The 222,949-nt window shown below is 63.9% G+C and carries 222 protein-coding genes and 1 tRNA gene (2 of these 223 only partly in view); 117 read left to right on the top strand and 106 right to left on the bottom strand.

Translation table 11 applies throughout. The annotated features are described in order from the left end of the window. The 23 genes from ftsA to K420_RS18445 form a co-directional block, all read right to left on the bottom strand. On the bottom strand, nt 1–678 hold the 5' portion of the coding sequence (gene ftsA / locus K420_RS0108375; RefSeq protein WP_027457658.1) for a cell division protein FtsA. The gene continues 552 nt to the left of window position 1, outside the view; only the first 678 of its 1,230 coding nucleotides appear in the window; its start codon is at nt 676–678; its stop codon lies beyond the left edge, outside the window. 4 nt (nt 679–682) lie between these two features. After that, the gene (locus K420_RS0108370) at nt 683–1,423 is read right to left on the bottom strand and encodes a cell division protein FtsQ/DivIB (protein WP_027457657.1); all 741 of its coding nucleotides are present in this window, start codon (nt 1,421–1,423) and stop codon (nt 683–685) included. Nucleotides 1,424–1,438: 15 nt separating this feature from the next. Then, complete coding sequence (locus K420_RS0108365) at nt 1,439–2,344, bottom strand: D-alanine--D-alanine ligase (RefSeq protein WP_027457656.1); 906 nt, start codon at nt 2,342–2,344, stop codon at nt 1,439–1,441. Beyond that, nucleotides 2,341–3,732 carry a UDP-N-acetylmuramate--L-alanine ligase gene (gene murC / locus K420_RS0108360; RefSeq protein ID WP_027457655.1) on the bottom strand — a complete coding sequence of 464 codons (1,392 nt, stop codon included), beginning with the start codon at nt 3,730–3,732 and terminating at the stop codon, nt 2,341–2,343. Before murC ends, K420_RS0108365 begins: the two co-directional genes overlap by 4 nt. Beyond that, nucleotides 3,729–4,787, bottom strand: a complete 1,059-nt coding sequence (gene murG / locus K420_RS0108355) for an undecaprenyldiphospho-muramoylpentapeptide beta-N-acetylglucosaminyltransferase (RefSeq protein ID WP_027457654.1) — start codon at nt 4,785–4,787, stop codon at nt 3,729–3,731. The genes murC and murG overlap by 4 nt, the downstream gene beginning before the upstream one ends. After that, nucleotides 4,784–5,947: a putative lipid II flippase FtsW gene (gene ftsW / locus K420_RS0108350; protein ID WP_027457653.1), complete on the bottom strand. Its 1,164-nt coding sequence runs from the start codon at nt 5,945–5,947 to the stop codon at nt 4,784–4,786. The genes murG and ftsW overlap by 4 nt, the downstream gene beginning before the upstream one ends. Next, nucleotides 5,944–7,296, bottom strand: coding sequence for a UDP-N-acetylmuramoyl-L-alanine--D-glutamate ligase (gene murD, locus K420_RS0108345; RefSeq protein WP_027457652.1), 1,353 nt, complete (start codon nt 7,294–7,296; stop codon nt 5,944–5,946). Before murD ends, ftsW begins: the two co-directional genes overlap by 4 nt. A gap of 4 nt (nt 7,297–7,300) precedes the next feature. Then, nucleotides 7,301–8,404, bottom strand: a complete 1,104-nt coding sequence (gene mraY, locus K420_RS0108340) for a phospho-N-acetylmuramoyl-pentapeptide-transferase (protein WP_027457651.1) — start codon at nt 8,402–8,404, stop codon at nt 7,301–7,303. After that, nucleotides 8,404–9,768 (bottom strand): UDP-N-acetylmuramoyl-tripeptide--D-alanyl-D-alanine ligase, encoded by a 1,365-nt coding sequence (locus K420_RS0108335; protein ID WP_027457650.1) that lies wholly within the window; start codon nt 9,766–9,768, stop codon nt 8,404–8,406. Before K420_RS0108335 ends, mraY begins: the two co-directional genes overlap by 1 nt. Then, nucleotides 9,765–11,237, bottom strand: coding sequence for a UDP-N-acetylmuramoyl-L-alanyl-D-glutamate--2,6-diaminopimelate ligase (locus tag K420_RS0108330; protein WP_027457649.1), 1,473 nt, complete (start codon nt 11,235–11,237; stop codon nt 9,765–9,767). The genes K420_RS0108335 and K420_RS0108330 overlap by 4 nt, the downstream gene beginning before the upstream one ends. Further along, nucleotides 11,234–12,982, bottom strand: a complete 1,749-nt coding sequence (locus K420_RS0108325; RefSeq protein ID WP_027457648.1) for a peptidoglycan D,D-transpeptidase FtsI family protein — start codon at nt 12,980–12,982, stop codon at nt 11,234–11,236. The genes K420_RS0108330 and K420_RS0108325 overlap by 4 nt, the downstream gene beginning before the upstream one ends. Beyond that, nucleotides 12,982–13,266, bottom strand: a complete 285-nt coding sequence (gene ftsL, locus K420_RS0108320) for a cell division protein FtsL (RefSeq protein ID WP_035854631.1) — start codon at nt 13,264–13,266, stop codon at nt 12,982–12,984. The genes K420_RS0108325 and ftsL overlap by 1 nt, the downstream gene beginning before the upstream one ends. Next, nucleotides 13,266–14,192: a 16S rRNA (cytosine(1402)-N(4))-methyltransferase RsmH gene (gene rsmH / locus K420_RS0108315; protein ID WP_027457646.1), complete on the bottom strand. Its 927-nt coding sequence runs from the start codon at nt 14,190–14,192 to the stop codon at nt 13,266–13,268. Before rsmH ends, ftsL begins: the two co-directional genes overlap by 1 nt. Then, a complete protein-coding gene (mraZ, locus tag K420_RS0108310; RefSeq protein ID WP_027457645.1) occupies nt 14,189–14,635 on the bottom strand; it encodes a division/cell wall cluster transcriptional repressor MraZ in 447 nt (148 codons plus the stop codon). Before mraZ ends, rsmH begins: the two co-directional genes overlap by 4 nt. Before the next feature lie 305 nt (nt 14,636–14,940). Beyond that, on the bottom strand, nt 14,941–16,911 hold the full coding sequence (locus tag K420_RS0108305) for a diguanylate cyclase (protein ID WP_027457644.1): 1,971 nt from the start codon (nt 16,909–16,911) through the stop codon (nt 14,941–14,943). A 73-nt stretch (nt 16,912–16,984) separates the two neighbouring features. Further along, the gene (locus tag K420_RS0108300) at nt 16,985–17,689 is read right to left on the bottom strand and encodes a DsbC family protein (RefSeq protein WP_027457643.1); all 705 of its coding nucleotides are present in this window, start codon (nt 17,687–17,689) and stop codon (nt 16,985–16,987) included. A 9-nt stretch (nt 17,690–17,698) separates the two neighbouring features. Continuing rightward, on the bottom strand, nt 17,699–18,862 hold the full coding sequence (locus tag K420_RS0108295; protein ID WP_027457642.1) for a UbiH/UbiF family hydroxylase: 1,164 nt from the start codon (nt 18,860–18,862) through the stop codon (nt 17,699–17,701). A gap of 40 nt (nt 18,863–18,902) precedes the next feature. Next, nucleotides 18,903–19,262: a hypothetical protein gene (locus K420_RS18450; protein ID WP_035854630.1), complete on the bottom strand. Its 360-nt coding sequence runs from the start codon at nt 19,260–19,262 to the stop codon at nt 18,903–18,905. Nucleotides 19,263–19,321: 59 nt separating this feature from the next. After that, nucleotides 19,322–19,621, bottom strand: a complete 300-nt coding sequence (locus tag K420_RS0108285; protein WP_027457641.1) for an HU family DNA-binding protein — start codon at nt 19,619–19,621, stop codon at nt 19,322–19,324. Between the two features lie 213 nt (nt 19,622–19,834). After that, nucleotides 19,835–20,455 (bottom strand): NapC/NirT family cytochrome c, encoded by a 621-nt coding sequence (locus K420_RS0108280; RefSeq protein ID WP_232422745.1) that lies wholly within the window; start codon nt 20,453–20,455, stop codon nt 19,835–19,837. A gap of 17 nt (nt 20,456–20,472) precedes the next feature. Further along, nucleotides 20,473–20,910, bottom strand: coding sequence for a nitrate reductase cytochrome c-type subunit (locus K420_RS0108275; RefSeq protein ID WP_027457639.1), 438 nt, complete (start codon nt 20,908–20,910; stop codon nt 20,473–20,475). 62 nt (nt 20,911–20,972) lie between these two features. Further along, entirely contained in the window at nt 20,973–23,486 is a 2,514-nt protein-coding gene (gene napA / locus K420_RS0108270) for a nitrate reductase catalytic subunit NapA (RefSeq protein ID WP_027457638.1), read from the bottom strand. Continuing rightward, the gene (locus K420_RS18445) at nt 23,483–23,743 is read right to left on the bottom strand and encodes a chaperone NapD (protein WP_035854627.1); all 261 of its coding nucleotides are present in this window, start codon (nt 23,741–23,743) and stop codon (nt 23,483–23,485) included. The genes napA and K420_RS18445 overlap by 4 nt, the downstream gene beginning before the upstream one ends. Before the next feature lie 297 nt (nt 23,744–24,040). On the opposite strand from K420_RS18445, the gene ahpC reads away from it, so the two are divergent. The 3 genes from ahpC (at nt 24,041) to K420_RS0108250 (ending at nt 26,866) form a co-directional block, all read left to right on the top strand. Beyond that, the gene (ahpC, locus tag K420_RS0108260) at nt 24,041–24,604 is read left to right on the top strand and encodes an alkyl hydroperoxide reductase subunit C (RefSeq protein ID WP_027457637.1); all 564 of its coding nucleotides are present in this window, start codon (nt 24,041–24,043) and stop codon (nt 24,602–24,604) included. A gap of 135 nt (nt 24,605–24,739) precedes the next feature. Further along, nucleotides 24,740–26,305 (top strand): alkyl hydroperoxide reductase subunit F, encoded by a 1,566-nt coding sequence (ahpF, locus tag K420_RS0108255; RefSeq protein ID WP_027457636.1) that lies wholly within the window; start codon nt 24,740–24,742, stop codon nt 26,303–26,305. A 72-nt stretch (nt 26,306–26,377) separates the two neighbouring features. Further along, a complete protein-coding gene (locus K420_RS0108250) occupies nt 26,378–26,866 on the top strand; it encodes an acyl-CoA thioesterase (RefSeq protein ID WP_027457635.1) in 489 nt (162 codons plus the stop codon). 3 nt (nt 26,867–26,869) lie between these two features. Here K420_RS0108250 and K420_RS0108245 read toward each other — a convergent pair whose 3' ends face one another. Further along, nucleotides 26,870–27,316, bottom strand: a complete 447-nt coding sequence (locus K420_RS0108245) for a YaiI/YqxD family protein (protein WP_027457634.1) — start codon at nt 27,314–27,316, stop codon at nt 26,870–26,872. An 83-nt stretch (nt 27,317–27,399) separates the two neighbouring features. Beyond that, nucleotides 27,400–27,476, bottom strand: a tRNA-Met gene (locus K420_RS0108240). 118 nt (nt 27,477–27,594) lie between these two features. Here K420_RS0108240 and miaB point away from each other — a divergent pair. Genes miaB through lnt form a run of 5 tightly spaced genes read left to right on the top strand, consistent with a single transcriptional unit; the run spans nt 27,595 to nt 32,621 of the window. Continuing rightward, on the top strand, nt 27,595–28,932 hold the full coding sequence (gene miaB / locus K420_RS0108235; protein WP_027457633.1) for a tRNA (N6-isopentenyl adenosine(37)-C2)-methylthiotransferase MiaB: 1,338 nt from the start codon (nt 27,595–27,597) through the stop codon (nt 28,930–28,932). Then, a complete protein-coding gene (locus tag K420_RS0108230) occupies nt 28,913–29,905 on the top strand; it encodes a PhoH family protein (protein ID WP_027457632.1) in 993 nt (330 codons plus the stop codon). Before miaB ends, K420_RS0108230 begins: the two co-directional genes overlap by 20 nt. Beyond that, on the top strand, nt 29,880–30,326 hold the full coding sequence (gene ybeY / locus K420_RS0108225; RefSeq protein WP_027457631.1) for an rRNA maturation RNase YbeY: 447 nt from the start codon (nt 29,880–29,882) through the stop codon (nt 30,324–30,326). The genes K420_RS0108230 and ybeY overlap by 26 nt, the downstream gene beginning before the upstream one ends. Before the next feature lie 5 nt (nt 30,327–30,331). Beyond that, nucleotides 30,332–31,180, top strand: coding sequence for an HlyC/CorC family transporter (locus K420_RS0108220; RefSeq protein ID WP_027457630.1), 849 nt, complete (start codon nt 30,332–30,334; stop codon nt 31,178–31,180). Continuing rightward, on the top strand, nt 31,158–32,621 hold the full coding sequence (gene lnt / locus K420_RS0108215; protein WP_051453015.1) for an apolipoprotein N-acyltransferase: 1,464 nt from the start codon (nt 31,158–31,160) through the stop codon (nt 32,619–32,621). Before K420_RS0108220 ends, lnt begins: the two co-directional genes overlap by 23 nt. A gap of 9 nt (nt 32,622–32,630) precedes the next feature. Here lnt and msrA read toward each other — a convergent pair whose 3' ends face one another. The 4 genes from msrA to K420_RS0108195 form a co-directional block, all read right to left on the bottom strand. Then, entirely contained in the window at nt 32,631–33,179 is a 549-nt protein-coding gene (gene msrA / locus K420_RS0108210; RefSeq protein ID WP_027457628.1) for a peptide-methionine (S)-S-oxide reductase MsrA, read from the bottom strand. A 69-nt stretch (nt 33,180–33,248) separates the two neighbouring features. Next, nucleotides 33,249–33,932, bottom strand: a complete 684-nt coding sequence (locus K420_RS0108205; protein WP_027457627.1) for a transglycosylase SLT domain-containing protein — start codon at nt 33,930–33,932, stop codon at nt 33,249–33,251. 238 nt (nt 33,933–34,170) lie between these two features. Next, nucleotides 34,171–36,675, bottom strand: a complete 2,505-nt coding sequence (locus K420_RS0108200) for a PEP/pyruvate-binding domain-containing protein (protein WP_027457626.1) — start codon at nt 36,673–36,675, stop codon at nt 34,171–34,173. Next, entirely contained in the window at nt 36,672–37,298 is a 627-nt protein-coding gene (locus K420_RS0108195; RefSeq protein ID WP_027457625.1) for a TetR/AcrR family transcriptional regulator, read from the bottom strand. Before K420_RS0108195 ends, K420_RS0108200 begins: the two co-directional genes overlap by 4 nt. A gap of 133 nt (nt 37,299–37,431) precedes the next feature. Here K420_RS0108195 and glyQ point away from each other — a divergent pair, with 133 nt between their 5' ends. From glyQ to gloA, 6 genes are read left to right on the top strand one after another with little or no spacing between them, the layout of a single operon-like run. Continuing rightward, on the top strand, nt 37,432–38,376 hold the full coding sequence (gene glyQ / locus K420_RS0108190) for a glycine--tRNA ligase subunit alpha (protein WP_035854624.1): 945 nt from the start codon (nt 37,432–37,434) through the stop codon (nt 38,374–38,376). A gap of 1 nt (nt 38,377) precedes the next feature. After that, nucleotides 38,378–40,492: a glycine--tRNA ligase subunit beta gene (glyS, locus tag K420_RS0108185; RefSeq protein ID WP_027457623.1), complete on the top strand. Its 2,115-nt coding sequence runs from the start codon at nt 38,378–38,380 to the stop codon at nt 40,490–40,492. A gap of 15 nt (nt 40,493–40,507) precedes the next feature. Next, nucleotides 40,508–41,059 (top strand): D-glycero-beta-D-manno-heptose 1,7-bisphosphate 7-phosphatase, encoded by a 552-nt coding sequence (gene gmhB, locus K420_RS0108180; protein WP_027457622.1) that lies wholly within the window; start codon nt 40,508–40,510, stop codon nt 41,057–41,059. After that, nucleotides 41,056–41,805, top strand: coding sequence for a lysophospholipid acyltransferase family protein (locus tag K420_RS0108175; RefSeq protein WP_027457621.1), 750 nt, complete (start codon nt 41,056–41,058; stop codon nt 41,803–41,805). The genes gmhB and K420_RS0108175 overlap by 4 nt, the downstream gene beginning before the upstream one ends. Continuing rightward, on the top strand, nt 41,786–42,502 hold the full coding sequence (locus K420_RS0108170) for a M48 family metallopeptidase (RefSeq protein WP_027457620.1): 717 nt from the start codon (nt 41,786–41,788) through the stop codon (nt 42,500–42,502). The genes K420_RS0108175 and K420_RS0108170 overlap by 20 nt, the downstream gene beginning before the upstream one ends. Before the next feature lie 10 nt (nt 42,503–42,512). Next, complete coding sequence (gene gloA / locus K420_RS0108165; protein WP_027457619.1) at nt 42,513–42,893, top strand: lactoylglutathione lyase; 381 nt, start codon at nt 42,513–42,515, stop codon at nt 42,891–42,893. Between the two features lie 121 nt (nt 42,894–43,014). Here the strand turns inward: gloA and K420_RS0108160 are convergent, their stop codons facing one another. Next, nucleotides 43,015–43,428, bottom strand: a complete 414-nt coding sequence (locus K420_RS0108160) for a hypothetical protein (RefSeq protein WP_027457618.1) — start codon at nt 43,426–43,428, stop codon at nt 43,015–43,017. Between the two features lie 88 nt (nt 43,429–43,516). On the opposite strand from K420_RS0108160, the gene K420_RS0108155 reads away from it, so the two are divergent. Then, nucleotides 43,517–44,125 (top strand): hypothetical protein, encoded by a 609-nt coding sequence (locus tag K420_RS0108155; protein WP_027457617.1) that lies wholly within the window; start codon nt 43,517–43,519, stop codon nt 44,123–44,125. Nucleotides 44,126–44,203: 78 nt separating this feature from the next. Continuing rightward, nucleotides 44,204–44,578 (top strand): response regulator, encoded by a 375-nt coding sequence (locus K420_RS0108150; protein WP_027457616.1) that lies wholly within the window; start codon nt 44,204–44,206, stop codon nt 44,576–44,578. A gap of 12 nt (nt 44,579–44,590) precedes the next feature. Here the strand turns inward: K420_RS0108150 and K420_RS18440 are convergent, their stop codons facing one another. Continuing rightward, nucleotides 44,591–45,709 (bottom strand): glycosyltransferase family 4 protein, encoded by a 1,119-nt coding sequence (locus tag K420_RS18440; RefSeq protein WP_035854620.1) that lies wholly within the window; start codon nt 45,707–45,709, stop codon nt 44,591–44,593. Between the two features lie 151 nt (nt 45,710–45,860). On the opposite strand from K420_RS18440, the gene K420_RS0108140 reads away from it, so the two are divergent. Continuing rightward, nucleotides 45,861–46,547, top strand: a complete 687-nt coding sequence (locus K420_RS0108140) for a hypothetical protein (protein WP_027457615.1) — start codon at nt 45,861–45,863, stop codon at nt 46,545–46,547. Nucleotides 46,548–46,562: 15 nt separating this feature from the next. On the opposite strand, the gene K420_RS0108135 is transcribed toward K420_RS0108140, so the two are convergent. The 5 genes from K420_RS0108135 to K420_RS0108115 all read right to left on the bottom strand — a co-directional run bounded on the left by K420_RS0108135 (nt 46,563) and on the right by K420_RS0108115 (nt 51,985). Beyond that, the gene (locus tag K420_RS0108135) at nt 46,563–47,744 is read right to left on the bottom strand and encodes a glycosyltransferase (RefSeq protein WP_027457614.1); all 1,182 of its coding nucleotides are present in this window, start codon (nt 47,742–47,744) and stop codon (nt 46,563–46,565) included. A gap of 1 nt (nt 47,745) precedes the next feature. Continuing rightward, the gene (locus K420_RS18435) at nt 47,746–48,573 is read right to left on the bottom strand and encodes a UDP-2,3-diacylglucosamine diphosphatase (protein WP_035855658.1); all 828 of its coding nucleotides are present in this window, start codon (nt 48,571–48,573) and stop codon (nt 47,746–47,748) included. Nucleotides 48,574–48,635: 62 nt separating this feature from the next. Then, nucleotides 48,636–49,415, bottom strand: a complete 780-nt coding sequence (locus K420_RS0108125) for a sulfite exporter TauE/SafE family protein (protein ID WP_027457613.1) — start codon at nt 49,413–49,415, stop codon at nt 48,636–48,638. Between the two features lie 99 nt (nt 49,416–49,514). Further along, a complete protein-coding gene (locus K420_RS18430; protein WP_051453014.1) occupies nt 49,515–50,354 on the bottom strand; it encodes a phosphatase PAP2 family protein in 840 nt (279 codons plus the stop codon). After that, on the bottom strand, nt 50,351–51,985 hold the full coding sequence (locus K420_RS0108115; RefSeq protein ID WP_027457612.1) for an ArnT family glycosyltransferase: 1,635 nt from the start codon (nt 51,983–51,985) through the stop codon (nt 50,351–50,353). Before K420_RS0108115 ends, K420_RS18430 begins: the two co-directional genes overlap by 4 nt. A gap of 103 nt (nt 51,986–52,088) precedes the next feature. Between K420_RS0108115 and purT the strand changes: the two genes are divergently transcribed. Next, nucleotides 52,089–53,288: a formate-dependent phosphoribosylglycinamide formyltransferase gene (gene purT / locus K420_RS0108110; RefSeq protein ID WP_027457611.1), complete on the top strand. Its 1,200-nt coding sequence runs from the start codon at nt 52,089–52,091 to the stop codon at nt 53,286–53,288. A gap of 106 nt (nt 53,289–53,394) precedes the next feature. On the opposite strand, the gene K420_RS20440 is transcribed toward purT, so the two are convergent. The 6 genes from K420_RS20440 to rplM all read right to left on the bottom strand — a co-directional run bounded on the left by K420_RS20440 (nt 53,395) and on the right by rplM (nt 56,630). Beyond that, nucleotides 53,395–53,862 carry a hypothetical protein gene (locus K420_RS20440; protein WP_157275043.1) on the bottom strand — a complete coding sequence of 156 codons (468 nt, stop codon included), beginning with the start codon at nt 53,860–53,862 and terminating at the stop codon, nt 53,395–53,397. Nucleotides 53,863–54,025: 163 nt separating this feature from the next. Further along, nucleotides 54,026–54,376, bottom strand: coding sequence for an iron-sulfur cluster insertion protein ErpA (gene erpA, locus K420_RS0108100; RefSeq protein ID WP_027457609.1), 351 nt, complete (start codon nt 54,374–54,376; stop codon nt 54,026–54,028). Between the two features lie 83 nt (nt 54,377–54,459). Further along, on the bottom strand, nt 54,460–54,843 hold the full coding sequence (locus K420_RS0108095) for a bactofilin family protein (RefSeq protein ID WP_027457608.1): 384 nt from the start codon (nt 54,841–54,843) through the stop codon (nt 54,460–54,462). A 9-nt stretch (nt 54,844–54,852) separates the two neighbouring features. Then, complete coding sequence (locus K420_RS0108090) at nt 54,853–55,521, bottom strand: DUF6776 family protein (protein ID WP_157275042.1); 669 nt, start codon at nt 55,519–55,521, stop codon at nt 54,853–54,855. 278 nt (nt 55,522–55,799) lie between these two features. Further along, nucleotides 55,800–56,192 (bottom strand): 30S ribosomal protein S9, encoded by a 393-nt coding sequence (gene rpsI / locus K420_RS0108085; RefSeq protein WP_027457606.1) that lies wholly within the window; start codon nt 56,190–56,192, stop codon nt 55,800–55,802. A 9-nt stretch (nt 56,193–56,201) separates the two neighbouring features. After that, nucleotides 56,202–56,630 (bottom strand): 50S ribosomal protein L13, encoded by a 429-nt coding sequence (rplM, locus tag K420_RS0108080; RefSeq protein WP_027457605.1) that lies wholly within the window; start codon nt 56,628–56,630, stop codon nt 56,202–56,204. Between the two features lie 500 nt (nt 56,631–57,130). Between rplM and K420_RS0108075 the strand changes: the two genes are divergently transcribed. After that, the gene (locus K420_RS0108075) at nt 57,131–57,559 is read left to right on the top strand and encodes an OsmC family protein (protein WP_027457604.1); all 429 of its coding nucleotides are present in this window, start codon (nt 57,131–57,133) and stop codon (nt 57,557–57,559) included. A 17-nt stretch (nt 57,560–57,576) separates the two neighbouring features. On the opposite strand, the gene coq7 is transcribed toward K420_RS0108075, so the two are convergent. From coq7 to K420_RS18425, 3 genes are read right to left on the bottom strand one after another with little or no spacing between them, the layout of a single operon-like run. Continuing rightward, nucleotides 57,577–58,200 (bottom strand): 2-polyprenyl-3-methyl-6-methoxy-1,4-benzoquinone monooxygenase, encoded by a 624-nt coding sequence (coq7, locus tag K420_RS0108070; RefSeq protein WP_035855653.1) that lies wholly within the window; start codon nt 58,198–58,200, stop codon nt 57,577–57,579. A gap of 5 nt (nt 58,201–58,205) precedes the next feature. Further along, the gene (locus tag K420_RS0108065; RefSeq protein WP_027457602.1) at nt 58,206–58,727 is read right to left on the bottom strand and encodes a CNP1-like family protein; all 522 of its coding nucleotides are present in this window, start codon (nt 58,725–58,727) and stop codon (nt 58,206–58,208) included. A gap of 2 nt (nt 58,728–58,729) precedes the next feature. Beyond that, nucleotides 58,730–59,281, bottom strand: coding sequence for an RNA pyrophosphohydrolase (locus K420_RS18425; protein ID WP_051453013.1), 552 nt, complete (start codon nt 59,279–59,281; stop codon nt 58,730–58,732). 112 nt (nt 59,282–59,393) lie between these two features. Between K420_RS18425 and K420_RS0108055 the strand changes: the two genes are divergently transcribed. Both K420_RS0108055 and K420_RS0108050 read left to right on the top strand, forming a co-directional pair. Beyond that, nucleotides 59,394–61,124: a proline--tRNA ligase gene (locus tag K420_RS0108055; RefSeq protein ID WP_027457601.1), complete on the top strand. Its 1,731-nt coding sequence runs from the start codon at nt 59,394–59,396 to the stop codon at nt 61,122–61,124. Beyond that, on the top strand, nt 61,112–61,726 hold the full coding sequence (locus K420_RS0108050) for a lytic transglycosylase domain-containing protein (protein ID WP_027457600.1): 615 nt from the start codon (nt 61,112–61,114) through the stop codon (nt 61,724–61,726). The genes K420_RS0108055 and K420_RS0108050 overlap by 13 nt, the downstream gene beginning before the upstream one ends. Here K420_RS0108050 and ffh read toward each other — a convergent pair whose 3' ends face one another. Continuing rightward, nucleotides 61,727–63,097 (bottom strand): signal recognition particle protein, encoded by a 1,371-nt coding sequence (gene ffh / locus K420_RS0108045; protein ID WP_027457599.1) that lies wholly within the window; start codon nt 63,095–63,097, stop codon nt 61,727–61,729. A 29-nt stretch (nt 63,098–63,126) separates the two neighbouring features. Here ffh and K420_RS0108040 point away from each other — a divergent pair, with 29 nt between their 5' ends. From K420_RS0108040 to K420_RS0107945, 20 genes are all read left to right on the top strand, one after another. Further along, entirely contained in the window at nt 63,127–63,966 is an 840-nt protein-coding gene (locus K420_RS0108040; protein ID WP_027457598.1) for a cytochrome C assembly family protein, read from the top strand. A 4-nt stretch (nt 63,967–63,970) separates the two neighbouring features. Then, entirely contained in the window at nt 63,971–65,242 is a 1,272-nt protein-coding gene (locus K420_RS0108035; protein ID WP_027457597.1) for an HlyC/CorC family transporter, read from the top strand. 79 nt (nt 65,243–65,321) lie between these two features. Beyond that, on the top strand, nt 65,322–67,037 hold the full coding sequence (gene pilB, locus K420_RS0108030) for a type IV-A pilus assembly ATPase PilB (RefSeq protein WP_027457596.1): 1,716 nt from the start codon (nt 65,322–65,324) through the stop codon (nt 67,035–67,037). A 14-nt stretch (nt 67,038–67,051) separates the two neighbouring features. Next, nucleotides 67,052–68,275, top strand: a complete 1,224-nt coding sequence (locus K420_RS0108025; RefSeq protein WP_027457595.1) for a type II secretion system F family protein — start codon at nt 67,052–67,054, stop codon at nt 68,273–68,275. Continuing rightward, nucleotides 68,275–69,126 (top strand): prepilin peptidase, encoded by an 852-nt coding sequence (locus tag K420_RS0108020; RefSeq protein WP_027457594.1) that lies wholly within the window; start codon nt 68,275–68,277, stop codon nt 69,124–69,126. The genes K420_RS0108025 and K420_RS0108020 overlap by 1 nt, the downstream gene beginning before the upstream one ends. A gap of 70 nt (nt 69,127–69,196) precedes the next feature. Beyond that, entirely contained in the window at nt 69,197–69,451 is a 255-nt protein-coding gene (locus tag K420_RS0108015) for an FmdB family zinc ribbon protein (protein ID WP_027457593.1), read from the top strand. Next, nucleotides 69,451–70,065: a DUF502 domain-containing protein gene (locus K420_RS0108010; protein WP_027457592.1), complete on the top strand. Its 615-nt coding sequence runs from the start codon at nt 69,451–69,453 to the stop codon at nt 70,063–70,065. Before K420_RS0108015 ends, K420_RS0108010 begins: the two co-directional genes overlap by 1 nt. A 17-nt stretch (nt 70,066–70,082) precedes the next feature. Beyond that, nucleotides 70,083–71,882 (top strand): aspartate--tRNA ligase, encoded by a 1,800-nt coding sequence (gene aspS / locus K420_RS0108005; RefSeq protein ID WP_027457591.1) that lies wholly within the window; start codon nt 70,083–70,085, stop codon nt 71,880–71,882. 9 nt (nt 71,883–71,891) lie between these two features. Further along, nucleotides 71,892–72,260 (top strand): ribonuclease domain-containing protein, encoded by a 369-nt coding sequence (locus tag K420_RS0108000; protein ID WP_027457590.1) that lies wholly within the window; start codon nt 71,892–71,894, stop codon nt 72,258–72,260. Further along, nucleotides 72,257–72,685, top strand: a complete 429-nt coding sequence (locus tag K420_RS19670; RefSeq protein ID WP_051453012.1) for a barstar family protein — start codon at nt 72,257–72,259, stop codon at nt 72,683–72,685. Before K420_RS0108000 ends, K420_RS19670 begins: the two co-directional genes overlap by 4 nt. Then, nucleotides 72,682–73,134: a dihydroneopterin triphosphate diphosphatase gene (nudB, locus tag K420_RS0107990; RefSeq protein ID WP_027457589.1), complete on the top strand. Its 453-nt coding sequence runs from the start codon at nt 72,682–72,684 to the stop codon at nt 73,132–73,134. Before K420_RS19670 ends, nudB begins: the two co-directional genes overlap by 4 nt. Before the next feature lie 60 nt (nt 73,135–73,194). Continuing rightward, nucleotides 73,195–73,611: an Hsp20/alpha crystallin family protein gene (locus tag K420_RS0107985; protein WP_027457588.1), complete on the top strand. Its 417-nt coding sequence runs from the start codon at nt 73,195–73,197 to the stop codon at nt 73,609–73,611. 86 nt (nt 73,612–73,697) lie between these two features. Then, nucleotides 73,698–74,585 (top strand): acetylglutamate kinase, encoded by an 888-nt coding sequence (argB, locus tag K420_RS0107980; RefSeq protein WP_027457587.1) that lies wholly within the window; start codon nt 73,698–73,700, stop codon nt 74,583–74,585. Between the two features lie 220 nt (nt 74,586–74,805). Then, the gene (locus tag K420_RS0107975) at nt 74,806–76,011 is read left to right on the top strand and encodes a tyrosine-type recombinase/integrase (RefSeq protein ID WP_010792627.1); all 1,206 of its coding nucleotides are present in this window, start codon (nt 74,806–74,808) and stop codon (nt 76,009–76,011) included. Next, on the top strand, nt 76,008–77,078 hold the full coding sequence (locus K420_RS0107970) for a PDDEXK nuclease domain-containing protein (RefSeq protein ID WP_010792628.1): 1,071 nt from the start codon (nt 76,008–76,010) through the stop codon (nt 77,076–77,078). The genes K420_RS0107975 and K420_RS0107970 overlap by 4 nt, the downstream gene beginning before the upstream one ends. 257 nt (nt 77,079–77,335) lie before the next feature. Continuing rightward, entirely contained in the window at nt 77,336–77,659 is a 324-nt protein-coding gene (locus tag K420_RS0107965) for a HigA family addiction module antitoxin (RefSeq protein WP_027457586.1), read from the top strand. Between the two features lie 69 nt (nt 77,660–77,728). Next, complete coding sequence (locus tag K420_RS0107960) at nt 77,729–78,724, top strand: restriction endonuclease (RefSeq protein WP_010792629.1); 996 nt, start codon at nt 77,729–77,731, stop codon at nt 78,722–78,724. After that, nucleotides 78,721–79,809 (top strand): ABC-three component system protein, encoded by a 1,089-nt coding sequence (locus K420_RS20695; RefSeq protein WP_010792630.1) that lies wholly within the window; start codon nt 78,721–78,723, stop codon nt 79,807–79,809. Before K420_RS0107960 ends, K420_RS20695 begins: the two co-directional genes overlap by 4 nt. After that, nucleotides 79,806–80,300 (top strand): ABC-three component system middle component 2, encoded by a 495-nt coding sequence (locus K420_RS0107950; protein ID WP_010792631.1) that lies wholly within the window; start codon nt 79,806–79,808, stop codon nt 80,298–80,300. The genes K420_RS20695 and K420_RS0107950 overlap by 4 nt, the downstream gene beginning before the upstream one ends. Beyond that, nucleotides 80,297–82,174 (top strand): AAA family ATPase, encoded by a 1,878-nt coding sequence (locus K420_RS0107945; RefSeq protein WP_010792632.1) that lies wholly within the window; start codon nt 80,297–80,299, stop codon nt 82,172–82,174. The genes K420_RS0107950 and K420_RS0107945 overlap by 4 nt, the downstream gene beginning before the upstream one ends. 198 nt (nt 82,175–82,372) lie before the next feature. Here K420_RS0107945 and K420_RS0107935 read toward each other — a convergent pair whose 3' ends face one another. The 3 genes from K420_RS0107935 to K420_RS0107925 all read right to left on the bottom strand — a co-directional run bounded on the left by K420_RS0107935 (nt 82,373) and on the right by K420_RS0107925 (nt 83,634). Beyond that, nucleotides 82,373–82,732 (bottom strand): hypothetical protein, encoded by a 360-nt coding sequence (locus K420_RS0107935; protein WP_010792633.1) that lies wholly within the window; start codon nt 82,730–82,732, stop codon nt 82,373–82,375. A gap of 109 nt (nt 82,733–82,841) precedes the next feature. Further along, a complete protein-coding gene (locus tag K420_RS20690) occupies nt 82,842–83,312 on the bottom strand; it encodes a hypothetical protein (RefSeq protein WP_194286655.1) in 471 nt (156 codons plus the stop codon). Nucleotides 83,313–83,331: 19 nt separating this feature from the next. After that, nucleotides 83,332–83,634 (bottom strand): hypothetical protein, encoded by a 303-nt coding sequence (locus K420_RS0107925; RefSeq protein WP_010792635.1) that lies wholly within the window; start codon nt 83,632–83,634, stop codon nt 83,332–83,334. Nucleotides 83,635–84,214: 580 nt separating this feature from the next. On the opposite strand from K420_RS0107925, the gene radC reads away from it, so the two are divergent. Together radC and K420_RS0107910 are read left to right on the top strand one after the other, a co-directional pair. Then, nucleotides 84,215–84,724 (top strand): RadC family protein, encoded by a 510-nt coding sequence (gene radC / locus K420_RS0107915; RefSeq protein WP_010792636.1) that lies wholly within the window; start codon nt 84,215–84,217, stop codon nt 84,722–84,724. Nucleotides 84,725–85,004: 280 nt separating this feature from the next. Beyond that, nucleotides 85,005–85,355, top strand: coding sequence for a DUF2958 domain-containing protein (locus K420_RS0107910; RefSeq protein WP_010792637.1), 351 nt, complete (start codon nt 85,005–85,007; stop codon nt 85,353–85,355). Nucleotides 85,356–85,384: 29 nt separating this feature from the next. On the opposite strand, the gene K420_RS0107905 is transcribed toward K420_RS0107910, so the two are convergent. Continuing rightward, a complete protein-coding gene (locus tag K420_RS0107905) occupies nt 85,385–86,050 on the bottom strand; it encodes a DUF6988 family protein (protein WP_010792638.1) in 666 nt (221 codons plus the stop codon). A gap of 528 nt (nt 86,051–86,578) precedes the next feature. Here K420_RS0107905 and K420_RS0107900 point away from each other — a divergent pair. Next, nucleotides 86,579–87,403 (top strand): DUF932 domain-containing protein, encoded by an 825-nt coding sequence (locus K420_RS0107900; protein ID WP_010792639.1) that lies wholly within the window; start codon nt 86,579–86,581, stop codon nt 87,401–87,403. 79 nt (nt 87,404–87,482) lie between these two features. Continuing rightward, nucleotides 87,483–89,540, top strand: a complete 2,058-nt coding sequence (locus tag K420_RS0107895; protein ID WP_010792640.1) for a ParB/RepB/Spo0J family partition protein — start codon at nt 87,483–87,485, stop codon at nt 89,538–89,540. 399 nt (nt 89,541–89,939) lie between these two features. Here K420_RS0107895 and K420_RS0107890 read toward each other — a convergent pair whose 3' ends face one another. Next, entirely contained in the window at nt 89,940–90,464 is a 525-nt protein-coding gene (locus K420_RS0107890; RefSeq protein ID WP_010792641.1) for a GNAT family N-acetyltransferase, read from the bottom strand. A gap of 329 nt (nt 90,465–90,793) precedes the next feature. On the opposite strand from K420_RS0107890, the gene K420_RS0107885 reads away from it, so the two are divergent. Then, nucleotides 90,794–91,750, top strand: a complete 957-nt coding sequence (locus K420_RS0107885) for an IS110 family transposase (protein ID WP_027457584.1) — start codon at nt 90,794–90,796, stop codon at nt 91,748–91,750. A gap of 54 nt (nt 91,751–91,804) precedes the next feature. Here K420_RS0107885 and chrA read toward each other — a convergent pair whose 3' ends face one another. The 7 genes from chrA to K420_RS0107850 all read right to left on the bottom strand — a co-directional run bounded on the left by chrA (nt 91,805) and on the right by K420_RS0107850 (nt 96,284). Next, on the bottom strand, nt 91,805–93,034 hold the full coding sequence (chrA, locus tag K420_RS0107880) for a chromate efflux transporter (RefSeq protein WP_027457583.1): 1,230 nt from the start codon (nt 93,032–93,034) through the stop codon (nt 91,805–91,807). Further along, nucleotides 93,031–93,360 (bottom strand): PadR family transcriptional regulator, encoded by a 330-nt coding sequence (locus K420_RS0107875; protein ID WP_223277441.1) that lies wholly within the window; start codon nt 93,358–93,360, stop codon nt 93,031–93,033. The genes chrA and K420_RS0107875 overlap by 4 nt, the downstream gene beginning before the upstream one ends. Nucleotides 93,361–93,427: 67 nt before the next feature. Then, on the bottom strand, nt 93,428–93,850 hold the full coding sequence (arsC, locus tag K420_RS0107870) for an arsenate reductase (glutaredoxin) (protein ID WP_027457581.1): 423 nt from the start codon (nt 93,848–93,850) through the stop codon (nt 93,428–93,430). A 15-nt stretch (nt 93,851–93,865) separates the two neighbouring features. Next, complete coding sequence (gene arsB / locus K420_RS0107865; RefSeq protein WP_201268052.1) at nt 93,866–94,903, bottom strand: ACR3 family arsenite efflux transporter; 1,038 nt, start codon at nt 94,901–94,903, stop codon at nt 93,866–93,868. 58 nt (nt 94,904–94,961) lie between these two features. Next, nucleotides 94,962–95,459: an arsenate reductase ArsC gene (locus K420_RS0107860; RefSeq protein WP_027457579.1), complete on the bottom strand. Its 498-nt coding sequence runs from the start codon at nt 95,457–95,459 to the stop codon at nt 94,962–94,964. Nucleotides 95,460–95,471: 12 nt separating this feature from the next. Further along, the gene (locus K420_RS0107855) at nt 95,472–95,942 is read right to left on the bottom strand and encodes an ArsI/CadI family heavy metal resistance metalloenzyme (protein WP_027457578.1); all 471 of its coding nucleotides are present in this window, start codon (nt 95,940–95,942) and stop codon (nt 95,472–95,474) included. Between the two features lie 12 nt (nt 95,943–95,954). Beyond that, on the bottom strand, nt 95,955–96,284 hold the full coding sequence (locus K420_RS0107850) for an ArsR/SmtB family transcription factor (RefSeq protein ID WP_027457577.1): 330 nt from the start codon (nt 96,282–96,284) through the stop codon (nt 95,955–95,957). Between the two features lie 794 nt (nt 96,285–97,078). Between K420_RS0107850 and K420_RS0107845 the strand changes: the two genes are divergently transcribed. Continuing rightward, on the top strand, nt 97,079–97,393 hold the full coding sequence (locus K420_RS0107845; RefSeq protein WP_010792642.1) for a DUF736 domain-containing protein: 315 nt from the start codon (nt 97,079–97,081) through the stop codon (nt 97,391–97,393). 46 nt (nt 97,394–97,439) lie between these two features. Here the strand turns inward: K420_RS0107845 and K420_RS0107840 are convergent, their stop codons facing one another. Beyond that, nucleotides 97,440–97,730 carry a helix-turn-helix domain-containing protein gene (locus K420_RS0107840; RefSeq protein ID WP_010792643.1) on the bottom strand — a complete coding sequence of 97 codons (291 nt, stop codon included), beginning with the start codon at nt 97,728–97,730 and terminating at the stop codon, nt 97,440–97,442. A gap of 254 nt (nt 97,731–97,984) precedes the next feature. On the opposite strand from K420_RS0107840, the gene K420_RS0107835 reads away from it, so the two are divergent. The 9 genes from K420_RS0107835 (at nt 97,985) to K420_RS0107795 (ending at nt 105,365) form a co-directional block, all read left to right on the top strand. Beyond that, nucleotides 97,985–98,335, top strand: coding sequence for a DUF2958 domain-containing protein (locus K420_RS0107835; RefSeq protein ID WP_027457576.1), 351 nt, complete (start codon nt 97,985–97,987; stop codon nt 98,333–98,335). Between the two features lie 337 nt (nt 98,336–98,672). Further along, a complete protein-coding gene (locus K420_RS0107830) occupies nt 98,673–99,434 on the top strand; it encodes a DUF2285 domain-containing protein (protein ID WP_010792645.1) in 762 nt (253 codons plus the stop codon). Between the two features lie 83 nt (nt 99,435–99,517). Continuing rightward, nucleotides 99,518–99,799, top strand: coding sequence for a helix-turn-helix transcriptional regulator (locus K420_RS0107825; RefSeq protein ID WP_010792646.1), 282 nt, complete (start codon nt 99,518–99,520; stop codon nt 99,797–99,799). A 26-nt stretch (nt 99,800–99,825) separates the two neighbouring features. Then, nucleotides 99,826–100,683 (top strand): replication initiator protein A, encoded by an 858-nt coding sequence (locus K420_RS0107820; RefSeq protein WP_010792647.1) that lies wholly within the window; start codon nt 99,826–99,828, stop codon nt 100,681–100,683. Between the two features lie 253 nt (nt 100,684–100,936). After that, nucleotides 100,937–101,575, top strand: coding sequence for a ParA family partition ATPase (gene parA / locus K420_RS0107815; RefSeq protein WP_010792648.1), 639 nt, complete (start codon nt 100,937–100,939; stop codon nt 101,573–101,575). Beyond that, the gene (locus K420_RS0107810) at nt 101,572–101,844 is read left to right on the top strand and encodes a hypothetical protein (protein ID WP_027457575.1); all 273 of its coding nucleotides are present in this window, start codon (nt 101,572–101,574) and stop codon (nt 101,842–101,844) included. The genes parA and K420_RS0107810 overlap by 4 nt, the downstream gene beginning before the upstream one ends. Next, nucleotides 101,841–102,386, top strand: a complete 546-nt coding sequence (locus K420_RS0107805) for a DUF2840 domain-containing protein (RefSeq protein WP_010792650.1) — start codon at nt 101,841–101,843, stop codon at nt 102,384–102,386. Before K420_RS0107810 ends, K420_RS0107805 begins: the two co-directional genes overlap by 4 nt. Then, nucleotides 102,383–102,946 (top strand): S26 family signal peptidase, encoded by a 564-nt coding sequence (locus K420_RS0107800; protein ID WP_010792651.1) that lies wholly within the window; start codon nt 102,383–102,385, stop codon nt 102,944–102,946. Before K420_RS0107805 ends, K420_RS0107800 begins: the two co-directional genes overlap by 4 nt. Nucleotides 102,947–103,394: 448 nt before the next feature. Further along, nucleotides 103,395–105,365 (top strand): relaxase/mobilization nuclease domain-containing protein, encoded by a 1,971-nt coding sequence (locus K420_RS0107795; protein ID WP_010792652.1) that lies wholly within the window; start codon nt 103,395–103,397, stop codon nt 105,363–105,365. A 100-nt stretch (nt 105,366–105,465) separates the two neighbouring features. Here K420_RS0107795 and K420_RS0107790 read toward each other — a convergent pair whose 3' ends face one another. The 15 genes from K420_RS0107790 to K420_RS0107720 form a co-directional block, all read right to left on the bottom strand. Further along, nucleotides 105,466–107,838: a phosphoketolase family protein gene (locus K420_RS0107790; protein ID WP_027457574.1), complete on the bottom strand. Its 2,373-nt coding sequence runs from the start codon at nt 107,836–107,838 to the stop codon at nt 105,466–105,468. Between the two features lie 83 nt (nt 107,839–107,921). Then, on the bottom strand, nt 107,922–109,130 hold the full coding sequence (locus K420_RS0107785; protein ID WP_010792654.1) for an acetate/propionate family kinase: 1,209 nt from the start codon (nt 109,128–109,130) through the stop codon (nt 107,922–107,924). 54 nt (nt 109,131–109,184) lie between these two features. After that, nucleotides 109,185–109,646 carry a cytochrome c gene (locus tag K420_RS0107780; RefSeq protein WP_010792655.1) on the bottom strand — a complete coding sequence of 154 codons (462 nt, stop codon included), beginning with the start codon at nt 109,644–109,646 and terminating at the stop codon, nt 109,185–109,187. A 60-nt stretch (nt 109,647–109,706) separates the two neighbouring features. Then, complete coding sequence (locus K420_RS0107775; RefSeq protein WP_010792656.1) at nt 109,707–110,906, bottom strand: lipid A deacylase LpxR family protein; 1,200 nt, start codon at nt 110,904–110,906, stop codon at nt 109,707–109,709. Then, nucleotides 110,903–111,769, bottom strand: a complete 867-nt coding sequence (locus tag K420_RS0107770) for an LOG family protein (protein ID WP_010792657.1) — start codon at nt 111,767–111,769, stop codon at nt 110,903–110,905. Before K420_RS0107770 ends, K420_RS0107775 begins: the two co-directional genes overlap by 4 nt. Beyond that, entirely contained in the window at nt 111,766–113,178 is a 1,413-nt protein-coding gene (locus K420_RS0107765) for an MBL fold metallo-hydrolase RNA specificity domain-containing protein (protein ID WP_010792658.1), read from the bottom strand. Before K420_RS0107765 ends, K420_RS0107770 begins: the two co-directional genes overlap by 4 nt. 7 nt (nt 113,179–113,185) lie before the next feature. Continuing rightward, on the bottom strand, nt 113,186–113,395 hold the full coding sequence (locus K420_RS0107760) for a YgaP family membrane protein (protein ID WP_010792659.1): 210 nt from the start codon (nt 113,393–113,395) through the stop codon (nt 113,186–113,188). A gap of 53 nt (nt 113,396–113,448) precedes the next feature. Then, the gene (gene yiaY / locus K420_RS0107755; protein WP_027457571.1) at nt 113,449–114,600 is read right to left on the bottom strand and encodes an L-threonine dehydrogenase; all 1,152 of its coding nucleotides are present in this window, start codon (nt 114,598–114,600) and stop codon (nt 113,449–113,451) included. Further along, nucleotides 114,597–116,246, bottom strand: a complete 1,650-nt coding sequence (locus tag K420_RS0107750; protein WP_010792661.1) for an efflux transporter outer membrane subunit — start codon at nt 116,244–116,246, stop codon at nt 114,597–114,599. Before K420_RS0107750 ends, yiaY begins: the two co-directional genes overlap by 4 nt. Next, complete coding sequence (locus tag K420_RS0107745; protein WP_010792662.1) at nt 116,243–117,361, bottom strand: ABC transporter permease; 1,119 nt, start codon at nt 117,359–117,361, stop codon at nt 116,243–116,245. The genes K420_RS0107750 and K420_RS0107745 overlap by 4 nt, the downstream gene beginning before the upstream one ends. Nucleotides 117,362–117,365: 4 nt before the next feature. Then, nucleotides 117,366–118,535, bottom strand: coding sequence for an ABC transporter permease (locus K420_RS0107740; protein WP_010792663.1), 1,170 nt, complete (start codon nt 118,533–118,535; stop codon nt 117,366–117,368). Then, a complete protein-coding gene (locus K420_RS0107735; protein WP_010792664.1) occupies nt 118,532–120,304 on the bottom strand; it encodes an ATP-binding cassette domain-containing protein in 1,773 nt (590 codons plus the stop codon). The genes K420_RS0107740 and K420_RS0107735 overlap by 4 nt, the downstream gene beginning before the upstream one ends. Nucleotide 120,305: 1 nt before the next feature. Further along, nucleotides 120,306–121,346, bottom strand: coding sequence for a secretion protein HlyD (gene hlyD / locus K420_RS0107730; RefSeq protein ID WP_010792665.1), 1,041 nt, complete (start codon nt 121,344–121,346; stop codon nt 120,306–120,308). A gap of 27 nt (nt 121,347–121,373) precedes the next feature. Further along, nucleotides 121,374–121,763: a hypothetical protein gene (locus tag K420_RS0107725; RefSeq protein ID WP_263087514.1), complete on the bottom strand. Its 390-nt coding sequence runs from the start codon at nt 121,761–121,763 to the stop codon at nt 121,374–121,376. Between the two features lie 98 nt (nt 121,764–121,861). Beyond that, complete coding sequence (locus K420_RS0107720; protein WP_010792667.1) at nt 121,862–122,470, bottom strand: TetR/AcrR family transcriptional regulator; 609 nt, start codon at nt 122,468–122,470, stop codon at nt 121,862–121,864. Between the two features lie 321 nt (nt 122,471–122,791). Between K420_RS0107720 and K420_RS0107715 the strand changes: the two genes are divergently transcribed. The 23 genes from K420_RS0107715 (at nt 122,792) to slmA (ending at nt 145,041) form a co-directional block, all read left to right on the top strand. After that, on the top strand, nt 122,792–124,549 hold the full coding sequence (locus tag K420_RS0107715; protein ID WP_010792668.1) for a PHA/PHB synthase family protein: 1,758 nt from the start codon (nt 122,792–122,794) through the stop codon (nt 124,547–124,549). A 108-nt stretch (nt 124,550–124,657) separates the two neighbouring features. Further along, the gene (locus K420_RS0107710) at nt 124,658–125,101 is read left to right on the top strand and encodes a phasin family protein (RefSeq protein ID WP_010792669.1); all 444 of its coding nucleotides are present in this window, start codon (nt 124,658–124,660) and stop codon (nt 125,099–125,101) included. Between the two features lie 10 nt (nt 125,102–125,111). Next, nucleotides 125,112–125,858 carry an acetoacetyl-CoA reductase gene (gene phbB, locus K420_RS0107705; RefSeq protein ID WP_010792670.1) on the top strand — a complete coding sequence of 249 codons (747 nt, stop codon included), beginning with the start codon at nt 125,112–125,114 and terminating at the stop codon, nt 125,856–125,858. Nucleotides 125,859–125,926: 68 nt separating this feature from the next. Beyond that, nucleotides 125,927–126,490, top strand: coding sequence for a universal stress protein (locus K420_RS0107700; protein ID WP_010792671.1), 564 nt, complete (start codon nt 125,927–125,929; stop codon nt 126,488–126,490). Then, nucleotides 126,483–127,457, top strand: coding sequence for a bifunctional enoyl-CoA hydratase/phosphate acetyltransferase (locus tag K420_RS18415; RefSeq protein ID WP_010792672.1), 975 nt, complete (start codon nt 126,483–126,485; stop codon nt 127,455–127,457). The genes K420_RS0107700 and K420_RS18415 overlap by 8 nt, the downstream gene beginning before the upstream one ends. A gap of 115 nt (nt 127,458–127,572) precedes the next feature. Further along, complete coding sequence (locus tag K420_RS0107690) at nt 127,573–129,555, top strand: esterase/lipase family protein (protein WP_228382804.1); 1,983 nt, start codon at nt 127,573–127,575, stop codon at nt 129,553–129,555. Nucleotides 129,556–129,746: 191 nt separating this feature from the next. After that, complete coding sequence (locus K420_RS0107685; protein ID WP_027457569.1) at nt 129,747–130,673, top strand: LysR family transcriptional regulator; 927 nt, start codon at nt 129,747–129,749, stop codon at nt 130,671–130,673. A 13-nt stretch (nt 130,674–130,686) separates the two neighbouring features. Continuing rightward, nucleotides 130,687–130,914 carry an EexN family lipoprotein gene (locus tag K420_RS0107680; RefSeq protein WP_010792675.1) on the top strand — a complete coding sequence of 76 codons (228 nt, stop codon included), beginning with the start codon at nt 130,687–130,689 and terminating at the stop codon, nt 130,912–130,914. A 242-nt stretch (nt 130,915–131,156) separates the two neighbouring features. After that, complete coding sequence (locus tag K420_RS0107675; protein WP_010792676.1) at nt 131,157–133,163, top strand: conjugal transfer protein TraG; 2,007 nt, start codon at nt 131,157–131,159, stop codon at nt 133,161–133,163. Continuing rightward, on the top strand, nt 133,160–133,624 hold the full coding sequence (locus tag K420_RS0107670; RefSeq protein ID WP_010792677.1) for a ribbon-helix-helix protein, CopG family: 465 nt from the start codon (nt 133,160–133,162) through the stop codon (nt 133,622–133,624). The genes K420_RS0107675 and K420_RS0107670 overlap by 4 nt, the downstream gene beginning before the upstream one ends. Beyond that, nucleotides 133,621–134,670 (top strand): P-type conjugative transfer ATPase TrbB, encoded by a 1,050-nt coding sequence (gene trbB, locus K420_RS0107665; RefSeq protein WP_027457568.1) that lies wholly within the window; start codon nt 133,621–133,623, stop codon nt 134,668–134,670. The genes K420_RS0107670 and trbB overlap by 4 nt, the downstream gene beginning before the upstream one ends. A gap of 2 nt (nt 134,671–134,672) precedes the next feature. Next, on the top strand, nt 134,673–135,056 hold the full coding sequence (locus K420_RS0107660) for a TrbC/VirB2 family protein (RefSeq protein ID WP_456297581.1): 384 nt from the start codon (nt 134,673–134,675) through the stop codon (nt 135,054–135,056). Continuing rightward, nucleotides 135,053–135,325 carry a VirB3 family type IV secretion system protein gene (locus K420_RS0107655; protein ID WP_027457567.1) on the top strand — a complete coding sequence of 91 codons (273 nt, stop codon included), beginning with the start codon at nt 135,053–135,055 and terminating at the stop codon, nt 135,323–135,325. Before K420_RS0107660 ends, K420_RS0107655 begins: the two co-directional genes overlap by 4 nt. A gap of 14 nt (nt 135,326–135,339) precedes the next feature. Further along, nucleotides 135,340–137,799: a conjugal transfer protein TrbE gene (gene trbE, locus K420_RS0107650; protein ID WP_027457566.1), complete on the top strand. Its 2,460-nt coding sequence runs from the start codon at nt 135,340–135,342 to the stop codon at nt 137,797–137,799. Further along, the gene (trbJ, locus tag K420_RS0107645; protein ID WP_027457565.1) at nt 137,796–138,551 is read left to right on the top strand and encodes a P-type conjugative transfer protein TrbJ; all 756 of its coding nucleotides are present in this window, start codon (nt 137,796–137,798) and stop codon (nt 138,549–138,551) included. Before trbE ends, trbJ begins: the two co-directional genes overlap by 4 nt. A gap of 11 nt (nt 138,552–138,562) precedes the next feature. Then, nucleotides 138,563–138,862, top strand: a complete 300-nt coding sequence (locus K420_RS0107640) for a hypothetical protein (RefSeq protein WP_027457564.1) — start codon at nt 138,563–138,565, stop codon at nt 138,860–138,862. Continuing rightward, nucleotides 138,859–140,211: a P-type conjugative transfer protein TrbL gene (trbL, locus tag K420_RS0107635; RefSeq protein WP_027457563.1), complete on the top strand. Its 1,353-nt coding sequence runs from the start codon at nt 138,859–138,861 to the stop codon at nt 140,209–140,211. The genes K420_RS0107640 and trbL overlap by 4 nt, the downstream gene beginning before the upstream one ends. Before the next feature lie 18 nt (nt 140,212–140,229). Then, nucleotides 140,230–140,934, top strand: a complete 705-nt coding sequence (gene trbF / locus K420_RS0107630; RefSeq protein ID WP_010792685.1) for a conjugal transfer protein TrbF — start codon at nt 140,230–140,232, stop codon at nt 140,932–140,934. Beyond that, the gene (gene trbG / locus K420_RS0107625) at nt 140,931–141,947 is read left to right on the top strand and encodes a P-type conjugative transfer protein TrbG (RefSeq protein WP_010792686.1); all 1,017 of its coding nucleotides are present in this window, start codon (nt 140,931–140,933) and stop codon (nt 141,945–141,947) included. Before trbF ends, trbG begins: the two co-directional genes overlap by 4 nt. Before the next feature lie 2 nt (nt 141,948–141,949). After that, the gene (locus K420_RS0107620; RefSeq protein WP_010792687.1) at nt 141,950–143,218 is read left to right on the top strand and encodes a TrbI/VirB10 family protein; all 1,269 of its coding nucleotides are present in this window, start codon (nt 141,950–141,952) and stop codon (nt 143,216–143,218) included. Further along, the gene (locus K420_RS0107615; protein ID WP_010792688.1) at nt 143,215–143,460 is read left to right on the top strand and encodes a DUF2274 domain-containing protein; all 246 of its coding nucleotides are present in this window, start codon (nt 143,215–143,217) and stop codon (nt 143,458–143,460) included. Before K420_RS0107620 ends, K420_RS0107615 begins: the two co-directional genes overlap by 4 nt. Before the next feature lie 298 nt (nt 143,461–143,758). Next, nucleotides 143,759–144,397, top strand: coding sequence for a pyrimidine 5'-nucleotidase (locus K420_RS0107610; RefSeq protein WP_027457562.1), 639 nt, complete (start codon nt 143,759–143,761; stop codon nt 144,395–144,397). A gap of 35 nt (nt 144,398–144,432) precedes the next feature. Continuing rightward, entirely contained in the window at nt 144,433–145,041 is a 609-nt protein-coding gene (slmA, locus tag K420_RS0107605; protein ID WP_027457561.1) for a nucleoid occlusion factor SlmA, read from the top strand. Between the two features lie 84 nt (nt 145,042–145,125). On the opposite strand, the gene hemB is transcribed toward slmA, so the two are convergent. Together hemB and yihA are read right to left on the bottom strand one after the other, a co-directional pair. Continuing rightward, nucleotides 145,126–146,091 carry a porphobilinogen synthase gene (gene hemB, locus K420_RS0107600; RefSeq protein WP_232422744.1) on the bottom strand — a complete coding sequence of 322 codons (966 nt, stop codon included), beginning with the start codon at nt 146,089–146,091 and terminating at the stop codon, nt 145,126–145,128. Between the two features lie 168 nt (nt 146,092–146,259). Continuing rightward, nucleotides 146,260–146,922, bottom strand: coding sequence for a ribosome biogenesis GTP-binding protein YihA/YsxC (gene yihA, locus K420_RS0107595; protein ID WP_027457559.1), 663 nt, complete (start codon nt 146,920–146,922; stop codon nt 146,260–146,262). A gap of 111 nt (nt 146,923–147,033) precedes the next feature. Between yihA and K420_RS0107590 the strand changes: the two genes are divergently transcribed. The 5 genes from K420_RS0107590 (at nt 147,034) to K420_RS0107570 (ending at nt 150,774) form a co-directional block, all read left to right on the top strand. Then, the gene (locus K420_RS0107590) at nt 147,034–147,669 is read left to right on the top strand and encodes a c-type cytochrome (RefSeq protein ID WP_027457558.1); all 636 of its coding nucleotides are present in this window, start codon (nt 147,034–147,036) and stop codon (nt 147,667–147,669) included. 121 nt (nt 147,670–147,790) lie between these two features. Beyond that, the gene (locus tag K420_RS0107585; protein WP_027457557.1) at nt 147,791–148,222 is read left to right on the top strand and encodes a CBS domain-containing protein; all 432 of its coding nucleotides are present in this window, start codon (nt 147,791–147,793) and stop codon (nt 148,220–148,222) included. 1 nt (nt 148,223) lies between these two features. Then, complete coding sequence (locus K420_RS0107580) at nt 148,224–149,066, top strand: HDOD domain-containing protein (RefSeq protein WP_027457556.1); 843 nt, start codon at nt 148,224–148,226, stop codon at nt 149,064–149,066. A gap of 93 nt (nt 149,067–149,159) precedes the next feature. Continuing rightward, entirely contained in the window at nt 149,160–150,107 is a 948-nt protein-coding gene (msrP, locus tag K420_RS0107575) for a protein-methionine-sulfoxide reductase catalytic subunit MsrP (protein WP_027457555.1), read from the top strand. A gap of 1 nt (nt 150,108) precedes the next feature. Beyond that, a complete protein-coding gene (locus K420_RS0107570) occupies nt 150,109–150,774 on the top strand; it encodes a protein-methionine-sulfoxide reductase heme-binding subunit MsrQ (protein WP_027457554.1) in 666 nt (221 codons plus the stop codon). Between the two features lie 12 nt (nt 150,775–150,786). On the opposite strand, the gene K420_RS0107565 is transcribed toward K420_RS0107570, so the two are convergent. Beyond that, complete coding sequence (locus K420_RS0107565; RefSeq protein ID WP_027457553.1) at nt 150,787–151,665, bottom strand: methyltransferase domain-containing protein; 879 nt, start codon at nt 151,663–151,665, stop codon at nt 150,787–150,789. Next, nucleotides 151,662–152,645: a biotin synthase BioB gene (gene bioB, locus K420_RS0107560; protein WP_027457552.1), complete on the bottom strand. Its 984-nt coding sequence runs from the start codon at nt 152,643–152,645 to the stop codon at nt 151,662–151,664. Before bioB ends, K420_RS0107565 begins: the two co-directional genes overlap by 4 nt. Nucleotides 152,646–152,729: 84 nt before the next feature. On the opposite strand from bioB, the gene K420_RS0107555 reads away from it, so the two are divergent. Both K420_RS0107555 and K420_RS0107550 read left to right on the top strand, forming a co-directional pair. Then, nucleotides 152,730–153,446: a ComF family protein gene (locus K420_RS0107555; protein ID WP_027457551.1), complete on the top strand. Its 717-nt coding sequence runs from the start codon at nt 152,730–152,732 to the stop codon at nt 153,444–153,446. Between the two features lie 40 nt (nt 153,447–153,486). Beyond that, a complete protein-coding gene (locus tag K420_RS0107550; RefSeq protein ID WP_027457550.1) occupies nt 153,487–153,951 on the top strand; it encodes a tRNA (cytidine(34)-2'-O)-methyltransferase in 465 nt (154 codons plus the stop codon). A gap of 7 nt (nt 153,952–153,958) precedes the next feature. Here K420_RS0107550 and K420_RS0107545 read toward each other — a convergent pair whose 3' ends face one another. From K420_RS0107545 to K420_RS0107520, 6 genes are read right to left on the bottom strand one after another with little or no spacing between them, the layout of a single operon-like run. After that, nucleotides 153,959–154,948: an NAD(P)H-dependent glycerol-3-phosphate dehydrogenase gene (locus K420_RS0107545; protein ID WP_027457549.1), complete on the bottom strand. Its 990-nt coding sequence runs from the start codon at nt 154,946–154,948 to the stop codon at nt 153,959–153,961. After that, complete coding sequence (locus K420_RS0107540; RefSeq protein WP_027457548.1) at nt 154,945–155,385, bottom strand: SH3 domain-containing protein; 441 nt, start codon at nt 155,383–155,385, stop codon at nt 154,945–154,947. Before K420_RS0107540 ends, K420_RS0107545 begins: the two co-directional genes overlap by 4 nt. Nucleotides 155,386–155,395: 10 nt before the next feature. Continuing rightward, nucleotides 155,396–155,860 carry a protein-export chaperone SecB gene (gene secB, locus K420_RS0107535; protein ID WP_027457547.1) on the bottom strand — a complete coding sequence of 155 codons (465 nt, stop codon included), beginning with the start codon at nt 155,858–155,860 and terminating at the stop codon, nt 155,396–155,398. Nucleotides 155,861–155,891: 31 nt separating this feature from the next. Continuing rightward, a complete protein-coding gene (gene grxC, locus K420_RS0107530; protein ID WP_027457546.1) occupies nt 155,892–156,152 on the bottom strand; it encodes a glutaredoxin 3 in 261 nt (86 codons plus the stop codon). Continuing rightward, nucleotides 156,149–156,574: a rhodanese-like domain-containing protein gene (locus K420_RS0107525; protein WP_198293817.1), complete on the bottom strand. Its 426-nt coding sequence runs from the start codon at nt 156,572–156,574 to the stop codon at nt 156,149–156,151. Before K420_RS0107525 ends, grxC begins: the two co-directional genes overlap by 4 nt. Before the next feature lie 3 nt (nt 156,575–156,577). Next, complete coding sequence (locus tag K420_RS0107520; protein WP_035854604.1) at nt 156,578–156,895, bottom strand: ArsR/SmtB family transcription factor; 318 nt, start codon at nt 156,893–156,895, stop codon at nt 156,578–156,580. Nucleotides 156,896–157,041: 146 nt separating this feature from the next. On the opposite strand from K420_RS0107520, the gene K420_RS0107515 reads away from it, so the two are divergent. From K420_RS0107515 to K420_RS18410, 4 genes are all read left to right on the top strand, one after another. Then, on the top strand, nt 157,042–158,367 hold the full coding sequence (locus K420_RS0107515; RefSeq protein ID WP_027457543.1) for a murein hydrolase activator EnvC family protein: 1,326 nt from the start codon (nt 157,042–157,044) through the stop codon (nt 158,365–158,367). Then, the gene (locus tag K420_RS0107510) at nt 158,364–159,782 is read left to right on the top strand and encodes a S41 family peptidase (RefSeq protein ID WP_051453010.1); all 1,419 of its coding nucleotides are present in this window, start codon (nt 158,364–158,366) and stop codon (nt 159,780–159,782) included. The genes K420_RS0107515 and K420_RS0107510 overlap by 4 nt, the downstream gene beginning before the upstream one ends. A 20-nt stretch (nt 159,783–159,802) precedes the next feature. Next, nucleotides 159,803–160,204, top strand: a complete 402-nt coding sequence (locus K420_RS0107505) for a hypothetical protein (RefSeq protein ID WP_027457541.1) — start codon at nt 159,803–159,805, stop codon at nt 160,202–160,204. A 76-nt stretch (nt 160,205–160,280) separates the two neighbouring features. Then, nucleotides 160,281–161,108, top strand: a complete 828-nt coding sequence (locus tag K420_RS18410) for a HesA/MoeB/ThiF family protein (RefSeq protein WP_084019595.1) — start codon at nt 160,281–160,283, stop codon at nt 161,106–161,108. Here the strand turns inward: K420_RS18410 and ribD are convergent. From ribD to K420_RS0107480, 4 genes are read right to left on the bottom strand one after another with little or no spacing between them, the layout of a single operon-like run. Beyond that, complete coding sequence (ribD, locus tag K420_RS0107495) at nt 161,023–162,111, bottom strand: bifunctional diaminohydroxyphosphoribosylaminopyrimidine deaminase/5-amino-6-(5-phosphoribosylamino)uracil reductase RibD (protein WP_027457540.1); 1,089 nt, start codon at nt 162,109–162,111, stop codon at nt 161,023–161,025. The genes K420_RS18410 and ribD overlap by 86 nt on opposite strands. Continuing rightward, a complete protein-coding gene (gene nrdR, locus K420_RS0107490; protein ID WP_027457539.1) occupies nt 162,108–162,572 on the bottom strand; it encodes a transcriptional regulator NrdR in 465 nt (154 codons plus the stop codon). Before nrdR ends, ribD begins: the two co-directional genes overlap by 4 nt. Nucleotides 162,573–162,578: 6 nt before the next feature. Further along, nucleotides 162,579–163,829, bottom strand: a complete 1,251-nt coding sequence (glyA, locus tag K420_RS0107485; RefSeq protein WP_027457538.1) for a serine hydroxymethyltransferase — start codon at nt 163,827–163,829, stop codon at nt 162,579–162,581. A 42-nt stretch (nt 163,830–163,871) separates the two neighbouring features. Then, complete coding sequence (locus K420_RS0107480; protein WP_027457537.1) at nt 163,872–164,528, bottom strand: histidine phosphatase family protein; 657 nt, start codon at nt 164,526–164,528, stop codon at nt 163,872–163,874. Nucleotides 164,529–164,630: 102 nt separating this feature from the next. Between K420_RS0107480 and K420_RS0107475 the strand changes: the two genes are divergently transcribed. From K420_RS0107475 to K420_RS0107465, 3 genes are all read left to right on the top strand, one after another. Then, a complete protein-coding gene (locus K420_RS0107475; RefSeq protein WP_027457536.1) occupies nt 164,631–165,224 on the top strand; it encodes a TRAP transporter small permease subunit in 594 nt (197 codons plus the stop codon). Beyond that, on the top strand, nt 165,224–166,687 hold the full coding sequence (locus K420_RS0107470; RefSeq protein WP_027457535.1) for a TRAP transporter large permease: 1,464 nt from the start codon (nt 165,224–165,226) through the stop codon (nt 166,685–166,687). Before K420_RS0107475 ends, K420_RS0107470 begins: the two co-directional genes overlap by 1 nt. Nucleotides 166,688–166,843: 156 nt before the next feature. After that, entirely contained in the window at nt 166,844–167,308 is a 465-nt protein-coding gene (locus K420_RS0107465; protein ID WP_035854601.1) for a Dps family protein, read from the top strand. A gap of 81 nt (nt 167,309–167,389) precedes the next feature. Here K420_RS0107465 and K420_RS0107460 read toward each other — a convergent pair whose 3' ends face one another. The 3 genes from K420_RS0107460 to pmbA all read right to left on the bottom strand — a co-directional run bounded on the left by K420_RS0107460 (nt 167,390) and on the right by pmbA (nt 171,272). Next, a complete protein-coding gene (locus K420_RS0107460; protein ID WP_027457533.1) occupies nt 167,390–168,478 on the bottom strand; it encodes a TRAP transporter substrate-binding protein in 1,089 nt (362 codons plus the stop codon). Nucleotides 168,479–168,666: 188 nt separating this feature from the next. Beyond that, on the bottom strand, nt 168,667–169,755 hold the full coding sequence (locus K420_RS0107455) for a TRAP transporter substrate-binding protein (RefSeq protein ID WP_027457532.1): 1,089 nt from the start codon (nt 169,753–169,755) through the stop codon (nt 168,667–168,669). A gap of 173 nt (nt 169,756–169,928) precedes the next feature. Continuing rightward, complete coding sequence (gene pmbA, locus K420_RS0107450) at nt 169,929–171,272, bottom strand: metalloprotease PmbA (RefSeq protein ID WP_027457531.1); 1,344 nt, start codon at nt 171,270–171,272, stop codon at nt 169,929–169,931. A gap of 68 nt (nt 171,273–171,340) precedes the next feature. Here pmbA and yjgA point away from each other — a divergent pair, with 68 nt between their 5' ends. Both yjgA and mog read left to right on the top strand, forming a co-directional pair. After that, nucleotides 171,341–171,889 carry a ribosome biogenesis factor YjgA gene (yjgA, locus tag K420_RS0107445; RefSeq protein WP_027457530.1) on the top strand — a complete coding sequence of 183 codons (549 nt, stop codon included), beginning with the start codon at nt 171,341–171,343 and terminating at the stop codon, nt 171,887–171,889. After that, nucleotides 171,882–172,466, top strand: coding sequence for a molybdopterin adenylyltransferase (gene mog / locus K420_RS0107440; RefSeq protein ID WP_027457529.1), 585 nt, complete (start codon nt 171,882–171,884; stop codon nt 172,464–172,466). The genes yjgA and mog overlap by 8 nt, the downstream gene beginning before the upstream one ends. Before the next feature lie 3 nt (nt 172,467–172,469). Here mog and K420_RS0107435 read toward each other — a convergent pair whose 3' ends face one another. Next, nucleotides 172,470–174,020, bottom strand: a complete 1,551-nt coding sequence (locus K420_RS0107435; protein ID WP_051453009.1) for a hypothetical protein — start codon at nt 174,018–174,020, stop codon at nt 172,470–172,472. A gap of 70 nt (nt 174,021–174,090) precedes the next feature. Between K420_RS0107435 and K420_RS0107430 the strand changes: the two genes are divergently transcribed. Together K420_RS0107430 and K420_RS0107425 are read left to right on the top strand one after the other, a co-directional pair. Next, nucleotides 174,091–174,885 (top strand): thymidylate synthase, encoded by a 795-nt coding sequence (locus K420_RS0107430; RefSeq protein WP_027457527.1) that lies wholly within the window; start codon nt 174,091–174,093, stop codon nt 174,883–174,885. A gap of 1 nt (nt 174,886) precedes the next feature. Next, entirely contained in the window at nt 174,887–175,813 is a 927-nt protein-coding gene (locus K420_RS0107425) for a glucokinase (RefSeq protein WP_027457526.1), read from the top strand. Nucleotides 175,814–175,820: 7 nt separating this feature from the next. On the opposite strand, the gene K420_RS0107420 is transcribed toward K420_RS0107425, so the two are convergent. Beyond that, entirely contained in the window at nt 175,821–176,066 is a 246-nt protein-coding gene (locus K420_RS0107420; protein ID WP_157275041.1) for a hypothetical protein, read from the bottom strand. A 430-nt stretch (nt 176,067–176,496) separates the two neighbouring features. Here K420_RS0107420 and K420_RS0107415 point away from each other — a divergent pair, with 430 nt between their 5' ends. Then, nucleotides 176,497–177,486 carry a THxN family PEP-CTERM protein gene (locus tag K420_RS0107415; RefSeq protein ID WP_084019592.1) on the top strand — a complete coding sequence of 330 codons (990 nt, stop codon included), beginning with the start codon at nt 176,497–176,499 and terminating at the stop codon, nt 177,484–177,486. A gap of 109 nt (nt 177,487–177,595) precedes the next feature. Here K420_RS0107415 and glgB read toward each other — a convergent pair whose 3' ends face one another. Continuing rightward, the gene (gene glgB / locus K420_RS0107410; protein WP_027457523.1) at nt 177,596–179,461 is read right to left on the bottom strand and encodes a 1,4-alpha-glucan branching protein GlgB; all 1,866 of its coding nucleotides are present in this window, start codon (nt 179,459–179,461) and stop codon (nt 177,596–177,598) included. A gap of 63 nt (nt 179,462–179,524) precedes the next feature. Here glgB and glgC point away from each other — a divergent pair, with 63 nt between their 5' ends. Genes glgC through K420_RS0107375 form a run of 7 tightly spaced genes read left to right on the top strand, consistent with a single transcriptional unit; the run spans nt 179,525 to nt 190,571 of the window. Further along, nucleotides 179,525–180,847, top strand: a complete 1,323-nt coding sequence (gene glgC, locus K420_RS0107405; RefSeq protein ID WP_084019591.1) for a glucose-1-phosphate adenylyltransferase — start codon at nt 179,525–179,527, stop codon at nt 180,845–180,847. Then, nucleotides 180,847–182,502 (top strand): glycoside hydrolase family 57 protein, encoded by a 1,656-nt coding sequence (locus K420_RS0107400; RefSeq protein ID WP_027457521.1) that lies wholly within the window; start codon nt 180,847–180,849, stop codon nt 182,500–182,502. The genes glgC and K420_RS0107400 overlap by 1 nt, the downstream gene beginning before the upstream one ends. Before the next feature lie 15 nt (nt 182,503–182,517). After that, nucleotides 182,518–184,485: an alpha-amylase/4-alpha-glucanotransferase domain-containing protein gene (locus tag K420_RS0107395; protein WP_027457520.1), complete on the top strand. Its 1,968-nt coding sequence runs from the start codon at nt 182,518–182,520 to the stop codon at nt 184,483–184,485. Continuing rightward, a complete protein-coding gene (glgP, locus tag K420_RS0107390) occupies nt 184,482–187,052 on the top strand; it encodes an alpha-glucan family phosphorylase (protein ID WP_027457519.1) in 2,571 nt (856 codons plus the stop codon). Before K420_RS0107395 ends, glgP begins: the two co-directional genes overlap by 4 nt. Beyond that, nucleotides 187,049–188,632, top strand: coding sequence for a glucose-6-phosphate isomerase (pgi, locus tag K420_RS0107385; protein WP_027457518.1), 1,584 nt, complete (start codon nt 187,049–187,051; stop codon nt 188,630–188,632). Before glgP ends, pgi begins: the two co-directional genes overlap by 4 nt. Then, nucleotides 188,629–190,086, top strand: a complete 1,458-nt coding sequence (gene glgA / locus K420_RS0107380) for a glycogen synthase GlgA (protein ID WP_027457517.1) — start codon at nt 188,629–188,631, stop codon at nt 190,084–190,086. The genes pgi and glgA overlap by 4 nt, the downstream gene beginning before the upstream one ends. Nucleotides 190,087–190,094: 8 nt before the next feature. Then, nucleotides 190,095–190,571, top strand: coding sequence for a dihydrofolate reductase (locus K420_RS0107375; RefSeq protein ID WP_027457516.1), 477 nt, complete (start codon nt 190,095–190,097; stop codon nt 190,569–190,571). On the opposite strand, the gene K420_RS0107370 is transcribed toward K420_RS0107375, so the two are convergent. The 5 genes from K420_RS0107370 to K420_RS0107350 form a co-directional block, all read right to left on the bottom strand. Then, nucleotides 190,556–193,231 (bottom strand): cation-translocating P-type ATPase, encoded by a 2,676-nt coding sequence (locus K420_RS0107370; protein WP_027457515.1) that lies wholly within the window; start codon nt 193,229–193,231, stop codon nt 190,556–190,558. The genes K420_RS0107375 and K420_RS0107370 overlap by 16 nt on opposite strands. Before the next feature lie 118 nt (nt 193,232–193,349). After that, on the bottom strand, nt 193,350–195,575 hold the full coding sequence (locus tag K420_RS0107365) for an arginine/lysine/ornithine decarboxylase (protein ID WP_027457514.1): 2,226 nt from the start codon (nt 195,573–195,575) through the stop codon (nt 193,350–193,352). Between the two features lie 74 nt (nt 195,576–195,649). Beyond that, complete coding sequence (gene dcd, locus K420_RS0107360; RefSeq protein ID WP_027457513.1) at nt 195,650–196,216, bottom strand: dCTP deaminase; 567 nt, start codon at nt 196,214–196,216, stop codon at nt 195,650–195,652. Nucleotides 196,217–196,287: 71 nt separating this feature from the next. Further along, nucleotides 196,288–197,379 (bottom strand): iron-sulfur cluster carrier protein ApbC, encoded by a 1,092-nt coding sequence (gene apbC, locus K420_RS0107355; RefSeq protein ID WP_027457512.1) that lies wholly within the window; start codon nt 197,377–197,379, stop codon nt 196,288–196,290. Between the two features lie 78 nt (nt 197,380–197,457). Beyond that, on the bottom strand, nt 197,458–198,141 hold the full coding sequence (locus K420_RS0107350) for a response regulator transcription factor (protein ID WP_027457511.1): 684 nt from the start codon (nt 198,139–198,141) through the stop codon (nt 197,458–197,460). A 195-nt stretch (nt 198,142–198,336) separates the two neighbouring features. Here K420_RS0107350 and metG point away from each other — a divergent pair, with 195 nt between their 5' ends. Both metG and K420_RS18405 read left to right on the top strand, forming a co-directional pair. Beyond that, nucleotides 198,337–200,433, top strand: a complete 2,097-nt coding sequence (gene metG / locus K420_RS0107345) for a methionine--tRNA ligase (RefSeq protein WP_027457510.1) — start codon at nt 198,337–198,339, stop codon at nt 200,431–200,433. Nucleotides 200,434–200,844: 411 nt separating this feature from the next. Continuing rightward, entirely contained in the window at nt 200,845–201,171 is a 327-nt protein-coding gene (locus K420_RS18405; RefSeq protein ID WP_051453008.1) for a hypothetical protein, read from the top strand. Nucleotides 201,172–201,178: 7 nt separating this feature from the next. Here K420_RS18405 and K420_RS0107335 read toward each other — a convergent pair whose 3' ends face one another. Beyond that, complete coding sequence (locus tag K420_RS0107335; RefSeq protein ID WP_035854593.1) at nt 201,179–201,373, bottom strand: hypothetical protein; 195 nt, start codon at nt 201,371–201,373, stop codon at nt 201,179–201,181. 108 nt (nt 201,374–201,481) lie between these two features. Here K420_RS0107335 and K420_RS0107330 point away from each other — a divergent pair, with 108 nt between their 5' ends. From K420_RS0107330 to K420_RS18400, 4 genes are all read left to right on the top strand, one after another. Continuing rightward, nucleotides 201,482–203,173, top strand: coding sequence for a SulP family inorganic anion transporter (locus tag K420_RS0107330; protein ID WP_027457508.1), 1,692 nt, complete (start codon nt 201,482–201,484; stop codon nt 203,171–203,173). Nucleotides 203,174–203,190: 17 nt separating this feature from the next. Then, nucleotides 203,191–203,529, top strand: a complete 339-nt coding sequence (locus K420_RS0107325) for a zinc ribbon domain-containing protein YjdM (protein ID WP_027457507.1) — start codon at nt 203,191–203,193, stop codon at nt 203,527–203,529. Nucleotides 203,530–203,733: 204 nt separating this feature from the next. Further along, nucleotides 203,734–204,321: a response regulator gene (locus tag K420_RS0107320; RefSeq protein WP_027457506.1), complete on the top strand. Its 588-nt coding sequence runs from the start codon at nt 203,734–203,736 to the stop codon at nt 204,319–204,321. A gap of 239 nt (nt 204,322–204,560) precedes the next feature. Beyond that, on the top strand, nt 204,561–206,078 hold the full coding sequence (locus K420_RS18400) for a methyl-accepting chemotaxis protein (RefSeq protein WP_051453007.1): 1,518 nt from the start codon (nt 204,561–204,563) through the stop codon (nt 206,076–206,078). 64 nt (nt 206,079–206,142) lie between these two features. Here K420_RS18400 and K420_RS0107310 read toward each other — a convergent pair whose 3' ends face one another. From K420_RS0107310 to K420_RS0107300, 3 genes are all read right to left on the bottom strand, one after another. Then, complete coding sequence (locus K420_RS0107310; protein ID WP_198293816.1) at nt 206,143–206,628, bottom strand: WbuC family cupin fold metalloprotein; 486 nt, start codon at nt 206,626–206,628, stop codon at nt 206,143–206,145. Beyond that, the gene (gene dnaE, locus K420_RS0107305; protein WP_027457504.1) at nt 206,625–210,098 is read right to left on the bottom strand and encodes a DNA polymerase III subunit alpha; all 3,474 of its coding nucleotides are present in this window, start codon (nt 210,096–210,098) and stop codon (nt 206,625–206,627) included. The genes K420_RS0107310 and dnaE overlap by 4 nt, the downstream gene beginning before the upstream one ends. Nucleotides 210,099–210,286: 188 nt before the next feature. Then, the gene (locus tag K420_RS0107300) at nt 210,287–210,730 is read right to left on the bottom strand and encodes a MarR family winged helix-turn-helix transcriptional regulator (protein WP_035854591.1); all 444 of its coding nucleotides are present in this window, start codon (nt 210,728–210,730) and stop codon (nt 210,287–210,289) included. 96 nt (nt 210,731–210,826) lie between these two features. Here K420_RS0107300 and K420_RS18395 point away from each other — a divergent pair, with 96 nt between their 5' ends. Beyond that, entirely contained in the window at nt 210,827–211,390 is a 564-nt protein-coding gene (locus K420_RS18395; protein ID WP_157275040.1) for a Yip1 family protein, read from the top strand. Nucleotides 211,391–211,541: 151 nt separating this feature from the next. On the opposite strand, the gene K420_RS0107290 is transcribed toward K420_RS18395, so the two are convergent. After that, nucleotides 211,542–212,513, bottom strand: a complete 972-nt coding sequence (locus tag K420_RS0107290; RefSeq protein WP_084019589.1) for an SGNH/GDSL hydrolase family protein — start codon at nt 212,511–212,513, stop codon at nt 211,542–211,544. Between the two features lie 183 nt (nt 212,514–212,696). Here K420_RS0107290 and K420_RS0107285 point away from each other — a divergent pair, with 183 nt between their 5' ends. Further along, nucleotides 212,697–213,485 carry an enoyl-CoA hydratase gene (locus K420_RS0107285; RefSeq protein WP_027457501.1) on the top strand — a complete coding sequence of 263 codons (789 nt, stop codon included), beginning with the start codon at nt 212,697–212,699 and terminating at the stop codon, nt 213,483–213,485. A gap of 18 nt (nt 213,486–213,503) precedes the next feature. Here the strand turns inward: K420_RS0107285 and K420_RS0107280 are convergent, their stop codons facing one another. Continuing rightward, nucleotides 213,504–214,190, bottom strand: coding sequence for a 2-phosphosulfolactate phosphatase (locus K420_RS0107280; RefSeq protein WP_027457500.1), 687 nt, complete (start codon nt 214,188–214,190; stop codon nt 213,504–213,506). A gap of 74 nt (nt 214,191–214,264) precedes the next feature. Continuing rightward, nucleotides 214,265–215,704: a phage tail sheath family protein gene (locus tag K420_RS0107275; RefSeq protein WP_027457499.1), complete on the bottom strand. Its 1,440-nt coding sequence runs from the start codon at nt 215,702–215,704 to the stop codon at nt 214,265–214,267. Between the two features lie 271 nt (nt 215,705–215,975). Between K420_RS0107275 and K420_RS0107270 the strand changes: the two genes are divergently transcribed. The 4 genes in view from K420_RS0107270 to K420_RS0107255 are tightly spaced (at most 44 nt apart) and all read left to right on the top strand, a layout consistent with a single transcriptional unit that may run on beyond the window. Continuing rightward, nucleotides 215,976–216,809 carry a caspase family protein gene (locus K420_RS0107270; protein WP_027457498.1) on the top strand — a complete coding sequence of 278 codons (834 nt, stop codon included), beginning with the start codon at nt 215,976–215,978 and terminating at the stop codon, nt 216,807–216,809. A 44-nt stretch (nt 216,810–216,853) separates the two neighbouring features. Next, a complete protein-coding gene (locus tag K420_RS0107265; RefSeq protein ID WP_027457497.1) occupies nt 216,854–222,268 on the top strand; it encodes a DUF7379 domain-containing protein in 5,415 nt (1,804 codons plus the stop codon). Further along, nucleotides 222,265–222,933, top strand: coding sequence for a D-Ala-D-Ala carboxypeptidase family metallohydrolase (locus K420_RS0107260; RefSeq protein WP_027457496.1), 669 nt, complete (start codon nt 222,265–222,267; stop codon nt 222,931–222,933). The genes K420_RS0107265 and K420_RS0107260 overlap by 4 nt, the downstream gene beginning before the upstream one ends. Nucleotides 222,934–222,940: 7 nt before the next feature. Next, on the top strand, nt 222,941–222,949 hold the beginning of the coding sequence (locus K420_RS0107255; RefSeq protein ID WP_027457495.1) for a hypothetical protein. 1,545 nt of this gene lie beyond the right edge of the window; 9 of the gene's 1,554 nt are visible here — the first part of the coding sequence; its start codon is at nt 222,941–222,943; its stop codon lies off the right edge, out of view.

Below are 222,949 nucleotides of genomic sequence, written 5' to 3'. Positions count from 1 at the left end.
GCGAATGGCGCCCTGGGTCCACACGGCGATATCGGTCGTACCGCCGCCAATGTCGATCAGGCAGACACCGAGATCCTTCTCGTCCTCGGACAGCACCGCATAGCTGGAGGCCAGCGGCTGCAGCACCAGGTCATTCACCTCCAGGCCGCAGCGGCGGACGCACTTGACGATATTCTGGGCGGCCGAGACGGCGCCGGTGACGATGTGTGTCTTCACCTCCAGGCGCATGCCGCTCATGCCGATCGGCTCGCGGATGCCGTCCTGGCCGTCGATGACGAATTCCTGGGTGAGGATGTGCAGGATTTCCTGGTCGGCCGGAATCGGCATGGCACGGGCGGTTTCGATGACCCGCTCGACATCGCTCGGCGTCACTTCCTTGTCCTTGATCGCCACCATGCCGTTGGAGTTGAAGCTCTTGATGTGGCTGCCGGCGATGCCCGTATAGACATTGCTCACCTTGCAGTCGGCCATCAGCTCGACTTCCTGGATGACGCGGCTGATGGTGTGCACCGTTTCCTCGATGTTCACCACGACGCCCTTCTTCAGGCCGCGCGAATCCTGCGAGCCCATGCCGATCACGTTGAGGTTGCCCTCCTGGTTGATCTCGGCGACCAGCGCCACGATCTTCGAGGTGCCGATGTCCAGACCGACGACCAGATCCTTGTTGTCCCTGCTCATATGCTTACTTTCCCTTCCCCTCGGCCGCGACCCTCATCGCAAAGCCATTCGGATACCGCAAATCCACCACAGCCGGCCTGACCGCCCGTTTGGCGACCATTTCCGGATACACCTCGATAAACCTTGCCAGCCGCACGCCCACCGGCGACTTCGGCTGCTCCCGCCCGATATCGACCAACATGCCGTTCTGCAGCTTCAACTGCCAGGCCAGGCGCGGCGACAGCGTCACCTGTACCGGCGTTTCGCCCACCGGCTTGAAGGCATCGAGCAATTCGCCGTACTCCTTCAATACCTCGGGCGCCGTGCCGGCCGGGCCGAAGAGCAGCGGCATGGCGCTTGCCTCGTCCTCCGGCAGACTGGCCAGGAAAACCTCGCCGTAGCTGTTGACCAGTTCGCCCCGCCCCTCGCCCCAGCGCGCCACCGGCTTGTGTTCCTCGATCCGCACTTCCAGACGATCCGGCCACTGGCGACGGACATCCACCTTGCGTGCCCAGGGTAGTTTTTCCAGCGCCCCGCGGACGGCTTCCAGATTCAGACTGAAAAAATTGCCCTTCAGCGCCGCCGGCAACACCTGCTCCACCTCGCCCCGCTTGGTGTGGGGCAGCGCCTCGATGAACACCACATGGCGAACCGGCAGCGACGGCACACGCACCAGCCAGACGGCGGCGGCAGCCAGCACGGCAGCCGCGGCGACCAGCATCAGCAGGTCGGCCAGCGCGTTCAGCAGGTGCGGTTTGTTCCACATGCATCGGTCCGCTCGTCAGTCGTTCGCCGCCAGTTCCAGGACACGACGCACCAGCGCCGGGTAGTCCAGACCGGCCACGCGGGCGCCCATCGGCACCAGCGAGTGATCGGTCATGCCCGGCGCGGTGTTCACTTCCAGGAAGTAATGATTGCCGGCCTCGTCCATCAGGAAATCGACCCGCCCCCAGCCGCGACCGCCCAGGACGCGGAAGGCTTCCAGCGCCCCCTTGCGGATGGCCATTTCCTTCGCTTCCGGCAGGCCGCAGGGGCACAGGTAGCGGGTGTCGTCACGGTTGTACTTGGCTTCGTAGTCGTACCACTCGGTCGCCGGCTCGATCTTGATGATCGGCAGCACCTCGTCGCCGACGATGCCCACCGTGTATTCGCCACCCATCACGCCTTTTTCGGCAATGACCAGCGGATCGTGGCGGGCGGCCTCCTCGTAGGCGGCCTTCAGCGCACCGCGTTCCTTGACCTTGGTGACACCGATCGACGAGCCTTCGCGGGCCGGCTTGACGAAGAGCGGCAGGCCGAGTTGTTCCTCGATCTCGGCAAAGTCGGAATCGGCGGTCAACAGCGCATATTCCGGCACCGGCAGGCCAGCCGCCTGCCACATCAGCTTGGTGCGGAACTTGTCCATGGCCAGGGCCGAGGCGAGTACGCCGGAACCGGTATAGGGAATGTGCATGACCTCCAGGGCCCCCTGAATGGTGCCATCCTCGCCATGGCGGCCGTGCAGCGCGATGAACGCGCGGTCATAGCCTTTCAGGTCGTCCAGCGTCTGGCTGGCCGGATCGAAGGGATGGGCATCGATGCCCTGCCCCTGCAAGGCGGCCAGCACGCGCGAACCGCTGTTCAGGGAAACCTCGCGCTCGGCGGAGGTACCGCCGAAGAGGACTGCGACTTTGCCGAAACTGCTCATTTGCCTTCCACCAACTTGCCGGGCACCGCACCGATCGAGCCGGCACCCATGGTCAACACCACGTCGCCAGCACGGGCGACATCCATGATCGTTTGCGGCATGGCCGCGATATCCTCGACGAAGACCGGCTCAACCTTGCCAGCGACGCGCAGGGCGCGGGCCAGCGAGCGGCCGTCGGCCGCGACGATGGGCGCTTCACCGGCGGCATAGATGTCGGCCAGGCAGAGCGCATCGACGGTGCTCAGCACCTTGACGAAGTCCTCGAAACAGTCCCGCGTCCGCGTGTAGCGGTGCGGCTGAAAAGCCAGCACCAGGCGGCGACCGGGGAAGGCGCCGCGAGCGGCGGCCAGCGTGGCGGCCATCTCGACCGGGTGATGCCCGTAGTCATCGACCAGCGTGAAGGAGCCGCCGGCCGGCAGGGCGATTTCGCCATAACGCTGGAAGCGGCGGCCGACCCCCTTGAACTCGGCCAGGGCCTTGACGATGGCCTCGTCGGCCACCTGCACTTCGGTTGCTACGGCGATGGCGGCCAGGGCGTTGAGGACATTGTGCATACCCGGCGTGTTGAGCACGACCGACAGGCGGGTCGTCGTGCCATTGACGCGCACGCAGTCGAAGCGCATGCGGCCATCTTCGGCAACGATGTTCTCGGCGTAGAAGTTGTTTTCCTTCGACAGACCGTAGGTGATCACCTGCTTCGGCACACGCGGCAGGATGTCGCGGATGTTGGCATCGTCACCGCACACCACCGCGACGCCATAGAAGGGCAGGCGGTTCAGGAAATCGACGAAGGCGGTCTTCAGGCGCTCGAAGTCGTGTCCATAGGTTTCCATATGGTCGGCATCGATATTGGTGACGACCGAGATGACCGGCGACAGGAACAGGAACGACGCATCCGATTCGTCGGCCTCGGCCACCAGGAAATCGCCACTCCCCAGGCGGGCGTTGGCACCGGCGGCATTCAGGCGGCCGCCGATGACGAAGGTGGGGTCGACGCCCCCCTCGGCCAGGATCGAGGTCACCAGGCTGGTCGTCGTCGTCTTGCCGTGCGTGCCGGCAATGGCGATGCCACTCTTCAGGCGCATCAGTTCAGCCAGCATCTGGGCGCGCGGCACGACCGGGATTTTCTTCTCCCGGGCGGCCACCACTTCCGGATTATCGGCCTTGACAGCCGTCGACACGACCAGCGCATCGGCGCCGGCGATGTTTTCGGCAGCGTGGCCAATCATGACCCTGACGCCCTCCCCCTCCAGGCGACGGGTCGTCGCACTGGCCGCGATATCGGAACCGCTGACATTGAAATCGAGGTGCGCCAGCACTTCGGCAATGCCGCTCATGCCGGAACCGCCGACGCCGACGAAGTGGATGTTCTTGACCTTGTGTTTCATTTGGCGATATCCGTGCAAAGTTGGGCGACTGCCTCGGCGGCATCGGGCTTGGCCTGGCTGCGGGCTTTTTCGGCCATTTCCAGCAACTGGCCGCGGGAATAGTTGCGAATCAGCGCGATGCTGTCGGGCGTCAGTTCGGTTTGCGGCAGCAGGAAGGCCGCGCCGACGTTGACCAGGAACCTGGCGTTACCCGTCTGGTGGTCATCCACCGCATGCGGGAAAGGCACCAGGATGCTCGCCACGCCCGCCGCTGCCAGTTCGGCGATGGTCAGGGCGCCGGCCCGGCAGATGACCAGATCGGCCCAGTCATAGGCGCCAGCCATGTCCTCGATGAAGGACACACAGTGAGCCTGGACACCGACCGCCGCGTAGTTGGCCTGCAGGGCCTCGATGTGCTTTTCGCCGGCCTGGTGGACGATCTGCGGCAATTCGCTGGCCGCCAGCTGGGCCATCCCCTGCGGAATGATCTCGTTCAGGGCCTGCGCCCCGAGGCTGCCGCCGATGACCAGGACATGCAGCGGACCGCTTCGCCCGGCAAAACGCTCGGCCGGCGCGGCGATCCGGGCGATTTCCGGACGCACCGGATTACCGACCCATTCGCCTTTTTTCAGCACATCCGGGAAACCGGTCAGGATGCGGTCGGCCACGCCAGCCAGCACCTTGTTGGCCAGCCCGGCCACCGAATTCTGTTCGTGCAGGACCAGCGGCACGCCGGTCAGCGCGGCCATCATGCCCCCCGGGAAGGTGATGTAGCCGCCCATGCCGAGCACGACGTTCGGCTTGACCTGGCGGATGGCCTTCAAAGCCTGTGCGAAGCCGCGCAACAGGTTAAGCGGCAGCAACAGCTTGCGCAGCAGACCCTTGCCGCGCAGGGCGGCGAATTTGACCCAGACCATCTCGAAGCCGTGCTGCGGCACCAGCTTCGCCTCCATACCGTCCGGATTACCCAGCCAGACGACACGCCAGCCGGCTTCCTTGAGCTGGTGGGCAACGGCCAGCGCCGGGAAGATATGACCGCCGGTTCCCCCCGCCATGATCAGGATGGTCTTGCTCATAGCTTGCCTCCCCGCATCAACTGGCGATTCTCCCAGTCAACCCGCAGCAGGATGGCCAGCGCCACGCAGTTCGCGACGATCCCTGACCCGCCAAAACTCATCAGCGGCAGGGTCAGCCCCTTGGTCGGCAACAGGCCCATGTTCACGCCCATGTTGATGAAGGACTGCACACCGAACCAGACACCCATGCCCATCGCCACCAGGGCCGGGTAGAGGCGGTCAAGCTGCACGCACTGGCGGCCAATGGCGAAGGCACGCTGGACGAGGACGGCGAACAGCGCGATGACGGCCAGGACGCCGAAGAAGCCGAGCTCCTCGGCGATCACGGCGAGCAGGAAATCGGTATGGGCTTCCGGCAGGTAGAACAGCTTTTCGACGCTGCCGCCCAGGCCGACGCCAAACAGTTCGCCCCGCCCGAAAGCGATCAGCGAATGCGACAACTGATAACCGCGACCATAGGCATCGGCCCACGGGTCCATGAAACCGAAGATGCGGTCACGGCGGTAGGGCGAGACGATGATCAGGACGGCAAAGGCGATGAGCAGGCCGACAATGAGCAGGGCGAACAGGCGGGCACGCAGGCCGCCGAGGAACAGGATGCCCATGGCGATCGAGATGATCACGACGAAGGCGCCGAAATCGGGCTCCTTGAGCAATAGGCCGCCGACCACCGCCATCGCGCCGAACATCGGCAGGAAGGCCTGCTTCAGGTCGTGCATCACGTTGATCTTGCGCACGGTGTAATCGGCCGCATACAGCACGGCGAACAGCTTCATCAGCTCGGACGGCTGAAGGTTGGCGAAGCCGAGCGAAATCCAGCGGCGGGCGCCATTGACGTCGCGGCCGATGCCGGGAATCAGCACCAGGGCGAGCAGGACGACGCCGGCCATGAACAGGTAGGGCGCGTAACGCTGCCAGAGTTTGAGCGGCACCTGGAACGTCACCGCGGCGGCGACCAGGCCGATGCACAGGAAAATCCCCTGGCGGATCAGGTAGTAGGCCGGCTGGTGGCCGGTCGACCGCCCCCCCTCGGCGATGGCGATCGATGCCGAATAGACGAAAACCAGGCCGGTGAACAGCAGGATCAGCACGCTCCACAGCAGGGCGTGGTCGATCTCGGCCACTTGGCGACGAGGGGCGTCGAGGGCGCCGATCATCATGATGTCAGCCCCTCCACCGCGTCGATGAAGGCCTGCGCCCGGTGGGCGTAGTTCCGGTACATGTCGAGGCTGGCACAGGCCGGCGAGAGCAGCACGCAATCGCCGGCCTGGGCCTGGGCAGCCAGCCAGCGCACGGCGGCTTCCATGTCGCCGACGATGCAGGTCGGCACACCGCTGCCCTCGAGCGCCATGCCGATGGCCGCCGCATCGCGGCCGATCAGGGCGATGGCGCGGCCATGTTTTTCCAGCGCCGGCTTGAGCGGCGAGAAATCCTGCCCCTTGCCGTCGCCACCGAGCACGATGGCAACCTTGCGGCCCATACCCTCAATGGCGGCCAGCGTGGCACCGACATTGGTTCCTTTGGAATCATCGACATAGAGGACACCGTCGATCTCGGCCACCGTCTCGACACGGTGCGGCAAGCCCTTGAAGGTCTTCAGCGGGGCGATCAGGCGCTCCGGGGCGACACCGACCGCCTCGCACAGCGCCAGCGCCGCCATCGCGTTCGCAGCATTGTGCAGCCCTGACAACTGCAGGTCGGCTAGCGCGACCAGCTTATCCTTGCCCCGCACGATGGCCCCCTCGACAAAGCCATAATCGACATTGCGCGGCGCGGCATTCAGGCCGAAGGTGATCATCTTGCGGCCGCAACGGCCGTTGGCCATCGACCAGTCATCATCGCGGTTCAACACCATCGCGCCCTTGCCCTGGAAGATGCGCGACTTGGCGGTGGCGTAGTTCGCCAGACTCCCGTCGTAGCGATCGAGGTGATCTTCCGACAGATTGAGGATGGTTGCCGCTTCGGCATTCAGGTGGTGCGTCGTTTCAAGCTGGAAACTGGAGAGTTCAAGGACCCAAACCTGCGGCAAAGTCCCCGCATCCTGCGCAACCATCAGTGCATCGAGGGCCGACGGCGAGATGTTGCCGCAAGCGATGGCCGGCACGCCGGCGCCATTGAGCAGATGGGCGGTGAGCGCCGTGGTCGTCGTCTTGCCGTTGCTGCCGGTGATGGCGATGATCCGCGAGCCAGACACCTGCGCGCGCACGCCGGCAGCGAACAGTTCGATTTCGGACACCAGCTTGTCGGCGACGGCGGCGATCTCCGGCGTGGCCTTGGGCACCCCCGGCGACAGAGCGACCAGATCGGCCCAGGCGAAGGGCTCGGCGGAAAAGGAGCCGGTCAGCAACTCGGCGCCCGGCGCAACCGCCTGCAGCGCGTCGACGTTGGGCGGATTGTCACGCGAGTCGGCAACGCGCACGACGGCGCCCTGGCGATGCAGCCACTTTGCCATCGCCAGTCCGGACTCACCGAGTCCGACCACCAGTACGCGTTTGCCCTTGAGTTCCATGTGATTACCGCAGCTTCAGGGTAGACAGCCCGACCAGCACGAGCATGATGGTGATGATCCAGAAGCGGACGACGACCTGCGTCTCCTTCCAGCCGGTTTGTTCGAAGTGGTGGTGCAGCGGCGCCATGCGCAGGATGCGCCGGCCCTCACCATACTTCTTCTTGGTGTATTTGAAGTAGCTGACCTGCAGCATCACCGACAGCGTTTCGATGACGAAGACGCCGCCCATGATCAACAGGACGATTTCCTGGCGGACGATCACCGCCACGGTACCGAGCGCCGCGCCGAGCGCCAGCGCGCCGACGTCGCCCATGAACACCTCGGCCGGGTAGGCGTTGAACCACAGGAAACCGAGACCCGCCCCGGCGATGGCGCCGAGGAAGATGCACAATTCGCCGGCCCCCGGCACGTAGGGAATCAGCAGGTACTTGGCATACACCGCGTGACCGGTGACGTAGGCGATCAGCGCGAAGGCGGCTGCGATCATGACGGTCGGCATGATCGCCAGGCCGTCCAGGCCATCGGTCAGGTTGACTGCGTTGCTGGTGCCGACGATGACGAAATAGGTCAGCGTGATGAAGCCGACGATGCCCAGCGGGTAGGCGACGGTCTTGATGAACGGGATGATCAGTTCGGTCTGCGCCGGGCTCTTGGCCGAGAAGGCGATGAACAGCGCGGCGCCGATGCCGAGCACCGACTGCCAGAAGAACTTCCAGCGGCTGGCCAGTCCGTTCGGGTCACGGTAAACCACCTTCTTCCAGTCGTCGTACCAACCGACGATGCCGTAACCGAGCGTGACGATGAGCACCGTCCAGACGTACTTGTTGGTCAGGTCGCCCCAGAGCAGCGTCGTAATGCCGATGGCGATCAGGATCAGCACCCCGCCCATGGTCGGGGTGCCCGACTTGACCAGATGGGTCTGCGGCCCGTCGGTGCGCACCGCCTGGCCGATCTTCTTGGCAGCCAGCCAGCGGATGACGCGCGGGCCGGCGGCCAGGGAGATGAGCAGCGCGGTCATCGCCGCCAGTACGGCGCGCAACGTGATGTAGTTGAAGACGTTGAAGAAGCGGACGTCTTGGGCCAGCCATTGCGCCAGAGCGAGCAGCATCAGTGTTTCTCCTCGGCAACGGCCAGCGCGTCGGCTACCCGTTCCATTTTCATGAAGCGCGATCCCTTGACCAGGACGGTCGTCTCGGGACCCGCCTCCTTGTCGAGCGCGGCGATCAGCTTGTCGACATGACAGAAGTGGCGGGCGCCTTCGCCGAAATTGCGCACCGCGGCCTTGGTCGCCTCGCCCAGCGCGAACAGCAGGTCGACCCCCTGGCTCTTCGCGTAGCCGCCGATCTCGTCGTGATACTGGCCGCTCGCTTCGCCGATTTCGCCCATGTCGCCCAGGACGAGGATCTTGCGGCCGATGGTGGTGGCCAGCACGTCGATACCGGCACGTACCGAATCGGGATTGGCGTTGTAGGTGTCGTCCAGGATTTCCGCCCCGCTCTTGCCCACCCGCCGCTGCAAACGGCCCTTGACACCGGCAAAACCTTCCAGCCCGGCCACCACGGCCGTCAGCGGCACGCCGGCCGCCAGGCAGGCGGCGGCGGCAGCTACCGCGTTGCGGGCGTTATGACGTCCCGGCACGCGCAAGACGATGGCGGCATCGCCTTCCGGCGCCTGCAGATCGAGTGCCATCTCCAGGCCATGCTGGCGTACCGTCGCCCGCACGTCGGCTGCGTGGTCGATGGCGAAGGTCCGTACCGGGCGCCCAGCCGCCATGCCGCGCCAGGCATCGGCATAAGCGTCGTCGGCATTGATCACCGCCACGCCGTCGGCCGGCAGGCCGCTGAAAATGGACCCCTTCTCGCGCGCTACCTCGTCGAGATCGCCCATCCCTTCGAGATGAGCGCGCTGGGCGTTGGTGACCAGCGCGACGGTCGGCGCGCCGAGCGGTGCCAGATAGGCGATCTCGCCCGGGCGGTTCATGCCCATCTCGATCACCGCGGCCTGATGGGCCGGCGACAAACCAAGCAGAGTCAGCGGCAGACCGATGTCGTTGTTCAGGTTGCCCCGCGTCGATAGCACGGCGGCGCCGTAGGCCGCCTTGAGAATGGCAGCGATCATTTCCTTCGTCGTCGTCTTGCCGTTCGAACCGGTCACGGCAATCACCGGCAGGGTGAAGCGGGCGCGCCAGGCAGCGGCCAGGCGACCGAGCGCGAGGCGGGTGTCGTCCACCACGACAGCAGGGACACCGGCCGGCACGCGGGTCGCATCGGCGACGAGCAACGCGGCCGCGCCGGCGGCAACCGCTTGCTCGAGAAAATCGTGGGCATCGAAGCGCTCGCCGGCCAGTGCGACGAACAAGGTGCCTTGGGCGATGGCCCGGGTATCGGTCGACACCCCGTCGACCGTGACATCGGTGCCGATCATGCGGCCCTGCACGTCACGGGCGACTTGTGACAGCAAACCGTTCATCATGCACTTACCTCCTGTTGGGCGCGACGCTGGGCGAGTGCCGCGCCGGCTTGTTCGACATCGGAGAAAGGCAGACGGATGCTGCCCATGTCCTGATAGGGTTCATGCCCCTTGCCGGCGAGCAGCACGACGTCGCGGACATCGGCTTCGAGCACGGCACGGCGGATGGCGGTCGCCCGGTCAATTTCGATTTCCGGTTGGCGCATGCCGGCCACGATGTCGGCGACGATGGCGGCCGGATCTTCGCTGCGCGGGTTATCGCTGGTAACCAGCACGCGGTCGGCACAACGCTCGGCCACATTACCCATTTCCGGACGCTTGCCCTTGTCGCGATCGCCACCGCAGCCGAAAACAACCACCAATCGGCCATTTCGGCTGTTGGCCACGGCGCGCAACGCAGTCAGTGCGTTATCCAGCGCATCCGGCGTGTGGGCGTAATCGACCACGACCAACGGCTCGCCCTCGCCCCCCACGCGCTCCAGGCGTCCCGGCGGCGGGGTCAGTTCGGACAGGCGGCGAGCCACGTCATGCGCCGCCAGGCCGGCATCGTAGAGCACGGCGGCAATGGCCAGCAGGTTGGAGATGTTGTAGCGACCGACCAGCATCGTATCGACCACCGCCCGACCGTTCGGCAGCACCAGATTGAAACGCTGGCCAAAGGGCGTATCGACCAGTTCTTCGGCCCGCACCACGGCGGGGTAATCGCGGCGCAGTTCGCCGATGGCGTAGCCGAGTACGCGTAGGGCCGTCGCATCGCGCGACAGCTTGCGACCGAGCTCATCGTCCAGGTTGACCACGGCCGTACGCAGGCGCGGCCAGTGGAAAAGCTGCTCCTTGGCGTCGGCATAGGCTTCCATCGTGCCGTGGTAATCGAGATGGTCGCGCGTGAAATTGGTGAATACCGCAACATCGACCCGGGCACCGTTCATGCGGCCTTCGGCGATCCCGATCGAACTGGCCTCGAGCGCCACCGCCGCCGCGCCGCGCTCGCGGAAATCGGCCAGGCAACGCATCAACGTCGTCGCTTCCGGCGTCGTGAAACCGGTTTCCACCAGCTCGCCCGGAAAGCCGACCCCCAGCGTGCCGATGATGGCGCAGGGCTTCGGATAGACCCGCGCCAGGCACTGGCTGATCGTCGTCTTGCCGTTGGTGCCGGTGATGGCGATCAACGACAGGGCCTCGCTCGGATAGCCATGGACGGTATGGGCCAGCGGCCCGGCCAGCGGACGCAGCGCCTCGACCGGCAGGTTCGGCACCGCATGCGTCCAGACGAAATCGCCACCCGGTTGCCAGAGCACGGCCACGGCTCCGCGGGCCAGGGCGTCGGCGATATAACGACGGCCATCGGCCAGATCGCCGGGATAAGCCAGGAAGAGATCGCCCGGGTGCACCTGGCGGCTGTCGTCGGCCACACCAGTCGGCGTAACGCCGAGCGTGGCCAGGCGGTCGAGCAATTCGCGCGGCGAAATCATAGCTTGCCCTTCCCGGAATCTGCCGCCGCGACCTGGACCGGCGCATCCGGCGGCACCCCCAGGGTACGCAGGGCACCGCCCGTGATCTGCGAGAAAGCCGGGCCGGCGACGTCGCCGCCGTAGTGGCCGCCCGCCGTCGGCTCGTCGATCATCACCGCCACGACCAGGCGTGGATCGCTGATCGGTGCGATCCCGACGAAGGAGGCGACATACTTGCGGGCATAGACGCCCCCCTCGACCTTGTAGGCGGTGCCGGTCTTGCCGCCGACGCGATAACCCGGCACGCGGGCCTTGGGCGCCGTTCCTTCCGGTCCGGCCGCCATTTCGAGCATGGCGCGCAGTTCGCGGGCGGTCTGCGGTGAAAAGATCGGCGTACCACGGGGCGGCGCATCATCGATTTTAATCAGCGACAAGGGCATCAATTCGCCATCGCGCGCAAACACGGTGTAGGCCCGGGCCATCTGGATCAGGCTGACGGCGATGCCATGGCCGTAGGACATCGTCGCCTGCTCGATCGGGCGCCAGTTTTTCCACGGACGCAGACGGCCGGAGACCTCGCCGGGGAACCCGAGGTTGGGTGCCTGGCCAAAGCCCAGACTGTCGAACAGATCCCACATTTCCTTGGGTGAGAAGCCCAAGGCGATCTTGGCCGTGCCGACGTTGGAGGATTTCTGGATCACCTGGGCCACGGTCAGCGCACCATGCGGGTGGGCATCGGAAATTGTCGCCGGGCCGATGGTCATCCGGCCCGGCGCGCAGTTGATCACGGTATCGAAACGGACCTTGCCCCGCTCCAGCGCCAGCGCAGCGGTAAACGGCTTCATCACCGAGCCCGGTTCGTAGGTGTCGGTGATGGCGCGATTGCGAAGCTGGGCACCGGAGAGTTTTTCCCGGTTATTCGGGTTGTAGGTCGGCCAGTTGGCAAGAGCCAGGATTTCACCGTTACGGGTATCGATCACGATGGCACCGCCCGCCTTGGCGTTATGTTTCTCGACCGCTTCCTTCAACTGGCTGTAGGCCAGGTACTGGATCTTGGAATCGAGCGCCAGGCGGACGTCCTTGCCATCCTGTGGCGGCCGGGTCGCGCCCACATCCTCGACGATATTGCCGCGCCGGTCACGAATCACCGTCCGGCTGCCCGGGCGGCCGAGCAGGCTGTTCTGGAAGGCCAGTTCGACCCCCTCCAGCCCCTTGTCGTCCACGCCGGTGAAGCCGACGATATGGGCAGTCATGTCGCCGGTCGGATAGAAGCGACGGTATTCCTTTTCCTGATGCACTCCCGGGAACTTCTGGGCGGCGATGCGATCAGCCACCTCCGGCGACACCTGACGCTTGATGAAGGTAAAGGTCTTCTCGACGGCGATCCTGGCGTCGAGTTCGCGCACGCTCATGTCCAGCAGCCCGGCCAACTGGCGCTTCTGCTCACCGCTCATCTGCCGGGCATCGCCCGGAATGGCCCAGATCGTCTTCATCGGCGTCGACACCGCCAGCATGTCGCCATTACGGTCGACGATCTTGCCGCGCGAGGCGGAAATCTCGATGTCGCGGAGGTAGCGCGAATCGCCCTTCTGCTGCAGGAAGTCGTTGTTGATCACCTGCAGGTAGAAGCCACGCCCGACCAGCGCCAGGAACGCCCCCATCAGCAGCAGGCCGACCATGCGCGAACGCCACCCCTGCAGCGCCAGCTGCAGGACCGGGCTCTCGGTAAAACGGTGGCCGCGCTGCGGGCGACGACGGACGACCATCAGCGCCCCCTCCGCCCGGCAGCCGGATCCGCCTTGACGACCCGCCCAAGGGCGTCCGGCGCCACCATGTGCAGGCGCTCACGGGCGATCTTCTCGATCCGCGGATGATTGGCCCAGGTCGACATCTCGAGCTGTAACTGACCGTACTCGATATCCAGCTGCCGCGCCCGCTCCTGCTCCGCCTCGACGGCCTGGAACAGCTTGCGCGCCCGGTGCTGGGAGGTCACCACACCCAGCGCACAAACGACAACGATCAGGAGGAGGATCATGTTGAAGCGGAGCATCACAGCTTCTCGGCGACACGCATCGCGGCACTGCGCGCCCGCGGATTGGCCTCAACCTCGGCCGCCGTCGGCTTGATCACCTTGCCGACCAGGCGCAACTTCGGCTTGGGCAGCTGATCCGCACGAAGCGGCAGGTTCTTCGGCAAGGTATCCGGTGTCGATTGCGCCCGCATGAAATTCTTGACGATGCGGTCTTCAAGTGAGTGAAAGGAAATCACCACCAGCCGGCCACCCGGTTTCAGCAAACCGAGTGCCTGCGGCAGGGCTACCTCCAGCTGGCGGAGCTCTTGGTTGATATGAATCCGTAGAGCTTGAAAGCTGCGCGTCGCCGGGTCCTGCCCTGGTTCACGGGTGCGCACGGCCTCGCGTACGAGGGCCGCGAACTGGCCTGTTGTGACAATAGGTTGTTCGAGCCGAGCAGCCACAACCTTCTTTGCAATCTGGAAAGCAAACCGTTCTTCGCCATAATTTTTGATGACCTCCGTAATGTCCCTCACCTCGGCCCGCGCCAGCCACTCGGCCGCCGTCTCGCCCTGCGTCGTATCCATACGCATGTCGAGCGGCGCGTCGTAGCGGAAGCTGAAGCCGCGCTCCCCGTCGTCGATTTGCGGCGACGACACCCCTACATCAAACAAAACCCCATCAACACCGGAAATCCCAGCCTCGCCGGCCGCTTCAGCCAATTCGCCGAAAGCGCGGTGCACCAACTGAAAACGGGAATCGGCCAGCGCCTCACCGGCGGCAATCGCCTGCGGATCGCGATCGAGCGCCACCAGGCGCCCCTGCTCGTTCAGACAGGAAAGAATCCGGCGGCTATGGCCGCCCCGCCCGAAGGTGGCGTCAACGTAGGTGCCGTCGGCTTTGATCGCCAGGGCCTCCACCGCCTCCTCGAGCAGCACCGTGACGTGGGCGCTGCTCGCCGTCACAGCACCAGATCCCCGAAGCCGGGCGGCAGGTCGCCAGACAGCGCCTCCGCCGCGAGGTCGTTCTGCTTCCTCCAGCCCGCCTCGCTCCAGATTTCGAAATGACTGCCCATACCGACCAGATAGACGGTCTTCTCGAACTGGGCGTAATCGCGTAACTCCGGCGCAATCAGGATGCGCCCGGCCGAATCCGGCTCCTCGGTCCGCGCATTGCCGACCAGCACGCGCTTGATCGATGCCGCCCGCGGATCGAGGCTGGACGCCTTGAGGATCTGGTCGCGGATCGGCTGCCAGGCCGGCGACGGATAAAGCAACAGACAGCGGTGCGGATGCGCGGTCAGGACGAGCGAACCCTCGCTGGCGGCGAGCAGGGCTTCGCGATGCCTTGCCGGAATGGCAAGTCGCCCCTTCGCATCCAGATTGAGTGCTGCCGCCCCCTCAAACATCCCTCGTCTCGCTCCCCGTTTACCCACTTTTCAACACGTTTACCCACTTTAAAACAACAACCCCCCTCCGTCAATAGAAAAATCCTGATTTTTTTCTTACACAACAAGGACTTACGAGCGCTTTAGAATGAAACCCAGGCCCAATTTTTCCTTTAAAAATCAACGCTCGTAAAACAACACTTAAAGTGACTTATAAGGAGTTGATCGAAGTCAAAACGCCACCACCCACCGCCATGCCGGCGTGGTAAAAAGTGGGGTCGATGCAACAGGAAATCCCGGAGCCACCAGGGCGGTGCAGCGGCGCGTCAGTCGCTGTAAACGGCCACCTGGTTGCGCCCCTCGCGCTTGGCCTTGTAGAGGGCCTGGTCGGCGCAGCGGGTCAGGTCATCCGGCGTCTTGCCATGCTCCGGATAAGCGGCCACCCCCAGCGAAATGGTGAAGGTCAGCACGAAATCACCATGGCCGATGGCCAGGCCCTCCACGGCCGCCCGCCAGGCCTCGGCTCTCGCCAGGGCAGCCACGAGCGGCATGTTCGGCAGCAGGATCAAGAATTCCTCGCCGCCGTAACGGCAGGCGACATCCTCGGCCCGCACATCGGCCGACAGGGTTGCAGCCAGCGTGCGCAGCACCTCGTCACCCACCTGGTGGCCGTAGGTATCGTTGACCCGTTTGAAATAGTCGATGTCGAGCATGACCAAGGAGAGCGGAATACCCTCACGCCGCGCCCGCGACACCTCACGCTCCAGGGTTTCGTCGAGGTAGCGCCGGTTATACAACCCGGTCAGGCTGTCACGCACCGCCAACTCCTGGAGTGCCGACTGCAGACGCCCGATTTCCTCGATCCGGGCATGCAATTGCCGATTGCTCTCGCGCAAGGCGCTCTCCGCCGCCTTGCGTTCGCTCACGTTGCGCGTGATGCCCAAGATGGTTCGCGCCACACCATCTTCGTCGAGCAGGTAGCTCGACACCACCTCGACGGCAATCTGTTCGCCATCCTTGCACACCATTTCCAATTCACTGACCAGCACACCAGCCCCCGGATCAGCAGCGGCGATGCGTCGCAAGCGGAGGTCGACCTCACGGCCGAAGCGCAGCGCCGAATCCGGCGTCAGCCAAGCATCGCACGACCGCCCAACCACCTCCTCGACCGCATAGCCCAGCATGTCGCTCACCGAGGGGCTGACATAGGTAAAGCGGCGGCTCGGAATATCGATCGTCCAGATCACGTCATGGCTGTTTTCCGCCAGCATGCGATAACGCGCCTCGCTGTCCTGCAAGCGGCGCGCCGTCAGTGCCTCGCGCGCACCGGCCCGCAGGACGCGAACGAGGGCCAGCGACAGGGCCAGGAAGAGCAACAGGCCGGCCACCACGGCCAGCATGCAGGAGTGGCGCCAGCCAGCCAGCACATCATCGGTCGCCAAGCCAGCAATGACGTAGAGGGGGTAGTCACCCAGGCGATGAAAGCCGTAGATTCGTTCGACGCCATCCAGGGTCGCCCGCATGCGCAACGTTCCCGAGCGTGCGCCGGCCTCGATCTGCTGCTGGAGGGGATGGTTGACCAGCGGCTGATTCACGCGCTCAGGGAGAAAGGGACGCCGCAGGATCAGGCTGCCGTCTTCGACCCGCCGGAAGGAAACAACGCCCTGCGCGCCGACCGCAACGCTGTCGAACCACTGCGCAAGATAGGTCAGATCGAGCCGGGCGACAACGACACCCTGCAAACCTCCGCTATCGAAACGGGCCGGCACGGCAATATTGACGACGGAACGGGCGGCGGAGCGATCAAATTCGACGGCGGAAAAATACAGGCCGTTGCTCCGCCCCTCGGCAAAGGCCCGAAAGTAGCCGTGGTCGCGAACACTGGCCTCGCCGGTCCGGCCGCCCGACGCATGGAGCAAGCCCCCCTCCGCATCGAGCACCCTGAAACTGTCCACCTCCGGGAAATGACGCGAGTGCAGGATCAAAGTCCGCCGGACCATCTCGCCCTGAGTCGCCTTGGCGGACGCCAGGAAGGCTTCGGGCGGCAGGGTGGCTGCGATGTGCTCCAGCGTCGCCTGCAGGCGACGGATCGTTCCCGCCAAGCGCGCCTCAAGCAGGGCTGAAACGCCCAGCGCATCGGCTTCGGCCTTGCGCTCGGCCTGCTGCCGCCCCTCCTCGAGCAGGAAAGCGAGCAGGCCGGCCACACCAAGCCAGGTCAATACGAAGAAAACCACCAGCCGGACTTGGGATGAGCGCAAGGCCCGCCCGAGGCATTGTCCGAATGCCTCCCTTTCCATCAGCGCCCCTTCTTCGGGCAACCCGGCCGGAAATCGCCCCACACGCGGTCAACGGTGTGGCGGCAGCCCATGCTTATTTCACCTGGTTGAGCTTCTGCTCGATCCGCGCCAGCGGAATGGCCCCCGGCACCCGCTCACCGTCACCGAAGAACATGGTCGGCGTACCGGAAATATTCAACTTGCGCCCGAATTCCTGATTCTTGGTGATCGCCGTCGTGTCGCAATCCTCGCGCCCCGCCGGCACCTTGCCATCCACCATCCATTCGCTCCAGGCCTTGGCGCGGTCAGGCGAGCACCAGATCTGCTTCGACTTGCGCACCGAGTCTTCCGACAGGATGGGGTAGAGAAAGACATAGACCGTCACGTTATCGAGCTTCAGCATCTCCTTGGCCAGACGCTTGCAATAACCGCAATTCGGATCCTCGAACGTGGCCAGCACCCGCTTGCCATCCCCTCGCACCTGCTTGATCGCGCGATCCAGCGGCAGATCGCCGAAACGGATGGCGGTGAGCTTTTTCATGCGCTCGTCGGTAACGTTCTTCATGGTCTTGGCATCGATCATCTGACCACCGACCATGATTGCCGACACCTTGTCATCGGTATAGAAGATCGCACCGTCGGCATACACCTCGTAGAGGCCAAGATAGCCCGACTTGTTGACCGACTCGACCTTGGCGCCCAGCTTCGCTTCCATGGCTTTCTTGACATCCGCCTCATCGGCCACGGCAACAGACGAAAAGGCCATGGCCAAGGTCAGGGACAACATCTTTTTCAGCATGGAAATCTCCTAAAGCGCCCCAAGCGCATAGCGCACCAGGGCATTCTTGATGAAAGGCAGGCCGTTGGTCAGGCTCAAACCGAAATTGCGCAAAGGGCGAAGCCCGGGTGTCGTTTCCCGGAACAGGCGACGCAGGCTATCGGTCGTTGTCTGCATCAACGCCGTTTCCTCACGCCGGGCGCGCTGATAACGCTGCAACAGGCGCTCCTCGCCGATGTCTTGCCAAGGCTGGCTGGCCGCCAGCAACTCAGCCAGCACCCGGGCATCCTGGAAACCGAGATTGATGCCATGCCCGGAGAGCGGATGGATGCCGTGCGCCGCATCACCAACCAGCGCCAGCCGAGGCGCCACGGTCTGCGGCACACGCATCAGGCGCAACGAAAAGGCGGCTGGCGGCGTGAGCAGACTCAGGCGGCCGAGTATTCCGCTGCCAGCCTCGCCGACGCGGTCACAGAACAAGTCGTCCGGCAGGGAGCACAATTCGTCGGCATGAGCATCGGGCGTTGACCAGACGATCGACATGCGATCGCCGGGCAGCGGCAGGAAGGCGAGCACGCCATCGTCGCGGAACCACTGGAAGGCACGGCCGCGATGGGGTTTCTCGATGGCGAAGTTGGCCACCACCCCCTTCTCGCCGTAAGGTGTATTGATTGCCGCCAGGCCGGCTGCCTGGCGCACCCAAGAATCCCGCCCATCGGCACCAACCAGCAGCGGCGCGGTGAGCAGCGCCCCATCGCCGAGCCGTAAAACGGCGGCATCGTGGCGGAATTCGACCGACGCCGGGCGAGCCGGACAAAACAGCGTCAGGTTGCTCTGTCGTTTGGCACTCTCCCAGAACTCGCAAGCCATCAGAGAGGATTCGAGAATGCACCCGAGCTGCGGCACCCCGGTTTCGTAGGCCGAGAACGAAAGCGCCCCGCCCGCATCGCCAAAAACCTCCATGGCCCGGATCGGGCAGATGCGTTCCGCATCGAGGTGGCGCCAGGCACCGATGCTGTCGAGGAATTCGATATTCGCCGGACTGACGGCGTAGATGCGCGCGTCCCACCCATCCGGGCGGCGGGGCGGCTGGCTCTCGACCAGCGCCACCCGCAGGCGGGTGTTGCGCAAGGCAAGCGCCAAACTGGCGCCCGCCAGGCCACCGCCCACGATGATCAGATCAAACTGCTGCATGGCGGCAATTATGCCGGTTCAGAAAATCGATACAAGGAAATCAGGCAGGATTGCCACCGCCGCCGGATTGCGGCTTGTTCTGGCGCGGCCGGCGATTGTTGTTCGTCCGCGGCCGATGCTTCTTCTGCTGCTGGCCGCCCGCACCACCCGCCTTGCCATGCTGCTGTTGATGGCTACGCCCCTGATTGCCGCCGCTGTGCGGCTCGCTACCGGATATCCGGTTACCGGGGGCAAGCTGGATTTCCAGCTCGATGATTTCGTCCCACTGCTCGTCGCTGCGGTCCCGCTCGGGAACGGACAACAATTCGCGCAGGCGGCGCCGCGCATCGAACTGCGGCGCTACCGCAGGCTGGGTCTCGGGTGCGTTCTCGACAGGATTTTCAGGATTGGAATCGTTCATTGGAAACTAAAAAGCGGAGCCCGCCCGTGGCGAACCCCGCATTCAAAAAAACGCCGAAATTACTTTTTCTTGGCGGCAGTCTTTTTGGCGGCAACAGCAGCCTTGAAAGCCGTACCGGCGGTGAACTTCGGAACCGTGGTAGCTGGAATCTTGAGCGTGGCGCCGGTCTTCGGGTTTTTGCCGGTGCGCGCAGCGCGCTTTGCGGACTTGAAAGTTCCGAAACCGACGAGCGTTACGGACTCGCCCTTGGTTACTGTCTTGACTACCGCGCCGATAATGGCAGACAACGCCTTGTCAGCAGCAGCCTTGGTGATACCAGCTTCTTTTGCAGCAACTTCGACCAGCTCGGATTTATTCATCTAAGTGCCTCCTGTTACCTACTAACGTTTAAGAAAACTGGCCGTATCGACGGCAGCGCAGTAAAAGTAGCATACCTTTTTGAATAAGTGTTGGCCCCATGGGGCTTTTCGGGCGATCCGGGGTGAATATTTGTATTAACGTCACCCCCTCCCCGGATGCAAACAAGAACCCCGGTCCAGGACCGGGGTTCCTTCATGCCGGGGCATGCCAACTTACTTCTTCTCGGCCGACTCTTCCGTGGCCGCCGGCTTGTCGCCGTGCGAAATTTCGAGCGCGCCTTCGTTTTGCTTGCCGATATGCTGATCGATCTGCGGCAACTGGTGCGCGATGCCCTTGTGGCAGTCGATGCAGGTCTTGCCTTCGTCGAACGCTTTCGGGTGCATGCGGGCCGGACGGTCGCCTTGCTCGGTGTAATCCATGTAAGCGTAGTTATGGCAGTTGCGGCACTCACGGGAATCGCTCTTCTTCATGCGGCCCCACTCATGCTGCGCCAGTTCATGACGCTTCTTATTGAACTTCTCCGGCGTATCGATAGTCCCCAGGATCTTGTGCAGCACTTCGTTAGAGGCCTGGATCTTGCGGATCATCTTCGGCCCCCACTCCTTCGGCACGTGGCAATCCGGGCAGGTCGCACGGACGCCGGTACGGTTGGTGTAGTGCACCGTGTTCTGGTATTCCCGGAACACGTTCTCCTCCATCTCGTGGCAGGAGATACAGAAGGATTCCTTGTTGGTCGCTTCGAGGGCCCAGTTGAAGCCCCCCCAGAAGACGATGCCGGCAACGAACAACAACAAGGCCGTCGTCACCCCAATGCGCTGAATCCAGGCAGGCATAAAGTTCTTGAGACTCATCATTCCCCCTTCTTGGCCGGTTTATAGGTGTTCTCGACCAGCGGCTTGGCGTCGAACTGCGGCACATGGCACTGCATGCAGAAGTAACGGCGCGGCGAGATATTCTTCAACTTGTTGTCCTCGCGATCGAGGTAGTGCGACTTGGCAACCTTGGTCGCCCCGGTTTCCTCGGCGCGCTCTTTCGAGTGGCAGTCCATGCACTTGTTGAAGTTCTGCGTGATGTTGTAACCCTTGACGCTGTGCGGGATCAGCGGCGGCTGCTTCTGGAAATTCCGTTCGATATTGGCCTGGTCCTTTTCAGGCTTGAACATGTTGACCTTGGAATTGCCCTCGATCGTCACGCCGCCAATTTCGTTGACCAGTTCCTGCGCGCTGGCCAGACCGATGCCGCCCAGAGCGATACCGGCAGCCAGGGCCAGAGTCGTAATCAATTTCATCTTTTCACCTCCGAGACACGGCCGGCAGACTACGCCGGCCGCTATTCGTTGTTATCGTCCGATCAGGCCTTCGTCACCTTGACCGCGCACTTCTTGTAGTCCGTTTCCTTGGAAATCGGACAGGTCGCGTCCAGGGTCAGCTTGTTGACCAGGCGCCCCGCATCGAAGAACGGGATGAAGACCAGTCCACGCGGCGGCTTGTTACGGCCGCGGGTTTCCACGCGCATGACCACTTCGCCGCGACGGGAAGCGATCTTGACCTCCATGCCGCGCTGCAAGCCACGGTCGCGAGCGTCGTCCGGGTGCATGAACACCACGGCATCCGGGAAGGATTTGTACAACTCGGGAACACGACGGGTCATCGAACCGGTGTGCCAGTGCTCCAGCACGCGGCCGGTGCACAACCACAGGTTGAACTCGGGATCCGGCATCTCGGGCGGATCCTGGTAAGGCAGCGCAAAGATCACGGCCTTGCCGTCCTTGTGGCCATAGAACTTCACCCCCTCGCCCTTCTTGACGTACGGGTCATAGCCCTCGCGGAAGCGCCACAGGGTTTCCTTGCCATCGACCACCGGCCAACGCAGGCCACGCGCCTTGTGATAGGTATCGAACGGCGCCAGGTCGTGACCATGGCCACGGCCAAAGGCCGCGTATTCCTCGAACAGGCCCTTCTGGATGTAGAAGCCCATCAGCTTGGAATCGTCGTTTTCAAAGCCGGGCGCTGTCTCGCTCAACTTGTACTTATTGACCACCCCGTTGGCGAAGAGCACATCGAACATCGTCTTGCCCTTGTACTTCGGAGCCTTGGCCAGCAGTTCCGGCGTCCACACCTCTTCCATCTTGAAGCGCTTGGAAAACTCCATGATCTGCCAGACATCAGAGCGGGCCTCACCCGGCGCCTTGACCTGCTGACGCCAGAACTGGGTACGCCGCTCGGCATTGCCGTAGGCGCCTTCCTTCTCGACCCACATGGCGGTCGGCAGGATGAGGTCGGCCGCCATTGCCGAGACGGTCGGATACGGGTCGGAGACGACGATGAAGTTCTCCGGCTTGCGCCAGCCCGGGTAGAGTTCCTCGTTGATGTTCGGACCGGCCTGCATGTTGTTGTTGCACTGCTGCCAGTAGAAATTGACCTTGCCGTCCTTGAGCGCGCGAGCCATGGCCACGGCGTGCAGGCCGATCTTGTCGTTCAGCGTACCTTCCGGCAGTTGCCAGATTTCCTCGGTGTGCTTGCGGTGATCCGGGTTGGTGACGACCATGTCGGCCGGCAAGCGGTGGGCAAAGGTACCCACTTCGCGCGCCGTACCGCAGGCAGACGGCTGGCCGGTCAGCGAGAACGGGCTGTTGCCCGGCTCGGAAATCTTGCCGACCAGCAGATGTACGTTGTAGATCATGTTATTGACCCACGTGCCGCGCGTATGCTGGTTGAAGCCCATGGTCCAGAAGGACACGCACTTCACTTTCGGGTCGGCGTACAACTCGGCCATCGCAATCAGGTCCTTCGCCGGCACGCCAGACAGCTTGGAGACCTTGTCAGCGGTGTATTCCGAGACGAACTTCTTGAAGTCGTCGAAGGTAATGTTGTCCGCCTTGGCGGGGTTGCCCTTCGGCTTGCCATCCTCACCCGGATAACCGTTGTTGGTCGCCTTCTTTTCAAGCGCGTGCGTCGGGCGCAGACCAAAGCCGATGTCGGTTTCGCCCTTCTTGAAATTGACGTGCTTGTTGACGAAGTCCTGATTGACCTTGCCGGTCGTGATGATGTGATGGCAGATGAAATTCAGGATCGCCAGATCCGTGTTCGGCTTGAAGATCATCGGGATATCGGCCAGTTCGAACGAGCGATGTTCGAAGGTGGACAACACGCCGACCTTGACGTGCTTGCTCGACAGCTTGCGGTCAGTGATGCGCGTCCAGAGGATCGGATGCATCTCGGCCATGTTCGAGCCCCACAGGAAGAAGGCGTCGGCATGCTCGATGTCGTCGTAGCAGCCCATCGGCTCATCAATGCCGAAGGTGCGCATGAAACCGGCCACCGCCGATGCCATGCAGTGGCGGGCGTTGGGATCGAGGTTGTTGGAGCGGAAGCCGGCCTTGATCAGCTTGGAGGCAGCATAACCTTCCCACACCGTCCACTGGCCCGAACCGAACATGGCGATGCCGTTCGGCCCCTTGGCCTTGAGGGTGGCCTTGCACTTCTCTTCCATGATGTCGAAGGCCTGCGTCCAGGAGATCGGCTTGAAATCGCCGTTCTTGTCGAACTTGCCGTCCTTCATGCGCAGCATGGGCGTCTTCAGACGGTCGGAGCCATACATGATCTTGGACAGGAAATAGCCCTTGATACAGTTCAGGCCACGGTTGACCGGCGCATCCGGGTCACCCTGGGTGGCCACCACGCGGCCGTCCTGGGTACCGACCAGCACACCGCATCCGGTGCCGCAGAAGCGGCAGGCTGCCTTGTCCCAGCGGATATCGTCCTTGCCCTGAGCCAGCGCCGTGCCCGGAGCTGACATCCCGGCAACCGACATGGCTGCCGCGGCCGCATTGGCCTTGATGAAATCGCGTCGATTGAGTTTCACGCTTGTACCTCCTCGGTTTCCACTAATTCGTCGTCGCTGTACTGATAAACCATGGCCACCGATGCGACGCCGGGCATACCATGCAGGGCTACATACTTGTTTGCAGCCGACTCCAGATCGTCATCCTCCAGCACGACGACCATCTTTCCCTCCGGGCTCTCCGCATGAATTTCCAAACCGGGAAGCTTGAGCAAGGCTTCGCGTGCTTCGGCCAAACGGGCCGGTACGACATGCAAGATGGCACTGGATATGTTCATGGGCACAACCTCCTGAATTCGGATAACAGCTTGAACTGTCACGGGGCGTAATCTCTCCGATTAGTAGGGTTATTCACTTGATTTGAGTCAAGTTCGCTCACACGGACAGGTTACGCTAGTACTAACAACGAAACATATTAGTTCGTTTGAACTACACACTGAGCACCACGAACCAGGCATGATTTTCAATCGCTATTGTTGATATTGAAACAATCAATTAGAACAATCGCCCCAGCTTTCCTAATATTCTTTCTGCTTTCGACACACACCCACTCAAACCCAAGCAAGGAGAAAACGATGTCGCTCATCAACACCCAGATTCAACCGTTCAAGGCCCAAGCTTTCCACAATGGCAAGTTCATCGAAGTCACCGACGCCAGCCTGAAGGGCAAGTGGTCCGTCATGATTTTCATGCCGGCTGCCTTCACCTTCAACTGCCCGACCGAAATCGAGGATGCCGCCAATAACTACGCCGAGTTCCAGAAGGCCGGCGCCGAGGTGTACATCGTCACCACCGACACCCACTTCTCGCACAAGGTCTGGCACGAAACCTCGCCGGCCGTGGGCAAGGCTCAGTTCCCGCTGATCGGCGACCCGACCCACCAACTGACCCGCGCCTTCGACGTGCATATTGACGAGGAAGGCCTGGCCCTGCGCGGCACCTTCGTGATCAACCCGGATGGCGTCATCAAGACGGTTGAAATCCATTCCAACGAAATCGCCCGCGACATCTCCGAAACGCTGCGCAAGCTGAAGGCCGCCCAATACACCGCCGCCCACCCGAACGAAGTCTGCCCGGCCAAGTGGAAGGAAGGCGAAAAGACCCTGGCCCCGTCGCTGGACCTGGTCGGTAAGATCTAAGCCCCCAACTGCCAACAGAGATACACGAAAAGAAGAAACCCGCCGCTTCCCGGCGGCGGGATTTCACTGAAAAGCTGCGGTGCACCGCAGCTTTTCAGTGAAATCCAAAAAATGACTGCAAGGGAGAACCGCAACATGCTGGATGCTGCCATCAAGGGCCAACTCAAGGCCTACCTCGAACGCCTGCAACGCCCCATCGAACTGGTCGCCACGCTGGACGACAGCGCCAAGGGCCAGGAAATGCGCGCCCTGTTGAACGACATTCTCGAATGCTCCGACAAGGTCAGCCTGCGTGAAAACGGCGGCGCAACCCGGATTCCGTCTTTCGCCGTCGGCTTGCCGGGTGAAACGCCCCGCATTCACTTTGCCGGCTTGCCGATGGGCCACGAATTCACCTCGCTCGTTCTCGCCCTGCTGCAAACCGGCGGCCACCCGCCCAAGGTCGAGCAAGCGATCATTGACCAGATCAAGGCCCTGCCCGGCAGCTTCAAGTTCGAGACCTACATCTCGCTCTCCTGCCATAACTGCCCGGACGTCGTGCAGGCGCTGAATCTGATGGCCGTGGTCAACCCGAATGTCACCAGCACGATGATCGACGGCGCGATGTTCCAGGATGAGGTAAACGTCCGCCAGATCATGGCCGTGCCGACCACCTACCTGAACGACGCCGAATTCGGCGCGGGCCGCATGCTGATCGAGGAAATCCTCGCCAAGGTCGATACCGGCGCCGCCGCCCGCGCTGCCGAAGCCCTCGGCCAGAAGGATGCCTTCGACGTGCTCGTCGTCGGCGGTGGTCCGGCTGGCGCCGCGGCAGCGATCTACGCCGCCCGCAAGGGCATCCGCACCGGCGTCGTCGCCGAGCGCTTCGGTGGACAGGTCATGGACACGCTGGGCATCGAGAACTTCATCTCCGTGCCTTACACCGAAGGCCCCAAGCTGGTCGCCTCGCTGGAACAGCACGTCAAGGAATACGACGTCGATGTGATGAACCTGCAACGCGCCGGAAAGCTGATCCCGGCCAGCGAAAATGGCGGTCTGATTGCCATCGAACTGGAGAACGGCGCGAAGCTGCAGGCCAAGAGCGTGATTCTCTCCACCGGTGCCCGCTGGCGGGAGATGAACGTGCCGGGCGAGAAGGAATACAAGGCCAAGGGCGTCTGCTTCTGCCCGCACTGCGACGGCCCGCTGTTCAAGGGCAAGCGCGTGGCGGTCATCGGGGGCGGCAACTCCGGTGTCGAGGCAGCGATTGACCTGGCCGGCATCGTCGCCCACGTCACGCTGCTCGAATTCGCCGACACGCTGCGTGCCGACGCCGTGCTGCAAAGCAAGCTCAACAGCCTGCCCAACGTTACGGTGATCAAGTCGGCCCAGACCACCGAAGTCACCGGCGACGGCCAGAAAGTCAACGGCCTGCGCTATAAGGACCGGGTTACCGGTGAGGAGAAGCAGGTCGAACTGGAAGGTATCTTCGTGCAGATCGGCTTGCTGCCCAATACCGACTGGCTGAAGGGCTCGGTCGAACTGAGCAAGTTCGGCGAGATCGTGATCGACGCCAAGGGCCAGACCAGCGTGCCAGGTGTCTTTGCCGCCGGCGACTGCACGACGACGCCGTACAAGCAGATCATCATCGCCATGGGCTCCGGGGCTACCGCCTCGCTGAGTGCCTTCGACCATCTGATCCGCAGCTCGGCGCCGGCCTGAGCCAGTGCCCACGCCATCAACGGCCAGAGACGGGGGACCGTCCCTGGCCGTTTTCAGTCTCCGGAGCTCACAATGCACCTTCCTAAACACCAACTCGCCATGACCGTGCTGATGACCCCGGACATGGCCAACTTCTCCGGCAACGTCCATGGCGGCACCATTCTCAAACTGCTGGACCAGGTTGCCTATGCCTGCGCCAGCCGCTATGCCAGCCAGTACGTCGTCACGCTGTCAGTCGATCAGGTCATGTTCCGCCAGCCCATCCACGTCGGCGAACTGGTCACCTTCCTTGCCTCGGTGAACTACACCGGACACACCTCGATGGAAATCGGTGTCAAGGTTCTGGCTGAGAGCATCCGCGACCAGGTTATCCGCCACGCCAACAGCTGCTTTTTCACCATGGTCGCTGTCGACGACCATGGCCAGACCACCCCGGTTCCGCCACTCGAACCGAAGACGCCGGACGAAATCCGTCGCTATCGGGCAGCCCAGCTGCGCCGCGAACTACGCAAGGAATTCGAGACGCGGCAGAAGCAACTCCACGTCACCGCGCTGCCGTAACGGCTATCGGCTGCCGGACAGCAGCCGGTCCAACTGATTGGCGAAAGCCTGCCGATCAGCCGCCGACAGGGATGCCGGGCCACCAGTTTCAACGCCAGTATTGCGCAGCGTCTCCATGAAATTGCGCATGCTCAGCCGCTCCTGGATGTTCCCCTTGTCCAGCAATTCGCCGCGCGGATCGATCACCACAGCCCCTTTGGCGATGACCTGCGCCGCCAGCGGCACATCTGCGGTTACCACCAGATCCCCTGCCGCGACCTCCTGAGCGATGCGCCGATCGGCCACGTCGAAACCGGAAGGCACTTGCAGCGCCTTGATCCACGGCGAGGGTGGCACCCGCAGCATCTGGTTGGCAATCAGGGTCAGTTCGATCTCGGTGCGATTGGCGGCGCGATAGAGAATTTCCTTGATCGCCACCGGGCAAGCATCGGCATCCACCCATATTTTCATCGCTCCCTCCCCTCCGTGCAGCCCTTGAACAAGCCGGAAAGCAAAAAGCCCAGCTTTGTGGGCTGGGCTTTTTGCTTGAATTTTGGTGGTGATGGGCAGAATCGAACTGCCGACCTATGGGTTATGAATCCATCGCTCTAACCGTCTGAGCTACATCACCACGCTACGAGGGCGCGAATTATAGTGGGGCGGCGGCAAAGTGGTCAACCGCGTTATAATGCGCGACTTTCCTTCCGCCCGGCATGCGCCGTGGCCCCACTGATTTTTAAAGCATTTTCATGACCAAGAAGCTTTTCATCCGCACTTTCGGGTGCCAGATGAACGAGTACGATTCGGACAAGATGGCCGACGTGCTCCATGCCGCCGAAGGCGTCGTCAAGACGGACAACCCCGAAGAGGCTGACATCATCCTGTTCAACACCTGCTCGGTGCGCGAAAAGGCGCAGGAGAAGGTTTTCCACGATCTCGGCCGGGTCAAGCACCTGAAACAGCAGAATCCGAACCTGGTGATCGGCGTTGGCGGTTGCGTCGCCAGCCAGGAGGGCGAGGCCATCGTCGCCCGCGCACCGTACGTCGATATCGTGTTCGGCCCGCAGACGCTACACCGTTTGCCGCAGCTGATCGCCGAGCGCAAGGAAAAGGGCAAGGCAGCGGTCGACGTCTCCTTCCCGGAAATCGAGAAGTTCGATGCCATGCCGCCGGCCGAGGTGAAGGGCGCCACCGCCTTCGTCTCGATCATGGAAGGCTGCTCCAAGTTCTGCACCTTCTGCATCGTGCCCTATACCCGGGGCGGCGAAGTGTCGCGGCCGTTCAATGACGTCCTGACCGAGGTGGCTGACCTGGCGGCGCACGGCGTCAAGGAAGTGACACTACTTGGCCAGAACGTCAATGCCTACCGTGGCGACATGGAGGGCACCGACGAGAAGGCCGACCTGGCGATGCTGATCGAGTATATCGCCGAGGTGCCGGGCATCGAGCGCATCCGCTACACCACCTCGCATCCGCGCGAAATGTCGCAGCGCCTGATCGACACCTACGCCAAGGTGCCGAAGCTGGTGTCGCACCTGCATCTGCCGGTGCAGGCCGGTTCCGACCGCGTGCTGGCGGCGATGAAGCGTGGCTACACGACGCTGGAGTACAAGTCCATCGTCCGCAAGTTGCGCGCCGCGCGGCCGGACATTTCGATGTCCACGGACTTCATCGTCGGTTTCCCGGGCGAGACGGACGAGGATTTCGAAAAGACCATGAAGCTGATCGATGACGTCGAGTTCGACGCCTCGTTCTCCTTCATCTACAGCCCGCGTCCCGGCACGCCGGCACTGGAACTCGACGACAACACGCCGGCCGACGTGAAGTCCGCCCGCCTGAGCCGCTTGCAGAAGCGCATCGACGAACTGGCGCAGGCCGTCAGCCGGTCGATGGTGGGCACCGTGCAACGCGTACTGGTCGAAGGCACGTCGAAAAAGGATGCCAATGAACTGGCCGGTCGTACCGACAACAACCGGATCGTCAACTTTGCCGGCAATCCCAGGCTGATCAACACCTTCGTCGAGGTGCGCATCACCGAAGCATTGCCGCACAGCCTGCGAGGCGAAATTGTCATCCGCGAAAACTAAGCCCGCCCCCAAGTCGAAGCCGGTCGAATTCGCCCTGACGCCGGTCGACAATACCCAGCTCGCCAACCTGTGCGGGCCGCTGGACGAAAACATCCGGCAGATCGAGACGGGGTTCGATGTCACCATCCGCCGCCGCAACGAACGCATTTCGATCATCGGCGAGAAGGCGCAGCTGACGGCTGACGCCATCCGCCACTTCTATGCGTTGGCGCGCCAGCCGTTGACGGTCGATGAAATCCAGCTCGGTCTGGTCGAATTCCTCAACGCCCCGGTGCGCCGCATTTCGCGCCCCGCCGAAGGCCCGGTCGATGGCCCGCAACTGGTTACCCGCAAGACCGAGCTGCACGGCCGCACGCCGCGCCAGATCGAGTACCTGAAGCACATTCAGGAACACGACATCACCTTCGGCATCGGCCCGGCCGGCACCGGCAAGACCTACCTCGCTGTCGCCTCGGCAGTCGATGCCTTCGAGCGCGATCTGGTCGAGCGCATCATCCTGACCCGCCCGGCAGTTGAAGCCGGCGAACGCCTCGGCTTCCTGCCCGGCGATTTGACGCAGAAGATCGACCCCTACCTGCGCCCGCTCTACGACGCGCTGTACGACCTGATGGGCGCCGACCGTGTCGCCAAACTGTACGAGAAGCGTGCCATCGAGATCGCGCCGCTCGCCTTCATGCGCGGCCGCACGCTGAACCACGCCTTCGTCATCCTCGACGAGGCGCAGAACACGACGCCGGAGCAAATGAAGATGTTCCTGACCCGCATCGGCATCGGCGCCAAGGCGGTGGTCACCGGCGACATCACCCAGGTCGACCTGCCCAAGGGCCAGAAGAGCGGCCTCAAGGAAGCCATCGAAGTGCTGCGCGACGTGCGCGGCATCGCCTTTACCCAATTCCACAAGGAAGACGTGGTGCGCCACCCGCTGGTTGCCCGCATCGTCGAGGCCTATGAAAAACGTCAGCAAGCGACTTAACCTCTCCGTGCAATACGCCTGTAACCGTGAGGGCTTACCCTTGCGTGCAGATTTCGTGCGCTGGGCGCGTGCCGCACTGGTCGGCGGTGGCGAAATCACCATCCGCCTGGTCGACGCCGACGAAGGCCAGGAACTGAACAACGAGTACCGCGGCAAGGACTACGCAACCAACGTGCTGTCCTTTCCGTATGACACCGAACCGCTGGTGCTGGGCGACCTGGTCATCTGCCCGAGCGTCGTCGCGCGCGAGGCGACGGAGCAAAACAAGCCGCTGGCGGCGCATTACGCCCATCTGACGGTGCATGGTATGCTGCATTTGCAGGGCTGGGACCACGAAGAAGATGACGCTGCCCAGGCCATGGAAGACGAAGAAAGGAAGATTCTCGCCGCGCTGGGTTATCCCGATCCCTACGCCGACTAAGACTTATGGACCCCGACAGTAAACCGAGTTTCATTGAACGACTGACCTCCCTGCTGCTGCGCGAACCGGAAGATCGCGAGCAGCTGCTTGAAATCCTGCACTCGGCCTACGAGCGCAACCTGATGGATGCCGATGCGCTGACCATCATCGAAGGCGCCTTGGCCGTCTCCGACACCCGCGTCACCGACGTGATGATCCCGCGGGCCCAGATGGACGTCATCGACGTCGACGACCCGCTGAATGACATCGTCGCCACCGTGATCGATGCCGCGCATTCGCGTTTCCCGGTCGTCGATGGCGACCGCGACAATGTGCTGGGCATCCTGCTCGCCAAGGATCTGCTGCGCATCCACACCGAAGAGAACTTCGATCTGCGCGACTGGCTGCGCCCGGCCGTCTTCATCCCCGAATCGAAGCGCCTGAACGTGCTGCTGCGTGAATTCCGCGTCTCGCGCAACCACATGGCCATCGTCGTCAACGAATACGGTGGCGTCGCCGGCCTGGTCACCATCGAAGACGTGCTGGAGCAGATCGTCGGCGACATCGAAGACGAATATGACTTCGACGAAGCACACGACAACATCCGGCTGGACGCCTCCGGCCGCTACCGCGTCAAGGCACGTACCGAAATCGAGGATTTCAACGAAGCCTTTTCGACCACCTTCTCCGACGAGGAATTCGACACCGTCGGCGGCCTGATCCTGCGTCACCTCGGCCGCGTCCCGAAGCGCAACGAAATCGTCGAGATCGACGGCATGCGCTTCCAGGTACTGCGCGCCGACAGTCGCCGCCTGTACACCCTGCTCGTCGACCTGCCCAAACCACCGCACGGTGCTGACGAAACGACTGCCTGAGCGGCTGCCACACCGCCTCGGGCTCGCCGCGCTGATCGGCGCAGGCGGCGTGCTGTGCTTCGCCCCCTTCGGCCTGTTCTGGCTGGCCCCGCTCGTCTGGGCCGGTTTCTTCACCCTGCTGCTTCGGGCCGAAACACCCCGCCAGGGGCTGCTCACCGGCCTCGCCTTCGGCCTCGGCTTCTTCCTGTGCGGCGTGTCGTGGGTTTATGTCAGCCTGTCCGTCTTCGGCGGCATGCCGTGGTGGCTGGCCGGCCCGGCCGCTTTCCTGTTCTGCGCGGTGATGGCGCTGTTCCCGATGATGGCCGGCTGGGCTTTCAAGCGCTGGCAGCCAGCTACCTTTTGGCAGCAGGTCCTGCTCTTCGCTGCCGCGCTCTCCCTCGGCGACTGGGTGCGCAGCTGGCTATTCACCGGCTTTCCCTGGCTGGCGCTCGGTTATTCGCAGGCACCGCCCAGCCCGCTGGCCGGCTTCGCACCACTGCTCGGGGTGTTCGGGCTGTCCTTCGCCATCGCCGTCAGCGGCGCGCTGTTGCTCCGCTGGCGCATCGGCCTGGGGTTCATCGCCCTGCTCGCTTTCACCGGCTTCGGCCTGCGCCAGATCGAATGGACCGTGCCGCAGGGTGAGCCGATCAGCGTCGCGCTGATCCAGGGCAACATCCCGCAGGAAATGAAATTCCGCCCGGAAGCCTTCTTCCGCACGCTCGCCCTCTATCGCGAACTGATCGAGGCCAACCCGGCCCAATTGACCCTGCTGCCCGAAACCGCCTTCCCGGTCTTTATCGACCAGTTACCGGAGGACTATGTCGACACCCTGCGACAACTGGCCCGGCGCCAGCAGGGGGACATCGTCTTCGGCGCGCTGACCGGCGATACGGCAGCCTACTACAACAGCGCCATCAGCCTCGGGGCCTCGCCGCTTCAGGTCTACAGCAAGAGCCATCTGGTGCCTTACGGCGAGTTCATCCCGCCCGGTTTCGCCTGGTTCATGGCCTACGCCAACATCCCGGCCTCCTCCTTCTCGCGCGGGCCGGAACAGCAACCGCCGCTGGCCGTCGCCGGCCGGCAGGTGGCCGCCAATATCTGCTACGAGGACGTCTTCGGTCGCGAAATCATCCGCGCCCTGCCCGCCGCCGGCATCCTCATCAATCTGTCCAACACCGCCTGGTTCGGCGATTCGCTGGCCCAGCCGCAACACCTGCAGATCGCCCAGCTGCGCGCGCTGGAGAGCGGCCGACCGATGCTGCGCGCCACCAATACCGGCATGACCGCGATCGTCGACGCCGACGGCACGGTACGCGCCACCCTGCCGCCCTTCACGACGGGCGTCCTGACCGGCGAGGTCACCGCCCAAAGCGGGTTAACCCCCTACGCCCGCTTCGGCGACTGGCCGGCGCTCGGCCTGATCGGCCTCATGGCGCTGCTCAGCCTGCGCCGCCGGGGCTGAACGCCGCGCCTACCCTGCCTTCAGACGGTCGGCGAAGGCTTGCCGCAGCTTGGCCGCTTTCGGCGCAACGACGGCGAGACAATAGCCCTGATAGGGATTACGGCGGAAATATGCGTGATGATATTCCTCCGCCTCGAAAAAGGTGCCCGCCGGCACCACCTCCGTCACGATCGGCGACGGCCAATAGCCCTCGCCATTCAGGCGGGCGATCATTGCCTCGGCCATCGCCTGCTGCGCTGCATCGTGATAGAAAATGGCCGAGCGGTACTGGCTGCCGACATCATGCCCCTGGCGGTTCAGGGTCGTCGGGTCATGGATGGTGAAAAAGGCGGCGAGCAGTGTCTCGTAGTCGATCAGCGTCGGGTCATAAGCCAGCTGCACCACCTCGGCATGACCGCTATCGCCCCGGCAGACAGCTTCGTAGTTGGGACAGGGCAGGTGGCCGCCCATATAACCGGGCAGCACGGAGACAACGCCTTCAAGCTGCTCGAACGCAGCCTCCAGGCACCAGAAGCAGCCACCCGCCAGGGTAGCCAGGGGGAAAACGGATTGCGGCATGGCGTTCAGTCATCGTCGGGATGCCGATCGGACCCGGCCATCGCCGCAGAGTTCCCCGGCTGCAGCCGGTCAGGCGGCCCCCAGGCGCTGCACCGCCTGCTCCAGGCGCTGCCGCTCGGCCAGCACCTTGGCCGCATAGCGCCGGCTGGCATCGCCCAAGGCCCCGCCAAATTGCTGCAACCCCTGTTCCAGGCCGCCGCTGCGGCGTATGGACTCCTTCAGCACACGCGCCCCGACCTGGACGTTGGTCACCGGATCGAGAAAGGAAGCGCCCTCGCCGGGCAACTTGTCCTGATGGAAGCGCGGCACGACCTGCATCAACCCCAGCGCACCGAAGCCACTTTGCGAGAAGGGGTTGAAGCCGGATTCGACACCGATCACGGCGATGATGAGCAGCGGGTCGATATGCAGTTCGCGGCCGACATCCTGCGCGGTTGCGAAAACAGGCTCCAGCGCCTCGGTCGACACCCTGTAACGGCGGGAGACATAGTCCATCGCGCCCTGCAGGCGTGGATCGAGCGACAGGGAGACATCTGCCTCTGCCACGTCACCTGGTTCGATTTCCTCGGCTGCCGCGGCAACCGACAGTATCTGCTGGACAAGCGCCCCTTCAAGATCGAGGCGCCCGCTCTGGACCCCCACCAGACCGGCGATAAACAGCAAGCCGGCCAACATCAGGAACTTCTGGAATAGCCCGAGAATCAGGGCTGAAATGCGCTGCAAGGCAGGCAAGAAAACGGTCGAAGCGTTCATGCGACCTCCTTCACTGTGGCCACTGCGCCAAACGACTGCGCAGCGTACGGTTACGGGGGGCACGACATCGGCAGAAATCGGGGCAGCAGAATCGCTGCAAAGCCGCGCCGATAAAGGGATGGCACGAGCGGATAGCCGATGTTGCACCGCAACATCGTTTGCAGTTTATTGATTACATTGAACTAAGTCAACGCACACCAAAATCCTGAAGCAACTCGATGTTGCGTCGCGACAACACTTACAAGAGACGCACAGTCCCTTTTATGCCATCGACCTCCACCGTATCACCATCCTTGAGCACCCCGAGAATGCCCGGCAGATTGACCACCGCCGGCAGTGCAAACTCCCGCGCCACGATAGCGCCATGCGACAGGTAGCCCCCGGTTTCAACAACCAGCCCGCCAGCCTTCAGGAACAAGGGCGTCCACCCTGGATCGGTCGACGGCGCGACGAGGATTTCGCCGGGCTGCAATGCCATGCCCTCAGATGGATGAGTCAGTCGACGCACCCGCCCCCTTCCTACGCCGGTACCGGTAGCGACACCAGCAAAGATCTGCCCCAGGACCGTTTCAGTCGGTGGCCCGTTTGCCGCAACCATTGCGGCTACGCCCGCTCCCGACGGCGCCAGCACAAACCATTCGTGCACTTCAGTCGCCTGCCAGACGGCGAACACGGTCTTACGCGCCGCCAATCGTGCCCGCAGCCCGTTCTGCGGCAGGGAGCCGTCGGCATAGCGAAAGACTTCAGCGGGTAACAAATGGAAGATGTCATCCGGCCGATGCAGCGTCCCGTCACGCACCAGTCGCTCGCCGATCAGCAGCCACAAACGCCGTCCAGCGGCAAGCAAGGCGATGAGCGCGCTACGCGCCGCCTCGCGGCGGTTGCTGTCGCGATTGGCTGCCTTGACCTGCGCCCGCAACAAGAAGCGGTACCAGAAGGGCAGTTCGCGACGGATGCGCCCCCAGGCGGCTTGTGCCGCCGCTTTCTGGCGGGCGCGCATGGCAGCGGCGTCTACCTCGCCCAAAGCCGGAAGCTGTTCGAGCAATTGCTCGGGTTGCTCATGCCAGCGCGGGCTGCGCAGGTAGGTTTCGTAATGTCCCCGATGCCCATAGCGCGCCATGAAATCCGCGAAGGCGGTGGCAAACGCCGGGTCATCCAACGGACGCTCCGGTGTTGTCGCGGCTTTCGCCAGCCGTGCCAGGGTCAGCAGGGCATAACCCTGTTCGGCTGTCACGCTCGCTTCGCCCCCCGCCAACAAGGCGGAGCCGATTGCCGCACTCTCACCGGGGAAGGCGCGCTCCAGCGTATCCAGCAGCAGACTCAGGCTGCCGCCTCCGGAGCCCTGCAGGAAGAACATGCCGGCAAATTCACGCGCCGGTTTGATCAATCGATGCAACAGCGCGGTGATGGCCGTCGCGTCCTCCGGCAAGGAAGCGGCCTGGAGTTCGCGCGCAATGGCATGGGCCCGCTCAACCTCCGCATCACCCCGCCGCCCCATGCCCGGCGCGTTGCGCAGATAGCGCAGCGTTCGCGCCATCCGGGCAAGGCGGGATCGCCAGGAGATCGGTGGCGTCTCGATCACAGGCTGATGCCCACCCATCAACGCATTGAACCGCTCCGGTAGCAGCCCGATGGCATCCCATGCCTCCCATTGCAACACCGAGGCTTCGAGATAGAGCCGCCCATCGAACAATCCTGCCCGCTGCACACCTGACAACAAGGGATACTCCATCAGGCGCCACCCCTGTTCGAGCAGATCGTTACAGCCGCGCCGGGAGAAGTTCCAATCCATCGCCTGCAAGGGCTCCGGCATCACCTCGCAGGTATTGCCGCGCGTCCAGATCGTCGGCTGTCCGCGCAAGGCTTCGTAGGTATGATGCGGGCGGCGGGTGACGGGGCGGGCCTGGATCAGCCAGAAACGGCTACCATCCCACACCCATTCCAGATCGTAGAACGGCCTCACGAAATCGAACGCGACAGCGGCATCGCGTAGCAGCCCGGCCAACGCCTCGGCCCTGGCCGCGTCGAACACGGCAGTCGTCGCTCGCTCCGGCGGCACAGCGACACGCTGCGTGCCTCCGGCGAGAGCCGGCACAGCCATCGTCGCCTTGCTGCCCGAACGCCACTCGACCAGACGCCAGGTATCCGTACTGTCTTCGGCGAACACGTATTCGTCCCCCGCCGCCTCGCCGCCGACCAGCGTTTCGCCCAGCCCCCAATGGGCATGGACGACCATCCGATCATCGCGTCCGCTGAGCGGATCACACGTAAAGGCAATCCCCGAGGCTTCTGCGGCCAACAGCGGCATGACCACCACGGCCATCACGGGCTCACATTCGATTCCCATGCGTTCGCGGTAGGTGGCCGCCGCTGGTGCATCGAGCGACGCCCAGACTTCTGCCATCGCAGCGCACAAGGCATCGAGCCCCATGACATTCAGGCAGGATCGATAGATGCCCGCAAAGGATGCACCGGCAGCATCTTCGCCCACGGCCGACGAGCGAACGGCCAGGGGGATATCCCGCCAGCGGCGCCGCTCCAGTTCGCTGCTCAGCGACTCGCGCAAGGAGGCGGGTATGCCGGATAGACGCTGGCGGCTCCACTCAGCCGGAACGACGAAAAAGTCGGGGACCGGAAGACCGTAGCGCAACAGGTAACCGAGCTGCGAGCCCTTGCCGCCCACCCGTTCCGGCTGCACACCGGCTGCCTCATGCGCGGCGACCAATCCCAATGCGCCCCTCATGAGCGCACCGCCATGCCATCGCACACGAGATTGAGCATGCTCGCCAGCTCATCGGCCAGTGAAAGGCCTTCCTCACTCAACCAGCGCAGCAGCGTCGCCAGATGGACGAACTGCAGGTGCATCGCCAACAAGGGGGCCGCGATGTCCTGGCGAAAATCTCCGCACGCCTGCCCCTGGGCAATTAACTCACCGAAGATCCGATCCATGCCGCTGCGTTCCCGCCCTTCTTCCGGACGGCGCATGTCGCTCATGCGAAACCGCACATACGGCAACAGATAGCCGCGCCGGCTCTCGCACCAGGCCGCCTGCAACTGGAGGAAACGGGCCAGCCTCGCCCGCCCTGGTCTGGCGGCAGCCAATTCGGACTGGATCGCCGGCCAAGCCTCGCGCAGCTCGCGATGAAAGACATGGCGCAACAACGCCTCCTTGACCGGGAAATGGCGATACAGAGTGACCTTCGAGACGTCCCCCGCCTCGGCGATGCGCTCCATAGTCACCGCCTCGAAGCCCTCGGCCTCGAACAGCGCCCAGGCCGTATCGGCCAGATGGTCGCACTGCTGCTGCCGCTTGCGCTCGCGGCGACCAGCATCCGGATGCGACGGGAAAGCAGGTTTATTCGACATGGGAACCGCCAAATAACGTAACAACGTTTATTATTGAACGACGTTCACTATTTTGCAAGCCCTAGGCCAGCACTGACCAAGGCCATCAAAACCTAGTAAAATTCAAGGCTTTCCGTCTTTCCGAGTGCGTCCGATGACGACCAGCAAGAAACCGACCTTCCAGGAAATCATCCTGCGTTTGCAACAGTATTGGAGCGACAAGGGCTGTGCCCTGCTCCAGCCGTACGACATGGAAGTCGGCGCCGGCACCAGCCACACCGCCACCTTCCTGCGCGCCATCGGCCCCGAGCCGTGGAAAGCCGCCTACGTGCAGCCGTCGCGCCGCCCCAAGGACGGCCGCTACGGCGAGAACCCGAACCGCATGCAGCATTACTACCAGTACCAGGTCGTGCTCAAGCCGGCGCCGGACAACATCCTCGAGCTCTATCTCGGCTCGCTGGAAGCCCTCGGTTTCGACCTCAAGAAGAACGACGTGCGTTTCGTCGAGGACGACTGGGAAAATCCGACCCTGGGTGCCTGGGGCCTGGGCTGGGAAGTTTGGATGAACGGCATGGAAGTGACGCAGTTCACCTACTTCCAGCAGGTCGGCGGCATCGACTGCAAGCCGATCACCGGCGAAATCACCTACGGCATCGAGCGTCTGGCGATGTACCTGCAGGGCGTCGAGAACGTCTACGACCTGACCTGGACGGACGGCCTGACCTACGGCGACGTCTATCACCAGAACGAAGTCGAGCAATCGACCTACAACTTCGAACACTCCGACGTGGATTTCCTGTTCCACGCTTTCGGCGCACACGAGAAGCAGGCCCAGCACCTGATGGGCGCCCAACTGGCGCTGCCGGCCTACGAGCAGGTACTCAAGGCCGCCCATACCTTCAACCTGCTCGACGCCCGCGGCGCCATCTCGGTCACCGAGCGCGCCGCCTACATCGGCCGTATCCGCAACCTGGCCCGCGCCGTGGCGCAAGCCTATCTCGATTCCCGCGCCCGCCTCGGCTTCCCGATGGCGCCCAAGGAATGGGCCGCCGAAGTGCTGGCCAAGCTCGAAGAACAGAATGCCAAGAAAGCCACCTGAGATGACTGCCAAGAACCTGCTCGTTGAACTGTTCGTTGAAGAACTGCCGCCTAAGGCGCTGAAGAAGCTGGGCGAAGCCTTCTCTGCCGCGCTGGCCACCTCGCTGAAGAAAGACGGCCTGGCCGGCGACCACGCCGTCGTCACCGCCTACGCCTCGCCGCGCCGCCTGGCCGCCCATGTCACGGGCGTCCTTGCCGTGGCTGCCGACAAGCCAGTAGTGCAGAAGCTGATGCCGGTCGCCGTCGGTCTCGATGCCGCCGGTAACGCCACCCCTGCCCTGCTCAAGAAACTGGCCGCCCTCGGTGCCGATGCTTCCTGCGTCACCAGCCTGCGCCGCGAGAACGACGGCAAGGCCGACATCCTGTTCTACGACAGCCTGGCCAAGGGTGCCACGCTGGCCGAAGGCCTGCAGAAGGCCGTCGAAGCCGCCCTCGCCGCGCTGCCCATCCCCAAGGTCATGACCTACCAGTTGGCCGATGGCTGGACTACGGTCAATTTCGTCCGCCCGGCGCATGCGCTGGTCGCGTTGCATGGCAGCGACGTCGTGCCGGTGTCCGTGCTCGGCCTGACCGCCGGCAACACCACCCAGGGTCACCGCTTTGAAGCCGCCGTCGCCCCAGTCGTCATTACCGATGCCGACAGCTACGCCGAAACCCTGAAGCGCGACGGCGCCGTCATCGCCTCCTTTGCCGAGCGCAAGGCCGAGATCGCCCGTCAGCTGGCCGCTGTTGCCGCCCAGGCCGGTGCCAGCCTGAAGCCGATCGAGGACGACGCCCTACTCGACGAGGTCACCGCACTGGTCGAACGCCCGAACGTGCTGGTCGGTCAGTTCGAGGCCGAATTCCTGGCCGTACCGCAGGAATGCCTGATCCTGACCATGAAGGCCAACCAGAAATACTTCCCGTTGCTGGATGCCAGCGGCAAGCTGACCAACCAGTTCCTGGTCGTCAGCAACATCAGCCCGGCCGACCCGAGTGCCGTGATCGGCGGCAACGAGCGCGTCGTGCGCCCGCGCCTGGCCGACGCCAAGTTCTTCTTCGACCAGGATCGCAAGAAATCGCTGGAAAGCCGCGTCGTCAGCCTGTCCAAGGTGGTTTACCACAACCGGCTGGGCACCCAGGGCGAGCGCATGCAGCGCGTTGCGGCCATCGCCCGCGCTGTCGCCGAACAGCTGGGCGGCGGCGAGCTGGTGCAGCACGCCGAACAGGCTGCCGTACTGGCCAAGGCCGACCTGCTGACCGACATGGTCGGTGAATTCCCCGAACTGCAGGGCATCATGGGCCGCTACTACGCCCAGCATGACGGCCTGAACGCCGACGTCGCCGATGCCATCGAAGACCACTACAAGCCGCGCTTCGCCGGTGACAGCCTGCCGCGCGGCATGGTCGGTACCGTCGTCGCGCTGGCCGACAAGCTGGAAACCCTGGTCGGCCTGTTCGGCATCGGCCAGATCCCGACCGGCGACAAGGACCCGTTCGCGCTGCGCCGCCATGCGCTGGGCGTCATCCGTATGCTGGCCGAAGGTAACCTCGACCTGCCGCTCAATGCCCTGCTGGCCGTTTCCGGCCAGGCTTTTGCCGGGATTGAAGGCTTCCAGGCCGCCGAAACCGCGCTCGCCGACTTCATCTACGAACGCCTCGCTGGCTCCCTGCGCGAGCAGGGTTACACGGCACAGGAAGTCGATGCCGTGGTCAGCCAGCGGCCGCAACGCCTGGGCGACATCCCGAAGCGCCTGGCCGCCGTGCGTGCCTTCTCGGCCCTGCCGGAAGCCGCCGCGCTGGCTGCCGCCAACAAGCGCGTCGGCAACATCCTGAAAAAGGTCGAAGGCAGCGTCGAAGCCGTGGTCGACAACGCGTTGCTCAAGGAAGCCGCCGAGGTCGCCCTGCACGACGCGCTGGTCGATGTCGTGCCGCGCGCCGATGCCGCCTTCGTCACCGGCGACTACACCGAATCGCTGACGGCGCTGGCCGCCCTGCGCACCCCGGTCGATGCCTTCTTCGACGGCGTGATGGTCAATGCCGACGACCCGGCCCTGCGTGCCAACCGCCTCGGTCTGCTCGCCAAGCTGCATGCGGCGATGAACCAGGTCGCTGACCTCTCCAAGCTGTCCGCCTAAGCCGGGAAAGTCGCCATGCCCACCAAGCTCGTCATTCTCGACCGCGACGGCGTGATCAATTTCGATTCCGCCCAGTTCATCAAGAACCCGGAGGAATGGAAGCCGATCCCCGGCAGCCTGGAAGCGATCGCCAAGCTGAAGCAGCACGGCTACCGCGTGGTCGTGGCCACCAACCAGTCCGGTGTCGGGCGCGGCCTGTTCGACATGGACACGCTGAACCAGATCCACGCCAAGATGCACAAGGCGGTCGTCGCGATGGGCGGACAGATCGACGCCATCTTCTATTGCCCGCATGCCGCCGATTCGAAATGCGACTGCCGCAAACCGAAACCCGGCATGTTCAAGCGCATATCGGAAACGCTGAATATCGACCTGACCGGCGTACCGGCCATTGGCGATTCGCTACGCGACCTGCAGGCCTGCTCGGTACTGGGTTGCCAACCGGTTCTGGTGCAGACCGGCAAGGGCGAAAAGACCAAGGCCGAGGGCAACCTGCCGGAAGGGACGCTGGAATTCGCCGACCTGGCAGCGGCCGTTGATCACATCCTGAGCAAGGCCAAGAAATGAACGCCGTCCGCTCCACGCTCTTCATGCTCTACGCCATCGTCTGGTCGGTGCTCAGTGCGCCGCTGGTCATCGTGGCCGGGCCGCTGCTCGGCGGCAAGTGGGCCTACCGGTTCGGCCGTCTGTGGCGACTGGGCACCCAATTCGGGGTCGAGCACATCCTCGGCATCCGGCCCCGGGTGATCGGCCAGGAAAACATGCCCCTGGAACCCTGCGTCATCCTCGCCAAGCACCAGTCGGCCTGGGAGACGATGACCCTGCAGGATTGCGTGCCGAAGGGTGCGTACTGCGTCTTCGTCCTGAAGAAGGAATTGCTCAAGGTCCCCTTCGTCGGCTGGGGCCTGGCAGCGATGAAAATGATTTCCATCGACCGCGCAGCCGGCAAGGATGCCCTCGACCAAGTGGTCGTCCAGGGCCGCGAGCGCCTCAAGCAGGGGTTCTACGTCATCCTCTTCCCGGAAGGCACCCGCGTGGCCCCCGGGCAGACCAAGCGTTACAAGCCGGGCGGCGCCTACCTGGCGACCCATGTCGGCTGCAAGGTGGTCCCGGTCGCCCACGATGCCGGCGAGCTGTGGCCGCGCCAAGCTTTCCTGAAGAAGCCGGGCACCGTCACCATCAGCATCGGCCCCGCCTTCGACGCCACCGGCATGACCGAAGCGCAGGTCAACCAGAAGGTGGAAGCCTGGATCGAGGCCGAGATGCGCCGCATTTCCCCGCACCGCTACCCGGATGCCGCCCAGCGCACCTGACGTACCGCGCAGCATCGTCCTCGACGGCCAGACAGTTGCCTATCAGTTGCGTCGCAGCGCGCGGCGAACCATCGGCCTGGCCATCGACCATCGCGGCCTGCGCGTCGGTGCGCCGACCCGGGCACGTTTGGGCGACATCGAGAGCCTGATTCGCCAGCACGGGCAATGGGTGCTCGACAAACTGGCAGCCTGGCGTGAACGCCCGGCCCCGAAAAGTCTGGAAATTACCGACGGCACAGTCATTCCGCTGCTCGGCGCCCCCCTGACTATCGCCCTCGCCCCGCTCGGCCGGGCCCGCTGGCAATTCGGGCCGCAAACCCTCTACCTGCAGCCGACCGCCAGCGCGAGCGCAGCACAATTGCTGGAACACGCCCTGCGCGACAAGGCGCGCGCCGTCTTCACCGAGCGCCTGGCCGCCCATGCTCCGCGCCTGGGTGTCGCGTTTCCGCCGCTGCGCCTGTCCTCGGCCAAAACCCGCTGGGGCAGTTGCAGCCACCGCGGTGGCATTTCGCTGAACTGGCGGCTGATTTTCATGCCGCTGGCGGTGGTCGACTACGTCGTCTGCCACGAGCTGGCCCATCTCAAGGAAATGAACCACAGCCCGCGTTTCTGGTCTGTCGTCGAACAACTCTGTCCGGACTGGCGTAACCTGCGTCTCGAACTGCGCCGCCAGGCCCGGCACATTCCCCACCTGTAAAGGAAACAGCATGCGTATTCTGCACACCATGATCCGCGTCGGCGATCTCGACCGCTCCATCGCCTTCTATACCGAAATCCTCGGCATGCAACTGCTGCGCCGCCAGGACTACCCCGAGGGCCGTTTCACACTGGCCTTCGTCGGCTACGGCAGCGAGGAAACCGACGCCGTGCTCGAATTGACCCACAACTGGGATACCCCGGCCTACGACCTGGGCAACGGCTTCGGCCACGTCGCACTGGCCGTACCGGATGCCGCCAAGGCCTGCGCCGACATCAAGGCCCGCGGTGGCAAGGTCGTGCGCGAGGCCGGACCGATGAAGCACGGGACGACGATCATCGCTTTCGTCGAAGACCCGGACGGCTACAAGATCGAATTGATCCAGAAATAAGTCCCGGCGACACCCGCCGGCGGGCGGCTCGGATGACGCGCATCAAGGCGCTGGCGGCTGATCCCCGGACAATGGCAGCACAAAGGAGATGACCATGCGTGCAGCGATTGACCGGACCGCTTCAGCCGGCCGTCCCGACCGCCAACCCCTGGCTACCCAGCCACTGCCAGCAGGCCGCTTCGTCCGGCGAGGAAAAATAGGGCATCAGGGGTGTCAGCCGGTCGCGAATCGTGCCGCCCAGGAAAACCTGGATGCTTTCGGCGTACAGTGCCGAGTAGGCCCGCAATTCCCCGGCACGAATCCACCCTTCGAGACGGGTAAGCCAGAGTTCGAACGCTTCCGGCGTCCCGCCCTGCCATTGCCGCGCATCCAGCAGCAGCCCCCAGCCCGTGCGCGCCCCTTGCGCCACGGCCTGGTCGATTTCGGCCACGAGTTGTTCGACCCCTTCGCGATTGAACAGATCGCCGACGATGACCTTGATCACATCACCGTGCCAACTGATCCGGTAATACCCATGCGCGGCAAAATGGCTCATTGCAATTCATTCCCCCCTCGATACCCGGCTCATTCTACCGGCTGACCGGGCTCGCCGCACCGCCCCCCCTCATTCACGGAAGCTCATCATGCAATTTCCCGACTTCTATCACCAGATCGCCCCCATTTCCCTGCGCGACCCGCTCGCCGAGCTGCTCGGTGCAGCGGTTGGCGGCGTGATCCGCTACGACTTCACCGATGCGGTAAAGCTGGCTGGCCATGCCTGCCCGACGGTGGCTGGCGCCTGGCTGGCGACCGTGCGCGGCCTGCGTGCGTTGTACGGCGACGAGATGCCGGTGCGCGGCGACATCAGCGTCGCGCTGCATGAAAACGTCGAAGACGGCGTGGCCGGCGTCATCGCCAGTATCGCCACGCTACTCACCGGCGCCGCCGGGGCCGGGGGTTTCAAGGGGCTGGGTGGCCGGTTCGGTCGGCGCCAGTTACTCAATTTCGGCATCGCCGGCGTCGGCGGCATTCGCCTGACGCGGCGCGACAACGGCCGCAGCGCGGATTGCATCGTGCAGTTGCAGCGGGTGCCCGGCGACCCGCGCCTCGGCGAGTTGCTGCCGGCCGTCGTCCAGGGCATTGCCACCCCGCAACAGGCCGCGCTGTTCGCCGCGTTGTGGCAGGACCGCCTGCGCCGCATCCTGGTGGACCATGCCGAGCATCCCGAACTGGTCGACATCCGCCTGGCGTGAGCCGATACGGCGACGGGTATTTGACAGAACGGGCCAGTCGTCGACAATGCCGCCTGGATCATTCATTTGTCACCCGCCATGCTCAGACCGCCCGCCCTCGTTGTCGATGATTATGCCTCCATGCGCAGCGTGGTGATCGAGGTGCTCAAGCGGGCCGGCTTCACCGAAATCCACCAGGCCGGCAACGGCCGCATGGCGCTGGCCAAGCTGGCCGAGGTCAAGAAGGTCGGCCTCATCATCTCCGACTGGTACATGCCGGAGATGGACGGCCTCGAACTGCTGCGCGCCGTGCGCGCCAATCCGCAAACAGCCGACATCCCGGTCCTGATGATCACCGCCGAGGGCCAGCGTGGCAACGTGCTCGATGCGATGCAAAGCGGCGCCACCGGCTACATCGTCAAGCCCTTCGCGCCGCAGGCCCTGCAGGAGCGCCTGCAGGCCATGTTTCCCTGAGCCCCCGCTGGATCAGCCGAGCGCTTCGCGGATAACCGCCTCGAAGCGCTCGACGACCGCTGCCCAGTGGTGGCCGTGCAGCGCCCGGCGGGCGGCGGCGCCCAGCGCGGGCAAGCGCTCCGGCTCGCCGCACAGATCGATGGCCGCCTGGCGGAAGCCCGCTTCATCGCCCGGCGACACCAGCCGCCCGTTGCGGCCATCGTCGATCAGCTCAGCGGCAGCGGCGCTGCGATAGGCAAGCACCGGTAGGCCGCTGGCCATCGCCTCGGCCACCACGTTGCCGTAGGTTTCGGTCAGGCTGGGAAAGAGGAAGAGATCGGCGCTGGCGTAATGGCGGGCAAGATCCTCCCCGACGCGCACACCGGCGAAGTGGTGGTCGGGGTGTTCGGCGGCCAGCCGCCGTGCCTCGGGGCCATCGCCGACCCAGACCATGCGGGCCTGCGGCTGCCAGACCTGGATGGCAGTGAAGGTTTTTTCGACCAGCGCCAGGTTCTTTTCCGGCGCCAGCCGGCCGACATAGAGGCAGACCGGCCCCTCGCCGGCCGACCAACTTTGGCGCAAGGCGGCCGCACGACGGGCGGGATCGAACAGCTCGGTATCCACGCCCCGCCCGACGATGCGCACGCCGGGCAAGCCCTCGCCCGCCAGGTCGGCGGCCAGGGCGGCCGTCGGCACCAGGGTGGCCCGGGTGCGCCGATGCAAGGTGCGCAGGTAAGCCGCAACGGCCGGCCGCATCCAGCCCAGGCCGTAATGCACGCTGTAGCGGTCGAAATTGGTATGAAAACCGGAGGTTACGGGAATGCCCAGGCGGCGGGCGGCATTGACCGCTGACCAGCCGAGCGGCCCTTCGGTCACGACATGCACGAGATCCGGCCGCTGCCGGCGCCATTCACCGCGCAGTCGGCGTCCCGCCGGCAGACCGAAGCGAAGTCCGGGATAACCGGGGAGCGGAAAGCCGCCCAAAGCCATTTCATGCTCGCCTCCCACATCGTTGTCACCCTGCCGCGGGCGAATGACCCGCACCTGATGGCCACGGGCGCGCAGGCCGCCAACCAGCCGCCCAACCGTCATGGCTACCCCGTTCACTTCGGGCGGATAGGTTTCAGTTACGAAGGCAATCGCCAGGGACATGCGGGCTCCTTCAGCATCGGAGAGAAGTCGGGAGGCCGGCCATCGGATGGTAACGGCCGAATGAAGCCTGCACGGTAGCGGCACAGCGCTAAGCTTTGATGACACGAAAAGTCACCGCAATGTCACAAAAGCCACCTAGAATCGGCGGGTTATGCGCTACCTGCACCTCCTGCCCCCCCTGCTGATCCTCATCGCCCCCCCCTGCCAGGCGGCCCGCCCGATGATCACCGACGACGCCCGGCTGACCGATGCCGGCGCCTGCCAGGTCGAAACCTGGGCGCACCTCCACAATCGCCAGCGCGAATGGTGGGCCTTGCCGGCCTGCAATCCGGGGGGAAACCTGGAACTGACCCTGGGCGGCGCCCTGGCCTGGACCGATGGCCGTTCCGACAGTGGCGCCACCGTGGCCCAGTTGAAGACGCTTTTCCGGCCGCTGGAAACCAATGGCTACGGGATCGGCCTGGCGGTCGGCCACGCCACCCAGCCGGGCAGCAGCCATACCGGCAATCCTTATTTCTACGTGCCGGCCAGCTTTTCCTTCCTCGACGATCGCCTGGTCATCCACACCAATCTTGGCTACACCCGGGAACGAGAGAATCGCGAGAACCGCCTGACCTGGGGAATTGGCAACGAGTGGCAGATGCGCAGCGACACCTGGCTGATCGCCGAAAGCTACGGCCAGGACAAGGGCCGCCCCTTCGTGCAGTTCGGACTACGCCACTGGATTGTGCCCGGCCATGTCCAGATCGATACGACCTACGGCAACCAGCTTGGGCACTTCGGCACCCAGCGCTGGTTCTCCGTCGGCCTCCGCCTGATCTCGCCGCGCCTGTTCTGACATCTCCGGTGCAGATCAGGTCACGGCCGCCAGCGGCGAGGCAGCCAGCGCCGGACGTTCTGCCCATTGGCGATAAGCCACCGCCAGGCGCTCTGCCATCGCCACATCGCTCCATTCCCGGGCATAGACTGGCGCCTCGTCAGCCAGATGGCGCCAGGCGGTCGGCCGGCTCAGGAAATGCCCGAGCGCTTCGCCAAAGGCAGTCGTCTCCGCCGGTGGCGAAAAGGCGCCACGCCCCGGTGCCAAGATATCGACGGTCCCCATCTCGGCCAGCGCAATGACCGGCAGCCCGGCCGCCATGGCTTCGAGCAGGACCAGCCCCTGCGTTTCGGTCCGCGAAGCAAAGACGAAGACGTCGGCCGCTGCATAGCAATCGGGCAGGGCCTGCTGGCGGTCGAGATAGCCGATGAAGCGGACGGCATCCTGCAGGCCCAGTGTCTCGACCCGGGCCTGCAGGTCACCCATGGCGGGGCCTTCCCCGGCAATGACAAGCAGCGCATCGGGGCAAAGCTGGCGGGCCTGGCGCAAGGCATCGAGCAGGAAGCCGATATTCTTCTCATGCGCCACCCGGCCGACGTAGAGCGCCACCGGCCGGTCTGGCGCAATGTCGTGGCGGGTCCGGAAGGCAAGGCCATCGCCCCGGGCGAACTGGGCCAGCGGAATACCGGTCGGCAGGACATGCATCGGCGTCGTCACACCATAGCTCTCCAGACGCTGACGCATGGCGGTGGACGGCACGATCACCGCGTCGAGTTGGTTGCACTGCCGGCGCGAGAAACGCCGGGCCTGGCCGCGCAGCCAGCCGGCGGGCAAAAAGCGGGCGTAGTGCTGCAGGTATTCCTCGAACAGCGTGTGGTAGGTGGCAAGTACCGGCAGGCCCAGTGCCCGCCCGGCGGCCAGCCCCGCATAGTGGGCGACGAAAGGGGTCTGGACGTGGATCAGGTCGCAACCCCGGGCAGCGGCCAGTACCGCCCGATGCATCGCCCGCCAGCCGACCAGGCGGTCCTCGCGGTCGCCCGGCACCGGCCAGCCGGCAACACGGACGACGCCGGGCTCCTCGGCCTCGTTGCCATAGCGCGGCACGACCAGGCGTACCTCGATGCCTTGCCCATCGAGCGTACGGCGAAAGGTTTCGATCGAGGTCGATACGCCATTGACCCGCGGGAAGTAAACGTCGGACACCATCAGCACACGCATCTCACACCTCCAGGGATTCGGCAGCCCGGGCGGCAACCGGCAGTGGCGACAAACCGACCGGCTCGGGATTGGCCGCCGGCAGGCGATGCAGGGCCGGACTGCCCCAGCCGACCAGTTCCAGCGTGCCGTCGAAATGCTCGACGATGGCCGTGCAGGAATCGACCCAGTCCCCGCAATTGACGTAGGTCAGGCCGCCGATGTCACGAATCTGCGCCCAGTGGATATGGCCGCAGACCACGCCGTCCAGGCCGCGTTCGCGGGCATGGTGGATGGCCGATTCCTCGAAATCGAAGATGAAATTGAGCGCCGTCTTGACCTTGCGCTTGGCGTAACCGGCCAGCGACCAGTAGCCGGCAATCCCCAGTTTACGCCGCAACCACGACAGCCAGACGTTGATGCGCACCAGGGTTTCGTAGGCCTTGTCACCGAGTACCGCGACCCAGCGATGGTGGCGCGTGACCTGGTCGAACTGGTCGCCATGAATGAGCAGGAAGCGCCGGCCGTCGACCGTTTCATGCACCAGTTCGTCGACCACCTCGATCTCGCCGAAGACAATGCCGCAGTAGTCGCGCAGCGCCTCGTCGTGGTTGCCGGGGATGAACACGATTCGCTCGCCGTGCCGCGCCCGGCGCAGCAGCTTCTGGACCACGGTATTCTGCGCCTGAGTCCAGCAGATGCCGCGCCTCATCGCCCAGAAATCGACGATGTCGCCGATCAGGAAAGTCTGTTCGGCCGGGTGTTCGCGCAGGAAATCGAGCAGACGCTCCGCCTGGCACGCCCGGGTGCCGAGGTGGATGTCGGAGAGAAAGACGGATCTGACCTTGGGCATGGCCCCACGATAGGGCCCGCCCATGACCGGCCGGTGACGGCCGGGTTACGTTTCGATGTCGCTCAGTAGGTCTTGATGAAGTAGATCACCGTCAGCACCGTGCCGACGGCAATCACGAAACGGCGCAGCCAGACCGCCGGCATGCGCTTGGCGACGGCGGCACCGACCACGCCGCCGAGGGTCGCCGTGGCGAGTGCAACCAGGGTGTGCGGCCAGCTGATGGCCCCGGCGATCAGGAAGGTCAGCGCGGCGATGGTGTAGTTCACTGCGGAGGTCAGGTTCTTCAGCGCATTGAGCTCCTGCATGTCCTCATAGCCCTGAATGGACAGGGCGGCCAGAGTCAGGATCCCCATGCCGGCACCGAAGAAACCGCCGTAGACGGCGACAATGAGCTGGAACAGTGCGCCGCCGAGGCCGGTATTGGGCTGGCCGCTGGTCTGCGCCCCGAACCGCCGTTTGCTCCAGGCGACCAGGCGGCTGACCTGGGCACTGAAGGCAAACAGGCCGGTGGCAATGAGCAGCAACCAGGGGATCAGTTTCGAAAAGGCCGCGTTCGACGTGGCCAGCAGCAACAAGCCGCCAGTCAGGCCGCCGATGAGCGAGACGCCGACCAGCAGGATGGCCCAGCGTCCATGGCGCATGGCTTCCTGGCGATAGGCCCAGGCGCTCGACAGGCTGGCCGGCCACAGGGCGACCGCATTGCTGGCGTTGGCCGTCACCGGCGGTACGCCGGCGGCAAGCATGGCCGGAAAGGAAAAGAAGGTGCCGCCACCGGCAATGGCATTCATGCCGCCGGCGAGAAATGCCCCAAGGGCGACGATCAAGGCATCAGTCAGTGTCATGGTGGGGTGCTTGTTGCGTTGAGCCAGGCGGCGCATTCTGGCCGAACGAGCGCCCCCCGGACAGTATGATTTTCCCGTAGTCGGGCAACGCCCGCCCGCTCAGGCCAACCGGCGTCCCTGCCCGGCGGCTACGCCCGCCAGGTCGCGGTTGACACCCTGCCAGCCAAGGCGGAACAGGGGCACCAGGTAAACCGCGACAAAGCCCCCCAGCCCCCACAGGCAGGCGACAATCCGCCAGGGCAGGGAGCCCGGATAGCCCTGGCCGTCGAACGGCAGCGTGGCCACCGCAATGGCCGAAATGCCGACCAGAAACCAGTGGGCGCGTACACCGGTGCCCCAGTCGAAGCGGCGGCTCAGGCGCAGGCCGAACCAGCTGCCCAGCAGACCGATCATCGCGCCGGCCAGCACATCGACCGGCCAGTGGGCGCCGACAGCAATGCGCGAAAAGCCCGCCAGGGCCGCAATCGCCACGATCGGTGCCGCCCGCCAGCCAAGCAGTGCCAGCCAGGGCACCACGAAGGAAAAGGCCGAGACGGTGTGGCCGGAGGGAAAGCTATGCGCCGTCAGCTTGGCGCCGATGATGGTGATCTGCGCTGCGTCAAACACGGCGGCCGGACGCGGCAAAGGCACCGTCATCTTGAAGCCCCGGCTGATCGCCCCGGCCAGCAGGGCCCCCAGGAAAAGCGCCCAGAAAACGCGCGGATAGCGCAGGCAAAAGGGCAGCATCAGGGCCAGCTGGACCCGGGCATCGCCCAGCGTGGTCAGCGATTCCCAGACCACCGGCGGTAGCACCACGCTGGCTTCCTGGCCGGCCAGGAAGCCGCGTTGCCAGGCATCGCCCAGCCAGATGGCCAACAGGGCCAGGGTAAGCAGCAGGCAGGTGACGAGCAGGCCGACATCGAACCACGGATGCCGGTCATGCAAGCGGGCGTCCTTCATGGTCGTGTCTCGCGCTCGACACGGGCCAGGGTGACGAAGCTTTTCTGGTAGAGGTTCCGCATCTGCAGGCCGGGCGCCAGCAGCGCCTGCACCTCGGGCTGGCGATCGGTGCGCGTCAGCACCAGCTCGCCCTCGACCGGGACACGGGTCGGCGTTGCCGCCTGCCGGTACACGCTGAAGCTGGGCATGATGATGCGCCAGGCGACGACCGTGCCGCCGGCCGCCTTGGCCACCTGCGCCGCCTCGCGGATCGGCCCCTGCGTGACGCTGATGGCGCGCGGCGCGATGACCGCCGAGACGACCAGGGCCTGGAGCAGGCCGGCCAATACCAGCCCCTGCCAGACCGGCAGACTGCGCCAGACGGCAAAGACAACGGCGGCCACGGCAAACAGCGGCAACAGCCAGCGCGCCGAGTCGGAGAAGGCGAGCACCAGCCCGTCAAGCAGGAATTTCTCGAACGGCTTGCTGGTCTTGCTGGCGGCGACGGCGAGGATTTCCGGCAGGGCGGCGAGCAGCAGCGCAAACAGGATCAGCGGCAGGTAAGCCAGCCAGCGACGTTCGAATTCGGGGCGGTAGAGCGCCAGCAGGATGAAGACCGGCGTGCAGCCGTAGAGCAGGTAATGCGGCAGTTGCGTGCCGGAGGAGGAGAAAAAAGCAAAAACGACGATGAACCAGAGCACCAGGAAACGTTCGAACAGGCCGTCGCCCCGCACCGTGCCCAACGGCGAACGGCGGATCTGGCGCAACACCTTGCCACCAACGGCCAGCAGCCAGCCGAAGAAAGGCATCAGCACGAAGGGAGCAACGACGAGGTAGTAGTACCACTTGCCGCCATGCCCCTCGAAGGTATTGGCATAACGATTGACGTTGTGCTTGAGGTAGAAGCCACGGAAGAAAGCATCGCCCTGGTCGAGGAAGACGGCGACATGCCAGGGCACGACGATGGCCAGGAAAAGCAGCCAGCCGGGCCAGAAGAAGATGGCGCGCAGCCAGGACCGCCAGGCGCCGGCCGAGATGAAGAACAGGCCGCTGACAACGAGCGGAAAGAAGACGGCAACCGGTCCCTTGGTCAAAAAGCCGAGACCCAGCATGCCATAGGTGTAGAACAGCAGGCGGCGGGTCGGCTTGCCATCGCGGTCGGCACAGAAGACATCGTAGATGCCGAACATCGACAGCGCGATGAACAGGTTGAGCAATGCATCGGAAATCGCTGCCTTGGCGATGAAGCCGACGGCCAGCGACAGCCCCATAACCAGGGCCGCCACCTGCGCCGTCCGTCGGTCGGCATGGCGCAGGCAGAAACGGTAGAGGGCCAGCATCCAGAGTACGGCAAAGACGATGGACGGCAGGCGGAAGCCGATTTCGCTGACGCCGAGGAGGCTGACCGAGGCGGCCTGCGCCCAGTAGATGAGGATCGGCTTGTCGTGGCGCGGCGCATCGTTCAAGGTCGGCGACACCAGGTTGCCGCGCGCCATCATCTCGCGCGTCGCTTCCGAAAAAGCGCCCTCGTCGACGTCGGTCAGCGGCAGGCTCCAGGCATTGAGCACGAAGGCGACCGCCACGACCAGCAACAGGCTGATGGGCGACAGGAGGAAGCGCTCGATGGCGACGGGCAGGCGGGAGGCTGACATGGCGGGCATTATAAGGCAGCGTGCCGGCCGTCCTGCTGCTTGACGTCACTCCGGGCGCCGCCTAAATTCAGGCATTTCGGCCTACCGTACTACAAGGATCCCCATGAAGATCGGCACCCCGCTGTCCCCCTCCGCCCTGCGCGTCATGCTGCTCGGCGCCGGCGAACTCGGCAAGGAAGTGATCATCGCCCTGCAGCGACTGGGGGTCGAGGTAATCGCCGTGGACCGCTACGCAAGCGCACCGGGTCACCAGGTCGCCCATCGCGCCCACGTCATCTCGATGACCGACGGCGCCGCGCTGCGCCAACTCATCGAACAGGAAAGGCCGCATCTGATCGTGCCGGAGATCGAGGCCATCGCCACCGACACGCTGGTCGACATCGAACGCGAAGGCCTGGCCGAGGTGATCCCCACCGCCCGCGCCGCCAAGCTGACCATGAACCGCGAAGGCATTCGCCGCCTGGCCGCCGAGGAACTGGGCCTGCCCACCTCCCCCTACCGGTTCGCCGATTCGCTGGCCGAACTGCAGGCCGCCATCGACAGCAGCATTGGCTACCCCTGCATCGTCAAGCCGACCATGTCCTCCTCCGGCAAGGGCCAGTCACTGCTGCGCGGCCCCGATGACGTCCAGAAAGCCTGGGACTACGCGGCGAGCGGCAGTCGGGTGAATCAGGGCCGGGTCATCGTCGAGGGCTTCATCGATTTCGACTACGAAATCACCCTGCTCACGGTCCGCGCCCGGAATGCAGCCGGCGAAGTGGTCACTCACTTTTGCGAACCGATCGGCCATCAGCAGGTGGCCGGCGACTATGTCGAATCCTGGCAGCCGCAGGCGATGTCGCCGACTGCCCGGCAGCGGGCCCAGGACATCGCTGCCGCCGTGACCGGCAACCTGGGCGGGCGCGGCATCTTCGGCGTTGAATTCTTCGTCAAGGGCGACATGGTCTGGTTCTCGGAAGTCAGCCCGCGGCCGCACGACACCGGACTGGTGACGCTCTGCTCGCAGCGCTTTTCCGAATTCGAACTGCATGCCCGCGCCATCCTGGGCCTGCCGGTCGATACCACCCTGCGCGAACCGGGTGCTTCAGCCGTGATTTACGGTGGCATGGCAGAAAGCGGTATCGCCTTCGAAGGCCTGGCCGAGGCGCTGGCTGTGCCGCGCAGCGACCTGCGCCTGTTCGGCAAGCCAGAATCCTTCACCAAGCGCCGCATGGGTGTCGCCGTGGCCAATGGTGAAACAACCGAAGAGGCCCGCCAGCGGGCCCGACTGGCCGCCGGCAAGGTACGGCCGGTCAAGGTCTGACAAGACCTCAGCCTCGCCGAAGGCTCTGCTCCGCCCCCGCGGCATGCCGGTGCCTGCGCCGCTCCGCCGCGGTCGCCAGATCACCGGACGGCCGTTCTCCAGAGCGCTACGATTGAACCGTATCGAGCGCCGCCTGGCTGATCTCGTGAACAGCCTGTTCGGCCGCCTGCAGCGATGATTTCATCGCCTGCAGGGCGACTTCCGCCTCCCACGGACTGCTGCGACTGGCCCGATTGATGGCGGAAATGGCCAGGCTGTCGATAATCCGCAGTTGCTGGTCGGCGCTGTGGATCAGTGCCTTCTGCGCATCGCCGCAGACGGTCAGCCCCTGATCGAGCAGTTGGCCAGCCCGAGCCAGGTTGTCCAACCACCATGACATCGGCCATTGCGCCGCTGCCAGATCAAAACCCGATTGCGGGAAGGGGGGAATCCCATGCCGGAAACTATCGCGACCAGCCGCTGCCAGCAAGGCAGTCCATTGCTGAGCAATCCGAACACCAGTCGCGGAGAGGGTGAACAGGTTATGCAGGGTACGTTCACGACCCTGAGCTATTTCATGGGCAGACAACAGCATGACGTTCTCCGGGACAAATCGAAACCACACAGGGTAACGCCCCAGGATTAAAAAAGGATGACCGGCACCTGTCAGGCGGCGCCCGAAAAGGCAAACGCCCGATGTTGGCCATCGGGCGTTCCGGCAAGCCAGCCTGGGCTGGCAGAGCGCACAATCCCGGCGATCAGGCCGAGAAGGAAGAGCCGCAACCGCAGGTCGAGGATGCGTTCGGGTTGCGAATGACGAACTGCGAGCCTTCCAGGCCTTCCGTATAGTCGATTTCGGCGCCAACCAGGTACTGGAAGCTCATCGGATCGATCAGCAGCGTGACGCCATTCTTTTCCATCGTCGTATCGTCTTCATTGACTTCCTCGTCGAAGGTGAAGCCGTACTGGAAGCCGGAGCAGCCACCACCGGTCACGAACACGCGCAACTTCAGGCCCGGATTGCCCTCTTCCTCAATCAACTCCTTGACTTTACCCGCCGCGCTATCGGTAAAAACCAGGGGGGCGGCCATGTCGTTAACTGCATTCATGAACAATACTCCATAAAAATTCGTGCGTGATTATGAGAGGGAGCAAACCTCCGGTCAATGGAATTAGTCAGAACGACGCCGGGTTAGTTCCCCTCCGTGGCAACACGATTCACTAGGCGCCCTTCGATCACCGCCCCCTGGTGCATTTCGATCGAGACGTACTCGACATCGCCGACGATACGGGCGCGCGATTGCATTTCCAGGGACTCGGTCACGACAACCGGGCCAACCACCACGCCATTGGTAATCAGATGCGCTACTGAGACACCGCCCTCGATGCGCGCATGCTCACTAAGAACCAGCGTCGAGGCCGACGCGCCTTCGACCGCCAGCACGCTCCCCTTGACCTCACCGTCGATCCGCAAGCCGCCTGAAAAGTGAATGGCACCTTCGATACGCGTTCCGGCACTGATCAAACTGTCTATTTTTCCTTGCGGCTTCTTGCTTTCGCCATTTTTTCCGAACATCGACTGCTCCTATAGCTTGGCCACTCGCTTGAGTTTCAAAGTATCCCCCTGCAGCACATGCACCTCAAGCCCGACCAGCGTCGCGCCGGCTGGCAGCTTGAACTCTCCCTCACGGCGCTGCATCTTCTTCAGGCGAACTTCCTCATCGTCCTTTTTCAGTGACAACACCAGTTGTCCCGTCTTGTCACCCAGCGCGTAATGGGCAAGTACCCGCAGGCGCCCCTGGAACTCGGGGAACTGCTTGTCCGGACTGAATACCAACAGGAATCGGTAGCGATATTGCCCGACCGGGTCGACTGCCACCCGAAAATTCTCGATACCGATCGCCCCCGGCTCCCCCGCCACCGGCAGCACACGCTCGAATACCCGGATATCCTCCTTGAGGACCGCATTCTCTGCTTCCAACTCCTTCACCCGGGCAAGCAACTTCTGCTGGGCGGCACGCTCGATACTGAATGCGCTCTGCTCCACCCCCGCCCTGGCGCGCAGCGAAGCCAACTCCTCCTCCTGGTGGCTCAACTGCTCCTGCAAGCTGGCGGCATCCCGCCCCAGCCCACCGCCCCCCTGATAGCGCGCCCCCCCCCAGCCGAGCAGCAGCATCACCAGCGACAAACCAAGCAGGGCGAAAACATACCAGCCCCGTGCGACATGGCGACGAACCACCAACTTGGGTGCCATCACGCCATAATGTCGCCTGAGCGTCCTGATTTTCTTCACTACCGAGGCCCTTGGCACGTCGCTCCCGATCCGCAATATCATCTCGAACGGCCACGCCTGCCGGGCCGCCAAAACGCTAGATTAACCGATATGGCCGCTCATCAAACACCTTCACGCCCCATGGAAACGCACTGCGGAAGCAGGCAAGCCGTGACGGAACCCATCTGAAGGGCGCCGCACCGGGCGTACCAATGCAAAAAGCCGCCCAAGGGCGGCTTTCTTGTGTGCAAGCGACAGGCTTAGCGCTTGGAGAACTGCTTGCGACGACGCGCCTTGTGGAAGCCAACCTTCTTACGCTCCACTTCGCGAGCATCACGGGTAACGAAACCAGCCTTCGACAGAGCCGACTTCAGTGCTGCATCGTATTCGATCAGCGCACGGGTGATGCCGTGACGAACGGCACCGGCTTGGCCGGATTCACCGCCACCGGTCACATTGACCTTGATGTCGAAACCATTCAGCTGCTCGACCAGAGCGAGCGGCTGGCGAACGATCATGCGACCGGTTTCGCGCGAGAAAAACTGATCAACCGGCTTGCCGTTGACCACGATGGAACCGGAGCCACGCTTCATGAAAACACGAGCAACGGCGCTCTTGCGACGACCAGTGCCGTAGAAATAACCTTCAGCCATGATACCCCCTTAGATTTCCAGAGCCTTCGGCTGCTGGGCAGTGTGCGGATGCTGGTCGCCGGCGTAGCACTTCAGCTTCTTCAGCATGGCGTAGCCCAGCGGACCCTTCGGCAGCATGCCCTTGACGGCGGTTTCCAGGGCACGACCCGGGAAGCGTTGCTGCATCTTCTTGAAGTTGGTTTCGTAGATACCGCCCGGATAGCCGGAGTGGCGGAAGTACTTCTTGTCTTCGGCCTTGTTACCGGTAACGGTCAGCTTGTCCACGTTGGTGACAACGATGAAGTCGCCGGTGTCAACGTGCGGAGTGTAGATAGCCTTGTGCTTGCCGCGAAGGCGACGAGCGATTTCGGTGGCGAGGCGGCCGAGCACCTTGTCCGTGGCGTCTACCACAAACCACTCGCGCTTCACCTCATGTGGCTTGGCGGAAAACGTTTTCATGTGTGTGCCGTCCTGAAAAAATTGGGCGCAGATTGGAGAAAGGCGCGGATTTTAGTCGACTCCGAAACCGGCTGTCAATCCCTTTGCATCCAGACCGGCCGATCAGGCAAAAAAAACGCGGCTCGCTGAGCCGCGTTAAATCCACACCAAAGGAGGAGGGTGGAGGAGACAAATCTGAACTGAAGAACCTATCGCTGAACAAGTCACTGCAGTTCGTACGCTTTGCATTGTGCACGATCCCCTACGGCCAATCAAGAAATATTTGTGCGACGCACAATTCATTATTGTATTAATTTATTCACCGAATGTATCACATATAAAACATTGATTTAATGTAATATTGAAATAATTCATGACATCGATTCAACAGTTGATAACACAAATTTTACTTTTATCAAACACCGAATCGACTACTTTCTTTGCTGCATTGCAGCAATTGAGCAGAACAAGCCTCCCGCTTGTAATTCCGCTAAAATCCGGACCCTCGCAAGGAGAACAACATGGAATGCACAGTAAGGTGGATGGGCAACGACGCAGGCATGGCCTTCGTTGCGGAAACTGGTAGCGGCCACGCCGTGGTAATGGATGGAGCCCCCGAAGCTGGCGGCAGGAATATCGGATTGCGCCCCATGGAAATGGTGCTCGCCGGAACAGGCGGCTGCTCAGCCTTTGACGTCGTCCTGATCCTGAAAAAAGGGCGGCACCAGGTTAGCGCCTGCGACGTCAGCCTTCAGGCCGAGCGTGCTGACAGCGACCCAAAGGTCTTCACCCGCATTCACCTGCACTACCGGGTGAAAGGCAAAAACCTCAAGCCGGATGCGGTTGCTCGAGCCATCGCGCTATCCAAGGAAAAATACTGCTCGGCATCCATCATGATTGGCAAGACCGCCGAGATCACCTCGGATTTCGAGATCATCGACGAAGCCTGACCGCTCCCCGGGAGCGCCTAAAGCCGGTAGGCGGCAGAGGTCATCACCTTTGCCGCCAACCTCATCGCGAGTCTCGCCGCACCGGGCAGTTCAGAGGCGCCATGGGCGATTGCCATGTCGGCGTGGCGGATTTCATCGAGGCGCATCTGATCGACGATGGCCCGCGACTTCACATCCTGTATCGGCAATTCCTGCAAATGGCCATCAAGATGGGCTTCCACCTGGCGCTCCGTCTCTGCCAGAAAACCCAGATTCCACTTATCACCCAGCGCCCCGGCCAGCACCCCCAACGACAGCGATCCGACGTACCAGAGTGGATTGAGCAGACTCTTGCGGCCGCCCAGTTCGGCGATGCGTGACTCCGTCCACGCCAGATGCTCAGTCTCCTCATCGGCCGCAACACGCAACGCCTCGCGTACCGAAGGATCCCGCGACGTCAGCGCCTGCCCCTGATAAAGAGCCTGCGCACAGATTTCGCCGCAATGATTAACCCGCATCAAGCCAATCGCATGTTGCCGCTCAGCCTCATCCAGATCGGGCTCGACGCAGGAGCCCCCCGGCGTCGGTCGAATGCTCCGGGCGGGCGCGAAAACCGTGCGCAGCGCCCGGTCAAATTCGATGATCAGACGATCAGCAAACACGGGGCTCACCGACGGACATCCGGATGTCCACCCCGCACCAGGGCATCCCTGGCTTCGGCCGCATTACGCACCGCGTTGCCGAACGGACAGAAATATTCAAGAAAGAGCGCCGCGTGCTGACGATTGGCGTAAGCATCCTGGATTCTCACCCATTCATCCTTGCGCGCCTTGGACCAGCTGCCATCCGCCCGGCCGGAGGCATAGATGCGCCGGGCACGGGCTTCGCAGCGCATCCCCTCAAAAGTCACGTTACGCCCGCCTTGCGGCGTTTCAACGACCAACACGTAGCGAATGACACCATCGGCACCAACACTGAGGGTCGCCCCATCGATGAAAAACTTGTTGGCGGTGGCGGCACTGACGTAAAGCGGCAGCAGGTTTTCTGGCGCCGGGTAGGACGGAAACTGCACTTCGCCCTCCCGCCACTCCCGGGCCGGCTCGTAATCGTCTTCTTCGGCGGCAACGGGCGCCACGGCGAGCCAGCAGGCGGCCGCGAGCAGCCAGACGGGATGCAATCGAACGGCCATGGTTAGGCATCCTCCTGCGTCGTACCGGACGGAGAATCCTGCGCCACCACATCACGCCGTTGCTGGCGCAGTGCCTTGCGGTCGACATCGAGGAAACGGACGAGTTCGTTCAACGCCTGTTCATAAACCGTGCGCTTGAATTCGATCACGGCATCCAGCGGCACCCAGTAATCGTTCCAGCGCCAGGCGTCGAACTCGGGCTTGCTGGTCGCCCGCAAGCTCACATCGTTGTCCCGCCCGACCAGCCGTAACAGGAACCAGATCTGCTTCTGGCCTTTGTAGGAACCACGCCACTCGCGCTTGATCCAATGTGTCGGCACTTCGTAACGCAACCACCCCTTGGTTCGACCGAGGATACGCACGTGCTCGGGCAACAGCCCGACCTCTTCGTACAGTTCGCGATACATGGCCTCTTCCGGCGTTTCGCCGCGCTTGATGCCACCTTGCGGAAACTGCCAGGAATGCTCCCGAATGCGCTTACCCCAGAAAACCTCGTTTTTGGCGTTACAAAGAATGATGCCGACGTTCGGGCGATAGCCTTCACGGTCGAGCATAAAAATCCTGCAAAAATTAATAGTTGCCCCGATTCTTTCACAAAGGGGGGCCACATGCAAAGAAGCGGGGCCGTGTAAAATGAAGGTTTAGCAACGAATTCAAGAGCATCCCATGCGCACCTCGCAGTTCTTTTTCACCACTCTCAAGGAAGCCCCGGCCGATGCCGAAGTCGTCAGCCAGAAACTGATGCTGCGGGCCGGCTACATCAAACGGGCAGCCGCCGGCATCTACACCTGGATGCCGCTGGGTCTGCGCGTGCTGCGCAAGGTCGAGAACATCGTGCGCGAGGAAATGAATGCCGCTGGCGCCCTGGAGTTGCTGATGCCCGCGGTCCAGCCTTTCGAGCTGTGGGAAGAATCCGGGCGCGGCCCCGGCTATGGACCGGAGTTGCTGCGCTTCAAGGACCGCCACCAGCGGGACTTCGTGATCGGCCCGACGCATGAGGAAGTCATCACCGATGTCGTACGACGCGACGTCAAGAGCTACCGCCAGTTGCCAATCCACCTCTACCAGATCCAGAGCAAGTTCCGCGACGAAATCCGCCCGCGCTTCGGCGTCATGCGCGGTCGCGAGTTCCTGATGAAGGACGGTTACTCCTTCCACAGCTCCTTCGAGGATCTGCAGCGCGAATACGGCAACATGTACGCGACCTACGGCCGCATCTTCACCCGCCTCGGCCTGAAATTCCGTGCCGTGGCGGCCGACACCGGCTCGATCGGCGGTACCGGCTCGCATGAGTTCCACGTGCTGGCCGACTCTGGCGAAGACGACATCGCCTTCTGCCCGACCTCGGACTATGCCGCCAACGTCGAACTTGCCGAAGCACTGGCGCCGAGCGCACCGCGCCCCGCTGCCACGCTGGCCATGGAAAAGGTCCACACCCCTGGCAGAATGGCCTGTGCCGATGTCGCCCAATTCCTCGCCGTGCCGCTCGACCGCATTGTCAAGTCGATCGCCGTGGTCAGCGAGAACCAGGAGGGCAGCAAGACCTTCGCCCTGCTTCTGCTGCGCGGCGATCATGAACTGAACGAAGTCAAGGCAAGCAAGATCGACGCACTCAGCCCGTTCCGCTTTGCCACCGACGAAGAGGTCATCGAGCGCCTCGGCTGCAAGCCGGGCTTCATCGGGCCGGTAGGCATCGACCGGGACAAGGTGCTCGTTTTTGCCGATCGCAGCGTCGCCAACCTGGCCGATTTCGTCTGTGGCGCCAATGAAGCCGGCTACCACCTGTGCGGCGTCAATTTCGGCCGCGACCTGCCAGAGCCGGCGGTCGTCGACATCCGCAACGTCGTTGCCGGAGATCCCGCGCCTGACGGCAAGGGGGTTCTCGACATCTGCCGCGGCATCGAAGTCGGCCACATCTTCCAGTTGCGCAGCAAATACGCCAAGGCGCTCAACTGCGCCTTCCTGGATGAGAACGGCAAGAGCCAGATCATGGAAATGGGCTGCTACGGTATCGGCGTGTCGCGCATCGTCGGCGCTGCCATTGAGCAGGGCAATGACGACAAGGGCATCGTGCTGCCGACCACCATCGCGCCGTTCGAGGTCTGCATCGTACCGATGGGCTACCACAAGAGCGATGCCGTCAAGGCCGCCGCCGACCGGCTTTATGCCGAACTGAAGCAGGCCGGCATCGATGTCGTGCTTGATGACCGCAACGAGCGTCCGGGCGTGATGTTCGCCGACATGGAACTGATCGGTATCCCCCATCGTGTCGTTATCGGCGAACGCGGGCTGAAGGACGGCCAGTTCGAATACAAGGGCCGCACCGAAGCCGAAGCCACCATGGTCGCCCAAAGCAACATCCTGGCCCTGCTGCAAGGGAAACTGTGCGCCGCCTGATCGTCGCACTGTTGTTGTCAAGTGCGTCGGCGGCGTTCGCCGGCGCCCAGAAATATGAGCCGCTCTCAGCCAGCGTCCAGGCTGCCCTGCACAAGGCCGTTTCCGATAGCCGGCCGAGTGTCACGTCGTTCAAGACACCGATGGAGGCAGTCGACTGGCTCGCCGCCATGTCGCCGCGTCTCGAAAAACGCATTCCCAACCGGGAATACCGGATCGACCTGCTGCGCAGCGTGCATTACGAAGCCACTCGGGCGGGTCTCGATCCGCAACTGGTGCTCGGCCTGATGCAGGTCGAATCGGGCTTCCGCAAATACGCCGTGTCCTCGGCCGGCGCCCGCGGCTACATGCAGGTCATGCCCTTCTGGGTGAAACTGATCGGTCGCCCGGACGATTCGCTGTTCGACCTGCGCACCAACCTGCGCTACGGTTGCACAATCCTCCGCCACTACCTCGAAATCGAAAAAGGCGACCTCTACCGTGCACTGGGCCGCTACAACGGCAGCCTGGGCAAGCCGGAGTATCCCAACATGGTGCGCGCCGCCTGGCAGAACCAGTGGCAATACGAAAGGCCTGCCCGCCTGGCGCAGGCCGCCCCCAACTGATCAGCGGCCGAGGCCGCCCATTCCCCCGGGCAGCATGCCCTTCATGCCGCGCATCAGCTTGCCGATGCCGCCCTTGGAAAACTGCTTCATCATCTTCTGCGTCTGTTCGAACTGGTTGAGCAGACGATTAACTTCCTGAACCTGCACCCCAGCGCCCATGGCGATACGGCGCTTGCGGCTGGCCTTGATCAGTTCCGGCTTGGCGCGTTCGGCCGGGGTCATCGAATTGATGATGCCCTCGACGCGCCCGATGATCTTGCCCTCCGCACCGGCCGGCAGCTGCCCGGCCATCTGGGCGATCTGCGCCGGCATCTTGTCCATCAGCGAGGTCAGGCCGCCCATGTTGCGCATCTGGGCGATCTGCTCCTTGAAGTCGTTGAGGTCGAAGCCCTTGCCAGACTTGAGCTTCTTGGCAAACGCAACGGCCTTTTCCTCGTCCAGCCCCTTGCGCGCCTCCTCGATCAGCGACAGCACGTCCCCCATGCCGAGGATGCGGGACGCCATGCGCTCAGGATGAAAGGCCTCCAGGCCACTCAATTTCTCGCCAACGCCGGCGAACTTGATCGGCTTGCCCGTGATGTGGCGAACGGAGAGCGCCGCCCCGCCGCGCGCATCGCCATCGAGCTTGGTCAGCACGACCCCGGTCAGCGGCAGGGCCTCGTTGAAGGCTCGCGCCGTATTGACGGCATCCTGACCCAGCATGGCATCGACCACGAACAGCGTCTCGATCGGATTGATCGCGGCGTGCAGGCGCTTGATCTCGGCCATCATCTCTTCGTCGATGGCCAGACGACCCGCCGTATCGACCAGCAGCACATCGTGGTAATGCCGTTTCGCCCAGTCGATGGCGCCCGCGGCAATGGCCTCCGGCTTTTCACCGACGGCGGACGGGAAGAAATCGACGCCCGCCTGGCTGGCAACCAATTTCAGCTGTTCGATGGCGGCCGGACGATAAACGTCGCACGAGACGACCAGCACCTTCTTCTTGTGGTTTTCCCTGAGGAACTTGGCCAGCTTGCCGACCGTGGTCGTCTTGCCGGCGCCCTGCAGGCCGGCCATCAGCACGATGGCGGGCGGCTGGGTATTGAAGTTGATTCCTTCATGGGCGTCGCCCATGATCTTGGTCAGTTCGCCATGCACGACCCCGATCAAGGCCTGCCCGGGGTTCAGCGAACCAATGACCTCCTGGCCGACCGCCTTTTCCTTGACGGCGGCGATGAAATCCTTGACCACCGGCAAAGCCACATCGGCCTCGAGCAACGCCATCCGCACTTCGCGCAAGGCATCGGCGATATTGGATTCGGTCAGGCGGGCTTCGCCCTTCAGCGTCTTCATGACGCGCGCAAGGCGGGTAGTCAGGTTGTCGAGCATGTCAGATGGGCTTCTAGTAGAATTCGGGAATGGCCGATATTGTAATTCAGCTTCTGCCCCACATCCTTGCCGCCCTGATTTATGGTGCGCTCGGCTTCCATTTCTGGAACACCCGCTGGCGCGAAAGCGAAAACCAGTGCGTCGCCTGCCCGATGCAACCCTGGGAGCGGGCCGCCATCGCAGTCGCCCTCGCCATCCACGCCGGCGGCCTGCATGACGCATTGTTTACCGAAGCTGGCATGCGTTTCTCGTTCAGCTTCGCGCTATCGCTGATGATGTGGCTCGCCGTCCTGATCTACTGGCTGGAAAGCTTCATGGCTCGCATGGAAGGCATGCAGCCCATGGTTCTGCCTCTGGCAGCGGCTTGCACCATCCTGCCGGTGATCTTCCCCAACGTCCATCTCGTTGCCCATGCCCAGGCAACGGGCTTCAAGCTGCACTTCCTGACCGCCATGCTGGCCTACAGCCTGCTGACGCTGTCTGCCCTGCACGCCATTTTCATGGGCTTCACCGAGCAGGCTCTGCACAAGCGCTCAATGAAACGCAGCCTGGCCAGCCTGCCCCCCCTGCTTACCATGGAGTCGCTGCTCTTCAAGATGCTGCTGATCGGCTTCGTCTTGCTGACCCTGACCGTCGGGAGTGGCGTCTTCTTCTCCGAAGCGCTGTTCGGCAAGCCGATGTCGCTCGACCACAAGACGCTGTTCGCCTTCGCCTCGTGGGGCATTTTCGCCACCCTGCTGATCGGCCGACACGCTTGGGGCTGGCGCGGCAAGCGTGCGTTGCGCTGGACCCTGGCCGGGTTTGCGCTGTTGATCCTGGCCTACGTGGGTAGCCGTTTCGTCGCAGAAGTGATTCTCGGACGCGCTTGATTCCGTGTCTGACATTCCGCTATCAGCGCTGGCACTGACCCTCGTCGTCCTGCTGGCGCTTTCAGCCTTCTTCTCGCTCAGCGAGACGGCCATGATGGCCAGCAATCGCTTCCGCCTGCGCCACATGGCCCAATCCGGCCACCCCGGGGCGCGCAAGGCGCTCGATCTCCTCGCCCAGACGGACAAGATGCTCGGCGTCATCCTGCTCGGCAACAACTTGGTCAACTCCGCGGCAGCGACCCTGGTCAGCGTCATCGCCATCGAACTGTTCGGCGAAAGTGAATGGGCCCTCGGGGCCGGCACGCTGGCCGTCACCTTTTCGATCCTAGTTTTTTCCGAAATCACCCCGAAAATCATCGGTGCCACTCATGCTGACCGACTGGCCCTGCTGCTCGGTTATGTACTCACCCCATTGCTGCGTTTTTTCTATCCTGCAGTCTGGTTCATCAACCTCTTCGCCGGCGCCCTGCTCAAGCTGCTGCACCTGTCGCCCAAGCCGGAATCAGGCACGCCCCACCTGTCTCCCGAGGAACTGCGCAGCCTGGTTCTCGAATCCTCCCATCTGATTCCACAGAAACACCGGACCATCCTGTCCAGCCTGTTCGACCTCAACAACATCACGGTCGAGGATGTCATGACGCCGCGCGGCAGCATCGAGATTCTCGACCTCGCCCAGCCCTGGGAAGAAGTCAAGAACCAGCTGGCGACCAGCCATCACAGCCGGCTGCCGACCTGCCGCGAATCACTCGACCAACTGATCGGTATCCTGCCTGTGCGTCGATTGCTGGCCAGCCTGGGCGATCCTGATTTCGATGAAGCCGCCCTGCTCGATCAACTTCAGGCGCCTTACTACATTCCGGCGAGAACCGCCGCCTTTTCCCAACTGGCATTTTTCCAGGAAAACCGCCAGCGCATCGGTTTCGTTGTCGACGAATACGGCGAAATTCTCGGCCTGCTCACACTGGAGGACATCATCGAGGAATTTGTGGGCGACTTCACCACCTCGATGCCAGGTCTCGGCCAGGAACTGCACTGGACGAAAGCCGGCGAAGCCATCGTCGAAGGATCACGCCCGCTCCGCGACATCAACCGGATGCTCGGCCTCGATTTCCCGCTCGATGGCCCAAAGACCTTGAATGGCTTGATCCTCGAGCACTTCCAGGACATCCCGGAGTCAGGCATCAGCATCAAGCTGGGGGATGTCGCCGTCGAAATTCTGCAAACCCAGGACCGCAGCGTCGTGACGGTTCGCCTTTTCCGGCCGGAAAGCGCGTGAATACGGGCTTGGCAATCTTTACAAACAAGTGCTTACGTAGCATCATCGAACGATCTAAACGGCATTCAAGCGCAATCTGATGGCAGCAACCCCTCAAAACCCTCCTCTCAGCGGCCTGGCGCGAGCGCTCGTTCAGGCCGGGCAACTCAAGGAGATCGAGGCGGAACAGTTGCTCGCTCAAGCGCACAGCAACAAATCATCGCTGATCGAACAGATCATCACGAGCCAGAAAGCCAGCGCGCTCGATATCGCCCGCTTCGTCGCCGATACCTTTGGCTACCCCCTGCTCGACCTCAATGCCTTCGACGAGGCGCACATCCCGGCCGATGCCATCGACCGCAAGCTGATCGCCACGCACAAGGTGATTCCGCTCAACAAGCGGGGTAATCGCCTGTCGGTTGCCATCGCCGACCCAACCAATCTGCGCGCCCTGGATGAAATCCGTTTCCAGACTGGACTGGCGGTCGACCCCATCGTCGTCGAGCATCCCAAGCTGACACCGCTGGTCAGCAAGTACGCCGAGTCTGCCGCGGACGCCCTCAAAAATCTGGCCAGCGACGACATCAACCTCGACTTTCTGGATGAAGACAGCAGCGCCAAGGCCGATGAAGCCGCTGGGCAAGATATTGACGATGCGCCCGTCGTCAAGTTCATCCAGAAAATGTTGCTCGATGCGATCAACGATGGCGCTTCCGACATCCATTTCGAGCCTTACGAAAAGTTTTACCGCATTCGTTTCCGCGTGGACGGCATCCTGCGTGAGGTCGCAACGCCACCGCTCGCCATCAAGGAGAAAATCGCCTCCCGGATCAAGGTCATCTCTCGCCTGAACATCGCCGAGAAGCGCGTCCCGCAGGATGGCCGAATGAAACTGGTGCTTTCCAAGACACGGGCGATCGACTTTCGCGTCAGCACCCTGCCGACCCTGCTGGGCGAAAAAATCGTCATGCGTATTCTGGACCCGTCCTCGGCCACCCTGGGGATCGAAGCCCTGGGTTACGAGCCCGAGCAGAAAGCCGCCCTGCTCGACGCGATCAGCCGGCCGTACGGCATGGTACTGGTGACCGGCCCGACCGGTTCGGGTAAGACGGTATCGCTCTACACCTGCCTGAACATCCTGAACAAGGATGGCATCAACATCTCGACCGCCGAAGACCCGGCCGAAATCAACCTGGCCGGTATCAATCAGGTCAATGTCGACGACCGGGCCGGCCTGACCTTCCCGGTCGCCCTGAAGGCCTTCCTGCGCCAGGATCCGGACATCATCATGGTCGGTGAAATTCGCGACCTCGAAACGGCCGAAATCTCGATCAAGGCAGCCCAGACCGGCCACCTCGTGCTGTCAACCCTGCACACCAATGACGCTCCGCAAACACTGACCCGCCTGATGAACATGGGCGTCCCGACCTTCAACATCGCCTCCAGCGTGCTGTTGATCACCGCCCAGCGCCTGGCGCGCCGTCTGTGCAACTGCAAGCAACCGATGGATGTTCCCCGGCAGACCCTGCTGGATGCCGGCTTCATGGAAAGCGACCTTGACGGCTCCTGGACGCTTTATGGGCCGGGCGGCTGCGAGCGCTGCAAGGGAACCGGCTACAAGGGGCGTGTCGGCATCTACCAGGTCATGCCCATTTCCGAAGCGATGCAGCGCATGATCATGAGCGGCGCCTCGTCCCTCGACCTGGCCGAACAGGCCAAACTGGAAGGCGTCAAGAATCTGCGCGAATCCGGCTTATTAAAAGTCAAACAGGGTGTTACCTCGCTTGACGAGATGCTTAGCACCACCAACGCCTAATAAAGGGAACTCGTATGGCTACCGCACGACCGAAGGCCTCGGCAGTCAAGGAAAGCACCTTCCAGTGGGAAGGCAAGAATAAAGACGGCAAGAGCGTCCGCGGGGAGATGCGGGCCGCCAGCGAATCGGTCGTCCAGACCACGCTCCGGCGCCAGGGCATCACCGGCGCCAAGGTCAAGAAACTTCGCTTTAAGACGGGCGGCAAGATCACGGACAAGGACATCACCCTGTTTACCCGGCAATTGGCAACGATGATGAAATCCGGCGTTCCGCTCCTGCAGTCGTTCGATATCGTCGGCCGTGGCCACGCCAATCCGGCTGTCGGCAAGTTGCTGCTCGACATCAAGGCCGACGTCGAGACCGGCAGTTCGCTGTCGCAGGCCTTCCGCAAATTCCCGCTCTATTTTGACGCGCTGTTCTGCAACCTGGTCGCGGCCGGCGAACAAGCCGGTATTCTCGACACGCTGCTCGATCGCCTAGCGACCTATAAAGAAAAGATTCTCGCCATCAAGAGCAAGATCAAGTCGGCCCTGTTCTACCCGATCGCGGTGATCGTCGTCGCCTTCATCATCACCGCCGTGATCATGATCTTCGTCATTCCCGCCTTCAAGGACGTCTTCAAGAGCTTCGGTGCCGACCTGCCAGCACCGACCTTGCTGGTCATCGCCATTTCCGATTTCTTCGTTGCCTACTGGTGGGCGATTTTCGGTGCCATCGGTGGCGCCCTCTACGCTTTCCTCGAAAGCTGGAAACGCTCCGAGAAAGTGCAAATGGCAATGGATCGCCTGCTGCTCCGCCTGCCGATCTTCGGTGACATCGTCCGCAAGTCGGTCATCGCCCGCTGGACGCGTACCTTGTCGACCATGTTCGCGGCGGGCGTACCCCTTGTCGAGTCGCTCGAATCGGTGGGCGGCGCCGCCGGCAACTACGTCTACAAGGCGGCCACCCGACAGATCCAGAGCGAAGTCGCCACCGGTACCAGCCTGACGACATCGATGCAGAACACCAACCTTTTCCCCAACATGGTCACCCAGATGGTCGCCATCGGCGAAGAGTCCGGCGCTCTGGACTCCATGCTCGGCAAGGTCGCCGACTTCTTCGAACAGGAAGTCGACGACGCCGTCGAAGCCATGTCCAGCCTGATGGAACCGATGATCATGGTCATCCTCGGCACGCTGATTGGCGGTATGGTGGTGGCCATGTACCTGCCCATCTTCAAACTCGGGTCGGTGGTCTGATGCTGCCGGAGTCCCTCGGCGGCCTGGCTGCCATTGCCGGGCTGCTCGGCCTGTGCGTCGGCAGCTTCCTGAATGTTGTCATCCACCGCCTGCCGAAGATGATGGAGCAGGATTGGCAGGCCCAATGCGCCGAGTTGCGCGGCGAGGCCGCCCCCGACCAGGAAACCATCTCTCTGGCCCGCCCCCGCTCGCGCTGTCCGCATTGCGGCCATGGCATCACGGCACTCGAGAATATTCCGCTGCTCAGTTACCTGCTGATCCTGAAAGGAAAATGCTCGGGTTGCGGCGCCCGCATTTCACCGCGTTATCCGATCATCGAAGCGCTGACCGGTCTGCTTTCCGCCTACGCCGCCTGGCACTTCGGCCCCACCGTGCAAACTGTTGGCGCCCTGCTCCTGCTCTGGGCTCTGATTGCGTTGGCCGCCATCGACCTCGACACCCAGTTGCTGCCGGACTCCATCACCCTGCCACTGGTATGGCTCGGTCTGCTGTTCAACTTGTGGGCCACCTATGCCGATCTGTCCTCGGCCGTGATCGGTGCCATTGCCGGCTATCTCGCCCTGTGGAGCGTGTTCTGGTTGTTCAAGCTGGCAACCGGCAAGGAAGGCATGGGCTACGGCGACTTCAAGCTGCTCGCTGCGCTTGGCGCCTGGCTGGGCTGGCAGATGCTGCCGGCCATCATCCTGCTCTCCTCGGTGGTTGGCGCCACCGTCGGCATCACCCTGATCATCGCTGCCCGCCATGGCCGTAACGTTCCCATTCCATTCGGTCCCTACCTGGCTGCTGCCGGCGTCATTGCCCTGTTCTGGGGACAGGCGATCACCCGCGGCTATCTCGGCCTGATCGCTTGAAAACGGCTGCCCGACACCCAATATAACCCTCACCACTCTCGGTTATAATTCAAGGTTTTGGAGGACTCCCATGCCGATTTACGAGTATCGCTGCGATTCCTGCGGTTTCCAGAAAGAACATCTCCAGAAGATGAGTGATCCGCAGCTCACCACCTGCCCGGACTGCGGCCAGGAAAGCTACGCCAAGCAATTGTCCGCTGCGGGTTTCCAGCTCAAGGGTAATGGCTGGTACGCGACCGATTTCAAGGGCGGCAGCAAGAAGGCTGACACCCCGCCCCCCTGCCAGACAGGGGAAGGAAGCTGTTCGTCGTGCGCGGTCAGCTGATCAAACGCTACTTCATCACCGGCCTGCTGATCTGGGTCCCGCTGGTCATCACCGGCTGGGTGCTGTCGCTCATCGTCAGCACGCTGGACCAGTCGCTGCGCCTGCTCCCCACCTCGGTTCATCCGCAAACCCTGTTCGGGTTCGCGATACCGGGCGCGGGCGCCGTGCTGACCTTGGTGATGATCCTGCTGACCGGCCTGCTCGCCGCCAACTTCATTGGCCAGAAGCTGGTTGTCTGGTGGGAGAAATTGCTCGCCCGCATTCCGGTCGTCAATTCCGTTTACAACAGCGTCAAGCAGGTTTCGGATACGCTGTTCTCGCCGAATGGTAATGCTTTTCGCAAGGCACTGCTCGTCCAGTACCCGCGCCAGGGTAGCTGGACCGTCGCCTTCCTGACCGGAGCCCCGGGCGGCGACATCATCAATCACCTGGAAGGCGAGCACGTCAGCGTGTACGTGCCGACCACGCCCAACCCGACCTCCGGCTTCTTCCTGATGATGCCGGCCAAGGATGTCGTCGAATTGAACATGACCGTCGACGAAGCCCTCAAGTACATCATTTCGATGGGTGTCGTGGCACCGCCCACGCCCCCTCGCGTCGTAACTCACACTTAGCAAACCTCGGAATCTTCATGCGTACCCATTACTGCGGACAACTCAACGCTTCCCTCGACGGCCAGATCGTCACCCTGTGCGGTTGGGCCCACCGTCGTCGCGACCACGGCGGCGTCATCTTCATTGACCTGCGCGACCGCGAAGGCCTGGCGCAGGTCGTCTGCGATCCGGATCGCGTCGATGCCTTCAAGATCGCCGAATCGGTCCGCAACGAGTTCTGCCTGAAGATCACCGGCAAGGTTCGCCCGCGCCCGGCCGGCACGACCAATGCCAACCTGGCATCCGGCGAGATCGAGGTGCTGTGCCACGAAATCGAGGTCCTCAATCCTTCGGTCACGCCGCCGTTCCAGCTCGACGAGGAAAACCTCTCCGAGAACGTCCGCCTGACGCACCGCGTCATCGACCTGCGCCGGCCACAGATGCAGAATAATCTGATGCTGCGTTACAAGACGGCACGCGCCTTCCGCCGCTTCCTCGACGACAACGGCTTCATCGATGTCGAAACGCCGATGCTGACCAAGTCGACGCCGGAAGGCGCCCGCGACTACCTCGTTCCATCGCGCGTCCATCCCGGCCAGTTCTTCGCCCTGCCGCAATCGCCGCAGTTGTTCAAGCAGCTGCTGATGGTTGCCGGCTTCGACCGCTACTACCAGATCACCAAATGTTTCCGTGACGAAGATCTGCGTGCCGACCGCCAACCCGAATTCACCCAGGTTGATATTGAGACTTCGTTCATGAGCGAAGACGAAATCACTGCGTTGATGGAAAAGCTGATCCGCCGCGTGTTCAAGGAAGCGATCGACGTCGACCTGCCGGAATTTCCGCGCATGACTTACGCCGAAGCCATGCGCCGCTTCGGCTCGGACAAGCCGGATCTGCGCGTCACGCTGGAGCTGGTCGATGTCGCCGACGCGTTCAAGGACGTTGCCTTCAAGGTCTTCGCCAGCGTCGCCAACAGCGAAGGCGGCCGCATCGCCGCCATGCGCATCCCGGGGGGTGCCGCGCTGACGCGAGGCGAGATCGACGAATACACGAAGTTCGTCGGCATCTACGGCGCCAAGGGCTTGGCCTACATCAAGGTCAACGACGTCACCCAGGTCAATGAAACCGGCCTCCAATCGCCGATCGTCAAGAACCTGTCCGAAGCCTCGCTGCGCACCGTGCTCGAACGCACCGGCGCCCAGTCAGGCGACCTGATCTTCTTCGGCGCCGACAAGGCCAAGATCGTCAGCGACGCCCTCGGCGCACTGCGCATCAAGATCGGCCACGAAAAGGGCTTCGTCACCGGTGCCAAGTGGGCCCCGCTGTGGGTGATCGACTTCCCGATGTTCGAGTACGACGACGAGTCCAAGCGCTGGACCGCCTGCCACCACCCGTTCACCAGCCCGAAGGACGAGCACCTCGAGTTTCTCGCCACCGATCCGGGCAAGTGCCTGGCCAAGGCCTATGACCTGGCGCTGAACGGCTGGGAACTCGGCGGTGGCTCCGTCCGTATCCACCGCGCCGACGTGCAGGAGAAGGTCTTCGCCGCGCTCAACATCGGTCCGGAAGAACAGCAGGCCAAGTTCGGCTTCCTGCTCGACGCCCTGAAGTACGGCGCCCCGCCGCACGGTGGCTTGGCCTTCGGCCTCGACCGCATCGTCACCATGATGACCGGTGCCGAGTCGATCCGCGACGTGATCGCCTTCCCGAAGACCCAGCGCGCCCAGTGCCTGCTCACCGATGCGCCGTCGGCGGTCGACGAGAAGCAGTTGCGCGAACTCCACGTCCGCCTGCGCCAGAAAGTCGAAACCCAGGTCGAAGTCGCTCAGGGCTAACGCACTCCCATGCCGTTCTGGCTGCGCTTCCTTCTCGTCCTCTGGCTGGCGGTTGGAAGCGCTTTTGCATTAAGCCCCGATCAAGCGGCAAGCGACACGGTCACGGTCGCCGAACTGCCGCGTGAGGCGCGGCAAACCCTGGCGCTGATCAAGGAGGGTGGCCCGTTCCCTTATGATCGGGACGGCATCATCTTCGGCAATTTTGAAAAACGCCTGCCAAGCCAGCCGCGTGGCTATTACCGGGAATACACGGTCAAGTCGCCCTGGCGGCGAGACCGCGGCCCGCGTCGCATCGTCGCCGGAAAGCAAGGTGAATATTTCTACACCGAGGATCATTACCGATCCTTCCGGCGCATCATCGAGAGCAAGCAGCCATGAGCGACCAACTGTTCAGCAATGGCGACACTTCCGGCTTGTATTATCTGCCCCCCCATCGTCAGTCGACAGTCAGCACGGCCGCCGGTAAAACCGGCCTGCGCGTCCTGAGCGCAGATATCATCTCGCCGGCCACCAAGGATGCCGTGCTATCCCGACTCGGCACCGCGCTGGAATTTCCGAGCTGGTACGGCGCCAATTTCGATGCCCTTTTCGACTGCCTGACCGATGCCGACTGGCAGCCGGCCAAGGGACACCTCATCCTGATCAACGGCATGGCCGAATTGCGCGCCAGCGACCCCGACAGCTTTGCGACCTTGATCGAGGTTCTGCAAGCAGCCGCCGAGAGTCGCCAAGCGGCAAATTCCCCCTGCTGGATCGCAATCGACACCCCGGCCAGGGGCGTTCCCGGACTACCCGAGGCATGACGCCAGCGAAGCAGCCGATTTCGGTACTTGTCGTCATCCACACCCCAGCCGCCGATGTGCTGCTCCTCGAACGCGCCGCCCATCCGGGGTTCTGGCAATCGGTTACCGGCAGCCGGGAAGGCCATGAAACCTTGCTCGATACCGCCTGCCGGGAAGTTGCCGAAGAAACCGGCATCGCGCTCCCGGCCAGCCACTACATCGACTGGCAGCTGAGCAACAGCTACGAGATATTCCCTGAATGGCGGCACCGCTACGCCGCCGGGGTGACCGTCAATGTCGAACACGTATTCAGCCTCTGCCTGCCGACCTGTGTCGACATCACGACCAGCCCCGACGAACACCGCGCCTGGCAATGGCTCCCCTGGCGCGATGCCGCCGAGCGCTGCTTTTCGTGGAGCAACCGCGACGCCATCCTGCTGCTCCCCGAAAGACTGCACAACAGGACTTGAAACTGGCGCCCGGACTCCTATATTGGTTGCATGCAAGTTTGACCCACACAGGAGACAACCATGGCCAACATCACCCGTATCGATCCGTTCGACGACCTGTTCCGCGGTTTTTTCGTGCGTCCGGTGGACTTCAATGGCGCGCCGGCCCAAACTCCATCGATCAAGATGGATGTCCAGGAGCAAGGGGATAGCTACCTTGTTCATGCCGAACTGCCTGGCGTGAAGAAGGAAGACATTCATGTCGTAGTCGAAGGTAATCTCGTCTCAATCAGCGCTGAAGTGAAGCAGGAAAAGGAAACCAAGGAAGGCGACCGGGTGCTGCGTTCGGAACGCTATTTCGGCAAGGTTTCCCGTTCCTTCCAGTTGGAGCAGGATCTGGATGACACCAAGGCCGCGGCCAAATTCAATGATGGCGTGCTTGAACTGACCTTGCCGAAGCGCATCGCCAGCCCGAGCAAGCGGCTGACCATCAGCTGAACCACGCCACACGCCATCGATCAGGCCGGACCCCGTTCCGGCCTTTTTCTTTGTACAATCCGCGGCGATTCCATCCGGAGCCTGCCATGAGCATCGAAGACCTCTCCCCCGGCACCAAGGCCGCCGTCCTGGCCGAAGCCCTGCCCTACATCAAGCGTTTCCACGGCAAGACCATTGTCGTCAAATACGGCGGCAACGCGATGACCGACGAGCACCTGAAAAACTGCTTCGCGCGCGATGTCGTGCTGCTCGAACTGATCGGCTTCAATATCGTCGTCGTACACGGCGGCGGCCCGCAGATCGAGAACCTGCTGACCCGCGTCGGCAAGAAAGGTGAATTCGTCCAGGGCATGCGCGTCACCGATGCCGAAACCATGGAAGTCGTTGAAATGGTCCTCGGTGGCCAGGTGAACAAGGACATCGTCAACCTGATTAACCAGCACGGCGGAAAGGCTGTCGGCCTGACCGGCAAGGACGGCAACTGCATCCGCGCCCGGAAGCTGATGCTGGAGAACAAGGAAAACCCGGGCGACCTGATCGACGTCGGGCAGGTCGGCGAAATCACCCAGGTCGACCCGTCGCTGATCGACCACCTCGACAAGGGAGCCTTCATTCCGGTTATCGCCCCGATCGGTGTTGGCGAAAACGGCGAGACCTACAATATCAATGCCGACGTTGTTGCCGGCAAGATCGCCGAAGTCTTGAAGGCGGAAAAGCTCGTACTACTTACCAACACGCCGGGCGTCCTCGACAAGGAAGGCAAACTGATCACCGGCATCACGCCCAAGCAAATTGACGAGATGGTCGAGGACGGTACGCTGTCCGGCGGCATGCTGCCGAAAATCGGCTCCGCGCTCGACGCCGCCCGCAATGGTGTGAAGGGCGTGCATATCATCGACGGCCGGGTCGAGCATGCACTGCTGCTCGAAATCCTGACCGACCACGGTGTCGGCACCATGATCAAGTCGCACTGAGGCGATTACGACACCCACCAAGCCCGCAGCAGCGGGCTTTTTCATTTCACCATGACTCCAGCACCGAACTTTGCTGGACTACGCCGAAGCCCGATACAGCAGGTTTATCAATAACTTAGGCGAGTTCAACATATGCCGGTGCTTTCCGAAACCTGACCTGGCTTCCCTTCTGCTGGCCCCTACAAGGCTCCTGGGAATCGGGTCTTTCCGAGGAGTCATCATGGCGAAGATCAAGCTCACCAAGTCCGCAGTCGATGCGGCACAACCCCAGGCGCAGGCCGTCGAACTCCGGGACACGATGGTGCCCGGCTTCCTATGCAAGGTTACACCAGCGGGCCGCAAGGTCTTCATGGTTCAGTACCGCACGAACGCCGGTGAACGCCGCAAGCCCGCCTTGGGCCTGTACGGGGAATTGACGGTTGAACAAGCCCGCTCGCTGGCGCAAGAGTGGCTGGCCGAGGTTCGCCGAGGCGGCGACCCCGGCGCGGCCAAAGCCGCCGCCCGAGCAGCCCCCACGGTCAAGGAACTGTGCGAGAAGTTCATGGAGGACCACTCCAAACAGCGCAACAAGCCCAGCACCCAAGTCGGCTACCAGAAGTGCATCAATAACAACATCATTCCGCTGCTCGGCCGCATGAAGGTGCAGGACGTGAAGCGCCCGGATATTGCAGGGGCGATGAAGAAGATGGCGCACAAACCGGCGGACGCGAACCGCACATTCAGCGTGATGCGCAAGATGTTCAACCTGGCCGAGGTGTGGGGTTACCGGCCTGATGGCACCAACCCGTGCCGCCATGTCCCGATGTACCCCAACGGCAAAGCCACCCACCTCATCAGCGATGAGGAAATGGGCAAGCTGTTCCGGCATCTCGACTATCTGGAAGCCGACGGGCTGGGGCTGGACCACGCGATCCTGCCGCTGGCCATCCGGCTGCAATTCGAGTTCGCGGGCCGGCGCTCCGAGATCGTCACTCTTCAATGGGATTGGGTGGATCTGGAGAACCGGCGCGTGGTCTGGCCCGACAGCAAGACAGGCGGCATGTCCAAGCCCTTGAGCGAGGAAGCCTTCCGGCTGCTGTCCACCGCGCCGCGCCAGGACAATTGCCCGCACGTCTTCCCGTCCCCTAACCATCCGGGGCAGCATCTGACCACGGGCGAGTATTACGGCGGCTGGACACGCATCCTCAAGCGCGCCGGCGTGAGCCACGTAGGCACCCACGGCATCCGGCACCGCTCGGCCACCGACATTGCCAACTCAGGTATCCCGGTCAAGGTCGGCATGGCGCTGACGGCGCACAAGACCGTGGCGATGTTCATGCGCTACGTCCACACCGAGGACAAGCCGGTACGCGAGGCGGCCGAACTGGTAGCAAACCGGCGCAAGGCGATTACCGGGGCGCGGTATGCCGAGGAGGTGGTGGCATGACCACGCGCAAAACATCGGTTGCATCGTCCACAGCGCCTTTGGTGCTGCTGGGCGACATTCGGGCGCTGATCGAGGCGGCGCGGCAGCGCACCGCCTCGGCAGTCAATGCGGAATTGACCCTGCTGTTCTGGCGCATCGGCCAGCGCATCCATACGGAAGTGCTGGCCGGCCAGCGGGCCGGGTACGGCGAGGAAATCCTGCCGACCCTGGCCGCGCAGCTTGTCCAGGATTACGGCCGCAGCTTCGCGGACAAGAACCTGCGCCGGATGGTGCAGTTTGCGGCTACCTACCCGGACGAGCCAATTGTCGTGACGCTGTCACGACAATTGAGCTGGTCGCATTTCGTGGCCTTGCTGCCGCTGAAAGACTCGCTTCAGCGGGACTACTACGCGCAGATGGCTAACGCCGAACGCTGGAGCGTGCGGACGCTGCGCGAGCGCATCGACTCGATGCTGTACGAGCGCACGGCGCTGTCCAAGAAGCCGGACGAGATGATCGCGCAGGAACTGGCGACGATGCACGATGCCCAGCGTATGTCGCCCGCCCTAGTCATGCGCGACCCGTACATCCTCGACTTCCTGGGTCTGCAGGACACCTGGCAGGAAGGCGACTTGGAGGCGGCGATCATCCGCGAAATGGAGTCCTTCCTGCTGGAGCTGGGCGTGGGCTTCACGTTCGTGGCCCGTCAGAAACGCATCCAGATCGACGGCGACGATTTTCACCTCGACCTGCTGTTCTACAACCGCAAGCTGCGACGGCTGGTAGCAGTGGAGCTGAAGGTCGGCGAGTTCAAGGCCGCGTACAAGGGGCAGATGGAGCTTTACCTGCGCTGGCTTGACAAGCACGAACGGGAGCCGGAAGAAGCCTCGCCGCTGGGCATCATTCTCTGCACCGGCAAGAAGTCCGAGCAGATCGAGCTACTGGAGTTGGACAAATCGGGCATCCACGTTGCCGAGTATCTGACCACCTTGCCGCCGCGTGCGGTGTTGGCCGAGCGGCTGCATCAGGCCACCCAGCGGGCGCAGTTGGAGATCGAGCAGCGCAAGACGGACGGCACCTCGCCCTGATAGCAGCATTTGGGCACGGCGGAGCGGAGCGCCTTCACGCTCTCGGCCGTTGTCCCGCGCTTGATGCCGAATCACTGCGTTTCGGCTTTGAACTTTCACGCATTCCGGCCGCCTCGGTCCAACGCGTACTGCGCACTTTCATTGCGCACAAGTAAGAAAAAGTAATGTACGATTGACGTACATCGTCAATATTTTTGACCTGACGTTAGTCAAGCACTGAAAGCAAGGGCGACAGCCCGTTCATTCTGAAGCGCAACATGACGGTAGCAGTCCATCATCCGGGTGAAATTCTCGCCCAACGGCTTGAAGCCGTTGGCGTGTCGCCGACTGAGCTGGCGCGTCAACTCGACGTTCCCGCCAATAGGATCACTCAGATCATCAACGGCAAGCGCGGGATCACTGGCGACTCGGCGTTGCGACTCGCCCACTGGTTCGGAGATACCCCACAGTTCTGGATGAGCTTGCAGGTGCAGTGCGACCTGGAGATTGCGGAAGCTGAGTCGGGACGATCTATCAGCTCACTCCCCACGGGGCCAACCGCTCGCGACGCCAATGCCAACAGGCATGCGAAGACCGTGTAGGAAAGGATTTATGACAAGGGAGAACAAAACCTTTTCTCACATCGGTGATGTGTGTTTGAGGGCTAGTGCATGACTGACGGGTCAGCCGACATCACGTTCCACTATCCACCGGAGCTATTCAATCTTCTTGTGGATATTCTGCCGCTGCTCAATCGCTCGAAAACCGACGTGCTGGTTTTCTTTCGAGGCGCAGGTGTGTCTGACAGCATGACCTCTGACATCGCAGCCCGCTTGAAGGCCGCGCCGAAAGATGTCAACAAGTATCAGATGGCGCGCACTGTGCTTGAGCGCCTCAACGCAAAGGGGGAATCTGCTCTGCGAGAGCGGCGAGAGGTGCTGCGACGCGTTGTGGACTTTGCAAACTTCGACTCGTGCTGGCCAGATGACCAACTCAAAGCAAAGGGCCTCGTCGCCAGCATCCGCGAAGTCGTCAACCAGAAGGACGCCTTCACACGCATGAACAACGCTCGCGAAGAGGAGCGGCAAGCGCGCCTTGCCGAGACGCAGCGGATCACGGCGGAGAAGCGCGAGCGCACTGCCAGGATCGAGAATGCCAAGCAGGATTTGTATGCGCTGTTTGGCTCCACGGCGACTGCACAGCAACGCGGCAAGATGCTGGAAGCCGCCATCAACAATCTCTTTCAAGCCTACGACGTTCTTGTCCGCAAAGCCTTCCACCTCGTTGGCGAGGCCGGAGAAGGAATCGTGGAGCAAATTGATGGGGTTATTGAACTCGGCGGCACCCTGTACTTCGTTGAGATGAAGTGGTATCGCGATCCGGTAGGCAAGCCCGAGATTTCAGAGCATCTTGTTCGCCTCATGTCGCGCGCCGAGGTGCGTGGCATCTTCATTTCTGCCAGTGACTACACAGAACCCGCGATTCACACGGTACGCGAGTTCCTGCAACACAAGGTCTTGATCCTCTCGACGCTTCAAGAGATCGTGTATTTGCTCAATCAGCAGGACGACCTTGCTGAGTTCTTCACGAAGAAAATCCAGGCGGCGCAGATACACAAGAACCCGTATTTCCGCCCTCATGACGTTCAAGGAGGTGGCGGGTCATGACAGCGAATTGGAAAGACATCAACAAGCCACCAAGCCCTGCAAATGCGGTCACCGCTGCGCAGGTGGCGAATGGCCCCGTCATTCCGCCGCAGCAAAGGCTGTTGACCTATTCGCCGGTCGAGTGGGAAGGGTTCGTTGAAGAGTGGGCCTACTATTGCCTCGCAGCGAAGTACAAGCACGTCCAGCGCTTTTCGGGTGCTGGCGACATGGGGATCGACGTTGCCGGGTTCGTTGACGACGCGCGCTTGAAGGGCGCCTGGGACAACTACCAGTGCAAACACTACGACCATGCCCTCAGGCCCAGCGACGTCTGGGCCGAGTTTGGCAAGGTTATCTGGTATTCATACACCGGTGAATACACAGCTCCCCGCTGCTACTTCTTTGTTTCGCCGCACGGTGCCGGCACATCACTCAGCCGTCTGTTTTCGAATGCTACGAAGCTGCGCGAGGAGTTGATTGCAAACTGGGATAAGAACGTAAAAGATGCGATCACTAGCACACAAACGGTGCCACTCGACGCAAAGCTCCGCGCCTACGTAGACGCCTTCGACCTCTCCATCTTCGACGCCAAGACCGCACTGCAGCTCGTTGACGATCATCGCACTACGCCGGCTCACGCCGCGCGCTTCGGTGGCGGACTGCGACCGCGACCTGCTTCGGAAAAGCCTCCTCAAGAGGTCGCTTCCGCCGAAAGTCGCTATGTGACGCAGTTGCTCGGCGCATACGGTGAGCACACGGGGGCGGTCGTGACCGACCCCTCTGGGCTGTCTGTGCAGAAGCTCAAAGATCACTTCCGTCGTCAGCGCGAAGCGTTCTACGAAGCAGAGTCACTGCGCGTCTTCGCCCGCGATGGTGTCCCGCCTGGCACCTTTGAGTCCTTGCTCGACGACATTCACGACGGCGTTATCGACACACACGACGCGAGTCATGCCGATGGCTACGTAAAGGTCTGCGCCGTAACCAAGGCGGCCCGCGACATGCAAATCACGGCGAATGCCCTCATCACCTGCACGAACCCCAAAGACCGGGATGGAATCTGCCATCAGCTCGTGAATGAAGATCGCCTACGGTGGACACGATCATGAACCAGGAGCGTAAGCCGATCACCTTCAATGGTCCGCTTGAGGCCGGTATCCGCGCGGTCTCGATTCTGGGCGCTGCCTACCCGCAAACCTATGACCTCCAGCGGCTCGTCGCGCTTGACTACCTACTTGTCCATACAGGCGATCTCGACGGTCCGGAAAATTTGCATCCTCCGACGCCGACGCCCTCTGCTGAAATGCTCGTGCGCCGCAAACTGGTCGAGCAGTCGCTGCTTCTGATGATGACCCGTGACCTGGTGGCGCGTGAGGTTACAGCCGACGGCATCAAGTACGGTGCGGGCGAGAACGCCACCACGTTTCTGTCGTCGGTGTCTTCCAACTACCTGGTAGCCCTCAAGGAGCGTGCCACTTGGCTTGTCGAAGCCATCGGTGGTCTCACGGACGAACAATTTAAGAGCATGATGCGCCGATTTTTCGATAAATGGGTCGAGGAATTTCACCACGTTGAGCAAAGTCTGGGGGGAGAAGCATGACAGCAGCAACTCCCGGTTTCCGCCTGCGTTTTCTCGGCTTCTACGGGCCGCAGAAGCAGCCATCAAGTGTCACCTTCGGTCCCGGCCTGAATGTCATCTATGGCGCGTCGAACACCGGGAAATCTTTTATCGTTGAGGCTATCGATTTCATGCTCGGTGGCAAGCCGCCCCTGCGTGACATTCCGGAGCGTGTCGGATACGACCTCATTCTTCTCGGACTTGAGACACTTGACGGTAAGCCCTTCACGCTCTGGCGCAGTATGGACGGCGGCGGTTTTCGGCTCTATGACGGTTTGCATCAGACGCCACCTGCGACCGACATTTCATACAAGCAGCTTGACGATAAACATAGTGAGAGGAATGACGCAAACCTTTCCTCCTTCTTACTGGAGCTGTGCGGTCTTCGCGGCAAGCGCGTCCGCAAGAATTCCAGGAACGAAACCAACAGCCTGAGCTTTCGCAACATTGCGCGCCTGATGATCGTCGACGAGACGGAGATCACGCAACAAAGCTCCCCTCTGTTTGATGGCAATCCCACCGCCAATACGCCCAACCTCGCAACGTTCAAGCTACTTCTGACGGGCACGGACGACTCGGCGCTGGTCGCGAACAACAAGAGCGAACCGGAAGAACTGTCGCGTGAGGCACAGCTACAACTTCTTGATCAGCTTCTTGACGACTACCGCGAGCGGCTCAGGGAGCTGACCAAAAGCCCGAAGGAGTTAGAGGAGCAGTTAGAGAAGATCGACACCTCGCTGCGTCAGCAGGCGGGCCAAGTGAACACCACTGAAGCAGAATTCCAGGAAGCTGCGGGGAAGCGACGTGAACTGCGAAAAAAACTGGAGGAAAGCCGCGAGCGACGAGCAGAGGTCGGGGCGATGCTTGAGCGGTTCAGCCTGCTAGACAAGCACTACGTATCCGACATCGAACGGCTGCGTGCTATTGAAGAAGGAGGGACACTGTTTAACGTGCTAGGTGGTGGGCACTGCCCCCTTTGTGGTGCAGCGCCCGCTCATCATCGCGCCGATGCCGAATGCAACGGGGATACCGATGCTGTCGTTCAGGCTGCCCGGATGGAGATCGCTAAGATCGAAGTACTGCGAGCAGAGCTTGCAGCCACTGTCCGCAATCTTGAGCGTGAGAGTGTCAGCTTCGATCGTAGGCTACCTTCAGTCGTTCAGGAATTGGGATCAATTTCCGACGCTGTGGAAGAACTGATCGCACCTAGGCTTTCGACCCTTCGCAAGTCCTATTCTGATTTCGCCGACAAACGCGCCGAGGTGCGTGAGGCATTGGCACTCTACGCCACCGTACAAGACATGGAGCGCCGCCGTGCCGATCTTGAGAAGGGCGCCGAGGGCGAGAAGGCTGGGGCGCTTGCTAACACAGACCTCCCAACCACTGTGACTCACAGCTTTGCCAAGACTGTTGAGAACATTCTGACGGGCTGGCACTTTCCAGAAGCCGGGGATGTGTATTTCGACTCCAAGACTCGCGATCTTGTCATCGCCGGCAAGTCGCGCAGTGCTTTTGGTAAGGGCCTTCGCGCAATCACGCACGCGGCCTTCACGCTCGGGCTGCTAGCGTTCTGTCGAGCGCGCCAAACGCCGCACACTGGGTTCGTTGTTCTTGACTCTCCCTTGCTCGCGTATCGGGAGCCTGATGGGACGGAAGATGATTTGACCGGCACTGATCTTCAGGAGCAGTTCTATGCCTACCTTGAAGCATTGCCCATCGACACACAGGTAATCGTGGTCGAAAACACTGATCCGCCTGATGCAATCATGAAGCGCGAGCAGTCACTGATGTTTGGTAAGAATCCACATCACGGCAGATACGGCTTGTTCCCTTTTGTGGCTGATTCAGGAGGATGATGTCTTAGTGCTGGGTGCACACCCCTGCGACGTGGAGCTACCCGGTCCCGCCAGGCTCGACTGCGATCAGGTCGGACAGATCGACACTGGTTTTCAATGACGCGCACAGGTTCATTGCGATGTAAGCGGGCAGCACTTCGAGCCGGCGATCTCCGTTGAGGTAGGTGCATTCAATGCGACAAGTCGCACCTTCATCGATCACCGCCAGCGACGCGACAGGGAATCGCTCTTTCGCCGTTTGATATCCTCTTCGGTGAGATGGGGCTTCTCGTCTTCCATAGTCCGAACCGCATGCCGTTTGGGGAGGCTGGCGAAGAAGCCCGGTTCCTCTGCGGTGCGTTGCAGGTCGGAGCCGTAGTAGTGCATGCCGCTGTAATACTCGATGCACTGATGAAGGGCCTGAAACCACCTGGGCTCCCAGTACGAGAGCCGTGTGGTGCCATCGAACATGGCGAACTTGATGCAGACGCTTTCTACGGAGCCGGAACCCACGAAGGCAGTGATGAAGCTGCTCACGAGATTTCGCTTGCTCCCGACCTTGCGTTTTTCGATACGCATCCTGCATCACCAAATCCGACATAAGGTTCTTCGGTCTTGGCGACAAGCACGTTTGTGGACTCCACTTCTTGCGCCACATGCCCGGCAAAGCCACCCAGTTCTCGCCATGTCATCCATCGAGCCCCGCTGTCGTTTGAATCATCAAAACGAACATCGGGCTGAAACTCGGGCCGACGCTCAAGCTCGCCGGCAACGCAAAGCCGACTTCGACATATGGGCTCGTGCCCGCAGGATCGGTCATCGCCGCCTGGAAGGCGAAGCACATCAAAAATTCGCAATCATGGTGCTGCGCCTCGCTGCCAAAGTCGATGGAAATCAGTCGCCATTCGCCATCCTCCATACCGAGCGGGACGAGGAGTTGGCGCGCCCGCGCCTCAAGATAGGCACGGCTTTGCACGATCGCGATGGCTTTCTCAATCCCGATGGAGCTGGGCTTGCCTGCCACATCGGCAACGACGACTTCAGTGTTGTCGGGAAGCACGGCCATCCACTCGTCATACGGAGGTGTACCGAGCCGATGAATCGGCAAGAACTCGCTGGGAATGACGAGCATTGTCAGATCGTGCAGGTTCGAGGACAACAGCGATCTCGTGCAGCGATCAGTGCGCGATGACGGCTGCGGCAGCACGAGTGACGCGACTTTCCAGACGATTGCAATACTCGATGGCCTCGATCGTTGCCCGCCGGAAGTGGTCGCCAGTTGAAGCCTGCACGGCGGCAGCGGCTGCCACCTCTCTCGCCGATCTGGCAGTGCATGCCAACCGCGCCAGTACCGCATCAGCTTCGATTCGGTAATGCCCTCCGAATTGCGCATGCTTCTGCGTGAGACGTGCAAGCTGGTCGCGGAGCCAAACGTCGCCGAGGTCTGCATAGGTACTTGGCTGGATCAATCGGATGAACATGGCGGACTCCTTGCGTGAAGCCAAAGCCGGCGACGTGCCGGGCTCATGGCAGTGAGACGTTCCATGTCTCGCTTGGAATCAAGCGTAGTGATTCGCCTCCGTTCGCGCTCTCTGTTTCTTGCGCTCGAAATATCCAGTCTTGAGTACGCGATACCAAGCTGAAGCGTCTGGCTTCGCTGGTGAAGGCTTCACATGCTGACGCCCCTCTCTTGGCCGCGGTTTAGTCGGTGAGCGAGTTGGTACGTCTCCGACCGATGAATCGGTCGGCCGCGCTCTCGTGCTGCGCATCGAGCCTCGCTGCGCGAGTCTCGTCCCATGCGGGCTTCCATCACTGACGCCTCCTGCCCGGCTCACTGATCCGGGCCTGCGCGCTCCGCTTGCCAAAAAATCCGAGTGTGTGCAGTGGGCGGGTGTGGCGGTCTTGCTGTTCCCTTCACCGTATCACGGCGTTCTCGCCGTCAAGGGCGGCGCGCTTTTGCGCGCTGGCGTCCTGGCGGCCGTCTGCGACCCCTGACTGCTTGCGCTGCGCCGTGCTGGCCACGGTTCCGGGCAATTCCGCCCGAGCAACCGGAGCACGATCATGTCGCAACTGTCCTTCTCCTCGTTCGATGCCTCGCTGATGGTGCGCGATGCACAAGGCCGCTACCTGCTGGCGACGGCAGACCAGATTCTGGAGGCCGCGCGCCAAGCCATCGAGCACAAAATGCAGCGCGGTGCATCGTTCAGTTCGCCGGCGGCGGTCAAGGAGTACCTGCGCGCCAAGCTGGCTGGCTTCGAGCACGAAGTGTTCTCGGTGCTGTTCCTCGATTCGCAGCATCGTTTGATCGAGTATGCCGAGATGTTCCGCGGCACCATCGACAGCGCATCGGTGTATCCGCGCGAGCTGGTCAAGGAGGCGCTGCGGCTCAATGCGGCGGCGGTCATCGTTTCGCACAACCATCCGAGCGGCAATCCCGAGCCGAGCGCCGCTGATCGGGCGCTGACGCAGCGGCTCAGGGAGGCACTCGCACTAGTGGATGTTCGCACGCTGGATCACATCATCGTGGCGGGCAGCAGCACCACATCCTTCGCCGAGCGCGGCCTGATCTAACCAAGGGGGCTTCGGCCCCCTTTTTGCTGCGCCCGGCGGCGCAACTCCGGCCCTCGCGGGCCTGCGCGTGCTGCGCACTTGCCGAAAACCGAGTTGCGTGGACGTACGAGGGAGGCGGTCTTGCTGTTCCCTTCATCGTGCCACGGCGTTCTCGCCGTCAAGGGCTGCGCGCCGCTGGCGCTGGCGTCCTGGCGGCCGTCGTTGCCCCCTGACTGCTTGCGCTGCGCCGTGCCCCGGAAGGGTCGGGCAATTCCGCCCGGCAACCTTTCAGGAGTTCACCATGAACTGCGCATTCATCACCGACGAGCAGCGCGTCGTGCTGCTGGCCAATGGCCGCGAATCCTTGCAGAACCCGGACTTCGATCCGGCACCCGTGGTCAAGCTGTTCACGCCGGATGCCGGCGCGACCTGGCTGTTGACCGAGATTGATCCCGATGACCACGACCACGCCTTTGGTCTTTGTGACCTGGGCCTGGGGATGCCGGAAATCGGCTGGGTCAGCCTGGGCGAACTGGCAACCGTGAGCGGCGCGCTGGGCCTGCCAATCGAACGAGACCTGTCTTTCCGGGCCGAAAAGCGGTTGAGCGCCTATGCGCGCGATGCGCGGCTGGCCGGGCGAATCGTCCAATGATTTGCGCGGGGCGTCGCAAGAAGCCCCGTTCAAGGTCTCAGCAGATCCGGCAGGCAGTCGGCGAATGCCGGCTGGATCTTGCTCACGGGCTTGGCCACGGCTTCATCGCCGGTGAGAACTGCCATCGTCATGCCGGTCATGGTCATCAGACCGTTCGAGCTGCGCAGCACTTGCAGCGCAAGATCGACCGGGAAGCCGTCGGCACTACGCCGCAGCGGATGAATGCCGCCATGCACGAATGAGTTCATGCCGTGCCAGGTCACATCCTTGAAGTGCAACAGCATCTGGTGCGCGGCTGCCGGCGCGCCTTGTCCGACTCGCTTGCCGATCTGCTCAATCATTTCGCTGGCGCCAGGCAAGTTCTTGGCTGCCTGTTCGCTCTGCTGCGTCAGTGGCGCCAGCAACTTGTCGATCGCTGCGTCGCTAGCTGCGTAGAGCAGCCACATTGCCCGTGTCAGGGCCTCGAACTGCAGGCGCATGAGGCCGACGGCAGACGTGGGCAGTCGCAGCGACATCAACGCTCGCATTGCCGCCGCATGTTCCATAGCCACCAAGCACATGCCGAGGGCTGATTCGCCACGGGGCGATCCATCGAACTCGGCATTGCCCAGCAATTCATCCAGCCGTTCGTGCAAGGCATTGGAGCGGTGAAGCATGTGCTCCAACGGGTCGTTGTTGATGATGGTTTCTTCCATAGAGGGATGGTAGGACGGTCGTGCGTCCCCGGCCAAGCAGACATGGCCGGTCGCGCTGTCGTGCTTCGCATCGAGCCGCCTGCGGCGTCTCGCCCCTGATGGGCTTCCATCGTTCCCTCGCTCCGCTCGGCTGACGCCTCCGGCCCGGATTCCTAGATCCGGGCCTGCGCGCTTCGCTTGCCGTGCGGTCGGCGTGTTGAGGGGCCGTTGCCATGTCCAGCCGTCTCCCCTGACTTCATCACCTTCACCGCGACTGTAGCCCGCGCCCGTGTGCCGTCAAGGCGCGCAGGGCCGTGTCCTCGGCTGCGCCTGCGGGCCGCACCAACCCTGCGCTTGCCTCCTTGACGGCACCCGTTCGCGCGCTCCTGACCGTCGCGGGCGATGAACTCAGGAAAGACGGTGGCAACAGGGCCAACCGGGTTCCTCGTGCCGACCGCACCGAACAGCCGAAAGGCTGGGCTTCCGAATCTAGGAATCCGGTGTGCGGTGTGAACAGCAAACCCTTTTTTCTTTGTCAGGAGAAATGCCATGCAACTCGCATCCCGCTTCGCTTCCCGTTCCCCGGTGCTGCGTTCGGAACGTCCCTTGTCCGACGACCAAATCCGGGCCGTGGCCCCGTCCATCTTCGCGGACGCCCCGCACGAAAGCCGCTCCGAGCGGTACAGCTACATCCCCACCGCGACCGTGCTGCAAGAACTGCGCGGGGAAGGTTTCGAGCCTTTCATGGTGACGCAAACCCGCGTGCGCCACGACGACCGCCGCGACTACACCAAGCACATGATCCGGCTGCGCCACGCCAGCCAGATCAACGGCCGCGAGGCCAACGAAATCATCCTGCTGAACTCCCATGACGGCACCAGCAGCTATCAGATGCTGGCCGGGATGTTTCGTTTCGTTTGCAGCAATGGCCTTGTCTGCGGCGATACCGTGGCCGACGTGCGCGTGCCTCACAAGGGCGACGTGGCCGGACAGGTGATCGAAGGCGCATACGAAGTCCTGCACGGCTTCGACCGGGCGCAGGAATCCCGCGATGCCATGCGCGCTATCACGCTGGACGCAGGGGAATCGGAAGTGTTCGCCCGCGCTGCGCTGGCGTTGAAGTACGACGAGGACAAGCCCGCGCCCATCACGGAATCGCAAATCCTGATGCCGCGCCGCCATGACGACGACCGCCGCGACCTGTGGAGTGTGTTCAACCGCACGCAGGAGAACTTGACCAAGGGCGGACTGTCCGGGCGAAGCGCCAACGGACGCCGCCAGCAAACCCGCCCCGTTCAAGGCATTGACCAAAACGTGCGCCTGAACCGCTCCCTGTGGCTGCTGGCCGATGGCTTGCGCCAGTTGAAAGCCTGAATCCCCACGCGGCAGGGGCAGGCAGCAGCCCTTGCCGCTTCTCTCGCTGCTGCATCCCTAACCGCAAGGAGTTATCACCATGAACGCCGTACTCAAAACCGAAACCGTCGCCATCGAAGCCGCCGCGCCGCTGGAAGCGGCAGACCCGACCAAGAACCTGATCTTGGTTCCGCTGTCGCAACTGTTGCCGCGCCGCTCCAAGCGCAACGTCCGCACGACCCCGCGCCAGTCCATCCCCGAACTGGCCGCGAGCATTGCCCGCATCGGCCTGCTGCAAAACCTGATCGTCATCCTTTCCGCAGACGGCGAGGCTTACGAGGTGGTGGCCGGTGATCGCCGCCTGACCGCCTTGAAGCTGCTGGCGAAGAAGAAGCGCATCCCCGCCGACTATGAAGTGCCGTGCCTGCTGGTGGCCGATGCGTCCGCCCGTACCGTCAGCCTCGCGGAGAACGTGCAGCGCGAGAACATGCACCCCGCCGACCAGTTCGCGGCCTTCGCCGCGCTGGTCAAGGAAGGCCGGCCCGTCGAAGACATTGCCGCCGACTTCGGCGTGTCCCCGCTGGTGGTGCAGCGCCGCTTGAAGCTGGCGAACGTCTCGCCGCGCCTGATGACCGACTACCGCGCTGGAACCGTCACGCTGGAACAGTTGATGGCCTTGACCATCACCGACGACCACGCCGCGCAGGAAGCCGCGTTCTATGGTGCGCCGGAATGGCAGCGCAGCCCGTCCAAGCTGCGCGAGCGCCTGACCGAGCGCGAAATCGACGCCGCGCACGCGCTGGTGCGCTTCGTCGGGCTGGACACCTACCGGCAGGCAGGCGGCGGCATCCGCCGCGACCTGTTCGCAGAAGGCGATGCCGGAACCTACCTCACCGATACCGCAGTGCTGGAAACGCTGGTGCGCGACAAGCTGGCAACGCTGGCCGAGGACGTGCGCGCCGAGGGCTGGGCGTGGGTGGAGGCCGTGCCGCATCTGGCCTACGAGGAACGGCAGGCGTTCCAGAACGCCCCGCGCCATCGCCGCGAGCCGACCACCCGCGAGGCCCGCCGCATCGCCTCGCTGGAAACCCGCCTCGAAAAGATCGACGCCGAACTGGAAGAAGCCTGCGACGCCGAGGACGAGGACGAGGCCAAGGCCGAGAAGCTGGAACGGCGGCGCGATCAGGTGATCGGCGAACTGCAAGACGCGGAGGACGCCTTACAGGGCTATGCCCCCGAAGTGCGCGAGGTGGCCGGTGTCATCGTCACCATCGACCGCAACGGCGAAGCCGCCATTCATCGCGGCCTGCTGCGCGAAGCCGAGGCCAAGGCGCTGCGCACGCTGGAAAAGCTGCGGCGCGGTTTCGGCAACACCGAAGGCGAAGTCGCCAACGACGAGCACGAGGACGCCGACGACGCACCCAAGGCCGCGAGCCTGTCCGACCGGCTGGCGCAGCGGTTGAGCGCCCACCGCACGGCGGCGCTGCAAATCGAAGTCGCCCGGCATCCGCATGTCGCGCTGGCCGCACTGGTGCATGGCATGGTGCAGACCGTCTTGCAGCCCGACGCCTACGGCGATGGCCTGCCGCTCGGCGTGCGCCTCACGGCGCAAGACCGGCTGGAAGGCATGGCACCGGACTGGCCGGAATCGCCCGCCGCCGTGGCGCTGCGCGAACTGCAACAGGTGGCCGGTGTAGCCTTGCCAGAGGACAGCGCCGAACTGTTCGCCGCGCTGCTGGCGAAGCCGCAAGACGAACTGGTGCGACTGCTGGCCGTGTGCGTGGCTTCCACGGTGGACGTGGTGACGCCCCGCGCCACGACGCACCATCGCGGCGAAGAACTGGCGCAGGCCGTGGGCCTCGACATGGCCGCATGGTGGAAGCCGACCGCAGAAGGCTACTTCAAGCACGTTTCCAAGGCCGTGATTCTGGATGCCGTGGGCGAGTACGCGCCCGAGCAAATCAACCGGCTGGCGAAGCTCAAGAAGGCCGACATTGCCAGCGAAGCCGAGCGGCTGGCCGATGGCACGGGCTGGATGCCCGCCATCTTCAAGGCCGCAGACCCGCAGGATGCCGCGCAGGAGGAAAGCCCGGAGCAGGACGCCCCGGAGGATGCCGAAGCAATGGCGGATGAACCCGCCGAGGCGCTGGCCGCTTGACCCGCGCCGAAGGCAAGCGCCCCGGCCTCGACCGGGGCGCTTCGCTGGAAGGAGAAGCTCCATGATCCACACCGCCACCAGCCGCCCGCGCATGGCGGCGATCTACGCCCCCGGCACAGTACGCGCCCGCCGCTGGCACGGCGCAGGCGACGTAGCGGCTATCGCCCGCCCTCGGGCTGGTCAGCCCGCGCCGACCTCACCGACATTCATCCCATCACGGGCCGCGCCTTGCCGCGCGTCTTGTGGTGGCTCATCGAGACGAAGGAATAACCGCGATCAGCACCGCGCCCAGGCCGTTCCGTCCTGGGCGCGGTGAAATGCAAATCCGGTCGCGGTAGTGGCCGCGCGCGGTGTTCAAGGCCAGCAGCCGATTCAGAACGCCGCCGCCTTCGCGCTGGCTCAGGCGGCGGCGTTGAAAGCATCGCTGTAGTGCGCGATGCCTTCGGGCACCGGCCCATCGAAGGCCAGTGCCATGAAGTAGCCGGGCGGCACGCCCTGCAGTTGCAGGCCCGCACGGGCCTGAAAACCAAAACGCGCGTAATACGCGGGGTCGCCCAGCAGCACGCAGCCCGCGGCCTGCATGTCACGCAGTTCAGACAGCGCCTGTTCCATCAGGCGCGAGCCGATGCCGTGCCCTTGCCTTTGCGGCAGGACGGAGATCGGCCCCAAGCCGTACCAGTCCTTAGCCTTGCGGCCGTGGCCGTGGCCGTCGGTGATGGTCACGGGTGACAGGGCTACATGGCCGCTGATCTGGCCGTGTTCTTCGGCCACGATGGATAGCGTCAGTTCGTTGGCAGCGCGCAGTGCGCGCACGATGAATTGCTCGGTGTGACTGGTGTGTGGTGCATCGGCAAAGGCGGCGACCGTGATGGCCTCGATGGCGGAAATATCGTCCGGGGTTTCGTGTCGGAGCTGGAGAGTCATGGGCTTGTCTTGGGTTCCTTCCTGAAAATATAGAACGGCCTGGGCGTGTCGGCGCGATGCTCCGCCGGGCTTTCGGGCTACGCCCCGTGCCGACTTCGCTGTCACGGCCATTCGGCTTCAATCCCTTGTATCTTTGAAGTGCGTGTCCGGCAGTGCCGTCACGCCCGGACCTGTCAGGGTTCGGGGTTGGCCGCAGCATGTAGCCCGTCATCCCTCGGTGCCCATGGAGCCCGTGCGTGAGTCTTGGGCGCATGCATGCGCCCGATCTCTGAAAGCCCGAACAGTTGCGTGAACGCCGTTCGCATTTGCAAGGAAGGGACGCAGGGATCATGGCCAATCAAATTGCAGTCGGTATCGACATCTCCAAGAAGACCATGGATGTAGCCATGGGGCACGAGCAGCCTACGGCCATATTCAGCAACGATGGTGCCGGGCATCAAGCGTTGATCGAAGAGCTGAAAAACCATCAGGTCTCGCTGATCGTGATGGAGGCGACCGGACAGTACCAACTGGCCTGCGCCTGCGCACTTCAAGCTGCGGGATTCGCTGTCGTCGTCATCAACCCTCGGCAGGCACGGGACTTCGCCAAGGCCATGGGGCGCCTAGTCAAGACCGACAGCGTGGATGCCCGCATGCTGGCTGAGCTGGCCCAGGTGCTGAATCTGCGGCCGGATCGAGACCGCTTCATCAAGCCGATGCCAGACCAGGCGCAGCAATACCTTCATGCACTGGTGCTTCGACGCCGGCAACTGGTGCGCCTTCTGGTCAGTGAGCGCCAGCGCAAGCACATGGCGCATGCCGAGGTGGTGCAGGACATTGTGGAACTGATGGATGTGCTGTCGAGACAGCTTGAAGCGCTGGATCGGAGGATTGCGGAACACTTGGCGTACCATCAGCCCGATCTGGCCGCCTTGCTCAAGAGCGTCAAAGGGGTTGGTCCGGCAACGGCTGCGACGCTGATGTCCGAGCTGCCAGAGCTTGGCCGGCTCAAGGCCAGGCAGATCTCTGCGCTGGTAGGCGTCGCTCCGATGAACCGGGACTCGGGCCAGGCCCGCGGCAAACGCTTCATCTGCGGCGGACGTGCCGCGGTCAGGAGCGCTTTGTACATGGCCGCCATCGTCGCCATGCGTCACAACGCCGTGATACGGCGTTGCTATGAGCGTCTGCTGGCGGCAGGCAAGCCGAAGAAGGTGGCCATCGTGGCCTGCATGCGCAAGCTGCTGATTATCCTGAATGCCATGGTCAAAAGCGGGCGGCCATGGAATGACCAGCTTGCACAGGCCTGAAATTGCTGGAGAGTGTCCCCATGTCCGGCCGGCCGCTGCGCCGGCGAATGGGCTTCAGATACCCATCGCCATGACCCAGCCCGCCAGCCCGGCCAGCAGCACCACGAGCGCTGGCGGCACGCGTCCCACCGTCAGCAGCCCGAACGAGAGCAGCGCCAGCCCAAAATCCGCCTTGCTGTGGATGGCACTCGTCCATACCGGGTCATAGAGGGCGGACACCAGAATACCGACCACGCCGGCGTTGATGCCGGCCATGGCCGTCTGGATGCCCGCGCGGTGGCGCAGCACTTCCCAGAACGGCAGTGCACCGACCAGCATGAAAAAAGCGGGGAGGAAGATCGTGCCCAGGAGTGCCAGCCCGCCGATCCAGCCATGCAGCGGTCCGTGGGCGACCGCGCCGAGGTAGGCCGAGAAAGTGAACAGCGGCCCCGGCACGGCCTGCGCCGCACCGTAGCCGGCCAGGAAGTCGGCATTGCTCACGACGCCGCTGGGCACCACCGAGGCCTGCAGCAGCGGCAGCACAACGTGTCCACCGCCGAAGACCAGTGCACCGGAGCGGTACACCCCTTCCAGCAGGGCTATCGTGGACGAGTCCGTGGCTGCCGCCCACAGGGGCAGCCCGACGAGCGGTGCGGCAAACAGCAGCAGCGCCACGATGCCCAGCTTGCGCGAGACGGGGTAGCTGTGGGCGTGGCCGCCGCCGGGTTGCGCGATCTTCAATGTCCACCAGCCCAGCAGCCCAGCCACCGCGATGGCGGCAAGCTGTCCCGCGGCCGAGGGCAGGACCATGGTCAGCAGCGCCGCCAGAATGGCCAGCGCGGCGCGCGGCCGGTCCGGGCACAACGACTTGGCCATCCCCCAGACCGCTTGCGCCACGATGGCCACGGCGACGACCTTGAGCCCGTGCACCCAGCCGGACTGGGCCAGCCCCTGGTACTCGGCGATGCCAAAGGCGAACAGGATCAGCGCAATCGCCGATGGCAAGGTGAATCCGGCCCAGGCCGCCAGCAGCCCCAGCCAGCCCGCGCGGCCCAACCCCAGCGCCATACCGACCTGGCTGCTGGCCGGCCCCGGCAGGAACTGGCACAGGGCGACCAGATCGGAGTAGCTGCGGTCATCCAGCCAGCGGCGACGCTCGACGAACTCCGAGCGGAAATAGCCCAGGTGCGCGATCGGCCCGCCGAAGGAGGTCAGCCCCAGCTTGAGAAAGGCGCCGAAGACTTCGACGGGTGAGCCGCGCGCGGCTGCGGACTCATGCTGCAAGGTGTTGGTTGAATCTGTCATTTGTGCATCGCCTCCCCGGTGAACTCCCGGATGCGTTCCTTGGCCAGTGCCAAGCCTTCCTTGCCCTTGGGCGTGATCGTGTAGAGCTTGCGCACGGTGCGCCCTTCACGCTCCTGGCGGGAGACGAGGTAGCCGTCGCGCTCCATCTTGTGCAACATCGGGTACAGCGTTCCGGGAGAGAGGCGGTAGCCGTGGTGGGCCAGCTCGTCGATCATCCATTGCCCGTAGATCTCCTGCTCGGCCGCGTGGTGCAGCACATGCAGGCGGATCAGTCCCGACAGCAAGTCGTGGTGCTCCATAGCGCGCGGTGTCGATTGTTCTTTCATATCGAATATCGATAACGAAATTCGATAATATCAGCTTCAGATCACCCGACTGCGCACGCAGAGGTATTTAGACCTTGCGACCCTCAGCATCCACCACGGCCTCACCATCCTCTTTGTTGAACGCGCCGCGCTGCGGCTGCGGCAAGATGTCCAGCACGGCCTCCGATGGCCGGCACAGGCGCGTGCCCAGCGGCGTGACCACGATGGGCCGGTTGATGAGGACGGGGTGCTGGAGCATGAAGTCGATCAACTGCACGTCGCTCCACTGCGGGTCATCCAGGCCCAGCTCGGCATAGGGCGTGCCTTTCTCGCGCAGCACGGCGCGCGCCGATACGCCCATCGCGGCGATCAGTGCCGTCAGCGTCGCCCGGTCGGGCGGCGTCTTCAGGTACTCGATGACCGTGGGCTCCTCGCCGCTGTTGCGGATCAGGGCCAGCACGTTGCGCGACGTGCCGCAGGCGGGGTTGTGGTAGATGGTGATGTTGCTCATGGTGGCTTGCCTGGGTTAGCGGGAGGAAGGGTTCGGGCCGCATTCGTACCAGCCGCGCGAGCGGTTGACCACGCGCACGACCAGCAGCATCACGGGTACCTCGATCAGCACGCCGACCACGGTGGCCAGCGCCGCGCCGGACTGGAAGCCGAACAGGCTGATGGCGGCGGCCACCGCCAATTCGAAGAAATTGGAAGCGCCGATCAGTGCCGACGGGCAGGCGATGCGGTGCTGCTCGCCCACCTGGCGGTTGAGCCAGTAGGCCAGCCCCGAGTTGAACAGCACCTGGATCAGGATGGGCACGGCCAGCATGGCGATCACCAGCGGTTGGCGCAGGATGGCCTCGCCCTGGAAGGCGAACAGCAGCACCAGCGTGAGCAGCAGCGCGGCCATGGACAGCGGGCCGATGCGGGCCAGCGCGGCATCGAAGGCGGCCTGGCCCTGGCGCAGCAGCGCGCGGCGCCAGAGTTGCGCGAGGATGACCGGGATCACGATGTAGAGCAGCACCGACACCATCAGCGTGCTCCAGGGCACGCTGATGGACGACAGGCCCAGCAGCAGGCCGACGATGGGCGCAAAGGCGAAGACCATGATGGTGTCGTTCAGCGCCACCTGCGACAGCGTGAACGCCGGGTCGCCGCCGGTCAGCCGGCTCCAGACGAAGACCATGGCCGTGCAGGGCGCGGCGGCCAGCAGGATCAGGCCGGCAACATAGCTGTCGAGCTGGTCGGCCGGCAGCCACTGGGCGAAGATCTGGCGCACGAAGATCCAGGCCAGCAGCGCCATCGAAAACGGCTTGACGGCCCAGTTGATGAACAGCGTCACGCCAATGCCGCGCCAATGCTGCCTGACCTGGCCCAGCGCACCGAAGTCCACCTTGAGCAGCATGGGAATGACCATGACCCAGATCAACAGGCCCACCGGCAGGTTGACCTGCGCGACCTCGAGGCGGCCGATGGCCTGGAACACGCCGGGTGCGAACTGGCCCAGGGCCACGCCCAGCACGATGCACAGGAACACCCACAGCGTCAGGTAGCGCTCGAAGAGGCTCATGGGCTGCGGCGCTTGTTCAGGCCGCAGCGCTTCAGGGATTGCATTCATTGCCCCGGCCTCACTTCGTACCGATATTGCGCAGCTCATGCTGCAACGACATGGCGTCCAGCCGCTGCAGCGGCAGCGACAGGAACAGCTCGATGCGTCGGCGCAGCGTCAGCGCCGCATCCGTGAATGCCTTGCGCTTCTGCTCATCGGTGCCTTTGACGGCTGCGGGGTCAGGAACGCCCCAATGCGCCGACATTGGCCGTCCCGGCCACACCGGGCAGACCTCGCCGGCGGCGTTGTCGCAGACCGTGAATATGAAATCCAGCTCCGGTGCACCGGGCGCCGCGAACTCATCCCAGTTCTTGCTGCGGTAGCCAGCGGTCGGCATGTGCAGCCGCTCCAGCGTGGCGAGCGCCAGTGGGTGGACTTCGCCCTTGGGGTGGCTGCCCGCCGAGTAGGCGCGAAAGCGCCCCTGGCCCAATTCATTGAGGATGCCTTCGGCCAGGATGGAGCGAGCCGAGTTACCCGTGCAGATGAACAGGGCGCTGTAGATCTTGTCGGTGGTCATGGGTATCTCACATCAGCAGCAGGAGGAGGCCGGCTTCACCGCAACGCCCATCGGCTTGCCGCGCACCGGGGTACAGCACGCTGCGGCGGAAGTCGCTGCAGGCGCCGCTTCGTTAAAGACCGGAATATTGCCCAGCGTGTGAAAGTGCTCCCAGGCCACGCCCTGCGGGTCGGTGATCCAGTGCTTCTCGCTGCGCGCGTAGCAGCAGGTCGTGGTGCCCTCGTCCAGCAGCGTCATGTCGGCCGCCTCGGCGCGGGCCTTCAGCACCGCCAATTCCTCGGCATCGTCGGTCTGGATACCCAGGTGGTCAATGCCCGGCTTGTTGCCACGTGTGGAGATGGCGAAGTTGACCGGCGGGTCTTCGAGCATCCATTTGGCGTAGTCGCTTTCGACGCGCGCGGGCTGCGCGGCGAACAGTTGGGAATAGAAGCCGATGCTGCGGTTCAGGTCATCGACGTGCAGGTGGACGTGGAAGCGCTTCATGGGGAGATCCTTTCAGCAGGAGGTACAGGCAGAGGAGGAATCACTGACCTCGCACGTGCTGCCTTGGCAGCAGTGCTCGGTCAGGTAGCCGAGCAGCCCATTCATCTGGCTGAAGTCGGCGCGGTAGATCAGGTTGCGGCCTTGCTGTTCGATGGTGACGAGGCCAGCATGAGCCAGTTCCTTCAGGTGGAAGGACAGCGCGTTGCGGGCCACGTCGAGCTGATCGGCCAGAACGCTGGGCGTGAGCCCTTCGGGGCCGGCGACGACTAGGGATCGGAACACGCGCAGGCGCTGGGCATGGGCCAGGGCACCGAGGGCGGAAACGGCTTGGGCTTCATTCATTATTCAATAATACATCAATTATTGAATCAATGGCAATGCCGCTTATGCTGGATCAAGCCTGCGTGGCTTGACTTTCAAGACAGTTGCTCACGCCTTCGCGCCTGCGGCGCTGCGCACTGCGTTTGCTTCCAGGGGAAAGCCCTGCGGGCTATCCCCGCCGCGCACGGCTTGGCACCCCTCGATGCGGCCGAACCGGCTGCGCTGGATCGGCCCGGCCAGCGCCCCGCTGCGATGGGCGGGGCGCTGGCGAACACGCTGGCGCTCGCTGCGGCAGGTTGTGCAGGTGCGTGCCGTCCTCAACGCTGGCGGTTCTCACCCATCACGTCACGAAGGACGGTTCACGGACATCCCGCCCGGCATCGCTATGGAGCTTCCACGCCACGCCTCAAGACCGGCGCCGCAAGGTGCGGCGGGGGCGTTCTCGCCTATCGTCGGGGGATTGACCTGGCCCGCGTCAGGGGACGAGCCGGTGCAGCCTTCGGGCGGGGATGCCGAGCCGGCCCTGTCTCCTTTTGGATGGGGGTGGTTCGGCCCAAGGCGTCCTTGTGTTGTTGTGAATCCTGGCAGGGGCGCGGCTGCGCCTCGGGCTTCATGGCTGCAACCGTCCGACGAAAACAATTTCCCCTGCTTTGTCACTGCGTTCGGCGCATTCCTCGCGGGCCAAATTCTTTTCGCCTTCCGGTTCTCCACTGCGTTTCGACCGCAAGCGGTGCAGCCCGCCCGTCCACCGCCGACCAGATCACAACAAGGACGCGATGGGCGCGAACCTTGTTCAACCGAACGGAGAAAACATCATGGCCAACATCGGCACCTTCACCGCAGAGAAAGACGGCTTCACCGGCACGCTTCGCACTCTGACGCTCAACGTCAAGGTCAAGCTGGTTCCCAACGACAAGGGCAGCAGCGAGAATGCCCCGGACTTCCGCCTCCAGGCCGCCAGCCACGACATCGGCGCGGCATGGAACAAGACCAGCGAGGCCGGGCGGGAATACAAGTCCGTGACCCTCGACGATCCTTCGTTCCCGGCCCCGGTCTATGCCCGCCTGATCGAAGGCGAGAACGGCACGCACGACCTGATCTGGTCGCGCAGCAAGCCCCAGGCGGCGTGACCGCCGCAGCGCCCCGTCCGTCGCGGCGGGGCGCCCCCTCGCGGTTCTACGACCCGATCGCCGCGAGCTGGCCTTCCGTCGCACTCATCAGCACCGCCGTACTGCATTCGAGCGCACTGGCGATCTTGAAGATGATCGCCAGCGTGGGCATGTGCTCGCCACGCTCGACCTTGCCCATGTGCGAACGCTCGATGCCGGCCAGGTGCGCGAGCGATTCCTGCGCGATCCCGCGCTCCGTCCGCAGCGCACGCACCGCCGCGCCGAAGGCTTGCGCCAACTCGGCGTCGAACGTGGTGGCGCCCGTCGGTCGGCCGCGCTGGATGGATCGCTTCTGCATGGACAGAAGCGTCAAGTCGCAGCACAATTAAAACCACGTTATCTTTAACTCATGCCGCTGGCTTGGATTCGTGCTTTTACGGAAATCCGCTTCTGCGGATTCCGCCGGAACCGGAAAACCGCCACCGTGTCTTTGCAGATTTCTACAATGCCGCTTTTGCGCTTTCGTGCTTCCACGGTTTGGATGAAATACGCATCCGCGCTTCGGTGGGAAAACGCAAAACCGACATGCCATGTTGGAACAGGAGCATCGCGATGAACGCTCCCCTCGTCACCGATGCGCAACGCGCCGCGCTGCTGGAGAACGGACGGCGAGCCGCCGCCGGCGAAGCGCACGACCCGTTACCGGTCGTGCGGCTGTTCACTCCCGACGCACACGCCACCTGGCTGCTGACCTCGCTCGATCCCGCCGACGGCGATACGACCTATGGCCTGATCGACCTGGGAATCAGCATGCCCGAGCTGGGGACGGTGAAACTCTCTGACCTCGCGTCCATCGTCGGGCCGAATAAACAGCCTGTGATGCGGGATCTGTATTTCCAGGCGGTGCGCCCGCTGTCGGAATACCAGCGGCTGGCGCAGGAGAACGGTTCCATTGTCGATTGAACCGTTCGCGCCACGGCCAAGCCGGGCGCATTGAGACTATTTCGGTCTTGCTCCAGACCTGTCCGGTCTGAATCCGCACTCTGCATCCAGCCTGCATATTCGTGACTGAAACAGTCACGATCTTTCCTGCGGCATGCGGCACGGTGGTTTCTGCCGCGTGGCGTTTTGGGCTTGCGTGGCCGTCGCATCCGAACGGATTTCGCAATGCACCAGAGCCTATCGGTCTTGACACCCAATGTTACAGCTCGCCTTGATTCTGATGGCAACTGACCGCTTGCGATAGCCCCGTGTTGAACGCCCGTGGCGACGTTCCTGATCTTCGACAGGAGCCAGCGTCATGGTCGATCCTCATCACGTCGCGCATTGGTATCCCACTGCCGCATACCTGTATGTTTTTTGGCTGGATGCGCTCGCGCTCGCTTGGGAGTACCTGCGCAGGCATCCCGACTACCGGCGCGACTGGCTGCGCCGTCATCGCCGGCCTGATGCGGCGCATCGCTGGGGTTTGCGCCTGCTGGAAGACCCGGCACTGGATGCGCGTGACGCGCATCCAGCTTGGCTGCCTGGTCATGCTGCCGTGGTGCAGCTCTACCCCGACGCTGATCCGCCGCAGGATGCCGCCGCTTTCGCGTTCTGGCGCATCCCCGGCCACAAGCAGTTGCTCCACGACGGCAAAGGGCTGGCGTTGATCGCGCGCAGCCCAGGCCATTGCCTGCGCTACGCGCTCGCGCCTGGGCTGGAAGACGGCATGGCTGTCGCCTATGCCCACCGCAGCGGTGCTGCAGCGCCTGCGCGCAGCCAAGCACCCGGTGCGGCCCTGGTCGATGCCAAGCCCAGGCCAACATCTTCCGCGCTGCTGGAACTGCATACCCTGCAGGCGCTCGACGCGACCTTGGCAGACGCGTCCTTGCGCGAGGTCGGCGAAGGCTTGTTCGGCGTGGACGCCGTGGCCGATTGGTACAGCGACGGCGGGCTGCGCTCGAAGGTGCGCCGCCTGGTAAGGCGTGGCGATGAATTGATGCGCGGCGGCTATCGCCGACTAGCACAACTTCCGCCGCCTGAGAAGGGTCGTTTTGAGGACGATGCAAAACGGCCCTGAGCAGGACAGCTTGGTTTTCTGAGACTGCCTCCATCCGGTCGCGCTGTGTGGCCGGGCGCTTTCAACCGATGGAGGTTCACACCATGCGTCCCGCTCCCTTGCGGCCTGCCGCCGCTGTCTCGACCACTGCCGCGCAACCCCAACGCTATCTCACCAACGACGAAGCCGCCGAGTACCTGCGGCTGTCGCCGCGCACGCTGGAAAAGCAGCGCGTGATCGGCGGCGGCCCGCGTTTTCGCAAGTTCGGCCGGCGCGTCATGTACGCCGTGGCCGACCTCGATGCCTGGGCCGCCGACCGCAGCTTCGAGACGACTTCCGACCCCGAATACGCCGAGCACCACGCGGCGGACAGCCGTGCGCGCTGATCGCTGGCGCGCGGGTGGCCTTCGCCATGTCCAGCCCTGCGCTGCCGTCCCGGCAGCGGCCCGTGCCAGAGCGCGAACAGCTCGACCTGTTCCGCGCCTTGCCGGGCGACATGGCGCCGCGCGACAGCCAGGACTTGATGGCCTTTCCGTTTTTCTCGCTGGCGAAGTCACGGCGCACGGCTCCGATCAACTTCCGTGCCGGGAACGTCACGATCCGCGTGGAGGGTACGCAGGAGCATGGCATCGCCACCATCTGGGACGCCGACCTGCTCATTTGGGCGGCCAGCCAGATCGTGGAAGCACGCGACGCGGGCTTGCGTCCGTCGCGGCTGATGCAAGCCACGCCCTACGAGATCCTGCGCTTCATCGGGCGCGGTACATCGCTGCGCGACTATCAGCGCCTCAAAGCCGCGCTGGATCGCCTGCAATCGACCACGGTGGCCACGTCCATCCGCGAGACAACTGGGCGGCGCCTGCACCGCTTCTCGTGGATCAACGAATGGAAGGAGCTGGCCGATGCCAAGGGCACGCCCTTGGGCATCGAGCTGATCCTGCCGGACTGGTTCTATGCGGGCGTGCTCGATGCCGCTTTGGTGCTGACTATCGACCCGGCGTATTTCCGGCTCACGGGCGGCATCGAGCGATGGCTGTACCGCCTGGTGCGCAAGCACGGCGGGCGGCAGCCGGGCGGCTGGCAATTCGATTTCCGGCATCTGTATCGGAAATCGGGCAGTGCCACGCGCTTCTCGGACTTCGCCTACGACCTGCGCGCGCTGGTCGCGCGGCAGTCGATGCCCGGCTACGTCCTGGGCATCGAGCGGATGCCGGACGACGGTGCCGAGCTGCTGACCTTTCGGCCCGTGCCGTTCGCGGCACGGGGATAACTGCTGCGCAAGTTGTGGACGGGCTCGTGCTATCAGGAGTACGGGGCATCGTGCTATCGGGAGTACGACCCTCGTGCTATCAGGAGTACGGATCGCCCGCAAAGCCAATAACGGCGCGAGTTTGCGCTCTCTCTAACTTCCCTAACTTCAAATCTCTAACTGGTAGTAGAAGCGCCGTGCCACGGTGGATAACCACCACGCGGCACAACGCGCAGCAGCAACAGCCGGGCTTTCCAGCATGGAGGGCCAGGCCATGATCGTCGCGCTGCTCAACCAGAAAGGCGGCGTGGGCAAGACCACGCTCGCCACCCACATCGCCGGCGAACTGGCGATGCGCGGCCAGCACGTCGTTCTGCTGGACGCCGACCCGCAGGGTTCATCGCTGGACTGGACACAGCGCAGAAGCCAACAAGGCTTGCCACGGCTGTTCAGCGCCGTGGGCCTTGCACGCGAAACGCTGCACCAAGAGGCACCAGAACTCGCCAGGCGGGCCGATCACGTCGTCATCGACGGCCCGCCGCGCATCGCGGCGCTGGCGCGCTCCGCGCTGCTGGCGGCCGATCGCGTGCTGATCCCGGTGCAGCCCAGCCCCTACGACCTGTGGGCCAGCGCCGAGATGGTGGCGCTGATCCGCGAGGCGCAGGTGTTTCGGCCGCAACTCGCCGCAGCCTTCGTCATCAATCGGCGCGTCAGCACCACCGTGATCGGGCGCGAGGCACGCGGCGCGCTGGCCGACCAGCCGCTTCCTGCGCTGCGCGCGGAAGTGCATCAGCGCATCGTGTTCGCCGACAGCGTGGCTGCTGGCCGGCTGGCACGCGAGACGGCGCCGGACAGCGCCGCCGCCCGCGAAATCACCGCACTGGTGGACGAACTGCTGCGATGGCCGACATGACAGCGAAGCCGCCACCTCGCGCAAAGCGCGTCGGCATCGGTGCGCGTCCACCGGCGAATCCGCACGCCGAGGCGTGGATTCGCCAGGGCGACGCCGATGCACTTGGCAAGGGCGACCTCTACACCGCCCGCCTGACGCTCGACATCACGCCCGCGATGCGGGCGCGCATCAAGGTGTCGGCCTTCACGCAAGGCGTGACGGTGGCCGAGCTGCTGCGCGGCCTGCTGGAGCGGGAGTTTCCAGAACACCGCAGGGAGAACACACCATGACTGCATCCGCTTTGCCTGCCGCTGACGCGGCCACGGCTGCACCGTCGCCGCCATTCCCAGCACACGCGGCACGGCCTACCTCAACGCCGCTGACGCGCGTTTCGCTGGCCTTCCTGGAGCACCGTTTCAAGCTCTATCTGCGCTTTGGCGAACCGGCGCGCACGCAGCGGCTTGACCGCTGGCGCAGTCTCGCCGTGTTCATGCCGAACGCCGTGTTCTGCCGCATCCGCTGGCAGGCCAACGACTACGGCACCGTGCGCTGGCAGCTCATGGTGATGCAGGCTTGCACGCCGCTCGATGCGGCGCAGCGTATCCCCGGCGTGCAGCCGGGCGCGCGCCTGCTACTCCACGCCGAAGGGGAGAACCAGGTGCGCGCCGTGCTGGAGCGCATCGACACCATCGAGGCGCTGAGTATCGCGCCGTCCGCCGCTTCGCCTGCGTACTGGCGCACGCTCGCCAACCGGCTTGCGGCGCACTTGGCGTTGCCCGAATACAGCGCCGAGCGGCACGCCGCCTGGCTGGCTGGGAGGGCGCTGCCATGACGGCCCATCCTCGCTCCCGCGTGCGCGCTCGCCTCGTACTGGCGGGCCTGTCCGCCTGCGGCCTCGCTGCGCTGGCCTGGGCGTCCTTCGTGCATCCAATGCCACGTCTGATCTACAACCCGTCCGACAGCGTTCCCGTGGGCTGGTATCGCGTCGATCCGTTGGGTCGCGGCACCAGCTCGCCGCCACGCCCATTGTCCGTGGACAGCATCGTGCTGGTGTCGCTGCCCGCAGAGGCTGCCGCGCTCGCTGCGCAGCGCGGCTACCTGCCGGCGCGCGTGCCGCTGCTCAAGCGCGTGGGTGCCGTCGCACCGCAGGAGGTGTGCATCGCTGGTCGCGTCGTCCGCATCGACGGCGTGCTTTCGGCCACCGTGCTGCCCGCCGACCGCTGGGGCCGACCGTTGCCGTCCTGGCAGCAGTGCCAGCGCCTCGAACCCGACGAACTGTTCCTGCTAAGTGTGACCAATCCGGCTTCGTTCGACAGCCGGTATTTCGGGCCGGTCAGCGCAGCCGCCGTGATCGGCGTTGCACGTCCGGTCTGGCTGGAGTCACGCCCATGATCGCCGCTGATTCGCTGCGCATCATCGTGCTATCGGGCGTGTCGTTCTGCTGGCCGTCGCCGTGTCGTCGCGCGTGCAGTGCGGGTGCCAATACTTCGCATTGGGCACCGCACTTCGCGCTGCCTCCGGCGCAGCCGTCCAACGTGCAGGCGTCTTGCCTCGAACGCGCCCGGCCTGTGGCCGTGTCCGCGTTCGCCGGCGCGCTGGCTGCTCGCGCAGCAGCGCCACCGGGCCGCCGCTGCCCGGAGCGCCAGCGAGGGGCAAAGGCGGAAGGCAAGACAAAAGGGTGCGGCACCTGTCGGCCCGCAAAGCCAGTCTGCACGTGGGGGTGGCGCGGCACGACGCGGCTTCGCCGCCGTGCTGCTTGTGGCGCGTGGCCCGCGCCGATGCGGGCATGTCCGCGTGCTTCGCACGACCGGACACGCCGCAGCTTTCGGAGAGCGCAGCCATGACCAACCGCCGCGACGATGATTTCCGCATCCGCCCCAGCGCTCCGAAGAACCGCGACCAGGGCTTCGTCTCCAAGGTGCTCAAGCAGGCACGCAAGGCCAGCAGCGGCAAGTCGTCGGTGCGTCGTCCTGGCGGGAGGGGTACAGGCCAGCGGCCCGGCTCGCGCCTGGGACGCGGCCACACAGCGGCACGCTTCGCCGGGGCGAAGCTGACACCCATGTCGCGGCGCGTGACCATCAAGACGCTGCTGCTCAACCAGCAGCGGGCCAGCCCGCAATCGCTCGCCAAGCACCTGCGCTACATCGAGCGCGATGGCGTGGGCCGCGATGGCGAGCCGGGCCAAGCCTACGGGCCGCAGACCGATGCCGCCGACCTCGACGCTTTCAAGGAATGCTGCGCCGATGACCGGCATCACTTCCGCTTCATCCTCTCGCCGGAGGATGGCGCGGAGCTGGAAGACCTGCGCACCTACACGCGGCACTTGATGGGGCGCATGGAGGCCGACCTGGGCACGCGGTTGGAATGGGTGGCGGTGGATCACTGGAACACCGACAACCCGCATACCCACCTGATCGTGCGTGGGCGCGACGACACGGGCAAAGACCTCATCATCGCGGGCGACTACATCGCCAATGGCTTCCGGCATCGCGCGTCCGAGCTGGCGACCGAATGGCTGGGGCCGCGCACTGAGCTGGAGATCCAGCAGACCTTGCAGCGCGAGGTGGGGCAGGAGCGGTGGACGAGCCTGGATCGCACCTTGAAGCGTGAGGCTGGCGACAACGGCCGAGTGCAGATCGAACGCTTCAACGAACCGCGGCTGCAACGCCAGCGCCTGCTGCTGATCGGCCGCCTGCAACTCTTGCAGCGCCTGGGCCTGGCCGACGAGGTGCAGTCCGGCACCTGGGCCGTCCATACCGATGCCGAGAAGACGCTGCGTTCCCTGGGCGAACGCGGCGACATCATCCGCACCATGCAGCGGGCCATGCGCGGCGAACCGCGCGAACTGGCGATGTTCGAGCCAGGCGACGACGGCCGAACCATCCTCGGCCGCGTGGCCGCCAAGGGGCTGGCCGACGAACTGCACGACCGGGGCTATCTGGTCATCGACGGCGTGGACGGCAAAGCCCACTACGTCGCGCTCAATGCTCGCGACGAGCTGGCGAACTACCCGAGCGGCGCCGTGGTGGAGGTGAAAGGATCGGTCGACGTGCGCGCAGCCGACAAGAACATCGCCGCGCTGGCGAGCGGTGGCTTGTACCGCACTGACCATCACCTTGCCATCGCCCAGGGCCAGGCCGTGCCCGGCCGCGATCCGCAAGAGGTTGTGGCAACTCACGTCCGCCGGCTGGAAGCCTTGCGCCGGGCAGGCATCGTGGAGCGCGTGGCCGAAGGTCTATGGAAGGTGCCGGACGATCTGCCCGAGCGTGGCCGTAAGTACGACGCGCAGCGCCTGGGCGGCGTGGCCGTGGAACTGAAATCGCATCTGCCCATCGAGCGGCAGGCCCGAGTCATCGGCGCTACCTGGCTCGACCAACAACTGATCGGCGGCGGCTCGGGCTTAGGCGACCTGGGCTTTGGCGGCGAGGCCAAGCAGGCGATGCAGCAGCGCGCCGACTTCCTAGCCGAACAGGGACTGGCCGAGCGGCGTGGGCAGCGCGTGATCCTGGCGCGCAACCTGCTGGGCACGCTGCGCAACCGGGAACTGGCACAGGCCGCCAAGGACATTGCCGCCGAAACTGGCTTGGAGCATCGCCCGGTTGCCGACGGCCAGCGCGTGGCTGGCATCTACCGGCGCAGTGTCATGCTCGCCAGCGGGCGCTACGCCATGCTCGATGACGGCATGGGGTTCAGCCTAGTGCCGTGGAAGCCGGTGATCGAGCAGCGGCTGGGGCAGCAGATTGCGGCGACTATGCGCGGCGGCGTTGCGTCGTGGGATATGGGGCGGGGGCGTGGGATGTCGATCAGCTGAAACTACCCCAAGACAAAGATCATCGTGACGCCTCTGTGGTATATCACCGGGCAGTGCTGTCGGCGCACTTCATATCCGGCACAGGATTCGCGTACCTGACTCACGGGCTCAATAAATCATTGGGATCACCGGTGCCATCAAGAGCCGCGCGCTGTGCATGGTCGAGCAGCGCTTCGCGATTCCAGCCGGCCACGGTCGCTGCGGCATCCACCGTATGCGCCCAGGTGCAGCGGTTGGCGAACAGCATGCCGGGGACATCGAAGGTGCCGCCGCGGCCGATGTAGCCGAGGGCATGCGTCTTGGCCGGGCCGTTGTCGATGCGGCGCAGGATGCCGAGCATGGGCTCGGGGCGCGTGTGGGTGAGGATCACACGCGGCAGGCCTTGCGGGAACAGCGTGCTGACGGTGGCGTCGTCATCGACGAATTCCGCTTCCATGGCGTCGCGCGGGATGCGCAGGCGGCCAGGTTCCAGGATGACGGTGACGCAGGCGCGCTTGCCCATCTTGGCGAGGTGCTGCTGCGCCTTGACCGCTTCGTCGAGTTGGTAGGCGCCCAGCGCGATGAGCTGCACTTCGGCCTCGGCGGGGTCACCGATCAGATGGGCTGCGCCGTCACGGACCAGGCGTTGCGCCGATTCGGCATCAAAGCGGTTCTCCACGTCGCGCTTGGAAACGATCAGGCAGGCCAGTTGCCCGCGTCCGGCATAGACGTCGCGCAGCGCGGCGACGGCCGTGTTTCCATCCACCGGGAACAACACGCGCGAGGTGTCCGACATTTCGCCCAGCAGGGCCTCGCCGATCGTCGGATCTTGGTGCAACTGTTCATTCTTGGCGTTCTCCCAGGTGTGCGAGGTGACGATGAGTGGCACCGACAGCCAGCCGGCGGGCTGGCCGGCCTGACGCTGGTGACGGGCGAAAATGATTTCCTGCCGCATCAGGCCGAGCATTTTTACGGCGAAGGCCTCGTAGCTGACGATCAGGTTCAATCCACCCTTGTTGCCGAGTGCGGCGGCGGCCACGGCCTCTTCGTTGAGCGCGGTGATGACGGCGCCGTGCAAATCCTCGGGCACGCCGGGTTCGGGCTCGTTGACGCGGTGCTTGAGCAGCGCCAGCGTGCCGCCCATCTTGTTGCTGGCCAATTCGTCAGGGTTGCCGATGCGCATGCGCAGCTCGGGATTGGCTTTGGCGAATTCAACGAACCACTGATCCAGCGCCGTCATCGCACTGCCTTCGCTGCCTGATATTTCCCAGCGCGGTTCGGGAAGCCTGGGCGCAGCGGGGTGGCGGTGCGCCATCGGATGCGCGCTTTCCAGCGGGCGCCGCTGGGCGGCGTGGGTCGCGAAGGCGGCGAGCGCGGCGTCGAGTTCAGCTGGCGCAACGAACAGTGCGACCGCGCTTTCGTTGAAGCGCCCACGCATGGCGGCATCCGTGTGGGGGTTGCCGCCCAGCGGCAGGTTGTGCGCGGCGTTGCTGCCAGCACCGGGAAAGCCGAAGCCCTTCTCGGTCTCGGCGATCACGTAGGGCAGAGGCGCCGGATACCGACGATCCGGGCTGGCGGCAAACGCCCGCAGCGCGCCCTCGGATTCGACAATCGCCCAAGCGATTGCGGCCGGGTCGCGGCCATCGACGATCACCGGGTCGAAGCCGTTGTGGCGCACGTCTTCGGCCAGCCATTGCGCACCCCCTTCCTGCATGATCTGGGTACGTTGCTCGATGCGGCGGCCATTGAGGATCATCACCGGCACAGCGAAGCCGCTGTCTTGCGCGCGCCACCAGCGCGGCGCCCAGTCCGGGCCGCGCTGCTCCTCGAAGGCGCCGTCGCTGAGGAAGGCGACCAGCGATTCACCAGGCAGCGGCATGTGGATGTACTGCAGTTCGGCAAAGCCGAGGTAGCCGCCTTCAGACACAGCGCCGGCGGTATTGGGGCCAGCATGGCTGCCCAGCGGAACGGCCGGGCGGCCTTGCGCATCGATGGCATAGGAATAGAAATCGGCACACAGGCGCGACAGGCCTTCCTCGCTGCGGTCGTAGCGGCCCCGCTGCGCGGGCGAGACATCGCCGGTCAGCGCATTGACGGCTTCGATGGCAGCGACGCAATGGCCCTGGCCCATGATCCAGCCGCGCGTGCTGCCGGTGAGCGCATTGGCCAGCAGGTAGCCGACGAAGGCCTGCACCATGTTCAGCGAGCCGCCGGTGTGGCCTTCGGGCGTGGGCTTGAAGTCTTCGGCTGACAGCGCTGCGCCGGAAAGATCGATGCGGCGCGCATAGGTCATGTGCGCAACCACGTTCATGGCCACGCAGCTCAGGCGGTCAGCGGCGGCAAGCAGGGTGTAGGCCGTCGTCTCGTCAGCAACACGGCCTTCAGCGATCAAACGGGTCAGCAGTATTTCCATGCGTTCGACGGTCTCGTCGCCATGGACGATGGGGCCGTGGCCGGCAAGCCAGCGCTGGCGGATGGTGGAAGCGGTGGTCATGCGATTTCCCCTCTTTTATGTCGATGAATCTCTGCGTGGCTACAGAGTCAGTTGAGCTGAGCGCGTTCGGCCTGGCTGGGACATCACGCGGCGCCCATCAATTCCTGCGTATAGCGCGCGGTGATCCATTCCTCGTTGGTAGGCTCCACCGCGACCAGCACGCGACTGTCGGTGGTGGAGATGACCGGGGCATCAATGGCGTTGGCATTGGCATCCAGCTTGATGCCGGCAAAGGCCAGGTCGCGGCAGACGCGCTCGCGCACGAAGGCGTTGTGCTCACCGACACCGGCAGTGAACACGAGCAGATCCAGGCCGCCAAGGACTGCGGTCAGTGCGCCAATCTCCCGCACGATACGGCGCACGTAGAGCGCCAACGCGATGCGGGCGCGTTCGCCGACTTCGCCGGAATCGCTCTCGTGCTTCACCACCACGCGCGGTTCGGCCGAAATCCCGGAAACACCGAGCAGGCCGGACTGGTTGTAAAGCGTGCGGCCCACTTCTTCCAGCGAGAGCTTTTCGATCTCCATCAGGTAGAGCAAGGCGCCCGGATCGAGCGAACCTGTGCGGGTACCCATCATCAGGCCGTCGAGTGCGGAAAAGCCCATCGTGGTGGCGATGCTCTGCAGGTTCTGCATCGCGCACAGGCTGGCCCCGCTGCCGAGGTGTGCAACGATGGTGCGGCCGCGTGCCAGATCACCGTGGCGCTCGGGCAGGACGTGGCTCATGTAGTCGTATGAAAGGCCGTGAAAGCCGTAGCGGCGCAGACCGCGTTCCCAGGCCGAGTACGGCAGCGGCAGGATCTGCTCCACTTTGGGCATCGTGCGGTGAAAGGCTGTATCGAAGCACGCTACCTGAACAATTCCGGGCCACTGCTCGAACAGCAAACTCATGGCCTTCAGGGGAAAGGGTTGATGCAACGGCGCCAAAGGAATCAAGGCCCGCAGCTCCGCGATGGTGCCAGCGGTCACCACGGTTGGCTCGAAGTACCTGTTGCCGCCATGGACGACACGATGCGCGATGGCCACGATGCGGCGGCCATCGAGTCGGGCCACGATGCGCGCTTGAATCAACGCCAGAGCGGCGGTGTGAGGGTGTACGTGATCCAGATGGATGCGCTGCTGCGCAGTGCCACTGTCGCTGTATTCAGGCGCAGGCCCAGCAATCCCTTGCACCTTGCCGTGCCACAGCGGCTTGCGCGGCAACGGGCACGCCTGTGCATCGAACAAGGCGAACTTGATGCTTGAGGAACCGCAATTGAGCACCAGGATGAGGCTCGGTTGTGAGTTGCTCATCGTGACGCTCCCAATCGTGATGTTCCATGCAAACCGATCTGGGACAAGTGCGTGTCAGCGGCTCCCATAAAACTGCTCTACGAACGATTGCCGGAAGCTTTGGTGGCAAGCGAGGCAGCTTTGCTGCGTCTTGGAGAATGCGGCGATCACGGCCTGGCCGTCGCCGCGCTTGGCGGCATCCCCCATGGCGCTCGCAGCGTCCTGAACCTGCCCGTCGAAACTCCGAAACTTTCCGGCATCCGTGCCAAGCCAGCCAAGAATGCGCATCTTTTCGCCCAGGGGTGGCTCGGCATGCTTGGCGATTTTGGGCGCCAGCTCGGCGACCAGCGTCCATTCCTCCTTGGAAATCGCACCGGTGACGGCTTGCATGTCACGGCCAAGTCGCTCCATGACGCTGCGAAGCGCCATCGGCTTTGCAGCCTCGGCGGACTGCGCGCCCAGTCCCGTGGCGGCGGTAGCCAAGGCTACGGACAAGGCGATCGTCAAAAGCTGTCGATGGTTCAAGAGGTGACTCACGGGATTCTCCATGGAGGTTGTTGATGAATACTTCGCAGGCGGGCGCGTGGCTTCGGGCTTTCAAAATTCCATGCTCAGCGCAATCGATCCGAAGGCGTGATGGCCGATCTGCTGGTCGAACTCGCGGGTTCTCCAGACGCGCATCACGGCAAGCCGCACGCCATGCCCGGCAACAATCCATTGGCTGCTGATGCCAATGGCTGCCTGAGCGACCCAGGGCCGTCGACTGACGTGATGGCTGTGCCGAAACAGATTCCCGTCGAGCGAGAAATCCCAGGCAACGGCTTTGGCCTCCAGATTCAGGAATGCATGCGCTCCGGGTTTGGGCGCGCGCGCTGATTGAGGCTCTGTTCTGCGCAGGTCGGAAACGCCCGAGGGCGGGCGGTTCTCCGCGCCGGGTCGAATCGGATAGCTGCCGAAGTCGTTCGGAATATTCCAGCCCGCACGCAATTCCATGCCGGTGCTGGCTGCGGTTTCGATGTTTCCGATCCGCAGGGCATAGCTGCCGATCACGTCGCCGCTCCACCCCGGCCGGACGGCACCCTCTGTGTACGACTTGAACTTGCGCTCCATCGCCATCTGGAACGCGGGTTCGTTGCGCAACTGGTTGTCCCAGCCGCGAAAACGATCGATGCCCCGCACCCGATGCACCAGACCCTGTGATTGCTCCGCCAACGACCAGGGGCCAATCACGCCCAGGGTCAGTTCGCGCACGTCAAGCATTTCATAGCTGGCGGCCTGTGGGTGGACGCGGCGATTCCATGCCAAGCCCAGGTACAGCAGGCCGGCGTATGGGCGATCGTCGGAAATCAGATCGGTGCGTGTCTTGTCCTCGGGCGTGTACATGGACTGACCGAAGCGCACGACGATGTTTTGCGATGCCGACTGGGCGCCGGAGTCGCGCCAGAACTCGGGATCAGCCCAGCCGATGAAGCGGGTGTACCAGGCAATCGGTTGGGGTAGACACTCCGGGCGGAGCGTGCCTTGCAGATCGCGCGAAACCACGCTCAACGCCACACCGTTGGTGTAGTTGCGGTCGGTGCCCGTGAACAAATCGTTCTCCAGGCGCAGGGTTCCACCTCTCCAGTGCAAGGCGTGCTCTGGCAGGCAGCGGGAAATACCATCCGAGGATGCGGGTTCTGCGCCACGGGCGGCAGTCGAGCCGAGTACCGCGCACGCAATCAGCGGCGTGATACTGCGCATCGACCATTGCACATTGGCATTGGACAGCCGCGCGTGAAGGCTGCCGATGCGCATCATGATGGCGCGCCATCTGTTGCCCTATCGACGTAAAAGCGTTCCAAGGCACCCATGATTTCCTCGGCTTTGTCGACGCAGGTAAACAAGTCGAGATCGGACGGCGATACGTAGCCTTCGTCGAGCAGAAGATCGAAATCAACGGCTCGGCTCCAGAAGTCGCGACCGACCAGAACCACCGGAATCCGTTGCATCTTCCCGGTCTGGATCAGGGTCAGTACCTCGAACAGTTCGTCGAGCGTTCCATAACCACCGGGGAAGGCCACCAAACCTTTCGCATGCAGCAAGAAATGCATCTTGCGTAGCGCGAAATAGTGGAACCGGAACGCCAGCTCCGGACACATGTAGGGGTTCGGCGCTTGTTCGTGGGGCAACGTGATGTTGAGGCCGATCGAGCGAGCCCCTGCATCGAAAGCACCGCGATTGGCGGCTTCCATGATGCCGGGGCCGCCACCAGTGATGACGACGAAGTCGCACCGCCCCTCCTGCTGGAAACGAGCAGAGATCCGTTGGGCGAAGCGCTGTGCCTCTTCGTAATGGCGCGCCTGTTCCACGCGGCGACGGGCCAAGGCCAGTTCCCGCCCAAGCGTCGGATTCCTTGGCATGGCGCCCGCTCGCTGCTCCAGCACGGCGAGCCGGTCGCGTGCGGTGACAGCGTCGCTTACGCGCGCACTGCCAAACACCACCACGGTCGAATGCACGCCTTGCTCACGCAAGATGCGTTCGGGCTTGAGCAGTTCGAGTTGGAGACGCAACGGACGCAGATCGTCCTGGCCAAGCAAATCTATGTCCTCGTACGCAAGGCGGTACGTCGGTGAATCGAGGATGGCGCGCAGGCGCTCGTCAGGAGCAGCGGGCGGTGTCATCGCTCGACCACCAGAAAATCCGGCCACGGAACGACCCGACCGTGCTCGGGCACCGAGACCTGCCAGCCAAGCTGCTGTTGCAGGAGTTCAGCCAAAGCCTGCGCGGCGGACGACTCCCCATGCACCACGAACGTTTGCTCAGGGGCTTGCTTGAAGCCTCGGGCCCAGGCCATCAGGGCTGTTTGGTCGGCGTGCGCCGAGAGCCCATCGACACTGTGAATCGCCGCGCGCACCGGAATGTCGTCGCCGAAGATGCGCACGCGCGCCGCGCCATCGACCAGTTGGCGGCCCAGTGTTCCCTGCGCCTGAAAGCCGGAGAACAGGACGCTGCATTCCTTGCGCGGCAAATTGTGGCGCAGGTGGTGCCGGATGCGTCCCGCGTCGCACATGCCGCTGGCGGAAATGATGATCGCGCCCGAACGAATCTGGTTCAGCGCCATGGATTCCTCGGCGCTTTCCGTGAAATGCAGATACGGCAGGTTTTCGCCGCGCGCGTGCCATCCTGCCAGGCGCTTCGCCTGTTCGTCGAACAGCTCAAGGTGTTCGCGCGTGATGCGCGTGGCTTCCGTGGCCATCGGCGAATCAACGAATACTCTCGGTTGCCGCAGCCGCCCCTCGCTGGTGAGACGGTGCAGGTGGTACAGGACTTCCTGGGTTCGACCGACCGCGAAGGCCGGCACGATGACGTTGCCACCGCGTTCGAACAGGGTTTTCTCGACGATGCCGATCATCTCCTCTTCGGTTGCCGAAAAGTCCTTGTGCTGGCGGTTGCCATAGGTGGACTCGATGACGAGGATGTCGGCGTCCTCGATGGGTGTCGGGTCGCGCAATATCGGGCGTCCCGGCTGGCCAAGGTCGCCGCTGAATACCAGTTTTGTCGGGTAGCCGTACTCGGTGACCCAGACTTCGATGATGGCCGACCCGAGGATGTGCCCGGCATCGCGAAAGCGCGCGCGCACCCCGACCCGGGGCGCGAACTCCCGGTCGTATTCGATGCCTCGTACCTGCTGCAGGCATTCGCGCGCATCCTGCAGCGTGTACAGCGGCGGCAGCGGATCCTTTCCGCGGAACCGCTTGGCACTGCGTTTTGCATCGCTCTCCTGGATGTGTGCACTGTCGGGCAGCATCACGCCCAGCAGATCAACTGTGGCGGGAGTGGCGTAGATGGCCCCTTTGAACCCGGCGCGGGTGAGTTTGGGCAATAGCCCGCTGTGGTCGATGTGGGCATGGGTCAGGAGCACGAAATCGATAGCTGCCGGGTCGAACGGAAATGGCTCGCGGTTGCGCGCCGCCGCCGCAGATCCCCCTTGAACCATGCCGCAATCCACCAGGAAGCGCAGGTTGAGCGCCTCCACCAGAAAGCACGATCCGGTGACTTCGCGCGCAGCGCCCAGAAATTTCAGTTTCATGGGATGCTCACTCGGGTTTCTTCTTTTGCATTGGACAGGTGTTCACGCCGAGCAGGCGATAGCCCGGACAGCGACCCGCCAGGCCGGTGGCGAGCGGCATGATTCCAATGAGCCCCAGCCACCGCCACGGCGAATCCAGCCACAACGGCAAGCTGAGCAGGATCAGGCCGATGACGACGCGCGCGATGCGATCGAGGTTTCCTACGTTCGTTTGCATGGAGGCACTCCTTGATGGTGGGATAGAACGGGTTCGGGAAATCACGCCGACGGCTACATGGCCGCCGCGAAAATGGCACTGATTTCCTCGTGCGACGCCTGTATGGGATTGGTCAGTCCGCACGCGTCCTTGAGCGCATTGGTGGCCAGGGTGGGAAAGTCCTTGGCCTGGACGCCAAGCTGTGACAGCCCGTGGGGAATGCCGATGTCGGCGGACAATTGGCGAATCGCCAATAGACACAGGTCCGCGGCGGCCTCGTCGCCCAGGCCATCGGTCTTTTCCCCCATCGCGCGGGCGATGTCGGCGAGGCGCCTCGCAGCGACCTGCTTGTTGTAGGCCTGCACGTGGGGCAGCAGGACGGCGTTGCACACACCGTGCGGCAGGTCGTAGAAGCCGCCCAGTTGATGGGCCATGGCGTGCACGTAGCCGAGCGAGGCATTGTTGAAGGCCATGCCGGCGAGGAACTGCGCATAGGCCATTTGCTCGCGCGCTTCGACGTTTCGCCCGTCAGCCACCGCCTTGCGCAGCCATTGGCTTATCAATGCCACGGCCTTGAGTGCGCAGGCATCGGTGATCGGCGTAGCGATCGTCGAGACATAGGCCTCCACCGCATGCGTAAGGGCATCCATGCCGGTGGCCGCAGTCAGGCTGGCGGGTTTGAGCAGCATCAGCTCGGAATCGTTGACCGAGAGAATGGGCGTCGTGTGCTTGTCGACGATCGCCATCTTCACGTGGCGCGCCTCGTCGGTGATGATGCAAAAACGGGTCATTTCACTGGCCGTGCCGGCCGTGGTGTTGATTGCCACCAAGGGCAGCTGCGGCTTGGCCGACTGGTCAAGTCCCTCGTAGTCCTTGATCGTTCCGCCATTGGCAGCGACCAGTGCGATTCCCTTGGCGCAGTCGTGCGGCGAACCGCCGCCGAGCGAGATGACGAAATCACAATCGTTGTCGCGCAGTTGCTTCAGCCCATCGGCCACGTTCTTGGTCGTCGGGTTGGGCTGCACTCCATGAAAAACCAGGGTATCCACGCCGTGGCTGGCAAGAAGGTCGCGCACCTTGCCGACCAGTCCGAGACGAAACAAGGGAAGGTCGGTCACGATCAGCGCTTTCCTGAAGCCATAGGACTGGATGGCCTTGGCTGCATCACGAAGACAGCCCGCGCCCATCAGGTTCACGGGCGGAATGAAAAAGGCGGTGGTGGTCATGGCTTGGCTCCTTCGGTTGGCCTGTTGATGATCAAGTGAGTAAGGGTTTCACGTTCCGCGCTTTGGCTTGTGAGGTGTTCCATCGCGGCGGCGCTTGCAGGCATGCCGGAGCGACTTGCACGAGGCGTGGGTGCGGCGGCGCCTGTAGGCGAATGGGCGGCGCTTGGCATCGTGCTGGATACCTCCCAGCCCCCCCCGAGCGCCTTGTACAGCGCCACCAGTTGCACGGCGGCGCTGGTATGCGCACGTGCGGCCGCAGTCTCGGCTTCGTGCAGGCTGCGCTGGGCGGCCAGCAGCTCCACCAGTGCAACATCGCCCGCGGCGTAGCGAGCCTTGGCGTAGCCGTAGCTGGTTCGTGCCGCATCCAGGGCCATGGCACGGCGCTCCAACGTGTCCAGCCCGCCGTGGTAGTCGCCCAGCGCACGCTCGGCGTCGCCCAACGCCGCAAGCACCGCCTGCTCATAGGCCAGCGCCGCCTGCTGCTCGGCGGCCTCGCGTGCCCGAATCTCGGCACGCACGCGGCCACCATCGAACAGACGCCAGGAAATCAGCGGCAGGATGGAAAAACGTGAACTGGATGCATCGAACCAGTTGCCCGTGCTGAGCGCCTGAAACCCGCCGCCGACACCGATGGAGAGCTTGGGGAACAGCTCGGCCGTGGCCACGCCGATATCGGCGGAACTCGCTGCCAGGCGCCGTTCCGCTGCCAGCACGTCGGGGCGGCGGCGCAGCAGGTCGGCACGCTCGCCCACCGGCAGGGCCCGCAGTGTGCACGGTGCCAAGGGGCCGTCGAGCAAGGCCAGTTCACGCTCCGGTGGAGCGCCCAAGAGCACGCCCAGGCCAAGCACTGCGGCGCGCTGGCGTGCCTGGATATCCGGCAGCAGCGCATTGACTGCTGTCCACTGGGCGTATGCCGCCTCTACATCGGCGGCGGATGCGTCTCCCAATGCATGCCGCAGGCGCACCAGCTCCAAGGTCTGCTGCAGCGTATCCAGCGTGGCTTGTTGTGCATGCAGTTCGTACCTAGCACCAGCGGCGGTGAACCAGGTGCGCGCGACCTCGGCCACGATACGCATGCGCACACCCTGTGCTTCGACCTCGGTGGCTTGCAGGCGGGCGCTGGCGCCTTCCAGCGCACGGCGCTTGGCGCCGAACAGATCGGCCTCCCAGGCCGCATCGAAGCCCGCGTCGTAAATGGTCTGGGTGGCGTCAAGGCCGGGAATCGAGCCCACGGGCAAGGGGCCGTTCTTGCTTTGCCCGCGCCGGTTCACGCTAGTGCCCGCACTCACGGTGGGCATCTGGTCGCCAGCCACGCGGTCGCGCAGGGCGCGCGCCTCGTCGATGCGTGCCGCGGCTTGGCGCAGATCCAGGTTCTGTGCCAGCGCCGTGCCCATCAGGCGGTCAAGGATGGGGTCGTCCAACGCGGACCACCAGCGGGCCAGGTCCGCGGACTGCGATTCGCTCGCCAGAGGCAAGGTCCAGCCGTTGCCGATGTCCACCGGAGGCGGCTCGCGGTAGTCGGGGCCCACGGCCGCACAGGCGGTCAGCAGCACGCAGGACAGGGCCAGCGTGAGCGGGCGCAAGCGCCTGGACGTTGGCTCCGCAGTGGGCATGCGCGAGGAAAGGTTACGGACTTTGGTTTTCATTGCAGGCGTCCTCGGACGAATACGGTGGCCATCGTCAGCGTGGCGAGGGCGATGACCGCCAGCGGCCAGAGGCTGGCGAGAACGTCGCCGGGCGGCATGGCCTTGAGGAAGCTGCCTTCGACGATGATGAGGAAGTGGGTCAGCGGAATGGCCTGGGCCATCCATTGCAGGACGATGGGCATGTTTTCCACCGGCGTCGCAAAGCCCGACATCAGCACCGCCGGCACGCCAATGGCGAACGCCCCCAGGATGGCCTGCTGCTGGGTCATGCTGACCGCGGAAATCATCAGGCCGATGCCGACCACCGACAGGATGAACAGCACCAGGCTGGCGAGCAGCAGCACGAACGAGCCGGTGAACGGGATGCCGAACAGGAACACGCCGGCGCTGATCATGAACAGGCCCAGCAGCGTGCCGATCGCCAGCGCCGGCAGCGACTTGGAAATGATGATCTCCGGCGTCGAGGTGGGCGATACCAGCAACTGGTCGAAGGTGCCCAGTTCGCGTTCGCGCGCGATCGACAGCGAGGTGATAAGCAGCGCGCTGAACAGGGCCAGGATGCCGGTCAAGCCGGGCACGATGAACCAGCGGTAGACCAGGTTCGGGTTGAACCAGTGGCGCACGACCACGGGCGTCGGTGCCTGCGCGTCGGGCACGACCTCGGCGCCAACGTCGGCGGCGATGGTGGACAGGTAGGCGACGGTGATCTGGCCCGAGTTGCTGCGCCGACCATCGACGAGAACCTGGGCGCGGCCGCTGTCGCCGGCGGCGATGGTGCGCGAGAAGTCCACGGGAATGGCGAGCGCGGCGATCACCTCGCCGCGGTCAATCATCTCGTGCAACTGCCACTGGCTGTCCACATGCCGGACGTGGGTGATGAACCGGGCGCTGTCCAGGCGCTGCACCAGTTCGTGCGACCAACGTCCGGCGTCCTGGTTGTAGACGGCGATGTCGACGTTGCGCACCTCAAGCGTGGCGGCAAAGGCGAATACCAGCAGTTGCAGGATGGGCGGCACGAACACCACCATGCGGCTGCGCGGGTCGCGCAGCACGCTGAGCACTTCCTTGATGAACTGGGCGCGCAGGCGGGTGAACGAGAAGGCGGAGGTCAACATCGCGTCACTCCAGGTTCTTGCGCGTGGCGCGCTTGGCGATGGCGAAGAACAACGCCCCGATCGCCGCCATGGCCGCCAGGTTGGGCAGGAACACGGCCCAGATGTCGCCGGCGAGAAATACGGTCTTGAGCGAATCGACGAAGTAGCGCGCCGGAACCGCCCGGGTGATGGCGCGGATCGGCGCTGGCATCGCGTCGATTTCGTACAGAAAACCGGAGAGCATGAAGGCCGGCAGAAAGCCCGTGAACAGCGCGATCTGTGCCGCCAGGAACTGGTTGCGCGCCAGCGACGAGATCAGCAGGCCCTGGCCCAGCGCCGGCACCATGAACACCGCTGACAAGAGCAGCAGTGCCGCCAGCGAACCGCGCATCGGCACGCCAAAGACAAACACCGCCAGCGCCGCCGCGCCCAGTGTGGACAGCATGCCCAGCACGAAGTACGGCAACAGCTTGCCGATCAGGATTTCCGCCACCGAGGCCGGCGTGGACAGCACCGCCTCCATGGTGCCGCGCTCCCATTCGCGCGCCACCACCAGGGCCGTGAGCATGGTGCCGATGATGGTCATGACGATGGCAATCGCCCCCGGAATCAGGGCCCGCCGGCTTTCCAGCTCGGGGTTGAACCAGTAGCGCGGCTCCAGCACGACGGACTGCGCTGGCGCCGCGACATCGAGCCCGGCGCGCCAGGTCTGCACCACGCCGCGGGCGTAGTTCTCAACGTAGTTGGCGGTGTTGGGGTAGGAGCCATCGGTGACGATCTGCACCAGTGGCTCTGCTCCGCGTTGGGCCAGGCGCTGCTCGAAATCCTGCGGAATGACGACGTAGCCGCGCAGCGCACCGGAGACGAGCTGGTCGGCCACCTCGCGCCGGTCGTGGGCGAATTGCGTCTTCAGGAATCGGGTGCCCGAGAAGGCGGCGGCCAGCGACTGCGCCGATGCACCGGGCGACTCCAGCACCACACCGACACGAACCTCCTTGGCATCCAGCGACACCGCATAGGCGAACAGCAGCAGCAACACCACCGGCAGCACGAAGGCGATCAAGAGCGTCGAGGGGTCGCGCAGCGCCTGATAGCTTTCCTTGGTCACCAGGGCCATCAGTCGCCGCAGGTCAAACCGGCGCAAATCGCCCGGCTCCAAAGCAGCCCCTTCCTTGCGTTGTGCTACAGCGTTCATGCGGCGGCCTCCATCTCGCGGTCGGCAGATTCCACCAGGTGAATGAAGGCGTCCTCCATGGTCGGGTCGGGGTGTTCGACATTGGCTGCGGCGCGCTTGAGCGCATCGGGCGTGTCCAGCGCGATCAGGCGTGCGCGCGAGAGCATGGCGACGCGATCGCAGTATTCGGCCTCGTCCATGAAGTGGGTGGTGACCATGATGGTCACGCCCTTGCGCGCCAGGCCGTTGATGTGGGTCCAGAACTCGCGCCGAGTGATCGGGTCCACGCCCGAAGTAGGCTCATCGAGGAACAACACGGGTGGCCGATGCATGAGCGAGCAGGCCAGGGCCAGGCGTTGCTTGTGGCCCAGCGGCAGGGAATCGGGCGTGGCGGACAGCCACTCCCCCAGATCGAAGGTCTCGATCATCTCGGCAATGCGTTCGCGCCGGGTGTTGCCTTCCAGCCCGTAGACGCCGGCCGAAAATTCCAGGTTCTGCTGCACCGACAGCAGGCCGTAGAGCGAGAACTTCTGCGCCATGTAGCCCAGCCGGCTCTTGGCCGCGCCGGTGGCGCGGCGCAGGTCATGCCCCACCACGTGCGCCTCGCCCGCGGTGGGTTTGAGCAGGCCGCACAGCATCTTGAAGGTGGTGGACTTGCCGGCGCCATTGGGGCCAAGCAGACCGAAGATTTCGCCTTTGCGCACCTCGAAGCTGACCTGGTCGGTGGCGGTGAATTCGCCGAAGCGCTTGGTGAGGTTGCGGCAGGAGACGGCGATCTGAGAGCCCAGTTCGACCGGTGACAGGCGCTCGGCAAGCTGCGACGTACCGCCGGGGCCGCCGCCGAGCAGATCGATGAAGGCGTCTTCGAAGCGCGCGGGCACCGGGGCCAGCGCGACTTGCGCCCGATCAGCCAGCGCCTGGATTTGGCTGGCCTGCGCACCGCCCCGCAGTACCACGCGCACCCCGGCGCCCTGGATTACGCCATCGCTCACGCTCTCCAGATCGAGTGCCTCGGTCAGAACTGCCCGGCGCTCGGCGCCGACGTTTTCCAGGCGAAAGCTGCGGCCTTCGAGCTGTGCGGTGAGTTGCTGCGGCGGGCCATCGAACAAGAGTTGCCCTTGGTTCAGCAGCAACACGCTCTCGCAGCGCTCGGCCTCGTCGAGGTAGGCGGTGGACCAGACCACGGCCATGCCCTCATCGGTCAGCGCCTGCACCATGCGCCACAAATCCTGGCGGCTGACCGGATCGACGCCGACGCCGGGCTCGTCCAGCAGCAGCACCTTGGGCCGCGCCATCAGCGCACAGGCCAGCCCCAACTTTTGCTTCATGCCACCGGAGAGCTTGCCGGCTAAGCGCTTCGTAAAAGGCCCCAGCCGCGTGAAATCGAGTAACTCGGCAAACAAATCGGCATTGCGATCCGCGTCCATGCCGCGCAACCGCGCATACAGGCGCATGTTCTCCATCACCGACAGGTCTTCGTACAGGCCAAAGCGCTGCGGCATGTAGCCGCTGGCAACGTGGATGGCGTCGTTGTCCCGGACCACGTCATAACCGGCCAGGGTGACGCGGCCGGCATTGGGCACCAGCAGGCCGGTCAGGATGCGCATCAGCGTCGTCTTGCCGGCGCCGTCCGGGCCGACCAGACCGGTCAACCGTCCGTAGTGGATGTGCGCGCTCAAGCTGCGCAGGGCCTGCACCTTGCCGAAATGCTTGTCCACACCTTCGATGACGACGGCGGCAGCGGCGACAGCGCTTGTCGGCGTGGCGGCCATGGCGGCGTTGGCCTGCATCTCAACGCTCCCCCACGCGCGTGCTGGAGGCCGGCTTGGCATCGACCGCGATCGTCACCGGCATGCCCTGACGCAAGGCGGCGTCGCTGTCGGCCTCGTCAATGACGATGCGCAGGCGATACACCAGATCCGTGCGCAAGTCTGTTGTCTCCACCGTCTTGGGCGTGAATTCGGCGCGCGGCGAGATGAAACCGATCTGGCCGCGATAGACCTTTTCCCCGGAATCGCTCTTGACGTGCACCGCGGTGCCCGGTGCGATGCGCCCCAGATCCCGCTCACCCACGTAGGCGCGCACGTACACGGGCTTGTCCAAGCTCAGGCTGTAGACCGTGCTCTGGCTGGCCACCATGCTGCCGGGCTCACGCACCCGCGCGATGATGGTGCCGTTGCTGGGTACCGTCAGTTCTGTGTCCGCCAGGGCCGTGGCCGCTTGCGCTGCGGCTGCCTGCGCGGCTGCAAAGCGAGCCTCTGCTGCGGCAATGTCTTCCTTGCGAAAGCCTTCGGATGCCTGCGACAGGGCGGCCTTGGCGGATTCGACACCCGCGGCCGCCTGATCCCTGGCGGTGCGCGCGGCATCGACCGTGCGCTGGCTGCTGGCACCCGACGCCAGCAGGCTGCTCTGGCGCTGAAAGTTGCGCTCGGCGTCAAGCGCCTGCGCCTGCGCTTGTCTGAGCGCCTCGCGTGCCTGGATGATTTCCTGTGGCCGCAGGCCGCGGCGCAGCTTGCCCAGCTCCGCCTGGGCCACCTGTACCTGGGCTTGTGCGGCTGCCAGGGCGTCCCGATACGGCTGCGCATCGAGCGTGGCCAGGCGCGCGCCGGCGGTGACGGCATCACCCTCATCGAAAGCCATTTGCGTGATGCGCCCCGGCTGGCGGAAAGCCAGTTGAACCTCGCGGATGTCGACGTTGCCGTAGAGGCGCAATGCATCCTGGTTGTCATGGCCGCGCGTGAACCAGAACGCCAGTGCACCGCCAAGGGCGAGCAGGGCAACAATGATCACGGCCCAACGGGCTTTTCTTGTAGGGAGGTTTGGAGTTGTCATTGATGGGTTTCCGCTGGAAAGAGATGCTCAGTGCTCGCGCGTGGCCAGTGCATGCGCTGTTGATCGACGCCAAGCCATGGCCGCGATGCCAACCCACACCAACGTGCGCAGCGTCATGGCAATGAGCGTGCGCCGCTCCCAAGCGCCGTCCAGCGCCACATGCACCCCGAAGGCCAGGAATACGAGCGCCGTCGCCACCGCGATGGCCATCGCCATCCATGCGGCCCAGCGCCGGCGCATCCACAACCCGGCGCCAGCGATGACGTAGGCAAACCCGGCCAGGAAGTTGAACCAGAGCACGAACGGCACGTAGCTTCCGGCTGCGGCACGCGCCGCGCCGTCAAAAAACAGAACGGCACCGCCTTCCCTGATGGTCAGCAGACCAAATGCGATGGCAATCAGGGCGATCACACGCATCCAGATTCCGCGCCCGCTGTGTGCAGTCATGTTCATGGCTCCCGGTTCTTTGGAGGGTTTGCTGGATCGTCGTGCCGCTTGTGGACTGGACGGGTGCTTCATGTGCCGCTTTCGATGCCACGGCGATAGATGGCGAACACGGCGGGCGCGTCACGACGAATCCGGCTGACCTTGCCGGCCAGCAGCGACTGCATGACCAGTCCCTGGATCGTGCCGATGAACAGCACGGCGGCGGCGTCCACGTCCAGCTCCGCGCTCAGCTCGCCCTGTGCCTTGCCCGCTTCCATCAGGCGGCGCAGGCGCTGCTCGTACTGGCGGATCAGGGTTTGCACCATGCGCTTGGCGAGCGTTTCGCCAGAGCGCTGCAACTCTCCGAACAACATGCGTGGCACGCCCGGGTGCTTGGACACGAAGTCGATGTGCGTCATGAACATCGCTTCGAGCGCGGCGGCGGGAGATGCGGCGCCCTCGGCCGCCTTGTCCACGCTGACCAGAAGGCGTTCGCCGACCCACGACATCGTGGCTTCCACGATGGCTTCCTTGGTGGGGAAGTGGCGAAACAGCGCGCCCTGTGTCAGGCCCATTCGGTCGGCAATCGCCGTGGTCGTGATCTCGGCCGGGTTCTGCTCGGCTGCCAGATCAACCACGGCTTGCACTGTGGCCGCACGCCGATCTTCGGCGGACAGATATTGGGGGCGTTGACTCACGATTTGGACTCCATGTAGTTAGTGATCTATTACTATCGTAACACGCAAAATGACCATGACGCAAGATCGGAAACTTGCCGGGTGAGGCAGGACTGCGGGCCCTTTCATAGGGAGAACGGATCGGTCAACTTGATGCAACTCATGAAGCTGGATCGCCTTCCAGGCAGATCCAAAGGTGCTTGATCGTCAGACTGCAGCATCAGCGGCGGTAGTGATTGCGCTTTGGGCGGCTGAAAAATTTGGTGCCCCTGCGGAAGGCTTGCAACTTTTCCTGTAAGCGATAAGATAGTAATATGTTACTCGCTAAATGAAGGGTTGGAGATGAGCAACGTCGCAACACACGGCAAGGCCGATCTGGCGCAGCCCGAAGCCTGTCGCCCTGACACCCTGGATACGCTCGCGAACGCCTGGCGGGCGCGCAGCACGGGTGGGCTGTCACCGGCGGCCGGCCTGCTGGCCTGGTACGACTGGGCGCTGCACCTGAGCCTTTCCCCAGGCAAGCAACGCAGCTTGATCGAAAAGGGTTTGCACAAGCAGCAGCGCCTTGCACGCTATGCCTTGCGCGTTGCCAGTGCGCACGACTGCCCGACCTGCATCGAACCGCTGGAGCAGGATCGGCGCTTTGCCGCCCCGGCTTGGCAGCAGTGGCCCTTCAACGTGATTCACCAGGGCTTTTTGCTGCAGCAGCAGTGGTGGCACAACGCCACCACAGGCGTGCGTGGCGTGTCGCGCCATCACGAGAACATGGTCACTTTCGCCGGGCGGCAGTGGCTGGACATGTGGTCGCCTTCGAATTTCATCTGGACCAACCCCGAGGTGCTGGATGCGATCCGGGCCAGCGGCGGTGCCAACCTGTGGCGCGGCGCCATGAACTTTCTGGAAGATGCAAGGCGCCTCGCGCTCGACGATGCGCCCGCAGGGGTCGAAGGGTTCGAGGTCGGCAAGGACGTGGCGGTCACCCCAGGCAAGGTGGTGTTTCGAAACCACCTGATCGAGTTGATCCAGTACTCACCCACGACGCCGGATGTGCATGCGGAGCCGGTACTGATCGTGCCGTCCTGGATCATGAAGTACTACATCCTCGACCTGTCGCCGCACAACTCGATGGTGAAGTACCTGGTCGATCAGGGGCACACGGTGTTCATCCTTTCATGGAAGAACCCGACGGCGGCCGATCGTGACCTCGGCCTGGAGGATTACCGCTGGCTGGGGGTCATGGACGCATTGGATGCGGTCACGGCCATCGTGCCCGAACGCAAGGTGCAGGCGGTCGGCTATTGCCTGGGCGGCACCTTGCTCGCGATCGCCGCCGCCGCGATGGCGCGCGATGGCGACGAGCGTCTGCAAAGCCTGACGCTGCTGGCATCGGAGACCGACTTCCGCGAGTCGGGCGAGATCGCGCTTTTCATCGACGACAGTCAATTGGCATGGCTGGAAGCCGGCATGTGGGACAAGGGCTATCTCGACGGCAAGCAGATGGCTGGCGCGTTCCAGATGCTCAACTCGCGCGACCTGATCTGGTCACGACGGGTGCGCGAATACCTGTTGGGCGAGCGCCAGACCTTCAATGACCTGATGGCCTGGAATGCCGACGTGACCCGCATGCCGTACCGCATGCACAGCGAGTACCTGCGGCGCCTGTATCTGGACAACGACCTGGCCGAGGGGCGCTACCGCGTTGGTGGGAGACCCGTGGCGCTGGCCGACATCGAGGTGCCCATGTTCATCGTCGGCACAGTGCGCGATCACGTCGCCCCCTGGCCGTCCGTGTACAAGATGCACCTGCTCAGCGATGCGGAACTGACCTTCGTGCTCACCAGCGGCGGGCACAACGCCGGTGTCGTCAGCGAGCCGGGACACCCCCGGCGCAGCTTCCAGATCGCCACCCGCGCCCCTGGCGATCGCTATGTCGATCCGCAGCAGTGGCGCGCCACGACGCCGCTAAAGGAGGGCTCCTGGTGGCCAGCCTGGCAGCAGTGGCTGGCGCAGCGCTCGGCCGGGCGCGTCGCGCCGCCTGCCATGGGCGGGACGCAAGCACCGCTTGGCGATGCGCCGGGAACCTACGTGGCCATGCGATGACAGGACAAAACGCCGCCACGAATACACCACTCAACTTTCATCGGGCCGTTGCGCAGGCACGGCCTACACCCGCCCCGGAGGGGCACATCATGACCGTGGAGCATTGACATGAACAGCGAACTGCCCATCCAACTCTACAAGGCCAATGCCGAGTTGCAGCTTCAGATCACCCGCTTGCTGCAAGAAAGCGGCCACCACTGGCTCGAAGCCATGCAACAGCTCAGTGCCGGTGGCGTGCTGGAGACCACCTCGCGCATCCAGAACCTCCAACAGGCGGCGGACTGGCAGGCGCTTGCCACCTTGCCATCCGAGGTGTTCTGGCGCCTGTGCCAGGGCCGTATGGGCGATACCCAGGCGGTCGGCCAGGCTGCTGCCAAGAGCCAGGCGGCATTCGCCGATGGCCTGCGCGAAGCGCTGACGACCTGGAAGGCATCCGTCTCCGAGGTATTCGGCGCCAGCGGTGGCACAGCCTCTTTCGCGCAGTTTTGTCAGCAATGGACGCAGCCCTGGAGTGCGCCAGACGCCGCGCCTCAGGGCAAGACCAAAAAATGAGGAGGCGCATATGAGCAGTTCCGGACGAACCGCCCTGGTCACCGGCGGCAATCGCGGTCTTGGCGCAGCCATTGCCCGCGCGCTGGACGACGCGGGCCACCGCGTCATCATCACGCACACGCCCGGCAACGACAAGGTTGCCGCCTGGCTCGACGCGCAGGACACCAAAGGCTACCGGTTCACGGCCTACGGCGTCGATGTCGGCGACTGGGAATCGACCCAGGCTTTGGCGCGTCAGATTCAGGCGGACGGCCACCACGTTGACATCTTGGTGAACAACGCCGGCATCACCCGCGACGCGACCTTGCGCAAGATGGACAAATCCGGCTGGGACGCCGTGCTGCGCACCAACCTAGACTCCATGTTCAATGTCACCAAGCCATTCATCGATCCGATGGTGGAGCGTGGCTGGGGGCGCATCGTCAACGTCTCGTCCATCAACGGCAGCAAGGGTCAGTTCGGCCAGACCAATTACTCGGCGGCCAAGGCTGGCGTGCATGGCTTCACCAAGGCGCTGGCGCAGGAGGTGGCACGCAAGGGCGTGACGGTCAACACCGTCTCGCCGGGCTATCTGGCCACCGAAATGGTGATGGCGGTGCGCGAGGACGTGCGCCAGAAGGTCATCGAAGCGATTCCGGTGGGTCGCCTCGGCCAGCCGGATGAGATCGCGGCGCTGGTGGCCTTTATCGCCAGTGAGGCTGCTGCTTTCATGACGGGCAGCAACGTGGCGATGAACGGTGGCCAGCACATGTCATGAGTCGGGAGAGCCCGCAGCCCTTGCGGGCGGTTTCCCACGCGGCAGTCAGCGCCTCCCGGAGGAGTTCCATGTATTCCCGATTTTTGGTGCCGCTGGACGGCAGTCCCACATCCTTCCTGGCGCTCGATCATGCGGCAGAACTGGCACGCCTGAGCGGCGCCACCGTGATCTTGCTGCATATCGTCGAACCAACGCGCCACAGCACGGGTTTCGAGCGCCCCGAGGTCTACATCAAGGATGTCCGCCCACGCTTCCTCAAAGCCGGCCAGGCGTTGCTGGATGAGGCTGCGAGTCGGCTCCGTCGGGAAGGAATTGCCACAGAGACGGTGCTGCTTGAAAGCGGCACCGAACGCGTGTCGGAACAGATCGCGCAGCAGGCCGAGGTGAGCGATTGCGACTTGATCATCCTGGGCACTCACGGGCGTCGCGGCGTGAACCGGCTGCTGCTGGGCAGCGATGCGGAGCAAGTAGCGCGCATTGCGCCAGTTCCGGTAATGCTGGTGCGCCAGTCGAGCCGAGATGGTGGCCAGCCATCTTCAGCCGCACGGGCGCCAGTCAAGGCCAGCAACAACACCAGTACGTCACGCCGGCGTCCAACTGGCGCAAACAAGGCAAAGAAATCACATGCATGAACAAGCCCCTGAGGGTGCTCGCGCCGACCCTCAAAGCGGTGTCGAGCGTCTTATCGCCCATGTCAAAACCATGGCCCCGGTTCGCACCGCGGTGGTGCACCCTTGTGACGCGCTCAGCCTGGGCGGTGCCTTGGACGCGCGCGATGCCGGCGTCATCACACCAGTATTGGTGGCACCGCTCGCCAAGTTGCGTGCCGTTGCAGCCGACACGGGGTTGGAACTGGGAGACAGCGAGGTCGTCGATGTGCCGCACAGCCACGCCGCAGCGGCCACCGCCGCCCGGCTGGCTGGCAAGGGCGAGGTGCAGGCGCTGATGAAAGGCAGCTTGCACAGCGATGAGTACCTGGGTGCCATCCTGGCGCCCGAAGCCTGCCTGCGCACCGAGCGTCGATTGACGCACTGTTACATCATGCAGACGGCCAGCTACCCTCGGCCCTTCATCATCACCGACGCCGCCATCAATATCGCTCCGACGCTCGAAATCAAGGCCGACATCGTGCGCAACGCCATCGACTTGGCGCACTCCATCGGCATTGCCGAGCCCAAGGTGGCGATCCTCGCGGCGGTCGAGACCGTCAACCCGCGCATGCTTTCGACCCTGGATGCTGCGGCACTGTGCAAGATGGCCGATCGTGGCCAGATCACCGGAGGTGTGCTCGACGGGCCACTGGCCTTTGATAACGCCGTCTCTCCCGATGCCGCGCGCGTCAAGGGCATCAAGTCCGCCGTGGCCGGGCAAGCCGACATCCTGGTCGTTCCCGACCTGGAAAGCGGCAACATGCTGGCCAAGCAACTGGAATACATGGGCCAAGCCGATAGCGCGGGGATCGTGATGGGCGCGCGCGTGCCGATTGTGCTCACCAGTCGCTCGGACTCCCGCCGCACGCGAATAGCTTCATGCGCCATTGCGCTGATCTTGGCGCATCGCCAGCGTGCTTTTGTTCAGTGCGAAGGGAGCCGCGTATGAAATGCAATTTCACGGACAATGTTCCGTTCGTTTTAGGTAATGATTCTGCAGTGCCGGTACGCAGCTCTCGATCGTGAGGCATATGCTCCTTGCATCTCTCTGGCGTTGGTTGATCGTGATCACCGCCGCGTTTGCACTTGGTGGTTGCGCGGTCGTCAGTGAGTTCAAACCTTCTGTCGCTGTACGCGCGATGACGCCGGATGAATACGTTGCTCTACGACGCGGCGATCTCCTCGGCAGAGGCAAACTCAGCGCACCGACCTTGCAGACGATCCGCGTTACCGGGCTCGATGAGCGAGTTTGCGCAACGAACACCTCGCTCACTTGCATCGAGGCGTTGACCATGATGAAGGACTTGGACGGCGAAACGAGGCTGTCGGCACTGGCTGAACTCTGGTTGCAGCATGCCATGTCGATCTCGACGGCAGTCCCAAATAGTCGCATCGTTTCTACTTCCGCCTGGATCGAGACGGCTCGGCACGCTTACGCGTATCTCTTTTTCACCAGGCGCTCGCCCGGCGAGCGCGCGTTTGAGGAGCGGCAGACGCAGGTGCGCGATTGGTACAACTATGCGGTGCAAAAAACGGTCACGCAATTGTTTGGCCTACAGCACCAAGCACTTCGTGCACATGCTGGCGAAGCCGAAGCGACATTGCGCTTGGGTGACTGGGCTTTGCGAGTCGACTTGAACGCCCGGCTGCCCAACGATGCGACCACGCCACGCGAGTTGCTGCCTGCGAACGCTCTGGCATTCCAAGGCCTGCGCGGCATCTATCGCAGGGACGGCTTGGGTGCCGAATTGGTGGCCGTAACGGATGCAGAACCGAGGTCACTGGACGAATCAGGCGAATCTTCCGCCGGTAACGGACGTCCGAGGGTATTTCCCGCCTGGAGCGAAATGCCAACGCCCAACGTGACAGCAGTGCTTCGTTTTGATGCACTCACCGTCGATGAGCTGCTTGCCTCGCATGAACTCATCGTCGGTGTGTATGACCCCTTGGTACAGGACTATCTGCAACTCCACGGCCAACGCGTTCCACTGGCTGGTAACTTCACGGCTGGCTACGGCTTATGGTTGGCGCGTTCGGGATTCAACCAGCAATCTTTGCGAGGGCTGTTTGGGCGTGAGCGTGGCATCGATCAGCCGCATCTGTATCTGATGCAGCCGTTCGACCCGCGGCGGCGCATCATCGTGATGGTGCATGGACTGGCGAGCAGCCCCGAAGCATGGGTCAACGTTGCCAATGAGCTTCTGGCCGATGAGGAGCTGCGATGCGAATTCCAAGTGTGGGAGATTTATTACCCCACGAATATGCCTGTACCAGCCAGTCATGCAGCAATCCGCCAAGTTCTGGCGGCAGCTTTGCATCACTTCGACCCTGATGAGGAAACCTTGGCTTCCCACGGGCTGGTGTTGATTGGACACAGCATGGGAGGACTGCTGGCGCGGCTGATGGTCTCCACGGCAGACCAGCAACTGTGGAAGTGGGCCGCATCGGACGCCAGGATCGATCTGGATCGCCTTGGGAGCATCCGCTCCCAACTTGACCCTCTTTTGCGCTTTCAGCCATTTTCAGGTGTTGAGCGTGTGGTATTCATTGCCACTCCGCATCGTGGTACGGCGGTTGCCGGCCAGGGACTTGGGCGTTGGGTTGCCGGATTGATCCGCTTGCCATTGACGCTGCTGTCAACCCTCGGCGACGCCTTCCCGGCTCGCGCCGACACCGCTGCCACGGCACAGGCCACGATCTTGAAGAACATCCCCAACAGCATTGACCAACTCGACGAAAACGATCCCTTCGTCAAAGCTACGAGCGAGCTTCCGATTTCGGATCAGGTGTCCTATCACTCGATCATTGCCAGGCGGCAGGCTAACGGTCCTCTCGCTGAATCGGACGATGGTTTGGTTCCCTATCGAAGCGCGCATCTGGATGGCGCCAAGTCAGAAAAAATCATCGTGTCCGGACACAGCGTGCAGGAGACCGCCGCATCCATCGTCGAAATCCGGCGAATCCTGCGCGAGGATATTTCCAAGCATCGGTTGACAGCCGCTGATTCGTCTTCCGTCCGGAGAGGGAGCTGCCCAGCGCAACGATGAGTTCAGTCATTGATTTTTCGAAGAATAGTAAGTAACATATCACTTACTACTCAGTCTTGACTGGATCGCTTGCATCGCACCTTGGACATTTTCGGTTTGGAAGGACAGCGTCCTTGGTGTTCTCACATGAGTGGAGCATCCGGCTGCATCCCACGGAACGTGGACGATCTGACACGCTAGGAAGGGCAGAAGTGGAGCTACGCCACCTTCGATGTTTTACCGCAGTCGCGGAAGAGCTTCATTTTGCTCGGGCCGCTGAACGGTTACACATCGACCAATCGCCGCTGTCTCGCACCATCAAGGAACTGGAGGAAGACCTTGGTGCGCGCCTGTTTGTTCGCACTACCCGCAGCACGCAATTGACCCGTGCGGGTCGATTGCTGTTGGAGCACGTACCGCGCATCTTCGCTGCGCTGGAGCAAGCACGCGATAGCGTCAGGTCTGCCTCCAATGGTTATCACGGGCAATTGCGCATTGCCTTGTCCGATGGCATCACGCCATCACGCTTGCCGGCGCTACTTGCGCAGTGCCGCGAAGAAGACCCCGAGGTCGAGGTTCGGTTGTTCGAAGTTTCGATGGCCCAGCAAATCAAGGGTCTGCAAGATGAGCTATACGACGCAGGATTTTCGATGGCCGAAGACGTAGGTGATGGCATCGTGGTCACGCCTGCCTGGGAGGATGAGTTGATGGTGGCGGTGCCCGCTCGCCATCCCGTTCTGGCCTTCAAGCAGATTCCGCTGGAGGAGGTTCTGCACTACCCGCTGGTGCTGGGCGACCCGTTGATTTGCGAAGGGCATGCGCGTCAGGTCGATCGAATCTTGCGCAAGTACGAACGGGAGCCGCTCATAGTTCAGCACGTTGCCTCTTTTGACCTCATGATGACCTTGGTTTCCGCCGGGCTGGCCTTGGGCTTGGCCGGAGCAGCACACGTTGCGTCCAGCCGTGAGCTTGGTGTAGTGGCTCGGCCGTTGGCGGGTAAACCGCCCATGCTGACGACCTATCTACTGTGTCGCGATACAGAGGCTCCAGAGATGTTGGCCCGATTCATCGACCGGGTGGCCTCCATTGATTCAGCAGAATCTCTGAGCAGCATCGGGAATCCACGATCCACCCGATGAAAGGATTGATCCCATGAACAAAGTGATGCTGCTGATGGTGGTTGCTGCGCTGACCGCATGCGGCCCCTCCCAACCTTCGGAAACCGTGGATGCGCTCGCCGCCAATCCCGACCGCATCAAGGAGATCCAGCGCCAATGCAAGGAAGATCGATCGAAGGTCGGCGACGAACTCTGCTTGCGTGCGGCAGAAGCCGCCAACCAGCGCTTCTTCGGTGATCGGCCTGAGCAAAAATCCAAGTAACTGCCTTGTCGCCGTTTTACAGCACGAAGTTCTCGCTGATACCTCACCACGCCGCAATGCGCTCGCGTCTGTGGTGTTTCTATAGCTTTCGCTTCCGCGCGAAATCTGGCTCTTTCAGCCTCAATCCCCGCCATAACGGCCTTTGACCGGCACTGACCCGGCACCGATCCTGACGCCTGCGGCACACCCTTGTGCCGCTTTTCCCATGAGGAACCAGCGCAGGAGAAATCGGAGGCCAGGTCATGCAAGGGACGAACGTGCTGTTCGGTCAGATCGCCGTGGTATTCGGCATCGTGATCGCCGGAGTGTGGAGCGCCACACAATGGACAGCCGCCGCCCTGGGCTACCAGCTACGCTTGGGCTCGCCCTGGTTCGATTTTTTTGGCACGCCGGTCTACCACCCGTGGAAGCTGTTTGAGTGGTGGTTCGTCTTCGATGCCTACGCGCCGGAAGTCTTCAACACTGGCGGCATGATGGCGGGCGGCAGCGGGCTCGTCGCCGTGCTGGTTGCCATTGGCATGTCGGTCTGGCGCTCGCGGCAATCGCGCCTGGTCACGACCTACGGCTCGGCACGCTGGGCGAACGCGCAGGACATTCGCAAGGCCGACCTCACACAGCCGGCCGGCGTGTTTCTCGGCCAGCACGATCGCCAGTACCTGCGCCATGAAGGCCCGGAACACGTCCTGACCTTCGCGCCCACGCGCTCGGGCAAGGGCGTGGGCCTGGTGGTGCCGACACTGCTTTCCTGGCCTGCATCCGCCGTCATCCACGACATCAAGGGCGAGAACTGGAAGATCACCGCAGGTTGGCGCTCGCGCTTCTCACACTGCCTGCTGTTCAACCCGACCGATGCGAAGTCGGCGGCCTACAACCCACTGCTGGAAGTCCGGCGCGGCGCACATGAAGTGCGTGACGTTCAGAACATCGCGGACATTCTGGTCGATCCCGAAGGCGCGCTGGAGAAGCGCAACCATTGGGAGAAAACCAGCCATGCGCTGCTGGTCGGCGCCATCCTGCATGTGCTCTATGCGGGCGAGGACAAGACGCTGCGCGGAGTTGCCAACTTCCTCAGCGATCCGGCGTGCCCGTTCGAGCTGACGCTGCACCGGATGATGACCACGCGGCATCTTGGCGATGCACCGCACCCCGTTGTCGCATCCGCCGCGCGCGAAGTGCTCAACAAGTCGGACAACGAACGCTCCGGCGTGTTGAGCACCGCCATGTCGTTCCTCGGCCTGTACCGTGACCCCACGGTGGCCGAAGTCACGTCGCGCTGCGACTGGCGCATCGCCGACCTGATCGCGGCCGAGCATCCGGTGTCGCTGTATCTGGTGGTGCCGCCTTCGGACATTTCGCGGACAAAACCGCTGATCCGCTTGATCCTCAACCAGATCGGCCGGCGCCTCACTGAATCGCTCGACGGCTCCGACGGCATCGAGCGCCGCCACAAGCTGCTGCTGATGCTCGACGAGTTCCCGGCGCTCGGGCGCCTGGACTTCTTCGAGACGGCGCTGGCTTTCATGGCGGGCTATGGCATCCGCAGCTTCCTCATAGCCCAAAGCCTGAACCAGATCGACAAAGCCTACGGCCAGAACCATTCCATCCTCGACAACTGCCATGTGCGCGTGACGTTCGCCACCAACGACGAACGCACGGCCAAGCGCATTTCCGAAACGCTGGGCACGGCCACTGAGCTGCGCGCGCAGCGCAATTACGCCGGCCACCGGCTCGCGCCGTGGCTGGGCCACCTGATGGTGTCGCGCCAGGAGACCGCGCGCCCACTGCTGACGCCGGGCGAAGTGATGCAGCTACCGCCCGATGAAGCCGTGGTGATGGTGTCCAGCGTGGCGCCGATCAAGGCCAAGAAGCTGCGCTACTACGCGGACGCCAATTTCAAACGCCGCGTGCTGCCGCCGCCCGTGCTTGCGGCCGGGCGCTATGCCGACGTGCCGCCATCGCGGGCCGACGACTGGAGCGGGCTGGCGATTCCCGCCGTGCCCGCCACACCGGCTCCCGCTCCCGTTCCCACTGATGAGCTGGGCAGTGCCGACGGCGGCGGCCCGCGCCGCCAGCCCGAACTCTCCGAGACCGTCGCCTACGACCCCGAGCTGGCCGCGTCCGCAGCCGACCTTGGGCTGCTCGATGACGACGACGACCTACCGCTTCCCCTTCCGCGCCAGCTCGATCCGGCCATGCAGCGCACGGCCCGGCTGGCATCGCTGAACCCCAACGACGGAATCGAGCTATGAGCCACTACCGCCTGAACCTCTTTATCCAGCCCGAGCACGCCAGGCGCCTCGATGAGCTGGCCGCCAAGAAAGGCGTGTCCAAATCGTCCATCGTCGCGGCGGCGCTTGCATCGTGGCTGTCGCCCGATGCCGCCGACCAGCGCGAAGCAGCCATCGCCAAACGGCTGGATCGCCTGTCGCGCCAGGCCGAGCGCATGGAGCGCGATCAGAACATCCATATCGAGACGCTGGCGCTGTTCATCCGCTACTTCCTCACGGTCAGCACGCCAGTTCCCGAGGCTCATCAAGAAGCGGCGCGCGCCCAGGGCAGAGCGCGCTTCGAGCAGTTCATAGAGCAGTTGGGCCGCCACCTGCTGCGCGGGCGCAGCCTGGTGCGCGATGTGGTGGAGGAACTGCACCCCGACCCGATGCGGATGGATGACGCGGCGGCAGTTGCCGACGCGCAGGAGCGTGCCTCATGAGTGCCGTTCCCTCGTCCTTCGCCACCTCGCTCGACCGCCGCATCCAGATGCTCCGCACGGCGATGGGGCCGCTGATCGCTGCCGCGCTCGAAGATCCGGACGTGGTGGAAGTGATGCTAAATCCTGATCGCACCCTTTGGGTGGATCGGCTTTCCAGCGGGCGCGCACCTATGGGCGTGGAACTGCCCGAGGCAGATGGCGAGCGGATCATCCGGCTGGTCGCCGCCCACGTCGGCGCGGAAGTGCATCGCGGCCAGCCGCTGCTGTCCGCCGAGCTGCCCGAAACCGGCGAACGCTTTGAGGGCATCTTGCCACCGGCAGCGCCGGGGCCGGCCTTCGCGCTGCGCAAGCGCGCCATCGGCGTGATCCCGCTGGAGCGGTACGTCATCGACGGAATGATGACCAGCGCCCACGCGGGCTTTCTCGTTCGCGCCGTGCGCGAGCGCCAGAACATCCTGATCGCGGGCGCCACCAGTAGCGGCAAGACCACGCTCGCCAATGCGCTGCTGGCCGAGATTGCCGCCACGGGCGACCGCGTGCTGGTGCTCGAAGACACGGTGGAGCTGCAATGCGCGGCCCGCGACCACGTTCCGCTGCGCACCCGCGCAGGCGCGGTGTCCATGACCGAGCTGGTGCGCTCGTCCATGCGCCTGCGCCCGGATCGTGTCGTCGTCGGCGAGGCGCGCGGCCCCGAGGCACTGGATCTCATCAAGGTGTGGGGCACGGGCCACCCCGGCGGCATCGCCACGATCCACGCGGGTTCCGCGTTCGGGGCACTGCTGCGCCTGGAGCAACTGATCCTCGAAGTGGCGGTGAACCCGCCCCGTGCGTTGATCGCCGAGGCGGTCAACGTGGTGATCCACATCGCCGGGCGCGGGCGCAAGCGCCGCATCGAGAGCATTGCCCGCGTCGTCGGCTTTGACGGCGTTGGCTACCAACTGGCGAATGCGCTGGAAACGCCGTTTCCCGAGCTGCCGCCACTTCCCGATGCCGCACCCGCTGCGGCGACTTCCCCATTTCTCGACCTTTCTGGAGGACTTCCATGACGATGCACGCCCATGCTTTCCGTGTTTCCGTAAATCCGCTTTTCCACCTGTCGGGCCTCGCACGGCTGCGCAGCCTCGCCCGCCCGGCGGGGCAAGGGCTGCTGCTGGCCGCGCTGATGCTGTTCCTGGCCGGCACCGCGCAGGCCGCTGGTTCCTCAATGCCTTGGGAAGGCCCGCTGCAATCCATCCTCGAATCCATCCAGGGGCCGGTGGCGCGCATCGTCGCGGTCATCATCATCATCGCCACGGGCCTCGCGCTCGCGTTCGGTGACACGTCGGGCGGCTTTCGCAAGCTGATCCAGATCGTGTTCGGCTTGAGCATTGCCTTCGCCGCGTCGTCGTTCTTCCTGTCGTTCTTCAGCTTCTCCGGCGGGGCCGTCGTATGAGCGGCGCCGACACCTTCGCGGCCGGGTTCGAGGTGCCGCTGCATCGCTCGCTGACCGAGCCGATCCTGCTGGGCGGTGCGCCGCGCACCGTGGCGATCGCCAACGGCACGCTGGCCGCCGCTGTCGGCCTGGGCCTGCAACTGTGGATTCCCGGTGTCGTGCTCTGGATCGTCGGCCATTCGCTGGCGATGTGGGGGGCGCCCGTCGATCCGCAGTTCATGGCCGTGTTCGCGCGGCACATCAAGCACCGCCCACTGCTGGACGTGTAAGGGAGGACGCCGCGATGCTGAACCTCGCCGAATACCGCCAGCGTCCTGCGCTGCTCGCCGACTGGCTGCCCTGGGCCGGACTGGTGGCACCGGGCGTCGTCTTGAACAAGGACGGCAGTTTCCAGCGCACGGCGTGCTTTCGTGGGCCCGACCTCGACAGCGCGACACAGGGCGAGCTGATCTCCACGTCCGCGCGCCTGAACAACGCGCTGCGCAGGCTGGGTTCGGGCTGGGCGCTGTTCATCGAAGCCGAACGCCGCGCCGCCGCCGACTACCCGCACTCCGATTTCCCCGAACCGCTGTCCTGGCTGGTCGATGAAGAACGCCGCGCCGCTTTCGAGGATTCGGGCAACCACTTCGAGAGTGGCTATCACCTGACGCTGGTGTACCTGCCGTCCGAGGAATCCCGTGCCCGCGCTGCGGGCCTGCTGTACGAAAACCGGCCGACCGAAGGCGTGGATTGGCGCGAACGGCTGCACGCCTTCGTCGCTGAAACGGATCGCATCTTCGACCTGCTCGATGGCGTCATGCCGGAAATCGCATGGCTCGATGACAGCCAGACGCTGACCTACCTGCACGCGACCGTCTCGACGCGACGCTACCGCGTCGGTGTGCCCGAAGTGCCTTTCCATATCGACGCGCTGCTGACCGATTCCGCGCTGGTCGGCGGCCTGGCGCCGATGCTGGGCGACCAGCACCTGCGCGTGGTGTCGGTGCGAGGCTTTCCGACTTCGACCTGGCCGGGGATTCTGGACGACCTCAACCGCCTGGGCTTTGCGTATCGCTGGAGTACGCGCTTTCTCTGCCTGGACAAAGCTGAGGCGGAACGGGAGTTGGGGCGCCTGCGCCGCCAGTGGTTCGCCAAGCGCAAGAACATCATCGCGCTGCTGCGCGAAACGATTTTCCAGCAGGAAAGCCCGCTGGTCGATACCGACGCCAACAACAAGGCCGCCGATGCGGATGCTGCGTTGCAGGAGCTGGGCAGCGATCAAGTCGCCTTCGGCTACCTGACGGCGACCGTCACTGTCATGGATGCAGACGCTACTGTGGCCGACGAGAAGCTGCGCATGGTGGAGCGCGTCATTCAGGGGCGCGGCTTCGTCACCATCCCCGAAACGCTCAACGCCGTGGATGCGTGGCTGTCCTCGATCCCCGGCAATGCCTATGCGAATGTGCGCCAGCCCATCGTCTCGACGCTGAACCTGGCGCACATGATGCCGGTGTCGGCGGTGTGGGCCGGCCAGGAGCGCAATGCGCACCTCGATGGCCCGCCGCTGATCGTCACGCGCACAGACGGTGCCACGCCGTTCCGGCTGGTGACGCACATCGGCGACGTGGGCAACACGCTGGTGGTTGGCCCCATCGGCATGGGCAAGTCGGTGTTGCTGGCGACGATGGCGATTCAGTTCCGCCGCTATCGCGGCTCGCGCATCTTCGCCTTCGACATGGGGCGTTCGATCCGTGCGGCCATCCTGGGCATGGGCGGCGAGCACTACGACCTGGGCGCGGATGACGAGATCGCCTTCCAGCCGCTCGCACGCATCGACCGCGAGAGCTACCGCACCTGGGCCAGCGAATGGGTGGAAGGCCGCCTGCTGCACGAAGGCGCGGCCGTCGGCCCGGACGAGAAGGCGGCCATCTGGTCTGCGCTGGGGAGCCTGGCCAGCGCGCCGGTGGAGCAGCGCACGCTCACGGGCCTGACGGCGTTGCTGCAATCGAACACGTTGCGCCAGGCACTCGCGCCCTACGTCCTGGGCGGCGCGCACGGCAGGCTGCTGGATGCCGACCATGACCGCCTCGGCACGGCCGATGTGCAGGCGTTCGAGATGGAGGAGCTGATGCACAGCAAGGCCGCTGTGCTCGCGGTGCTGCGCTACCTGTTCGCGCGCTTCGAGGAGCGGCTGGATGGTGCGCCCACGCTGCTGATCCTTGATGAAGCGTGGCTGTTCCTCGACGACCCGGTGTTTGCGGCGCGCATCCGCCAGTGGCTCAAGACGCTGCGCAAGAAGAACGTCAGCGTGATCTTCGCAACGCAGTCGCTCGCGGACGTGAAGGACTCGGCCATCGCGCCGGCCATCATCGAAAGCTGCGCGAGTCGGATTTTCTTGCCGAACCCGCAAGCGACCGAACCGCAGATTCGCACGATCTACGAGGGCTTCGGCCTCAACAGCCGGCAGATCGAGATCGTAGCCACCGCGCAGCCCAAGCGCGACCACTACTACCAATCCCGCCTCGGCAACCGCGTGTTCGACCTCGACCTGGGGCCGGCGACGCTGGCCTTCGCGGGCGCTTCCACGCCGCAAGACCAGCGAGACATAGACCGCGTGCTGGCCGACGCCGGCGTGCCCGGCTTCGCGGGCGCCTGGCTGCGCCATCGCGGCCTCGATTGGGCGGCTGACCTGCTGCCCTCGTTCCCCGGCCTCGCGCCGGGTTCCCTCCGTACCGCTGACCACCCCCAGGAGAACCAGCCATGAAATTGCATACCCCCAAACTCGCCGCGCTGACCGCTGTCTGCGTGCTCGCCTTCGGCATCGCGCAGCCCGCGCATGCCTTGTTCGGCGTCGGCGACATCGTGCTCGACCCGACCAATCTGATTCAGAACACGATGACGGCTGCGCGCACGCTGGAGCAGATCAACAACCAGATCCGCCAGCTCCAGAACGAAGCGCAGATGCTCATCAACCAGGCACGCAACCTGGCCAGCCTGCCGTCCAGCGTGGTCGGCCAGTTGCGCGCGAACCTGGCGACCACCCAGCGGTTGATCGCGCAGGCCAAGGGCTTGGCCTACGACGTGACGAGCATCGACCGCGAGTTCGCGCGCCTGTATCCCGAGAAGTACGCCGCCACGGTGAGCGGCAATCAGATGTACCTCGATGCGCAGGAGCGTTGGAAGAACACGCTCAACGGCCTGCAAACCACCATGCAGATGCAGGCCCAGGCATCGCAGAACCTGAGCGACGACGAAAGCGTGCTGGCCGACCTCGTGGGCAAGAGCCAGTCGGCCGAGGGTGCGCTGCAAGCAATGCAGGCCATGAACCAGTTGCTGGCCTTGCAGGCCAAGCAGTCGATCCAGACGCAGCGGCTCCAGATCACGCAAGACCGCGCGGCCGCGCTGGAACTGGCGCGGCAGGCGGCGGCCACGGAGCGCGGGCGCGAGGTGACGCGCCGTTTCCTGGGCGAAGGCACGCCGTACACGCCGCAGCCCGTCAATTTCTACAACCGCTGACGGAGGCTGCCATGCAACACACGCCCGTCGTGTTCGCCTTCGCCGTTCATGCGCTTGTGCTGGCCGGCTGTGGCTGGCCGCAGCAGTTGCCGGTGAATGCACTTGCCGCCGATCCGGCCCGGCTGCGCGCGCAGGGCGGCACGTTTTGCGCGCAGGTGGCCCAGGCCGACCTGGGGCGCTTTCTCTCCGGCCAGGCTGGGCCGGGCGAGTACCAGACGCTGGCCGACCTGCCGCCGATTCCGCCCGGCTTCGATGAACCCGCCGATTGCAGTGCGGCAATCGCTCTGCCTGGGCAGGAGGACTCGCCATGAACGACGTGACGGTCATCGACCGCTTCCTCGACACCTTCTCGCGCTACATCGACTCGGGCTTTGGCCTGTTGCACGGCGAAGTGGCGTTTCTGACCGCCACGCTGATCGTCATCGACATAACGCTCGCCGGGCTGTTCTGGGCGATGAGCCATGCCACCGGCCAGGGCGAGGACGTGATCGCCAAGCTGATCCGCAAGGTGCTGTACGTCGGCGCCTTCGCCTACATCATCGGCAACTTCAACTGGTTGGCCGGCATCGTGTTCCGCTCCTTCGCCGGGCTGGGCCTGACGGCCAGCGGCTCGGCCCTGAGCATGGAAAACTTCCTGCAACCGGGCCGGCTGGCGAAGGTCGGCATCGACGCCGGGGCGCCGATCCTCAAGCAGATCGGCGACATGGCGGGCTTTCCCGAAGTGTTCGTGAACATCACGCCCATCGTCGTGATGTTCCTCGCGTGGCTGATCGTCCTGCTGTGCTTCTTCGTGCTGGCGATCCAGCTTTTCATCACGCTGATCGAGTTCAAGCTGACCACGCTCGCGGGCTTCGTGCTCGTGCCGTTCGCACTCTGGAACAAGACCGCATTCCTCGCCGAGAAGGTGCTGGGCAACGTGGTGTCGTCGGGCATCAAGGTGCTGGTGCTGGCGGTGATCATCGGCATCGGCTCGGGGTTGTTTGCCGAGTTTCAAGTGCAGCCAGCCGAGCCATCCATCGACCACTCCGTGGTCGTGATGCTGGCCTCGCTGACGCTGCTGGCCTTGGGCATCTTCGGGCCGGGCATTGCGACCGGGCTGGTGTCCGGCGGCCCGCAGCTCGGCGCAGGTGCAATGGCCGGTGCCGCGCTGGGCGCGGCCGGCGCTGCTGTTGCCGTGGGCGCTGCGGCCACGGGCGTCGGCGGCGCGGTCGCCGCCGGGGCGCGCATGGCGCCCGCAGCCGCCAAGCTGGCGGGCAGCGGAGCGCGTGCCGCCACCGGAGTCGCCAGCAGTGCCCGGTCGGCGTTCCAGGCCGGTTCTGCTTCGGCAGGCGGTGGCCTCAAGGGCACTGCCGTCGGCGTGGGCAATGTCGCCAAGACCGGCGCACAGGCGGCCGGGCAGAAGGTGGCCGAGGGCGCACGCTCGATGAAGGAGCGTGTCGCCGCTGCCTTCCGGCCCGACGACGCCGGATCGGCTTCGGGGGCCGGTGCCGCGCAGGCGGCAAACGAGCCAACCCCATCCACTGCGCAACCCGCCTGGGCCAAGCGCCTGCATCGCAGGCAGCAGATCACCCATGCCGCGACCACGGCCGCCCACACGCTGCGCGGCGGCGACGGCGGCAGCTCCAGCCAGGGACCAAGTCTTCGTGATTCCGATTCCTGATCCTCAAGGAGAACATCCATGCGATTCAAAAGACCGCAGGTGCGCTACGCCGACACGCCGCAGCCTGCCACTCCGTACCAATCCGCCGCCCAGGTTTGGGACGAGCGCATCGGCTCGGCCCGCGTGCAGGCGAAGAACTGGCGTTTCATGGCCTTCGGCTGCCTCACGTTGGCGGTGCTGATGGCGGGTGGACTGGTTTGGCGCTCCGCGCAGTCCATCGTGACGCCCTACGTCATTGAAGTGGACAACGCGGGCCAGGTGCGCGCTGTCGGCGAGGCCGCCACGCCATACCGGCCCAGCGATGCCCAGGTGGCCTATCACCTGGGCCGCTTCGTCGGCCTGGTGCGCTCGCTGTCCATCGACCCCATCGTGGTGCGGCAGAACTGGCTGGACGCCTACGACTACACCACGGACAAGGGCGCGGCCGTGCTCAACGAATACGCCCGCACCAATGACCCGTTTGCGCGCATCGGCAAGGAGTCGGTGACGGTGCAGATCAGCAGCGTGACCCGCGCCAGCGACACGTCGTTCAACGTGCGCTGGACGGAGACGCGCTTCGTCAACGGCGCGCTGGATCGTACCGAACGCTGGAACGCGGTGATTTCCACGGTGCTGCAAGCCCCGCGCACCGAGCAGCGTCTGCGCAAGAACCCTCTGGGCATCTACGTCAACGGCCTGTCGTGGAGCCGCGAACTGGAAGGAAACGAAGGAGCCAAGCCATGAATGATCTTTTCCGTAAATCCGCCTTGCCGGTGATCCTGCTTGCATCGACTGTTCTGTTCACGGGCTGCGCCACGCAGGGTAAGCCGCCGCCGGTGATCTCGCTCGATGAGCCGGTACAGGCCCAGCCGCTGCCGGAGCCGCCTGCGCCTGTGGAAGTGGTGGCCGTGCCGCAGGTGCTGCCGATGCCGGCGCAGATGAAGCCTGTGCCGGATGTCAAGCCCACGCCGGAACCCGTCGATGAAACCGTGCGCGTGTCCCGCGCCAATGCCGAAGCGCGCATCGCACCCACGCGCGAAGGCTATGTCAACGCAATTCAGGTGTGGCCCTTCACCGATGGCGCGCTGTATCAGGTCTATGCGGCCGTGGGCCGCGTGACCGTGATCGCGCTCCAGCCGGGCGAGGAACTGGTGACGGTGGCCGCTGGCGACACGGTGCGCTGGATCGTTGGGGACACATCGAGCGGCAGCGGCAATAGCAACGATGGTGGGCTGCGCGTGAACGTGATGGTCAAGCCGATCCGCTCGGGCCTGAAAACCAATCTGGTCGTCACCACCAGCAGGCGCACCTACCTGCTGGAACTGACCTCGACCGAGAAGACGTGGATGGCGTCGGTGTCTTGGGAATATCCCAAGGACAAGATGTTGGCCTTGCAGCGCCAGGCGCAGGCGGCCAGCGCCGCCGCGCCGGTCGATGCGGGCTTGTCGCTGGAAAAGATCCGTTTCCGCTACGCGGTCAGCGGCAGTAATCCGCCGTGGAAGCCGCTGCGTGCCTTCGATGACGGTGAGAAGGTCTACATCCAGTTCCCGCCGGGCATCGCCCAGGGCGAGCTGCCCCCGCTGTTCGTGATCGGCGCGCGGGGCGACGGGCAACTGGTGAACTACCGCTTCCGCTCGCCGTACTACATCGTGGATCGCCTGTTCGGTGCAGCCGAGCTGCGCTTGGGCGGCGACAAGGGCGACGTGGTGCGGATTGAGCGCACAGATGGCGTTTTCGGTGGCACGCGGAGGAACTGACCATGAGCCAGGACGATTCCCCTGATCTTGCATCGCAGGCGGGCAAGGTCGCACCCGAGGCGGTGGCGCTGCGCGCCCAGCCGCGCCCGGTCACACGACTGAACCGGCGCACGCTGGCCATCCTCGTCGGCGGCTTGTCGGTCGCCGTGCTCGGAGCCACAATCTGGTCGCTGCAACCGCATCAGCGTGGCGCGGGCGAGCAGACCGAGCTTTACAACGTCGATCGCGTCTCGAAGTCCGAAGGGCTGGATGGCCTGCCGAGCGACTACTCGAAGCTGCCGCCGAAGGTGCCCGAGTTGGGGCCGCCGCTGCCGGGCGATCTCGGCCCGGCCATCGTGAAGTCGCAGCAGCCGGTGACGCCAGCTTACGCACCGCCGGGGCATGATCCAGAGGATGCACGGCGCAAGGAGGCTGATGCGGCGGCGACTTCGTCGGTGTTCTTCCGCTCGGGCGCTCAGGGCAAGGCCGCAACGGTGGCGCAGGCGGCGCCGGGTGCGCCTGGTGGTGCAAGTGCGCTCGCGGCCTTCGACCCGCTCGCTGCCGGGCCTGCCTCGACGGCGGCTCAGCCCGCCGACCCGACCGCCGTGCAGAACCGGCAAGACCAGAAAGAGGCGTTCCTGAAAGGCGGCTCTACAGAAACCCGCAATTCCGGCAATCTGCAAATGCCATCCTCGCCGTACCAAGTCATGGCCGGAACGGTGATCGCCGGCGCGCTGGTGACAGGCATCAAGTCGGATTTGCCGGGGGACGTGATCGGCACTGTGACGGAGCCGGTGTACGACACAGCCACCGGCAAGTTCCTGCTGATCCCACAGGGCTCGCGCATTCTGGGCAAATACAACAGCCAGGTGAGCTATGGGCAGAGCCGCGTGCAGGTGGTGTGGAATCGGATCATCCTGCCGGACACGTCCTCGCTGAAACTCGACAACCTCGCGGGCACCGATCCGGCTGGCTATGCCGGGCTGGAGGATGGCGTCGATTGGCACTGGGATCGCGCTTTTGCCGGTGCGGCGCTGACCACGTTGCTGGGCGTGGGCGCCGAGCTGGTCGCGCCGGAGAACCGGCAGAACGGCAACCGCATCGTGATTGCCGGGCGCGATAGCGCACAGGACAGCATCAATCAGGTCGGCCAGGAGATGACCCGGCGCAACATGAACATTCAGCCGACCTTGACGGAGCGGCCGGGCCTGCCGGTGCGGATCATCGTCAACCGCGATCTGATGTTGCGGCCGTACCAGCCTATGTTTTTCAATCGGGGGGCGATGCGATGAGCACGGCCAAGAAGCTGCGGCTCGGGCCGCTGCCCAAGACCGAGAATGTGAAGCTGACCTTCGCTTGCCCGGCCAGCCTGAAAACCGACCTCGACCGCTACGCTGCGCTGCACGCGCAAGCGTATGGCGAAGCGGTCGATGCGACGACATTGATTCCGCACATGCTGGAGGCGTTCATGGCAGGGGATCGGGGATTCAGGAAGGGAAGCGGGAGCAAGGCCGCACCGCCGAAGTCGGGTTGACGATACGAGCGTATCCGCCATCCGCTCACCAAGAAAGCGCAGCCCACTGGCTGCGCTTTCGCTTTTGAGGAGCCTTCTGGAAGTGCAGGACTATGATGACCGATGCGACCTTGCCTGCTGCGGTGCCCTTGCGCTTACCACCGCGAAGCGCCTATGCGACACCTAGCTCGAAAAGCAGCAAGAGGACACAACGGCTGAAATCTAGCCTAACCTATTACCCCATAAGACCTTTTGCCCTGCTGCATGTCTGCATGAAAGACTTGACAGCGGACATTTTTCAATTCCGCCGAGCCAATCGATGAAAAACCCCGTCTGGCTGTTCGACCTCGACAACACGCTGCACGACGCGACACCGCACATCTTTCCGCGCATCAATCGCGCCATGCGGCAATATATCGAGCGCCATCTCGCGGTCGATACGGACGAAGCCAACCGCATCCGGCAGGATTACTGGCGGCGCTATGGCGCCACGCTGCTCGGCCTGATGCGCCACCACGATACCGACCCCCGCCACTTCCTTGCGGAAACCCACCAGTTTCCCGATTTGGCCCATCTGGTCGTCTTCGAGCCTCCGTTGCGCCATGCACTCCGCCGCCTGGCAGGGCGCAAGATCGTCTTTTCCAACGGCCCGCGCCATTACGCCGAGGCCGTGCTCGACATCACCGGCTTGCGCCACGAATTCGACGCGCTCTACGCCGTCGAGGATGTCCGCTTCCAACCCAAGCCAAGTCTGGCCGGCTTCCGCCGGTTGCTGAGCGCCGAACGACTCGATCCGCGCCGTTGCATCATGGTCGAGGACAGTCTGGAAAATCTCATCAGCGCCAAACGGCTGGGCATGAAAACGGTGTGGGTAAGCACTGGCTTACGCCAATCACCCTTTGTCGACGTGAAAATTAGCAGCGTCACCCAGTTGCCGCAGCGCTGCGCCCAACTATAATCCCCCGCAAAATCCATCGGCGAGGGAGGACGATCATGGCCGTGAAAACGGGGGAACGACGCCTGCAGATTCTGCAGACGCTGGCGGAAATGCTGGAAACCCCCAAGGGGGAAAAAATCACCACGGCCGCCCTGGCGGCCAGGCTGGAATGCTCCGAAGCGGCGCTCTACCGCCACTTTGCTAGCAAGGCGCAAATGTTCGAGGGCCTGATCGAATTCATCGAGCAAAGCCTGTTCGGCGTCATCAACCAGATCACTTCCGAAGAAACCAGGGGCTTCAAGCAGGTCGAACTGATCATCAGCCTGCTCCTCAGTTTTGCCCAGCGCAACCGCGGCATGACCCGTGTCCTGATGGGCGATGCGCTGACCAACGAGAATGAGCGCCTGCAACTTCGTATCAACGCCCTGCTCGACAAGGTCGAAGCCGCCACGAAACAGGCCCTGCGCATCGCGGCGACACAGGAGGATCTGAAACCGGACGCTGATTTCGGCGCCCTGGCCAATTTGCTGAGGTGTTACGTCGTCGGCCGCTGGGAGCAATACGCGCGCAGCGGCTTCAGCCGCGAACCCTTGGCCCAATGGCAGCAGCAATGGCCGATGCTCTATTTCGCCTGCTTATCGCAGTCCGGCGAACCGGGCAGGTGAGAGGCCGTTGTTAGGCGCCAGTTTTTAGTTCCCTGCAAAAACAAGGGGCGCCGCGGCGCCCCCAGTTTCGCTAGCAACCAATCACTAGCAACCCGCTTTCAGATAGCCCGCTGCATCCAGCGCAAAATAAGTCAGGATGCCATCGGCGCCGGCCCGCTTGAAGGCCAGCAGGCTTTCCAGAACACAGGCTTCCTCGTTCAGCCAGCCGTTCTGTGCCGCCGCCTTGAGCATGGCGTATTCACCACTGACCTGGTAAGCATAGGTCGGCACCTTGAACTCGTCCTTGACCCGGCGAACGATGTCCAAGTAGGGCATGCCCGGCTTGACCATGACCATGTCGGCCCCCTCTTCCAGATCGAGCGCCACTTCGCGCAACGCCTCATTGGTGTTGGCCGGGTCCATCTGGTACGTGTATTTATTGCCCTTGCCGAGATTCCCAGCCGAACCGACCGCATCACGGAAGGGGCCATAGAAGCTCGATGCATACTTGGCGGAATAGGCCAGGATGCGGGTATAGATGAAACCCGCCGCTTCCAGATCGCTGCGGATACGGCCGATGCGGCCATCCATCATGTCGGACGGCGCGACCACGTCGGCACCGGCTGCCGCATGGCAGAGCGCCTGCTTGGCCAGAACGTCCAGCGTTTCGTCATTCAGCACATAGCCTGTTTCGTCGATCAAGCCATCCTGGCCGTGGCTGGTGTAAGGGTCGAGCGCAACATCGGTAATGACGCCAAGTTGCGGGAATTCGCGCTTCAGGGCCTGAACCACGCGCGGCACCAGACCTTGCGGGTTATACGCTTCTTCCGCACCGAGGGATTTCAGCGGAGCATCAATTACCGGGAACAGGGCGAGGGCCGGAACGCCCAGATTGACGGCACGCTCGGCCGTCCGCAACAGAATGTCGAGCGACTGCCGCTCGACGCCGGGCATCGACGCCACCGGTTCGAGACGCCCCTCACCCTCGAGGACGAACACCGGATAGATGAAATCATCCGGTGTCAGTACCGATTCGCGCATCAGGCGACGGGAAAAATCATCACGCCGCATGCGGCGCATCCGCGTTCCAGGAAAAACTCCGCTCATCTTGTACCTCTCAACAATTCAACAATATATTTTCGTACAGCCCGGGAACTAATCGCCTTGACGCGCGTCAGATGACGCAGATGGCACGCGCTGTCTCCCGCTTCACCTCCCTGAGCGGGTGCCTTGACAACGTTAAGGCATTTTGGCCCCCGGACCCCCCTTATCCGGGGGCCCTTTGTTTTCTCTGGCCTTCATTTCGATATCCAGCCAGCCGGCGAGTACGCGCTCAGCGTCTTCGACACCGGTTTTCTTCAAGCTGGAGAACAACTGTACGGAATACAGAGCGGCATCGCCCCAGGTCGCAATTTCGGCCTGTACCGAGCGCAGCACCTTGGTTTGTTCCTGGCGGCTCAATTTATCCGCCTTGGAAAGCAGGATATGTATCGGCCGCCCGGTCGGGCGGAACCAGTCGATCAACCGGATATCCAGGTCGGTGAACGGCCGCCGGGAATCCATGATGACAACCAGGCCGACCAATTGCTCCCGCTTGCTCAGGTAAGGACCAATCAGCCCCTCCCACTGCGAACGGATCGCCTCGGGCGCCTTGGCAAAGCCGTAGCCGGGCAAATCGACGAAGTACTTACCCTCTTCCAGCGTGAAATAATTCAGGTGCTGGGTACGCCCCGGCGTCTTGCTGACGTAGGCCAGACGCACACGGCCAGCCAAGGTATTGATGGCAGAGGATTTTCCGGCATTGGAACGACCGGCAAAGGCGACCTCGCGCACGGAGTCCCGGGGCAAGTCACGCAGATTGGCGACGGTCGTCAGAAAGACCGCTTTTTGAAACAGGGGCATAAAAAACTCAGTGAATCTGCCTAGCGACAGAGGTATCTAATATAGAATAGCAGGTTTGTAGCTTCCGTTCCGGCCAATGCGCCTACAAAAACGCGTACCAGGAGTTCGAAAATGATTCGCACCGCGGCAATGGCAATTCTTCTCGCCACCAGTTTCGTCACCCACGCTTCTTCGGAAGCCAAGGCAAAGGCTGACCCTGCGAAGGGAAAGATTATCGCCGAAACCGTCTGTATCGCCTGCCATGGCGCCGACGGCAACAGCGCTGCTGCAGCCAACCCGCACTTGGCTGGACAAGTGGAGGAGTATCTCTACAAGCAACTGCAGAATTTCAAGTCGGTTGACGGTAAGCCGGCTGCCCGCAATAACGCCATCATGGCTGGCATGGCAGCGCCGCTGTCCGACGAAGACATGAAAAACGTTGCTGCCTGGTTCGCCAGCCAGAAATTGACGCCGTCCGCTGCCAAGGATGACAAGCAGATCGCACTGGGCCAGAAACTTTGGCGCCAGGGGGATTTCAAGAAGGGCATCCCGGCCTGCGCCGGCTGCCATGGCCCGAACGGCGCCGGCCTCCCCGCCCAGTACCCGCGCCTGTCCGGCCAGTTCGCCGAATACACTGAAGCCCAGCTGAAGGCCTTCCGTGCCGAAGAGCGTGGCAACGATCCGGAAAAGATGATGCGCACCATCGCCGCCAAGCTATCCGACGTCGAAATCAAGGCTGTTTCGGAATACGCTGCCGGCCTGCGCTAAACTCGCAGCCCCCCCGCAAAAGGCAGCTTCGGCTGCCTTTTTGTTTTTCTGCCGCTTGGCAGCCCAAGCCAGGCGGCATAGACTGCACACTCCATCCCAAACCGGACCCGGAGAGATAACGATGAAAACGCTCAAGCAACTCCTCGCCGACCGTAGCCGGCCGCTCGCCGTCGTGACGCCGAACGATACCGTCTATCACGCGCTGTCCGTCATGGCGCAACACGACGTTGGCGCCTTGCTGGTTCTCAACGGCGAACAACTGGTCGGCATTTTTTCCGAACGCGATTACGCCCGCAAGATCATCCTGCACGGCAAGAGCTCGAAGGAAACCCTGGTCAGCGAAGTCATGAGCGACCGCGTCGCCTACGTCACGCCCGCCGCGACCCTGGACGAGTGCATGGCCCTGATGACCGAAAAGCGCTTTCGCCACCTGCCGGTTCTTGAAGAGGATGGCAACGTCGCCGGCATGATCTCGATCGGCGACCTGGTCAAGGAAACCATCAGCGACCAGAAATTCCTGATTGAGCAACTGGAACGCTACATCAGCGGCTAACATGGCGTCCGGTAGCATCCATTTCCGTATCCTCGAAGACATCGCCCGCGACCTGTCGGGCGACGTCAATTTTCCGACCTGCCTGGATGCCGCCATGCTGGTCCGCAACACGCTGCGTGACCCACAGGTTGACCTGCGCCTCGTCGTCCAGGCAATCGGCACCGAGCCGCTGATCTCCAGCAAGCTGCTCCGCATCGCCAATTCCGTCTCCTACAATCCGTCCGGCCGGCCGATCACCGACTTGCAGGTAGCCGTCAGCCGACTGGGCTTTGAAGTCGTTCGCACCACCTCACTGGCGGTGGCCATGGACCAGATGCTGAAGTCGAAGAACCTGACCGCATACGACGGCATCTCACACGCGGCCTGGCAGCATTCGATCCACGTTGCCGCCATCGCCCGCGTACTGGCGAGGCGCCTCGGCCGGATCAACCCGGACGAAGCGATGCTGGCCGGACTGGTGCATAACATCGGCATTTTTTATCTGCTCTATCGGGCAGCCGAATATCCCGAGTATCGCAGCGACCAGCCCGCCATGCTCGAACTGCTCGGGGGCTGGCACGAAAGCATCGGCGACAGCCTGCTGCACATCCTCGGCATGCCGGCGGCGATCACCGATGCCGTACGCGATCACGAACATATCAAGCACACCGAAACGCCCTGCAACGTCTGTGACGTGCTGTATTTCGCCAACTTGCTGGCTGATGACGACATGAGCTGGCTACCTGGCAACCCGCTGTCGGCCGATGAAAGACAAGCCCGGGCGAGTGATCGGGAGCGCTACACCGACTTGCTCGAAGAGGCGAAGGACGACATCGAGAGCCTGTACGCCGCCCTGTCGGCCTGAACCAGGCCTCACTCCCGCTGTCCTACATCCGTTGTGACGGCCTTTCATGGCAGTCCGAAGCGCCTCTTCGCCTTCACCTCCTCGGGAGTTTTCATGCTGATTCGTCACGCCAGCGATATCCTGCCTTCGGAAATTACCGCACCCGCGATCCACGCCGGCCGTCGGCACTTCGTTCGCAACCTGCTGGCGGCGGGTGCGGGCATCTCCCTTGGTCCTCTGGCCAGCGCATCAACTGCCGAGGCCCCTCCCTTCGGCACGCCAAAGGCCAGCCCCTTTTCACTGAGCGACGAGAAGCCGACCGCCTTCAAATCGATCACCGGCTATGGCAACTTCTATGAATTCGGTCCCGACAAGGACAGCCCGGCCCGACATGCTCACCGCCTGCGCACCCGTCCTTGGAGCGTGACGATCGACGGCGAGGTAAAGAATGCCAAGACCTTCGGCATCGAGGACATCCTGGCGTGGCCAGCCCTCGAGGAACGCATCTACCGCCTGCGTTGCGTGGAAGGCTGGAGTGCCGTCATTCCCTGGATCGGCTTTCCGTTCAGCGAACTGCTCAAACGGATCGAGCCGACCGGCAATGCCAAATTCGTCGAATTCTGGAGCCTGGCCGACCCCGAGCAGATGCCTTTCGTCCGCCTGCCTTTCCTCGATTGGCCCTATCGTGAGGCGCTGCGCCTGGACGAAGCGCAGCACCCGTTGACCATCCTGGCCGTTGGCATGTACGGCGAAGTCATGCCGAAGCAGAATGGTGCGCCGTTACGCCTTGTCGTACCTTGGAAATACGGCTTCAAGAGCGCCAAATCCATCGTACGCATCCGTTTCGTCGAGAAGCAGCCGGAAACAAGCTGGATCAAAGCGGCACCTGACGAATACGGCTTCTATTCGAACGTCAACCCCGAGGTGCCGCACAAGCGCTGGAGCCAAAGCCACGAACGCCGCCTCGGCGAGTTCTTCAAGCGCAAGACCCTCCCCTTCAACGGCTACGCCGACCAGGTTGCCGGGCTGTATGCCGGCATGGATCTACACAAGAACTTCTGACATGAGCTACAGCCCCGACGCCCGCCAACTCTCCGGCCTCAAAGCCATTCTCTTCCTGCTCTGCCTGCTGCCCCTGGGCCGCCTGCTGTGGGCAGCCTATACGGATGATTTTGGCCCCAACCCGGTCGAGTTCGTGCAGCGCTGGACCGGCACCTGGAGCTTCAACCTGTTGCTCATCACGCTGAGCATCACGCCGCTGCGCGCCATGACCGAATGGCACTGGCTGATCCGCCTGCGCCGGATGCTCGGCCTGTTCTGCTTCTTCTACGCTACGCTGCATTTCCTGGCCTTCATCGGCTTCGATCATGCCTTCGATCTCAACGACATCGCCCGCGATATCGCCAAGCGCCCGTTCGTCACGGTCGGCTTCGCGGCGTTTGTTCTGCTCGTACCGCTGGCCGCAACCTCCACCCAATGGGCCATTCGCCGGCTGGGCGGGCGGCAGTGGCAGCAGTTGCATCGCAATATCTACCTGATCAGCATCCTGGCCTGCGTGCATTACTTCTGGCTGGTCAAGGCCACCGCCCTGCTCTGGCCACTGGCCTACTCGGTTGCCGTGGCGCTGCTCCTCGGCTGGCGCGTCCGGGAGCGCCGCCGCAAGGCGATTCCAGTGCCGCGCAACGAAACGGTCAACCCGGTTCGCTTCTACAAACAGAAGCCGGACTAAGCCGGCGCAGGTTCAACCCTTGCGCGGCAGATCGAAGCGGACGATGGCGCGGCCATCGGGGGTCTGCTTCGGCGCCGCCTTCCAGGCATGGCCGTAGATCACCTCGAAGGTGGCCGGCAGCTTGCCATCACAACGCAGGCTTTCGTAGGCAGCCCGCGCCGCAGCCCAGGCCTGGCGCCCAGTCAGACCATGCCGGCGTGCCTTCATGGCGCACATCGAACCAGCCGCACGCAAGTCGGCGAACAGAGCATCGAGATCGTCATAGGTCAGGGTGACGATTTCCATGTCCATCACCGGATCGGCAAAGCCGCAGCCGACCAGCATGTCGCCGAGGTCGTGCATATCGGTAAACCGTTGGGTGTGGGCGTAGCCGTCACTGAAAGTCGAGCGGAGTTCCTTCAACGTATCCGGCCCGAGCGTCGAAAACATCAGCAGACCACCGACTTCCAGAACGCGGTACGCTTCGGCCAACGCCGGAATCGGGTCGTCCAGCCAGTGCAGCAGCAGGTTGGACCAGACCAGGGCTGCCGAACGGGTGGACAGGGGCAGATTGGCCGCATCGGCGGCGAGGCGCTGGGGCTCGCCCTTGCGGCCCAGTGCCAGCCAGCGCTGCCAGCCGGCGCGCGGGGGCCGACCGGCCGCCAGCATGGCCGGCGAAAGGTCGATACCAACCCACTCGGCTTCCGGGTAACGGGCGTTCAGCGCCGGAAAACTGCCCCCCCGGCTACAGCCAAGATCGACCACCCGTTTCGGCTGCAGATTGACGTAATCCAGCCGCTCCAGCATCCGGCTATCGATTTCGCGGGCAAAGAAATCCCCCTCGCCATACGACGCCGCACCCCGGGAAAAGCGTCGACCGACCTGTTGCCGGTCGACGAAGCCAGCGCTCAAATCGCCTTCATGCCCAAGCGGGCGAACAGGGCGTCATCGCGCTCGATATCGGGATTGCCGGTGGTGAGCAGGAAATCCCCGTAGAACATCGAGTTGGCACCGGCCAGGAAGCACATGGCCTGGAGTTCGTCGCTCATTTCCTGGCGACCGGCCGACAGGCGAACCCACGAGGTCGGCATGGCGATGCGGGCGGCAGCGATGGTCCGCACGAACTCAAACGGGTCGAGGCGCGGCACATCGGCCAGCGGTGTACCGGGAATCGGCACCAGGTTATTGATCGGCACCGATTCTGGCGGCTTGGGCAGGTTGGCCAGCTGGACAATCAACGCTGCACGGTTCTTGCGGGACTCACCCATGCCGATGATGCCGCCGGAACAGACGTTGATGCCAGCGTCCCGCACCTGGTCCAGCGTATCGAGACGGTCATCGTGGGTGTGAGACTTGATGACCTGACCGTAGAACTCCTTGTCGGTATCCAGGTTGTGGTTGTAGTAATCGAGGCCGGCCTCCTTCAGCTTTTCGGCCTGGCCCTCCTTGAGCATGCCCAGCGTGACGCAGGTTTGCATGCCGAGAGCCTTGACCTCCCGCACCATGTCCAGCACGCGGTCGAGATCGTTATCCTTCGGGCCTTTCCAGGCGGCCCCCATGCAGAAGCGCGAAGCGCCCTTGTCCTTCGCCGCCTTGGCCGCTGCGACCACCTCCTCGACCGGCATCAGGCGTTCGCGGCCGGTTTCGGTTTCGTAACGGGCCGATTGCGAGCAGTAGCCACAATCCTCGGAACACCCCCCGGTCTTGACCGAAAGCAGCGTCGAGCGCTGAATGGCGTTCGCGTCGAAATGCTGGCGATGCACGCCCTGGGCACGCCACAGCAGGTCCATGAGAGGCATTTCGTACAGCGCGAGTACCTCGTCGACAGTCCAGCGATGGACTGGCGCGGATTGGGATTCACAGGAAACGGCGGCGAGGGAGCTAGCTTGCATGGGTGGCCTTGCGTGAGAAAATGCTATAAAAATCAGACACGAAGCATGTCAGTAATTATGAATTATCACGGACACAGCGTTTGAATGTCAATTTTACCCTACCCCACCGCCCTCTCGCGTTTCACGCATCGCACAGTAGCGCTTCTCCTCCCTGCCAGCTGTCTGCTCTGCGGCGGGGACAGCGAAAATGAACTCGTCTGCGCCGCCTGCATAGCGGAGCTACCGCAGCTCGCTGAACCCTGCTGCCCACTGTGCGCCGACCGCACGACGCACGGCGAACGCTGTGGCGCCTGCCTCAAGGATCCGCCCGCCTTCTCGCGGGCGTTCGCCGCCTACCGCTACGATTACCCGCTCGACCGCATCATTCATGCTCTGAAGTATGGTCATCAACTGGCCGTTGCCGACTGGTGTGCCGGCCGGCTTGCTCCCTTGGCAGGCCACGCGCATTTCGACCGCATCCTGCCCCTCCCCTTGCACGTCGAGCGCCTGCGGGAACGAGGCTTCAATCAGTCCGGGGAAATCGCCAAGGCGCTCGGCCGGCGGCTGGATCTTCCGGTCGACCCGACATCCCTGCTCCGGACGCGGGCCACGCCGCCGCAAGCCGAACTGCCGCACAAAGAGCGTCTCCGCAACGTGCGCGGCGCCTTCGAATGCCGCACCGATCTGACGGGACAGCATCTGCTGCTGATCGACGACGTGATGACGACGGGCGCCACAGCGAACGAAGGCGCCCGCGTCCTCAAGTTGCATGGCGCCGCCTCGGTCACGGTGGCAGTTGTCGCCCGTGCGCTGAAGGACTGATTCCGTGCTTTAATCCGCCCCTTTAGCCCCCATTCCCACCGTGTTCGCTGTCGTTCTCTTTCAACCGGAAATCCCGCCCAACACCGGCAACATCATCCGCATGTGCGCCAATAGCGGCGCCGAACTTCACCTGGTCGAGCCGCTCGGGTTCGATATCAGCGACAAGTCGTGCCGGCGGGCCGGACTGGATTACCATGAATACGCCCGGGTCATGCGTCATGCCGACTGGGCGGCCTGCAAGCGGGCACTGACTGGCCGGCGGCTGTTCGCCATGACGACAAAGGGGAATGCCAGCCCGTACAACACGACGTTCCAGGAGAGTGACGTCTTTGTCTTCGGCCGTGAAACCAGCGGGTTGCCGCCTGAGATCATGGTGGAATTCGGCGAAGCAAACCGCCTGCGCCTACCGATGCTCCCTGGGCAGCGTTCGCTGAATCTGTCGAATGCCGCTGCCGTCACCGTCTTCGAGGCCTGGCGGCAGATCGGTTTTCGCGGCGCGCGCTAGGCAGCGCTCAGGCCAGTTCCTCACGCGGGTCGCGCGCCATCAATTGCTCGACAGCCTGCGCCGCACTCAGGCGGCCATCGAGCACGGCGGCAACCGCAGCGCTGATCGGCATATCCACCGCCAACTGGCGCGCCAACCGATCGACCTCGCGCGCCGTATACACCCCCTCGGCGACGTGGCCGAGTTCCTCGAGAATTTGCTGCAGCGACTTGTTCTGGGCGAGGGCCAGGCCGACCCGGCGATTACGCGACAGGTCGCCGGTGCAGGTCAGGATCAGATCCCCCATGCCGGCCAGCCCCATGAAGGTCTGCCGCTCGGCGCCCAGGGCCAGGCCGAGGCGGGCAATTTCAGCCAGGCCGCGGGTCATCAGAGCGGCCCGGGAATTCAGGCCGAGACCGAGGCCGTCGCACACGCCGGTGGCGATGGCCAGCACATTCTTCACAGCGCCGCCGACCTCGACACCAACCAGATCGTCGTTAGCGTAGATACGCAAGCGGGTGGAGTGAAGTTGCCGCGCCGTCTCGCGGGCAAAAGCCGGCTCGTTGGCAGCCAGTGAAACCGCCGTCGGCTGGCCAGCGGCCACTTCTTCGGCGAAACTTGGTCCGGACAGGGCGCCACAACGTGCCGCATCGCCCAGCACTTCGGCGACCACCTGATGCGGCAACTTGCCGCTGCCAGCTTCGAAACCCTTGCACACCCAGAGCAGCGGCGTCACACACCCCAGCGCCTTGAGGTGTTCAACCGTCGGCCGCAAGCCGGCAATCGGCGTGGCGACAACCAGCAAGTCGGCATCGGCCGCCGCCGCCGCAAAGTCGGTCGTGACGGCGACCGAATCAGGCAGCCGATAACCCGGAAAAAAGCGGCGATTCTCGCGACAGGCCAGCAACTCGGCGGCGACATCCGCCTCGCGCGACCACAGCGTCACCGCATGCTTGCCGGCAAAAGCAATGGCCAGCGCCGTTCCCCAGGCACCGGCCCCCAACAACGTGATTTTCATAAACCCCAGACCTGCGTCGAACGGATATAACCGGTCGCCCCGTCACGATGCCGGACCTTGACCCAACCCGGGGCAGCCGCTTCCAGCCAGTCAACTGCGACCCACTTGTCCAGTTCGAGCAGGACGGGGGACTCCACCTTGTCGGACTGATGCATCTCGGCTTTCGCCGCGGTAACGACCAGCGTCCGCTTGTCGGTCAGGTTTTTTGCCTCGATCCAGGCCAGCGTACCCTCGGCATCACGCACCTTGTGCCAGCCCTCGAGGCGAACCACGACCTCGACCGGCGTCTGCCCCTTGATCAGGTAGAGCTTCTTGCCGGCCTGCGACGGCGCATCATAGAGAATGGCAGCCGGCACGCTGACCGAACGATAATCGATGGCCAGTGCGGCACCGGCCGCACCGATCAGCGAGACAGCGACAAGCGCGCGACGCCACATGACCTCGTCCTTACTGGATCGGCACTTCGGTCGGGGCGCCCGACTCGGCCTGCTGCTGCAGGCGCTGCATGTACATGGCTTCGAAATTGACCGGCTGCAGGACGATCGGCTGGAAGCCGGCACGACCGACCGCATCGGACACGGCTTCGCGGGCATACGGGAACAGGATGTTCGGGCAGGCCACAGCAACCAGCGGCTCGATCTGCTCATCCGGCACGTTCTGGATGCGGAAAATACCGGCCTGGCCGACCTCGACCAGGAACACCGTCTTCTCGCCGAAGCGAGCAGTCACGGTCACGGTCAGGACGACCTCGAAGACGCCTTCGCCAACACCGCGACCGGCAGTATTGAGCTGAATTTCAACCTGCGGCTGCTCCTGCTCAAGGAAAATTTCCGGGGCGTTCGGCACTTCAACCGACAGATCCTTGACGTAGAGTTTTTCAATGGCGAAGAGCGGCTGGGTGTTTTGTTCCATGGTTTTCTTTCGGAAAATAAATCGGTTCGGTTCAGGCTTCGAGCAGGGGCTTCAACTTGCCGGCCGCATCGAGGGCATGCAGATCGTCACAGCCTCCCACATGGGTGTCGCCGATGAAGATCTGCGGTACGGTACGCCGCTGGGTTTTCTGCATCATTTCATCACGCCGCTCGTGATCGAGGTCCACACGAACCTCCTCGATCTCGGTGACGCCCCGCGCCTTGAGCAATTGTTTGGCGCGAACGCAGTACGGGCAGACTGCCGTGGTGTACATCAAGACGCGGGCGCTCATTTTTTCTTGCCGCCTTTCTTGATCGGATAACCCGCCCCCACCCAGGCGTCAACGCCACCGGAGAGGTTGTAGAGCTTGCCGAAACCTTGCTTTTTCAGCTCGCCACAGGCCTTGTTCGAGCGCATGCCGGAGGCACAGCAGACAATCAGCGGCTTGTCCTTGAACTTCTCCAGTTCGCCAACCCTTTCGACCAGTTTGGCGGCCGGAATGTTGACGGAGTCCGGCAGGTGGCCGGCCGCGAATTCGTCGGCCTCGCGCACGTCGAGAAGCTGGGCATCTTCACGATTGATCAACTGCGTCGCTTCGGCCGGCGAAACGCTGTTGCCGGAAGGCCGGAAGAACGCCGGCCAGAGCAGCGACAAGCCGCTGACCACGACCAGGGAGATGAGCAGGATATTCTGGTTGATAAATTCCATCGGCATCGATCAGGCCTCCGTACCGCAGAAAACTTCGCGCATCATGCCGACGAGTTGCAAGGTGCGCTGATCACCGACACGGTAGAAGACGCGATTCGCATCCTTGCGGGTAACCAGCACGCCCTTTTCGCGCAGGATGGCGAGATGTTGGGAGATGTTGCTTTGCGAGGTTCCCACCGCATCGACGATTTCCTGCACACAGGCCTCCTCCTCGCCAAGGACGCACAAAATCTTTAGACGCAACGGATGCGCAATGGATTTCAAGGCGCGGGCGGCCAACTCGATGTGCTCCTGCTTGTCGATCAGACTGAAGGAAGGCGTTTCCAAGACAAAACCTCGTTATCGGTGAATAGCGCATTATAAAATAGGCATTCCCGTTTGGCTTAATCGAAATCAATCCCATGTTCCCCCGAAATCCGCCGTTCGGCCAACGCCTCCACGCTGTACGGCGACACGGACTGGCGGTGGCGTTGATGGCCACCATGCTGGCCTTCAGCGGGCCCGGCTCAGCCCGACCGGCCGCCGAGAAAAGGACAGCTTCGCCCGTCGCGGCGCCGGAGATCGCCGAAAAACAGGCGGATCTCGGCGAACTGCGCAGTCGGATCGAGGGCTTGCGCAAGGAGTTGTCCACCAGCGAGGAAAACAAGGCGGACGCCGCCGACCGCCTGCGCGAATCGGAACGCAAGATATCGCTGCTGCAACGCGAACTGCACGACCTGACCGAATCCCGCAGCCAATTGCAGCGCAAGCTCAAGAACCTTGAACAGCAATCGCAGGAACTCGGCGCCACACTCGGCCAGCAGCAGGCGCAACTAGAAAAGCTGCTCTACAAACAGTACCTGCGCGGCACCCCGGACTCGCTGCAACTCTTGCTCAACGGTGACGACCCCAACCAGATGGCGCGCGACCTGCACTACCTCTCGGCCATCGCCCTGAGCCGGGCCGAGTTGATGGGGGAGATCAACGCCACGCTCGACCGGAAAAAGGTCCTTGCCGCCGACGCCAAGGCACGCGCGGCCGAACTGGCCGACGTCGAGGCCGAGCAGCAGAAGCGTCATGCCGAATTGCAGAAGCAGCGGGAGGAGCGCAAGGCCCTGTATGCGCAGATCTCCAGCAAAGTCAATGCGCAGCGCAAGGAAATCGGCAACCTGCAACAAAACGAAAAGCGCCTGAGCAATCTGATCGATCGCCTGTCGCGGATTCTCGCCGCCCAGGCGGCACAGGCCGCCAAAGCTGCCAAGGCTGCGGAAGCGGCCCGCCAGGCTGCTCAGCAGCAGAAGGAGAAAACGCTCGCCGGCAACACGGGGGACCGAGGCGAGACGCGGCCACCGATCGCTACCGAACCTTCCCGGCCGCGGCAGGTCGAATCCGAGAATCGCTACGAACCGGTGGCCAGCAACGGCAGCTTCGCCCGCCAGCGCGGCAGCCTTCGCCTGCCGGTGCGCGGCACGGTATCCGGCCGTTTTGGTGCGCCGCGCGACGGCGGCGGCACGTGGCGCGGACTGTTCATCCGTGCCGGTTCTGGCAGCGAGGTGAAAGCCATCGCCAACGGGCGGGTGGTTTTTTCGGAATGGATGCGAGGTTTCGGCAACCTGCTGATCGTCGACCACGGTGATGCCTATCTGTCGATCTACGGCAATAACGACTCGCTGCTGAAACAGGTGGGGCAGAGCGTGAAAGGCGGGGAGACGGTCGCTACCGTGGGCAATAGCGGGGGCAATCCGGAATCCGGTTTATACTTTGAGCTCCGCCACCAGGGGCAACCGATCGACCCGTTGAAATGGGCAAGTTTGAAATGAGCAAAGCAAAAACCATCAGCCTGACCGTCGGCGCCTTCGTCGCTGGAGCCCTTATCAGCTTGCACATTCCGGCACTGGCCGAGAAGGAAACCAAGCCCGGCCTGCCGATCGACGAGTTGCGCACCTTTGCCGAGGTCTACAGCGCCATCAAGCAGGGCTATGTCGAGCCGGTCGAAGACAAGAAGATGATCACCAATGCCATCTCCGGCATGCTCTCCAACCTCGATCCGCACTCGGCCTATCTCGATGCCGACGCCTTCAAGGATCTGCAGGTCGGCACGCAGGGCGAGTTCGGCGGGCTGGGCATCGAAGTCGGCATGGAAGACGGGCTGGTCAAGGTGATCTCGCCGATCGAGGACACCCCGGCCTACCGTGCCGGCGTCAAGGCGGGCGACCTGATCTTCAAGCTTGACGACACCCCGGTCAAAGGCCTGTCGCTGTCGGAAGCCGTCAAGAAGATGCGCGGCAAGCCGAAGACACCGATCAAGATTTCCATCCTGCGCAAGGGCGAAGCCAAGCCCATCGAAATCACCCTGGTGCGCGAAGTGATCAAGGTGCAAAGCGTCAAGTCCAAACTGGTCGAACCCGGCTACGGCTGGGTGCGCATCACGCAGTTTCAGGAAAACACCATCTCCGAGCTGGCCAAGCATCTCGGCACCCTCTACAAGGACGGCAACAAGTTGAACGGTCTGGTGCTCGACCTGCGCAACGACCCGGGCGGCCTGCTGCACGGTGCGATCGGCGTTTCCGCCGCCTTCCTGCCGCCGGACGTCAAGGTGGTGTCCACCGACGGCCGCACCGAGGATGCCAAGCAGGAGTTCAAGGCCCGCGTCCAGGATTACCAGCGCGGCACCAAGGAAGATCCGCTCAAGTTGCTGCCGATCGAGGCCAAGAATGTGCCGATGGTCGTTCTGGTCAACGGCGGATCGGCCTCCGCCTCGGAAATCGTCGCCGGCGCCCTGCAGGATCACAAGCGCGCCGTCATCGTCGGCACGCAGACCTTCGGCAAGGGCTCGGTGCAGTCCGTCCTGCCGTTGCCGGGCAACACCGCGATCAAGCTGACCACGGCCCGCTACTACACGCCGTCGGGTCGTTCCATCCAGGCCAAGGGCATCACGCCGGACATTGTCGTCGAGGAAAGCCTGAATGGCAGTAGCGCCGGCATGCGCATCCGCGAGGCCGATCTTGATCGCCACCTGAGCAACGACCGCGACAAGGAAGCCCCCAAGGCCGACCCCAAGGCAGCTGCCAAGAATGCGATCAAGCCGAGCAAGGAGAAGGACAAGAACGGCAAGGAGGAGAGCGAGGAGGAACTGCCGCCGCGCCTCGAGTATGCCTCGAAGAGCGACTACCAGTTCCAGCAGGCACTGATCCTTCTCAAGGGGCTGCAGATCATGCAGAATAAGGCGCAGTAACCCACGGATCGGGAGGTCCCATGTCAGGCTCTGATCTCAGGAAGAAACGGGAAATCCTGTTCTCCAAATTCCCGCCGGGCCAAGTGCCCGAAGCCGCTGACGATCTCCAGCGGCTGGAGGACATCGAGGTCAGCGCCCGCTTCGAGGAGCGGGCCGTCGGTGTCGCCTACGACCTCCAGCAGCACACCCTGCGCGAACTCGATGAACACCTGGTCGACAAGGGCTACCACCTCGACAACACCCTGCTCACCAAGCTGACCCGGGCGCTGATCTACTATGTCGAGGAGACCCAGTTGCACAACATGGACGCCCCGGAAAGGCGCCTCAAGCGCTCGTCGCAGGAGGCCTACGTCAAGGCCTGGGAACACCGTCCGCATGGCGACCACGACGATACGCCGCCGGAGTGGCGCGAATACAAGTAGTTGTCAGTCGGTGGTAGGTCGTCGTTAGCAAGGGCACCTGCCGACTGACGACCACAAACCAACAACCGACGACTGCATGAACGACGACCAGCTTCTCCGCTATAGCCGCCATATCCTGCTCGACGCACTGGGCATCGAAGGCCAGGAGCGCATTCTCGCCACTCACGCGCTGATCATCGGTGCCGGTGGACTGGGCTCACCCGCCGCCCTCTACCTGGCTTCCGCCGGAATCGGCAAGATCACGTTGGTCGATGACGACACGGTCGATTTCACCAACCTGCAGCGCCAGATACTGCACAGCCAAGCCCGCGTCGGCATGGCCAAGGCAGAATCCGGCCGGCAAGCCCTGCTGGCGATCAACCCGGAAATCGACATCGTACCCTTGCAGCAACGGCTGTCGGGCGGAGCGCTTGACGCGCTGGTCGCCACGGCCGATATCGTGCTCGACTGCACCGACAATTTCACCACCCGGCACGCCATCAATCGGGCCTGCGTGCATCATCGGAGGCCGCTGGTATCCGGCGCCGCCATTCGCTTCGACGGACAGATCAGCGTGTACGACCTGCGTCACGACGATGCGCCGTGCTACCACTGCCTGTTCCCGGAAGGGGAAGATGTCGAGGAGGTGCGCTGTGCGGTGATGGGAGTTTTTGCCCCGCTGACCGGCATCGTCGGCACCATGCAGGCCGCCGAGGCATTGAAGCTCGCCGCAGGCATCGGCAAATCGCTGAGCGGGCGCCTGCTGTTGCTCGACGCGCTGGAGATGGAATGGCGTACCGTGCGTTTTAAGAAAGACGCCGGCTGTGCCGTTTGTGGCCCTACGAAGGACGGGCAAGCACCCGGATATCTGCCCCGACCTGACGCAGATCGCGAATCTGCAGACGGCACTTGCCGTCTAGCGTAGCCAGTTCGGGCAGGTTGAACAGGCCGCTCGCCTCGTGGCCGATCAGGCACGGGGCGAGATAAAGCAGCAGTTCATCGACCAAGCCTTCGCGCAACAGCGAACCGTTCAGTTTGAAACCCGCCTCGGCATGCACCTCGTTGATGCCACGCTGGGCCAACGCAGCGAGCAGCGCCGCCAAATCGACCTTGCCGGAAGCATGAGGCAGGATCAACACCTCCGCCCCGACTGACCGTAGCGCTTCGATTCGTCCAGAATCCTCGACAGCGCCGGCGATCAACGTTGAACCGCCCTGCAAAACACGGGCGTCGAGCGGGGTTTCCAGTTTGCTATCGACCACGACGCGCAGCGGTTGGCGAGGGGTTTCAACATCGCGCACATTGAGTTGCGGATTATCGTCGCGCACCGTGCCGATGCCGGTCAGGATGGCGCAGGCCCGCGCCCGCCAGGCATGGCCGTCGCGCCGGGCATCCGGACCGGTGATCCACTGGCTGACGCCATTGTTGAGCGCCGTCTTGCCGTCCAGGCTGGCAGCCGCTTTCAGGCGCAACCAGGGGCGACCGCGCGTCATGCGCGAAACGAAGCCGATGTTCACTTCGCGCGCCTCGTTTTCCAGCAGGCCGCTGACCGTCTCGATGCCGGCCGCCTGCAGCAGGGCCAGGCCCTGACCGGCGACCAACGGATTGGGATCGGTCATCGCCGCAACGACGCGCGACACCCCGGCGGCAATCAGGGCTTCGGCGCAAGGCGGTGTACGGCCGTGGTGGCTGCACGGCTCCAACGTGACGTAGGCGGTCGCGCCCCGGGCCTTGTCACCGGCTGCGCGCAGGGCATGCACTTCGGCATGCGGTTCGCCGGCTTTTTCGTGCCAGCCTTCGCCCACGATTTCGCCATCGCGAGCCAGCACACAACCGACACGCGGATTGGGCGAGGTCGTCCACAGGCCGCGCTCGGCCAGTTGCAGGGCGCGCGCCATCATGCCGTGATCAACGGCGGAAAAACTCATTTTTTCTTGGTGGCGGGAGAGACTTCGCGGATAGCGCGGGAGAACGCATCGACGTCTTCGAAATTGCGATAGACCGAAGCAAAGCGGATATAGGCCACCTTGTCGAGCTTTTTCAACTCGCGCATAACCAGTTCGCCCAGTTGCTGGGTCGTCACTTCGCGTTCGCCGGCCGAGAGCAGGCGTTCCTCGATATCGGCCACCGCCGCATCAATCGCTTCGATGGAAACCGGCCGCTTGCGCAGGGCGAGTTCAAGGCTGGCGCGCAGCTTTTCGCGCTTGAATTCGGTGCGCAGGCCGTTTTTCTTGACGACCTGCGGCAACTGGATTTCTGCCCGCTCGTAGGTCGTGAAACGCTTGTCGCAGGCATTGCACTTCCGGCGGCGACGGACGACATCCCCCTCGTCGTTCAGACGAGTGTCGGCGACCGCCGTGTCCTCCGCGCCGCAGAAAGGGCATTTCACAGCAGATTACGCGCCGTAAACCGGGAACTTGGCGCACAACGCGGCGACCTTGGCGCGCACGGTGGCGGCCACGGTTTCGTCGTTCGGTGCGTCGAGCACGTCGGCCACCAGGTGGGCGATCTGCTCGGCTTCGATCTCGGTGAAACCACGGGTCGTCATGGCTGGCGAGCCGATACGGATGCCGGAGGTGACGAACGGCTTCTGCGGGTCGTTCGGGATGCCGTTTTTGTTGACCGTGATGTGGGCACGGCCCAGGGCAGCTTCGGCATCCTTGCCGGTGATGTTCTTGGCGCGCAGGTCGACCAGGAAGACGTGGCTTTCGGTACGACCGGAAACGATGCGCAGGCCACGCTCTTCACCGAGCACACGCGCCATGACGCGGGCGTTGTTGATGACCTGTTCCTGGTAGTTCTTGAACTCCGGCGAAGCGGCTTCCTTGAAGGCCACTGCCTTGGCAGCGATGACATGCATCAGCGGGCCGCCTTGCAGGCCCGGGAAGATGGCCGAATTGAGGGCCTTTTCGTGCTCGGCCTTCATCAGGATGACACCACCGCGCGGGCCGCGCAGGGTCTTGTGCGTGGTCGAGGTAACGACGTCGGCATGCGGCACCGGGTTCGGGTAGAAACCGGCAGCGATCAGGCCGGCGTAGTGGGCCATGTCGACCCAGAAGATGGCGCCGACTTCCTTGGCGATCTTGGCGAAGCGCTCCCAGTCGATGCGCAGGGCGTAGGCGGAGGCACCGGCGACGATGATCTTCGGCTTGTGCTCGCGGGCCAGCGCTTCCATGCGCTCGTAGTCGATCTCTTCCTTTTCGTTCAGGCCGTAGGAAACGACGTTGAACCACTTGCCGGACATGTTCAGGGCCATGCCGTGGGTCAGGTGACCACCTTCGGCCAGGCTCATGCCCATGATGGTGTCACCCGGCTTGGCGAAGGCCATCAGTACGGCCTGGTTGGCCTGCGAGCCGGAATTCGGCTGGACGTTGGCGGCTTCGGCACCGAACAGCTTCTTCAGGCGGTCGATGGCGATCTGCTCGGCGACGTCGACGTACTCGCAGCCACCGTAGTAACGCTTGCCCGGGTAGCCTTCGGCGTACTTGTTGGTCAGCTGGGAGCCCTGGGCTTCCATGACGGCCTTGCTAACGTAGTTTTCGGACGCGATCAGTTCGATGTGGTCTTCCTGACGCTGGTTCTCGGCTTCGATCGCCTTCCAGAGTTCAGGGTCAACTTTTGCCAGGGTGTCTTTCGCGGAAAACATGGGGATAGCCTCAAGCCATTGAAGAAAAGGGAGAAGATTTTATCACGAAGGCAGTTCGTCAAGGGCGCCCGGCTCCAGGTGGTCGGTTTCGCCCCAGGTATCGAGCTGCCACTGTCCGTCGACCACGGAAATCCAGTTGATGCCGGCGTTCGGGATCAGGAAATCGCGCGGCATTTCGAGCGGATTGCCGCGTACGAAACGGTTGATGACATCCAGCACGCCGCCGTGCAGCACGACGACAACATTCCGGCCCGGATGGGCGGCGGCGATTTGCTGCAGCTTGTCCGTAACGCGGGCGAACATGGCCTTCAGGCTCTCGCCGTTCTCGAAGGCGTAATCGGCGTTGCGTCCCTCGAAGGCGCCGTAGCCATCGGGATAGCGGGCCCGCGCTTCATCGTAGGTCAGCCCCTCGAAAACCCCGTAGCGGCGCTCGCGCATTTCGGGCACCGGCACCGGCGCCACGCCGATCTCGGCACCAATGGCCAGCGCCGTGGTCCAGGCACGCTTGAGGTCGCTGCTGTAAAGCGCCACGACACCGGCCCCCTTCAACCAGCGCCCGGCGGCCACCGCCTGTCGCCGCCCGGTGTCGTTCAAACCGATGTCGATCTGCCCCTGGATACGTCGCTCGGCGTTCCATTCGGTTTCGCCATGGCGTACCAGGCAGATACGTGTCGGCTGGTTTGTAGGGATTTCCACCATTTTCCGCCCATGCCCTTCACTGTAAATTTTGGCCCACTGACATTCCATTCACGCCGGCCAACCCAAGAAGCCGGAAATTCTATCAACCGAGGAGGACTTTTCGTGACCCTTCTGCTCAAACTCTCGCAGTTGATCGACTGGATCAACGAGCGGGTCGGCAAAGGCGCATTCTGGCTGGTTCTGGTGATGACCATCATCAGCGCCGGCAACGCCGTGGTGCGCTTCATTTTCAACTACAGTTCGAACGGGCTGCTGGAAATCCAGTGGTACCTGTTTGCCGCGGTGTTCCTGCTCTGCTCGCCCTACACGCTGCAAAAGAACGAGCACGTCCGTATTGACGTCATTTCCGGCCGTTTCTCACCGCGCGGACATGCCATCATCGACATCATCGGCACCCTGTTCTTCCTGTTGCCGATGGTTATCCTGGTCCTCTATCTCGCCGTACCGCTGGTGGCCGACTCCTACCGGATCAATGAAATGTCGGCCAACGCCGGCGGCCTGATCCGCTGGCCGGTCAAGATCCTGCTGCCGATCGGTTTTACGCTGCTCGCCCTGCAGGGACTTTCCGAACTGATCAAGCGCGTCGCCTTCCTGATGGGCCTGATCGATGACCCCAACAGCAAGGACAAGGGTCCGAGCGCGGAAGAAGAACTGGCCGCCGCCATCGCCGCTGCCAAAGCCAAGGAGGCCAAATAATGGCGGAGTTCATCATTGCCAACATGGCACCATTGATGTTCGGTGCCCTCGTCCTGTTCCTGCTCTTCGGCTACCCGGTGGCCTTCGCGCTGGCCGCCAACGGCATCGTCTTCGGCCTGCTCGGCATCGAGCTCGGCCTGCTCACCCCGGCCCTGTTCCAGGCGTTGCCCGAGCGCATCTTCGGCATCATGGCCAACGACACGCTGCTCGCCATTCCGTTCTTTACCTTCATGGGTCTCGTCCTTGAACGATCCGGCATGGCAGAAGACCTGCTCGACACCATCGGCCAGTTGTTCGGCCCGATGCGCGGCGGCCTGGCCTTCGCCGTCATCTTCGTCGGCGCCCTGCTCGCCGCAACGACGGGCGTGGTGGCTGCCTCGGTCATCTCGATGGGCCTGATCTCGCTGCCCATCATGCTGCGCTACGGCTACGACAAGCGCCTGGCGAGCGGCGTCATTGCCGCCTCCGGCACGCTGGCCCAGATCATCCCGCCCTCGCTGGTGCTGATCATCATGGCTGACCAGCTCGGCCGTTCGGTCGGCGACATGTATGAAGGCGCCATGGTTCCCGGCCTGGTGCTGACCGGCCTTTACGTCGGTTATGTTGCCCTGGTCGCACTGCTCAAGCCCAGTGCCGCCCCTGCCCTGCCGCCGGAGGCCCGCTCCTTGCGCGGTGCCAAGCTGATGCTGCGGGTGATTACCACCCTGGTTCCGCCGCTGGTTTTGATCTTCCTGGTTCTCGGCACCATCTTCCTCGGCATCGCGACGCCGACCGAAGGCGGCGCCATGGGTGCAGCCGGCGCATTGATTCTGGCCATCGTCCGCAAGCGCCTGTCCTGGAAGCTGCTCAAGCAGGCCATGGAAACCACCGGCAAGCTGTCCTCCTTCGTGGTCTTCATCCTGGTCGGCTCGACGGTGTTCGGCCTGGTCTTCCGTGGCGTCAATGGCGACCTGTGGGTAGAACACCTGCTGCTCGGCCTGCCCGGCGGCCAGGTCGGCTTCCTGATCGTGGTCAACATCCTGGTCTTCCTGCTTGCCTTCTTCCTCGATTTCTTCGAACTGTCCTTCATCATCGTGCCGCTGCTCGCACCGGTGGCGGACAAGCTGGGCATCGACCTGGTCTGGTTCGGCGTCCTGCTGGCGGTCAACATGCAGACCTCCTTCATGCACCCGCCGTTCGGCTTCGCGCTGTTCTACCTGCGCTCGGTCGCCCCGGCCTCGGTCAAGACGACGGACATCTACTGGGGCGCCATCCCCTTCGTCTGCATCCAGATCATCATGGTGGCGATCATCATCATCTTCCCGAACATCGTCAGCTATGGCGACCCGGCCGAGAAGGCCCGCCTGGAACAGCAGGGCGATGTCGACCTCAGCACGATGATGCAGGATGGCGATGCCACTCAGGCTCCGACCGAAGATTCGGCAGCCGACCTGCTGAAGAATCTGCAGTCCAACGACAAGTAATTTCAGTTCGACCTGAACCCATTAGCGGAGCTGCGGCTCCGCTTTTTTTTCGCCATCGATCAAGGCTATGATGCCGATGGGAATTGGTCATTGGCCCGGCACAACGCTCTGGCCGACAATAGGTTCATAGCCCATCACGCTGACGAGGAGATTGCCATGGATATTGGAATCAGCAAAAAAGACCGTGAAAAGATCGCCGACGGGTTGTCCCATCTGCTTGCCGACTCGTTCACGCTGTACCTGAAGACCCACAACTTCCACTGGAACGTGACCGGCCCCATGTTCAACACCTTGCATGTGATGTTCATGGATCAATACACCGAGTTGTGGAACGCACTCGACCTGATCGCCGAACGCATCCGCGCCCTTGGCGTACAGGCTCCCGGCACCTTCCGCGAGTTCGCCCAGCTGACGGTGATCAAGGAAAGCGCAGGCAAGTTGAACGCCGAGGAGATGATCCGGCAACTGGTCGCCGGCCAGGAGGCCGTCGTCAAGACAGCACGCAATATTTTTCCGCTGGTGGACAAGGCGGGGGACGAGCCGACCGCCGACCTGCTGACCCAGCGCATGCAGATTCACGAAAAGAACGCCTGGATGCTGCGTAGCCTGCTGGAAAACTAATCGACCAAAACGCGGCCAACAAAAAACCCGCGAGGCAACTCGCGGGTTTTTTCAATGGCCGGAAGCCGACCGGGGAACAGCTTACTTGTGCGTTTGCAGAAAGCGGTCCATGCGCATTTCGGCGACACTGAACCAGGCATTCTGCGTCTTGCGGTACTTTTCCCACTCCGTGTAGATCTTCTTGAACGCCGGATTCTTGGCCGACTCGTCGGCATAGAGCTGCTGGGCAGCCTTGTAGGCGGCGCCGAGAATTTCGTCGGAGAAGGATTGCAGCTTGACGCCGCTCTGCAGCAGCTTGGACAGGGCAACCGGGTTCTTGTGATCGTATTCGGCCATCATCGTCACGTTGGCTTCGTACGCGGCAGCCTGGAAGGCGGCCTGGTATTCCTTCGGCAGCTTGTCCCATTCCTTCTTGTTGACGAAGAAGTGGATGGTCGGGCCGGACTCCCAGAAACCCGGGTAGTAGTAGTTCTTGGCAACCTTGTAGAAGCCCAGCTTTTCGTCGTCGAAGGGGCCGACCCATTCGGCGGCATCGATGGTGCCCTTTTCCAGCGCCGGATAGATGTCGCCGCCGGCAATCTGCTGCGGCACGACGCCCAGTTCGGAGAAGACGGCGCCGCCGAGACCGGCGATCCGCATCTTGACACCCTTGAGGTCAGCCAGGGTCTTCACTTCCTTGCGCCACCAGCCGCCCATCTGGGTGCCGGTGTTACCGCCGGCGAAGGAGACGACGTTGTAGTTGGCGTAGAACTCGTCGAGCAGCTTCTGGCCGCCACCGTAGTAGATCCAGGCATTCTGCTGGCGGGCATTCATGCCGAACGGAACGGACGTACCGAAACCGAAGGTCTTGTCCTTGCCGACGTAGTAGTAGGAGCAGGTGTGGCAGACTTCGACGGTGCCCTGTTGCACGGCATCCAGCGCCTGCAGGCCGGGAACGATCTCGCCGCCTGGGAAGACGCGGATGTCGAATTTGCCGCCGGTCATTTCACGCAGGCGGTTGGCCAGCACGTCGGCACCACCGTAAATGGTGTCCAGGCTCTTCGGGAAGGAAGAGGTCAGGCGCCACTTGATGCTCGGCAGTTCGGCGGCGATGGCCGGAGCGGCCAGGGTGGTTGCGGCGCCGGCAGCGGCACCGATGGAAGCTTTTTTCAGAAAATCACGACGTTGCATATTGTCTCCTCCAAAAAACAGGATCGCCGTACTTGACGATTGCACCATTCTTCACCAAGAGCACATATTTTACGAGTAGTGGAAAACCCTACCCCCCTCAAAACCATGAATCACCGTGCATCAGCGCCTCTGTGGCCAACAAAAAAGGAGCCGAGGCTCCTTTTTAATAAACCAACGACCAGCAACGGTCAGCGGTGAGACTGGGCGAACAGGTCCATCGGCATTTCGGCGACGGTAAACCAGGCGCGCTGGCTCTTGGCATACTTGGCGTACGAATCGTAGATTTTCTTGAAGGCTGGATTCTTGGCTGATTCGTCTGCATAGAGCTGCTGCGCCGACTTGTACGCTGCTTCCATGATTTCCTTGGAGAAAGTATGCAGCTTGACGCCGTTCTGCAGCAGCTTGGCCAGCGCGATCGGGTTCTTGTGATCGTATTCGGCGGTCATCGTCACGTTAGCTTCCGCGGCGGCGCAGGCGAAGGCGGCCTGGTATTCCTTGGGCAGCTTGTCCCATTCTTTCTTGTTGACGAAGAACTCCAGGCAGGTGCTCGGCTCCCACCAGCCCGGGCCGTAGTAATGCTTGGCGACCTTGTAGAAGCCCAGCTTCTCGTCGTCGTACGGACCGATCCACTCGGCGGCATCGATCGTGCCCTTTTCCAGCGCCGGGTAGATGTCGCCAGCGGCGATCTGCTGCGGCACGACGCCGAGCGGCGTCATCACCGCACCACCGAGGCCGCCGATCCGCATCTTGATGCCCTTGAGGTCGGCAACGGTGTTCACTTCCTTGCGCCACCAGCCGCCCATCTGGGTGCCGGAATTGCCGCCGGGGAAGGAAACGCAGTTGTAGCCGGCATAGAACTCGTCGAGCAGTTGCTGGCCGCCGCCCTGGTACATCCAGGCGTTGGTCTGACGGGCGTTCATACCGAACGGGATGGTCGTGCCGAAGGCGAAGGTGCGATCCTTGCCGACGTAATAATAGGAAGCGGTGTGGCAGCACTCAACGGTGCCCTGTTGCACGGCGTCCAGCGCCTGCAGGCCGGGGACAATTTCACCGCCCGGGAAGACGCGGATGTCAAACTTACCGCCGGTCAGCTCGCGCAGGCGACTGGCCAATTGCTCGGCACCACCGTAAATGGTGTCCAGACTCTTCGGAAAACTGGACGTCAGGCGCCACTTGATAGTGGGCAGGGATTGAGCCATCGCCGGTGCAGCAACGGTAGCAGCCGCGCCCGCAGCCGCGCCGATGGAAGCCTTCTTCAGAAAATCACGACGTTGCATCTTGTCTCCTAGAGAGTGAATTTTTGAGGTTTATTACAACGGCCCTCATTCTAGGAAACAAAGAAAAAACTGCGATTGGAGAAAACCCGATGAGGGAAACCACTGATTGCAAACAAAAAGTAAGCAATCAGCATTAGATCAACCAACAACAACCAGGTTCGATAGCCATCAGATCATTCGCCGGCAATGGTCATGCGATCAAGGAGAATGGAACCGGTCTGCTTGGTGCCGCGCACCTGCACGTCGTTGCCAACGGCCACAACCCCGGCCAGCATGGCCTTCAGGTTGCCGGCGATGGTGATTTCCTCGACCGGATGCACGATCTTGCCGTTTTCCACCCAGTAGCCGGCAGCCCCGCGCGAGTAATCGCCGGTGACGTAGTTGATGCCGTGGCCAAGCAACTCGGTGACCAGCAGGCCACGCCCCATCTGGGCGAGCAGGCCTGCCAGGTCGTACTGGCCGGGCTGGATGATCAGGTTGTGGCTGCCGCCGGCGTTGGCCGTCGTCTGCATGCCCAGCTTGCGGGCGGTATAGGTGCTCAGGAAATAGCCCTGCAGGATGCCGTCGGTCACGATGTCGCGGTCGCGCGTCGCCACGCCGTCGCTGTCGAAGGCGGCGCTACCCAGGCCACACGGAATGTGCGGCCGCTCGGCGATCTGCACGAAATCCGGCATGACACGCTTGCCAAGGTGGTCGATCAGGAAGGAGGACTTGCGGTACAGCGCCCCACCGCTCGCTGCGTGCACCAGGCTGCCGAGCAGTCCGCCGGCCAGGGGCGCCTCGAAAATGACCGGGAATTCGCCGGTCTTCACCTTGCGGCCGCCGAGGCGGGCGACGGCGCGCTCGGCAGCGATGCGGCCGACCTGCAAGGGGTCGTCGAGCCGGGCGGCGTCGCGGTGCGTGGTGTACCAGTCATCACGCTGCATGGCATCCTGCTCGCCGGCGATGACCGAGCAGGAAATATAGTGGCGCGAGGTCGGATAGCCACCCATGAAGCCCAGGCTGTTGGCCGACACGAAATGGGCCTGCTGGGTCGAGATGGAAGCCCCTTCCGAATTGCTGACCTGCGGGCTGGCGTCGAACGCCGCCTGCTCGCAGCGACGGGCGGTTTCGATCGCCTCCTCGACGCTCAGTGCCCATGGGTGATACAGATCGAGATCGGGGCAATCCTTGGCCATCAGCGCGGCATCGGCCAGGCCGGCGCAATCGTCCTCGGCGGTGAAGCGGGCGATATTGAGCGCCGCCTCGACCGTTTCGCGCAGCGCCTGCGCTGAGAAATCGGAGGTGCTGGCGTAGCCTTTGCGCTGGCCGGCATAGACCGTGATGCCGATCCCCTTGTCACGGTTGAACTCGATGGTTTCGACCTCGTCGCAGCGCACCGTCACCGACTGCCCGAAGCCTTCCGACACGTCGACTTCGCAGGCCGTCGCTCCCTTGCTGCCGGCGTGCTTGAGCACATCCTCGGCAAGTTGCTGCAGGGTGGCGAAGGGGTAGGAGAAAGCGGCTGTTTCGGACATGGAAAGGCGTCTGAGCGGGAAAGTCGCTATCATAACAGCCCGCCATTGACCGCCCCAGACTGCTTTCCATGCAAGACGAAGATTTCACCGAAGACACCGGCCGCCCCTCGAAAACCAAGCAGAAGGAGGCGATGCACGAGTTGCGCGACCTCGGGGCGGAGCTGGTCGAACTTTCTGTCGGCCAACTGAAGCGCATCAACCTGCCGGAAAATATCTTCGATGCGGTGCGCGAATGCCAGAAAATCACCGCCCATGGCGCCCGACGCCGGCAGATCCAGTATCTCGGCAAGCTGATGCGCGGCGTGGACGACGAACCGATCCGCGCCGGGCTGGCCATGCTGCGCGGTGAATCGACCGCCGAAACGGCCCGCCTGCACCGTCTGGAGCGTTTCCGTTCCCGCCTGCTGGAAGACGAAGCGGTACTCGCTGAAATCGCCGCCCAGTGGCCGGCCGTCGACCTGCAGCACCTGCGCACGCTGCGCCGTAACGCCTTGAAGGAAAGGGAAAACAACAAGCCGCCGAAGAATTTCCGCGCCATCTTCCAGATCCTGCAGGAACTCGACCAGCAAGGTGCCCCGGCAGCCGAAGAGAACACGGAGGAGAGCGGCGATGAGTGAGCCACTGATCGTCGGCCTGGTTTCGATCAGCGACCGCGCCTCGACCGGCGTTTACGAAGACAAGGGCATCCCCGCCCTGCAGGACTGGCTGACATCGGCCCTGACCTCGCCGTGGCGCCCCGAAACCCGCCTGATCGCCGACGATCGGCCGACCATTGAAAAAACGCTGATCGAACTGGTCGACACGGTCGGCTGCCACCTGGTGCTGACCACCGGCGGCACCGGCCCTGCCCTGCGCGACGTGACGCCGGAAGCCACGCTGGCCGTCGCCGACAAGGAAATGCCGGGCTTTGGCGAGGAAATGCGCCGCATCAGCCTGAACTTTGTGCCGACCGCCATCCTGTCGCGCCAGGTCGCCGTCATCCGCCAGCAGGCGCTGATCATCAACCTGCCGGGCCAGCCGAAGTCGATCAAGGAAACGCTGGAAGGCGTGCGCGCTGCCGACGGCACGGTCAGCCATGTCGGCATCTTCGCCGCCGTGCCTTACTGTATCGACCTGATCGGCGGCCCCTACGTCGAAACCAACGAGGCAGTGATCAAGGTCTTCCGGCCCAAGTCGGCCATTCGCCCTCAGTAGCTGTCAGGCGGCGCCGAGTACGCTGCAGCGATAACGCGCCAACTCGTAATCCGCCGTCTGTTCGAGCAGGGCGACCGGCTCCAGCACGAAACGCCGCCCGCCGCTGGCGTACTCCAGCGATTCGCGCGGCGAGAAAGACGCGCAGGGCAGCACCACGCGCAATTCACCCGGCTCGTTACCATCCTTCAGTAACAGGGCGGGGGTTGCAGCGGCAGCACCGTAGCTCGATGCCGAACGCACCCGCACCTCCTGGGATTCGGCCTGCCGTGCCAATGCCTCGATACCGACCCGGGCCTGGTTCTCCGCCAGTCGGTGGTAACGGCGAATGACGCCGACTAGCCAGTTGTCGCCGCCTTCCGGCTGCATGGCGATCAGGGCGCCAACCTTCAGCCACTCGCCCGGCACGTCGCCGATCACCGCCCCGAAACCGCCGCGGCTGACGTTCTCGACGACCCAGCTCTCGATCGGCAAGCCGGCCGGCCGGCCACCGAACTCGCCCGAGAAGACGACAAAGGAATTGACCAGCCCCGGCAGCACCGACATCCGGTGCATGACGCGATGCCGGTCGTGCTTGCGCTGGGGCGGGATGGGCGCCAGGTAGCTGCACAGGTGCTTGAGGACACGCGCCACCAGCTTGGCCGGGTACTGCCCGCCGAGATCGATCCCGGCCGGCAGGTCATGGCCCCGCTCCAGATCGCCGAGCAGGCTCAGCATCGCCTGATGTGCCGCCGCCGGCTTGATGAAGCGCTGGGTCGGCGTCGCGCTGGCCGGCATGCGGGCCAGGCGGAGCGGTGGCTGGGCTTCGTTCAGGTCCGACCAATAGACGCTATCGACCAGCACCGACCGGGTAAATACAAAGCCGCTCAGGAAGTGGGCGATCAGGCGTTCGGCGATTTCGATCTCCAGCGGCAACAGGCTGCCCAGCGACGCAGCCTGGAAGATCATCACCTTCTGGTATTCCTGCTCGGGCGTCGTCATGCCCGTCCGACCGACCAGGCTGACCGCCTTGTCGGCAACGCCGCCCACCTCGGCTGCCAGCAAGGCCCGGCCGAGCGGCCGCCACAACTCGGCGCGCATCGGACCGTAATGGAACTGCTCCCATTTCAGCACGCAGCCGAGCGCTGCAATCTGGCGAGCCGCCAGGGCCGGCAGGACGCTCTTCGCCAGCTCGCCCGGGCGCGGCTTGTCGGCCAGCTTGCCCAGGCAACGCTCGCATGCCCCCGCCAGCAGGGACCAGTAACCGTAGTTGATTGACCACAGCCGCTTTTCCTCAGAACGGGACAGACGGGCGGCCTGGAAGTATTCGCGGGACAGGCGCTTGAGGTGCGGCTGGGCAGTTTCGTCAAAGGCGAGGAGCACCTCGTACAGGCGGTCAGCCGGGAAACTATCGAGGCCGGCCAGCGACTCCAGCCAGCCGGTGATTTCATCCAGCGCCTTGAAGGCGTTGTCCTTTGGCAACTCGGCGATCACCTTGCGCAATTCGCGCGGATTGGCCAATGGATGATCGTTTTTCTGGGCCAGAATGCCCCCCAGGCTTGCAACCTTCTTGAACACGGCGTCTCGCTCTCCCTGATTGATGGGGAGTTAGAATAGCCGATCTGTTTTCCCCCGGATATTCGAATCAATGCAGCCCTACCTCGACCTGATGCGCCACGTGCTGGAAAACGGCAACGATAAGTCCGACCGCACCGGCACCGGCACCCGCTCCGTTTTCGGCTGGCAGATGCGCTTCGACCTGGCCAAGGGCTTCCCGGTGGTAACCACCAAGAAACTGCACCTGAAATCGATCATCCACGAGCTGCTGTGGTTCATCCAGGGTGACACCAACATCAAGTACCTGCAGGAAAACGGCGTTCGCATCTGGGACGAATGGGCCGACGAGAACGGCGACCTCGGGCCGGTCTACGGCAAGCAATGGCGCCGCTGGGAAACGCCGAACGGCCGCGTCATCGACCAGATCACCCAACTGGTGCACAGCCTGAAAAACAACCCGGATTCGCGCCGCCACATCGTCTCGGCGTGGAACCCGGGCGACGTGGACAACATGGCCCTGCCGCCCTGCCACTGCCTGTTCCAGTTCTACGTCGCCAACGGAAAGCTCAGCTGCCAGCTCTACCAGCGCTCGGCCGACATCTTCCTCGGCGTGCCCTTCAATATTGCGTCCTATGCGCTGTTCACGATGATGCTGGCCCAGGTATGCGGCTACCAGCCGGGCGAGTTCGTGCATACCTTCGGCGATGCACACCTGTACGCGAACCATTTCGAGCAGGCCCGCCTGCAACTCAGCCGCGAACCGCGCGCCTTGCCAACCATGTGGATCAACCCGGATGTGCAGGACATCTTCACCTTCAAGTTCGAGGATTTCCGTCTCGACGGCTACGACCCGCACCCGCACATCGCCGCCCCCGTGGCCGTCTGACATGATCCTCGGCGGCGACCTCGGCGGCACCAAGACCCTGCTGGCGCTAGCCGAGATCGACGACGGGCGGCTGCGGATATTGCGCCGCCAGCGCTACGCCAGCCAGGATTACCCCCGCTTCGACGACCTGCTGGCCGACTTCATCCCCGACCAACCGGCCATTGCCGCCGCCTGTTTCGGCGTCGCCGGGCCGACCGATGGCCGGCAAGCCAAGCTCACCTACCTGCCCTGGCAACTTGCCGCCGGCGCACTGGAAGACCGCTTCGGCATCGGCCGGGTCGCCCTGCTCAACGATTTTGCCGCGGCCGCGCACGGCCTGCCGCTGGTTGAAGACCGGGACATCCTCACCCTGCACGCCGGCCAGCCCATTGCCCAGGCACCGTGCGTCATTCTCGGCGCCGGCACCGGCCTCGGTGTGGCCGGCCTGATTTGGCAGGATGGCAACTACCGCGTCATCCCCGGCGAAGGCGGCCACTTCGGCTACTCGCCGCAGACACCGGAACAGGGCGAACTCTGGCGCTGCCTGCTGGCCCGCCATGGCCGCGTCACCGTCGAAGACATCGTCTCCGGCCCCGGCCTGACCCGCATCCATGCCTTCCTCGGCGGCCACGAGCAACCGCCCGAAGCCATCGGCCAGGCGGCGCTGAACAGCAACGATCCCTTGGCCCGTGAAGCCCTGCGCCTATGGCTCGAATGCTATGGTGCCTTTGCCGGCGACCTCGCCATGCACTGGCTGGCGCGCGGCGGCGTCTACCTGGCCGGCGGCCTTGCCGCCAAATTGCTACCCAACGTCGATACGGGGCCGTTCATCAAGGCTTTTCTCGCCAAGCGCGAACACTGCGAACTGGTCGCCACCATGCCCGTCCACGCGCTGACCAGTGAAGACCTCGGCCTGTTCGGCACCCTGGCCCACGCTGGCACCCTGTAACCAAGGCTCAGTTGGGCGTCTTCACCCAACCCTTGGCTTCCATGCAGCCGTGCATGCGCCGCACGCTGGTATTGGTCACCATTCCGTCCGTTCCTGAGTAAACCTTCGCCTTGCACTGCGCCTCGTCAAAGGCGTACTCCGCCTCGCCGGCCCCCTTCTTTTCCCAGTGCCAGGAGGGAAACAAGGCGCAGCCGGCAAAGGACACCACACAGCAACTGAACAGGCTCAACTTCAAAAGACGGATTATTTTCACCACCCAGCTCACATCGAGAGACCAGGTGCGATGGTAGCAGCAGGCTGGTGAAAGGCCTCACCGGCTTGGTCGATCGAGTACGTATCCAGGTCGAATGTCGAAAAATCTGACAGCGCCGATTTCTTCATGTCGACTCAACCTGGGCCTCGCAGTACCGCAAGGACAGTATTCGGACATCCTCGACAACCGGTACAAGAAAAGGTTCCAGCGCATTCGGTACCTTATGCAGCGTTCTGCTTGCCTGTCGAAAATCCTGACAACTGCGCAAACAATATACCCAGCAGATCCACACGACGATGACCAGATCTCATTAAACCCATTCAAATCAATCAATTAGAGCTCACAAACCCCCCCCCCTGCAACCTGGCACATCTTATGCGGAAGGTTATACAGGCAATCTCATAGCCCCCATATTCTGAAGGAGCTCAAAATGAAAACCGCACTCAGGCAAGCAACGATCAACAGCGCTCTCACAGCTTCGGCATTGGTTTTGGCAACCCTCTCGAATGTTGCGGTGGCGGATCCCGTGACGCAGTGGGGCTATTCCACCAATTCCACGTTCTCCAACCCGACATGGGATGGTCCGGCCGGCATTGGTGGCCAGCAAACAGCGACGCAATACGAATTGTCGTGGGGATACTCCGCTGGAAATTTCCAGACCGACACCGGCAATGCAAATACCAATCGCAGTGCGCTCACGATCGGTAACGCTGTCACCGGCACAACGACGGGTGGCGGTCCGGCAACCGGCACGGTCAACACGACGATCGGCGGGACGCCGAATCCGCTGCTGGGACAGATCGGAACGGGTATCTCCATCACCCACTGGAACAATCCGATTTCGAGTTCCTACGGCACACTGACGGGGGCACGGATCACCGATACGCTGACACTCAACCCGCTGCTACCGAGCTACTACACGACCTCTGTCAGCGCCCCGACACTGCAGTTCAATTTCCTGTTCCAGGAAACGGCCAATGCGGGCGCTTATGGGGCGGGCGGATTTGGTAACGCAGGAAGCGGTTATTGCGCTGACGGTTCCATCGGTGGCAATTGTGCGGACTTGTTCGGCTTCAGCAACACGCTGACCCTGAATAATGCATTTTCCTACATCGACTCCGGTGCCGATGGCATCTTGGGCAACGCTGACGACTTCAACCGTACCTACTACGCCAGCGTTTTCGTGCTGGATGAAAGCAACCAGGCATTTCCGCTCAGCCAATTGACCTCCAAGGAATGCCAAGCACTGGGCCTGGGAACTAGCTGCTACGGCTTCCGCACCGCTGAAGCGGCGCATACGACTGCCAAGTTCGCTTTCGCCATCACGACCGAACCGTTCTCCGTGCCGGAACCGGGCTCGCTGGCTCTGCTGGGTACGGCCCTTCTCGGCTTGGGATCGTTGCGTCGCCGCAAGTCCTGAGTCCCTGCCTCTGAACGGGCGTAAGGCCGTTCAGGCAGATCGAATCGAGCACAGCTTGCCCGCTGTGCTCGATTTTCATTTGCGCCCCCGTTTTGGGGAAATGCACCATTCAGCCCAAGCGCAACAGCACCGCCCCCAGCGGCGGAATGGTCACGCACAGATTGGCTGGCCGCCCCATCCACTCGCCCATCACCGCCGGCAGGGCGCCGCCGTTGCCGAGATTGCTGCCGCCGTAATAGGCGGAATCGGTGTTGAGCAGTTCGATGTAGGTTCCGGCTTCGGGCACGCCGAGGCGGTAGGCGGTTTGCGGAACCGGGGTGAAGTTGCAGGCGACGACGACGAAGCTGCCGTCCTTGCCCCAGCGCAACCAGGAGAGGATGCCGTGTTCGCTGTCGTGACAGTCGATCCACTCGAAACCGAGGCTGGCGAAGTCCTGGCTGTGCAGGGCGGGCAGGTCGCGGTAGAGACGGTTGAGGTCGGCCGACAGGTGGTGCAAGGCGGCGTGGGCCGGCTTGGTCAGCAGGGCCCAGTCGAGTTCGCGGGCTTCCGACCATTCGCGTTGCTGGCCGAATTCGCCCCCCATGAACATCAGTTTCTTGCCCGGCGTCAGGGCCTGCCAGGCAAGCAGCAGGCGCAGGTTGGCGTAGCGTTGCCAGTCGTCGCCCGGCATCTTGCCGAGCAGCGAGCCTTTGCCATGCACCACCTCATCGTGCGACAGCGGCAGCACGAAGTTTTCGCTGTAGGCGTACATCTGGCCGAAGGTCAGTTCGTCGTGGTGCCAGCGGCGGTGGATGGGGTCACGGGCGACGTAGCGCAGGCTGTCGTTCATCCAGCCCATGTTCCATTTCATCGAGAAGCCGAGGCCGCCGAGGTAGGTCGGGCGCGACACCTGCGGCCAGGCGGTGGATTCCTCGGCAATGGTCAGCGCGCCGGGGAATTCAGCGTGCACCATGGCGTTAAGTTCCTTGAGGAAATCGATGGCGTCCAGGTTCTCGCGGCCGCCGTGCCGGTTGGGCAGCCACTGGCCAGCCTGGCGCGAGTAGTCGAGGTAGAGCATGGAGGCGACGGCATCGACGCGCAGGCCGTCGAAATGGAACTCGCTGAGCCACCAGTGGGCCGAGGAGAGCAGGAAGCTGCGTACCTCGTGCCGGCCGTAGTTGAAGATATGGGTGCCCCAATCGGCATGCAGGCCGAGGCGCGGGTCTTCGTGCTCGTACAGCGCAGTGCCGTCGAAACGGGCGAGCGCCCAGTCGTCCTGGGGGAAGTGGCCGGGCACCCAGTCGAGCAGCACGCCGAGACCGGCCTGGTGACAGGCGTCGATGAAGGCGCGCAGGTCGTCCGGCGAGCCATAGCGCGAGGTCGGCGCGAAGTAGCCGGTGGTCTGGTAGCCCCAGGATTCGTCGAGCGGATGCTCGGTGATGGGCAGCAGTTCGAGATGGGTATAGCCCTGCTGCAAGGCATAGGGAATCAGCCGCTCGGCCAGTTCCCGCCACAGGTAGGGTTTGCCGTCCGGATGGCGCATCCAGGAGCCGGCATGCACTTCGTAGATGTTGACCGGGGCCTGCTGCCAGTCCCAGCCGGCCCGTCGGGCCAGCCAGTCGGCATCGCCCCAGACGTGTTGCGCTGGCGGCACGACGTAGGCGGCCGAGCCTGGGCGCAACTCGAAGCCGCGGGCGTAGGGGTCGCTTTTCACCAGTTTGTCGCCGGTGTGGCGGTTGGTGATTTCGAAGCGGTACAGGCTGCCCGGGCGGGCTTCGGCCACTGTCGCTTCCCAGACACCGGAATCGCCCAGCGGCAGCAAGGGATGAACATCGCCGTGCCAGCCGTTGAAATCGCCGATGACCGAGACGCGTGCGGCGTTCGGCGCCCAGACCCGGAAGGTGACGCCCGGCCCGCCGAGATGGGCGCCGAGCAGCCGGTAGGCCTGGATGTTGCGGCCTTCGTTGAACAGGTAAAGGGCTTGGGCGTGCTGCATTTGGTTCTCCTATCGCAGTATCATAGGCTCAAAAGATTCAAGCAGCGACCGGGGAGGTTCATCATGACGCACAACACCAGCTGCCCGCATCAGACCTACTGCGAGATGCGCGAACAGACCGACATGCGTTTCATCAGTCACCTGACCCGCAACACCTTCGCCATCATCCTGGCGGGCGGGCGAGGTACCCGCCTCAAGCAGCTGACCGACTTTCGCTCCAAGCCGGCGGTGCCCTTTGCCGGCAAGTTCCGGATCATCGACTTCACGCTGTCGAACTGCGTCAATTCCGGCATCCGCAAGATCGGCGTCGCCACGCAATACAAGGCGCACAGCCTGATCCGCCATATCCAGCGCGGCTGGAGTTTCCTCGACGGGCGCTTCGATGAGTTCATCCAGCTTTTGCCGGCCCAGCAGCAGATCGACGAGAACCAGTGGTACCAGGGTACGGCCGATGCCGTTTTCCAGAACCTCCATTTCCTGCGCCACTATAAGCCGGCACACATCCTGGTCGTCGCGGGCGACCACATCTACAAGATGGACTACGGCCGCATGCTGGCCGAGCATGCCCGGCAACGCGCCGACATGACCGTCGCCTGCATCGACGTACCGCTGGCCGAGGCACGTGAATTCGGCGTGATGGGGATCAACGAGGAGGGCCGCGTGGTCGAGTTCGTCGAGAAGCCGCAGAACCCGCCGCCCATGCCGGGCAACACCGGGCGGGCACTGGCCTCGATGGGCATCTACATCTTCAACACCACGTTCCTGTTCGAACAGCTTGAACGCGATGCGCTGACCCACGGCTCCAGCCGCGATTTCGGCAAGGACATCATTCCCTACATCGTGCCGCGCTACCGCGTGTTCGCCCACCGTTTCGCCGATTCCTGCGTCGGCAGCGACCACCATGCGCCGTACTGGCGCGACGTCGGCACCATCGACGCCTACTGGGAAGCGAACATGGAAATGACCAAGGTGACGCCGGAACTCAACCTCTACGACCGCGACTGGCCGATCTGGACCTATCAGGAGCAACTGCCGCCGGCCAAGTTCGTGTTCGATGACGACGGCCGGCGCGGCACCGCCATCGATTCGCTGGTCGCGGGCGGCTGCATCATTTCCGGCGCGACGGTGAAGCGCTCGCTGCTCTTCTCCAGCGTCTATGTACACAGCTGGGCGACGGTCGAGGATTCGGTCATCCTGCCCGGCGCCGACATCGGCCGCCATGCCGTGCTCAAGCGCTGCGTCGTCGACAAGCAATGCCGCATTCCGGAAGGCATGCAGATCGGGGTCGATCCGCGGGCCGACCGCCAACGCTTCCACGTCAGCCCCAAGGGCATCACCCTGGTCACCGCTGAAATGCTCGGCCAGGGCGCGGCAGAAAGGCACTGATGGCCGACCTCGCCTTCCTGTGGCACATGCACCAGCCGGACTACCGGCACCCGGACAGCGGGGAATTCCAGCTGCCCTGGGTGTTCCTGCACGCCATCAAGGACTACACCGACATGGCGGCGCACCTGGAGCGCCATACGCACATCCGGTGCACGGTCAATTTCGTGCCGGTCCTGCTCGACCAGATCGATGACTACGCCGAGCAGTTCGCCACCGGCCAGTGGCGCGACCCGCTCCTGCGCATCGCCGCCCAACCCGACCCGCTGCACCTGTCGGTCCGCGACCGCGACTGGCTGCTCGACATGGCCTTCCGCTGCCACGCACCGACCATGCTCGAACCCTTCGCCGCCTACCGGCGCCTGCGCGACATCCTCCACTTCGTCCGCACCCACGACGGCAACGGCCTCGACTACCTCTCCAGCCATTACTTCGCCGACCTGGCCACCTGGTACCTGCTGGCCTGGTCGGGCGAAAGCCTGCGCCGCAACGGCACGATCATTCCGCAACTGATGGCCAAGGGCGAGGGCTTCACCGCCGCCGACCGGCAGGCCCTGCTCGACGAGCTGGGCGCCACTGTCGCCGGCCTGATCCCGCGCTACCGGGCGCTGGCCGAGAGCGGCCGCATCGAACTCTCCTGCACGCCAGGCAGCCACCCACTGGCGCCGCTGCTCATCGACTTCAACGCCGCCCGCGAGGCCTGGCCGGATTGCCCGCTGCCCGCCGCGCCGGAATACCCCGGTGGCCGCTCGCGCAGCGAAGCCCACCTGAACGCTGCCCGCACCTGCCATACCGCGCATTTCGGCCAGGCACCGAACGGCCTGTGGCCGGCCGAGGGCGCGCTGTCGCAAGCCTTCCTGAACCAGATCGGCACCGCCGGCTTCGCCTGGACGGCGAGCAGCCACGGCGTTCTGCGGCATTCGGCCGGCGACCACGCGAAGACCACCGTCGCCTGGCAGCCCCCAGAGGGCACACCGGGCGACCTGACGTTATTTTTCCGTAACGAACACCTGTCAGACTTGATCGGCTTCGAGTATTGCAAGTGGCACGGCCGCGACGCCGCGCAGCATTTCATGACCGAACTGAAGGCCCTCCATCTGCAGGACAACCACAACCTGATCCCGGTCTTTCTCGATGGCGAAAACGCCTGGGAGTACTACCCGTACAACGCCTGGTACTTCTTCAACGACCTCTACGACGCACTGGCCAGAAACCCGGCAATCCGCACTGTGACCCTCTCAGAGGCGGCAGCCAACCAGCGTGACCGCCGCCAACGCCTGCCGCGCCTGACCGCCGGTAGCTGGGTGTACGGCACGCTGTCGACGTGGATCGGCCATCCCGACAAGAATCGCGCCTGGGAAATGCTCTGCGCCGCCAAGCACTGCGCCGACCGCACCCTGGACAGCGGCCGGCTCGACGCGGCCAGCCGGGCCGACGTGCTGCGCCGCCTGGCCGTCTGCGAAAGCTCGGACTGGTTCTGGTGGCTGGGCGACTACAACTCGCCGCAGTCGGTCGCCTGCTTCGACCGCCTGTTCCGCGAAAACCTCCGTGCCCTCTATCGGCTGCTCGACCTGCCGGTGCCGGGCAACGTCGACCACCCGATCAGCAAGGGCGGCGGCACGCCGGAAAGCGGCGGCACGATGCGCCGCGCCAACTAGAACAACAAAACGACCATGCCCCCAGTCATCACCCTGCTCCTCGGCGTGCACGCCCACCAACCGGTCGGCAACTTTCCGGAAGTCATCGAGGATGCCCACCAGCGGTGCTACAAGCCCTTCCTGCACACCCTGCACGCCTACCCGGATTTCCGTTTCGCGGCGCATTTCTCCGGCTGGCTGCTCGACTGGCTGCGCGAACGCCATCCGGCCGACATGGAACTGCTGGCCGACATGGTCCGCCGCGGCCAGGTCGAGCTGTTCAGTTCGGGCGATACCGAGCCGGTGCTCGCCGCCATTCCGCATCGCGATCGGGTCGGCCAGCTGCAAGTGCTGAACGACAAGTTGGCCGCGTGGACCGGTGTCCGGCCGCAGGGTGCCTGGCTGACCGAACGCGTCTGGGAATCCGCCGTCGTCCCGGCGCTGGCCGAAACCGGCATTCGCTACGTGACGGTAGACGACTACCATTTCTTCTGCACCGGCAAGACGGCTGATGAACTCGACGGCCACTTCAGCACCGAGGAAGACGGCCGCCGGCTCGACCTCTTCCCGATTTCCGAGGCCCTGCGCTACCGCCTGCCCTTCTCGCCGGCACACGAAGTGATCGCTTACCTTGAAAACCTGGCCGAGCAGGGTCGGGGGGCGGCAATCTACTTCGACGACATCGAGAAATTCGGCATCTGGCCGGAAACCTATGACTGGGTTTACCACCGCGGCTGGCTGAAGGCGCTGATCGAAGGCGTGCTGGCCAGCCCGAAGATCCGTCCGGCGACCTACGCCGATTTCCACGCCAGGCATGCAACGCGCGGCATCGTCTACCTGCCGACCACCTCGTACAGCGAGATGAACGAATGGACGCTGCCCATGCCGGCCGCCCGCCATTACGCCGACTTTGTCGCGGCCGAAAAGGCCGCCGGGCGCGGCGACCTGCACCGCCCCTTCCTGCGCGGCGGCATCTGGCGCAATTTCCTCTCCCGCTACCCGGAAGCCAACTGGATGCACAAACGCATGCAGGGGCTGTCGGCCCGCCTGGCCGGGATCCCGAACCCGCCGCCCGACCTGGTCGATGAACTGTACCGGGCGCAGGCCAACGACGCCTACTGGCACGGCCTGTTTGGTGGGCTCTACCTGCCGCACTTGCGCCGCGCCGTGTGGAACAACATCGTCGCACTGGAGGCGGCGCTCGATGCGCTGCAGGCGCGCCCGGCGCTGGCCGGCCTCGATGCCGACCTCGACGGCAAGACAGAGACCTTCGCCCACAACGACGCCCTGCAGCTCGTTCTGCGCGACGACGGCCTCGGTGCCCTGCATGAACTGACGAGCTACCAGCTCAGGCACAATTTCGGCGACACGCTGCGCCGCTACCGCGAGCATTACCACGACAAGATCGGGAGCGGCGAAAGCCGGCACGACGGCGAGGGGATTGCCTCGGCGCACGACATCGTGCGCTTCAAGCACCCGGTGTCGGTAGAGGACATCGTGCCCGACCCCCTGCCGCGGGCCGTTTTCCTCGACGAACTGAACGGCGCCACGATCACCGACTATGCTGCCGACGCCCTGCAACTGCGCCGCGCCGGCATCGCCAAGACCTACGCCCTGGGCGGCGACCGGCTGACCGTCAGTTGGCACCTGAGCGGTCTGGCCGGGCAGCACTTCATCACCCGGCTCAATCTCGCGATGCCCAGCTGCGACGGTTTCCTGGGCCGCTACGTGCTGGCCGATGGCAGCATCCCCGGCGGTTTCGGTGCACCACTGCAGTTGGCCGCAGCCGACCGCCTGACGCTCGATGACGGCGTGCTGGGCGGCAAAATCGCCCTCCTGGCCTCGCGGCCCGCAGAAATATCTGCCGCCCCCCTGAAAACGGTTTCCCAGTCCGAGGCCGGCTTTGAGAAAATCATGCAGGCCGTCGAACTGTGCTGGGCGTGGGAGATCCCCGGCGACGACTGCACCCTGCACCTGCACCTGGACATCACGCCCCAACCATGACCGGAACCGTCTACCAACTCGAAGTCAATCCACAACTGCCGGAGCGCCTGGAGCGCCTGGAGGAACTGGCCAACAACCTGTGGTACAGCTGGGACCGGCCGACGCAGGGACTGTTCGCCAGCCTGTCGCACCCATTGTGGAAAGCGACCAACCACAACCCCAAGGCCTTCCTGAAGCGGGCCGACCAGAAGCGGCTGGAAGCCATCGCCGAAGACCCGGTCTTCCTGGGCGCCCTCAACCGCGTCGTCTCGGCCTACGACACCTACCACGAGATGCCGGCCATGGCCCAGGTGCATGGCCAGCCTTTCGCCGATGACGACCTGATCGCCTATTTCTGCGCCGAATTCGGCTTCCACGAGAGCCTGCCGATCTATTCCGGCGGCCTCGGCATCCTGGCCGGTGACCACTGCAAGGCGGCGAGCGACATGGGCCTGCCCTTTGTCGGCGTCGGCCTCCTCTACCGCCAGGGCTACTTCCAGCAGGCGCTGACCGCCGACGGCCACCAGCAGGCGACCTACAACGATTCCGATTTCGACGACCTGCCCGTCTCGCCGGTCGTCGATGAAGCAGGCGGCGAGATCGTCGTCGACGTCGACATGCCCGGCCGCATCGTGCATGCCAAGGTCTGGGAGGCCAAGGTCGGCCATGTCCGCCTCATCCTGCTCGACAGCTGGCTGCCGCAGAACGCCGAGCACGACCGCGAGATCACCCACCGCCTGTACGGCGGCGACAAGACGACGCGCATCGAGCAGGAAATCCTGCTCGGCATCGGCGGCACGCGCGCCCTGCAGCGGCTCGGCCTGCAGCCGACGGTCTGGCACGTCAATGAAGGCCATGCCGCCTTCTTGATCCTCGAACGCATCCGCCGCCTGGTCAAGGGCGGCCTGCCCTACGCCGCTGCGCTCGAAGCAGTGGCGTCCAATGTCGTGTTCACCACACACACCCCGGTACCGGCCGGCCACGACCATTTCCCGGAGGAAATGATCCGCCACTATTTCGCCAACTGGTGCCACGACCTCGGCCTAGGCTGCGAGCATCTGATGGCGCTGGGCGCCGAGCCTGGCAAGGCTGATTTCAACATGACCGCCATGGCCCTGCGCGGCTCGCGCCACCACAACGGCGTCTCGCGCATCCACGGCGACGTGTCGGCCAACATCTGCCGCTACCTGTGGCCACAGATCGAGCCGCAGGAAAACCCGATGGACTACGTGACCAACGGCGTCCATCTCCCCACCTTCCTGGCGCCGGAGTGGTTCGAGACCTTCGGTCACTACCTCGGCATCGGCTGGCAGGAGCGGCAGACCACGCCGGCCAACTGGCACGGCATCGACGACATTCCGGATGCCACCTTCTGGAGCATCCGCCAGCAACTCAAGTCGAAGCTGCTCAAGCTGGTCCGCGAACGCATCCGCGAGCAGCATCACCGCAACCAGGGCTCGCCGTCGCATCTCGACCGCCTGCTCAAGTACGCCAACCCCGACAACCCGAACGTCCTGACCATCGGCTTTGCCCGCCGCTTCGCCACCTACAAGCGGGCCGCGCTGCTCTTCCAGGACCCGGCCTGGCTGCGCGAGATCATCGCCCAGGCCGACCGGCCGGTGCTCTTCCTGTTCGCCGGCAAGGCCCACCCGGCCGACCTGCCGGGGCAGGAGATCATCCGCCAGATCGCCCACTGGGCGAAGCAACCAGAGTTCGAGGGGCGCATCCTGCTCGTCGAGGGCTACGACCTGCATTTGTCGCGCTCGCTGGTCGCCGGCGTCGATGTCTGGCTCAACAACCCGATCTACCCGCTGGAAGCCTCCGGCACCTCGGGCATGAAGGCGGCGATGAACGGCGCCCTCAACCTGTCGGTCCTCGACGGCTGGTGGGGCGAAGGCTACGACGAAGGCGAGGACGGCGTCGCCAACGGCTGGGCGATCAAGCCGGTGCCCGGCCACCTGAGCGAAGCCCAGCGCGATGCCGAGGAGGCGCGCACGCTGTACGAACTGCTGCAGGACCAGGTGATCCCGACCTACTACCGCACCGGCTCGATGGGCTACTCGCCGGAGTGGGTGGCGATGGCCAAGCGCTCGATCGCGACCATCGCGCCGCGCTTCAACGTCATCCGCATGGTCAGCCAGTACGTCGGCAAGTTCTACGCGCCGGCTGCCCGCGACGGCCGACAGTTCGCCGGGGAGGACTTTGCCGTGGCGCGCCACGTGGCCGACTGGAAGGCCCGTGTCCGCGCCGCCTGGCCGGGCGTCCGCCTGCATCGTCTCGATGCACCGGAGCGCCGCCTGAAATTCGGCACCTCGATTCATCTCGAACTGGCCGTCCAGTTGAATGGCCTGCACCCGGAAGACGTCACCGTCGAAGCGCTGTTCGGACGCCCGGGGCGCAACGGCGGCATCGGCCGCGTCCGCCACTACGCGCTGACTTGCGCCGGCCCGGGGGAACACGGCGCCATGCGCTACACGCTGGAATTGACACCGGAACTGTGCGGCAAGCTGGAATACCGCATCCGAGCCTTCCCGACCCACCCGTCCCTGATCCACCCCCTCGAAACCGGACTGATGATCTGGCTATGAAGCTGACCCAAACCCCGGCCTGGCAAGCGCTGGCCTGCCACGCCGAAACCCTCCGCCCGCGCCACCTGCGCGAACTCTTCACAGCCGATGAGCACCGCTTTGAGCATCTGTCGCTCAGCCGCAACGGCCTGCTGCTCGACTATTCGAAGCAACGGGTCACCGGCGAGACGATGACCCTGCTCCGCAACCTGGCCGAAACGGCCGACCTCGCCGGCTGGCAGCGCCGCATGGTCGAGGGCGAGCCGATCAACCATACCGAACAGCGCGCCGTCCGCCACATGGCGCTGCGAGCCGGCGACCAGGCCCCCCCCGAAGTCCGCGCCACGCTGGCCCGCCTGCAGCGATTCTGCGAGCGCATCCACAGCGGCGACTGGCGCGGCTTCTCCGGCGAGCGGATCAGCGACGTGGTCAATATCGGCATCGGCGGCTCCGACCTCGGCCCGCGCATGGCGACGCTGGCCCTCGCCGCCCGGCAGCAGCCGGACATTCGCGTCCATTACATCGCCAACATCGACGGCGCCGACATCGCCCCCCTGCTCGCCAGCCTGAACCCGCGCACCACGCTGTGCATCGTGGCCAGCAAAACCTTCACGACGCTGGAAACCCTGACCAACGCGCGCACCGCCCGCGATTGGCTGCTCGCCGCAGCCGGCCAGGAAAGCGCCATCGCCCGGCACTTCGTCGCCATCTCCACCAACCGCGAACTGACGCAGCAATTCGGCATCCCGGCCGACAACGTGTTCGAGTTCTGGGACTGGGTCGGCGGCCGCTTCTCGCTGTGGTCGGCCATCGGCCTCTCGCTGGCGCTGGCCATCGGCTGGCGCAATTTCGAGCAACTGCTGGCCGGCGCCCGCCGCATGGACGAACATTTCCTCTCCGCCCCGGCCAGCGAGAACCTGCCGCTCACGCTCGCCCTGCTCAGCCTGTGGAACACCAACTTCCTCGGCGCCTCGACCGAGGCGATATTGCCCTACAGCCAGTCGCTGCACCTCTTCCCGGCCTACCTGCAGCAACTGGAAATGGAGAGCAACGGCAAGCAGATCGACCGCGACGGCGAGCCGCTCGGCATCGCCAGCAGCCCGGTGATCTGGGGCGAATCCGGCACTAATGGCCAGCATTCCTTCTACCAGCTGTTCCACCAGGGCGGCCGCCTCATCCCCAGCGATTTCATCGCGCTGCGCCAGGCTGACTTCCCGCTGCCCGGTCACCACCCCGCCCTGCTCGCCAACTGCCTGGCCCAGTCGGCCGCCCTCGCCTTCGGCCAGACAGCCGACGAAGTACGTGCCGCCGGCGTTCCGGAAGCGCTCGTCCCGTACAAGGTCTTCCCCGGCAACCAGCCTTCGACCACCCTGCTCCTGCCTGGCCTCGACCCGACGACGCTGGGCGAACTGATCGCCCTGTTCGAACACAAGGTTTTCTGCCTTGGCGTGCTGTGGAACCTCAACGCCTTCGACCAGTGGGGCGTCGAACTCGGCAAGCAGCTCGCCGGCCAGCTCACCCCGCTGATCGAAGAAGGCGGCGACGCCTCGGCCTTCGACAGCTCGACCCGCGGCCTGATCGCTGCCCTGAAGACGCGATGAAACCACGCGCCATCCTCTTCGCCACCTCGGAAATGGCCCCCTGGGTCAAGACCGGCGGTCTCGGCGACGTGGCCGCCGCACTGCCGGAGGCCCTGCGCCAGGCCGGGCACGACGTGCGTGTGCTGCTCCCCGCCTACCCGGCCGTGAAGCAGGCCTTCCCGATGGCCGAAATGGTCGCCGAATTGCCCGCCCTTGCCCCGGCCCTGCCCGCCTGCCGCCTGCTTGCGGCGCAGGCCGGCCAGTTGCCGCTCCTGCTGCTCGATTGCCCGGCCCTGTTCGACCGCCCGGGCAACCCCTATCTCGATGCCGACGGCCACGACTGGGCCGACAACGCCGCCCGCTTCGGCCTGCTGTCGCGCATCGCCGCCCGGCTCGGCCAGGCCGCCTCGCCGCTCGACTGGCAGCCGGACATCGTGCATTGCAACGACTGGCAGACGGCGCTGGCCCCCGCCTGGCTGCACTACGAGGGCGGCGCGGCGAGCGTCGTCACCGTGCATAACATCGCCTTCCAGGGTTGTTTCGGCCGGGAAATGCTCGGCGGACTCGGCCTACCCGAACACAGCTGGCGCTTCGACCACGTCGAATATCACGGCCAGCTCTCCTTCCTGAAAGCCGGCCTGCAACTGGCGACGCTGCTCTCGACGGTCAGCCCGACCTATGCCCGGGAGATTCAGGATGAACATTTCGGCTACGGCCTGGCGCCCCTGCTCCGCCACCGGGCGCCGAGCCTGCGCGGCATCCTGAATGGCGTCGACACCGACCTCTGGAACCCGGCCACCGATCCGGCGCTGGCCGCCGGCTATGCCGCCAACCGGCTGGCTGCCAAGCGCGCCAACAAGGTGGCGTTGCAGGCCGAAATGGGGCTGGAGATCACGGCCGACCGCCCGCTGTTCGGCGTCATCAGCCGGCTGACCCACCAGAAGGGCCTCGACCTGCTGCTCACCGTCGGCGATGGCCTGCCGCATCTGCCGGCCCAACTGGTCGTCCTCGGTAGCGGCGACAAGGCCCTGGAGGCGGGTTTCCGCCAACTGGCCGGGCGTTTCCCGGGACAGATCGCCGTCAAGATCGGTTTCAGCGAGAATTTGGCGCACCGCATCGAGGCCGGCGCCGACTGTTTCGTGATGCCCTCGCGCTTTGAACCCTGCGGCCTGAACCAGATGTACAGCCTGCGCTACGGCACGCCACCCATCGTCCGCGCCACCGGCGGCCTGGCCGACACCGTGGTCGACGTCAATGATGAAACGCTGGCCGAGCGCAGCGCCAACGGCTTCGTGCTCGACGGCGATACCCCGCACGCCCTCTGGCTCACCCTCGAACGCGCCAGCCGGGCCTGGCACGACAAACGCCTGTGGCAACGCATCCAGCAGAACGGCATGCGCCGGGATTTTTCCTGGCAAAACGCCGCCGCCGAGTACGGCGCGCTGTACCGCGACGCACTGGCCATTCACGCTTGAGAACATCCATGACCGAAATCGTCATCATCGCTGCCGTCGCCAGGAACCGCGTGATCGGCAAGGACAACACACTGATCTGGAACATTCCGGAAGACATGGCTCACTTCAAGGCGCTGACCCGCGGCCACGCGGTGATCATGGGTCGCAAGACCTGGGAGTCGCTGCCGCCCCGCTTCCGCCCCCTGCCCGGCCGGCGCAACATCGTGATCAGCCGGCAGGCCGGCTATGCGGCACCCGGCGCCGAACTGGCCGATTCGCTGGATGGCGCGCTGCGCCTGGCGGCCACCGAACCAACCGCGTTCATCATCGGCGGCGCCCAGATCTACGAACAGGCGATGAGCGTCGCCGACCGCCTGGAAATCACCGAGGTCGACCTCGAACCGGCAGGCGATGCCTGGTTCCCGGCCATTGACCCCAACCGCTGGCGCGTCGACCAGAAGGCGGAATATCCCGGTTTCGCCTTCGTCACCTACCGGCCCAGCTGAAGCCGGCGCTCGCGCCGGCGGCACCAGGCCTTGCGCGCCTCCTCGGCCGAGGCGAGAAGCAGCGCCAGCCCGGCACCGAGCAACCAGAACGAAGCGGCGAGCGGTGCCGTGCCGAACACCGCCTGGCCGAGCGGCGTGAAGACGATGGCCAGCAGCAGGGCGATTTCTGCCGCGATGCCGCCGAGCAGCAGGCGGTTGGCCAACACGGGCTGGCGCCAGAACGGTTCACGCGGATGCCGGCAGACAAAGACATTCGCCACCTGGGCCAGCACGATGCCGACCAGGCAGGCCGTCGTCGCCGTGCGATAGAGCGGGTCGTCCACCGCCAGCGCCTGCCCCCAGACCCAGCCCTGGCTGCCCAGTACGCTGAAGAACAGCGCCAGCGCTGCCGTGGCTTCGAGCGGCCCAAGGAAGAGGTAAGCGCGGGCAAGCAGCGGCCACGACAACAGGCGTTCGCCGCGCTGACGCGGCGGGCGGTTCATCACGTCCGGATGCGGCAGTTCTGCGCCCAGCGCCAGGGCCGGCAACATGTCAGTACCCAGATCGACGGCGAGGATCTGGATCACGGTCAGCGGTAGCGGGATGCCAAACAGTACCGAAGCCAGGTAGGGCAGCAACTCGGGAATGTTCGAGGTCAGGATGTAGGTGAGGAATTTCTGGATGTTGGCAAAGACCGCCCGCCCTTCCTCGACGGCATTGACGATGGTCGCGAAGTGATCGTCGAGCAGCACGATGTCGGCCGCCTCGCGCGCCACGTCGGTGCCGCCCAGACCCATCGCGATGCCGATGTCGGCGGCCTTCAGGGCCGGCGCATCGTTCACGCCGTCGCCGGTGACCGCGACGATCTCGCCCTTGCCTTGCAGGGCCTGGGTCACCGCCATCTTCTGGTCGGCCGTCATGCGGGCGAAAATCACCTCCGGCGCATCGAGCGCCAGTTGCAGGGCGGCCGGGCTCATCGCGCGCAGCATCTCGCCGGTGATCACCTGCGGGCCGGCCGAACGTACCAGCTCGATTTCGCGGGCAATGGCGACGGCGGTCTGTGGATGATCGCCGGTCGCCATGATCACCTTGATGCCGGCCGAGTGGCAGCGCAGCATGGCCTCGCGCACCTCGGGCCGTGGCGGGTCTTCGAGGCCGACCAGGCCACAGAGGACCAGCCCCGTTTCCCCCCCTGTCTCGCCCGACGCCAAGCCCTTCCAGGCCAGGGCCAGCACGCGCAGGCCGCGCGCCGCCATGTCTTCCTGGCCGGCACGAAAGACCGCCTGTGCCGCCGCGTCGAATTCCCGCGCCTGATCGCCGTCCAGCCAGTGCGTGCATAACCCGAACAGCGCTTCCGGCGCGCCCTTGCAATACAGGTTGCCGCTGCCGTCCGGCTCGCGCCAGATGACCGACATGCGGCGGCGCTCCGCATCGAAGGGGATTTCCGCCGCCCGTTCGCCAAAGGGCGGGATATCGCCGGCAAAGGCCCACAGGGCAATTTCCATCGGGTCGCCGACCGCCTGCCCCTCGTGCCACTTCAGGCTGTGACAGAAGCGGGCCACCGTGCGCAGGCGCAGATCATCGGCCCGTGGCCAGCGTTCGGCGCCGAGATGATGCCGGCCGGCGACGAAAAGTTCGCGCACACTCATCTGGTTGAGGGTCAGCGTGCCGGTCTTGTCGGTGACGATGACCGTCGCGCTGCCCAGCGTCTCGACCGCCGGCAGATGGCGAACCAGCGCCTGCCGCCCGGCCATCCGCTGGGCGGCCATGGCCAGCGCCAGGGTGACGGTGGGCAGCAGGCCTTCCGGCACATTGGCCACGATGATGCCGATGGCAAAGGTGAAATTGATCCAGAACGGCAGATCGATCAACCAGCCGATGGCGAAAAAGGCGATGCCGAGCGCCACGGCGAGCAGGGCAACGAGACGCGACACCCGTTCGATTTCCCGCTGCAGCGGCGAGGCCGTGTCACCGGTGCTCTGCGTCAGGCGGGCAATACGCCCGAATTCGGTCCGCATGCCCGTCGCGAAAACCACCGCCGTGCATTCACCGGCGACGATCAGCGTGCCGGCGAACAGCAGGTTGCCGGCACGCAGCAGGTCATCGCCCGGCACCGGCGCCGCCGATATCGCCCGGGCCAGCGATTCGCCCGTCAACGTCGCCAGGTTGGCGCGCAGCCCCCAACTCTCGATGACCCGGCAGTCGGCCGGCACCTTCGCTCCCTCGGCGAGGAGGATCACGTCGCCCGGCACCAGATCGGCGACTGACACCCGCCTGAGCCCAGCATCCCGGCGCACATCGACCTGCTCCGGCAGCAGGCGTTGCAAGGCAAGCAAGGCACGCTCGGTACGGAAGGCCTGCCAGAAAGAGAAACAACCATTGACCACAATGACGCCGACGATGGCGACACCCAGTTCGAACATTCCCTGGCCGGCCTCGCGCCAGGCGGCGAAAAAGGCGAGCAAGGCGGCCACCCAGAGGAGGATGGCAAAGAAATGGCCGAATTCGCGCAGCAGCATCCACCACCATGGCTGGCGGGCCACGCCTTCGACCCGGTTGGGGCCGAATTCCGCCAGCCGACGGGCGGCTTCTCCCGCCGACAGGCCACCCGCCCCCGAGCCCAAATGGCGCAGGACGATCTCGGGCGTTTGGCTGGCGATGCTAGAACCGGCACGATCCATGACAGGCGGAAATCCGTTATTCCGCTTTCAGTGTGGCACGCGCGGCAGCAATCCGAAAGGAAGCCCTTAAAAAACAATGCCCGCCGAGGCGGGCATCATCACAGGCGACGCGCTGTGCTCAGCGCACGCAATCGACGTAGTACTCGCCGTCCTCACGCTTGACCAGGCCGTGGATATCGGTCTCGAAGCCCGGGAAGGCGGAATTGAAGTCGCGGGCGAACTTCAGGTAGCGGACGATGGTGGCATTGAAGCACTCGCCCGGAATCAGCAGCGGAATGCCCGGCGGGTAGGGGGTGAGCAGCACCGAGGTGATGCGCCCTTCGAGTTCGTCGAGGCGAACGCGCTCGATCTCGCGGTGCGCCATCTTGGCGAAGGCGTCGGCCGGACGCATGGCCGGCACCATGTCGGACAGGTACATCTCGGTGGTCAGGCGGGCCACGTCGTTCTGCTTGTAAACGTCGTGAATCTGCTTGCACAGGTCGCGCAGGCCGACGCGCTCGTAGCGCGGATTCTTCTGCACGAACTCGGGCAGCACCTTCCACAGCGGCTGGTTCTTGTCGTAATCGTCCTTGAACTGCTGCAGCGCGGTAACCAGGGTATTCCAGCGCCCCTTAGTGATGCCGATCGTGAACATGATGAAGAAACTGTACAGGCCGCACTTCTCGACAATGACGCCGTGCTCGGCCAGGTACTTGGTGACGATCGCCGCGGGGATGCCGCGCTCGCCGAAATCGCCGTCCACATCGAGGCCCGGCGTGATGATCGTCGCCTTGATCGGATCGAGCATGTTGAAGCCTTCGGCCAGATTGCCGAAGCCGTGCCAGCGGTGGCCCGGCTTGAGCATCCAGGCGTCGCGCTCCTCGATACCCTCTTCCGACAGGTCGTCCGGCCCCCAGACCTTGAACCACCAGTCGGTGCCCCATTCCTCATCCACCTTGCGCATGGCGCGGCGGAAATCGAGCGCCTCGGCAATCGATTCCTCGACCAGCGCAGTGCCGCCCGGCTCCTCCATCATCGCCGCCGCGACGTCGCACGAGGCGATGATCGAATACTGCGGCGAGGTCGAGGTGTGCATCAGGTAGGCTTCGTTGAAGGCGTCGCGGTCGAGCTGACGCTCCTGGCAGTCCTGCACCAGGATCTGCGACGCCTGGCTGAGGCCGGCCAGCAGCTTGTGGGTCGACTGCGTGGCGAAGATCATCGAATCCTTGCAGCGCTGGCGATCCGCGCCAATGGCGTGGTAGTCGCCGTAGAAGTCATGGAACGCGGCATGCGGCAGCCAGGCCTCGTCGAAATGCAGGGTATCGATCTTGCCGTCGAGCATCGCCTTGATGTCCTCGACGTTGTACAGCACGCCATCGTAGGTCGACTGGGTGATCGTCAGCACACGCGGCTTGGCCGTCTTGTCGGTGATGAAAGGGTTGGCATCGATCTTCTTCTGGATGCTTTCCCAAGCGAACTCGCTCTTCGGAATCGGGCCGATGATGCCGAAGTTGTTGCGGGTCGGCATCAGGAAGACCGGGATGGCGCCGGTCATGATGATCGAGTGGAGCACCGACTTGTGGCAGTTGCGGTCGACGACGACGATGTCGCCCGGGGCAACGGTCGAATGCCAGACGATCTTGTTCGATGTCGACGTGCCGTTGGTGACGAAATACAGGTGGTCGCAGTTGAAGATGCGCGCCGCGTTGCGCTCGGAGGCAGCGACCGGGCCGGTGTGGTCGAGCAGCTGGCCGAGTTCCTCGACGGCATTGCAGACGTCGGCGCGCAGCATGTTCTCGCCGAAGAACTGGTGGAACATCTGGCCAACCGGCGACTTCAGGAAGGCGACCCCGCCCGAGTGGCCCGGGCAGTGCCAGGAGTAGGAACCGTCGGCAGCGTAGTGGGTCAGGGCGCGGAAGAAGGGCGGCGGCAGGCTGTCGAGGTAGGCGTGGGCCTCGCGCTTGATGTTGCGGGCGATGAACTCCGGCGTGTCTTCGTGCATGTGGATGAAACCATGCAACTCGCGCAGGATGTCGTTCGGGATGTGGCGCGAGGTGCGCGTTTCGCCGTGCAGGAAGATCGGAATCTCGGCGTTTTTGTGGCGGATCTCGCCAACGAAGGCGCGCAGTTCCTCCAGGGTTTCCTCCGGCTCCAGCGCCAGTTCCTCGTCATCGATCGACAGGATGAAGGCCGACGCGCGGCTCTGTTGCTGGGCGAAGGAAGTCAGGTCGCCGTAGCTGGTGACACCCAGCACTTCCAGGCCTTCTTTCTCGATGGCCTCGGCCAGCGCGCGGATGCCGAGGCCGGAAGCGTTCTCGGAGCGGAAGTCTTCGTCGATGATGATGACGGGGAAGTGGAAGCGCATGGGATTCAATCCTCAAAAAGCGGCGACCCGCCGCAGCGGGTCGAAGAATAAGTCGTTTGCGTTACGGCGCGACGTCAGATCTTGGGCAGCGTGACACCGACCTGCCCCTGGTACTTGCCGCCCCGGTCGCGATAGGATGTTTCGCAAATCTCGTCCGACTCGAAGAAGAGCACCTGGGCACAGCCTTCACCGGCATAGATCTTGGCCGGCAGCGGCGTGGTGTTGGAGAACTCCAGCGTCACATAGCCCTCCCACTCCGGCTCGAAGGGGGTCACATTCACGATGATGCCGCAGCGTGCATAGGTCGATTTGCCGAGGCAGACGGTCAGCACCGAGCGCGGGATGCGGAAGTACTCGACCGTGCGGGCCAGCGCGAAGGAATTGGGCGGAATGATGCAGACGTCGGATTCGATCTCGACAAAGGATTTCGGATCGAAAGCCTTGGGGTCGACCACCGTCGAGTTGATGTTGGTGAACACCTTGAATTCGCGGGCGCAGCGGATGTCGTAGCCATAACTCGAGGTGCCGTAGGAAACGATCTTCTGGCCATCGACCTCGCGGACGAGATCCGGCTCGAAGGGTTCGATCATGCCGTGCTCCGCCGCCATGCGGCGTATCCACTTGTCTGATTTGATGGCCATTTTCGCTGTTCCGCGCTGCAAAAAACAAAGGCGGGATTTTACCCGCCTTTGTCGCTGGATTTGTCTACAAATTACGTGTTCTGGACGACGATATTCGGGAACTTGGTGCTCATGTCCTTGGCCTTCTCGGCCACCTTGACTGCCACCCGGCGGGCGATGCCGCGGTAGATCTCCGCCGCCCGCGACTCGGGTGCGCCGACCACGGTCGGCTTGCCGCCATCGGCCATTTCGCGAATCGCCAGTTCGAGCGGCAGGCTACCGAGAAACTCGACGTCGTAATCCTTGCCCATCTGTTCGCCACCGCCGGCGCCGAAGATATGCTCCTCGTGGCCGCACTTCGAGCAGATATGGATGCTCATGTTCTCGACGATGCCGAGGATGGGGATATTCACCTTCTCGAACATCTTGAGGCCCTTGCGCGCGTCGATCAGCGCGATGTCCTGCGGCGTCGTGACGATGACGGCGCCGGTCACCGGCACTTTCTGCGACATCGACAACTGGATGTCGCCGGTCCCCGGCGGCATGTCAACGATCAGGTAATCGATGTCGCCCCAGTTGGTCTGGCCGAGCATCTGGTCGAGTGCCTGGGCCACCATCGGGCCGCGCCAGACCATCGGCGTCTCGACATCGACCATGAAGCCGATCGACATCGCCTTGATGCCGTGGGCTTCGAGCGGCTCCATGCTCTGGCCGTCCTTCGACTCCGGCTGCTGGCCGGCGATGCCGAGCATTTGCGGCTGCGACGGGCCATAGATGTCGGCGTCGAGCATGCCGACGCTGGCACCCTCCTGAGCCAGGGCGAGCGCCAGGTTGACTGCCGTCGTGCTCTTGCCGACGCCCCCCTTACCGGAAGCCACAGCGATGATGTTCTTGACGCCCGGCATCCGCTTGACGCCGAGTTGCACGGCGTGGGCGACGATCTTGCTGAAGACGTTGGCCGAGACGTTGCCCACGCCCGGCACGGTACGCACGGCCGCGATCACCTGCTTGCGGATGGCGTCGATCTGGCTCTTTGCCGGATAACCGAGCTCGATGTCGAAGGAGACATCGTCACCATCGATCCTGATGTTCTTGACCGCCTTGCCGGCGACGAAATCCTTGCCCGTATTGGGATCGACCGCGGCGGACAGCGCGGTCCTGATTTGCTGTTCAGTGAGACTCATGGACACTCCGGGGGTTGGTAGACAGCCGGGCAATACCCGAGCAATTTTGTCTAGTATACCTGAAAGCGGGAGGCGGGATCAGCCTCCCTGCACCGTGTCGAGCCGGTAGCCCTGACCATAGACCGAGGACAGCATCAGGCCGCTTTCGCCAGCCAGGCCAAGCTTCTTGCGCAGGCGGCTGGCATGGGTATCGACCGTGCGCGTATCGACGCCGGTATCACGCGCCCAGACGGTGCTCAGCAACTCGTCGCGCGACAGCACGCGGCCAATATTCTGGAGCAGGATGGCGGCCAGTTCGAATTCGCGCTGCGTGAGATCGACGTCAACGCCAGCCAAGCGGATACGCCGGCTCTCGAGGTCGATTTCGATGCCGCCGAAGGCCAGTGTGCCACCGCGCGGTTTGCGACGGCGGAGCAGGGCATGAATACGCGCCATGAACTCCATGTACCGGATCGGCTTCGGGATGTAATCGTCCGCTCCGGCCCGCAGGATATCGGCGGCCGCCTCCTCGTCGGTACGCGCCGTGCAGAAGATCACCGGCACATCCCAGCCACACGTCTGGCGGACATGCTTGAGCACGTCGCTCCCTTCCATGTCCGGCAGGTTCCAGTCGATGATGAAACAATCGAAACTGCGGGTCTTCAGCGCCTCCAGGCAAGCCTTGCCCTCAGCGAAGACTTCCACCTGATGCCCCTCCCCCTTCAGCAAGGCTTTCAGTACCTCAGCCTGGCTCCGGCTATCTTCCACTACCGCAAAATTCATACGTCCTCCCGATCCGGAGCGAATTTTGCGCGCTGCGGCGCGCCTCGGCAACGACGGCAGGCACAAATTTACGAAACGATGACATTCGTTCACCTTCTTTGACAAAGTCTAGCCCAGCGACGGGGTGCTTGTAAGGCTCTCCGGGGCAAGCCCTGTCGCGCTAAAATGCTGTTTTATCTCTCAAGATTTGCCTCCATGCCGCGCAAAATCCTCGTCACCTCCGCCCTGCCCTACGCCAACGGCGCCATCCACCTCGGCCACCTGGTCGAATACATCCAGACCGACATCTGGGTGCGCTTCCAGAAGATGTCCGGCAACGAGTGCTGGTACGTCTGTGCCGACGACACGCACGGCACGCCGATCATGCTGCGTGCCGAGAAGGAAGGCATCACGCCGGAGCAGTTGATCGAGCGTGTACATGGTGAGCATTTCCGCGATTTTTCAGGCTTCCTGGTCGGTTTCGACAACTATCACAGCACCCACTCGCCGGAAAACCGCGAGTGCGCCAACACCATTTACACCCGGCTGCGCGACGCCGGCCTGATCGAGGTGCGGACCATCGAGCAGTACTACGACCCGGTCAAGCAGTTGTTCCTGCCCGACCGCTTCATCAAGGGCGAATGCCCGAAGTGCCATGCCAAGGACCAGTACGGCGACAACTGCGAGGTGTGCGGTGCCGCCTACGCGCCGACCGACCTGATCGAGCCGTTTTCCGCCATCTCCGGCGCCAAACCGGAACTGCGCAACTCCGAACACTACTTCTTCAAGCTGTCCGATCCGCGTTGCGAAGCCTTCCTGCGCGAGTACACCAGCAGCGGCGTGCTGCAGAACGAGGCGGCCAACAAGATGCAGGAATGGCTGGGCCTGCCGGGCGACAGCAAGCTGACCGACTGGGACATTTCGCGTGACGCCCCCTACTTCGGCTTCGAGATCCCCGATGCGCCGGGCAAGTATTTCTATGTCTGGCTCGACGCGCCGATCGGCTACATGGGCTCGTTCAAGAATCTGTGCGCCAGGCAGGGCCTCGATTTCGACGAGTACTTCAAGCCCGGCTCACAGACCGAGCTCTACCATTTCATCGGCAAGGACATCCTCTATTTCCACGCCCTGTTCTGGCCGGCCGAACTGCAGCACGCCGGCTTCCGCACGCCGACCAAGATTTTTGCGCATGGCTTCCTGACCGTCGACGGGGCCAAGATGTCGAAATCCCGCGGCACCTTCATCACCGCCGAGAGTTTCCTGAAGACCGGCCTCAACCCGGAATGGCTGCGCTACTACTTCGCCGCCAAGCTCTCCAATACGATGGAAGACATTGACCTCAACTTCGAGGACTTCGTCGCCCGCGTCAATTCCGATCTGGTCGGCAAGTACGTCAACATCGCCAGCCGCTCGGCCGGCTTCATCGCCAAACGCTTCGCCGGGCAACTGGCCCCGGCCGCTGCCGAACTGCCGGCCATTCAGGCCATCCAGGCCGCCGCACCGCGCATCGCCGAACTCTACGAAGCCCGCGAGTTCGGCAAGGCCGTGCGCGAAATCATGGCGCTGACCGACGGTGCGAACCAGTACGTCGATAGCGTCAAACCCTGGGAACTGGCCAAGCAGGAAGGCAAGGAAGTCGAACTGCACGCCGCCTGCAGCAACGCGCTGAACCTGTTCCGCCTGCTCACCATCCTGTTGAAGCCGATCCTGCCCGCCGTTGCCGGCAAGGTGGAGCAATTTATGAACATCGCCCCGCTGGCCTGGGCTGATGCCCAGACGCTCCTCGCCGGCGGTCACGCGATCAATACCTACGAGCACCTGATGACGCGTGTCGATCCCAAGCTGATTGAAAAGCTGGTCGACGCCAACAAGGAGTCGCTCGCCCCGGCTATCGAAGCGCCCAAGCAGGCCGAATCGCCACAGCGCCATGCCCAGCATCAGCAGAACGAGTTGAAGACGGCGAGTCCGTGGGAACCGTTCTGCTCGATCGACGACTTCATGAAGGTCGATCTGCGCATCGCCCGCATCGCCAATGCCGAGCACGTCGACGGCGCCGACAAGCTGGTCCGCCTGACACTGGACATCGGCAACCACGAAACGCGCAATGTCTTCGCCGGCATCAAGGCCGCCTATGACCCGGCGCAACTGATCGGCCGACTGACCGTCATGGTCGCCAATCTGGCGCCGCGCAAAATGAAGTTCGGCCTCTCGGAAGGCATGGTGCTCGCCGCCTCCGATACGGCAGGCCAAACACCGGGAATCTTCCTGCTGTCGCCCGATTCCGGCGCTCAGCCGGGTATGCGGGTCAAATAAACCAGACAACAGGAAAACGGCGGGGCATGCCGCCCATTTCCTGTTGCAGCGCAACAACCCGGGCGTTGCACTTCAAGTAACGCTTTAAGTATGACGCCCAATCCACCACTCGGACTTGTTCTTTTCAAACTATCCACAAATTCTGTGGATAACTCTGTGAATGAATGAGGACCTGCGCGACTAAGTCACCGTTTCGCAAGGATTTTCCTTGCCCTGCCCGAAACTTGGGCTAAGATGCAAGCCATTGATTCACAAAGAATTGCGACGCACCCGCTGCAATTCAATAAATTTAACAGCAACGAATTGTCAAGCCCGGCAAGCACGCCCCAAGACTGTGCATAAGTCGCCATTGACTTCGGACTTGTCAAGCCCTCTGCACGATTTTTTATAACCGATAAGGTTCGTCATCGCATGCTCAATCCTGGTATACGCCCACCCCGCCCCCGGCTGACCGGCCGCATTGCCGCCTACGCCCTGGCCGATGTCTTCGGATTGACTTGCGTGGGGATCGGCGGCAGTTGGTTCGCTGACGGCAAGGGCGCCATCCTCGCCAATTTTCCGTCATCGCTGGCCGAGGCCGTGGCCTGTGTCGCCGGCGGTGTTGCCGTGATGATCTGGGCCGTTGCCCGCATCCTGCGCGAAATCAACCGCCAGGCCCCGGAGATGCAGGCGCGCTACGCAGCCTATCTCGCCGCCCAGCACCCGGACCGGATACCGCCCAAAGGCGACGGCCAGTAGCCGCTCCCTAGTCGCCCGACTTGCTGCCCGGCTTTAGCCAATCGGGCAATTCGCGCTGGCCGGCATTGTCGATGATGTACTGGCGGACCAGTTTGCGAACGACCTGCGAAGGCGTCAGGTCCTGCTCGGCGCAGATTTCCTCGAACAGCCTTTTCTTTTGCGGATCGATGAGCAGGGTCAGGCGGGCGGTACGGTTCTCCATGATGCAGCACTCTAGTTGAATTCGTATCGACGGATGTTAGCATGTGATTAACATTGACGATTAATCTGGCGCTCATATAATGCTCCGCTTACCCCCTGAGCGCGCGCCATGAAAATCGCCTTTCGCCCCAAGCTTCTCGATTGTCTGCCGGGTTACAGCCGCGCCCAACTTGGCAAGGATGTCGCCGCGGGCATCACGGTCGGCGTCCTCGCCCTGCCGCTCGCCATGGCCTTCGCCATCGCCTCGGGGTGCTCGCCGACAGCCGGCATCTGGACAGCCATCGTCGCCGGCTTTCTGACGGCCGCCCTTGGCGGCTCGCGGGTGCAGATCGGCGGCCCGACCGGCGCCTTCATTCCGATCATTTACGGCATCGTCGCCATGCACGGTTTCGCCAACCTGCTCGCAGCGACCATGCTGGCCGGGGTCTTCCTGCTCGCCATGGGCCTGGCGCGCATGGGGCAGTTGATCCGCTTCATTCCGGTCACCGTCGTCATCGGTTTCACCAACGGCATTGCCGTGGTGATCTTCCTCGCTCAGATCAAGGATTTCTTTGGCCTGCAGATCGACAACCTGCCGGCCGAGTTCTTCCACCGCGTCAAGACGCTGGCTGCCTACGCCCACACCGTGGACCTGCCGACCCTCGGCCTGGCCTCGGCCTGTTTCGTCTTCCTGCTGTCCTACAACAAGTTGGCCCAGAAGATCGCCATCCTGCGCCGCGCCCCGGGGCCGCTCGCCGTCCTGATCGTCGGCACGCTGGTCGCCTGGTTGTTCGAACTGCCGGTCGAAACCATCGGCAGCCGCTTCAACGGCATTCCGCAGGAACTGCCCGCCTTCGGCCTGCCCGACCTGTCGATCCACGACCTCGGCAAGCTGATTTCGCCGGCCATCACGATCGCCCTGCTCGGCGCCATCGAGTCGCTGCTCTCGGCACGCGTCGCCGACAGCCAGATCGATGATCGCCACGATCCGAACCAGGAGTTGATCGCTCAGGGTCTGTCCAACATCGCCGCCCCGTTCTTCGGGGGATTCGCCGCGACCGGCGCCATCGCCCGCACGACAACCAACGTCAAGACCGGCGGCCGGACGCCGGTTGCCGGCATGATCCACGCCCTCGTCCTGCTCGGCATCGTCCTCGTCGCTGCGCCGCTCGCCTCCTATGTACCGCTCGCCACCCTGTCGGCCATCGTCATGGTCGTCGCCATCAACATGGGCGAATGGCACGAGTTCGTCGAACTGAAGCGCTACTCGTACAACTACCGGATCATCCTGCTCGCCACCTTCTTCGTCACCGTGCTGTTCGACCTGACCATCGCGGTCGAACTGGGCATGGTGCTGGCCAGCCTGTTCTTCATCTACCGCATGTCGGAATTGACCCGCATCGAGCGCGTGCCGATGGAAGAAGAAGCCCACGACCCGCGCTTCCTCTACCCGGACGGCACGATGCGCGTTGCCACCTGGCAGTTGTTCGGCTCGCTGTTCTTCGGCGCAGTCAACAAACTCGAAGACCTGCTCGATCCGCGCGAAGGACACCCCGAAGTCGTGATCCTCGACATGGCGCGCCTGATCCAACTCGACACCACCGGCCTGGAGGGGCTGGAGAGCCTGCGCGACAATCTGCACAAGCGCGGCTGCACGCTGATCGTGTGCGGCCTGAATTCGCAGCCGGGCTCACTGCTCTACCGCTCCGGTTTCATCGATCATCTCGGCGACGACAATGTCTGCCCGGACATGACCCATGCGCTACAACGCGCCTACCTGCTGCTGCCCAACATCATGGGCGGTTTCGAAGAAGAATACTGATACCGAAAGGATTCCCCATGAGCGCCCTGCCCAAGTGCCCGCAGTGCAATTCCGAATACACCTACGAGGACGGCCTCAACTACGTCTGCCCGGAATGCGCCCACGAGTGGCCGCAACAAGCTGCCGAAGCGCTCGAGGAGACGCGTGTCTGGAAGGACGCCAACGGCAACGTGTTGCAGGACGGCGACAGCGTCACCGTCATCAAGGATCTGAAGATCAAGGGCTCGTCGTCGGTGGTCAAGGTGGGAACCAAGGTCAAGAATATCCGCCTGATCGAGGGGGACCACGACATCGACTGCAAGATCGACGGCATCGGCGCCATGCAGCTCAAATCCGAGTTCGTCAAGAAGGCCTGAAACCGGCTGGCCGAACGCTCCGGCCAGCTGCCGCAGCCCAATCCGGCGTCCGTAGCGCGCGGAGCGAACCCCGCTGGCAGGAGAGATGTAAAAAGCCCGAAATTTCGTCATTCGGTGTTTTTTTTACATTGAAGTTTCTTCTGTTCTTGGGATAAAATTTGCTGAATTTGTAATTTCAACATTCACATCAAAGAAGCTCTGATCATGGCGGACTCCGAATATCTCAGTACCCGGCAAGCAGCCCTGCGCTTGGGCGTTTCCCTCGGGACCGTGCAAAACATGGTGGAAAGCGGTGCACTGGAAGCCTGGAAGACGGCCGGTGGCCACCGCCGGATTCCTGTCGCCTCGGTTGAGGCGCTGCTCGCCCGGCGTCGCAACCTGACGCCGAGCGCCCAGGAAAACGCTGGCCAGCTGGATATCCTCATCGCCGAGGACGACCAGACGCTGCAGATGCTCTACCAGATGACCATCGACAGCTGGAACCTGCCGATCAAGCTGCGCATCGTCGCCAACGGTTTCGACGGCCTGCTGCAGGTCGGTCAGCGCGTGCCGGACATCCTGATCGCCGACCTGATGATGCCGGGCATGGACGGTTTTGAAATGATCCGCCGTCTGCGTGCCAATCCCGATCTGTCGCGCATGGACATCATCGTGGTCAGCGCCATCGACCGCGAGGAAGTGCTCAAGCGCGGCCTGCCGAGCGACATCACCATCTTTGGCAAGCCGATCCCCTTCCATGAAATCAAGGGTTTCCTGCTCGGCCGCCTTTCCGCCCGCCAGCGCAAGAGCTGATTGCCTTCGCCCGGCCAGCCGGGGACGCAGATTGAGACGCCAGCTTCCCTCCGGAACCTGGCGTTTTGCGTTCACGCCCCGGCAGGACGCATCGCCACTGGCCGATTTCGCCGGGCATCGCTGTCGGTGGTCGTGCCCAGAATACCCGCCGATGGCCAGCTTTGGCCGGCTGACGTATGATTCCAGCCAATCTGGCCCCATCCCGGCCGGCTCACAAGAAGCAAATCAGGAGACATTCGATGGGATTTTTTGGAAGTAACGCCTCACTCAACAAGCTCGACCGCGATATCGCCGCCATTGCCGAAGGCCAGGCCGACCTGTCGCACACCGTCGGCGCCCCGGGAGCCGATGCCTGCGGACGCATCTCCGGCAACATCACGCGCTTTTTCGGCCGGGTCCGCAGCCTGATCTCGCATGCCCGGGAGCGCAGCGTCAGCATCGCCGCCGACGCGGCCCGCATGAACCAGCTGGTGCAGCAGACCGACGATGCGGTTCATCGCCAGGAAGTGCTGGCCGCCAACGTCTTCGAGTCGAGCAACCGGGTCAACCAGGCGGTGGCCGAGGTAGCCATGAACGCCGACGCCATCCAGGCCTCGACCCAGAACAACCTCGATCTCGCGCAACGCTCGCTGGAGCAGATGGAAACCGTCGCCGCCACAATGCGCTCGACCAATGCCCATATCGAGCACTTTTCGTCCACGGTCACCGAGCTGCATACCAGCTCGATGAAGATCAACGAGATCGTCTCGCTGATCAACGACATCTCCGACCAGACCAACCTGCTCGCCCTCAACGCCGCCATCGAGGCCGCCCGCGCCGGTGAAGCCGGCCGCGGCTTTGCCGTCGTCGCCGACGAGGTGCGCAAGCTGGCTGAAAAGGTCAAGACCGCCACCCAAGTCATCGGCCAGAACACCCAGTCGATGATCAACCTGGTATCCGATACGTCGGAAAAGACCCGGACGATCGTCGGAGAGGTGACCAAGGCCAATGGCTATATCGAAACCTCCGCAGCCGACCTAGGCACCATGGTCGGTGACTTCAAGCTGACGACCGGGCAACTGACGACCATCGCCGGGGCGATCTACAACCTGCGCGAGAGCAATCAGGCAATCCACAGCGAAGTCGAGGAAATCCGCGATCATTCCCGTGACATTTCCGGTCGCATGAAGCAATGCCTCGGCTCGGCCAAGACCCTGCGCGAATCGACCGAAGACCTGCAATGCACGCTGGCCGATTTCCGTACCGGCGACAGCATGTTCGACACCCTGCACGACAAATGCACCCATTTCCGCGACAACGTCGCAGCCATCCTGCAGCGCCTGGCCGACCGGGGCGTCAACGTCTTCGACCAGGCCTACAAGGAAATTCCCGGCTCCAACCCCAAACGCTACACCACGGCCTACGACAGCCTGTGCGACAGCGAACTGACCCGCCTGTACGACGACCTGCTGCGTGATGTTCCGGGGCTGGTTTATTCCCTGTCGATGGACAGCAACGGCTACGCCCCCGCTCATAATTCCGTCTGTTCGCAGCCACCGACCGGCGACCCGGCGACCGACCTCGCTAAATGCCGGCACAAGCGCATTTTCAACGATCCCGTAGGGGCCAAGGGCGCCAAGAACCAGAAGCCCTCGCTATTCCAGACCTACGTCCGCGACACCGGCGAAATTCTCGCCGACCTGACCATGCCGATCATGATCAACGGCCGGCACTGGGGTGGCGTACGGATCGGCTTCAAGACCGACCTCGTCAAATAGCACGCCCCTCACCAACGGAACGAAGGCGCCCGCGGGCGCCTTCGTCATTTCCGGAAACCGGTGTTCAGTCGCAGAGCGGCCCGGCGCAACGCTCCATCAGGCCCTCCAGGTAAGTCGCCGCCTCGCCGCTGCCCTCGGCCGGCGCCCAGGCGGCTCTTTCATCCGCCGAAACCGGCACATAGGGCCCGGCCTTGGCTTCGAAGAAGACCGTCCCCGTCTCCAGCGCAAAAACGGTGTGATAGACGCCATGCGGGATATCGATCCCGAGCGACTCACCGCCGGCGCACAAGACATGGCAACGCCCGGGCTGGCCCGCCGCTTCGAAGAACACGACGCCCAGGCTGCCCCGCAGCACGAGCAGGGTTTCGTCCTTGTCGGGATTGAGATGGCGGTGCGGAGGCACGTAGGAGCCGGGCTCGATGGCGATCAGCAGGCGATGCGCCGGAGAGGCATCATCCGGATGAAAGTTGCGATGCACCCGCAAGCGCGGCGCTTGGCGGGCGGCGCCGATCAAGTCGGCGAGCAAGGACTGGTCGATCAATCGAATCATGCGTACACGATCTCCACGTTATCCGGCTGCAGCCAACCGTTCAGCGCCTCGAGTAAGGCATCGTCAAGTTTCACCCGCAGCGTGTCACCCAAGACCATTTCGCATTCGGCCACGGCATTGCGATAACGCACGCGAACCGGTGCCGGGCCGGGAGCAAAAGGCGAGAGCAGCGACTTCAGCTTGGCGGCATCCGACTGGCCGTTCATCTTGAGCAGCAGGTGGCGGGCGAAACGGGCGCGCGCCTCGCCCAAGGTCATCAGGCGCTCGGCGACCACGGCGTTGCCGCCGGAGAATTCGTCGTAACGCACCTTGCCTTCGATGACCAGCACCTCGTCGGTGACGATCTTGTCGCGCTCGGCCTCGAACAGTTCGTTGAACACCGACACCTCGACCATGGCCGTGCCGTCGTCGAGCTGCACAAACAGCATCTTGCCGCGCCGGGTCATCTGGGTGCGGATGCCGACCACGATGCCGGCAATGAAGGTGAACTCCTTGGCCGGTTCCAGCCGGCAGAGCGGCCGCTTGATGAAGCGCGACAACTCCCGCTTGCGCGAGTTGTAGGGATGGCCGGAGAAAAAGAAACCCAGGGCGGTCTTCTCCTCCATCAACTGGGTCTTTTCATCCCAGGGGCGGACATTGACGTATTCCGGCGCGTGTTCCTCGGCGACATCGGCGATATCGAACAGGCTGGTCTGCAGCGCATCGCGCTCGGCCTGCTCGGCAAAATCCATCGCCACGCCCACGGTTGCCAGCAGCTTGTGGCGATCCGGCACCGGGTTGTCGCCGGCCGTGCGTGGCGCAATGCTGTCGAAGGCGCCGGCGCGGATCAACGCCTCAATGGTGCGGCGATTGACCATGCGCTTGTCGCAGCGCTGGCAGAAATCGAACAGGTCCTTGAACGGGCCGCCTTCCTCGCGCGCCTTGAGGATCACGTTGACCGCCTGCTCGCCGGTGCCCTTGACCGCCCCCAGGCCGTAGCGGATGGTTTCCCGATCGACCGGCTCAAAACGGTACTGCGAGGCATTCACATCCGGCCCGAGCATCTTCACCTTGTTGGCGATGGTGTCTTCGTAGAAGATCTTCACCGTGTCGGTGTTGTCCATGTCGGACGACAGCGTCGCCGCCATGAAGGCCGCGCAGTGGTAACGCTTGAGCCAGGCCGTGTGATAGGTGACGACGGCGTAGGCGGCGGTGTGCGACTTGTTGAAGCCATACTCCGCGAATTTGGTCATCAGGTCGAACAACTGCTCAGCCAACGCCGGATCGTAGCCGCGCTCCTTGGCGCCGGCGGCGATGGTCTCGCGGTGCTTGGCCATCTCCTCGGGCTTCTTCTTGCCCATCGCCCGGCGCAGCATGTCGGCGCCACCCAGCGTATAGCCACCGATGATCTGCGAAATCTGCATCACCTGTTCCTGGTACACGATGACCCCGTAGGTCGGCTCGAGACAGGCTTTCAGGTCCGGGTGGAAATAATCGATGGCCTGCTGGCCCTTCTTGCGCAGGATGAAGTCATCCACCATCCCGGAGCCGAGCGGGCCGGGACGGTAGAGCGCCAGCACGGCGATAATGTCTTCGAAACGGTCCGGCGCCAGCTTCTTCAGCAGCTTCTTCATGCCTTCCGATTCGACCTGGAAGATCGCCGTCGTGTTGGCGTCCTTCAGGATCTGGTAGGCACCGGGGTCTTCGAAGCCGAGCGACATCAGGTCGAGCTTCTCGCCAGTCATCCGCTCGATGTACTTCAGTGCCAGTTCGATAATCGTCAGGTTGCGCAGGCCGAGGAAGTCGAACTTCACCAAGCCGGCCTTCTCGACGTCGTCCTTGTCGAACTGCGAGACCGGCGACGCGTCGGCACCGGTCGCCTGGTAGATCGGGCAGAAATCGGTGATCTTGCCCGGTGCGATCAGCACGCCGCCGGCGTGCATGCCGATGTTGCGGGTCAAGTCTTCCAGGCGGCCGGCCAGGTCGAACAGTTCACGGATGGTTTCGCCATCCTGCTCGTCGGCCATCATTTCCTTCAACGCTGGTTCCTGCTCCAGCGCTTCGGCCAGCGAGACCGGCTTGTTCTGGACGATCGGGATCAGCTTGGAAATGCGGTCGCACATCGAATACGGCAGACCGAACACGCGACCGACGTCGCGGATGACCGCCTTCGACGACATGGTGCCGAAGGTGGCGATCTGCGACACCGCTTGGGCGCCGTAGCGTTGGCGGACGTATTCGATGACGCGCCAGCGGTTGTCCTGGCAGAAGTCGATATCGAAGTCGGGCATCGAGACCCGCTCCGGATTCAGGAAGCGCTCGAACAGCAGGGCATAGGCCAGCGGGTCGAGGTCGGTAATGCGCAGCGAATAGGCGACCAGAGAGCCGGCGCCAGAACCCCGACCGGGGCCGACCGGCACGCCGTTCTGCTTGCCCCAGTTGATGAAGTCCGCCACGATCAGGAAGTAACCCGGGAAGCCCATCTGCAGGATGGTCTTGCACTCGAAGTCGAGGCGCGCATCGTATTCCGGCCGGCGCTGAGCGCGCACTTCCGGGTCAGGATAAAGTTCGGACAGGCGCACTTCCAGGCCAGCCTTGGCTTCCTGCACCAGGAAGTCGTCGAGCGTCATGCCGTCCGGCGTCGGGAACTGCGGCAGGAAGTTCTTGCCCAGCGTCAGCTCGATGTTGCAGCGCTTGGCAATTTCCAGCGTGTTTTCGAGGGCTTCCGGCAGGTCGGCGAACAGTTCCGCCATCTCGTCCTGCGACTTGAAATACTGCTCCGGCGTGTAGATCTTCGGCCGCCGCGTGTCACCCAGCACATACCCCTCGGCGATGCAGACGCGGGCCTCGTGCGCCTGGAAATCGTCCGGCTTCATGAACTGGATGGGGTGGGTCGCGACCAGCGGAATCCCCGTTTCACCCGCCAGATCGGCCGTCTGCTGGACGATGGCCTCCTGCTGCGGCTGGCCGTAACGCTGCACCTCCAGATAAAAAGCGCCGGGGAAGATGGCCTCCCAGGCCTTGGCCCGCTCGGAGGCGAGGTCGAAATTGCCGTTCAGCAAGGCTTCGCCGACATCACCGAGATGCGCGCCGGACAGCGCGATCAGCCCATCACAGCCGATCTCGGCAAACCACTCGCGGCGGATTTCCGCCCGGTCGCGCCGGCCCTCGACCAGATAGGCCTTGGTCAGCAACTCGCATAACTGCTGGTAGCCCCGGCGGTTACGTACGAGCAGCAGCAGCCGATAGGCATCCTCGGGCGCCTCCGGATTGGCGATCCAGCAATCCGCCCCGGCAATCGGCTTGACGCCTTTGCCGCGCGCCCCGGTGTAGAACTTGACCAGACCGAACAGGTTGGCCAGGTCGGTCAGGGCCATGGCCGGCATGCCATCGCCGGCGGCGCGCTTGACGGCATCGCCGATGCGGACGATGCCGTCGGTGACCGAATATTCCGAGTGCAGGCGAAGATGTATGAAGCGAGGGGAGGCCATCGGCTCGGCAAAAAAATGGGGAACGGCATTTTACCGCGGCGCCGGCGCCCGGGCACCGCCGATCGCCGGCATGTTAGCGTGCAGCATGCCGCCCACGCCGCGCCCGCTTGCCCACCTGCCGCCGGCCTGATCACCAAGGGGCTGCTGCTCGCATCGTCATCCCGACTTACCGAAGCCGGCGTGCCCCTTCAGGCGCCGCCATCGGCGTCAAGCCAGCCCGGCAGCGAGAACTCCTGCCGCAAATGCTGCAGTTCGGGCTGGTGTTCAGCCGCCAGCCGATAAACGATGGCCTCGCCCTTCGGTGTCAGGTGCACCTCGACCTGCCGCCGATCATCCCGCCCGACCCGCCGCTCGACCAACCCGGCCAGTTCGCAGCGGCTGACCAGAGCGACGACGCCATTATGGCGCGCCTGCAACCGCTCGGCCAACTCGCCGATGTTAGCCCAGGAGCGCTCCGGAAAACCCTGCAAATGGAGCAGCAACTGGTACTGCAAGGGCGTGATGCGCGCCTTCCGGCAGATATCCTCGCTGACCCGCATGAACACCCGCAATTGGAAACGGAAGTGGGAAAGGCGCTCCAGGTCGCGTTTTTCCAGCTTGATACCGGGACCGGAAAGTTTCCTTGTATTCATGTCATTGCTCGTCTATGTTGGATATATCACGGTGTGATATTAATTACCCCGGCGCGCTTCCGTGAGTAACCGGGAAAACAACCAAAGGAGTTGATCATGCTCGCCTCCCCTTCTCACCATGAATCATCGCAGTTCAAAATCGCCTGGAGGTTTCTCGACCGGGTTCATCCTTCGCTCTTCAAAACCTTCTTCCTGCTCGTTCTGCCGCTGTCGATGCTGCCACCAGCCATGCTCTATTATGCGGGCACTTACCACGGCGACGCTTTCGCGAGTGGCTTTTCCGGCCGCAACTGGGGCATGATCGCGGGCCTGTTCCTGCTGGCCGAACTGGCGACGGTCTCCGTCATGGGTTACATCATCCGCTGGATTGCCCGCCTGAACGGTGCCGAAGTCAGCCCGCAGAATGCCCAGATGCTGGCCTTCGCCGCACCCATCCCGCTCTGGCTGTCGTCCTTGAGCCTGCTTTACCCGAGCTTCTTCTTTTCCGTTGCCGTCTGCTGCATCGCCTTCGCCATCTCCTGCCTGATCGTCTTCCACGGCGTCGAAGTGCTGCTGCAGATTGACGAAGATGTGACCGCAGCCAACATCGCCTACGGCATCATGGGAATCGGGATGATCGCCTGGGCACTGTTGCTCATCATCGTCATCCCGATTGGCTGAGCATCGGGCCACGGCAGGCTGATGACTCTCAGGAAGCGCCGGCCGGCCACCGCGAGGTGGCGGCTGACGCTTGATTTTTCAGGCCAGTTCCGTGCACCGACGACCCACGGCCTGAACCGGCGCGGCGCAAGCCAGGCCGGCGGCCTACGAATCAGGACCGACGCTGGCGGCCGATGGCCAGGCCGAGCAGGGCCACCGCCAGCAGGGCAAGGGAACCCGGCTCCGGAATGGCGGCCACAGCGAGGCGGGCCATGATCTGGTGGCCAGCCGTCGTCGGGTGGATGCCGTCCCAGAAGAAATAGCGGTCCGGGTCGCACGTCGGCGCCGCCGCACAGGCATCGCTGGCGTTGGCCAGGCCGTAGGCGGCGGGGTTGCTCACGATGTCGTTCAGCCCGGCATAGGCATCGAACAGGATCAGGCCATCGGTCACGCTGGCCGGCAAATAGGCGGCAAAGGCCATGGCCAGCGCCTGGTTCATTGTCGCGACGAGCATGCTGGCGCCTTGCGCTGCACCGACGCCCTGGGCGGTCACGGCCGGCACCCGACCGAGATCGGTGATGTTCCAGACCAGGAAATGCTCGGCACCCAGCGCTGCCAGGTTACCGATCATGCCGACCAGCCCCTGCACATAGCCCTGAATGCGTGTTGCGTAGTCTCCACCGGTCACATAGAGGTCGAGGACATCACGCGCATCGTTGCCACCCCCCTCGATCACGTACAAGGTGTTGGCATTCACCGTATTGGCCGACAAATACTGCCCCATCTGCGCCTGCAGGCTGGGAACCGGGCTGGCACCGGCGACCCGCGCGCCGCCGTAGGCGTAATTGCTGCCACCGAGCAGGGAGGGGGCCAGGCTCATACCCAGGCTGTTGGCGAAATATTCCGTCCACACCGGGCCGTTGCTGTAGCGGTTCGAGTCGTATGGCAAATCCGGCACGCCGGCGCCCACCGTCAGGCCATCGCTGCGCGCACCACCATAATAGGTGTCGGCAATCACGGCATTGTTGCCGCCGTCGGCCAGGCTGTCCCCAAACACGACCAGATTGCTGTACGGCAGGGCCAGCGCGCTCGTCGCCCAAAACAACATTGCGGCCAACGCTCCCTTGACGGGTTTCAATTTCATCTTGTTCTCCTCGATGTGGATGGATCGCGTCTTCCGCCAGGGGCGGCATGACAACGGGAAGACGCGATTATCCCCGAAAAGATGCCAACGGTCTTGCCACAAGGCGCCTATCCTCTTGGCCCACACACTCCGCCTGCGCTAATCTGCCAGCTTGATCAAAGCAACAAGAACCGGAGACCAAGCATGAACCAAGAAGAAGCCCTCGTCCTGCGCCACGACCGTGCCGACGGACTGACCACGCTGACCCTGAATCGCCCCAACGCCTTCAATTCGTTGTCGAAAGAACTGCTCAGCGCATTGCAGGCGGAACTGGACGCCATCGCCGCCAGCGACACGGTGCGCGTCGTGGTCGTCGCCGGCGCCGGCAAGGCCTTCTGCTCGGGCCACGACCTGAAGGAAATGCGCGCCAATCACAGCAAGGCCTACATGCAGGCGCTGTTCAAGCAATGCGGCGACCTGATGCTGAGCATCACCCGGATGCCGCACCCCGTCATCGCCCGCATCCACGGCATCGCCACGGCGGCCGGCTGCCAACTGGTGTCGATGTGCGATCTGGCGGTGGCGGCCGATGTCGCCAAGTTTGCCGTGTCCGGGATCAACGTCGGCCTCTTCTGCTCCACCCCGGCCGTCGGCCTGGCGCGCAACCTGGGGCGCAAGGCGGCGCTCGAAATGCTGCTCACCGGCGAGTTCATCGACGCGATGGAAGCCAAGGCCAAGGGCCTGGTCAACCGCGTCGTGCCGCTCGATGCGCTGGACGCCGAAATCGAGCGCTTGGCCGGCAGCATCCTGGCCAAGAGCGCCGTTGCCGTGAAAATGGGCAAGGGCATGTTCTACAAGCAACTGGAGATGGGGCTGGAGGACGCCTACGCCTACGCCGCCGAGGTAATGGCCTGCAACATGATGAGCGAGGATGCCGGCGAAGGCATCGACGCCTTCATGCAGAAGCGCAAGCCGGTTTATAGCGGGCGCTAAAACCGGACGGCCGGCAGCTTACCGGATGACCAGCCGGTCGTCGGCGCGGCTGACCGGCATGGCAAAATCGAAGTAGTCGGCCTGCGCCGCCAGGTCGAGGTCGGCCAGTGGCAGGTTCGGCCAGGTGCCGGCCGTGAAGCGGCGGCCGAAGTCGGAATCCCGCACGCGCTGTTCGAAGCAGGCCGGATCGCAGGCCTGGCCGGTGAGCAGGGCCTCGATGTAATCGGCGCAGGCGACATCCTCATCGCCATCGCGATCCACCCACTCGCCGGTAATCACGAAACAGACCTCGTCCGCCCCCTCGGCCCGGATGGCTTCCGCCGTGGCGCGGGCGCAGACCAGGCTGGCGGCGTAGAGGCGACGGGCCCGCTGGAAGCGTTGCAGGCCGCGGACACCGGCCGCCGTGGTCATCACGACATCCTTGCCGCGCAGATCGGCACGTTGCAGTTGCGAGGGCGAATTGCCGAAATCGAAGCCTTCGACTGGATCGCCGCCGCCAATGGCACCGATCGACACCGCCCCAGGCAGATCGCCGAGCAGGCTGATCGCCCCCGCGATGCCTTCGACCGGATAGACGGCACGAGCCCCGATGGAAAGCGCCACGGCCGCCGTGGTGAAGGAACGCAAGGTGTCGATGACGACGGCCGTTCCGCTGACGGCGGGCTGGTTCTGCAGGCGATTCAGGTAGATGCGCGAAAACTTCATGGCGGTGCGAGGCTGGCCCGGCGGACGTTTCCAGCATACCCGCTCGCCCTGCCCGCTGCCAAGCGGCTTTCGGCTCAACTCTCCGACATCTGCAACATGCTGCGCAGGACGATGAATTCGGCCGGGCGCACCAAGGCCAAGCCGATTTCGAAGATCAGGCGGCCAGCGGCGATATCCTGGGCCGTCATCGTTTGGCCAAGGCCGCAGCGGACGAAGAACGCCTCCTCCGGCCGCGACCCCAGCAGGGCGCCCGCGCGCCACTGTGCAACCAGGTAGCTGTCGACCGTGGCAGACAGGCGGTGCCAGGTGGCGGCGTCGTTCGGCTCGAAGACGAACGATTCGGCCGCCTGGCGGATCGAGGTTTCGACCATATTGCAGAAGCGGCGCACGGAAACATAACGCCATTCGGCATCATTGCCGGCCAGCGTGCGGCCCCCCCAGACCAGCCAGCCCCGGCCGGGAAACTGCCGGATGGCGTTGATCGACTTGCCGGCAGCCGTATCGCTATTCAGCGCTGCCTGCTCGCCTTCGGTGTAGTCGACGAACAGGCCGGCGATGCCATTGACCACGATATTGGCCGGCGCCTTCCAGACACCCCGCTCGCGATCCACCCGGGCGTAAATGCCGGCGATGGCGCCACTCGGCGGGCAGGCGACGGTCGTCCCGGCAACTCCCTGAACGATGCTGCGGTAGGCCGCGAAACTGGCGAGCAGGGCGCGCTCCAGGCGGGCGATTTCCTTCGCTGCCCCCGGATGAAGGGGCTCCGCGAGCAGGGCATCAAGCCGGAGCAACAGGTCGACAACGGCCGGTTCTTTGGTCAATTGGCGCAGGCTGACCGGTTCGCCCTGGCGTGCGATCCTGGTGCGCAGATCGGCGTAGCGAACGGTATTTTCCCGATGAATCATCAGCCACGGTGCATAGGCCGCACCATGACGCAGGTGAAGCGAGCCGACATACCGGCGGAAGGCAGCGCCACTGCGGTCATCCCGGCCCAGGTCGACGAGCGCGAAGCGTGGCGGCCATTCGGCGCAGCGGGCGAGCATCACCTGGTGCAGGCGGCCACGCGCTGCCTCATCCAGGCCAGCCGCATCCGGCACGACGAGCAGCGACGCATCGGGAAGCGAAGCAAGGGCCGACAGGCCGCCGAGCAGCCGCTCGCCATCGACCTGACCGCTGGCGGCAAAGGCGCCGACCGAGACGACGCAGCAGTCGCCGCCCCCGTTGGCGTAGAACAGGCGCAGCGCATCGTACAGGCAGTAATCCGTCGCAATCGTCGCCGACCGGAATCGGCCAGCCTTGTCGACTTCCACCTTGCCGACCCGGCACGGCGACCACTTGCCAAAACCGATCTCGAACTCGGCCAGCGAACGGATGCGCTGCGGCACGCCGGGCGTTTCGCCGGCCTGGGCGGTGTAGCCAATGAAGAGCGGCACGGCAGTCGCAGCGTCGGTCACTGCCGGCGGCAAGCCAGTGAGTTCCTCGACATAGACACCGGGCATCCGGTATTCAGGCATTGCGCACCTCCTTCCCCGAGCCGGGAAGTAAATCACAGCCCCTGCCCATTGTCATGCACAACAGGCGCCTTGTCGCCTGATGGCGACAATTTCAGCACCATTGACCGCACGTTGGTATCCCGATCGCAGAAAGCCATTCCACGCACGATGCCTTTGTACTAAACTCAAACAACGTTTCAACAGCTTTCAGTTGCACGCTCCGCTTCATACGGTTGCTGCACATTGCCGGCAACCCTCCGCTTCACCCACTGAACACGGAAGGAGACGCACCATGGCCAGGAAAGCCCTCTGCATCGGCATCAACAACTACCCCGGCACCGGCATGGACCTGCAGGGCTGCGTCAACGACGCAACCGACTGGGCGGCTGAACTGACCGCCCGCGGCTTCCAGGTTGCCAGCCTGCTCGACGAGCAGGCCACCAAGGCGGCCATGATGAAGGCCATGGGTGACTTGATCGGCAAGGCCAGCAAGGGCGACACGCTGGTCATCACCTTCTCCGGGCACGGCACCTACCAGCCGGATACCGATGGTGACGAAGTGGACGGCCTCGACGAAGCCCTTTGCCCCTACGACCTGCAGATCCAGGGCGAGGCACTGACCGACGACGAAATCCACACCCTGTTCCTGACCCGCAAATCCGGCGTGCGCATCGTGCTGATCTCCGACTCCTGCCATTCCGGCACCGTGACCCGCGCCGCCAAGGCTGAAAAGGATGCGGACAGCCGGCCGCGCTTCATGCCCATGGGCAACTGGCTGCCCGACAAATTGCTGCCGAAGAACCGCGCCGGCAAGGTGGCCGCCACGATGACCGGGCCGGTTGGCACGTCGCCCCTGGCTGCGGCCTGCTCCAACGCGCTGGGCGACCTGCTGCTCTCCGGCTGCAAGGAAGGCCCCAACAATTTCAGCTACGACGCCCGCATCAAGGGCCGCTTCAACGGCGCCTTCACCCACTACGCGCTCAAGGCCCTGAAGAGCATGAAGCCCGGCGCCACCTACGCCGACTGGCACAAAGCCATCACCAAGTACCTGCCGTCGGCGAGCTATCCCCAATCGCCGCAACTCGTCGGCAGCACCGGGGCGCGCAAGGGCAAGATCTTCGAATAAGCAGCAGCGACAACAAACAACCGGCGTGACCGGAGGAGGGCATCATGTCCCAACAGAGCTTCAAGCTGCGCGGCCAGCGCGAAGAGATTCGCCGCCGCGGCGTCAGCGGCCCGCAACCGCTGTTCCGCCTGACGCCGGGCACCGCCCGTGACGGCGCGGGCGACACGGTCGAGGTCAGCGGCGATACCGTCGTCCGCGTCGAACTCGACAACGGCTTCGTGCTGTGGAGCCGCATGGACGACCTGTCCCGCGACTTCGGTACGCCACCGGCCCGCGATGGCGACGGCAGTTGGGAAATCAGCCGCCTGACGCCGCGCAGGGCAGCCGCCAGCGAACGCGGCCTGGCCGGGCTGGCCGTGCGCATCCTCGATTTTTTCGGCATCGATCTCGCCGAAAAATCCGCCGCCGCCCTCGGCGAGCATTTCGAGGAGAAGCTCATCGGCAAGCACCCGCCGGGCCTCTACCGTCTCGACCTGGCCGGCGAATTTGCCCTCAAGCCGGTGGCCGACGACGAGGCCATCCCGGCCGATGCCGGCCCCCTCCTCGTTTTCCTGCACGGCACCGCCTCGTCGGCCGAAGGCAGCTTCGGCAAGCTGTGGGATGGCGGCAACCTCGAAGGCGCCCGCCTGCGCCAGAGCCTTCTGCCACTCTACGGCGACCGCGTTTTCGCACTGGAACACCGCACCCTGACGCAAAGCCCGATCGACAATGCCTTGGCCCTCGCCAGGCGCCTGCCGGCCGGCGCCGACGTGCATCTGGTCAGCCACTCGCGCGGCGGGCTGGTGGGCGAAGTGCTCTGTCTGGCCGATTGCGCCGACCTCGCCAAAGTCCTGAATCCCGACCAGGTACAGACCCTGTTCGCCGCCGACCGCACCCTCGCTCCGCAACTCGGCCTGATGCCCCTGAGCGAGGTCCAGATGAAGGCACGCGACGCCGCCTACGACGCCGACCGCCAGCGCCTGCTCGACCTGGTCGCCGAACTCGAGAGGAAACAGTTGCGCATCGGCCGCTTCGTTCGTGTCGCCTGCCCGGCGCGTGGCACGACGCTGGCTTCCGGCCGCCTCGACCGCTGGCTGTCGGTTCTTGATTACGTTGCCACGGCCGCCACCGGCGGTGGTCTGTTCACCGACGGCCTCGACTTCCTGCTCGCCGTGGTCAAGGAACGCACCGACCCGCGCACCCTGCCTGGCGTCGAGGCGATGATGCCCGGCTCGGCGCTGACCCGCCTGCTCAATGCAACGCCCGAGCTGGTGACCAGCGCCGACCTGTCGATCATCGCCGGCGACATCGAGGCCGGCGACGGCCTGTGGAACACGCTGAAGGTCCTGGCCACCGACTGGTTCTACCGGAACGAGCACGACCTCGTCGTCGATACCGCCTCCATGCTCGGTGGCCTGCCGCGACTCAGCGGCGCAGCGCGCTATCGCCAGGATCAGGGGCCGAAGGTCAATCACTTCCGCTATTTCACCAACGACCAGAGCGTGCGCTGGCTGAGCGCCGGGCTCTCCCGCGCCGACGGCGACAATGCCGGCTTCCAGAGTCTCGCCCCCAAGCCGGCCGCCGCACCGCGCTGCGCCGCCGCCATCGCCCGCAGCCGGGGCGGCAACAAGCCGCGCCCGATTGCCGTCGTCCTGCCCGGCACCATGGGCAGCGAGCTGGTCGCCGGCGACGACCCGGTCTGGCTGAACTACTGGGCGCTGCTCAAGGGCGGCCTGAAGAAGATCGCCATGGGTCGCGAGGGCATTGCACCGGTCGGGTTGGTCGACCAGTTCTACGGGCCGCTGGTCGAATTCCTGGCGCGCAGCCATCAAGTCGAGATCTTCCCCTACGACTGGCGCTTCTCGGTACGCAAGGCGGCCGCCCGGCTGGTCGGCACGCTGGAGCCGCTGGTCGCCCAGGCCGAACGCTCGGGGCAGCCGTTCCGCCTGGTCGCCCACTCGATGGGCGGACTGGTGGTGCGCTCGATGATCGCCGATGGCGGCGCCGGCACGGCGCTGTGGAAGCGCATCACCCAGCTGCCAGGCAGTCGCTTCCTGATGCTCGGCACCCCCAACCTCGGCTCCTACGAAGCCGTACGCTGGCTAACCGGCTTCAACCCGACGCAGGCCAAGCTGAGCCTGCTCGACATCACGCAAAGCACCGACCAGATCATCAACCTGGTGGCGCGTTACCCCGGCCTGCTCGAACTGCTGCCCTTCGCACCGGACGACCCCGACTTCACCGATACCGCGCGCTGGCAGAAGCTGCGCCAGGACCTCGGCGCCCGCTGGGACACCGCCCAGGCCGCCGACCTGCAGGAAGCCGGCGCCACCTGGAAATTCCTCAAGGCGGCCGTGCCCGATCCGCGCTTCATGGCCTACGTGGCGGGCTGCCAGCCGGTTACCGTCATCGACTACCAGCTGACGCCGGGCGAAGTGCTGTTCCGCCCCGATCTCAAGCGCCTCGAATTCATCGCCACCCGCGAGGGCGACGGCACCGTGGCCTGGTCGTCCGGCCGACTGCCCGGCGTACCGGTGTGGTACGTCGACAACACGGCCCACGACTGCCTGTGCGCCCAGCCCAAGGCCTTCCCGGCCTACCTCGACATCCTGGTCAACGGCCAGACCACACTGCTGCCGAGCAGCCCGCCAGCCCGCGCCCGGGCTGCCGCGGGTGAAGCGCGCTTCGTGCTGCCGGCCGCCCCGCCGGCCGATGGCATCCCGGGGCCAGAGGACATCGCCGGCTTCGGCTTCTCCGGCCAGCTGCCGGACGCGATGGCGGGTGAGCGCGCCACGCCGGTCATCACCGTCAGCATCCGCCACGGCAACCTGACCTACGCCCGCCACCCGGTGCTGGTCGGCCACTACCAAGGCGACACGGTGGTCAGCGCCGAAGCCGCGCTCGACCGCCAGCTGGGCGGCCACCTGACGCGCCGCCTCGATCTCGGCATCTATCCCGGCCCGCTCGGCAGTCACAGCGTTTTCCTCAACGATTCGCCGGTCGCCAAGCCGATGGGTGCCATCGTCGTCGGCCTCGGCGAAATCGGCAGCCTCAGCCCGGGCCAGCTCGAAGCCTCCGTCCGCGACGCGCTGCTCGACTATGCGCTGAAGGTCGCCTACTGGCCGGATGCCCGCTTCGGCGAAGCCGGCCGGCCGCGCTCGGCGGCGGTCACCTGCCTGCTCGTCGGCACTGGTGGCGGCGGGTTGCCGGTCGGTGATTCGGTGGAGGCCATGCTGCGCGCCGCCGTCGCCGCCAACCAGACGCTGGCCAACCAGGAACTCGACGGCCGGGTGCTGATCGACCGCCTCGAACTGCTCGAACTGTACGAGGACGTCGCCATCTCGGCCGCGGAAGCCCTCGGCCGTGTATTGCAGAACGAAACGCTGGCCAACGCCGTCACCTGGCCGGCCGGCGCCGTCGAAACCGCCCAGGCCGGGCGCCGCCGGGTGCGCTTCGATACCGCCAACGAGTGGTACCAGCGCCTCGAAATCGTCCGCCAGGAGGACAAGCTGCGCTTCCTCTTCCCGACCGACAAGGCACGCGCCGAGGAAACCCTGGCTACCGGGCAACTGGCCCTGGCCGATGCCTTCGTCCAGGCAGCCAGCCGCGATACCGGGCGCAACTCCGAAGCGACCAAGACCCTCTACGAAATGCTGCTGCCGCTGCGCCTGCGCGAACTGGCGCCGCAACAGGGCAACCTCGTCGTCATCGTGGACCGCCAGTCCGCCCGCTACCCGTGGGAACTGCTGGAAAACCGCTGGAGCAACGGCGAACGGCCGCCCTCGGTGGCCGCCGGCTTCGTCCGCCAGTTCCGCACCGACACCTTCCGCCAGCGTCCGCTGCACAGCCCGGGCAACACCGCGCTGGTCATCGGCAACCCGGACCTCCAGGGCTGCCCCGACTTCGCCGACCTACCGGGCGCCCGCGAGGAAGCGCAGGCAGTGGCCGACCAGCTCTCGGGTGAGGGCTACGAGGTCATCGACTGCGTCGACCAGCCAGCCACGCCGATCATGGAGGCCCTGCACAAGAACAGCTGGCGCATCCTGCACCTGGCCGGCCACGGCGTGCACGAGCACCCGGCCGCCACCGGCAAGGTCTCCGGCATGGTCATCGGCCCGAGCAGTTTCCTGACGCCAGGCGACATTGCCCAGATGCGCTATGTGCCGGAACTGGTCTTCATCAACTGCTGCCACCTCGGCCGCGTCGATGGTGCCCGCCCGCTCGACCGCCTGGGCCTGGCCGCCAACCTCGGCGAGGAATTCATCGCCATGGGCGTGCGCGCCGTCATCGCCGCCGGCTGGGCCGTGGACGACCGGGCCGGGCAGGCCTTCGCCGCCACCTTCTACCGCAACATGCTGGCCGGAGAAACCTTCGGCGAAGCCGTGCGCATCGCCCGCGAGGATGTCTGGCTGCGCTTCCCCGATGTGAATACCTGGGGCGCCTACCAGTGCTACGGCGATCCGGATTTCCGCTTCCACCGGGATTCAGCAGCGCCGCACCACAACCAGACGCCCTTTGCCACCGCCCACGAACTAGTCTCCGAACTCGACAACCTGGCAGCCGACCTACGCGCCGGTGCGACCGATGACGCGGAAGGCAAGATCGAGCGGCGACTGGGGCGCATCCCCGCCAACCAGCAGGACGGCTGGCTGGCCCGCGCCGAGGTCCAGGCAGCCTTGGGCCTGGCCTGGGGGGAAGCGCGCCGCTGGCCGGAAGCCATCGCCTGCCTGGAAGCTGCCCTGACCGCGGATAAGGGCGACTGCTCCATGAAGGCGCTGGAGCAGTACGCCAATTTCCGCGTCCGCTACGCTGCCGAGTTGTGGCAAAAGGCAACCCGGCAGGCTGCGGGCAAGCGGGAAAAAGCGCGGCAGGAACAGATCGAACGCATCGAATCAGCCATCCTTGACCTCGATACCCTGTGCCGCCGCGCCCCGACCACTGAGCGCCTGAACCTGCTCGGCAGCGCCTACAAGCGCCTGGCGCTGATCGAGGACGAAGGCCCACGCCGCACCGAAGCGCTGGTCAACATGGCCGAGCACTACCGGTTGGCCTACGAGCGCAAGCGCGACGCCTACGCCTTCACCAACTGGCTGACCGGCAGCCTGCTCACCCGGCAGCGCGGCGAAACGCTGGCCACCGTCGATCCCGCCAGCCAGCAACGCGACCTGGAAGCGCTGCTGCGCGAACTGGCGCAGCGCAACGAGGCCGACCCCAACTTCTGGGACAGCGCCAGCCTGGCCGACCTGCAACTCATCCGCCTGCTCTCGCAACCCGCCGCCCCACCCCGCAAGCGCGGGGACACCAGCCTGCCGCCCGCCATGACCGTCCTCGCCACCTACCGTAACGCCATCGCCCGCGGCGCCAGCCCGCGCGAGGTGTCGTCGGTCGCCGAGCACATCGCCTTTCTGATCGCCCTGTGGTCGCCTGACGACAAGCCGAAACAGCGCATCCTGCAACAGATCCAGGAGAATCTGTCATGAGCCCGCGCCCGAAGAAAGCCCCGGCCGCCGTTGCCCCCAAGGGGCGCCCGATCCGGCGCAGCCAGCCGCGCACCGTGACCGTACCGCGGGACGCCAGCGTCCCCGATTATTCGCGCACCCCGCTCGACGCCATCCCGCTGGCCGGCCTGCCACCGCGCGCGCTGATCGCGCCCAATTTCCGGCTGTACGAGCTGAGCAAATCCGACCTCGCCGCCCGCCTCGGCATCGATAATGGCTTCGCCAGCGAGGCCCATCTGCGCGCCGCCATCCACCTTGCACGTCAGGTGCTGCAACCGATCCGCGACGCCTTCGGCTCCTTCTCGCCGAACAGCGTCTATCGCAGCCAGCGCCTGGAACGCGCCCTGAAGAACAAGCCGGCTTCGTGGCTGAGTACCAGCCAGCACGCCAAGGGCGAGGCCTGCGATATCGAGATCGTCGCCATACCGACGCTGGAACTGGCCGCCTGGGCACGCGACCATCTGGCGGAATTCGACCAGATCATCTGCGAGTGCTACGACCCGGCGAAGGGGCCAAATTCAGGCTGGGTGCACATTTCGCTCAAGCCGCCGGGCGCCGGCACCAACCGCAAGCAATGCCTGAGCTACGTGCGCGACAAGACGAGCGGCCGGCTGGTCTATGTGACCGGGCTGACGGCGATGGCCTGAAGCGCCCATGCTGCCC

Source organism: Dechloromonas agitata is5 (genome assembly GCF_000519045.1).
Lineage (GTDB): Bacteria > Pseudomonadota > Gammaproteobacteria > Burkholderiales > Rhodocyclaceae > Azonexus > Azonexus agitatus.
This window is presented reverse-complemented; position numbering and strand designations above follow the sequence as displayed.

What these genes read in the sequence shown, in the direction of transcription:
- K420_RS0108370 (WP_027457657.1), bottom strand. Translation starts at nt 1,423, where the DNA reads ATGTGGAACAAACCGCACCTGCTGAACGCGCTGGCCGACCTGCTGATG.
- K420_RS0108365 (WP_027457656.1), bottom strand. Translation starts at nt 2,344, where the DNA reads ATGAGCAGTTTCGGCAAAGTCGCAGTCCTCTTCGGCGGTACCTCCGCC.
- murC (WP_027457655.1), bottom strand. Translation starts at nt 3,732, where the DNA reads ATGAAACACAAGGTCAAGAACATCCACTTCGTCGGCGTCGGCGGTTCC.
- murG (WP_027457654.1), bottom strand. Translation starts at nt 4,787, where the DNA reads ATGAGCAAGACCATCCTGATCATGGCGGGGGGAACCGGCGGTCATATC.
- ftsW (WP_027457653.1), bottom strand. Translation starts at nt 5,947, where the DNA reads ATGATGATCGGCGCCCTCGACGCCCCTCGTCGCCAAGTGGCCGAGATC.
- murD (WP_027457652.1), bottom strand. Translation starts at nt 7,296, where the DNA reads ATGGAACTCAAGGGCAAACGCGTACTGGTGGTCGGACTCGGTGAGTCC.
- mraY (WP_027457651.1), bottom strand. Translation starts at nt 8,404, where the DNA reads ATGCTGCTCGCTCTGGCGCAATGGCTGGCCCAAGACGTCCGCTTCTTC.
- K420_RS0108335 (WP_027457650.1), bottom strand. Translation starts at nt 9,768, where the DNA reads ATGATGAACGGTTTGCTGTCACAAGTCGCCCGTGACGTGCAGGGCCGC.
- K420_RS0108330 (WP_027457649.1), bottom strand. Translation starts at nt 11,237, where the DNA reads ATGATTTCGCCGCGCGAATTGCTCGACCGCCTGGCCACGCTCGGCGTT.
- K420_RS0108325 (WP_027457648.1), bottom strand. Translation starts at nt 12,982, where the DNA reads ATGGTCGTCCGTCGTCGCCCGCAGCGCGGCCACCGTTTTACCGAGAGC.
- ftsL (WP_035854631.1), bottom strand. Translation starts at nt 13,266, where the DNA reads ATGCTCCGCTTCAACATGATCCTCCTCCTGATCGTTGTCGTTTGTGCG.
- mraZ (WP_027457645.1), bottom strand. Translation starts at nt 14,635, where the DNA reads ATGTTTGAGGGGGCGGCAGCACTCAATCTGGATGCGAAGGGGCGACTT.
- K420_RS0108305 (WP_027457644.1), bottom strand. Translation starts at nt 16,911, where the DNA reads ATGGAAAGGGAGGCATTCGGACAATGCCTCGGGCGGGCCTTGCGCTCA.
- K420_RS0108300 (WP_027457643.1), bottom strand. Translation starts at nt 17,689, where the DNA reads ATGCTGAAAAAGATGTTGTCCCTGACCTTGGCCATGGCCTTTTCGTCT.
- K420_RS0108295 (WP_027457642.1), bottom strand. Translation starts at nt 18,862, where the DNA reads ATGCAGCAGTTTGATCTGATCATCGTGGGCGGTGGCCTGGCGGGCGCC.
- K420_RS18450 (WP_035854630.1), bottom strand. Translation starts at nt 19,262, where the DNA reads ATGAACGATTCCAATCCTGAAAATCCTGTCGAGAACGCACCCGAGACC.
- K420_RS0108285 (WP_027457641.1), bottom strand. Translation starts at nt 19,621, where the DNA reads ATGAATAAATCCGAGCTGGTCGAAGTTGCTGCAAAAGAAGCTGGTATC.
- K420_RS0108280 (WP_232422745.1), bottom strand. Translation starts at nt 20,455, where the DNA reads ATGCCTGCCTGGATTCAGCGCATTGGGGTGACGACGGCCTTGTTGTTG.
- K420_RS0108275 (WP_027457639.1), bottom strand. Translation starts at nt 20,910, where the DNA reads ATGAAATTGATTACGACTCTGGCCCTGGCTGCCGGTATCGCTCTGGGC.
- K420_RS18445 (WP_035854627.1), bottom strand. Translation starts at nt 23,743, where the DNA reads ATGAACATATCCAGTGCCATCTTGCATGTCGTACCGGCCCGTTTGGCC.
- ahpC (WP_027457637.1), top strand. Translation starts at nt 24,041, where the DNA reads ATGTCGCTCATCAACACCCAGATTCAACCGTTCAAGGCCCAAGCTTTC.
- ahpF (WP_027457636.1), top strand. Translation starts at nt 24,740, where the DNA reads ATGCTGGATGCTGCCATCAAGGGCCAACTCAAGGCCTACCTCGAACGC.
- K420_RS0108250 (WP_027457635.1), top strand. Translation starts at nt 26,378, where the DNA reads ATGCACCTTCCTAAACACCAACTCGCCATGACCGTGCTGATGACCCCG.
- K420_RS0108245 (WP_027457634.1), bottom strand. Translation starts at nt 27,316, where the DNA reads ATGAAAATATGGGTGGATGCCGATGCTTGCCCGGTGGCGATCAAGGAA.
- miaB (WP_027457633.1), top strand. Translation starts at nt 27,595, where the DNA reads ATGACCAAGAAGCTTTTCATCCGCACTTTCGGGTGCCAGATGAACGAG.
- ybeY (WP_027457631.1), top strand. Translation starts at nt 29,880, where the DNA reads ATGAAAAACGTCAGCAAGCGACTTAACCTCTCCGTGCAATACGCCTGT.
- K420_RS0108220 (WP_027457630.1), top strand. Translation starts at nt 30,332, where the DNA reads ATGGACCCCGACAGTAAACCGAGTTTCATTGAACGACTGACCTCCCTG.
- msrA (WP_027457628.1), bottom strand. Translation starts at nt 33,179, where the DNA reads ATGCCGCAATCCGTTTTCCCCCTGGCTACCCTGGCGGGTGGCTGCTTC.
- K420_RS0108205 (WP_027457627.1), bottom strand. Translation starts at nt 33,932, where the DNA reads ATGAACGCTTCGACCGTTTTCTTGCCTGCCTTGCAGCGCATTTCAGCC.
- K420_RS0108200 (WP_027457626.1), bottom strand. Translation starts at nt 36,675, where the DNA reads ATGAGGGGCGCATTGGGATTGGTCGCCGCGCATGAGGCAGCCGGTGTG.
- K420_RS0108195 (WP_027457625.1), bottom strand. Translation starts at nt 37,298, where the DNA reads ATGTCGAATAAACCTGCTTTCCCGTCGCATCCGGATGCTGGTCGCCGC.
- glyQ (WP_035854624.1), top strand. Translation starts at nt 37,432, where the DNA reads ATGACGACCAGCAAGAAACCGACCTTCCAGGAAATCATCCTGCGTTTG.
- glyS (WP_027457623.1), top strand. Translation starts at nt 38,378, where the DNA reads ATGACTGCCAAGAACCTGCTCGTTGAACTGTTCGTTGAAGAACTGCCG.
- gmhB (WP_027457622.1), top strand. Translation starts at nt 40,508, where the DNA reads ATGCCCACCAAGCTCGTCATTCTCGACCGCGACGGCGTGATCAATTTC.
- K420_RS0108175 (WP_027457621.1), top strand. Translation starts at nt 41,056, where the DNA reads ATGAACGCCGTCCGCTCCACGCTCTTCATGCTCTACGCCATCGTCTGG.
- K420_RS0108170 (WP_027457620.1), top strand. Translation starts at nt 41,786, where the DNA reads ATGCCGCCCAGCGCACCTGACGTACCGCGCAGCATCGTCCTCGACGGC.
- gloA (WP_027457619.1), top strand. Translation starts at nt 42,513, where the DNA reads ATGCGTATTCTGCACACCATGATCCGCGTCGGCGATCTCGACCGCTCC.
- K420_RS0108160 (WP_027457618.1), bottom strand. Translation starts at nt 43,428, where the DNA reads ATGAGCCATTTTGCCGCGCATGGGTATTACCGGATCAGTTGGCACGGT.
- K420_RS0108155 (WP_027457617.1), top strand. Translation starts at nt 43,517, where the DNA reads ATGCAATTTCCCGACTTCTATCACCAGATCGCCCCCATTTCCCTGCGC.
- K420_RS0108150 (WP_027457616.1), top strand. Translation starts at nt 44,204, where the DNA reads ATGCTCAGACCGCCCGCCCTCGTTGTCGATGATTATGCCTCCATGCGC.
- K420_RS18440 (WP_035854620.1), bottom strand. Translation starts at nt 45,709, where the DNA reads ATGTCCCTGGCGATTGCCTTCGTAACTGAAACCTATCCGCCCGAAGTG.
- K420_RS0108140 (WP_027457615.1), top strand. Translation starts at nt 45,861, where the DNA reads ATGCGCTACCTGCACCTCCTGCCCCCCCTGCTGATCCTCATCGCCCCC.
- K420_RS0108135 (WP_027457614.1), bottom strand. Translation starts at nt 47,744, where the DNA reads ATGCGTGTGCTGATGGTGTCCGACGTTTACTTCCCGCGGGTCAATGGC.
- K420_RS18435 (WP_035855658.1), bottom strand. Translation starts at nt 48,573, where the DNA reads ATGCCCAAGGTCAGATCCGTCTTTCTCTCCGACATCCACCTCGGCACC.
- K420_RS0108125 (WP_027457613.1), bottom strand. Translation starts at nt 49,415, where the DNA reads ATGACACTGACTGATGCCTTGATCGTCGCCCTTGGGGCATTTCTCGCC.
- K420_RS18430 (WP_051453014.1), bottom strand. Translation starts at nt 50,354, where the DNA reads ATGAAGGACGCCCGCTTGCATGACCGGCATCCGTGGTTCGATGTCGGC.
- K420_RS0108115 (WP_027457612.1), bottom strand. Translation starts at nt 51,985, where the DNA reads ATGTCAGCCTCCCGCCTGCCCGTCGCCATCGAGCGCTTCCTCCTGTCG.
- purT (WP_027457611.1), top strand. Translation starts at nt 52,089, where the DNA reads ATGAAGATCGGCACCCCGCTGTCCCCCTCCGCCCTGCGCGTCATGCTG.
- K420_RS20440 (WP_157275043.1), bottom strand. Translation starts at nt 53,862, where the DNA reads ATGCTGTTGTCTGCCCATGAAATAGCTCAGGGTCGTGAACGTACCCTG.
- erpA (WP_027457609.1), bottom strand. Translation starts at nt 54,376, where the DNA reads ATGAATGCAGTTAACGACATGGCCGCCCCCCTGGTTTTTACCGATAGC.
- K420_RS0108095 (WP_027457608.1), bottom strand. Translation starts at nt 54,843, where the DNA reads ATGTTCGGAAAAAATGGCGAAAGCAAGAAGCCGCAAGGAAAAATAGAC.
- K420_RS0108090 (WP_157275042.1), bottom strand. Translation starts at nt 55,521, where the DNA reads ATGGCACCCAAGTTGGTGGTTCGTCGCCATGTCGCACGGGGCTGGTAT.
- rpsI (WP_027457606.1), bottom strand. Translation starts at nt 56,192, where the DNA reads ATGGCTGAAGGTTATTTCTACGGCACTGGTCGTCGCAAGAGCGCCGTT.
- rplM (WP_027457605.1), bottom strand. Translation starts at nt 56,630, where the DNA reads ATGAAAACGTTTTCCGCCAAGCCACATGAGGTGAAGCGCGAGTGGTTT.
- K420_RS0108075 (WP_027457604.1), top strand. Translation starts at nt 57,131, where the DNA reads ATGGAATGCACAGTAAGGTGGATGGGCAACGACGCAGGCATGGCCTTC.
- K420_RS0108065 (WP_027457602.1), bottom strand. Translation starts at nt 58,727, where the DNA reads ATGGCCGTTCGATTGCATCCCGTCTGGCTGCTCGCGGCCGCCTGCTGG.
- K420_RS18425 (WP_051453013.1), bottom strand. Translation starts at nt 59,281, where the DNA reads ATGCTCGACCGTGAAGGCTATCGCCCGAACGTCGGCATCATTCTTTGT.
- K420_RS0108055 (WP_027457601.1), top strand. Translation starts at nt 59,394, where the DNA reads ATGCGCACCTCGCAGTTCTTTTTCACCACTCTCAAGGAAGCCCCGGCC.
- ffh (WP_027457599.1), bottom strand. Translation starts at nt 63,097, where the DNA reads ATGCTCGACAACCTGACTACCCGCCTTGCGCGCGTCATGAAGACGCTG.
- K420_RS0108040 (WP_027457598.1), top strand. Translation starts at nt 63,127, where the DNA reads ATGGCCGATATTGTAATTCAGCTTCTGCCCCACATCCTTGCCGCCCTG.
- pilB (WP_027457596.1), top strand. Translation starts at nt 65,322, where the DNA reads ATGGCAGCAACCCCTCAAAACCCTCCTCTCAGCGGCCTGGCGCGAGCG.
- K420_RS0108025 (WP_027457595.1), top strand. Translation starts at nt 67,052, where the DNA reads ATGGCTACCGCACGACCGAAGGCCTCGGCAGTCAAGGAAAGCACCTTC.
- K420_RS0108020 (WP_027457594.1), top strand. Translation starts at nt 68,275, where the DNA reads ATGCTGCCGGAGTCCCTCGGCGGCCTGGCTGCCATTGCCGGGCTGCTC.
- K420_RS0108015 (WP_027457593.1), top strand. Translation starts at nt 69,197, where the DNA reads ATGCCGATTTACGAGTATCGCTGCGATTCCTGCGGTTTCCAGAAAGAA.
- aspS (WP_027457591.1), top strand. Translation starts at nt 70,083, where the DNA reads ATGCGTACCCATTACTGCGGACAACTCAACGCTTCCCTCGACGGCCAG.
- K420_RS0108000 (WP_027457590.1), top strand. Translation starts at nt 71,892, where the DNA reads ATGCCGTTCTGGCTGCGCTTCCTTCTCGTCCTCTGGCTGGCGGTTGGA.
- K420_RS19670 (WP_051453012.1), top strand. Translation starts at nt 72,257, where the DNA reads ATGAGCGACCAACTGTTCAGCAATGGCGACACTTCCGGCTTGTATTAT.
- nudB (WP_027457589.1), top strand. Translation starts at nt 72,682, where the DNA reads ATGACGCCAGCGAAGCAGCCGATTTCGGTACTTGTCGTCATCCACACC.
- K420_RS0107985 (WP_027457588.1), top strand. Translation starts at nt 73,195, where the DNA reads ATGGCCAACATCACCCGTATCGATCCGTTCGACGACCTGTTCCGCGGT.
- argB (WP_027457587.1), top strand. Translation starts at nt 73,698, where the DNA reads ATGAGCATCGAAGACCTCTCCCCCGGCACCAAGGCCGCCGTCCTGGCC.
- K420_RS0107975 (WP_010792627.1), top strand. Translation starts at nt 74,806, where the DNA reads ATGGCGAAGATCAAGCTCACCAAGTCCGCAGTCGATGCGGCACAACCC.
- K420_RS0107970 (WP_010792628.1), top strand. Translation starts at nt 76,008, where the DNA reads ATGACCACGCGCAAAACATCGGTTGCATCGTCCACAGCGCCTTTGGTG.
- K420_RS0107965 (WP_027457586.1), top strand. Translation starts at nt 77,336, where the DNA reads ATGACGGTAGCAGTCCATCATCCGGGTGAAATTCTCGCCCAACGGCTT.
- K420_RS0107960 (WP_010792629.1), top strand. Translation starts at nt 77,729, where the DNA reads ATGACTGACGGGTCAGCCGACATCACGTTCCACTATCCACCGGAGCTA.
- K420_RS20695 (WP_010792630.1), top strand. Translation starts at nt 78,721, where the DNA reads ATGACAGCGAATTGGAAAGACATCAACAAGCCACCAAGCCCTGCAAAT.
- K420_RS0107950 (WP_010792631.1), top strand. Translation starts at nt 79,806, where the DNA reads ATGAACCAGGAGCGTAAGCCGATCACCTTCAATGGTCCGCTTGAGGCC.
- K420_RS0107945 (WP_010792632.1), top strand. Translation starts at nt 80,297, where the DNA reads ATGACAGCAGCAACTCCCGGTTTCCGCCTGCGTTTTCTCGGCTTCTAC.
- K420_RS0107935 (WP_010792633.1), bottom strand. Translation starts at nt 82,732, where the DNA reads ATGCGTATCGAAAAACGCAAGGTCGGGAGCAAGCGAAATCTCGTGAGC.
- K420_RS0107925 (WP_010792635.1), bottom strand. Translation starts at nt 83,634, where the DNA reads ATGTTCATCCGATTGATCCAGCCAAGTACCTATGCAGACCTCGGCGAC.
- radC (WP_010792636.1), top strand. Translation starts at nt 84,215, where the DNA reads ATGTCGCAACTGTCCTTCTCCTCGTTCGATGCCTCGCTGATGGTGCGC.
- K420_RS0107910 (WP_010792637.1), top strand. Translation starts at nt 85,005, where the DNA reads ATGAACTGCGCATTCATCACCGACGAGCAGCGCGTCGTGCTGCTGGCC.
- K420_RS0107905 (WP_010792638.1), bottom strand. Translation starts at nt 86,050, where the DNA reads ATGGAAGAAACCATCATCAACAACGACCCGTTGGAGCACATGCTTCAC.
- K420_RS0107900 (WP_010792639.1), top strand. Translation starts at nt 86,579, where the DNA reads ATGCAACTCGCATCCCGCTTCGCTTCCCGTTCCCCGGTGCTGCGTTCG.
- K420_RS0107895 (WP_010792640.1), top strand. Translation starts at nt 87,483, where the DNA reads ATGAACGCCGTACTCAAAACCGAAACCGTCGCCATCGAAGCCGCCGCG.
- K420_RS0107890 (WP_010792641.1), bottom strand. Translation starts at nt 90,464, where the DNA reads ATGACTCTCCAGCTCCGACACGAAACCCCGGACGATATTTCCGCCATC.
- K420_RS0107885 (WP_027457584.1), top strand. Translation starts at nt 90,794, where the DNA reads ATGGCCAATCAAATTGCAGTCGGTATCGACATCTCCAAGAAGACCATG.
- chrA (WP_027457583.1), bottom strand. Translation starts at nt 93,034, where the DNA reads ATGACAGATTCAACCAACACCTTGCAGCATGAGTCCGCAGCCGCGCGC.
- K420_RS0107875 (WP_223277441.1), bottom strand. Translation starts at nt 93,360, where the DNA reads ATGAAAGAACAATCGACACCGCGCGCTATGGAGCACCACGACTTGCTG.
- arsC (WP_027457581.1), bottom strand. Translation starts at nt 93,850, where the DNA reads ATGAGCAACATCACCATCTACCACAACCCCGCCTGCGGCACGTCGCGC.
- arsB (WP_201268052.1), bottom strand. Translation starts at nt 94,903, where the DNA reads ATGAGCCTCTTCGAGCGCTACCTGACGCTGTGGGTGTTCCTGTGCATC.
- K420_RS0107860 (WP_027457579.1), bottom strand. Translation starts at nt 95,459, where the DNA reads ATGACCACCGACAAGATCTACAGCGCCCTGTTCATCTGCACGGGTAAC.
- K420_RS0107855 (WP_027457578.1), bottom strand. Translation starts at nt 95,942, where the DNA reads ATGAAGCGCTTCCACGTCCACCTGCACGTCGATGACCTGAACCGCAGC.
- K420_RS0107850 (WP_027457577.1), bottom strand. Translation starts at nt 96,284, where the DNA reads ATGAATGAAGCCCAAGCCGTTTCCGCCCTCGGTGCCCTGGCCCATGCC.
- K420_RS0107845 (WP_010792642.1), top strand. Translation starts at nt 97,079, where the DNA reads ATGGCCAACATCGGCACCTTCACCGCAGAGAAAGACGGCTTCACCGGC.
- K420_RS0107840 (WP_010792643.1), bottom strand. Translation starts at nt 97,730, where the DNA reads ATGCAGAAGCGATCCATCCAGCGCGGCCGACCGACGGGCGCCACCACG.
- K420_RS0107835 (WP_027457576.1), top strand. Translation starts at nt 97,985, where the DNA reads ATGAACGCTCCCCTCGTCACCGATGCGCAACGCGCCGCGCTGCTGGAG.
- K420_RS0107830 (WP_010792645.1), top strand. Translation starts at nt 98,673, where the DNA reads ATGGTCGATCCTCATCACGTCGCGCATTGGTATCCCACTGCCGCATAC.
- K420_RS0107825 (WP_010792646.1), top strand. Translation starts at nt 99,518, where the DNA reads ATGCGTCCCGCTCCCTTGCGGCCTGCCGCCGCTGTCTCGACCACTGCC.
- K420_RS0107820 (WP_010792647.1), top strand. Translation starts at nt 99,826, where the DNA reads ATGTCCAGCCCTGCGCTGCCGTCCCGGCAGCGGCCCGTGCCAGAGCGC.
- parA (WP_010792648.1), top strand. Translation starts at nt 100,937, where the DNA reads ATGATCGTCGCGCTGCTCAACCAGAAAGGCGGCGTGGGCAAGACCACG.
- K420_RS0107810 (WP_027457575.1), top strand. Translation starts at nt 101,572, where the DNA reads ATGACAGCGAAGCCGCCACCTCGCGCAAAGCGCGTCGGCATCGGTGCG.
- K420_RS0107805 (WP_010792650.1), top strand. Translation starts at nt 101,841, where the DNA reads ATGACTGCATCCGCTTTGCCTGCCGCTGACGCGGCCACGGCTGCACCG.
- K420_RS0107800 (WP_010792651.1), top strand. Translation starts at nt 102,383, where the DNA reads ATGACGGCCCATCCTCGCTCCCGCGTGCGCGCTCGCCTCGTACTGGCG.
- K420_RS0107795 (WP_010792652.1), top strand. Translation starts at nt 103,395, where the DNA reads ATGACCAACCGCCGCGACGATGATTTCCGCATCCGCCCCAGCGCTCCG.
- K420_RS0107790 (WP_027457574.1), bottom strand. Translation starts at nt 107,838, where the DNA reads ATGACCACCGCTTCCACCATCCGCCAGCGCTGGCTTGCCGGCCACGGC.
- K420_RS0107785 (WP_010792654.1), bottom strand. Translation starts at nt 109,130, where the DNA reads ATGAGCAACTCACAACCGAGCCTCATCCTGGTGCTCAATTGCGGTTCC.
- K420_RS0107775 (WP_010792656.1), bottom strand. Translation starts at nt 110,906, where the DNA reads ATGATGCGCATCGGCAGCCTTCACGCGCGGCTGTCCAATGCCAATGTG.
- K420_RS0107770 (WP_010792657.1), bottom strand. Translation starts at nt 111,769, where the DNA reads ATGACACCGCCCGCTGCTCCTGACGAGCGCCTGCGCGCCATCCTCGAT.
- K420_RS0107765 (WP_010792658.1), bottom strand. Translation starts at nt 113,178, where the DNA reads ATGAAACTGAAATTTCTGGGCGCTGCGCGCGAAGTCACCGGATCGTGC.
- K420_RS0107760 (WP_010792659.1), bottom strand. Translation starts at nt 113,395, where the DNA reads ATGCAAACGAACGTAGGAAACCTCGATCGCATCGCGCGCGTCGTCATC.
- yiaY (WP_027457571.1), bottom strand. Translation starts at nt 114,600, where the DNA reads ATGACCACCACCGCCTTTTTCATTCCGCCCGTGAACCTGATGGGCGCG.
- K420_RS0107750 (WP_010792661.1), bottom strand. Translation starts at nt 116,246, where the DNA reads ATGAAAACCAAAGTCCGTAACCTTTCCTCGCGCATGCCCACTGCGGAG.
- K420_RS0107745 (WP_010792662.1), bottom strand. Translation starts at nt 117,361, where the DNA reads ATGTTGACCTCCGCCTTCTCGTTCACCCGCCTGCGCGCCCAGTTCATC.
- K420_RS0107740 (WP_010792663.1), bottom strand. Translation starts at nt 118,535, where the DNA reads ATGAACGCTGTAGCACAACGCAAGGAAGGGGCTGCTTTGGAGCCGGGC.
- K420_RS0107735 (WP_010792664.1), bottom strand. Translation starts at nt 120,304, where the DNA reads ATGCAGGCCAACGCCGCCATGGCCGCCACGCCGACAAGCGCTGTCGCC.
- hlyD (WP_010792665.1), bottom strand. Translation starts at nt 121,346, where the DNA reads ATGACAACTCCAAACCTCCCTACAAGAAAAGCCCGTTGGGCCGTGATC.
- K420_RS0107725 (WP_263087514.1), bottom strand. Translation starts at nt 121,763, where the DNA reads ATGCGTGTGATCGCCCTGATTGCCATCGCATTTGGTCTGCTGACCATC.
- K420_RS0107715 (WP_010792668.1), top strand. Translation starts at nt 122,792, where the DNA reads ATGAGCAACGTCGCAACACACGGCAAGGCCGATCTGGCGCAGCCCGAA.
- K420_RS0107710 (WP_010792669.1), top strand. Translation starts at nt 124,658, where the DNA reads ATGAACAGCGAACTGCCCATCCAACTCTACAAGGCCAATGCCGAGTTG.
- phbB (WP_010792670.1), top strand. Translation starts at nt 125,112, where the DNA reads ATGAGCAGTTCCGGACGAACCGCCCTGGTCACCGGCGGCAATCGCGGT.
- K420_RS0107700 (WP_010792671.1), top strand. Translation starts at nt 125,927, where the DNA reads ATGTATTCCCGATTTTTGGTGCCGCTGGACGGCAGTCCCACATCCTTC.
- K420_RS18415 (WP_010792672.1), top strand. Translation starts at nt 126,483, where the DNA reads ATGCATGAACAAGCCCCTGAGGGTGCTCGCGCCGACCCTCAAAGCGGT.
- K420_RS0107680 (WP_010792675.1), top strand. Translation starts at nt 130,687, where the DNA reads ATGAACAAAGTGATGCTGCTGATGGTGGTTGCTGCGCTGACCGCATGC.
- K420_RS0107675 (WP_010792676.1), top strand. Translation starts at nt 131,157, where the DNA reads ATGCAAGGGACGAACGTGCTGTTCGGTCAGATCGCCGTGGTATTCGGC.
- K420_RS0107670 (WP_010792677.1), top strand. Translation starts at nt 133,160, where the DNA reads ATGAGCCACTACCGCCTGAACCTCTTTATCCAGCCCGAGCACGCCAGG.
- trbB (WP_027457568.1), top strand. Translation starts at nt 133,621, where the DNA reads ATGAGTGCCGTTCCCTCGTCCTTCGCCACCTCGCTCGACCGCCGCATC.
- K420_RS0107660 (WP_456297581.1), top strand. Translation starts at nt 134,673, where the DNA reads ATGCACGCCCATGCTTTCCGTGTTTCCGTAAATCCGCTTTTCCACCTG.
- K420_RS0107655 (WP_027457567.1), top strand. Translation starts at nt 135,053, where the DNA reads ATGAGCGGCGCCGACACCTTCGCGGCCGGGTTCGAGGTGCCGCTGCAT.
- trbE (WP_027457566.1), top strand. Translation starts at nt 135,340, where the DNA reads ATGCTGAACCTCGCCGAATACCGCCAGCGTCCTGCGCTGCTCGCCGAC.
- trbJ (WP_027457565.1), top strand. Translation starts at nt 137,796, where the DNA reads ATGAAATTGCATACCCCCAAACTCGCCGCGCTGACCGCTGTCTGCGTG.
- K420_RS0107640 (WP_027457564.1), top strand. Translation starts at nt 138,563, where the DNA reads ATGCAACACACGCCCGTCGTGTTCGCCTTCGCCGTTCATGCGCTTGTG.
- trbL (WP_027457563.1), top strand. Translation starts at nt 138,859, where the DNA reads ATGAACGACGTGACGGTCATCGACCGCTTCCTCGACACCTTCTCGCGC.
- trbF (WP_010792685.1), top strand. Translation starts at nt 140,230, where the DNA reads ATGCGATTCAAAAGACCGCAGGTGCGCTACGCCGACACGCCGCAGCCT.
- trbG (WP_010792686.1), top strand. Translation starts at nt 140,931, where the DNA reads ATGAATGATCTTTTCCGTAAATCCGCCTTGCCGGTGATCCTGCTTGCA.
- K420_RS0107620 (WP_010792687.1), top strand. Translation starts at nt 141,950, where the DNA reads ATGAGCCAGGACGATTCCCCTGATCTTGCATCGCAGGCGGGCAAGGTC.
- K420_RS0107615 (WP_010792688.1), top strand. Translation starts at nt 143,215, where the DNA reads ATGAGCACGGCCAAGAAGCTGCGGCTCGGGCCGCTGCCCAAGACCGAG.
- K420_RS0107610 (WP_027457562.1), top strand. Translation starts at nt 143,759, where the DNA reads ATGAAAAACCCCGTCTGGCTGTTCGACCTCGACAACACGCTGCACGAC.
- slmA (WP_027457561.1), top strand. Translation starts at nt 144,433, where the DNA reads ATGGCCGTGAAAACGGGGGAACGACGCCTGCAGATTCTGCAGACGCTG.
- hemB (WP_232422744.1), bottom strand. Translation starts at nt 146,091, where the DNA reads ATGCGGCGTGATGATTTTTCCCGTCGCCTGATGCGCGAATCGGTACTG.
- yihA (WP_027457559.1), bottom strand. Translation starts at nt 146,922, where the DNA reads ATGCCCCTGTTTCAAAAAGCGGTCTTTCTGACGACCGTCGCCAATCTG.
- K420_RS0107590 (WP_027457558.1), top strand. Translation starts at nt 147,034, where the DNA reads ATGATTCGCACCGCGGCAATGGCAATTCTTCTCGCCACCAGTTTCGTC.
- K420_RS0107585 (WP_027457557.1), top strand. Translation starts at nt 147,791, where the DNA reads ATGAAAACGCTCAAGCAACTCCTCGCCGACCGTAGCCGGCCGCTCGCC.
- K420_RS0107580 (WP_027457556.1), top strand. Translation starts at nt 148,224, where the DNA reads ATGGCGTCCGGTAGCATCCATTTCCGTATCCTCGAAGACATCGCCCGC.
- msrP (WP_027457555.1), top strand. Translation starts at nt 149,160, where the DNA reads ATGCTGATTCGTCACGCCAGCGATATCCTGCCTTCGGAAATTACCGCA.
- K420_RS0107570 (WP_027457554.1), top strand. Translation starts at nt 150,109, where the DNA reads ATGAGCTACAGCCCCGACGCCCGCCAACTCTCCGGCCTCAAAGCCATT.
- bioB (WP_027457552.1), bottom strand. Translation starts at nt 152,645, where the DNA reads ATGCAAGCTAGCTCCCTCGCCGCCGTTTCCTGTGAATCCCAATCCGCG.
- K420_RS0107555 (WP_027457551.1), top strand. Translation starts at nt 152,730, where the DNA reads ATGTCAATTTTACCCTACCCCACCGCCCTCTCGCGTTTCACGCATCGC.
- K420_RS0107545 (WP_027457549.1), bottom strand. Translation starts at nt 154,948, where the DNA reads ATGAAAATCACGTTGTTGGGGGCCGGTGCCTGGGGAACGGCGCTGGCC.
- K420_RS0107540 (WP_027457548.1), bottom strand. Translation starts at nt 155,385, where the DNA reads ATGTGGCGTCGCGCGCTTGTCGCTGTCTCGCTGATCGGTGCGGCCGGT.
- secB (WP_027457547.1), bottom strand. Translation starts at nt 155,860, where the DNA reads ATGGAACAAAACACCCAGCCGCTCTTCGCCATTGAAAAACTCTACGTC.
- grxC (WP_027457546.1), bottom strand. Translation starts at nt 156,152, where the DNA reads ATGAGCGCCCGCGTCTTGATGTACACCACGGCAGTCTGCCCGTACTGC.
- K420_RS0107525 (WP_198293817.1), bottom strand. Translation starts at nt 156,574, where the DNA reads ATGCCGATGGAATTTATCAACCAGAATATCCTGCTCATCTCCCTGGTC.
- K420_RS0107515 (WP_027457543.1), top strand. Translation starts at nt 157,042, where the DNA reads ATGGCCACCATGCTGGCCTTCAGCGGGCCCGGCTCAGCCCGACCGGCC.
- K420_RS0107510 (WP_051453010.1), top strand. Translation starts at nt 158,364, where the DNA reads ATGAGCAAAGCAAAAACCATCAGCCTGACCGTCGGCGCCTTCGTCGCT.
- K420_RS0107505 (WP_027457541.1), top strand. Translation starts at nt 159,803, where the DNA reads ATGTCAGGCTCTGATCTCAGGAAGAAACGGGAAATCCTGTTCTCCAAA.
- K420_RS18410 (WP_084019595.1), top strand. Translation starts at nt 160,281, where the DNA reads ATGAACGACGACCAGCTTCTCCGCTATAGCCGCCATATCCTGCTCGAC.
- ribD (WP_027457540.1), bottom strand. Translation starts at nt 162,111, where the DNA reads ATGAGTTTTTCCGCCGTTGATCACGGCATGATGGCGCGCGCCCTGCAA.
- glyA (WP_027457538.1), bottom strand. Translation starts at nt 163,829, where the DNA reads ATGTTTTCCGCGAAAGACACCCTGGCAAAAGTTGACCCTGAACTCTGG.
- K420_RS0107480 (WP_027457537.1), bottom strand. Translation starts at nt 164,528, where the DNA reads ATGGTGGAAATCCCTACAAACCAGCCGACACGTATCTGCCTGGTACGC.
- K420_RS0107470 (WP_027457535.1), top strand. Translation starts at nt 165,224, where the DNA reads ATGGCGGAGTTCATCATTGCCAACATGGCACCATTGATGTTCGGTGCC.
- K420_RS0107465 (WP_035854601.1), top strand. Translation starts at nt 166,844, where the DNA reads ATGGATATTGGAATCAGCAAAAAAGACCGTGAAAAGATCGCCGACGGG.
- K420_RS0107460 (WP_027457533.1), bottom strand. Translation starts at nt 168,478, where the DNA reads ATGCAACGTCGTGATTTTCTGAAAAAAGCTTCCATCGGTGCCGCTGCC.
- K420_RS0107455 (WP_027457532.1), bottom strand. Translation starts at nt 169,755, where the DNA reads ATGCAACGTCGTGATTTTCTGAAGAAGGCTTCCATCGGCGCGGCTGCG.
- pmbA (WP_027457531.1), bottom strand. Translation starts at nt 171,272, where the DNA reads ATGTCCGAAACAGCCGCTTTCTCCTACCCCTTCGCCACCCTGCAGCAA.
- yjgA (WP_027457530.1), top strand. Translation starts at nt 171,341, where the DNA reads ATGCAAGACGAAGATTTCACCGAAGACACCGGCCGCCCCTCGAAAACC.
- mog (WP_027457529.1), top strand. Translation starts at nt 171,882, where the DNA reads ATGAGTGAGCCACTGATCGTCGGCCTGGTTTCGATCAGCGACCGCGCC.
- K420_RS0107430 (WP_027457527.1), top strand. Translation starts at nt 174,091, where the DNA reads ATGCAGCCCTACCTCGACCTGATGCGCCACGTGCTGGAAAACGGCAAC.
- K420_RS0107425 (WP_027457526.1), top strand. Translation starts at nt 174,887, where the DNA reads ATGATCCTCGGCGGCGACCTCGGCGGCACCAAGACCCTGCTGGCGCTA.
- K420_RS0107415 (WP_084019592.1), top strand. Translation starts at nt 176,497, where the DNA reads ATGAAAACCGCACTCAGGCAAGCAACGATCAACAGCGCTCTCACAGCT.
- glgB (WP_027457523.1), bottom strand. Translation starts at nt 179,461, where the DNA reads ATGCAGCACGCCCAAGCCCTTTACCTGTTCAACGAAGGCCGCAACATC.
- glgC (WP_084019591.1), top strand. Translation starts at nt 179,525, where the DNA reads ATGACGCACAACACCAGCTGCCCGCATCAGACCTACTGCGAGATGCGC.
- K420_RS0107400 (WP_027457521.1), top strand. Translation starts at nt 180,847, where the DNA reads ATGGCCGACCTCGCCTTCCTGTGGCACATGCACCAGCCGGACTACCGG.
- K420_RS0107395 (WP_027457520.1), top strand. Translation starts at nt 182,518, where the DNA reads ATGCCCCCAGTCATCACCCTGCTCCTCGGCGTGCACGCCCACCAACCG.
- glgP (WP_027457519.1), top strand. Translation starts at nt 184,482, where the DNA reads ATGACCGGAACCGTCTACCAACTCGAAGTCAATCCACAACTGCCGGAG.
- pgi (WP_027457518.1), top strand. Translation starts at nt 187,049, where the DNA reads ATGAAGCTGACCCAAACCCCGGCCTGGCAAGCGCTGGCCTGCCACGCC.
- glgA (WP_027457517.1), top strand. Translation starts at nt 188,629, where the DNA reads ATGAAACCACGCGCCATCCTCTTCGCCACCTCGGAAATGGCCCCCTGG.
- K420_RS0107375 (WP_027457516.1), top strand. Translation starts at nt 190,095, where the DNA reads ATGACCGAAATCGTCATCATCGCTGCCGTCGCCAGGAACCGCGTGATC.
- K420_RS0107370 (WP_027457515.1), bottom strand. Translation starts at nt 193,231, where the DNA reads ATGGATCGTGCCGGTTCTAGCATCGCCAGCCAAACGCCCGAGATCGTC.
- K420_RS0107365 (WP_027457514.1), bottom strand. Translation starts at nt 195,575, where the DNA reads ATGCGCTTCCACTTCCCCGTCATCATCATCGACGAAGACTTCCGCTCC.
- dcd (WP_027457513.1), bottom strand. Translation starts at nt 196,216, where the DNA reads ATGGCCATCAAATCAGACAAGTGGATACGCCGCATGGCGGCGGAGCAC.
- apbC (WP_027457512.1), bottom strand. Translation starts at nt 197,379, where the DNA reads ATGAGTCTCACTGAACAGCAAATCAGGACCGCGCTGTCCGCCGCGGTC.
- K420_RS0107350 (WP_027457511.1), bottom strand. Translation starts at nt 198,141, where the DNA reads ATGAATTTTGCGGTAGTGGAAGATAGCCGGAGCCAGGCTGAGGTACTG.
- metG (WP_027457510.1), top strand. Translation starts at nt 198,337, where the DNA reads ATGCCGCGCAAAATCCTCGTCACCTCCGCCCTGCCCTACGCCAACGGC.
- K420_RS18405 (WP_051453008.1), top strand. Translation starts at nt 200,845, where the DNA reads ATGCTCAATCCTGGTATACGCCCACCCCGCCCCCGGCTGACCGGCCGC.
- K420_RS0107335 (WP_035854593.1), bottom strand. Translation starts at nt 201,373, where the DNA reads ATGGAGAACCGTACCGCCCGCCTGACCCTGCTCATCGATCCGCAAAAG.
- K420_RS0107330 (WP_027457508.1), top strand. Translation starts at nt 201,482, where the DNA reads ATGAAAATCGCCTTTCGCCCCAAGCTTCTCGATTGTCTGCCGGGTTAC.
- K420_RS0107325 (WP_027457507.1), top strand. Translation starts at nt 203,191, where the DNA reads ATGAGCGCCCTGCCCAAGTGCCCGCAGTGCAATTCCGAATACACCTAC.
- K420_RS0107320 (WP_027457506.1), top strand. Translation starts at nt 203,734, where the DNA reads ATGGCGGACTCCGAATATCTCAGTACCCGGCAAGCAGCCCTGCGCTTG.
- K420_RS18400 (WP_051453007.1), top strand. Translation starts at nt 204,561, where the DNA reads ATGGGATTTTTTGGAAGTAACGCCTCACTCAACAAGCTCGACCGCGAT.
- K420_RS0107310 (WP_198293816.1), bottom strand. Translation starts at nt 206,628, where the DNA reads ATGATTCGATTGATCGACCAGTCCTTGCTCGCCGACTTGATCGGCGCC.
- dnaE (WP_027457504.1), bottom strand. Translation starts at nt 210,098, where the DNA reads ATGGCCTCCCCTCGCTTCATACATCTTCGCCTGCACTCGGAATATTCG.
- K420_RS0107300 (WP_035854591.1), bottom strand. Translation starts at nt 210,730, where the DNA reads ATGAATACAAGGAAACTTTCCGGTCCCGGTATCAAGCTGGAAAAACGC.
- K420_RS18395 (WP_157275040.1), top strand. Translation starts at nt 210,827, where the DNA reads ATGCTCGCCTCCCCTTCTCACCATGAATCATCGCAGTTCAAAATCGCC.
- K420_RS0107290 (WP_084019589.1), bottom strand. Translation starts at nt 212,513, where the DNA reads ATGAAATTGAAACCCGTCAAGGGAGCGTTGGCCGCAATGTTGTTTTGG.
- K420_RS0107285 (WP_027457501.1), top strand. Translation starts at nt 212,697, where the DNA reads ATGAACCAAGAAGAAGCCCTCGTCCTGCGCCACGACCGTGCCGACGGA.
- K420_RS0107280 (WP_027457500.1), bottom strand. Translation starts at nt 214,190, where the DNA reads ATGAAGTTTTCGCGCATCTACCTGAATCGCCTGCAGAACCAGCCCGCC.
- K420_RS0107275 (WP_027457499.1), bottom strand. Translation starts at nt 215,704, where the DNA reads ATGCCTGAATACCGGATGCCCGGTGTCTATGTCGAGGAACTCACTGGC.
- K420_RS0107270 (WP_027457498.1), top strand. Translation starts at nt 215,976, where the DNA reads ATGGCCAGGAAAGCCCTCTGCATCGGCATCAACAACTACCCCGGCACC.
- K420_RS0107265 (WP_027457497.1), top strand. Translation starts at nt 216,854, where the DNA reads ATGTCCCAACAGAGCTTCAAGCTGCGCGGCCAGCGCGAAGAGATTCGC.
- K420_RS0107260 (WP_027457496.1), top strand. Translation starts at nt 222,265, where the DNA reads ATGAGCCCGCGCCCGAAGAAAGCCCCGGCCGCCGTTGCCCCCAAGGGG.